At 64.7% G+C, this 197,815-nt stretch carries 179 protein-coding genes, 2 tRNA genes and 2 pseudogenes; 85 read left to right on the top strand and 98 right to left on the bottom strand.

All coding sequences use genetic code 11. The annotated features are described in order from the left end of the window. Positions 1-322: 322 nt before the first annotated feature. From E3T38_RS16085 to E3T38_RS16075, 3 genes are all read right to left on the bottom strand, one after another. Positions 323-1,672 (bottom strand): PhoH family protein, encoded by a 1,350-nt coding sequence (locus E3T38_RS16085; protein WP_370449053.1) that lies wholly within the window; start codon positions 1,670-1,672, stop codon positions 323-325. Positions 1,673-1,888: 216 nt separating this feature from the next. After that, positions 1,889-3,010, bottom strand: a complete 1,122-nt coding sequence (locus tag E3T38_RS16080) for an aminotransferase class V-fold PLP-dependent enzyme (protein ID WP_134549093.1) — start codon at positions 3,008-3,010, stop codon at positions 1,889-1,891. 88 nt (positions 3,011-3,098) lie between these two features. Continuing rightward, on the bottom strand, positions 3,099-3,884 hold the full coding sequence (locus E3T38_RS16075) for an isoprenyl transferase (RefSeq protein WP_134549092.1): 786 nt from the start codon (positions 3,882-3,884) through the stop codon (positions 3,099-3,101). A 69-nt stretch (positions 3,885-3,953) separates the two neighbouring features. On the opposite strand from E3T38_RS16075, the gene E3T38_RS16070 reads away from it, so the two are divergent. Then, positions 3,954-4,655: a hemolysin III family protein gene (locus tag E3T38_RS16070; RefSeq protein WP_134549091.1), complete on the top strand. Its 702-nt coding sequence runs from the start codon at positions 3,954-3,956 to the stop codon at positions 4,653-4,655. A gap of 7 nt (positions 4,656-4,662) precedes the next feature. On the opposite strand, the gene E3T38_RS16065 is transcribed toward E3T38_RS16070, so the two are convergent. Next, the gene (locus E3T38_RS16065) at positions 4,663-4,929 is read right to left on the bottom strand and encodes a hypothetical protein (RefSeq protein ID WP_134549090.1); all 267 of its coding nucleotides are present in this window, start codon (positions 4,927-4,929) and stop codon (positions 4,663-4,665) included. Then, positions 4,926-5,774: a mycothiol conjugate amidase Mca gene (gene mca / locus E3T38_RS16060; RefSeq protein ID WP_104196762.1), complete on the bottom strand. Its 849-nt coding sequence runs from the start codon at positions 5,772-5,774 to the stop codon at positions 4,926-4,928. Before mca ends, E3T38_RS16065 begins: the two co-directional genes overlap by 4 nt. A gap of 101 nt (positions 5,775-5,875) precedes the next feature. Between mca and E3T38_RS16055 the strand changes: the two genes are divergently transcribed. Both E3T38_RS16055 and greA read left to right on the top strand, forming a co-directional pair. Next, complete coding sequence (locus E3T38_RS16055; protein ID WP_166805547.1) at positions 5,876-6,364, top strand: DUF4307 domain-containing protein; 489 nt, start codon at positions 5,876-5,878, stop codon at positions 6,362-6,364. A 96-nt stretch (positions 6,365-6,460) separates the two neighbouring features. Further along, entirely contained in the window at positions 6,461-6,952 is a 492-nt protein-coding gene (gene greA / locus E3T38_RS16050) for a transcription elongation factor GreA (protein ID WP_104126126.1), read from the top strand. Between the two features lie 177 nt (positions 6,953-7,129). On the opposite strand, the gene ilvA is transcribed toward greA, so the two are convergent. Together ilvA and E3T38_RS16040 are read right to left on the bottom strand one after the other, a co-directional pair. After that, on the bottom strand, positions 7,130-8,365 hold the full coding sequence (gene ilvA / locus E3T38_RS16045; RefSeq protein WP_134549088.1) for a threonine ammonia-lyase: 1,236 nt from the start codon (positions 8,363-8,365) through the stop codon (positions 7,130-7,132). A 3-nt stretch (positions 8,366-8,368) separates the two neighbouring features. Then, on the bottom strand, positions 8,369-9,778 hold the full coding sequence (locus E3T38_RS16040; protein ID WP_241984521.1) for an AI-2E family transporter: 1,410 nt from the start codon (positions 9,776-9,778) through the stop codon (positions 8,369-8,371). A gap of 267 nt (positions 9,779-10,045) precedes the next feature. Between E3T38_RS16040 and E3T38_RS16035 the strand changes: the two genes are divergently transcribed. From E3T38_RS16035 to E3T38_RS16020, 4 genes are all read left to right on the top strand, one after another. Continuing rightward, positions 10,046-11,251 (top strand): winged helix-turn-helix domain-containing protein, encoded by a 1,206-nt coding sequence (locus tag E3T38_RS16035; RefSeq protein WP_134549087.1) that lies wholly within the window; start codon positions 10,046-10,048, stop codon positions 11,249-11,251. Between the two features lie 142 nt (positions 11,252-11,393). Then, a complete protein-coding gene (locus E3T38_RS16030; protein ID WP_134549086.1) occupies positions 11,394-11,987 on the top strand; it encodes a sulfite oxidase-like oxidoreductase in 594 nt (197 codons plus the stop codon). Further along, complete coding sequence (locus E3T38_RS16025; RefSeq protein WP_241984520.1) at positions 11,984-12,730, top strand: ferredoxin reductase; 747 nt, start codon at positions 11,984-11,986, stop codon at positions 12,728-12,730. Before E3T38_RS16030 ends, E3T38_RS16025 begins: the two co-directional genes overlap by 4 nt. Next, positions 12,730-12,987 carry a DUF6510 family protein gene (locus tag E3T38_RS16020; RefSeq protein ID WP_104196730.1) on the top strand — a complete coding sequence of 86 codons (258 nt, stop codon included), beginning with the start codon at positions 12,730-12,732 and terminating at the stop codon, positions 12,985-12,987. Before E3T38_RS16025 ends, E3T38_RS16020 begins: the two co-directional genes overlap by 1 nt. A 49-nt stretch (positions 12,988-13,036) precedes the next feature. On the opposite strand, the gene E3T38_RS16015 is transcribed toward E3T38_RS16020, so the two are convergent. The 7 genes from E3T38_RS16015 to E3T38_RS15985 all read right to left on the bottom strand — a co-directional run bounded on the left by E3T38_RS16015 (position 13,037) and on the right by E3T38_RS15985 (position 18,138). Next, positions 13,037-13,921, bottom strand: a complete 885-nt coding sequence (locus E3T38_RS16015) for a M48 family metalloprotease (RefSeq protein WP_134549085.1) — start codon at positions 13,919-13,921, stop codon at positions 13,037-13,039. A gap of 11 nt (positions 13,922-13,932) precedes the next feature. Then, a complete protein-coding gene (locus E3T38_RS16010) occupies positions 13,933-14,499 on the bottom strand; it encodes a LemA family protein (protein WP_092108227.1) in 567 nt (188 codons plus the stop codon). A 184-nt stretch (positions 14,500-14,683) separates the two neighbouring features. Further along, positions 14,684-15,268, bottom strand: coding sequence for a heme-binding protein (locus tag E3T38_RS16005; protein WP_134549084.1), 585 nt, complete (start codon positions 15,266-15,268; stop codon positions 14,684-14,686). A gap of 74 nt (positions 15,269-15,342) precedes the next feature. After that, a complete protein-coding gene (locus E3T38_RS16000; protein ID WP_198417372.1) occupies positions 15,343-15,774 on the bottom strand; it encodes a VOC family protein in 432 nt (143 codons plus the stop codon). A gap of 4 nt (positions 15,775-15,778) precedes the next feature. Next, positions 15,779-16,270 (bottom strand): GNAT family N-acetyltransferase, encoded by a 492-nt coding sequence (locus E3T38_RS15995; RefSeq protein WP_198417371.1) that lies wholly within the window; start codon positions 16,268-16,270, stop codon positions 15,779-15,781. A gap of 171 nt (positions 16,271-16,441) precedes the next feature. Beyond that, positions 16,442-16,684, bottom strand: a complete 243-nt coding sequence (locus E3T38_RS15990; protein ID WP_134549083.1) for a hypothetical protein — start codon at positions 16,682-16,684, stop codon at positions 16,442-16,444. Between the two features lie 5 nt (positions 16,685-16,689). Continuing rightward, positions 16,690-18,138, bottom strand: coding sequence for a glycoside hydrolase family 1 protein (locus tag E3T38_RS15985; RefSeq protein WP_134549082.1), 1,449 nt, complete (start codon positions 18,136-18,138; stop codon positions 16,690-16,692). 175 nt (positions 18,139-18,313) lie between these two features. Here E3T38_RS15985 and E3T38_RS15980 point away from each other — a divergent pair, with 175 nt between their 5' ends. From E3T38_RS15980 to E3T38_RS15970, 3 genes are read left to right on the top strand one after another with little or no spacing between them, the layout of a single operon-like run. Then, positions 18,314-20,602, top strand: coding sequence for a hypothetical protein (locus E3T38_RS15980; RefSeq protein ID WP_134549081.1), 2,289 nt, complete (start codon positions 18,314-18,316; stop codon positions 20,600-20,602). A 26-nt stretch (positions 20,603-20,628) separates the two neighbouring features. Continuing rightward, a complete protein-coding gene (locus tag E3T38_RS15975) occupies positions 20,629-21,555 on the top strand; it encodes a Ppx/GppA phosphatase family protein (RefSeq protein ID WP_134549080.1) in 927 nt (308 codons plus the stop codon). Between the two features lie 37 nt (positions 21,556-21,592). Beyond that, entirely contained in the window at positions 21,593-22,144 is a 552-nt protein-coding gene (locus tag E3T38_RS15970; protein WP_134549079.1) for a dihydrofolate reductase family protein, read from the top strand. Positions 22,145-22,229: 85 nt separating this feature from the next. Here E3T38_RS15970 and E3T38_RS15965 read toward each other — a convergent pair whose 3' ends face one another. The 4 genes and pseudogenes from E3T38_RS15965 to E3T38_RS17235 all read right to left on the bottom strand — a co-directional run. Further along, entirely contained in the window at positions 22,230-22,571 is a 342-nt protein-coding gene (locus E3T38_RS15965) for a DUF3140 domain-containing protein (RefSeq protein WP_104196722.1), read from the bottom strand. Between the two features lie 302 nt (positions 22,572-22,873). Continuing rightward, the gene (locus E3T38_RS15960; RefSeq protein WP_134549078.1) at positions 22,874-23,089 is read right to left on the bottom strand and encodes a hypothetical protein; all 216 of its coding nucleotides are present in this window, start codon (positions 23,087-23,089) and stop codon (positions 22,874-22,876) included. 28 nt (positions 23,090-23,117) lie between these two features. After that, positions 23,118-23,432: a hypothetical protein gene (locus tag E3T38_RS17240; protein WP_241984525.1), complete on the bottom strand. Its 315-nt coding sequence runs from the start codon at positions 23,430-23,432 to the stop codon at positions 23,118-23,120. Positions 23,433-23,441: 9 nt separating this feature from the next. Continuing rightward, positions 23,442-23,612, bottom strand: a pseudogene (locus E3T38_RS17235) (helix-turn-helix domain-containing protein); the annotation flags it as partial. Between the two features lie 149 nt (positions 23,613-23,761). On the opposite strand from E3T38_RS17235, the pseudogene E3T38_RS17570 reads away from it, so the two are divergent. Further along, positions 23,762-23,914: pseudogene (locus E3T38_RS17570) on the top strand (recombinase family protein); the annotation flags it as partial. Between the two features lie 125 nt (positions 23,915-24,039). On the opposite strand, the gene E3T38_RS15945 reads toward E3T38_RS17570, so the two are convergent. After that, entirely contained in the window at positions 24,040-24,462 is a 423-nt protein-coding gene (locus E3T38_RS15945; RefSeq protein ID WP_134549075.1) for an HIT family protein, read from the bottom strand. Between the two features lie 371 nt (positions 24,463-24,833). On the opposite strand from E3T38_RS15945, the gene E3T38_RS15940 reads away from it, so the two are divergent. The 7 genes from E3T38_RS15940 to pip all read left to right on the top strand — a co-directional run bounded on the left by E3T38_RS15940 (position 24,834) and on the right by pip (position 29,647). Continuing rightward, on the top strand, positions 24,834-25,379 hold the full coding sequence (locus E3T38_RS15940; RefSeq protein ID WP_134549074.1) for a hypothetical protein: 546 nt from the start codon (positions 24,834-24,836) through the stop codon (positions 25,377-25,379). A 438-nt stretch (positions 25,380-25,817) separates the two neighbouring features. After that, positions 25,818-26,090 carry a hypothetical protein gene (locus E3T38_RS15935; RefSeq protein WP_134549073.1) on the top strand — a complete coding sequence of 91 codons (273 nt, stop codon included), beginning with the start codon at positions 25,818-25,820 and terminating at the stop codon, positions 26,088-26,090. 139 nt (positions 26,091-26,229) lie between these two features. Next, a complete protein-coding gene (locus tag E3T38_RS15930; RefSeq protein ID WP_134549072.1) occupies positions 26,230-26,763 on the top strand; it encodes a hypothetical protein in 534 nt (177 codons plus the stop codon). Between the two features lie 3 nt (positions 26,764-26,766). After that, on the top strand, positions 26,767-27,573 hold the full coding sequence (locus E3T38_RS15925) for a hypothetical protein (RefSeq protein ID WP_134549071.1): 807 nt from the start codon (positions 26,767-26,769) through the stop codon (positions 27,571-27,573). 120 nt (positions 27,574-27,693) lie between these two features. Further along, the gene (locus tag E3T38_RS15920; protein ID WP_134549070.1) at positions 27,694-28,149 is read left to right on the top strand and encodes a hypothetical protein; all 456 of its coding nucleotides are present in this window, start codon (positions 27,694-27,696) and stop codon (positions 28,147-28,149) included. After that, entirely contained in the window at positions 28,118-28,585 is a 468-nt protein-coding gene (locus tag E3T38_RS15915) for a hypothetical protein (RefSeq protein ID WP_134549069.1), read from the top strand. Before E3T38_RS15920 ends, E3T38_RS15915 begins: the two co-directional genes overlap by 32 nt. A gap of 102 nt (positions 28,586-28,687) precedes the next feature. Beyond that, on the top strand, positions 28,688-29,647 hold the full coding sequence (gene pip / locus E3T38_RS15910; protein WP_134549068.1) for a prolyl aminopeptidase: 960 nt from the start codon (positions 28,688-28,690) through the stop codon (positions 29,645-29,647). Positions 29,648-29,852: 205 nt separating this feature from the next. Here pip and E3T38_RS15905 read toward each other — a convergent pair whose 3' ends face one another. Continuing rightward, positions 29,853-30,332, bottom strand: a complete 480-nt coding sequence (locus E3T38_RS15905; RefSeq protein ID WP_241984519.1) for a tetratricopeptide repeat protein — start codon at positions 30,330-30,332, stop codon at positions 29,853-29,855. Positions 30,333-30,603: 271 nt separating this feature from the next. On the opposite strand from E3T38_RS15905, the gene E3T38_RS15900 reads away from it, so the two are divergent. Continuing rightward, a complete protein-coding gene (locus tag E3T38_RS15900; RefSeq protein WP_134549067.1) occupies positions 30,604-30,948 on the top strand; it encodes a PadR family transcriptional regulator in 345 nt (114 codons plus the stop codon). After that, positions 30,945-33,212, top strand: a complete 2,268-nt coding sequence (locus E3T38_RS15895; protein ID WP_134549066.1) for a hypothetical protein — start codon at positions 30,945-30,947, stop codon at positions 33,210-33,212. Before E3T38_RS15900 ends, E3T38_RS15895 begins: the two co-directional genes overlap by 4 nt. A 300-nt stretch (positions 33,213-33,512) precedes the next feature. On the opposite strand, the gene E3T38_RS15890 is transcribed toward E3T38_RS15895, so the two are convergent. The 8 genes from E3T38_RS15890 to hisS form a co-directional block, all read right to left on the bottom strand. Further along, positions 33,513-33,848, bottom strand: a complete 336-nt coding sequence (locus E3T38_RS15890) for a GNAT family N-acetyltransferase (RefSeq protein WP_241984518.1) — start codon at positions 33,846-33,848, stop codon at positions 33,513-33,515. Positions 33,849-33,994: 146 nt separating this feature from the next. Further along, a tRNA-Leu gene (locus tag E3T38_RS15885) sits at positions 33,995-34,071 on the bottom strand. Between the two features lie 74 nt (positions 34,072-34,145). After that, positions 34,146-35,630, bottom strand: a complete 1,485-nt coding sequence (locus tag E3T38_RS15880) for an NAD(P)/FAD-dependent oxidoreductase (RefSeq protein ID WP_134549065.1) — start codon at positions 35,628-35,630, stop codon at positions 34,146-34,148. 25 nt (positions 35,631-35,655) lie between these two features. After that, positions 35,656-37,014 carry a S8 family serine peptidase gene (locus E3T38_RS15875; RefSeq protein WP_134549064.1) on the bottom strand — a complete coding sequence of 453 codons (1,359 nt, stop codon included), beginning with the start codon at positions 37,012-37,014 and terminating at the stop codon, positions 35,656-35,658. Further along, positions 37,011-37,553 carry a DUF501 domain-containing protein gene (locus E3T38_RS15870; RefSeq protein WP_134549063.1) on the bottom strand — a complete coding sequence of 181 codons (543 nt, stop codon included), beginning with the start codon at positions 37,551-37,553 and terminating at the stop codon, positions 37,011-37,013. The genes E3T38_RS15875 and E3T38_RS15870 overlap by 4 nt, the downstream gene beginning before the upstream one ends. After that, positions 37,550-38,068 (bottom strand): septum formation initiator family protein, encoded by a 519-nt coding sequence (locus E3T38_RS15865; protein ID WP_134549062.1) that lies wholly within the window; start codon positions 38,066-38,068, stop codon positions 37,550-37,552. The genes E3T38_RS15870 and E3T38_RS15865 overlap by 4 nt, the downstream gene beginning before the upstream one ends. Before the next feature lie 116 nt (positions 38,069-38,184). Further along, positions 38,185-39,465, bottom strand: coding sequence for a phosphopyruvate hydratase (eno, locus tag E3T38_RS15860; protein ID WP_104199396.1), 1,281 nt, complete (start codon positions 39,463-39,465; stop codon positions 38,185-38,187). A 142-nt stretch (positions 39,466-39,607) separates the two neighbouring features. Continuing rightward, positions 39,608-40,861, bottom strand: a complete 1,254-nt coding sequence (hisS, locus tag E3T38_RS15855) for a histidine--tRNA ligase (RefSeq protein ID WP_134549061.1) — start codon at positions 40,859-40,861, stop codon at positions 39,608-39,610. Positions 40,862-41,037: 176 nt separating this feature from the next. Between hisS and E3T38_RS15850 the strand changes: the two genes are divergently transcribed. Together E3T38_RS15850 and E3T38_RS15845 are read left to right on the top strand one after the other, a co-directional pair. Next, entirely contained in the window at positions 41,038-42,009 is a 972-nt protein-coding gene (locus tag E3T38_RS15850) for an ABC transporter ATP-binding protein (RefSeq protein WP_241984517.1), read from the top strand. Further along, positions 42,006-43,097 (top strand): ABC transporter permease, encoded by a 1,092-nt coding sequence (locus tag E3T38_RS15845; RefSeq protein WP_174775261.1) that lies wholly within the window; start codon positions 42,006-42,008, stop codon positions 43,095-43,097. Before E3T38_RS15850 ends, E3T38_RS15845 begins: the two co-directional genes overlap by 4 nt. A gap of 11 nt (positions 43,098-43,108) precedes the next feature. Here the strand turns inward: E3T38_RS15845 and E3T38_RS15840 are convergent, their stop codons facing one another. Then, on the bottom strand, positions 43,109-43,930 hold the full coding sequence (locus E3T38_RS15840) for a MazG family protein (RefSeq protein ID WP_134549060.1): 822 nt from the start codon (positions 43,928-43,930) through the stop codon (positions 43,109-43,111). 138 nt (positions 43,931-44,068) lie between these two features. Between E3T38_RS15840 and nhaA the strand changes: the two genes are divergently transcribed. After that, on the top strand, positions 44,069-45,439 hold the full coding sequence (nhaA, locus tag E3T38_RS15835) for a Na+/H+ antiporter NhaA (RefSeq protein WP_134549059.1): 1,371 nt from the start codon (positions 44,069-44,071) through the stop codon (positions 45,437-45,439). 94 nt (positions 45,440-45,533) lie between these two features. Here the strand turns inward: nhaA and mfd are convergent, their stop codons facing one another. The 3 genes from mfd to E3T38_RS15820 are packed head-to-tail and all read right to left on the bottom strand — an operon-like array spanning position 45,534 to position 50,461. Next, positions 45,534-49,163 (bottom strand): transcription-repair coupling factor, encoded by a 3,630-nt coding sequence (mfd, locus tag E3T38_RS15830; protein ID WP_134549058.1) that lies wholly within the window; start codon positions 49,161-49,163, stop codon positions 45,534-45,536. A 42-nt stretch (positions 49,164-49,205) separates the two neighbouring features. Further along, positions 49,206-49,790: an aminoacyl-tRNA hydrolase gene (pth, locus tag E3T38_RS15825; RefSeq protein ID WP_134549057.1), complete on the bottom strand. Its 585-nt coding sequence runs from the start codon at positions 49,788-49,790 to the stop codon at positions 49,206-49,208. Between the two features lie 59 nt (positions 49,791-49,849). Then, complete coding sequence (locus tag E3T38_RS15820; protein WP_134549056.1) at positions 49,850-50,461, bottom strand: 50S ribosomal protein L25/general stress protein Ctc; 612 nt, start codon at positions 50,459-50,461, stop codon at positions 49,850-49,852. Positions 50,462-50,741: 280 nt separating this feature from the next. Here E3T38_RS15820 and E3T38_RS15815 point away from each other — a divergent pair, with 280 nt between their 5' ends. Further along, positions 50,742-51,455, top strand: coding sequence for a FadR/GntR family transcriptional regulator (locus E3T38_RS15815; protein WP_134549055.1), 714 nt, complete (start codon positions 50,742-50,744; stop codon positions 51,453-51,455). Positions 51,456-51,485: 30 nt separating this feature from the next. Here E3T38_RS15815 and E3T38_RS15810 read toward each other — a convergent pair whose 3' ends face one another. After that, positions 51,486-52,886, bottom strand: coding sequence for a GntP family permease (locus tag E3T38_RS15810; RefSeq protein WP_174775260.1), 1,401 nt, complete (start codon positions 52,884-52,886; stop codon positions 51,486-51,488). Beyond that, complete coding sequence (locus E3T38_RS15805) at positions 52,886-53,398, bottom strand: gluconokinase (protein ID WP_241984516.1); 513 nt, start codon at positions 53,396-53,398, stop codon at positions 52,886-52,888. The genes E3T38_RS15810 and E3T38_RS15805 overlap by 1 nt, the downstream gene beginning before the upstream one ends. A 197-nt stretch (positions 53,399-53,595) precedes the next feature. Here E3T38_RS15805 and gndA point away from each other — a divergent pair, with 197 nt between their 5' ends. Next, on the top strand, positions 53,596-55,053 hold the full coding sequence (gndA, locus tag E3T38_RS15800) for an NADP-dependent phosphogluconate dehydrogenase (protein WP_134549053.1): 1,458 nt from the start codon (positions 53,596-53,598) through the stop codon (positions 55,051-55,053). 117 nt (positions 55,054-55,170) lie between these two features. Next, on the top strand, positions 55,171-55,536 hold the full coding sequence (locus tag E3T38_RS15795; RefSeq protein ID WP_134549052.1) for a hypothetical protein: 366 nt from the start codon (positions 55,171-55,173) through the stop codon (positions 55,534-55,536). A 162-nt stretch (positions 55,537-55,698) separates the two neighbouring features. Here the strand turns inward: E3T38_RS15795 and E3T38_RS15790 are convergent, their stop codons facing one another. The 3 genes from E3T38_RS15790 to E3T38_RS15780 all read right to left on the bottom strand — a co-directional run bounded on the left by E3T38_RS15790 (position 55,699) and on the right by E3T38_RS15780 (position 58,235). Beyond that, the gene (locus E3T38_RS15790) at positions 55,699-56,676 is read right to left on the bottom strand and encodes a ribose-phosphate diphosphokinase (RefSeq protein ID WP_104126992.1); all 978 of its coding nucleotides are present in this window, start codon (positions 56,674-56,676) and stop codon (positions 55,699-55,701) included. Continuing rightward, positions 56,677-58,128: a bifunctional UDP-N-acetylglucosamine diphosphorylase/glucosamine-1-phosphate N-acetyltransferase GlmU gene (glmU, locus tag E3T38_RS15785; RefSeq protein ID WP_134549051.1), complete on the bottom strand. Its 1,452-nt coding sequence runs from the start codon at positions 58,126-58,128 to the stop codon at positions 56,677-56,679. It lies immediately after the preceding gene. Between the two features lie 35 nt (positions 58,129-58,163). After that, positions 58,164-58,235: transfer RNA gene (locus E3T38_RS15780), tRNA-Gln, on the bottom strand. Between the two features lie 121 nt (positions 58,236-58,356). Here E3T38_RS15780 and E3T38_RS15775 point away from each other — a divergent pair. Next, a complete protein-coding gene (locus E3T38_RS15775; RefSeq protein ID WP_104126994.1) occupies positions 58,357-58,848 on the top strand; it encodes a MarR family winged helix-turn-helix transcriptional regulator in 492 nt (163 codons plus the stop codon). A gap of 6 nt (positions 58,849-58,854) precedes the next feature. Here the strand turns inward: E3T38_RS15775 and E3T38_RS15770 are convergent, their stop codons facing one another. The 9 genes from E3T38_RS15770 to rsmI all read right to left on the bottom strand — a co-directional run bounded on the left by E3T38_RS15770 (position 58,855) and on the right by rsmI (position 69,165). Beyond that, on the bottom strand, positions 58,855-59,514 hold the full coding sequence (locus E3T38_RS15770; protein ID WP_104199384.1) for a methionine ABC transporter permease: 660 nt from the start codon (positions 59,512-59,514) through the stop codon (positions 58,855-58,857). Between the two features lies 1 nt (position 59,515). Next, on the bottom strand, positions 59,516-60,544 hold the full coding sequence (locus E3T38_RS15765) for a methionine ABC transporter ATP-binding protein (RefSeq protein ID WP_134549050.1): 1,029 nt from the start codon (positions 60,542-60,544) through the stop codon (positions 59,516-59,518). Between the two features lie 131 nt (positions 60,545-60,675). Continuing rightward, complete coding sequence (locus E3T38_RS15760) at positions 60,676-61,566, bottom strand: MetQ/NlpA family ABC transporter substrate-binding protein (RefSeq protein WP_134549049.1); 891 nt, start codon at positions 61,564-61,566, stop codon at positions 60,676-60,678. A gap of 199 nt (positions 61,567-61,765) precedes the next feature. Then, positions 61,766-63,559 carry an ABC-F family ATP-binding cassette domain-containing protein gene (locus E3T38_RS15755; RefSeq protein WP_134549048.1) on the bottom strand — a complete coding sequence of 598 codons (1,794 nt, stop codon included), beginning with the start codon at positions 63,557-63,559 and terminating at the stop codon, positions 61,766-61,768. Positions 63,560-63,704: 145 nt separating this feature from the next. After that, the gene (locus E3T38_RS15750; protein ID WP_134549107.1) at positions 63,705-64,637 is read right to left on the bottom strand and encodes a 4-(cytidine 5'-diphospho)-2-C-methyl-D-erythritol kinase; all 933 of its coding nucleotides are present in this window, start codon (positions 64,635-64,637) and stop codon (positions 63,705-63,707) included. A 184-nt stretch (positions 64,638-64,821) separates the two neighbouring features. Next, the gene (gene rsmA / locus E3T38_RS15745) at positions 64,822-65,697 is read right to left on the bottom strand and encodes a 16S rRNA (adenine(1518)-N(6)/adenine(1519)-N(6))-dimethyltransferase RsmA (protein WP_134549047.1); all 876 of its coding nucleotides are present in this window, start codon (positions 65,695-65,697) and stop codon (positions 64,822-64,824) included. Next, positions 65,694-66,677, bottom strand: coding sequence for a TatD family hydrolase (locus E3T38_RS15740; protein ID WP_134549046.1), 984 nt, complete (start codon positions 66,675-66,677; stop codon positions 65,694-65,696). Before E3T38_RS15740 ends, rsmA begins: the two co-directional genes overlap by 4 nt. Then, complete coding sequence (metG, locus tag E3T38_RS15735; RefSeq protein ID WP_134549045.1) at positions 66,670-68,241, bottom strand: methionine--tRNA ligase; 1,572 nt, start codon at positions 68,239-68,241, stop codon at positions 66,670-66,672. Before metG ends, E3T38_RS15740 begins: the two co-directional genes overlap by 8 nt. Before the next feature lie 60 nt (positions 68,242-68,301). After that, a complete protein-coding gene (gene rsmI, locus E3T38_RS15730) occupies positions 68,302-69,165 on the bottom strand; it encodes a 16S rRNA (cytidine(1402)-2'-O)-methyltransferase (protein WP_134549044.1) in 864 nt (287 codons plus the stop codon). Here rsmI and E3T38_RS15725 point away from each other — a divergent pair. From E3T38_RS15725 to E3T38_RS15685, 9 genes are all read left to right on the top strand, one after another. Next, the gene (locus E3T38_RS15725) at positions 69,164-70,783 is read left to right on the top strand and encodes a dolichyl-phosphate-mannose--protein mannosyltransferase (RefSeq protein WP_241984515.1); all 1,620 of its coding nucleotides are present in this window, start codon (positions 69,164-69,166) and stop codon (positions 70,781-70,783) included. The two genes, rsmI and E3T38_RS15725, sit on opposite strands and share 2 nt — an antisense overlap. A 172-nt stretch (positions 70,784-70,955) precedes the next feature. Continuing rightward, positions 70,956-72,056 carry an acyl-CoA desaturase gene (locus E3T38_RS15720; protein WP_134549042.1) on the top strand — a complete coding sequence of 367 codons (1,101 nt, stop codon included), beginning with the start codon at positions 70,956-70,958 and terminating at the stop codon, positions 72,054-72,056. Positions 72,057-72,242: 186 nt separating this feature from the next. Further along, a complete protein-coding gene (locus tag E3T38_RS15715; RefSeq protein WP_134549041.1) occupies positions 72,243-72,848 on the top strand; it encodes a hypothetical protein in 606 nt (201 codons plus the stop codon). Between the two features lie 126 nt (positions 72,849-72,974). Continuing rightward, positions 72,975-74,120, top strand: coding sequence for a WxL protein peptidoglycan domain-containing protein (locus E3T38_RS15710; RefSeq protein ID WP_134549040.1), 1,146 nt, complete (start codon positions 72,975-72,977; stop codon positions 74,118-74,120). Continuing rightward, positions 74,117-76,549: an ice-binding family protein gene (locus E3T38_RS15705; RefSeq protein WP_134549039.1), complete on the top strand. Its 2,433-nt coding sequence runs from the start codon at positions 74,117-74,119 to the stop codon at positions 76,547-76,549. The genes E3T38_RS15710 and E3T38_RS15705 overlap by 4 nt, the downstream gene beginning before the upstream one ends. Before the next feature lie 248 nt (positions 76,550-76,797). Continuing rightward, positions 76,798-77,379, top strand: coding sequence for a WxL domain-containing protein (locus E3T38_RS15700; protein WP_134549038.1), 582 nt, complete (start codon positions 76,798-76,800; stop codon positions 77,377-77,379). A gap of 142 nt (positions 77,380-77,521) precedes the next feature. Then, entirely contained in the window at positions 77,522-78,907 is a 1,386-nt protein-coding gene (locus E3T38_RS15695; protein WP_134549037.1) for an L-serine ammonia-lyase, read from the top strand. A 237-nt stretch (positions 78,908-79,144) separates the two neighbouring features. After that, complete coding sequence (locus tag E3T38_RS15690; protein ID WP_166805546.1) at positions 79,145-79,513, top strand: LysM domain-containing protein; 369 nt, start codon at positions 79,145-79,147, stop codon at positions 79,511-79,513. 72 nt (positions 79,514-79,585) lie between these two features. Then, positions 79,586-80,482: a sulfurtransferase gene (locus E3T38_RS15685; protein ID WP_134549035.1), complete on the top strand. Its 897-nt coding sequence runs from the start codon at positions 79,586-79,588 to the stop codon at positions 80,480-80,482. 27 nt (positions 80,483-80,509) lie between these two features. On the opposite strand, the gene E3T38_RS15680 is transcribed toward E3T38_RS15685, so the two are convergent. Continuing rightward, entirely contained in the window at positions 80,510-83,008 is a 2,499-nt protein-coding gene (locus tag E3T38_RS15680) for an RNA helicase (protein WP_134549034.1), read from the bottom strand. A 346-nt stretch (positions 83,009-83,354) separates the two neighbouring features. Between E3T38_RS15680 and E3T38_RS15675 the strand changes: the two genes are divergently transcribed. Next, positions 83,355-84,971, top strand: a complete 1,617-nt coding sequence (locus tag E3T38_RS15675; RefSeq protein WP_134549033.1) for a molybdopterin-dependent oxidoreductase — start codon at positions 83,355-83,357, stop codon at positions 84,969-84,971. Positions 84,972-85,276: 305 nt separating this feature from the next. Here the strand turns inward: E3T38_RS15675 and E3T38_RS15670 are convergent, their stop codons facing one another. The 6 genes from E3T38_RS15670 to E3T38_RS15645 form a co-directional block, all read right to left on the bottom strand. After that, positions 85,277-86,230, bottom strand: coding sequence for a ferritin-like domain-containing protein (locus E3T38_RS15670; RefSeq protein ID WP_134549032.1), 954 nt, complete (start codon positions 86,228-86,230; stop codon positions 85,277-85,279). Between the two features lie 214 nt (positions 86,231-86,444). Then, on the bottom strand, positions 86,445-87,200 hold the full coding sequence (gene tatC / locus E3T38_RS15665) for a twin-arginine translocase subunit TatC (protein WP_134549106.1): 756 nt from the start codon (positions 87,198-87,200) through the stop codon (positions 86,445-86,447). A gap of 48 nt (positions 87,201-87,248) precedes the next feature. Continuing rightward, positions 87,249-87,545, bottom strand: coding sequence for a twin-arginine translocase TatA/TatE family subunit (gene tatA / locus E3T38_RS15660; protein ID WP_134549031.1), 297 nt, complete (start codon positions 87,543-87,545; stop codon positions 87,249-87,251). A 129-nt stretch (positions 87,546-87,674) separates the two neighbouring features. Then, the gene (locus E3T38_RS15655) at positions 87,675-89,315 is read right to left on the bottom strand and encodes an FAD-dependent oxidoreductase (RefSeq protein WP_134549030.1); all 1,641 of its coding nucleotides are present in this window, start codon (positions 89,313-89,315) and stop codon (positions 87,675-87,677) included. Further along, a complete protein-coding gene (locus E3T38_RS15650; protein ID WP_241984514.1) occupies positions 89,308-91,428 on the bottom strand; it encodes a molybdopterin oxidoreductase family protein in 2,121 nt (706 codons plus the stop codon). The genes E3T38_RS15655 and E3T38_RS15650 overlap by 8 nt, the downstream gene beginning before the upstream one ends. Before the next feature lie 52 nt (positions 91,429-91,480). Beyond that, positions 91,481-92,893: an MFS transporter gene (locus E3T38_RS15645; protein WP_134549028.1), complete on the bottom strand. Its 1,413-nt coding sequence runs from the start codon at positions 92,891-92,893 to the stop codon at positions 91,481-91,483. 278 nt (positions 92,894-93,171) lie between these two features. On the opposite strand from E3T38_RS15645, the gene E3T38_RS15640 reads away from it, so the two are divergent. Then, complete coding sequence (locus tag E3T38_RS15640; RefSeq protein WP_134549027.1) at positions 93,172-93,978, top strand: RNase H family protein; 807 nt, start codon at positions 93,172-93,174, stop codon at positions 93,976-93,978. 67 nt (positions 93,979-94,045) lie between these two features. On the opposite strand, the gene E3T38_RS15635 is transcribed toward E3T38_RS15640, so the two are convergent. Together E3T38_RS15635 and E3T38_RS15630 are read right to left on the bottom strand one after the other, a co-directional pair. After that, positions 94,046-95,284, bottom strand: coding sequence for an exonuclease domain-containing protein (locus tag E3T38_RS15635; protein ID WP_134549026.1), 1,239 nt, complete (start codon positions 95,282-95,284; stop codon positions 94,046-94,048). A 103-nt stretch (positions 95,285-95,387) separates the two neighbouring features. Next, positions 95,388-96,848 carry a sugar porter family MFS transporter gene (locus E3T38_RS15630; RefSeq protein WP_134549025.1) on the bottom strand — a complete coding sequence of 487 codons (1,461 nt, stop codon included), beginning with the start codon at positions 96,846-96,848 and terminating at the stop codon, positions 95,388-95,390. A 289-nt stretch (positions 96,849-97,137) separates the two neighbouring features. Here E3T38_RS15630 and E3T38_RS15625 point away from each other — a divergent pair, with 289 nt between their 5' ends. Then, complete coding sequence (locus tag E3T38_RS15625; RefSeq protein ID WP_134549024.1) at positions 97,138-98,058, top strand: oxygenase MpaB family protein; 921 nt, start codon at positions 97,138-97,140, stop codon at positions 98,056-98,058. Between the two features lie 152 nt (positions 98,059-98,210). Here the strand turns inward: E3T38_RS15625 and E3T38_RS15620 are convergent, their stop codons facing one another. Further along, positions 98,211-99,494 (bottom strand): M18 family aminopeptidase, encoded by a 1,284-nt coding sequence (locus tag E3T38_RS15620; protein ID WP_134549023.1) that lies wholly within the window; start codon positions 99,492-99,494, stop codon positions 98,211-98,213. A gap of 50 nt (positions 99,495-99,544) precedes the next feature. After that, positions 99,545-100,279: a hypothetical protein gene (locus E3T38_RS15615; protein WP_104196674.1), complete on the bottom strand. Its 735-nt coding sequence runs from the start codon at positions 100,277-100,279 to the stop codon at positions 99,545-99,547. Positions 100,280-100,492: 213 nt separating this feature from the next. Here E3T38_RS15615 and E3T38_RS15610 point away from each other — a divergent pair, with 213 nt between their 5' ends. From E3T38_RS15610 to E3T38_RS15595, 4 genes are all read left to right on the top strand, one after another. After that, positions 100,493-102,634: an ATP-dependent DNA helicase RecQ gene (locus E3T38_RS15610; RefSeq protein ID WP_134549022.1), complete on the top strand. Its 2,142-nt coding sequence runs from the start codon at positions 100,493-100,495 to the stop codon at positions 102,632-102,634. 143 nt (positions 102,635-102,777) lie between these two features. After that, the gene (locus tag E3T38_RS15605; RefSeq protein ID WP_134549021.1) at positions 102,778-103,566 is read left to right on the top strand and encodes an amino acid ABC transporter substrate-binding protein; all 789 of its coding nucleotides are present in this window, start codon (positions 102,778-102,780) and stop codon (positions 103,564-103,566) included. Between the two features lie 12 nt (positions 103,567-103,578). Continuing rightward, positions 103,579-104,247 carry an amino acid ABC transporter permease gene (locus E3T38_RS15600; RefSeq protein WP_134549020.1) on the top strand — a complete coding sequence of 223 codons (669 nt, stop codon included), beginning with the start codon at positions 103,579-103,581 and terminating at the stop codon, positions 104,245-104,247. Next, positions 104,234-105,103, top strand: a complete 870-nt coding sequence (locus E3T38_RS15595) for an amino acid ABC transporter ATP-binding protein (protein ID WP_134549019.1) — start codon at positions 104,234-104,236, stop codon at positions 105,101-105,103. Before E3T38_RS15600 ends, E3T38_RS15595 begins: the two co-directional genes overlap by 14 nt. A gap of 25 nt (positions 105,104-105,128) precedes the next feature. On the opposite strand, the gene E3T38_RS17225 is transcribed toward E3T38_RS15595, so the two are convergent. From E3T38_RS17225 to E3T38_RS15570, 5 genes are all read right to left on the bottom strand, one after another. Further along, complete coding sequence (locus E3T38_RS17225) at positions 105,129-105,269, bottom strand: hypothetical protein (RefSeq protein ID WP_241984513.1); 141 nt, start codon at positions 105,267-105,269, stop codon at positions 105,129-105,131. A gap of 152 nt (positions 105,270-105,421) precedes the next feature. Next, a complete protein-coding gene (locus E3T38_RS15585; protein ID WP_241984512.1) occupies positions 105,422-105,688 on the bottom strand; it encodes a hypothetical protein in 267 nt (88 codons plus the stop codon). Positions 105,689-106,114: 426 nt separating this feature from the next. Then, positions 106,115-106,654 carry a hypothetical protein gene (locus tag E3T38_RS15580; RefSeq protein ID WP_104196667.1) on the bottom strand — a complete coding sequence of 180 codons (540 nt, stop codon included), beginning with the start codon at positions 106,652-106,654 and terminating at the stop codon, positions 106,115-106,117. Between the two features lie 147 nt (positions 106,655-106,801). Further along, positions 106,802-109,807, bottom strand: a complete 3,006-nt coding sequence (locus tag E3T38_RS15575; RefSeq protein WP_134549018.1) for an AAA family ATPase — start codon at positions 109,805-109,807, stop codon at positions 106,802-106,804. Next, the gene (locus E3T38_RS15570) at positions 109,804-110,985 is read right to left on the bottom strand and encodes an exonuclease SbcCD subunit D C-terminal domain-containing protein (RefSeq protein ID WP_134549017.1); all 1,182 of its coding nucleotides are present in this window, start codon (positions 110,983-110,985) and stop codon (positions 109,804-109,806) included. Before E3T38_RS15570 ends, E3T38_RS15575 begins: the two co-directional genes overlap by 4 nt. A gap of 194 nt (positions 110,986-111,179) precedes the next feature. Here E3T38_RS15570 and E3T38_RS15565 point away from each other — a divergent pair, with 194 nt between their 5' ends. The 7 genes from E3T38_RS15565 (at position 111,180) to E3T38_RS15535 (ending at position 118,537) form a co-directional block, all read left to right on the top strand. Further along, positions 111,180-111,968, top strand: coding sequence for a DeoR/GlpR family DNA-binding transcription regulator (locus E3T38_RS15565; RefSeq protein ID WP_134549104.1), 789 nt, complete (start codon positions 111,180-111,182; stop codon positions 111,966-111,968). Then, complete coding sequence (locus E3T38_RS15560) at positions 111,965-112,966, top strand: 1-phosphofructokinase family hexose kinase (protein WP_134549016.1); 1,002 nt, start codon at positions 111,965-111,967, stop codon at positions 112,964-112,966. The genes E3T38_RS15565 and E3T38_RS15560 overlap by 4 nt, the downstream gene beginning before the upstream one ends. Beyond that, positions 112,963-114,969, top strand: coding sequence for a fructose-specific PTS transporter subunit EIIC (locus E3T38_RS15555; RefSeq protein ID WP_134549015.1), 2,007 nt, complete (start codon positions 112,963-112,965; stop codon positions 114,967-114,969). Before E3T38_RS15560 ends, E3T38_RS15555 begins: the two co-directional genes overlap by 4 nt. Before the next feature lie 75 nt (positions 114,970-115,044). Beyond that, on the top strand, positions 115,045-116,787 hold the full coding sequence (gene ptsP / locus E3T38_RS15550) for a phosphoenolpyruvate--protein phosphotransferase (RefSeq protein WP_134549014.1): 1,743 nt from the start codon (positions 115,045-115,047) through the stop codon (positions 116,785-116,787). Between the two features lie 56 nt (positions 116,788-116,843). Beyond that, the gene (locus tag E3T38_RS15545) at positions 116,844-117,122 is read left to right on the top strand and encodes an HPr family phosphocarrier protein (protein ID WP_134549013.1); all 279 of its coding nucleotides are present in this window, start codon (positions 116,844-116,846) and stop codon (positions 117,120-117,122) included. A 139-nt stretch (positions 117,123-117,261) separates the two neighbouring features. Further along, positions 117,262-117,534 (top strand): hypothetical protein, encoded by a 273-nt coding sequence (locus E3T38_RS15540; RefSeq protein WP_370449051.1) that lies wholly within the window; start codon positions 117,262-117,264, stop codon positions 117,532-117,534. A gap of 1 nt (position 117,535) precedes the next feature. Continuing rightward, positions 117,536-118,537: an FHA domain-containing protein gene (locus E3T38_RS15535; RefSeq protein ID WP_241984511.1), complete on the top strand. Its 1,002-nt coding sequence runs from the start codon at positions 117,536-117,538 to the stop codon at positions 118,535-118,537. 41 nt (positions 118,538-118,578) lie between these two features. On the opposite strand, the gene E3T38_RS15530 is transcribed toward E3T38_RS15535, so the two are convergent. Next, on the bottom strand, positions 118,579-119,085 hold the full coding sequence (locus E3T38_RS15530) for a hypothetical protein (RefSeq protein ID WP_134549012.1): 507 nt from the start codon (positions 119,083-119,085) through the stop codon (positions 118,579-118,581). A gap of 223 nt (positions 119,086-119,308) precedes the next feature. Here E3T38_RS15530 and E3T38_RS15525 point away from each other — a divergent pair, with 223 nt between their 5' ends. The 3 genes from E3T38_RS15525 to E3T38_RS15515 all read left to right on the top strand — a co-directional run bounded on the left by E3T38_RS15525 (position 119,309) and on the right by E3T38_RS15515 (position 123,236). Further along, on the top strand, positions 119,309-121,180 hold the full coding sequence (locus tag E3T38_RS15525; protein ID WP_134549011.1) for a gamma-glutamyltransferase family protein: 1,872 nt from the start codon (positions 119,309-119,311) through the stop codon (positions 121,178-121,180). Between the two features lie 135 nt (positions 121,181-121,315). Beyond that, the gene (locus E3T38_RS15520; protein ID WP_134549010.1) at positions 121,316-121,549 is read left to right on the top strand and encodes a hypothetical protein; all 234 of its coding nucleotides are present in this window, start codon (positions 121,316-121,318) and stop codon (positions 121,547-121,549) included. A 448-nt stretch (positions 121,550-121,997) separates the two neighbouring features. Further along, positions 121,998-123,236: a PLP-dependent aspartate aminotransferase family protein gene (locus tag E3T38_RS15515; RefSeq protein ID WP_134549009.1), complete on the top strand. Its 1,239-nt coding sequence runs from the start codon at positions 121,998-122,000 to the stop codon at positions 123,234-123,236. A 12-nt stretch (positions 123,237-123,248) separates the two neighbouring features. Here the strand turns inward: E3T38_RS15515 and E3T38_RS15510 are convergent, their stop codons facing one another. Then, the gene (locus E3T38_RS15510) at positions 123,249-124,028 is read right to left on the bottom strand and encodes a gamma-glutamyl-gamma-aminobutyrate hydrolase family protein (RefSeq protein WP_134549008.1); all 780 of its coding nucleotides are present in this window, start codon (positions 124,026-124,028) and stop codon (positions 123,249-123,251) included. A gap of 237 nt (positions 124,029-124,265) precedes the next feature. Here E3T38_RS15510 and E3T38_RS15505 point away from each other — a divergent pair, with 237 nt between their 5' ends. The 5 genes from E3T38_RS15505 (at position 124,266) to E3T38_RS15485 (ending at position 128,996) form a co-directional block, all read left to right on the top strand. Continuing rightward, positions 124,266-124,997: a PspA/IM30 family protein gene (locus tag E3T38_RS15505; protein ID WP_134549007.1), complete on the top strand. Its 732-nt coding sequence runs from the start codon at positions 124,266-124,268 to the stop codon at positions 124,995-124,997. A 158-nt stretch (positions 124,998-125,155) separates the two neighbouring features. Then, positions 125,156-125,989 carry an arginase family protein gene (locus tag E3T38_RS15500; protein ID WP_104196654.1) on the top strand — a complete coding sequence of 278 codons (834 nt, stop codon included), beginning with the start codon at positions 125,156-125,158 and terminating at the stop codon, positions 125,987-125,989. Between the two features lie 90 nt (positions 125,990-126,079). Next, positions 126,080-126,868: a crotonase/enoyl-CoA hydratase family protein gene (locus E3T38_RS15495; protein WP_134549006.1), complete on the top strand. Its 789-nt coding sequence runs from the start codon at positions 126,080-126,082 to the stop codon at positions 126,866-126,868. A 301-nt stretch (positions 126,869-127,169) separates the two neighbouring features. Next, positions 127,170-128,633, top strand: coding sequence for an NAD(P)/FAD-dependent oxidoreductase (locus E3T38_RS15490; protein ID WP_134549005.1), 1,464 nt, complete (start codon positions 127,170-127,172; stop codon positions 128,631-128,633). 3 nt (positions 128,634-128,636) lie between these two features. Next, entirely contained in the window at positions 128,637-128,996 is a 360-nt protein-coding gene (locus E3T38_RS15485) for a Fe-S oxidoreductase (protein WP_134549004.1), read from the top strand. A 164-nt stretch (positions 128,997-129,160) separates the two neighbouring features. Here E3T38_RS15485 and E3T38_RS15480 read toward each other — a convergent pair whose 3' ends face one another. Next, positions 129,161-130,651: a catalase gene (locus E3T38_RS15480; protein ID WP_134549003.1), complete on the bottom strand. Its 1,491-nt coding sequence runs from the start codon at positions 130,649-130,651 to the stop codon at positions 129,161-129,163. A gap of 47 nt (positions 130,652-130,698) precedes the next feature. After that, the gene (locus E3T38_RS15475; RefSeq protein WP_134549002.1) at positions 130,699-131,178 is read right to left on the bottom strand and encodes a Fur family transcriptional regulator; all 480 of its coding nucleotides are present in this window, start codon (positions 131,176-131,178) and stop codon (positions 130,699-130,701) included. Positions 131,179-131,273: 95 nt separating this feature from the next. On the opposite strand from E3T38_RS15475, the gene E3T38_RS15470 reads away from it, so the two are divergent. Continuing rightward, positions 131,274-133,331 (top strand): MMPL family transporter, encoded by a 2,058-nt coding sequence (locus E3T38_RS15470; RefSeq protein WP_134549001.1) that lies wholly within the window; start codon positions 131,274-131,276, stop codon positions 133,329-133,331. Here the strand turns inward: E3T38_RS15470 and E3T38_RS15465 are convergent. Continuing rightward, the gene (locus tag E3T38_RS15465; protein WP_134549000.1) at positions 133,325-134,764 is read right to left on the bottom strand and encodes an amidase; all 1,440 of its coding nucleotides are present in this window, start codon (positions 134,762-134,764) and stop codon (positions 133,325-133,327) included. The genes E3T38_RS15470 and E3T38_RS15465 overlap by 7 nt on opposite strands. A gap of 77 nt (positions 134,765-134,841) precedes the next feature. Here E3T38_RS15465 and E3T38_RS15460 point away from each other — a divergent pair, with 77 nt between their 5' ends. After that, complete coding sequence (locus tag E3T38_RS15460) at positions 134,842-135,666, top strand: SDR family oxidoreductase (protein WP_134548999.1); 825 nt, start codon at positions 134,842-134,844, stop codon at positions 135,664-135,666. A gap of 102 nt (positions 135,667-135,768) precedes the next feature. Then, positions 135,769-136,422 (top strand): YigZ family protein, encoded by a 654-nt coding sequence (locus E3T38_RS15455; protein WP_104199335.1) that lies wholly within the window; start codon positions 135,769-135,771, stop codon positions 136,420-136,422. A gap of 106 nt (positions 136,423-136,528) precedes the next feature. On the opposite strand, the gene E3T38_RS15450 is transcribed toward E3T38_RS15455, so the two are convergent. From E3T38_RS15450 to E3T38_RS15415, 8 genes are all read right to left on the bottom strand, one after another. Then, positions 136,529-137,107: a GNAT family N-acetyltransferase gene (locus E3T38_RS15450; RefSeq protein WP_174775258.1), complete on the bottom strand. Its 579-nt coding sequence runs from the start codon at positions 137,105-137,107 to the stop codon at positions 136,529-136,531. Beyond that, positions 137,100-137,822: a uracil-DNA glycosylase gene (locus E3T38_RS15445; RefSeq protein ID WP_134548998.1), complete on the bottom strand. Its 723-nt coding sequence runs from the start codon at positions 137,820-137,822 to the stop codon at positions 137,100-137,102. Before E3T38_RS15445 ends, E3T38_RS15450 begins: the two co-directional genes overlap by 8 nt. A 7-nt stretch (positions 137,823-137,829) precedes the next feature. After that, positions 137,830-138,537: a Type 1 glutamine amidotransferase-like domain-containing protein gene (locus tag E3T38_RS15440; RefSeq protein WP_134548997.1), complete on the bottom strand. Its 708-nt coding sequence runs from the start codon at positions 138,535-138,537 to the stop codon at positions 137,830-137,832. Beyond that, positions 138,534-139,133, bottom strand: coding sequence for a phosphoribosyltransferase (locus tag E3T38_RS15435; RefSeq protein WP_134548996.1), 600 nt, complete (start codon positions 139,131-139,133; stop codon positions 138,534-138,536). Before E3T38_RS15435 ends, E3T38_RS15440 begins: the two co-directional genes overlap by 4 nt. A 96-nt stretch (positions 139,134-139,229) precedes the next feature. Continuing rightward, entirely contained in the window at positions 139,230-140,378 is a 1,149-nt protein-coding gene (locus tag E3T38_RS15430; protein ID WP_134548995.1) for a bifunctional 2-methylcitrate synthase/citrate synthase, read from the bottom strand. Continuing rightward, a complete protein-coding gene (prpB, locus tag E3T38_RS15425) occupies positions 140,371-141,318 on the bottom strand; it encodes a methylisocitrate lyase (RefSeq protein WP_104199330.1) in 948 nt (315 codons plus the stop codon). Before prpB ends, E3T38_RS15430 begins: the two co-directional genes overlap by 8 nt. Further along, the gene (locus E3T38_RS15420) at positions 141,318-142,853 is read right to left on the bottom strand and encodes an MmgE/PrpD family protein (RefSeq protein ID WP_134548994.1); all 1,536 of its coding nucleotides are present in this window, start codon (positions 142,851-142,853) and stop codon (positions 141,318-141,320) included. Before E3T38_RS15420 ends, prpB begins: the two co-directional genes overlap by 1 nt. A gap of 39 nt (positions 142,854-142,892) precedes the next feature. Next, entirely contained in the window at positions 142,893-143,582 is a 690-nt protein-coding gene (locus E3T38_RS15415) for a GntR family transcriptional regulator (RefSeq protein ID WP_370449050.1), read from the bottom strand. A gap of 88 nt (positions 143,583-143,670) precedes the next feature. Between E3T38_RS15415 and E3T38_RS15410 the strand changes: the two genes are divergently transcribed. From E3T38_RS15410 to E3T38_RS15400, 3 genes are all read left to right on the top strand, one after another. After that, complete coding sequence (locus tag E3T38_RS15410; protein ID WP_134548993.1) at positions 143,671-145,596, top strand: AMP-binding protein; 1,926 nt, start codon at positions 143,671-143,673, stop codon at positions 145,594-145,596. An 84-nt stretch (positions 145,597-145,680) separates the two neighbouring features. Beyond that, positions 145,681-146,028 (top strand): DUF485 domain-containing protein, encoded by a 348-nt coding sequence (locus E3T38_RS15405; RefSeq protein WP_104199327.1) that lies wholly within the window; start codon positions 145,681-145,683, stop codon positions 146,026-146,028. Continuing rightward, on the top strand, positions 146,025-147,641 hold the full coding sequence (locus E3T38_RS15400; RefSeq protein WP_104199326.1) for a cation acetate symporter: 1,617 nt from the start codon (positions 146,025-146,027) through the stop codon (positions 147,639-147,641). The genes E3T38_RS15405 and E3T38_RS15400 overlap by 4 nt, the downstream gene beginning before the upstream one ends. Positions 147,642-147,731: 90 nt before the next feature. On the opposite strand, the gene E3T38_RS15395 is transcribed toward E3T38_RS15400, so the two are convergent. Continuing rightward, complete coding sequence (locus tag E3T38_RS15395) at positions 147,732-148,511, bottom strand: SDR family NAD(P)-dependent oxidoreductase (RefSeq protein ID WP_174775257.1); 780 nt, start codon at positions 148,509-148,511, stop codon at positions 147,732-147,734. A 29-nt stretch (positions 148,512-148,540) separates the two neighbouring features. On the opposite strand from E3T38_RS15395, the gene E3T38_RS15390 reads away from it, so the two are divergent. From E3T38_RS15390 to E3T38_RS15365, 6 genes are all read left to right on the top strand, one after another. After that, positions 148,541-149,638: an acyltransferase family protein gene (locus E3T38_RS15390; protein WP_241984510.1), complete on the top strand. Its 1,098-nt coding sequence runs from the start codon at positions 148,541-148,543 to the stop codon at positions 149,636-149,638. 110 nt (positions 149,639-149,748) lie between these two features. Then, positions 149,749-151,080, top strand: coding sequence for a bifunctional o-acetylhomoserine/o-acetylserine sulfhydrylase (locus E3T38_RS15385; protein ID WP_134548991.1), 1,332 nt, complete (start codon positions 149,749-149,751; stop codon positions 151,078-151,080). Between the two features lie 73 nt (positions 151,081-151,153). Further along, complete coding sequence (locus E3T38_RS15380) at positions 151,154-152,356, top strand: homoserine O-acetyltransferase (RefSeq protein ID WP_134548990.1); 1,203 nt, start codon at positions 151,154-151,156, stop codon at positions 152,354-152,356. Between the two features lie 71 nt (positions 152,357-152,427). After that, positions 152,428-153,597 carry a sensor histidine kinase gene (locus E3T38_RS15375; RefSeq protein WP_134548989.1) on the top strand — a complete coding sequence of 390 codons (1,170 nt, stop codon included), beginning with the start codon at positions 152,428-152,430 and terminating at the stop codon, positions 153,595-153,597. Further along, a complete protein-coding gene (locus E3T38_RS15370; RefSeq protein ID WP_134548988.1) occupies positions 153,594-154,931 on the top strand; it encodes a hypothetical protein in 1,338 nt (445 codons plus the stop codon). The genes E3T38_RS15375 and E3T38_RS15370 overlap by 4 nt, the downstream gene beginning before the upstream one ends. Before the next feature lie 45 nt (positions 154,932-154,976). Next, positions 154,977-155,633: a response regulator transcription factor gene (locus E3T38_RS15365; RefSeq protein ID WP_104127064.1), complete on the top strand. Its 657-nt coding sequence runs from the start codon at positions 154,977-154,979 to the stop codon at positions 155,631-155,633. Positions 155,634-155,694: 61 nt separating this feature from the next. On the opposite strand, the gene E3T38_RS15360 is transcribed toward E3T38_RS15365, so the two are convergent. The 7 genes from E3T38_RS15360 to E3T38_RS15330 form a co-directional block, all read right to left on the bottom strand. Next, the gene (locus E3T38_RS15360) at positions 155,695-156,972 is read right to left on the bottom strand and encodes an MFS transporter (protein WP_134548987.1); all 1,278 of its coding nucleotides are present in this window, start codon (positions 156,970-156,972) and stop codon (positions 155,695-155,697) included. Positions 156,973-157,010: 38 nt separating this feature from the next. After that, positions 157,011-157,313, bottom strand: coding sequence for a thiamine-binding protein (locus tag E3T38_RS15355; RefSeq protein ID WP_104196628.1), 303 nt, complete (start codon positions 157,311-157,313; stop codon positions 157,011-157,013). Positions 157,314-157,322: 9 nt separating this feature from the next. Continuing rightward, positions 157,323-158,600: a glycosyltransferase 87 family protein gene (locus E3T38_RS15350; protein ID WP_198417370.1), complete on the bottom strand. Its 1,278-nt coding sequence runs from the start codon at positions 158,598-158,600 to the stop codon at positions 157,323-157,325. Positions 158,601-158,668: 68 nt separating this feature from the next. Then, entirely contained in the window at positions 158,669-159,580 is a 912-nt protein-coding gene (locus E3T38_RS15345; protein WP_241984509.1) for an ADP/ATP-dependent (S)-NAD(P)H-hydrate dehydratase, read from the bottom strand. 21 nt (positions 159,581-159,601) lie between these two features. Continuing rightward, a complete protein-coding gene (locus E3T38_RS15340) occupies positions 159,602-160,678 on the bottom strand; it encodes a hemolysin family protein (protein ID WP_134548986.1) in 1,077 nt (358 codons plus the stop codon). Next, positions 160,675-162,012 carry a hemolysin family protein gene (locus E3T38_RS15335; protein ID WP_134549097.1) on the bottom strand — a complete coding sequence of 446 codons (1,338 nt, stop codon included), beginning with the start codon at positions 162,010-162,012 and terminating at the stop codon, positions 160,675-160,677. Before E3T38_RS15335 ends, E3T38_RS15340 begins: the two co-directional genes overlap by 4 nt. 164 nt (positions 162,013-162,176) lie before the next feature. Further along, on the bottom strand, positions 162,177-163,616 hold the full coding sequence (locus E3T38_RS15330; protein WP_134548985.1) for a GuaB1 family IMP dehydrogenase-related protein: 1,440 nt from the start codon (positions 163,614-163,616) through the stop codon (positions 162,177-162,179). Between the two features lie 182 nt (positions 163,617-163,798). Here E3T38_RS15330 and E3T38_RS15325 point away from each other — a divergent pair, with 182 nt between their 5' ends. Next, entirely contained in the window at positions 163,799-167,608 is a 3,810-nt protein-coding gene (locus tag E3T38_RS15325) for a multifunctional oxoglutarate decarboxylase/oxoglutarate dehydrogenase thiamine pyrophosphate-binding subunit/dihydrolipoyllysine-residue succinyltransferase subunit (protein ID WP_134549096.1), read from the top strand. A gap of 197 nt (positions 167,609-167,805) precedes the next feature. Further along, the gene (locus E3T38_RS15320; RefSeq protein WP_134548984.1) at positions 167,806-168,618 is read left to right on the top strand and encodes a VOC family protein; all 813 of its coding nucleotides are present in this window, start codon (positions 167,806-167,808) and stop codon (positions 168,616-168,618) included. Here E3T38_RS15320 and E3T38_RS15315 read toward each other — a convergent pair. Together E3T38_RS15315 and E3T38_RS15310 are read right to left on the bottom strand one after the other, a co-directional pair. Beyond that, a complete protein-coding gene (locus tag E3T38_RS15315; RefSeq protein WP_104126140.1) occupies positions 168,587-168,829 on the bottom strand; it encodes a zf-HC2 domain-containing protein in 243 nt (80 codons plus the stop codon). The genes E3T38_RS15320 and E3T38_RS15315 overlap by 32 nt on opposite strands. Further along, on the bottom strand, positions 168,826-169,506 hold the full coding sequence (locus E3T38_RS15310) for a sigma-70 family RNA polymerase sigma factor (protein ID WP_134548983.1): 681 nt from the start codon (positions 169,504-169,506) through the stop codon (positions 168,826-168,828). The genes E3T38_RS15315 and E3T38_RS15310 overlap by 4 nt, the downstream gene beginning before the upstream one ends. Before the next feature lie 105 nt (positions 169,507-169,611). Here E3T38_RS15310 and aroA point away from each other — a divergent pair, with 105 nt between their 5' ends. The 3 genes from aroA to bcp are packed head-to-tail and all read left to right on the top strand — an operon-like array spanning position 169,612 to position 172,659. Further along, positions 169,612-170,973, top strand: coding sequence for a 3-phosphoshikimate 1-carboxyvinyltransferase (gene aroA / locus E3T38_RS15305; protein WP_134548982.1), 1,362 nt, complete (start codon positions 169,612-169,614; stop codon positions 170,971-170,973). Then, a complete protein-coding gene (gene rsgA, locus E3T38_RS15300) occupies positions 170,974-172,146 on the top strand; it encodes a ribosome small subunit-dependent GTPase A (RefSeq protein ID WP_134548981.1) in 1,173 nt (390 codons plus the stop codon). A gap of 33 nt (positions 172,147-172,179) precedes the next feature. Beyond that, positions 172,180-172,659 carry a thioredoxin-dependent thiol peroxidase gene (bcp, locus tag E3T38_RS15295; RefSeq protein ID WP_134548980.1) on the top strand — a complete coding sequence of 160 codons (480 nt, stop codon included), beginning with the start codon at positions 172,180-172,182 and terminating at the stop codon, positions 172,657-172,659. 41 nt (positions 172,660-172,700) lie between these two features. Here bcp and E3T38_RS15290 read toward each other — a convergent pair whose 3' ends face one another. Then, positions 172,701-173,150: a hypothetical protein gene (locus E3T38_RS15290; protein WP_241984508.1), complete on the bottom strand. Its 450-nt coding sequence runs from the start codon at positions 173,148-173,150 to the stop codon at positions 172,701-172,703. A 194-nt stretch (positions 173,151-173,344) separates the two neighbouring features. On the opposite strand from E3T38_RS15290, the gene E3T38_RS15285 reads away from it, so the two are divergent. Beyond that, positions 173,345-173,593, top strand: coding sequence for a WhiB family transcriptional regulator (locus tag E3T38_RS15285; protein ID WP_035837005.1), 249 nt, complete (start codon positions 173,345-173,347; stop codon positions 173,591-173,593). A gap of 201 nt (positions 173,594-173,794) precedes the next feature. On the opposite strand, the gene E3T38_RS15280 is transcribed toward E3T38_RS15285, so the two are convergent. The 4 genes from E3T38_RS15280 to E3T38_RS15265 form a co-directional block, all read right to left on the bottom strand. Further along, a complete protein-coding gene (locus E3T38_RS15280; protein ID WP_134548979.1) occupies positions 173,795-175,288 on the bottom strand; it encodes a sensor histidine kinase in 1,494 nt (497 codons plus the stop codon). A gap of 43 nt (positions 175,289-175,331) precedes the next feature. Beyond that, positions 175,332-176,594, bottom strand: a complete 1,263-nt coding sequence (locus E3T38_RS15275; protein ID WP_134548978.1) for a regulator — start codon at positions 176,592-176,594, stop codon at positions 175,332-175,334. Further along, positions 176,594-177,229, bottom strand: a complete 636-nt coding sequence (locus E3T38_RS15270; protein ID WP_134548977.1) for a hypothetical protein — start codon at positions 177,227-177,229, stop codon at positions 176,594-176,596. Before E3T38_RS15270 ends, E3T38_RS15275 begins: the two co-directional genes overlap by 1 nt. 88 nt (positions 177,230-177,317) lie before the next feature. Beyond that, positions 177,318-177,917 (bottom strand): hypothetical protein, encoded by a 600-nt coding sequence (locus tag E3T38_RS15265; protein ID WP_134548976.1) that lies wholly within the window; start codon positions 177,915-177,917, stop codon positions 177,318-177,320. A 132-nt stretch (positions 177,918-178,049) separates the two neighbouring features. Here E3T38_RS15265 and E3T38_RS15260 point away from each other — a divergent pair, with 132 nt between their 5' ends. After that, positions 178,050-178,490: an Rv3235 family protein gene (locus E3T38_RS15260; protein WP_134548975.1), complete on the top strand. Its 441-nt coding sequence runs from the start codon at positions 178,050-178,052 to the stop codon at positions 178,488-178,490. Positions 178,491-178,599: 109 nt separating this feature from the next. Here the strand turns inward: E3T38_RS15260 and secA are convergent, their stop codons facing one another. The 6 genes from secA to mtrA form a co-directional block, all read right to left on the bottom strand. After that, positions 178,600-181,407, bottom strand: a complete 2,808-nt coding sequence (gene secA, locus E3T38_RS15255; RefSeq protein WP_134548974.1) for a preprotein translocase subunit SecA — start codon at positions 181,405-181,407, stop codon at positions 178,600-178,602. Positions 181,408-181,544: 137 nt separating this feature from the next. Then, positions 181,545-182,249 carry a ribosome hibernation-promoting factor, HPF/YfiA family gene (gene hpf / locus E3T38_RS15250; protein WP_134548973.1) on the bottom strand — a complete coding sequence of 235 codons (705 nt, stop codon included), beginning with the start codon at positions 182,247-182,249 and terminating at the stop codon, positions 181,545-181,547. 121 nt (positions 182,250-182,370) lie between these two features. Beyond that, complete coding sequence (locus tag E3T38_RS15245; protein ID WP_134548972.1) at positions 182,371-183,069, bottom strand: ComF family protein; 699 nt, start codon at positions 183,067-183,069, stop codon at positions 182,371-182,373. Between the two features lie 98 nt (positions 183,070-183,167). Next, positions 183,168-184,874, bottom strand: coding sequence for an LpqB family beta-propeller domain-containing protein (locus E3T38_RS15240; protein WP_166805545.1), 1,707 nt, complete (start codon positions 184,872-184,874; stop codon positions 183,168-183,170). Next, positions 184,867-186,507: an MtrAB system histidine kinase MtrB gene (gene mtrB, locus E3T38_RS15235; RefSeq protein WP_174775256.1), complete on the bottom strand. Its 1,641-nt coding sequence runs from the start codon at positions 186,505-186,507 to the stop codon at positions 184,867-184,869. The genes E3T38_RS15240 and mtrB overlap by 8 nt, the downstream gene beginning before the upstream one ends. A gap of 57 nt (positions 186,508-186,564) precedes the next feature. Beyond that, positions 186,565-187,245, bottom strand: a complete 681-nt coding sequence (gene mtrA, locus E3T38_RS15230) for an MtrAB system response regulator MtrA (RefSeq protein ID WP_134548970.1) — start codon at positions 187,243-187,245, stop codon at positions 186,565-186,567. A 156-nt stretch (positions 187,246-187,401) separates the two neighbouring features. On the opposite strand from mtrA, the gene E3T38_RS15225 reads away from it, so the two are divergent. Genes E3T38_RS15225 through E3T38_RS15205 form a run of 5 tightly spaced genes read left to right on the top strand, consistent with a single transcriptional unit; the run spans position 187,402 to position 192,935 of the window. After that, positions 187,402-188,565: a glycerophosphoryl diester phosphodiesterase membrane domain-containing protein gene (locus E3T38_RS15225; RefSeq protein ID WP_134548969.1), complete on the top strand. Its 1,164-nt coding sequence runs from the start codon at positions 187,402-187,404 to the stop codon at positions 188,563-188,565. Next, complete coding sequence (locus E3T38_RS15220; protein ID WP_134548968.1) at positions 188,562-189,281, top strand: DUF4129 domain-containing protein; 720 nt, start codon at positions 188,562-188,564, stop codon at positions 189,279-189,281. The genes E3T38_RS15225 and E3T38_RS15220 overlap by 4 nt, the downstream gene beginning before the upstream one ends. Beyond that, positions 189,278-190,606: a DUF4350 domain-containing protein gene (locus tag E3T38_RS15215; protein ID WP_134548967.1), complete on the top strand. Its 1,329-nt coding sequence runs from the start codon at positions 189,278-189,280 to the stop codon at positions 190,604-190,606. Before E3T38_RS15220 ends, E3T38_RS15215 begins: the two co-directional genes overlap by 4 nt. Continuing rightward, positions 190,603-191,625, top strand: a complete 1,023-nt coding sequence (locus E3T38_RS15210) for a MoxR family ATPase (protein ID WP_134548966.1) — start codon at positions 190,603-190,605, stop codon at positions 191,623-191,625. Before E3T38_RS15215 ends, E3T38_RS15210 begins: the two co-directional genes overlap by 4 nt. Positions 191,626-191,627: 2 nt before the next feature. Beyond that, positions 191,628-192,935: a DUF58 domain-containing protein gene (locus E3T38_RS15205; RefSeq protein WP_134548965.1), complete on the top strand. Its 1,308-nt coding sequence runs from the start codon at positions 191,628-191,630 to the stop codon at positions 192,933-192,935. 125 nt (positions 192,936-193,060) lie between these two features. Here the strand turns inward: E3T38_RS15205 and E3T38_RS15200 are convergent, their stop codons facing one another. Further along, on the bottom strand, positions 193,061-194,056 hold the full coding sequence (locus E3T38_RS15200; protein WP_134548964.1) for a stage II sporulation protein M: 996 nt from the start codon (positions 194,054-194,056) through the stop codon (positions 193,061-193,063). A gap of 17 nt (positions 194,057-194,073) precedes the next feature. Between E3T38_RS15200 and E3T38_RS15195 the strand changes: the two genes are divergently transcribed. After that, positions 194,074-194,937: an RDD family protein gene (locus E3T38_RS15195; RefSeq protein ID WP_134548963.1), complete on the top strand. Its 864-nt coding sequence runs from the start codon at positions 194,074-194,076 to the stop codon at positions 194,935-194,937. A gap of 168 nt (positions 194,938-195,105) precedes the next feature. Continuing rightward, a complete protein-coding gene (locus E3T38_RS15190) occupies positions 195,106-196,107 on the top strand; it encodes an isopenicillin N synthase family oxygenase (protein ID WP_134548962.1) in 1,002 nt (333 codons plus the stop codon). A 301-nt stretch (positions 196,108-196,408) separates the two neighbouring features. Here the strand turns inward: E3T38_RS15190 and E3T38_RS15185 are convergent, their stop codons facing one another. Next, positions 196,409-197,086, bottom strand: a complete 678-nt coding sequence (locus tag E3T38_RS15185) for a dienelactone hydrolase family protein (protein ID WP_166805544.1) — start codon at positions 197,084-197,086, stop codon at positions 196,409-196,411. 328 nt (positions 197,087-197,414) lie between these two features. Between E3T38_RS15185 and E3T38_RS15180 the strand changes: the two genes are divergently transcribed. Then, positions 197,415-197,780 carry a DUF488 family protein gene (locus E3T38_RS15180; protein ID WP_134548960.1) on the top strand — a complete coding sequence of 122 codons (366 nt, stop codon included), beginning with the start codon at positions 197,415-197,417 and terminating at the stop codon, positions 197,778-197,780. The last annotated feature ends 35 nt before the right edge of the window (positions 197,781-197,815 follow it).

Below are 197,815 nucleotides of genomic sequence, written 5' to 3'. Positions count from 1 at the left end.
ATCATCTACCGCATCGCACGCATGAAATCATTCGCAGACGACCAAACCTTCGCCGACTCCGAACTATCCCTCGAAGACGCAACAAGCCTCAAGCGTTCCGCACACCGTAGTTAGCGAAGCGGGGCCTGCGGAGCCAGAAATCGGTCGCGCAGGCCCTGCTTCGTATCGGGGGGCACCGGCATTTTGAGCGCCAGTGTTACGAGTGTTCGGCAGGTTCACTGTCGAAGCGAGGAGAAGGCCTGAAGGGCGGGGGCGAATGATCTATCGCTGCTGCAGCGGCTAGCCAGATCGCGCGAGCTGAAAACATCCGCTCCCCACCGACTTACATGACCTCGTTACCCTCCAACATTTCTGTCACCAGCGCTGCGATCGCGCTGCGCTCCGAACGGGTCAGTGTCATATGCGCGAACAGTGGATGCCCCTTCAGCGTTTCGATCACGCTGGCCACGCCGTCGAAGCGACCGACCCGTAGATTGTCGCGCTGGGCGACGTCGTGGGTGAGCACGACGCGCGAGTTCTGGCCGATGCGACTCAGCACGGTCAGCAGCACGTTGCGCTCGAGCGATTGCGCCTCGTCGACGATCACGAAGGCGTCATGCAGGGACCGACCGCGAATGTGGGTGAGCGGGAGCACTTCGAGGATGCCGCGCTCCATCACCTCCTCGACCACATTCTCCGACACGATCGCGCCGAGTGTGTCGAACACCGCCTGCGCCCACGGCCCCATTTTCTCGCCCTGGTCGCCGGGCAGAAAGCCGAGGTCCTGGCCGCCGACCGCGTACAGGGGCCGGAACACCATGATCTTGCGATACTGCTGTCGTTCCAGCACGGCCTCCAAGCCCGCGCAGAGAGCGAGCGCGGACTTCCCCGTTCCGGCTCGACCGCCCAGCGACAGAATGCCGATCTCCGGGTCGAGCAGCAGGTCAATCGCCAGCCGTTGCTCCGCTGACCGACCGTGCAGTCCAAAGACGTCACGGTCACCGCGCACAAGCTTGAGCGTGCCCCGGCTGGTCACCCGGCCGAGGGCCGACCCGCGGTCGGAGTGAATGACCAGGCCCGTGTTGATCGGCATGTCCTGCACCGCGCGGGAGTCCAGCATCTCTTTGTCATAGAGCACGCTCATCTGCTCGGCGCTGAGGGTGATCTCGTCCATGCCGGTCCAGCCGGAATCAACGGCGAGTTCGTGCCGGTACTCATCGGCAGCGAGGCCGAGAGAAGCGGCCTTCACCCGCAGCGGCAGGTCCTTGGAGACGACGGTCACGGTCATTCCATCATTGGCCAGGTTGAGGGCCACGGCCAGAATGCGCGAGTCGTTGTCACCTAATTGCAGGCCAGACGGCAGCACCGACGTATTCGAGTGGTTCAGTTCCACCCGCAAACTACCTCCATCGCCGACCGGAATCGGAAAGTCGAGGCGCTCATGCTTGAGCCGCAGTTCATCGAGATTGCGCAACGCCTGCCGCGCAAAATACCCGATCTCCGGGTCATTGCGCTTGGATTCCAGTTCACTGATCACCACCACGGGCAACACAACGGCATGCTCGGCAAAGCGAAAGATTGCTTTTGGATCTGACAGAAGCACCGAGGTGTCCAACACAAAGGTGCGCTCGGTTTGCGAAGCGGATACCTCCACCCGGTCAGTCGCGTTCAGGTCGGTTCGATTAGCGGTCACAGCCACTCCTACCCTGCGTCACACGGACGCGGATCACTTTGGCGAGCTGGCCATCAAGCAATTCTCGAGCCGTACTTATATGGCCGTCTCGATCAGGTGCCGTACCTGATGAAAGCGACGCTACGACCTACCGGCACAAAAAGAAACCCGACACGCCCACGAAAATCTGTCGTTCACCTTACGTTGAGTCAGACGATCGGTCTGCGCTGCAGAATGCTAGTACGTGGCGGTGAGAGCGTAGGCGGTGAGGGCCCCCCTCAACATGGTGACCGTGTCGGGGTTGAGGGCCGCGTGCACGCTCAGCCGCACCGTGGTATCGCGCATGGTGGCCGAAATGCCGTGGTTGTGCAGGCTCGCCACGAGTGTGGTGAGCAGTTCCGCCGGCGGTTCGAGTACGATGAGGCCCGCGCGCTCTCGAACATCGCGGGGCGAGACGAGATCGATGACGAATTCGTCGACGAGTTCGACTATTTGAGAGACGTTGTCATTCATGGCCGCCTGGATGACGTCGACGCCGACATCAGCGGTCTGTTCCAAGGCTGCCGCGAATCGCGCCTGCGCAATGGAGTCACCGTTGGTCACCCGAAAGGCCTTGGCGCTGTGGCTGGGCGGGGTGACCTCGTCCCAGGGCTCAGCGGTGTCGGTTCCGACATAACCGGAGTAGACCGGAACGAGGCGTTCGAGGGCCCGCTCACTCAGGGCCAGAAAACCGGTGCCCCAACCGGCCCGCGTCCATTTCTGCCCACCGGAAGCGACGACATCCGCTGCCTCAAAGGCTGCGTCAACGACGCCGAAGCCCTGGATCGCGTCAACAATGAGCAGGCGATCACCGATCACCTGTCGGATACCGTCGAGGTCGGCGCGATAGCCCGTGCGGGAATCGACGAGACACACCGCGACAGCCGCGACGGCAGGGGTGAGCTGGTCGCGGATCTGGCCGGGAGTGACGCGACCCCGCACGGTCTCCAGCCACACTGGGGTGACCACGTGCAGGGTCTCAGCAGCGCGGACCGCCGCAAACGGCACGCTGGGAAAGTCGGCAGCGGACAGCAGCACGGAACCGGTCAGGCCGAACATGGCCTGCATCAGGCCCGAGCTCGTGTTGGGCTGCAGCACAACCTGGTCGGGGGTAAAACCGGTGAGAGCGGATACCGCGGTGCGGGCACGCAAATCCTGGTCAGCCAGGTGATCGAGGCTGCCGAATCGGGCGCGGGACAGGACCTCATTCTGGCCGAGGGTCTCTGCCATAACGACCTCGGACAGTGGGCCGACCCGACCGAAGTCGAGGTAACCGGGCTCGTTACGAAAGCCATCGGTGAAGTTCTGGAGCGAATTCATGCAGGTCCAATCGGTTGTCAAACAAATATCCCCCGCCGCTCTCACCCCCTGGCGTTCTCACCCTGGCGTTCGCACCCCCTGGCCCGGGCTACCCACCGAACCGACGCTGGCGTCGGGAAAAATCGCGAAGAGCACGCAGAAAATCGATCTGACGCAGGTCGGGTCCGAGGGCTTCGACGAAGTAAAATTCACTGTGCGCGCTTTGCCACAGCATAAAGTCGCTCAGCCGCTGCTCGCCCGAGGTGCGGATGACGAGGTCGGGATCGGGCTGACCACCGGTGTAGAGGTGCTGGCCGATCAGCTCCGGCGTGAGGGTCTCCGCGAGGTCCTCCAACGTGCCGCCGTGCGCGTGGTGGGTGGCGACAATGCTGCGCATCGCGTCGGTGATCTCAGTGCGCCCGCCGTAGCCGACCGCGAGATTCACGTGCAGTCCCTTACGGTCGCTCGTGCGGGCATCCGCTGCATCGAGCGCTGCGACGAGCGAAAGAGGCAGGCCAGCCTTGGACCCCATCTGCTGCACCCGCCAATCGCGATAGTGTGAGAGCTCTTCGGCCAGATCGGCGATGATCTCGATCAGATCGGCGAGTTCATCAGCCGGCCGCTGGGTGAGGTTGTCGGAGGAGAGCAGGTACAGGGTGACGACCGAAATTTTGAGGTCGTCGCACCATTCCAAAAATTCGCGCATCTTTGCAGCACCGGCTCGATGCCCGTGTGCAGCCGTCTGAAACCCCAGTTGCCTGGCCCAGCGCCTGTTGCCGTCGATGATCATGGCGACGTGACGGGGCAAGTGCTCCGGCGTGAGTCCGCGCCTCAGCCGGCGCTGATACAGCCTGTAAAGGAGGCCGCGCGCTGAGGGGACTTGGGGTTTCTGCACACAGTTACGCTAGTCCACTCCGGCGAGCGTTCGCGGCACTTCGGTCGTGCCCTGTCGTATCCTTGCAGCATGGCCACCGAGCACGATATCCCCAATCTGCCACTGATCGAGGCGGCTGACACCCATCCGGAGGACGTCAAACCGACCTGGCGCGGCTGGATTCACGCCGGCACTTTTCCCGTGGCGATCGTGGCCGGCATCGTGCTGCTCGTGCTCGCCGAGGGGTCAGCGGCCAAGATCAGCTCTGCCGTGTTCGTGCTCAGCTCGATGCTGCTGTTCGGCAATTCGGCGCTCTACCACCGCTTCAACTGGCAGCCGCGCACTCGCATCATGCTCAAGCGCATCGACCACGCCAACATATTTCTGTTGATCGCCGGTTCGTACACGCCGATCACCGTACTCGCGCTGCCGCCAGCGAAGGCGACGCTCCTGCTCTGGCTGGTCTGGGGAGGCGCCGGACTCGGCATTATCTTTCGGGTGTTCTGGATCCACGCTCCGCGCTGGCTGTACGTGCCGCTCTACCTGGTGCTCGGCTACGGTGCACTGTTGTTCATCGTGGACTTCTTTCAGGCCAACGCCCCCATGATGACGTTGATTCTGATCGGCGGACTCTGCTACACGGTCGGCGCGGTCATCTACGGGCTGAAGAAGCCCAACCCGATTCCGGGCGTGTTCGGCTTCCACGAGATCTTCCACACCCTCACGGTGGTGGCGTTCCTCTGTCATTTCGCAGCGATTCTACTGATCGCCAGCCATCCGCTCTACCCGTAGAGCGCTGCTACTCGGGCTTGTCGTTCGGAGTGATCTCGTCGGCGTCGCGCTCCGCCTGTTCCGCTTGGAGCCGTTCTTTGATCTCAGCCCGGTACGTGGTGCGACGGATGCGACGCACCACGTCCAAACACAACAGCACTGTCGCTGCCGCGATGAGGAAGAAAACCACGAACCCGATGACACCCGGTGTGACGGTGTTCGGATCGAAGTTGGGATCGGGGGTCGGTGTGACGGCGAGCACGACGTTGATCGAGGCATTGAGTGACACGATCATTTGTCGTCCTGGATTCCGGCGAAGAGATCAGATTCGGGCATTTCGGTGTCTACTTTCGATTCGACAAGTTGGAAGTCTTCGTACGGCCAGGCCTCGCGTACCAAATCATTGGGCCAGAAGAAGAAGCTGCTGTCGGGCGAGACCTGGCTCGCGTGCGAGCGCAGGGCCGCATCGCGTACGTCGAGAAAATCCCCGGCCGGAACATGGGTGGTGGCGAGCTTAGGATAATCCTCCATGCGCTCCCGCGCCGCCTCGAGCGGTTCCAGAAGCGGAGAATCCGGCTCGGCCACGCTGAGCGCGAGGTACATCGCGTCGATGCGCTCAAGGTTGAAGATGCGGTCGTAGTAGAGCTTGCCGATCTGCCAGGGCGCTCCCGAATCCGGGTATCGGTCAGGGTCGGCGGCCGCGCGAAATGCTTCCAGGGAGACCTCGTGACAGCGGATGTGGTCGGGGTGCGGGTAGCCGCCGTTTTCGTCGTAGGTGATTAGCACCTGGGGGCGAAACTCACGCACGAGAGTGACGAGGGGTTCGGCCGAATGCTCCAGCGGAATGTCGGCGAAGGAGTTCGGCGGCACGGACTTATCCTCGTTCATGCCGGAGTCTTCGAAGCCAAGCCAGCGGTGCTGTACGCCGAGTGCCTGCTGTGCACCCTGCATCTCCAGGCGGCGTAAGCCTGATATGTCTCGTTCGGCCATCGCATGGCCGGCAAAAGCGGGATTGAGAATGCTTCCACGCTCGCCACCAGTGCAACTCACGATGAGCACCTCAGCGCCGAGGCTGCGGTAGTAGGCGTATGTAGCCGCGCCCTTGCTCGATTCGTCGTCGGGATGGGCATGTACAGCCATCAGTCGCAGCGTCACCATACTCCTCAGGAATGCCGGATAACCTTAGGCTAGATAACCTAAAGACCAAGCCTAATCGCTCCATGGAAAGTGTGAAATCACCAGTGCCCGTCAATAGCACGTCCACCGGAGTCCAGTCGAGCCGTGAGCCCTACCGCCTCGACGAATCAACTGTCTCGGGCGTGCCAGCGCCCATCGAGAGTGCCGTGATTCAATCACGCTACGGTCGTACGCCCACCCGCAAGAAACGGGACCGCCGAATCCTCTGGGGACTGGGCGGTATTTTCGTGCTGGTGCTGGGGGCGTGGGTGGTGTGGACCGGTCTGGACGGGGCATCCACTCAAATCGAAGCGCGCGATATCGGCCACACCATTATCGACGCGCACAGTGTCAGCGTGACATTCGAGGTGGCGCTGCCGGTGAACCGGACAGCGAGTTGCGCCGTACAGGCGCTCAACGAGAGCTACTCTGTGGTCGGCTGGAAGATCATCGATCTGCCGGCATCGACGCTGTACAACCGGTCGTTTACCGAGATTCTGCGCACCACAGACCTGAGCAACACGGGTTTGATTTACCAGTGCTGGCTGACCTAAACTGACGTATTCGCCCCGGCAATCGTTGGGGTGTCGGCTATGTTCGCGCAGCCTCACCGGCCTTTCTTCGCTCGAGCGTAATAAAGGAGATCACTCGTGAGTACCGAGACAACGGTCACTTGGCTAACTCAGGAGGCCCACGACCGCCTCGCAGCGGAACTGGCGACACTGAGCAATTTCGGCCGGGGCGACATCGCGAAGAAGATCGAGTCCGCCCGCGAAGAAGGCGACCTCAAGGAGAACGCCGGCTACCACGCGGCGAAAGAAGAGCAGGGCAAGATGGAGGCGCGCATCCGCACTCTCACCGTGCTGCTGCGCACCGCCGAAGTCGGCCATGCTCCCGAGAGTAACGGCGTCGTCGTTCCCGGCACGGTCATTACCGCAACAATCGCCGGTGATGAGAGTCGTTTTCTCATCGGCAGCCGCGAAATCGGCGCTAACAGCGACCTTGATGTGTTCAGCGAGCAAAGCCCGCTCGGTGCAGCCATCATCGGACTCAAGGTTGGCGCGAAGACGAGCTACACCACGCCGAACGGCAAGGAAATCACCGTGCACGTCACCAACGTAGAGACGTTCACCGGAGCCTGACCCCCCACCCTCACCATCACCCGCACCGTCACCCGTGCAACAGGCCCCCGCACCATAACTCCTGCAATTTGCCGCCGCGGCCAAAAAGTTACCCGGAATTTTGGGCATCCGCTTGGAAACCATCACTAATTGCAGGAGTTATGCCCCGATTGCTCACGGGCGCCCGAATGCGGGCGGCTAGTCAACCTGGGGGTCGTAGCCGGCGGCCCGCAGCGTGTCGACGACATGCTGACGGTGCTCCGGGCCCCGCGTCTCGACACTGACGTCGAGTTCGACCTCGCTGATGCGCAGGCCAGCCCCGTGCCGCGTGTGCAGCACCTCGATGACGTTGGCGGTAGCCTCGGCGAGCAGCTCGGAAATGCGGGCCAACTGGCCCGGGCGGTCCGGCAGCATGATGCGCAGCGTGAGGTACCGTCCTGACGCCGCGAGACCGTGGCTGATCACGCGCTGCATGAGCAGCGGGTCGATGTTGCCACCCGAGAGGATGGCCACTGTCGGCCCGGTCGGGGTGACTTTTCCGGCCAGAATCGCGGCAACCGCCACTGCTCCAGCGGGTTCGACGACGAGCTTGGCGCGTTCGAGCAGCACGAGCAGCGCCCGCGCGGTGTCGTCTTCGCTGACGGTGACGATCTCATCAACGGCGTCACGCACGATCTCGAAGTTGAGCAATCCTGGCATGGCAACGGCGATGCCGTCAGCGATGGTCGGCAGGATACTGATCATCGTGGGTTCCCCGGCCTGGAGGGAGGGTGGGTAGGCGGCCGCATTTTCAGCCTGCACTCCGATAACCCGGATGACACGCCCCTCGCGTGCGGCACGCTGCTTGAGCGCACTGGCTACGCCGGAGATGAGCCCACCGCCCCCGATGGGGACGATGACCGTTTCGAGATCAGGAACCTGATCGAGAATTTCCAGGCCCAGCGTGCCCTGCCCGGTGACGACATCCACGTGATCGAACGGCGGAATGAGGATCGCGCCCGTCTCGCGCGCATATTCGGCCGCGGCAAGGAGTGGTTCGGTGACGGTCGTACCGCGCAAAATCACTTCGGCCCCGTAGTCACGCGTGGCGGACAGCTTGGGCAGCGCGACCCCAACCGGCATGAAGATGGTGGCCTTGATGCCGAGCTCCCGGGCGGCGAAGGCCACGCCCTGGGCGTGGTTGCCGGCCGAGGCCGCGACGACGCCACGAGCTTTCTCCTCGTCGGTGAGCTTGGACAGTCGGTTATAGGCGCCCCGAATTTTGTACGAGCCGGTGCGTTGCAGGTTCTCACACTTGAGGTATACCGGCGCCCCCAGCACGTCGGCGAGGTACCGCGAGCTCTCCATCGGGGTCACATCGGCGACCTTCGCGACGACCGCGCGCGCGGCCTCGAATTCAGCGAGGGTGGGTGCAACAAGGGTGGTCTCTGGCATGTCTTAGTTCTCCGAACTGTCGTGCTGGGCGCCAGGTGCGCTAAAAGCTGAGGGCGTACTACGGGGGGATCCGCCACCGGTCGTCGGGATGCTCCGGGGACGCACCCGGGCCGTGCGGGCCGGCGCCGTACCGGAGCGATAGCCCGGTCGGCTTTGCGGTACCGTCTGCCACAGCACCGAACCTCTCGTCGGCACCGCCGCGGGTGGATTGGAGCGCCACGCACCGCCAGCGATGTAGCTGGTCATCGCGTTCAACACGGCGGCAACGGGCACGGCGAACAGAGCACCGGGGATTCCGGCGAGCAGGGCACCGGATGCGACGACCAGCACGACGGCCAGCGGATGCACCTTGACGGCTGTTCCCATGATGAGCGGCTGCAGAACGTGTCCTTCGACCTGCTGCACGAGCAGTACGACGCCGAGCATGGCGAGGGCGACGGCCCAGTTATTGAAGATGAGGGCGATGATGACGGCGACGGAACCGGTGGCAACGGCACCGACAATGGGGATGAACGAGCCGAGGAACACCAAGATTCCAATCGGTATCGCCATCGGCACGCCGAGCAGGGCGGCACCGACGCCAATGCCGACCGCGTCGATGGAGGCGACCAGAATCTGCACGCGGGCGAAGTTGCCGAGCGTAGTCCAACCGGCGATACCGGCGCCATCGACGGCAGCGCGGGCCCGCAGGGGAAAGAATCGCACAATCCAGCCCCAGATCGCCTTGCCATCGATGAGGATGAACAGCAAACTGAACAGCGCGAGCAAGAGCCCGGTGAGCAAGTGCCCCAGGGTTGTCCCCACCGAGAGGGCACCGCTGATGAACACGGCGCTGTCATTCTGGATCGCGATCCAGCCCTGCTGCAGATAGTTGGTGATCTCGGTATCCGACAATTGCAGAGGAGACGCCGCGAGCACCGATTTGAGACTGTCAAAACTCGCGGCAAGACGATCGCTCAAACCGACAGTACCCTCGGCTATCTGCGTGGATGCCAGCGTGACCAGCCCGGCGACAAGCACCAGCGTACCCAGCATCGCCACGGCGACGGCCACACCCTTCGGCCAGTGGTGCCGCACCAGAAAGGCCACGAAGGGAATCAGCAGGGCCGATACGAGCACGGCGACGAGCAGGGGAATGACTATGAGGCGCAGCTGAATGACGAGAAAGATCAAAATGGCGATGGCCGCGGCGACCACAATCAGCCGCCAAGACCAGGCTCCAGCCAAGCGGATGCCGGCCGGCAGGTTTTCATCAACGCCGTTGAGGGCAGGCGTCGCGGCCACCAGCTCGACCGGCGCAGCGCCGAAATCGGATCCGGACTGATCGGTGCTCTCGCGCGCTCGAACGGCTACACGCCGGCGGCGCAGCCGCAGCTGCGCACGCGCGCCTGGACTGCCCGTGGATTCGCTCACTCGCTCATTCTAAGACCGCCCGGCGTACCGCACAGATTACGCGCGGCTTCGGCTTCCGCACCACCTGACGGTCAACATTTACTACCCGGTATCGCCCCTGCGATTGCGCGTGTCTGCTTCGATGACGGGGAGGGTGACTCCGCCGGTTTCAGGCACAAGCTTCCAGACGAACAACACGCCAAAGAGTCGAGGAACGGCGAACGCGGCAGCGGTCAACCCACTATGGATAACGTCGTGCTCAGACCCCTGACCGCTAGAATTGAAGCAATGCCAGAGACTATCTCCCCCGCTCTGGCGCGCCGCATCGCATTGGCCGCGCAGGGGTTCGGCTCACGAACCGCCACGGCAATCGGAATCCGTCAGCTCACCGGTCTCGTCAACCGGATTGAACTGTTGCAGATCGACTCGGTCAATGTCTTCGAACGTAGCCACTATATGCCGGCATTCAGCCGGCTCGGCGCTTACGACAAGGCCCAGCTCGACCGGTTGACCACCGGCCGCGAGGCCCGCTTCACGGAGTACTGGGCGCACGAGGCATCGTTTCTGCCGGTCGAGATGTGGCCGCTGTTCCACTGGCGGATGCAGCACTTTCGCGACCACTCGGCCCAAAACACTAACGATTGGTCGAACGCCAACCGTCCGATGCTTGATTGGCTCCTGGCCGAGCTTGCCGCCAATGGGCCGATGCCCGCGAGTGCGATCGAGCACGATGCCAACAAACGCCGTGGGCCGTGGTGGGGCTGGTCCGACGTGAAGACCGGGCTGGAGACGCTGTTCCGCTGGGGTGACGTGGTCAGCGCCGGACGCATCCGCTTCGAACGGGTCTACGCCCTGCCCGAGCAGGTCTTCTCCCCCGAGCTGCTCGGGCAGGGCATTTCGAGTACGGATGCCCATCGCGAGTTGGTCAGCCGATCGGCCCGGGCCCACGGCATCGGCACGATGAAAGACTTCGCCGATTACTTTCGACTGAAGTCAGCACCGACCGTGGTCGCGATCCGCGATCTCGAAGAGGCCGGCGAGTTAATCCCGGTCGAGGTGGCTGGCTGGGGAACGAGGGGCACCTCGGGAGTGGCCTGGCTGCACCGCGACGCCCGACTGCCGCGCAGCATGCACGCGCAGGCGGTCTTGTCACCGTTCGACCCGGTGGTTTGGGAGCGCGCTCGTGCCCTGCGCCTGTTCAATTTTCATTACCGCATCGAGATCTACACTCCGGAGCCCAAGCGCGTGTTCGGCTACTACTCGCTGCCGATTCTGCTCGGCGACACGGTGGTCGGCCGGGTGGACCTCAAAAACGACCGGCAGGCCGGCGTGCTTCGAGTGCAATCAGCCTGGGCCGAACCGGCGTCGCCAGCGGATGCCGCCGCTAGGCTCGCACTCGTGCTGAGGGAGGCCGCCACGTGGCAGGGGCTCGACGAGATCATCGTGGTGCCGCGCGGCAACCTCGCGGCGGGACTCGCCGCGGAGCTGGGCTAGGTTCGCTTCCGTCCACGTGGTGCCTGGCCGGATTTGTTTTTCTGCCCCGGCTCCGTGCCGTCGACCAGCCCGGATCAGCCAGCGAGGTTGGCGACCGCTGGGCCCTCTCTGATATTCTGGTCAGCAATCGAAGGAGCATCCTGTGGCAGTCATTTCTCGTGGCTTCATCGGCCGCGGTGGCGAAGCGAACCCAGACCTTCCGTCCGGGCAGTACCTCACCGCAGATTTCCCGGTGCTGTCCGCCGGGCCTACCCCGCACATCGACACCGTCGACTGGCAGTTCAGCATCCGCACGGACTCGGAGACCCTGCACACGTGGAGCTGGGACGAGTTGCACGAGCTGCCCATCGAGGATATCCACACCGATATTCACTGTGTCACTCGCTGGTCGAAGCTCGGTACGAGCTGGCGGGGCGTCTCTCTCGATTCCCTGTTCGCGAACGTCACAACGAGCGACAAATTCGTGATGGCACATTCGTACGGCGGGTACACCACAAATGTTCCGCTCGCCGACCTGCTGGGTGGCCAGGCCTGGATTGCCCTTGAGTTCGACGGTGACAAGCTCGATCCGGAGCATGGTGGTCCGGCGAGACTGCTCATCCCCCACCTGTATTTCTGGAAAAGCGCCAAATGGATTCAGGGCCTGGAAATGCAGAGCCAGGATGAACCCGGATTCTGGGAGCAGAACGGCTACAACATGTACGGTGATCCCTGGCTCGAACAGCGCTATTGGTGACGGGCACGACTGAGGCCAGGGACGGCCGCATCGGCAACTGGAAGGTGGGCGTCGTGACCTCGATCCGGCGGGAGAGTGCGTCGGGCCGCAGCATCACGATCGACGTTCCGGGGTGGGGCGGCAACATCGCCGGTCAGCACACTGATGTGCGGCTGACCGCTTCCAATGGCTATACCGCGGTGCGATCGTATTCCGTGGCGTCGGCCGGTGTCGGTGACCGCATCGAGCTCGCGGTCGACCGCCTGCCCAGCGGTGAGGTGTCGCCGTATCTGGTCGACACGCTGCGCGAGGGCGACGAACTCGAGCTACGCGGCCCCCTGGGCGGCTGGTTCGTCTGGACGCCGCAGCAGGCCGAGAACGTGCAACTCATCGGCGGCGGATCGGGGATCGTTCCCCTGATGGCAATGATCCGCTCGCACGAGGCATCCGGCAGTACGACGCCGTTCCGGCTGCTCTATTCGGTGCGCACACCGCTAGACGCATTCTTCCGCGCTGAGCTCGAGTCACCTTCGGCCAACCTCGAGGTGACCTGGATCTTCACTCGCCACGCGCCGAGCGGATGTTCCCGGCCCGCCGGGCGTATCACCGCCGCCGACCTGGAGGCCCATGGCTTTCCGGCCGCTCTGGCACCGACGGTGTTCGTGTGCGGGCCAACCGGATTCGTCGAGACTGTCGCGACCGCGCTCGTCGCCCTCGGGCACGAACCGGACCGCGTCAAGACCGAACGGTTCGGAGGCGCTTAATGGGCGAGCACATCGACGGGAACGCCCTCGCGGGCCCCCTCTCGGACCTGTTCACGTTCGACCCGACCACCGCATCCGCTCGCTGTTCCGGATGCGGCGACGTGTCGGTTCTTGCGCGTGCGATGGTGTACGCCGAACCGGACACTCTCGTCGTTCGCTGTGCGCACTGTGACGATGTGCTCATGGCCATCGTGCAGGCACCCGATCGATTCTGCATTGAACTACGGGGTATGACCTGGCTGAAAATCCCCCGCTAACGTTCCGTGCGAGACCATACGTGGTCTCTCGGTGCAGCTGCGCACCGACTCAGAACTTGCTGCCCATGGCCGTGAGGCGCTCAATGCGATCGGCGATCGGCGGGTGCGTCGCGAACAGCTTGCCCATGGCACCCTTCTTCAGCGGGTCGGAGATCCAGAGGTGCGCCATCGAGCTGTTCTGCTTCTGCATCGGGCGACCATAATTGCCGAGTTTGGCCAGCGCCGACGCGAGCGCGTCGGGGTGGCGCGTCGTCAACGCGCTCGTCGCATCCGCCAGGTATTCGCGCTGGCGGGAGATGGCGAGTTGCACCACAGTCGCGATGAGCGGAGCTACGATCATGGCGACGAGGCCGAACACCATGACGACGGGGTTGCCGTTGCTGTTGTTGTTGCGGCCGAAGAACGCCATGCGCAGGAACATATCGGAGATGAACCCAATCGCTACGACGAGGCCGAACACGACCATCGACACTCGAATGTCGTAGTTGCGCACATGGCCGATCTCGTGGGCCATGACGCCCTCAAGCTCGGAATCGTCCATGATGTCGAGCAGTCCGGTGGTGGCGGCGACGATCGCGTGTTTCGGGTCGCGGCCCGTGGCGAACGCGTTCGGTGCCGGGTCGTTGATGATATAGACCTCGGGCATCGGGGTGCCGGTCGTGATCGACAGGTTCTCGACGATACGCCACAACCTGGGATGATCGGACTGGCTGTTGACCCTGATGCCGCCGCTCATGGAGATGGCCTGGCGACCCGCCGCGTAGTACTGAATGATGACGTACAGGGCGGTGATGACGACCGTGGCGATGAGAATGCCGTAGCCGCCACGGCCGTAGACAGCATTGGCCAGCCAGCCGAGCCCCGCGATGACCACGAAGAAGAGGATCATAATAAAAACAGTGTTGCGTTTGTTTTTAGCTATCGCGCTGTACATCTAGTGCTCCGTTAGAACTGCACGCGGGGCGGCTCCGCAATCGCTGCGGAATCGGCCACCTCAAAGAATTCGCGTTCGGTGAACCCGAGGTTGACGGCGAACAGGTGGTTAGGGAAGACCTTGATCTTGGTGTTCATTTCGCGCACGCCACCGTTGTAGAACCGGCGAGCAGCCTGGATCTTGTCCTCGGTGTCGACGATCGCACCCTGCAGTTGCAGGTAGTTCTGGCTGGCTTGCAGCTGCGGGTACGCCTCAGCAACGGCGAAGATGCTCTTCAGCGCGGTCTGCATGTGGTTCTCAGCAGCGGATGCGTCGGCCGGGCCTTGGGCAGATAGCGTTTCGGCCCGCGCTTTGGTCACGTTCTCAAACACGCTCTTCTCGTGCGCCGCGTAGCCCTTGACCGTTTCGATCAGGTTGGGCAGCAGGTCGGCACGACGCTTGAGCATCACCGTGATGTCGCTCCAGGCTTCGTCAACGCGCACGTTGAGCGTTACGAGGGAGTTGTAGGTCGACCAGAGGTAGATGCCCACAATGGCGACGAGTGCGACAACGATCAAAACCGGGATGAGCCATTCCATGGCAGCGTCTCCTTGCAAATTGGCACGATGTGTACGTTGGCACGGAGACATGAACTGGCCAAACGACCCCCCGTGCGTACCTGCCTATACTAACGGCGACCCCGGAGGCTCCCACCCGCCTCTCATGACACTCCTAGCAAGCTCAAGGCGCACAGGGATCCCGCGACAGCAGGGCGAATGCCGGTCAGCCGGGCTCTTCGACGTCGAGCAAAACCTCGTTGCGGCGCAGAAACCACGGCTTGAACGGCGGATCGAACCGTGCGAATCTCGGTGAGCCCAAGACGCTGAAACCGGCGGCGGCGAGCGCCCCGCGTAACTGGTCAAGATGCTGTTCATAACGAGTCTGACTCCAGCGTCCGCTGAAGCGGAGTGCACCGGCCAGGCTTGCGGGGACCGTGCGCAGGTGCACGGCGGGGTCCGTGGGTTCCGGCGCTGTTTGAGCCGTCAGATCTTTGGGGAGCACGAAGGCGACCCGGAATTGTTCACCGGCTGCTGCGCCAGAGGCATCTTCCACGCTCTCCTGAAGCACTGGCGCAGTCATCGCGATCTTTTCTTCGGCATCCGTTTGCACCACCGGCGCCGTCATGGCGACTTTCTGGAGCGAGCGGTTGGCCCCGGTGATGTACGCGAACAAATATCGGAAGGCACGATTTCCAGCGTCTTCGAATGGGCCATCGGTAACGACCTCGGCCACCAGATGCGCTGGGTATCGGCGCAACTCGAAATCATCGTAACTCTTCACGACTTGATAGGGCTGCTGCTCGGTCATGCACCGAAGCTACTGCAGGTGGCTGAGTTCCCGCTCCCCACTGTGATCGCCAACCGCAGGGCAGACTACCGGGATCACGGGCGTCGGCCCACCGAGGCCTGGAAACGGATGAGATATCCATCCGGGTCCTGCACGAGAAACTGAGCGACGCCAGACTCTCCAGCGCCCGTTCGGTACCATTTCGTCTCTGGCTCCATGAAGAGCGGCCAGCTGGCCTCGCGAAAGGCACGCACCAACGGATCAATCGATGCCACGGAGATCTGGAAGTTGATACCACGGCCGAAGGGACGCTCCAGCGCCCCCGGAAGCCAGTTTCGGCCCTCGCCCCGCTGCTCGATCATCACATGGGCCGTGCCTCGCGCGATGTAGGCAAACCCGTCAGCGGGGCGGTCGTACTGCACCTCGAAACCGCCGAGACCGCACCAGAAATCCAAACTCTTCTCCAGCGATGTGACGAGAAGCTCCGGCACGAGGCTAGGTTCCGGCATGCTGTGCGCGGTAGTCATAGATTCAACGCAATTCTTTTCGGAACCAGTGATTCGCGTACGGGTCGGTGTTGTGCGCTTCACCCTCGATGAAACCGACCGAGGCATAGAGGCTGCGCGCCTCGATGAGGTCAGTTCGCGTATCCAACCGCAGTGCCGTGAGCCCCAGCGCACGAGATTCACTTTCCAGATTCTGCATGAGGAGCCGGCCCACCCCCTGACCTCGGGCAGCTGGTTCGACAAAGACCCTGGTCACCTCGCCGATATCGCCAGGGCGAATGCGCATTCCGGCACAGCCGAGCACGGCGCGCCCCTGGCGGGCGAGCAGCAGAATTCCGGCAGGTGGGGCGAGGTCGTCGCTTGGGTACCCCGCCTGGGCGGCGAGAATTTCCTGCTGGAGTGCAGGTCGCCCGTGGTAACGACTCACGATGTCGTCATAGTAACGAAGTGACACCTTCTCGGCTTCAGCCGATGCCGGCGCCGCTGCAGACACAACGATCGGCAGCACTGGCATCATGCATTCCACACTACTGGTCGCGCCAACGAGGTATCCGGTAGGTGGGGAGAGCTCCGGCGCTGATGCGACCTCGTGCGCCCGACGTCTGCGCCGTACAGCTTGACTGAGATGGCCGCACAGGCGCCCACCGGTGCGGCTGCTGGGCGCTCGGCGTGGCCTGAAAATCAAAGATTATGGACTTGACAGGGCGGGTACCGCGGCTGAGAGTTCGGTCATGCTGAACAGTCCGCCCCCGCGGTCGACGCGACCGATCTGCATGTGCGACGAGGCAAGCATCCGCTGCTGCACGAGTCGTGCTGTGCTCGGCGCTCGGCGCTCGGCGCTCCGCGCAGCGACGACGACCGGATACTGGCCCTGACGTACCTTACGAGTCAGACGGGTCAGCTGACGGGGTCGCTGTCCGGCGGGCAGCACTTGAGCTACCGATTGGCCAGGGCATGCTGCAGCCAGCGGTAGCTCAGCTTGGGTGTGCGCGTGCGGCGGTCGTTAGCGAAGTCAATGTGCACGAGGCCGGTGGGCTGGGTGTAGCCGGCATCCCACTCGAACGCGTCGAGCAGGGACCAGAACGTGATGCCGGCAAGGTCGATGGGCGCGGCGGCGCCGAGGGCGGCCAGAAGGTGCTCGGCCAGGTAGTCGACGCGGGCGGTGTCGTTCACGTTGTGACGGGCATCCGCTTGGTCAGCGAAGGAGGCGCCGGCCAGCGAGAGGTAGACCGGCGGTAGATCGGGGTAGCGCTCGGCCAGTTCGGCGAGCGCTACGGCCACGTACTCCGGAGCGTTGACAGCGCCGGCCGAGGTGGTGGGGTGTTCTCGAAACGGCTCGAGGTGGAACGGCCACGACGTGGTGGGAATCAACTGGCCGTCGGGCGCTTTCAGCACCGTCGCACCAGCGGCGACGCGGGCCGGCCCCGTGTAGCTGACACCGTAGAAGTCGAGCGGCTGGTGGATCGTGCGCAGGTCGTCGGGGTCGGCCTCGAGCAGGGTTCGTAGTTCGAGCGCGAACGGTTCAAGCGGGTCGGGATAGTGGCCGAGCAGCACGGGGTCGGTGAACAGGCGGTTGGTCAGCAGATCGTAGAGCGCGGCGTACGAGCGGTCCTGGTCGCGGTCGGTTGCGGACTGTACCGGGGTGTGGGAGTTGACGAGACCGATTCGGCCGCGCACGTCAGCAGCGCGCAAGGCCTGCACGGCGAGTCCATGCCCGAGCAGTTGGTGGTGCGCGGTCGGCAACGCGTCGAAGAGCAGGGTGCGGCCGGGCGCGTGGGTGCCCAGCGCGTAGCCCTTCATGGTGACCGTGGCCGGCTCGGCAAGGGTCACCCAGGCGTCGATGCGGTCGCCGAACGACTCCGCCACCGCGTGGGCATAGTCGCCGAAGCGACCGGCGGTGTCGCGGTTCAGCCAGCCGCCGCGCAGGCCTGCTGGCAGGTCGAAGTGCGAGAGCGTGGCGGTCGAACGGATGCCGTCGGCCAGCAGCGCATCGAGCAGACGATCATAGAACGCGAGTCCATTTCGGTTGAGCGCGCCACGGCCCTCCGGCTGCAGCCGGGTCCAGCCAAAGGAGAACCCATAGCAATCGACGCCGAGGTCGCGCAGCCGATCGGTGTCAGCCGCGTAGTTCTTCACGTGGTCGGCCGAGACGGAGGCGTTCGAACCGTCGCGAATGCGCCCGGAAACCTGGCTGAAGGCGTCCCAGACGCTGTCACCGCGACCGCCATCACGGGCGGCACCCTCGATCTGAAAGGCTGAGGTCGCCACGGCCACCTCGAACCCGGTCGGCAGGCGATCACCGAGTTCGGCAGCGCGGTGTTCCCAATCGCGGGCAGCGACAGCGCGATTCGATGGTGCTGCCGGGGTACGAGGCGTGGGATTCATGGCGGCGAGACTCTTTTCGGCGGGTGATGCGGAGCATCCGCTTCGTATAAAGGTTGTCACGTTTAACGCCGGGTAGAGACGCCTCGAAGAGTTCCTCTGGTTTGTTACCTTATTCCGGGCGGGAGAGGTTGACTTTCTCACCGTCTGCCCCTCAAATTGGGGCAGGGGGTGAGTTGTGTCCGAATCGGCTCGTATCGCAGTGCGGGGCAAAACGGTGCGCCCGCGACAGTTCCGCTGCGTCGTGGCCATCGTCGCCCTCCTGCTCTCCTTCGCCCTGGCCCTGGCGACACCCGCACCCTCGACGGCACAGGCCGACGAGACCCCGGCTCCAGCCACCGGGCAGCAACCGACGCCCGACGCGCCCCCCCCGGCCACCGAAAAACCCCTCCCAAAGGCGGCGACCAACTCCGCGCCGAGCCCCCGGATCGAGAGCCCGGGCAACGGGCAATTCATCAGCAGCAACCGCACCACTGTTTCGGGGTCGAAAGCTGCCGACCAGGAGATTCAGTTGCTGTCACCACGCGGCGGCGACCCCCTGTGCATCGTCGACGACTCATCGACCTCATGGAGCTGCGGCAACGTCTACCTGCCGAACGGCCCCAACATCACCCTGCGCGTAGTGGTGACCGGTGTTCCCAGCCTGAGTGACGACATTGCCGTCGCCGTACTCGGCGTCCCAACGGTGCTCGGCGGCCTGACCGGGTTGGAATCCAACGGCTGGGTGCGCGGAACCGGTCACCCGCAGGCCACCGTGACGGCATCCCTGCCAAACGATGCCACCTGCGCCAGTCAGGTCGACGGTTCCGGTGCCTGGGCTTGCCTGTTCTCCGGCACGCTCACGAACGGCAGCCAGGAAGTCACCGCCAGCCAGACTTCAACGTTCAGCAGCCCGTCAACGTCGAACGCGAGCGCGCCGGTGACAATCGTGTTCGATATCACCGCACCGGATGCCCCGATCGTCACGGCTCCCAGCGCCGGCACGCAGGTTCCTGTCGCCGGTACCCAATACACCGGAACCGGAGAAACCGGTGCCACCGTCACGGTGTTCGCCGGCGCCTACTCGGTGTGTTCTGCACCCGTGACCGGCGGAACGTGGACCTGCTCGGCCGGCGGCGTGGCCGCCGGGTCTTACTCGGTTATCGCCGTGCAGAAAGATGACGCCGGCAACGTCGGTCCGGGCAGCGCTCCCCTGTCGGTTAGCTACGTCGCCGAGGCGACAGCGGCCCCGACGCCGTCTGAGTCCGCCCCGGCAACGCCACCGGTCACGCCGACACCGAGCGCGGCGGCCTCGCCGCCACCGGACGGTTCCGTTGCCGTGCCCGGAGCTCCTCCACAGTCTCCACCGTCTTCGCAGCCTTCGCAGCCTTCGCAGCCTTCGCCCAGCGCGGCGCCGGGTACCAACGCGCCCGACCCGGAAGCTGCAGAGCCGAAGCGCAATGGGGAGGCGGCATCCGTTTTCCCCGGCCAGTGGAATGACCCGACCCGGTTTGCTGCGGCCATCGGTCCGACCGGCAGCGACTCTCCGTTTCTCTGGTTGCAGGCCGGACTGCTCGCCGTCGGCGCGCTGCTTTTGATCGCGGTGCCGCTGCGAATGCTCGCGGGTACCATTTCCCGCACCCGCGGCGGCCAACCGCTTCGGGCGCTGCCGTCATTTGCGGGACGAAACCGAGTGCGTGAAGAATTCGAGGTCGCACCGACGATGAACCCCAACCGGTGGCTGCGCGGTGGCGCGGCTTTGTTGGCCGCCGCGACCTTTGTCATGCTGTCAGGTCCCGTCGTCGACCAGCCGGCCTACCTGCGCCTACTCGTCGCCGTGGTCATCGGGCTGGTCCTGGTCAACGCGGTGGCCATTTTGGTTCCGCTGTGGTGGAGTTCGCGCGTGTTGCGCCAGAACGGAACAGCCACTTTTTTGCCGCGCTACCTGCTGATCATCGCGGCCGCCGCGATCGCCTCCCGAATGTTCGACGTGCATCCCGCCCTATTGTTCGGGCTACTGGGCAGCATCACCCTCTCGGCCACAACGGATGCCTCGGGCCAGGTCGGCGCGCAGCCCACGGGCGCGCAGCGCGGCCAGCTCGCCGCGGTCCGGGTGGGTGCGCTCGCCGCCTTCGCCGTTCTCGCCTGGTTCCTCGGGTCGCTGCTGCCCGGCGCCACTGATTTCACCACGTCGCTCGCCGCGGAGAGCATCAACACGATCGTGCTCGCTGCCATCGGCTCAGCAGTGCTGATTCTGGTGCCGATCGGCCACACCAGCGGGCGCCGTATCCTGGCCTGGTCGCCTCCGCTGTGGGTAGGGCTGACCGTCATCACCTATGGCATGCTGTTCGCGGCGCTCGCCCCCGTGATTGAGCAGCTCGAGAACGACGGCAGCGGGATGACACTCTGGATCGCTGCCGCCACCTTCGCGGCGCTGTGCGCGAGCGCGTGGGTCTGGCAGCGCTTCGTCTCCCCGACACAGCGTTAGCTCGCTGCAAGCGGTATCGTACACATGTGCGCCTTGGAGTCCTCGATGTCGGTTCGAACACCGTCCACCTGCTGGTTGTCGACGCGCACGAGGGGGCCCCGCCCGTGCCGATGGCCGCCGATAAGAGCGTGCTGCGCCTCATGCGCTACATCACGCCCGAGGGTGCCATCAACGATGAGGGTGTCGCTGCGGTTCTAAAATCTGTGCAGCATGCAGCGGATGTTGCCCAGCAACACAACATCGACGAACTGCTGCCGTTCGCCACTTCGGCGCTGCGTGAGGCGACCAACGGTCCAGAGCTGCTCGACCGGGTCGAACAAGAAACCGGTGTGTCCCTGCAGGTGTTGTCGGGTGAAGACGAGGCCCGGTTGACTTTTTTGGCCGTGCGACGCTGGTACGGCTGGTCGGCCGGCAATATTCTTCTGTTCGACATCGGTGGCGGGTCGCTGGAGATCGCCGCCGGCGGAGCTGAGTTTCCCGAGGTCGCCCTGTCCCTGCCGCTGGGTGCCGGGCGCAGCACCGTCGGATTTCTGCACCACGATCCTCCACTGCCGGACGAGGTGACTGCGTTGCGCAAGCACGCAGCATCCGTTTTACACGATGTCGTCAAAGCGTTCGCGCATCTGCCGGCACCGCACCACGTTGTCGGGTCGTCAAAAGCGATTCGGTCGCTGGCCCGCTTGGCCGGGACGACCTCGGACGGTGTCGGAGCCGCTGACCGGCTGCGCCTCGGCCGTACCGAACTCGATGACTGGGTGCCGCGTCTCGCCCGCATTCCCGCCGAAGCCCGCCCGGCGCTGCCCGGCATCACCGCCGATCGCACCTTTCAGATCGTGGCCGGCGGCATTGTGCTCAGCGCAGCGATGGCCGCGTTCGGGGCTGCCGAACTCGAGGTGTCGCCGTGGGCACTGCGCGAGGGCGTTATTCTGCGCTACCTCGACCGTCTGCGCTGATCGGTACTAGCATTCGACCGACCATGGGAGAACTCTGATGCGAAAACTGACCGCCGGCCTGTTCATGTCTCTCGATGGCGTGGTCGAGTCGCCGAACCTCTGGCAGTTCGACAGCTTTGACGAGGAGCTGGGTGTCGAGATGACCGCCATGATGAACCGCGTCGACACGGTTCTGCTCGGGCGAGTCGGCTATGAGGAGTGGGCCGGCTACTGGCCCGGTACCGAAAACGATGACCCGTTCGGAGCATTCATCAATCCGGTGCAAAAATTCGTCGCCTCGCGCACACTGACCGGCGACCTGGCCTGGCAGAATTCGACGCTGGTCACCGGCGACCTGAACGAATTCGTGACCGACCTGAAGCGCACAGAGGGCGGCGAGATCTCCCTGATCGGCGGTATCTCTTTGGTGCGGCAGCTCTTGTTTGCCGGGCTGCTCGACTCGCTCTCCCTTATGACACACCCGGTAGTCGCAGGAGGGGGACGTCATTTGTTCGAGCCGACCGACCCGGTGACTCGACTGACGCTTCAGTCATCTGTGATGACGAGCAAGGGCAACGCCCTGCTCACCTACGGCCCGCGCAGGGACTGATTTGGTGCCGCCCAGATCTACCTGATGGGCCGATGACCGACAACCCCACGCCCATCGACCGCTGCTTCCTCCGGGGCCCTCAGACCTATTTCAGCGGATCGTTTCCCCAGTTCATGAGCGAGTAGCGCCATCGTGAGTGCTCGACATCGGACTCTGGTCCCTGGGCCCCATGCCGCTTCACGTAGCCGACCACCTTATGCATGTGTTCGATATCAGACGCGGTCAGATCGGCTTTCTTCTTTCCAAGAATCGTCACGATCCTGCGGCCAGACCTATGCCCGATGGACTCTCCACTGCCATCGTCTTTCTGGCCGACCTCCCGCGATTCGTCGGTGTCGAGCCACGAGGTGATCTCACTGGCGGTCATCGTGACCGCCTTTTTCCAGTCGTCCCAGACGGCATCGACATCGTTCGCTTTATCTGCCATGGGTCAATCATTGCGGTGATGGTGCATGGCAACAAGGGGTGCTTCAGGCTTCGGTTTGATCTTTTTGACGAAGGGTCCAGTTTCACGAGGAGTCGAGTCAATCCGTCATCCGCACGAATGTTCAGCACGTTTGGAGATCATCGCAGCCGTCCAATCGAGAGATGCAGAACGGGCAGCGGCTCTTGTTCTATCCCACAGCTGAGGAACCCGCGTCCGGCTGCTGAACCACTTGTCCGAGGAGCGTCGCCGACTCCGCGCACGGGGATATTCGATCATCGAATCCTCCGAAAGCTCGTCGCCACTCAGAGCACCAGCGAGTGGGAGAACGGGTAGGAGTCGAATCGGATAGAACGTTGCAGTGGGTCGTTCCGCCCCACCGTGACGCGTTCGCGGCCCATGAGGACGAGGACGGGCCAGACCAGGTCTGGCCAGGCGACGCCGACAGCGAGCGGGATCACCGGCGAGGCCGGCACGAGCGTAACCAACACTGCAGCAGCTGCGTAGTGACCGATATACATGAGATTCCGTCGCGGGCGCGAAAACTGGTCAGTAGTCTGCAGCGGCCCGCGAGGGAAGCGAAAGGGGATATTTCGCATCCAACCGTGGGCCGATGACGATTCGGAAGAGAAAGCCGAAGAGCAACCGGACTCCAGCCCAGTAGGCGGGAATGATGAACCATCCCAGCCACGAAAACGTACCGGTGAGCTGCAGAACGATCGTCGCGAAGGTGACCAGGACGCCCATGCCTTGGAACAGATAAGTGAACGCGTTCGTGATGGAGTCACGGCGGGCTTGCTGCGCGCTCTTGCGAGCATCTAGTTGTTCCACCGCCTCACCGAAGTCGATACTCTCAACGCTCACAAAGAGGTCCCTGACAGGTACCTCTAGCGCATTCGCAATCAAAGCGACCGTATCCACACTGGCATCGTTACCCGCTTCCAATCGTTGGATCGTTCGCCCCGCGACCCCGCTCTCCGCCGCCAGCCGCTCCTGAGTCCATCCGCGGGCCCGACGAAGTTCACCAATGTGTGTCTTGTTCATGCACTCAACCTAGAAGACAACCCGGCCGCCACGCCACGACAGCACCACGACACCACCACGACAATCCGACGACAACGTCAGACATGGTGGAACACGATCAAGTTTTGAGCGAGGAACCGCCCAACAAAATGCCCCAGAACGACTGGCGTCAGATCGGCACTGATCATCGTCTGACCGGAACGAACCGGGCCCGGCCGGGGCTTCGCGAAGTGCTGGCCGCCCGCCGTGCTGGGGACACCCTCGTCAATGCCGAACTCGACAGATTCGCACGCGGTCTACAATCCAGCGCGGACTTGGCGGAGCTTTTCAACGCTTTGCAGTCGACCGTTTATCGCCCCACAAGTCAGACGGGAAAGGACGCCCACTTTGCGCAATACGGGGGTGTGGCTCGTGGTCGCGTCCAGATTCCGCAGGGGAATCGCACCCGCTACGTCAGCTTGCCAGCGATAACAGCAAGCTCATTCGGGTCACTATCCCGTTTCGTCCAAGAGGGGACTAATTCGTCGCCTTCGGAACGAGGTACGAGGTGAAAATGAGCATGAAACACTGTCTGCCACCCAGCCGATCGGTTGGACTGGAAAACGGTCAGCCCATCGGGTTGTAGGCGATCTTCCAGTCGCCGAGCCACGCGTTGCAAGCCCACTCCGAGACCCGCAGCTATCTCCGGGTTCAGATCCCACAGATACGCCACGTGCTGTTTCGGAACGACAAGGGTATGGCCGGGCGCAGCCGGCGTGATGTTGAGGAATGCAATCCAGTCGTCATCCTCGTCAATGACGTGATGCGGAAGCGATCCCGTCACAATCCGGCAGAACGGACAATCGACACTTGATGCTTCGATTTCGGTCATCTGCGCCACGATACCGCAGGCTGACGACCCCTCTCGCTCCAGTCCCGCAAGTGAACCCTAACTGGGAAGGGGAACCGTAGCAGTCAGTGGTTTGCAGTGACAGTGAGGCGATGATTGTGAACGGTGATTATGGCCAGTGTGACGAGAACAACACCGACGACAACGATCACGCTCCATATTCCGAGGGTATTTGTCAGTGCTGCCCCGCCGAAGACAAGGAGTCCTGCACCAATGCTCCGCATCGCGATGGATCCGGCCGGAATGACCGGAGGATTCCGGTTGAAGGGGATTCTCGTGTCGGGGTTGGCCCGAACTGGGCACTCGCCTGCCCTAAGCTCGGCCTGCGGCTACTACGAGGGGCGGAATGGCTGGTGATCTTGGGTATTATCATCGCCTGCGAGATCGGATTCTGGGCCGTCATCGTACTGGGCCTGATCGCGCGCTCCGGCCTCAAAGCCAAACGCCTCGGCCTCGTACTGATCGCTCTGGCCCCGGTCATCGACCTGGTGCTGTTGACCACGACCGCGGTGCACCTGCGCTCAGGCGCTGACGCGGAATGGGCGCACGGCCTGGCCGCGGTCTACATCGGTTTCTCGATCGCCTACGGCCCAAGACTCGTCCGCTGGGCCGACATCCGCTTCTCTCACCGGTTTGCCGGCGGCCCCGCACCAACACGTCTCTCCGGAACCGACTACACCGTGGCCTGCTGGAAGGACGTCGCGCGCACCCTGCTCGCAGCGGCAATCTCTGCTCTCGTCCTGTTCGGCCTGATCTGGTTGGTAGGCAACGCCGCGCAGACGGCCGCCTTGGAGCAGTGGTACCGAATCCTGATGGCGATCTGTGGCATTGAAGTGATCTGGGCTGTGTCGTACACGATATGGCCCCGCCCCCTCAAGCAGAACGTCGCAGCCGCATAGTAACGACGCACCGGGGTGGGCCAACGTTGTGCTCTATCTAATTCGTATCGGGATGTTGGCGTCGCAGGCGAATCGCGACTCTCAGCGATCGAAGCTTGCCGCAGTGCCGGCGGCTTCGTGACATTGAACACCGAGTTCTACTGCCGCCGAGTAGAACCCGTGTCCACTAACCGGGGCAAGGCCAGGCATGCCAGAGGTTCCCGGCCGTCAGGAGGCAATCACACTAAGGAGGGATGGCGGGTTGATGCTCCGCTACCCCAGAACACATCGCTGCAGGGCCTTCCCATAACGAGCTGATATGTCTAGAATGCCCATCGTTTTCATAGTTGACGAAAGATGATTTTCAGATAAACATTAGGTAGTTGAACCGATACGCCTCGTCTTTCTGTGGACCGGCCCGCTTGATTATGAGCGGCCGCAAGTCATCCTGGATTCATAGTGAGCGTCGACACGATTTCTCCGAGCCCGAAAGACGGAACGCACATGGCTATCAGCCTCACCGATCTCGAACTCTCGACCCTCGACAGCCTCATCACCCCTGTCGACCCCAATGACGACTGGATCGTCACGGACGGCGGTTCGGCTATCCGTTGCGACATAGAGCGTATGAGCGAAGAGCTTGCAGAAGTTCCTGTAGAGCACCGATCGGCACAGACGTTGGAGGCCCTTCGGGCCTACCAAGCGGATGCAAGTGCCGCCCGATTAAAATGACCCGAACTCTGCTTCGTATTCTCAAATCATCAAGAGCTGCCTGCTACCAGCATCGGTAAACGATCCCGCCACGAGTTCGTTCGTCAAGTCGCTTCCGCTACAAACTGTTCGCCGACCGATTCGATCTGAGGAAGGTCACATGATGATTGATATTGCAAGCTCCGTATTCGGCGTTATTGGAATCGTTGTTTTCTCTGTCTGGTTTTTACTGACGATCGCATTTCAGAAAAATAATCTGCTCAGCCGGCTAACTACACGGTTTGACCGGTTCACACTCATACCAAAATGGTCATTTTTTACGCCAGATCCCGGCGCGAGTAACTATCACTTTGTTTATCGCAGTCGCGACGATGAAACGAGCGTCAGTCCATGGTTGGAGTTGAATTTATCCCCGAGAGGAATTCTCTTTCCCCTTTGGAACCCGCGAAAACGCTACCGAGAGGGCATGATCGAATTGTTTCAGCTGCTGGCGCTTTCCAGTATCAACTGCCCTGCAGAGCGGCTTCAGTTCACCGCGCCATACGTAATCTTGCTTGACGTTGCGCGCAAGCGACTCGGAGGTTCATTGTCGTCGCAGGCGTTCTACCAGTTTGCTTTGGTTGAAACACGCGGTCCGAGCGGAGCTTCTGTGCCACGCGTTCGTTTTTATTCGCTGACTCACCCGGTGTCATAAGCCATGTTGACAATCGAAAGCGCCGCACGAATTACCGCCATCATCGTGGGCATAGGAATTCTTCAAGGTTCTTTACAATTGCTTTTCAGTTTAAAAGAATTCGGCTCGAGCGGGCTGTTTGACTGGAATAGCAGACAGATCCTCGCTAGGTCACACGGTGCGTCGCGTGGATGGATGGTCGGGCACAGCGGCTCAGTGTGGCTACGTATTGTTGTGATTGCTCGAATCGTCTGTTCCATAGCGCTAATCACTCCGTTTCAAAGCAACCTGCTCTACGCCAGTTACGCAACGATAATTTTGCTATCAAGTCTTTTCCTGGCCTATCAAATTCGCTATGGCAAAGATGGCTCCAATCAAATATCGGTCATCATCCTTGCGGGCTTGGCATTCACCTTCCTGCTCCCGACGTCGAGTCCTTTTCAAGCCGTGGGTTTGTATTTCATCGCGGCGCAGGCTTTGTTGGCATATTTCGCTGCGGGAATATCGAAGGTATCCAACGCACAGTGGCGTCAAGGGTCAGCGCTGCAAAGCATTCTCAACACCGCTACTTATGGACACTCCACGGCCGCAGCCGTACTTCGTAGACGCCCTTGGCTTGGAGGCTTCGTCGGATGGTCAGTTATCGTCGTGGAGATCATTTTTCCCGTAGCCCTTGTGGCTCCCCCTGGCGTCCTGGTAGCGCTGCTTTTTGCCGGGGCCATGCTCCATCTCGGAACAGCCGTGCTGATTGGCCTCGACACTTTCTTTTGGGCCTTCACCGCGACATTTCCGGCGATCATCTTCGTGCACGGAGTTCTCCTCGGCAGATAGAACAGCAGTGAAGGGTTAGGACATTTCCCACTTTCGTGACCTCACTTCGGAAAACATCGGGGCGGCGAAATGGCAGACTGTTCTCAAAATCCTGCGACTTCGACTCGATATGGTTGGAAGATGGAGCTTGTACCATTTCCAACCAGGGTCATTCTGATGGCGGAGTATGGCCAGTTGCTGCCGCTTTGGGACAAGTCCCCCTCACCTGACATGTGGTTCGGGCCTTTTGAATGCGGGGTGCTCGGACTCTCGAAAAAGCTTGAAACACGACTCGTCCGCTGGAACGAGCGCTTCGAAACACTTATGGGGTCCAATCTCGAGTGGCCGTCACCAAAAAAGCACCTTGCGTTCGTCGTTGACGGTCACCTGCTCGCCGCAGACGCTCAGCGAGAGTTCGGTCCGCGAGTCGTCGTTCTCTATTTGGACTCAGACGAGGAGCGCTCTCAGGTGCCGCAGATTGAGCGTCCAAAGAACGAGGCCTGGATCGCGGGCGGGGCGGACGGCCATGTCTTCTCGCCGCCACACCCCCCCAAGGAAAACCATTGTGGAACAGATGTGGGAGATGTCAGATGTTGAGTTCGAGGCGCTGACCCACAACGATGACATTCGGCGGTTTCTGTGGGTAGCGGGGCAAAAACCGTCGCGCATTCTGCTCCAACCGCGGGAACAGGGCTTGCCACTTGTGGACCGCTCGGCTGTGATTGACATGATTAGCGATCGGCTCGAACCGGCAACTCTGGGACTTACCAAGCTACTGATCAGCACGCTGCACGAATGGAACAATCGCTGGCTGTCTGCGCGGAGAAGAGAATCGACAGCCATAAACGATGACACGTTCTGTGAGTACCTCGTCGAAGGTCACGAACTTGCGGCCAGGGTCCAGCAGGAAGTGGGACCTGAAGTGGCGGTTCTTTTCCCGGAAGCCGACGCGAAGCGGTCGATGCCGTCTGACGAGATACAGCAGTTTGTGGGTCGGTTCAAAGCTCGTGGCGACAAGCATGCCTCCTCGTAGACCGTGATTTACTTGACCGCAAAGAGCCACCAACACCCGATTGTGCCTGAACCTCACCGCGCTGACAGTTGCCTTTCGCGATGACCGCTAAAGGAGCATGACATGTCCCGGTTTCCACCGATCGAGCCGTATACCATGGGGCGAATGGACGTCGGCGATGGGCACCGGGTCTATTGGGAGACCAGCGGCAACCCTGCTGGCACGCCCGTGCTCATGCTTCACGGTGGCCCCGGTTCTGGAACCACGCCAGGTGGTCGCCGAAACTGGGATCCATCCCTCTACCTGATCGTGCAGATAGACCAGCGCAACTGCGGAAAAAGCACCCCGCTCGCGAGCGATCCCGCCGTGAGCCTCGAATTCAATACCACCGAGCACTTACTCGCCGACATCGAGCAGTTGCGCACCCTGCTGGGAATCACCCGCTGGGTGCTCTGGGGCGGATCCTGGGGCTGCACCCTGGCCCTCGCCTACACCGAGCGCTACCCTCAGCGCGTGCGCGCCTTGGTGCTGGTCTCCGTCACTATGACCCGGCGCAGCGACGTGCACTGGCTGTACCACGAGACCGGCCGCTACCTGCCCGAGCAATGGCAGCGCTTTCGCGAGGGAGTCCCCGTCGCCGAGCGTGACGGCGACCTCGTCGCCGCCTACAACCGCCTGCTCAACCATAGCGACGACGCCACCGCACAACAGCGCGCAGCGCAGAACTGGTGCGACTGGGAGGACGCCGCCGTCTCACTCGAACCCGGCTCGGCGCCCAGTCCCCGCTTCACCGACCCGCAGTTCCGGCTACAGTTCGCCCGCATCGTCTCGCACTATTTCTCGCACGGTGCCTGGCTTGAAGAGGGCCAACTGCTGCGTAATGCCGCCCGCCTTGTCGGAATCCCCGGCGTGCTGCTCCACGGCCAGCTCGACCTCGGCGGCCCCGTCGATGTGCCCTGGCTGCTGACGCAGGCCTGGCCCGATGCGACCCTGCACGTGATTGGTGCAAGTGGACACCAAGGCAATGATGAAATGACTGAGCGGATGCTCGCGGCCGGCCGCCGATTCGCCGACGCGCTCTAATCGGCGACGTGCCAGGGTCTCAATCACCGCCGCCGGCATTATTCGGAGCACCTCCACCGAGAAACGGAGCCAGTGATCCGGCACCTTATATTCATTCCCGATAGGGGAACTGTGCTGGCGGAGGCCGGAGCGAAGAAAAGCGCCCCGCAAGCCCAACCCTCGCCGGGACGGTTGGATCGTCTGTCCACCGGGAGCGCAGGCGGCTCTACTTGGAGTCGACAATCGCGTCAGCGTAGTGGTCAATCGCACCGCTATAGAGAGGCAGGGTCTTTCCCAAAGCCTTGAGGGCGACTCGTAAAGCATCGCCGGGCCGCCCAGCGTCGAAGAGCGCTAAGGCCAGAAAAGCTTCGTGGGCGTTTCCGACCGTTGCGTCCTGTTCCATGCCTTCGAGAATCCTGACCGCTTCGGTGGCCTCACCGACGTTGCGAAGCGAGCTGGCCAGCTGAATTTGAGCTTGAGAGTTGCGGACAGGATCGAGACCAAGTTCCAGCGCACGGCGGTAGAGCGGAATCGCATCCGCTTCCCGTCCCAGAAAGTCATGCACCGACGCCCACTCGAAGATGGCGGCCGGATCATCGTCCCGTCGCTCTGCGATCAGGGCCTGCATAGAGTCGACAGTGAACTCTTGGTCGGCGCCACTGACCTCACTCCAAAATATTCTGATCCGTTCTTCCCAGCCAGTCACGGGCCTATTCTGGCAGACTGCGGGACTGCTTGAGCACTGCCCGCACGGGGAACCCCATACGAGACTGCAGTTCCTGATTAGCGCGTTTTTCGTGGACCCGACCTGACCGCCGCATGCGCCATTTCGCAATGGGACGTGGCGCATCGCGGTCAGTCGCCGTCGCCGGGAGAACTATAGTCAGATGGTCGCAATATCATGTCGGTCATCTTATAAGGACCTGCCGATCAATCAAGTGACCGCTATATATCGAGGTTCATACTATGCTGCTGCTATGGCTGATTCAGAAATGCGCGAACCGACGTTCTTTGTACTCGCCGCCCTTGCCGATCGGCGCAAGCACGGGTACGCACTTATTACTGATGCCGAGCAGTTGTCAGAGGGACGAGTGCACCTGAAGGTCGGAACGCTGTATGCAGCCCTTGATCGCCTCAAGCAGCAGGGTCTGGTCACTGGCGCCGGTGAAGAAGTTGTCGACGGTCGGCTCCGGCGTTATTACGAGCTGACGGATGATGGAGCCTCGGCGTTGCGGGCCGAGGTCGCCAGGATGCAGGCCAACGCCGAGCAGGCGTTGTCGCGTCTTCGTTTGCGTCCGGCACCGATGGCTGCACACGGATGAGCACCCCGTCGGCGGGCCTTGAGGCCGCGTATCGCGCAACGTTGCGCTGGTATCCACGCGGGTGGCGCGTTGACAATGAGGACGCCGTCGTTGGAACCCTCCTCGACGTCGCGGACGCCGAGCAGCGGACACGCCCACAGACGGCCGAGCTGCTGAATCTCGCCGTGTGCGGTCTGTTGCGGCGAATCGACCCGGTGCTGCCGGCTCAGGCGCGGGAGGTGGCATCCGCTGTGGCGTTCGCGTGCGGTGCGGCGCTGTCGCTCACGATCTTGCTCGTGTCCTATCTCGGTCCGCTCGCCAGACAGATTGTCCCGCCGTGGTGGGTTGGCCCGTCGGATCCGGCTGGGGCCCTGCCCTATGCGCTCTGGCTGATTGCGTGTGTCTTCGCCATGGCCGGCCACCGTCGCACGGCCCGTTGGTCGATGGTTGCCGTGCTCGCCAGCGTGGCCGCGCTGGCCGTCCTGCGCTCGACGACGCAAGTGACGTACTCACTGCCGAGCTGGATCGCGCTGGCTTTTATGTTGTCCCTCGCGGTTATGGCGCTCATCGCCTCGCCCCTCGTCTGGCGGGGTACCCTCGGCGTTGCCTCCATCGCCGCGCTCGCGTTCGCCGTCTTCGCTGGCGGCGCCGCAGTCGCGGGCGGCTTCGGCGGCCGGTATCACCCTGAGCGGTGGGTCTTCGAGACGGTCCTCTCCCCAAGTAATGTCGGCGTAGCACTGGTGTTCGCGCTGGCGACGGTAGGAATCCTGGCCGCGTTGCGCTTGAGGGTCGCGGCGGCAGGGCTTGCCGCTGCCACACTGCCGTGGGCCGTGCTCTGGTTTGCCGGATATTTTGCCGAGGACGTCGTTGGCTCCCTCGTCTCGGCCGCTGTCCTGGCCGGGCTGACTGTCGTTGCTGCGAGTGCCGTCGCACTGTGGGCGTGGCTTCTCCGTAGCGGCATCGCCGTACCCCGGCGTCTCGCCCACATGGTGAGCGCACCAGCCGTCTGGACCGCGCCGATACTCATCGCTCTCATGGTGTGGGGCACTCGAACTGCGAACGCAACCTGGACGACCCTGCCGTACTGGAACGCCGTGGTCTCCGTCGCTTGCTACGGTCTTCCAATCGCAGTGCTGACCGCGGCGGTCGTCACGGCATGGGAGTCGAGCCGAATGCGACGTTACGCCAGCACGGATCAACCGGTTCCCGCAACGGCATATCTCGCCCGGCTGTCGCGACGGGTGTGGCCGACGTTAGTGGGATCGATCGCCGGTTATTTGGTGACGCTGGCGCTCCTCGTACAAAACAGCGGAGTTCCCAAGGCGGGCACTCCGAACCTGTTGGTGCCGGCCGCATCCCTGGCCGTGTTGCTGTCGGCGTTCGCGTTCGGAGCGCTACTCGGCCGTCTGTGCCACACCGCAATCGCCGTGCCGACCGCTCTGGTAGCCAGCTACCTCTGGTTCGCCTTGCCGTCGGCGCAGGGTGCCAGCAACCCCGCCTGGCTAAACATCACTGGTTTTGGGCTTCCCCAATCCTCGTTCGATTTCTCCTTTGTTCCCGCCACCGGGGCGCTGCTAGCGCCTATTCTCCTCTCGGTCGCCGTCGTCGCCACCTTCGCCCTTGTGCTGTTTCTGCGCCGCGCCGTGGTCGGATACGCCGCAGGAGCCGTGCTTGTGACTGCGGCCGTGCTGGTGGGGAACGTACTCGTTGCCGGTATCGGACAGGCTCCATACGCGCCGCGACCGGTGGCCGAACTCGTCTGCTCCGGCGACGCAACCGCTGTCTGTCTCTGGCCCGAACAAGACGCAGTTGACGGTGCGCGTATCCTAAACGCGGTAGTCGAAGCACGAGTCCAAGCGAGCAAGAATGGTCTCACCCTGCCCGACCGCGTCGAAGCGTCGTCGTCGGCCTTCACCGCGCACCAGAACGCTGATGTCAGCTATCTCACATCCCTTCCGGGACCGGGAGCATCGACGCAGCAGATCAAGACCGCGTACGCTACCAGTCTGCTGGAGTCGATCTCCTGCGGCGACGCTACCCAAACTGCAGACGCTGCCTGGCAAGCGCTGCGGGCTCAGTCCGCCCTCACGATGCTCGTCGGCGCCGGAACGACGGCGCTCCTGCAGAAATCCACGCCCTTGTTCGCTCCGGACGACGGCGCGCTGACATCGCTCTTCGCAGCACGCCAAGCCCTGGACGTAGGATCGATCGACAACGCCCGAAAGGTACTCAACTCGTGGCGGAGCGAAACGAAAAAGCTCTGCAACTCGCGTCCCGCCGCTTAAACGCCAACTCGACAGGATTCGCCAGTCGCTCGCAGGCGGAACGCTCCATGGAGAGTTTTGAGGTGGTCCAAGCGCACGAGGGTTCCTTGCGAGCGTCGAGTTTCGACGAGGCCGGCCTCTTCGAGCGCGCGGTATGCGCGCGCCGCTGACGGCGAGAACGATGAGTCCGAGATGCTGACCGGGACAGGTCCGGTTTCCGGCGTGGGATCAGGTGCTCAGACTGACGAGGGCTGGAGTCCGATCACGGAGCAACGGCGTTCAATGTCCGAGATAGCTTGACCCCACGAACGGCATCCCGGTTCAGCGCGGGTAAAGGCGAGGTGGTAGGTAATCCCGGACAGTTTTCGCTTGGTCCTGGGTGTGGCAGGCAGGCTGCCCGCTCAGGCGCACCACGGTCTCGAGGAGCTTCTTTTTCATCTTGTAATTGGTCAGCGGCACGCCGCCTCTCACCGGGTGCTGTTCTGCCTCGACGGTGAATCCGTGGCGCTCGAAGAAGGGGCGGGCTGTGATGCTGACGTCGGCTGTCAGTTCTGTCACCTGCACCGAGCGCGCGTGGGTCTCCACGTGTCTGATCAGTTGGCGTGCAACCCCGCGTCGCTGAAATTGGGGCGCGACGAACAGCATGTCGATACTCACCGTGACGGGCCTGGCCTCGCGGCATTTGCGGTGTCCCGGAAGACGAATGGTTAGCGGACGACAAAGACATGAGCCGTTTACCGGTCGGACATTTATTATTCCACCGTGATCATCCTCTTAAACCGAGATCAGCGTAGATATATTCGTGGTGCCCCCACTGGGACTTGAACCCAGACTGTGACGATTTTAAGTCGTCTGCCTCTGCCAATTGGGCTATGGGGGCATGCCCGATGACGGGCGGCTACAGCGCGGGTGCTGTCGGGCGATGATCTCGCCCGACAGTACCCAGCGAAAGACCTACTTCGAAGCGGATGCCTGAGCGGCCGCCTTCTGCCCGACGGTTGCTTGCTTTGCGGGAGCAGCCGCGTCTGCTGCAGCAGCCTTCACCGTGGGCTTGCGCGGCGCACGGGGCGCGCGCGGAGCCGTCGGCGCCTTGGCGGCGGGCGCTTCGGCCGGTGCCGGTGGCTTCGGACGCGAAGCGAACTCTTCGAACACGGCGCGCGGGTTCTCGGTGGCGCGAAGCGAGACGACATCGCGACCGAGGAACACGTTGTTGCTCCAGCCCCAGACGACGCGCAGCTTGCGCTCCCAGCTCGGCATGGCCAGGCCGTGGTAGCCGCGGTGGGCGAACCAGGCCGGCAGTCCGGTGATGGCGAGGTTGCCGCTCTGGAACACGCCGACACCGACACCGAGACCGGCGACGGCACCCAGGTTTTTATGCAGGTACTGCACGGGCTCTTCGCCGCGCAGTACAGCAACCAGGTTCTTGGCGAGCAGCTTGCCCTGGCGCACAGCGTGCTGGGCGTTGGGTACGCAGTTGCCGCCCACACCGCCACCACTCAGGTCAGGAACGCAGCTCACGTCACCGGCGCCCCAGGCGTCAGCGATGATGTCGTCTTCGGTTCCGACGCGCAGGTCAGCGCGAACCCGCAGTCGACCGCGCTCCTCGATCGGCAGGTCGGTGTGACGCACGATCGTGGGGTTGGCCATGACGCCGGCGGTCCAGACGATGAGGTCGGTCTCGAAGGTCTCCCCGGTGGAGAGTTCGATCTTGCCGTCGATCGCGCTGGTCAGCTGGGTGTCGAGGTGAATCTCCGCGCCGCGACCGGCCAGGTTGTCGATGACCCACAGGCTCGTCTTGAGCGAAACTTCGGGCATGATGCGGGCCATAGCTTCGATGAGGTGAAAGTTGGTCTCTTCGAAGCTGATCTCCGGGTACAGGGTGAGCAGCGAGGTGGCAAAGGAACGCAGCTCGGCAAACACCTCGATCCCGGCGAAACCGCCACCGACAACGACGAACGTCAACAGGCGTTCACGCTCGGGGCCGGCTGGCAAAGCGGCAGCGCGGTCGAAGTTGGTCAGCACACGGTCGCGAATGGCGACGGCCTCTTCGACGGTCTTGAGGCCGATGGCCTGGTCGGCGATGCCGGGGATGGGAAACGTACGCGACACCGCGCCGGCGGTGACCACAATGATGTCATACGCAAATTCGTACGGCTCGCCGATTGGCGGCGTGATCGTGGCGGTTTTCTCCGCGTGGTTGACGTAAGAAACCTTGGCAGAGACGACGTTGGTCTTTTTGAGGTGACGACGGTGAGACACGACCGCGTGGCGGGGCTCGATGGATCCGGCAGCGACCTCCGGAAGGAAGGGCTGGTACGTCATGTACGGCAGCGGGTCAACAATGGTGACCTCGGCTTCGCCGGATCGCAGCCATTTCTCGAGCTTCCACGCCGTGTAGAATCCGGCGTAGCCGCCACCAACAATGAGAATTTTGGGCACGATGAGAAAGCCTCCTACATGATTATTATTGTGCGAAATCTTTGGGGATGCGCCGAATTCGCTTGATATGCCGAGTGGCCCCAATGCCCAGCAGCGTTACTAGGATACCAAACACCACGAGTACAGCGAGCGGCAGACTGATATAAGTCAATGTCAGTTGGTTCGGCAGCCAGGCCGTGAGCACATTTTGCACGGGCAGGGGCGGGTCCTCGTCCGCGGCTGCCGGAGCCTCAGCGACCGGAACTTCGGTAGGAACCACCTCGATTTCGGCACGACGATGCAGTGTGATCCACTCGGCCAGCAGTGCGCTCGGGGTGGCCCCGGTCGCCGGAGCGACATACCGGGTCACCGCGGCGGCAGCGTCGATCAAGCCATTGCCGTAGATCGGGCTCGGAATGGACTGCCCGTTGGCGTTTGCGGTCGCGATGACACGGTTCATGACGCCCGCCGCATCGAGATTTGGATAGGCCGCTCGCACGAGGGCGACCAGCCCGGACACGATCGGCGCGGCCGCGCTGGTTCCGTCCCACTGAACGTAGCTGGAATCGGGCATAACGCCGACGAGTTTTTCACTCGGAGCGGCGATAGCGATGGTGATGCCCTGCGAGGACGCATCGAAGCTCGCCGTTTTGTTGCGGTCGACACCCGCTACGGTCAGAACGCCGGGGATCGTCGCGGGAGCACCGACCTCGGTGGTGCCGCTCCCCCGGTTTCCGGCCGCTGCCACCACGACGACATCGTTGTCAAAGGCGTAAAGAAAGGCCTCATCCCAGCTCTCCGGCCAATACAGCGTGTTCCGGGTGAGCGACATGTTGATGACGTCGGCGCCGTTGTCCACAGCCCAGCGGATGCCCTGCGCGATCTGGTCATCGTTGCTCACTGCGGAACGGGTACTGCCGAACCCCACCGACACCGCCAGAATGGATGCTTCCGGCGCCACTCCGATGAGGCCCGTGCCGTCACCGGTGCCGCGACCGGCCAGCAGCGAGGCCACCAGGGTGCCGTGCTCGCCATCATCGTCGTCACCGGCGACCGGGGTTTGGCCGTTCGCGGAGCCGAGACCGGAGACATCCGTTCCCCCGGTCACAACGCCGTTCAACTCGGGGACGCTGCCGTTGACCCCGGAGTCGATTACGGCCACGGTGACGCCCGCGCCCCGCGTGGTATTCCAGGCTTCGGTGAACCCGTAATCGTTCAGCCAGTACTGCAGGTCACGAATCTGGTCGGCATGGGCGGCGGGTGCGTCGAGCACGACGGAACCCGCGACAGTGCCGCCGAAGAGCGCTGCGGTGAGGACGACCGCGGCGCCCGCCCTGACTCGACGCCCACTGGCCCGTTGCCCACTGGCCCGACGCCCACTGACCCGTTGCGCAGTTGGAGTCACTCCGGAACCGTCCCGTCGGTCGCGGGTACGGCGGAGTAGTCCAGGCAGACACAGACCGTCGGCGACCAGGCCGCACGCGCCAGCGCGAGGTCACCGATCGGATTTACGCCGGGTCCCGCGGCCAGGGAGTGCGCGGCGAGGGCGTGCAGGCATTTGACCCGGCTCGGCATGCCACCGGAAGAGATCCCTGCGATCTCCGGCACGGTGCCGAGCTGCTCGCGGTCGAACAGAAAACTCTCGTGAGCGACTTGATAAGCGGCGCGCACCTCGTCATCGTCGGCGAGCAGGTCGTTGTATTCGTTCATGACCTGGGTTGCTTCGAGCGAGGAGATCGCTGCCGTCGCGGCAGGGTGGCACAGGTAGTACAAGGTAGGAAACGGAGTACCGTCGGCCAGCCGGGGAGCGGTGGCGACCACGGTCGGCGCGCCACAGACGCAGCGCGCAGCGATGCCGACGACGTTGCGGGCAGGGCGACCGAGCTGGGCCGAAACGAGATCGATGTCGGCTGGAGAGAACGGATCGAACGGTGGCCGGGTCATGGAGCCACCGGCTGTGGGGCGTCCGTCGCTGGTGGCGCTGGTGCTGCGGCTTGCGGAGCGAGGCCGGCAGTCATGGTGGAGGCGAACAAGGAACCCAGCCAATCAGTTGTGGTGCTTTGAATATTGGTGCTGACCGGGCCCGTATCCGCTTCGAGCGGAGCGACGACCGGCAGGTCGTTGATGACGAGAAAACTGATGTCGCCGGGCATCACGTACGACAACCGTTCGCGTGCCTGCGTCGTGACGTAGGTGCGATCGTTCCAGCGCTCTCGCTGGCTCGTGAGCTGATCAACCTCGGCTTTCTGGTCGGCGACAGCGGCACTGAGCTGGCTGATCTGCTGACGCTGCTCGGCGTAGGTGCGCAGGCTCGGCGCAAGCACCACGACGGCGAGGATCAGCACGACCATCATCACGAGCGAAAATCCGGAGAAGCGGATGCTGCGCAGCCAGCCACCGGCGGGAGTTTCGGCCTCTGAAACAATCGGTTGCCGTAAAACCGGTCGTTTCTGATCCATGACAACTCCTTACGCGGGCGATGAACGTGCTGGTGAAAACGGTAGCAAGTGTGGCTGTGGGCCCCCGATTAGCCGAAGAACGTTGGTCGGGGGCCTGTAGGCGAAGTCGAGCGGTGTTACGCGGTGAAGCGGGGGAACGCGGAGCGGCCCGCGTAGACAGCGGCATCGCCGAGTTCTTCTTCGATGCGCAGCAGCTGGTTGTACTTGGCGACGCGCTCGCTACGTGCGGGGGCGCCGGTCTTGATCTGGCCGGCATCCGTTGCGACGGCGAGGTCGGCGATGAAGGTGTCTTCGGTCTCGCCTGAGCGGTGCGAGATGATCGCGGTGTAGCCGGCGCGCTGTGCCAGTGCCACGGCATCCATCGTCTCGGTCAGGGTACCGATCTGGTTGACCTTGACCAGGATGGAGTTTGCAGCCTTGAGCGTGAGGCCCTTGGCCAGACGCACGGGATTGGTCACGAACAGGTCATCGCCAACGATCTGCACCTTGTCGCCAAGAGATGCGGTGAGGTGCACGTAGCCGTCCCAGTCGTCTTCTTCGAGCGGGTCTTCGAGGGAGACCAGCGGGTAGTCGGTGACGAGCTCGGCGTAGTACGCGCTCATTTCTTCGGCGGAGAACTTCTTGCCCTCGAAGTTGTAGCTGCCGTCCGTGAAGAATTCGCTCGCAGCGACGTCGAGGGCGAGGGCGATGTCCTTGCCGGGAACGTAACCGGCGATTGTGATGGCCTCGACGATGAGGTCGAGCGCGGCCCGGTTGCTCGGCAGGTTGGGGGCGAAGCCGCCCTCGTCGCCGAGGCCGGTGGACAGGCCCTTGGACTGCAGCAGCGCCTTGAGGCAGTGGTAGACCTCAACGCCCCAGCGCAGCGCCTCGCTGAACGATTCAGCACCGAGGGGAACGATCATGAATTCCTGGATGTCGACATCGTTGTCGGCGTGCGAGCCGCCGTTGATGATGTTCATCAGGGGTACCGGCAGGGTGTGCGCGTTCGGGCCGCCGAGGTAGCGGAATAACGGCAGACCGGCCGAGCTGGCGGCGGCCTTGGCCACGGCCAGGCTGACGCCCAGGATGGCGTTGGCGCCGAGGCGCTCCTTGTTGTCGGTGCCGTCGGTTTCGATGAGCACGAGGTCGACGATGCGCTGGTCGGTCGCGTCGATGTCTTCGACCGCGGGGCCGAGGTCGTCGATCACTGCTTCGACGGCCTTGAGCACGCCCTTGCCCTGGTAGCGGGCTTTGTCGCCGTCGCGCAGCTCATAAGCCTCGAATACCCCGGTGGATGCACCGGACGGCACTGCTGCGCGGCTGACGGTTCCGTCGCCGAGCAAAACTTCGACCTCGATGGTCGGGTTGCCGCGGGAGTCGAGAATTTCGCGTGCGTCTACTGCCTCAATTAGGGCCACAACTGTCTCCTGATTTGTCGGGGGGTGAACGCCTGGGTAGACGCCGGGGTACTCGTCGAATGAAAGTAGGGTGTGCCGGGTGATCCAGGCGGTTTCAGTCTAACCAAACGCGTCCGCCGATCCGGTGAAGCGGCGTCAAGCGTCAGGCGCCGAGCGGCTTGAAGTCGAGGTCGACAGCGGCCTGCGTGTCAGCGGTCACGAACGCGAAGCGTCCGTAACCGGCTTCTCCAGCCCGGTCGAGCAGGGCCTTGAGGTTCTTGGTGCGGCGTTCCAGGCGCACCCGCAATCCCCCGGCGATGACGTCACGCTTGAGGGCGACCAGACGGGCCGAATCGGCGTCTTTCTCGTAAACGAGCACGACGGCATGCTGAGCGGATGCGGCATCCGCTTGCAGCAGGTCGACGATGCGTTCAAAACCGATCGAGAAACCGCAGGCGGGTACGTCGGTGCCGAGGAATCGGCCGATCATGCCGTCGTAGCGGCCGCCGCCACCGAGGGAATAAGCCAGGTCAGGGTGGGAAATCTCGAAGATGGTGCCGGTGTAATATCCCATGCCACGCACCAGGGTCGGGTCGAAGACCAGGTCGACGCCGGGCAGGGCTGCGCGCAGGTCCGTGAGGTCAGCGAACGCCGCAGTATCGAGCCACTTCGGGGCGCTGTCGCCGAGGGACCAGCCACCGGCTCCGAGTTCGGTGAGCAGCGTGGCCAGGTCGGGGGCGTTGATGCCGAGGGTGCCCAGTTCGCTGGCGACGCCGTCGACGCCGATCTTGTCGAGCTTGTCGATCACGATCAAAGCCCGTTCGGTCAGCTCCGCACCGACATTCCAATAGGCGAGCAGGGCGCTGAGGATGCGCCGGTCATTGATGCGAATGGAGCACCCCTCGAGGCCGAGCTGGTCGAGCGTCGCGGCCGTGGCGGTGATCAGTTCGATCTCGGCAAGCGGGCCGGCCTCACCGATGATGTCGATATCGCACTGCATGAACTGGCGGTAGCGCCCCTTCTGCGGGCGCTCGGCCCGCCAGACCGGGGCGATCTGGATCGACCTGAACACGGCGGGCAGTGCGGCGCGGTGGGTGGCGTAGAACCGGGCGAGCGGAACGGTGAGGTCGAAGCGCAGTCCGAGGTCGGCCAGGGACAAGAGGTCATCCTGCTCGGCCGCAGCCGCCACATCCGCTGGGCTGAGGCCGCGCTTCAGCACCGCGAAGGCGAGCTTCTCGTTGTCGCCGCCGAGCCCTGCGTGCAGCCGGTCGGAGTCTTCCATGACCGGGGTTTCAATCTCGTCGAAGCCATGCGCCCGAAAACTGTCGCGGATGATGCCGAGAGAACGCTCGCGCACGGCCTTGTCGGCGGGGAGGAAATCGCGCATGCCGCGCGGCGGGGTTACTGCAATAGCCATGGGGTAATTCTCTCAGGTGCTATCGACGCGATTCACCGTCCACCCCCGAACGGGAGTGCACCCTAGACTCGGGGGAAACAAGCGGGGGTGTGTCGATGTCGGTGACGACAGTTTTCGGGCCTGGCGGGCCTGGCGGGCCTGGCGGGCCTGGCGGGCCTGGCGGGCGTGGCGGGATCGTGCCGAGCGGCATCGCTGTGACCGGGGTCAGTCGATCGTTTGGCAGCGTGCCCGCACTGCTCGATGCCACATTGACCGTTCCGGCCGGGTCGGTCACCGCCCTGATCGGGCCGAACGGCTCGGGCAAAACAACACTGCTGCTCATGCTCGCCACGCTGCTCACCCCCGACACGGGCAGCATTCGCATCAACGGTCACGATCCGGTCACCGAACCGGAGCGGGTGCGCGCGCTCATGGGCTGGATGCCCGACACCCTCGGCTCCTGGCCGAGCCTGAGCGCCCGGGCGGCCTTGCAGACCACCGGCCGCATGTACCGCATGAGCGGCGAACAAGCCGCCGTGCGCGCCGACGCGCTGATCGCGCTGACCGATCTCGGTGACTTCGCCGACCGGCCATCGCGGGTGCTGTCGCGCGGCCAGAAACAACGTCTGAGTCTGGCCCGGGCGCTCGTGCACTCCCCCGGAGTCCTGCTGCTCGACGAGCCGGCCTCCGGCCTCGACCCTGCAGCCCGCGCTTCGCTGCGCCAGCTGCTGCGCCGCCTGGCCGGCGAGGGCGCCGCGATTCTCGTGTCCAGCCACGTTCTCGCCGAGCTCGACGAGATGGCGGATGCCGCGGTGTACCTCGCCGACGGGCGCACGGCCAGCCCGGAACAGGTGGCCGCTGCGGGAGCGAGCGCCAGAGCCTGGCGCATCCGCTCCCTCGATGAGTCAGCGTTGGAACGTGCGCTGGCTACGCCCGGCGTGGTCGGCGCCCTCGTGCAGGTTCTCGGGGTGGACCAGCTCGGCACCCTCGTGCAGGTGGAAAATGAAGCCTCCGCAGCCGCCCTACTGCACAACTTGGTGCTGAGCGGGGTGCCGGTGTGCGATTTCGGGCCGGCCGTCGGCAACCTCGAACACACCTTTCTCGACCTCACGCGGGACAGACCGGCGCGACATAGTTCTGTCGTCGTCAACCCGGAGGTCACGCCATGAGCGACCGTAACCGCCTGTTCCTGACCGGACTCTGGTTGATCGTCACGCTGGAACTGCGCCAGCGGGTGCGCGGCGTCTCCTGGTATGTGCTGTTGGGTGTCTTCATGCTGCTCGTGGGCATCGTCACGTTTCTGCTCTGGCTGGCTACCTCGGCTTGGCTATCCGGCGGCGGCGGGGTGTTCTCGACCATCATTTTCTTTGTGCTGCTGCTGGCAACATTGGTGTCGCCGGCGCTGTCGGGCAACGCCATCAACGGCGACCGGGATATCGGTACCCTCGCCACGACGCAGGTCACGCTCATCAGTACCGGGCAGCTCGTTCTCGGTAAGTTTCTGGCCGCCTGGATCACCGCGCTCTTCTTTCTGGCGGCGGCGCTGCCGTTTCTCATCTTCGCGGTCGTTCTCGGCGACGTTTCGCTCGGCACGATCAGTGTGTCGATGCTGGTGCTCGCCGCCGAGTTGGGCGTGATCGCGGCGGCCGGTGTGGGGTTGTCGGGCATCCTGAACCGGCCACTGTTTTCAATCGTGCTGACCTACCTCCTGGTCGCGGCACTCAGCCTCGGCACGCTTATCGCGTTCGCCCTGCTCGGCACCGCCACGCAGCAGGAGGCGACGAGCGTGAACTATCAGGTCGTGCAGTCGATCTACGACGAGCAGACCGGCAAACAGTCGGACATCGTCTGCTCCACCGCCCAGACCTCGACCTACACCGTGCCGCGCTTCGACTATTTCTGGTGGATCCTGGCGGCGAACCCGTACGTGGTGGTGGCGGATGCCTCGCCCGGCAGCTTCGACGCGGGCGGTCGCCCCACCGACCTGTTCGGCCAGATCGCCGTCGGCGTGCGGAGCGCGCAGGCCGCGCCAGAGCTGTACACCGAGTACAACGGATGCGACGAGGCCGCCAATGGGTACGCCGACCAGCAATCCGGCATCGGTCCAACACCGCAGGAGACCTACGACGGCGCGGTGCCCAGCTGGTTCATCGGCCTCTTCATTCACGTATTGCTTGGCGCGGGCGCCCTGGCCTGGGCTTGGCGCCGCACCCGAACCCCCGCGACGCACCTGGCGGCAGGCAGTCGGATCGCCTAGCCAGCGGGAGGCTAGGTCGGCAGTGCGATGATGCCGGCATCAAAGGCATCGCCGGCATCGGCGGCCGGATGTTCGGCGCCGCGAATCTCAGACTGCAGGTCGCGCACCGCGGTTCGCAGCGCTCGTTCGGCGTCGAGGCCCTGGGCCCTGGCAGATGCCACGATGGCCAAGAGCAGCGGTCCGAGATCAGCCTCGGACGCGATCGGAAGCGGGAAACCGGCATCCGCTTCGAGCAGGCCGATCTTCTCGGCCCGGCCGAGCACCTTGTCGGCCAGGGCGAGCGCCGGCATGCCGGCTGGAATGCCGTCGAGCACACTCGTGCGCCCCGGCTTCTCCTCGGCCTTGAAACCGTCCCAGGCAGCCGACACCTCCTCGGCCGTTTCGAGGGTGAGGTCACCAAACACGTGCGGGTGCCGCCCGATCATTTTCTCGGTCAGGCGGGCAGCGACATCCTGAATATTGAAGTTTTCCTCTGGGGTATGGGCAGCCAGGTCGGCGTGGAACAGCACCTGGTAGAGCACATCACCCAGCTCCTCGAGCAGGTCATCCCGGCTGCCGTCTTCGATCGCCTCGATCAGTTCGTGAGTCTCCTCGACCAGGTGGCGCACGAGCGAGGCGTGCGTCTGGTCGGCGTCCCATGGGCATCCGCCGGGCGCGCGCAGCCGCGCAACGGTCGCGACGAGGGTCTCGAGGGCTGTTGCAGCCGGTTGCGTTGAGGATGCCGGAACAGCGGATGCCGGATCCGCGACGACGTCTGCCGCCCGCGGCGCTGGCGGGTTCGTTTCCGGCAGCGCGGATCCGGCTCGGGCTGATGAAAACAACGGATCTGTCATGGTTGTGCACTCCTCGATCGGTTCCATCGTAAACGGCCGCTTGGGGGCGGTCAGCTGCCTCGTGTATTCTGGGCAACGGTGAGCCGGGAAGTCTGGTCGGCACATCACGAGCGCGCCGGAAATACCAGAGGACTTATTATGACCAAACCATTCCGCCAGCCCAAGCCCAAATCGGCCCCGCCCACCGCCACCATTCTGCGCCGCGGTAGTCATGGCGAAGTCGTGCGCATCTCCAGTATTCTGCGCAAAGAAACCGTCGGCGGTGCCATTTTGCTGGCTGCGACCGTGGCCGCCCTGATCATGGCCAACTCTGGCCTCTCAGACGCGTACTACTCATTGCGCGACTACAAAATCGGTTACGAGCCGTGGCACCTGGAACTGAGCCTCGGCGCGTGGGCGGCCGACGGCCTGCTGGCGATCTTCTTCTTTCTCGCTGGCCTCGAACTGAAGCGTGAATTTGTCGCGGGCGATCTGCGCAGTGTGAGCCGTGCCATCGTTCCCGTAGCCGCCGCCGTCGGTGGCGTGATCGTCCCGGCCCTCATCTACGTACTGATCAACCTCGAGTCGGGCGCCGATTCACTGCGCGGCTGGGCAATTCCCACCGCGACCGACATTGCGTTTGCCGTTGCCGTCCTCGCCGTTATTGGGTCGAAGCTTCCGCCGGCCCTGCGCATCTTTCTGCTGACTCTCGCCGTGGTCGACGATTTGCTCGCCATCACGATCATCGCCTTCTTTTACACGGACGACATCGCCGTTCTGCCACTCGTGCTGGCCCTGGTCCTGATCGCGCTGTTCTGGATGTTGACCCACAAATTCTCCTACTTCTTCGGCACCAGAGCCTGGGCCGCGTGGCTGATACTGCTGCCTCTCGGCTTCATTGTCTGGGCGCTCGTGCACGGTTCTGGCGTGCACGCGACGGTAGCCGGTGTACTTCTCGGCTTTGCCGTGCCGGTGCTGCGCAGCAAGCGCGGCGGCGGGCCCAATGCAGGCCCCGGCCTGGCCGAAACACTCGAACATAGAATCCGTCCGCTGTCCAGCGGAATCGCGATACCGGTGTTCGCCTTCTTCTCCGCCGGCGTCACCATCGGCGGCGCCGATGGCCTGTACCGGGCGCTCACCGACCCGGTTGCGGTCGGCATCGTTGTCGCTCTCGTCGTTGGCAAGCCGATCGGCGTGTTGCTCGCGACCTTCATTGTGACCAAGACCACGAAGGCGGCGCTCGATCCCGATCTGTCGTGGATCGACGTTACCGGCGTCGCCGTGCTGGCCGGTGTCGGTTTCACCGTGTCGCTGCTGATCAGTGAGCTTGCTTTCGGTCAGGGAAGCCCGCACGACGACCACGCCAAGGTAGCCATTTTGGTCGGTTCGCTCCTCGCCGCACTCCTGGCCACGGTGATCCTGCGCTTGCGCAACCGCCACTATGGGCGCATCGCCGACAAGGAGGCGATCGATAGCGACAACGACGGCATCCCGGATGTCTACGAGCCGGAACAGGCGTCGAAAGGCTAAGCGGAGCATCCACGTGCACGCCCGCTAACCCGCAGCACCGTCGTTGACCCAGCGACGGTGCTGCATTCTTTAATGCCGCGGTGCTGCCTGACGACTAGCCGGCCGGGAGCGCGCTCGGCACGGCCGGCGGGAAGATCGCCGCCAGCAGCGTCTTGGTCCATTCGATCAAGGCATTGTCGTCGAGCGGTTCACCGTTCGGGCGCGGCATCGGTACGCTGAGCGCACCGGTCGCGGACACGTACCGCGAGCCGGGGTACATCCGCTGCAGTCGCACCTGCATCGAATCGGCCAGGTCGGCGGGCGCCACCCGCAGGTTCGAGCCCATGGCCACGACCTCGCTGAGGTTAGCCTGCTGGGCCTGCCAGCGCAGCCGCGACACGGCCACGAGGTTCTGCACCGGTACGGGCGGTTCACCGTACCGGTCGGTGAGCTCGTCGAGCACGAGGTCGATCTGATCATCGGTCGCCGTCGGTGAGCTTGCACTGGAAAGCTTCTGGTAGGCCTCGAGGCGCAGTCGCTCACTGTCGACGAAATCGTGCGGAATGTGCGCGTCGACCGGCAGCTCGAGCCGCAGCTCGGTCTGTCCCTCGGCGACGTCCCCGCGGAAGGTGCTCACGGCCTCACCGATCATGCGCAGGTACAGGTCGAAGCCCACACCGGCGATATGCCCGGCCTGCTCGCCGCCGAGCAGGTTGCCGGCGCCGCGAATCTCGAGGTCCTTGAGCGCCACCTGCATGCCGGCGCCGAGCTCGTTGTTGGCGGCGATCGTGGCGAGCCGGTCGTGGGCGGTCTCCGACAACGGCTTGTTCTCGTCATACAGAAAGTAGGCGTAGGCGCGCTCGCGCCCACGCCCGACCCGGCCGCGTAGCTGGTGAAGCTGACTTAAACCGAACTTGTCGGCGCGGTCGATGATGATGGTGTTGGCGTTGTTGATGTCGAGGCCGGTCTCGATGATCGTGGTGCAGACCAGAATGTCGAACTTGCGCTCCCAGAAGTCACCGACGACCTGTTCCAGCTGCGCTTCGGGCAGTTGACCGTGCGCGATGGCAATGCGCGCCTCTGGAACGAGTTCGGCAAGCTCGGTGGCAATGCGGTTGATGCTCGTGACCCGGTTATGCACGAAAAAGATCTGGCCCTCGCGCAACAGCTCCCGGCGGATGGCGGCGCCGACTTGCCGCTGCGAGTACGGACCCACAAAGGTCAGAATCGGGTGCCGGTCTTCGGGCGGCGTGGCGAGGGTCGACATCTCACGGATGCCGGTGACCGCCATCTCGAGGGACCGCGGGATGGGTGTCGCGCTCATCGCGAGAATATCGACGTTGGTCTTGAGCTTCTTCAGCGCGTCCTTGTGCTCAACACCGAAGCGCTGCTCCTCGTCGATAATGACGAGGCCGAGGTCTTTGAAGATAATCGATGGTGAGAGCAGCCGGTGCGTGCCGATGACGACGTCGACGGTACCGTCGAGCATGCCCGCGATCGTCTCACGCGACTCTTTGTCGGTTTGGAATCGAGACAGGGCACGCAGGTGAATCGGGAATCCGGCGAAGCGTTCCTTGAAGGTTTCCATGTGCTGGCTGACCAACAGGGTGGTCGGTACGAGCATGGCGACCTGCTTGCCGTCCTGCACGGCCTTGAACGCAGCACGAATGGCGACCTCGGTCTTGCCGAAACCCACGTCACCGCTGAGCAGCCGGTCCATCGGGATGGGCCGTTCCATGTCGGCCTTGACCTCGTCGATGGTGGTGAGCTGGTCGGGGGTCTCCACGAAGGGAAACGCCTCTTCGAGTTCACGCTGCCAGGGGGTGTCCGGACCGAAGGCGTGCCCCTTGCTGGCCATGCGGGCCGAATACAGTTTGACGAGCTCAACAGCAATGTCGCGCACCGCTCTGCGCGCCTTGGTCTTGGCGCTCGACCAGTCGCTGCCGCCCATCTTGCTCAGGGCCGGTGCCTCCCCGCCGATATAGCGGGTGACGAGGTCGAGCTGGTCGGTCGGCACGTACAGCCGGTCGCCGGCGTGCCCACGCTTCGATGGAGCGTATTCCAGCACGAGGTATTCGCGGGTGGTCTTAACCGGGTTGCGGCCGCCGCTTGACACCTCACGCTGGGTCAGTTCGAGAAAACGGCCGATGCCGTGCGTCTGGTGCACCACGTGGTCGCCGGCCACGAGCTGCAGCGGGTCGACGACGTTCTTGCGGCGACTGGCGAGCTTCTTGATCTGCCGCTCGGAGTACCCGACGGTGCGCCCGTAGAACTCCGACTCGCTGATCAGCGCGAGCTTGCTCTGCGGCAGCTCAAAACCGTGATCGACGGATGCCTTCAGCAGGTAGGCGATACCCGGTTCCGGTTCCAGCGGCCACACCTCTACCACCCGCGCCGGCAGTTCGCGTTCGGCGAGCACCTGGGCGGCGCGTTCGACCAGACCGGCGCCCTGGGCAACAATGCCGATGACCCAGCCGTCGTGCAGCCGGGAGGCGACGTGACCCACGGCACCGTCAACGCTGCCGGCGAAGGTGGGAACGGCATCCGCTTCGATGCGTATGGTGAGCAGCTCGTCCATTTCGAGGTGTTCGGGCAAAACCGGCGCATCGGTCGGCGCGGCCTGGAACGTGCTCAGGGTCCACCAGTTGTGACCGGAGGGCGGCGCACCAGGGGCCGAGTACATCACGCTGTCGCGCAGGCGCCCCAGGGTGAGAAAGTCGCCCGATTCGAGGTCGATCGGGGCGTCGGCACCGGCCGTCGCGGCGCTCCAGGCTGCGCCGAGAAACTCACGGTTGGTCTCGGCGAGGCTGATCGCCCGGCTCGCGACTCGTTCCGGTGATATCACGGCAACGGCGGCGTTGATCGGCAGGTAGTGGGTGACGGGCACCAGCCGGTCGACCAGGGCTGGCGCGAGGCTTTCCATGCCCTCGACCGGAATTCCCTCGGCGATTTTGGCGAGCAGACCGGTCAGGCTCGGAAATTCATGCTGCATTTCGCGGGCGCGTTGCCGCACGGCGGGGCTGAGCAGCAGTTCTCGGCTGGGCGGCAGGCTGACCGTGTCGACGACCTCGGGCAAAGATCGCTGGTCGGCGACGCTGAACAGGCGAATCTGCTCGACCTCGTCGCCGAAGAACTCGACTCGGTACGGGTGCACGGCGACCGGCGGAAACACGTCGAGGATGCCGCCGCGCACGGCGAACTCTCCGCGCCGGGTGACCATGTCGACGCGCGCGTAGGCGAGGTTGACCAGCTGCAGCACGATCGCTGAGAGATCATGGCCGCGGGCGCCGACGGTGAGGTCGATCGGTTCATAGTCGGTGAGGTTGTCGGCGACCGGCTGCAATGCGGCCCGTACGGAGGCAACGACGATGAGCGGATGCCGCGTGGCCGGGCCTTGCTCCTGCCATTCGCGCATGCGGCGCAGGGCATGCAGGCGCTTGCCGACGATCTCGGCGCTCGGGCTGAGGCGTTCGTGCGGCAGAGTCTCCCAGGCCGGAAAATCGATGATTTCGGCGCTCGTGGCGAAGCAGCCGAGGTTTTCGCGGATGGCCTCCGACTCGCGGCCGGTCGCCGTGATGACGAACAATGCCTGGGCATCGTCGCGGCGGAGGTCGAGCAAAGCGGCGAGCAGCGCGGCGCGCAGGCCTTCGGTCAGCGAGAAATCAGCATCCCGGCTGGCGTAGGCGAGGGCGTTGTCGAACGTGGAGGCGCGCGCGAGCGCTGCGATTAAGCCCTGAAGGATCACTGAATGAGTCTACGCACTGGCACCGACAGTGCCGAACTAGCCTCAGGACGGCGAGTGGAACTTCTGCTGAGCGGCCACGACGCCGTCGGAGGCGATCAGTTCGATCGCGTCGGCGGCATCCGCTATCAGATTGGGCAGAACGCCGCGCTCGGCGGCAGCGAAGTCATGCAGAACGAAATCGGCCGGATTCTGGCGACCAGGCGGGCGCCCGATGCCCATACGAATGCGAATGAAGTCGTTGGTTCCGGTGGCAGCGATGATGTCACGCAGCCCGTTGTGGCCGCCGTGACCGCCGCCGACCTTGATCTTGAGCGTGTCAAAGGGCAGGTCGAGATCATCGTGCACGACGATGAGCCGTGACACGGGCAGCGAGTAGAAGCGCAGCAGCGCTGCGACCGGGCTGCCGGAGACATTCATGAACGTGGTGGGCTTGGCCAGCACCAGTTTGGGACCGCCGGGCGCGAGGTGCCCTTCGGCCACGAGGGCGGCCGTTTTGTGACGCTTGAAGTTTGACGAGAGACGGTCGCCGAGCTGCGCCGCCGCCATCTGACCGACGTTGTGCCGGTTGCCGGCGTAGTCGGGCCCGGGGTTACCGAGCCCGACTACGAGCCACAGGTTCGTTTCCAGGGGAGTCCTCCGTTTGCGGGGGTGAAAGCCCAGACGGAACCAGTTGATGAGTGCTACTACTACGCGCCGGGCGTGGCGGCCGGGGTTCCGGCCGTGATGACCTCGGTCTCGGCTTCTTCCTCGTCCTCGCCGCGCGGGGTGTGGACGTAGGCGACGAGGGCGTCTTCATCAGAGATCAGCACAGCGCCGCTGGGCAGCGGAACGTCCTTGGCGTGAATCTGGGCGCCGTCTTCGAGGCCCTCGATCGACACGGTGACGTTCTCGGGGATGTCGGTCGCTTCGACCTCGAGCAGCAGGGTCTTGGTATCGAAGTCGGCGATCGTGCCGGGGAAGGACTCGCCCGACATGTGCACCTGAACTTCAACCTGAACCTTTTCGCCCTTGCGCACGACGACCAGGTCGATGTGCTCGATGATGGCCTTCACCGGGTCCTTCTGCACGTCCTTGACCAGAACGAGCTGCTTGGCACCGGCAATGTCGAGCTCGAGGATCATGTTGGCGCGACGCAGCAGCAAAGCGATGCGGTGGGCCGGCAGCGACACGTGCACCGGCTCGGTGCCGTGGCCGTAGATGACGGCAGGAATCTTGCCGAGCACGCGCAGCTTGCGGGCCGCGCCCTTGCCAAAGCTTTCGCGCGGTTCGGCGACGACAGCGGTAACTTCTCTAGCCATGGTATTTCTCCTTGCGGGGCGTGAGCCCAGGTTGTGGTTCGCGGGTGGAAGCCCGAGAAAGAGGGGTACTGATTCAACTCGAACGCATGTCAGCGTGAGGAAAAGCCCAAGGCCTCGTCCGCCGCGTCGATCACGGATGCCGCCGGTCCAATTGTCTGGCCCGGCAGAATCCCTCGCCGAAGTTCGTCTTCAAGCCTACACCGTTCGGGCCGGTGCTGCACCCCGGGCGTGTCGCGCGCTGCGGCTGCGGCTGCGACTCGGCAGACGTTAGGGTCGGAGAATGTCATCGAGCCTGCACAACCGCGTGATCGACGCGGTGGGCACCCATATCGTCGACGGCCACACGCCCGCCGGAACGGTCATGCTCTCGGAGCAGATCGAGCGCACCCAGGGGGTCAGTCGATCGGTCGTGCGCGAGGCGATACGCGTGCTCGCTGCGATGGGCCTGGTCGAGTCGGTCAAGCGCGTCGGAATTCGGGTGCGTCCGCAGTCAGGATGGAATGCGTTCGACCCGGTACTCATCCGCTGGCGTTTGGCTGGAGCGGGCCGGGGCGCGCAGTTGCGCTCGCTCACCGAGCTGCGGGCCTCCGTCGAGCCGATGGCCGCCGAGTTGGCCGCCCAACACTGCCCGCAGGCGATGTCGGGCGAACTCATGACCGTGGCGGCGCAGATGCGCACGGTGGGACGTTCCGGTGACCTCGAACGATTTCTGGCTCTGGACATCCATTTTCACCGCCTTGTGCTGCACGGATCAGGAAACGAAATGTTCGCCAAGCTCGACGAGGTGATCGCGGCCGTGCTCTCGGGGCGCACCGGCCTCGGCCTCATGCCTGCCCACCCGCACGAAACCGCGCTGCAGTGGCACGTCGACGTGGCAGACGCCATTCAGGGCGGCCACCCCGTGCGTGCCCGCGAGTCGATGGAACTGATCATGCGGCGCACCATCGCCGAAGTGGAAGAGTCCTGGGTGCACACTGCCCGCATTTTCTTCTAGCGCGGGCGGGCACCGCGCGAACCGATCAGGTTACAGCAGGCTGGCCAGGAGGTAGATGGCCGCGGCAATCGTGAAGCCAACGATTCCGACGAGGGCCTGACCGACCGTCCAGGTCTTGAGCGTGGTTTTAGTGTCCATACCAAAGAAGCGGCTGACCAGCCAGAAGCCGGAATCGTTGACGTGCCCAGCGAAAACCGACCCGGCGGCGAGGGCCAGCACGATGGCGGCGAGTTCGACCGGGTTGAACGCGGGGCTGCCCATCACGACCGGCTGCAGAAGCGCCGCTGTGGTGGTCAGGGCCACCGTGGCCGACCCCTGCGCGATGCGCACAAGTGCGGCGATCACAAAACCGGCCACGATGACGGGCAGACCGATTGCGTCAAGCGATTCGGCCAAGGCAGTGCCGATGCCGCTGGCGCGGAGCACGCCGCCGAACATTCCGCCGGCGCCGGTGATGAGGATGACGGCTGAGACCGGGCCGAGCGCGCTGTCCACAACGGATTCTACGAGGGTGGCCGACTTGCGTTTTTTCCAGCCCAGCAGGGCCATGGCAAGCACCACGGTGATGAGCAGGGCGACCGGGGTCTCGCCGATGGCACGCAGGACCTGCACCCAGGCATCGTCAAGGGAGACGAGCCCGGCGGTTGCCGCCATGTTCAGACCGGTGTTGAGAAAGATCAGTCCGATCGGCAGCAGGAGCAGCGTCATGATGATGCCGACGCGGGGCGCGGAGGCGAACTCGGTGAAGTCACCGGTGCTGCCGCGCAGTATGGCCGGCACGGGAATGTCGTACTTGCGACCGACATACCCACCGAACAGGTGGCCGACGACGTACCAGGTGGGCAGAGCGACCAGAAGACCGAAGATCAAAACGAGTCCCACGTCGGCACCGAGCAGGCCGGTCGCCGCGACGGGCCCCGGGTGCGGTGGCACGAAGATGTGCATCACCGAGAAAGCCACGGCCGACGGAAACGCATAGCCGAGGAACGATCCGCCGAGGCGACGGGCGACGGCGAAGATGATCGGCAGCATGACGACCAGGCCGGCGTCGAAAAAGATCGGAAAACCGAGCATAAGCGACGCAACGGCGAGTGCGATCGGCGCGCGCCGTTCTCCAAACCTGGTGATCAGGGCATCCGTCAGCACCTGCGCTCCACCGCTGGTTTCCAGCATTCGGCCAAGCATGGCACCCAGGCCGACGAGCAGGGCGACCCCGGCCAGGGTGCCGCCGAAGCCTTCAAGCAGGGTGGGCATGAGACGGGCGGTCGGAATTCCGGTGGCGACCGCGGTCAGCAGACTCACGATGATCAGCGACAGGAACGCGTGCACCTTGAACTTCATAATGAGCACGAGGAGCACCGCGATCGCGCCGGCGGCAACACCGAGCAAAGCGGGGGTGCCGAGCACCCAGTTCATTTCAAGATCGGTCATCAGTGAGCTATCCCTTTGTGGATCAAGCCGACGAGTTCGTCGGGGGTGTGGATGAGGTCGACGCGGAGTCCCGCTTCGTCGGCCGCGAGAGGTTCGAGCGTCGCAAATTGCGAGTCGAGCAGTCCGGGTGGCATGTATTCGTGGTTGCGGTGGGTGAGGCGCTCGGCGATGAGCTCCCGGCTGCCGTAAAGCTCGACGAAGACGAGCGTCGGCACGAAGGCGCGCAGAAGATCGCGGTAGCTGCGCTTGAGGGCGGAGCAGGCGACGACAACGGGTTCACCCTGGGCAACGGCATTCGCTATCGTCTCGGCGATGCGGGTGAGCCACGGCAGGCGATCCTCATCGGTAAGCGGATGCCCGGACGCCATCTTGGTACGCGCGGCCACGCTGTGCAGGTCGTCACCGTCGAGAAAACGCAGGCCGCGGGCCTGCGCCAGGGCGAGGCCGACAGTGGACTTACCACAGCCCTGAACACCCATCACGACGACGGGAATGTGAAAGTGATCAGGCATGGTGTTCCTCCGACGGCCGCTGCTTCATTACATCGGATCACGGCGCGACGAGCACGCATTAAATCTGATTACAACTATCAAGCTAACATTTATATCTGTTTCTTTGAAATCGTGCGTATCCCCCCTTTGTGGGACCATTCAGGCCCATGCGCTAAACTCGTAGATGGTCTGTTCAACGCAGCCCCGAAGGAGAAAACGTGTCAGAGTCACGGCAAGCACAGGCAAATATCGGTGTCGTCGGTCTGGCGGTGATGGGTTCCAACCTGGCCCGCAACCTCGCCGGCCGCGAAGGAAACACGGTCGCGGTCTACAACCGTTCCCCCGAACGCACCCGTTTACTCACGACAGAACACCCCGAGGCGAATTTTGTCGCCTCCGAGAACATCGCCGATTTCGTCGCCTCGCTGACCAAGCCGCGCACCGCCATCATCATGGTGCAGGCCGGACGCGGAACCGACGCCGTCATCTCTCAGCTCTCTGAGCTGTTCGAACCCGGCGACATCATCGTCGACGGCGGCAACGCCGACTTCACCGACACCATCCGTCGCGAAAAAGAGCAAAGCGCCAAAAGCATAAACTTCGTCGGCGCCGGTATCTCCGGTGGCGAAGAGGGCGCCCTCAACGGCCCGAGCATCATGCCCGGCGGCTCGGTCGAGGCGTACAAGACCCTCGGACCCATTCTTGAATCCATCGCCGCCGTCGTCGACGGCGTGCCCTGCGTCACCCACATCGGCACCGACGGCGCCGGCCACTTCGTCAAGATGATCCACAACGGCATCGAATACGCCGACATGCAGCTCATCGCCGAGGCCTACGACCTGCTGCGCAAGGTCGGCGGGCACTCCCCCGAAGCCATCGCCGATATCTTCACGGACTGGAACGACGGGGAGCTCAACAGCTACCTGATCGAAATCACCGCGGAGATTCTGCGCCAGGTCGACGCCAAAACCGGCCAGCCGTTCATCGACGTCGTGCTCGACGAGGCCGGCTCCAAAGGAACCGGGGTCTGGACTGTGCAGAATTCCCTCGACCTCGGCGTTCCGGTCGGTGGCATCGCCGAGGCGGTTTTCGCTCGCGCCGTCTCAAGCCACCCCGAGCAGCGCGGACCGGTGCGTGCCAGCATCACCGCACGGCCCGAAATCGCCGTCGTCGGCCACACCTTCCAGGAAGACGTGCGCCAGGCGCTCTACGCGTCGAAGATCGTCGCTTACGCGCAAGGTTTCGACGCGATCATCGCTGGGGCGACCAAGTACAACTGGAACATCGACAAGGGCGCCATCGCTACCATCTGGCGTGGCGGTTGCATCATTCGCGCCCAGTTCCTCAACCGCATCGTGACCGCCTACGATAACGACCCGTCGATCTCGAGCCTGCTTGTCGACCCGTACTTCGCCGAGGCCGTCGCCGCCGGTGAGGCAGCCTGGCGCCGCGTCGTCTCGACCGCCGCGCTCTCGGGCATCCCGGTTCCCGGCTTCGGTGCCAGCCTGAGCTACTTCGACTCGCTTGCAAGTGAGCGGCTTCCCGCCGCTTTGGTGCAGGGACAGCGCGACTTCTTCGGAGCGCACACCTATCACCGAGTCGACATGCCCGGAACCTTCCACACCCTGTGGTCCGGCGACCGCACCGAGATCGTCACTGAGGCGTCCACGCACTGACCGTCCGTGTTGCCGGCCGGCAGCATCCGCTCACCCCCGTCGGGCAGAGCGGATGCCACCGGCCGGCTTGGGTTAACCAGTCACTTCACACGAGGGTCTGGAAGAATGACACTACTTATGACTGATGATCACCCCGAGCTTTCCGGCTACGAGCCGAACGATAACTACCGCCCGCTGCGCGGCAAACATTTCGCGTCCATTTTGAGGATCGTCGTCGTGCTCGGGTTGATCGCCCTGATTGTGCCGGGCATACTCACCACCATGCGGGTCGCCTCCGGCACTGCCGCCAACGCCTGTGCGACCGCAGTCGCCCAGTATTATCCCTTTGCGGTCGACTTCGACGCTCGCTTCGACCTAGCCGGTCCCGGCGGCTTCGGCTGGCAGTGCTACGCCGTCGACCAGAACGAGCGCGACACCTTCGTGACACCGCTCGGGATCATTCCCTCCGCTCCGCGCCAGATCACTCCGGGCACCCCCTCGTAGCGACCTTTCATCTTCGTCGGCGCCATCGAGCCGTGGCTTTCGACGGGTCCGCACCGATGGGTCGTGCAGTTCGGTCTTTCGACGCGGTGAGATTAGAAGAGGCGATGGCCGTAGCCACCGCCTCCCTACTTCAGCCGCGTACGTGGCCGCGTGAGCTACGCCCTATGCGGCACCGTCGAACATCGAGGTGACCGAACCCTCATCAAAGACCTCGTGGATAGCGCGAGCCAGCAGTGGCGCGATCGGCAGCACGGTGAGGGTTGGGAAGCGCTTCTCCGGCGGGATCGGTAGCGTGTCGGTGACGACGACGGCGCTGATGGCCGGGTTCTGCAGCATGTCTACGGCCGGGTCGCTGAACACGGCGTGGGTGGCGGCGACGACGACGCCGATGGCGCCAGCCTCGCGCAGGGCCTCGGCGGCCAAGGCAATGGTGCGACCGGTATCGATCATGTCGTCGACAATGAGGCAGACGCGACCGCTCACCTGGCCGACGATCTCGTGCACGGAGACCTGATTGGGAACGAGCGGGTCTCGTCGCTTGTGGATGATGGCGAGCGGCACACCGAGCCGGTCACTCCAGATATCGGCGACGCGCACGCGGCCCATGTCGGGCGAAACCACGGTGAGGGTGGCCGGGTCGAGCTTCTCGCGAAAGTGCTCCAAGAGCACCGGCATGGCGAACAGGTGGTCGACGGGACCGTCGAAGAAGCCCTGGATCTGGGCGGCGTGCAAGTCGATCGACATGATGCGATCGGCGCCGGCGACCTTGAACAGGTCGGCGACCAGGCGAGCCGAGATCGGCTCGCGACCGCGACCTTTCTTGTCCTGCCGGGCGTAGGGGTAGAACGGTGCGACGACGGTGATGCGCTTGGCGGAAGCCCGCTTGAGCGCGTCGACCATGATGAGCTGTTCCATCAGCCACTCGTTGATCGGCGCGGTGTGGGACTGGATGACGAACGCATCCGAGCCGCGCACGCTCTCGTCGAACCGGGCATACAGTTCGCCGTTGGCGAAGGTGCGTGCATCGGTGTGGAGCAGCTCTGAACCAAGCTCCGTGGCAATGTCGAGAGCGAGCTGCGGGTGCGCTCGCCCCGATACCAGTACGAGTCGTTTGTCGCCACTGGACTTAATTTCCGACACTTATTCTCCAGTCTTTTCGCTGCTTGTGGGGCGCAGACTTGCTGCCGCCGCTGTATCCGCGGCTGTGCCCGGACGGTTGACGTGAACCCAGCCGTCCATGTTGCGTTGCGGCGCCACGTTGATGGCCAGTGCGCCGGCCGGAACGCTCTTGCGAACGACTGTGCCAGCCCCCGTGTACGCCCCGTCCCCAATTGTAATCGGCGCGACGAACACGTTGTGCGACCCGGTGCGCACGTGCGAGCCGATCGCCGAGTGGTGTTTGGCCACGCCGTCATAGTTGGCGAAGATTGTTCCGGCACCGATGTTCGACCCCACGCCAACCGTGGCATCGCCCACGTAGCTCAGATGGGGCACCTTGCTGCCGGCGCCGATCTGCGCGTTCTTGGTCTCGACGAAGGCTCCGATTTTACCGTCGGCGCCGAGTACGGTGTTCGGGCGCAGGTACGAGAATGGCCCGACAGACGCCCGAGCCTCGATCACCGCGAGGGTCGCGTCAGTGCGATTCACGCGGGCGCCTTCGCCGATCTCGCAGTCGCGCAGGGTGGTGTCGGGTCCGATGATGGCGCCAGATGCCACCACTGTGGCCCCGATGATCTGGGTGCCGGGCAGCACCGTGACGTCGGCCGCGAGCACGGCTTTCAGGTCGATCCAGGTGGTGGCCGGGTCTTGCACGGTCACGCCGGCGAGCTGCCAGCCGCGCACGATCAGGGCGTTGAGCTTCTGGGCGGTGTCGCCCAGCTGGGCGCGGTCGTTGATGCCGGCCACGATCCAGGCGTCGGCGACGGGAACGGCGCTCACCTCGGAGCCGGCCCGGCGCAGCAGTTCGATCACATCGGTGAGGTATTTCTCACCCTGCGCGTTCGCGGTGGTCAGCTGCGCCAACTGCACGCGCAGCGCGGCCAGGCCGAACAGGTAGACGCCCGCGTTGATCTCGGTGACGGCCAGTTCGGCATCCGTCGCATCTTTTTGCTCGACGATGCGGTCGAACGCACCCTCGACCGAGCGGATGATGCGCCCATAGCCGGTCGCATCGTCCGGGTAGGCGGACAGCACGGTTCCCGCCGCTGCGCCCTTGCGGTGGGAGGCGATGAACGAGGCGAGGGTTGCAGCGTTCAGCAACGGCACGTCGCCGTTGATGACGAGCACGTCACCGTCGAAATCATCGGGAAGCGCGGCGACGGCCTGTTCGACGGCGCGGCCGGTGCCGGGAATCTCATCCTGATCGACGATGGTACTTCCCGGCAGGTCTTCGGCCACGACGGCGGCGAGCAGGTCACGTTCGTGCCGCACGACGGTCACGACATGCGCGGCATCGAGGGCGCGCGCGGTGGCCAGCACATGGCTGACGATCGGCACTCCGGCGAGCGGATGCAGCAGCTTCGGCAGGCTGGACTTCATGCGGGTGCCCTGGCCGGCGGCCAACACGATGATGGCGAGGCGGGCGTCTGTCACAGGTTTCCTAACGCATTCGGGAGAGAAAGTGAGGGCTCCGCCACCAGGATTCGAACCTGGACCGAACAACTCCAAAGGTTGCCGTGCTGCCGTTACACTATGGCGGACCATGCCGGCCGGAGCCAGCAACCAGTCAAGTCTGCCAGATTCTGGCGGTCCGCGACGCCGCTGGCACCCTCTCGGGGCTTCTGCGCGAAGAAACCCCCGGAAAAGCGGGATAATGGAGCAATGCCTGGCCATGATGAAGTCGACCGAATCGTCGATTCGTGGCTGCGTGAACGGCCCGATCTTGATTTTGCGCCGCTGCAGGTACTCAGCCGAGTCGCTCGATTGTCCAAGCACCTCGACCGGGCCCGTCGCACGGCCTTCTCCCGCTCCGAGCTCGCGTCGTGGGAGTTCGATGTGCTCTCGGCGCTGCGCCGCGCGGGAACCCCCTACGAGCTGAGCCCGAAAGCCCTTTTGCAGCAGACACTTGTTTCCAGCGGCACCATGACTAACCGCATCGACCGTCTCGTCGACCGCGATCTGGTCAAGCGCCGCTCTGCGCCCAACGACGGCCGCGGCATCCTCGTGGGCATGACCCCGGCCGGTCTGACCCGTGTGGATGCCGCCATCACCCGGCTCGTCGACGCCGAGGCCGAGCTGCTCGACACCCTCTCGGTGACCGATCAGGACCGGCTGGCCGGCCTGCTGCGCAAGCTCAGCCTCGACTTCGACTAGCCACCGCTACCGGCGAAGGGCCTTGCGCGCGAGGTAGTTACCGAAGAACTGCACGAACTGCACCAGCACGATGATCAGCAGCACGGCCGCCCAGGTCACGATGGGGTTGAACTGGCGGTAGCCGTAGAGCAGCGCGAAATTACCGAGGCCTCCGCCACCGACGTAACCGGCAACGGCCGACATATCCACCAGCGCGACAAAGATGAACGTATAGCCGAGAATCAGCGGCCCGAGCGCCTCGGGGAGCAATACCGTGAAGATGATACGAATCGGCCCGGCACCGACACTGCGCGCGGCGTCGATCACGCCGGGCGTCACGGTGAGCAGGTTCTGCTCCACGATGCGAGCCATGGCGAAGGATGCTGCGAGAGCGATCGTGAAGATGATCGCGTTGTTGCCGATGCCGCTGCCAGTGACGGCCCGGGCCAGCGGTTGCGCCGCGGCCAGAAAGATGATGAACGGAATCGGGCGAATGAAGTTGACCAACAGATTGAGCACGAAGAACAACGGCTTGTTCTCCAGGATGCTGCCGGCTCGGGTCAGGTAGAGCCCGAGACCCACCAGTAGTCCGCCGAGACCACCGAAGAACAGGGTCATCGCGACGATATACAGGGTCTCGTAGGTCGCTGTCCACAGTTCGGGCAGCAGGTCGATGAGTGCATCCATATCAGCGCACCTCCGTGACGGTCGTGAGCGTTCGAATGTGGGCGAGTACCTGGTCGATGACCGGATCGACGCCGGAAAGAGCGAGCGTGAGATGCCCGAACGGGCGCCCCTGGATCTCATTGATGCCGCCGTAGACGACCTCGAACGCCACTCCGGCCCGTGAGAGCTCACCGAAAACGGCCGTCTGGTCAACCGCGCTGTCGCGGAAGGCGAGCGTCACGATGCGGCCCGTGTGCCGCTCGCGCAGCACGGCGAGTTCGGCCGCAGACGGTACCCCCTTGACCACGGTCGAGACGAAGCGAGCGGATGCCGCGGCTTGCGGGTTCGAGAACACGTCAAAGACCGGTCCGCGCTCGATGACCCGGCCCTGGTCCATCACGGCGACCTTGGTCGCGATGGTCTGGATGACGTCCATTTCGTGGGTGATCACGATAATGGTGACCCCGAATTCCGCATTCACCCGTTTCAGCAGCGCGAGCACCTCGTGCGTCGTCTCCGGATCGAGGGCGCTCGTGGCTTCGTCAGCGAGCAGGATGCTCGGCTGGGTGGCGAGGGCGCGGGCGATGCCCACCCGCTGCTTCTGGCCTCCGGAAAGCTGGTCGGGAAACGACTTGGCCTTATCAGAAAGGCCCACAAAGTCGAGCAGTTCCGCCACCCGGGCGGCGCGCTGCTTTTTGGGATACCCGGCCACTTCGAGCGGATAGGCCACGTTGCGGGCCACGGTGCGAGAGCCGAGCAGGTTGAACTGCTGAAAAATCATGCCGATGCCGAGGCGCACCTCGCGCAGGGCGCGCTCCGGCAGCACGGCGATGTTCTGCCCGTTCACGATGATCTCGCCGCTCGTTGAATGTTCGAGAGCATTCACGAGTCGCACAAGTGTGCTTTTACCGGCACCGGAATATCCGATGATCCCATAGATGTCGCCGGCCTCCACGTCGAGACTGACCGAGTCGATCGCCGTGACGCTCGGTGCACCCTTACTCACGGGCGGGTACACCTTGCTGACATTCCTCAGGCTTACTAGAGCCATCCGTTGTTCCTCAAAAACCTTCTTGTTACTGATATGTCGTAATTTCGTGCCGGGAACACGAACGAACAGTCTCGGCTACTGACCGTAAATCTCAGAAAAAACCGAAACTGCTCACGCGGTGAAGCTGAAGCTTACTTCTGAGCCTTAGTGTCTGCCTCGACCATGACGCGCGATGCTTCAAGCTCGGAAACGGGGGTCGTCAACAGCACAGCCGTGTCGCCGGAAGCTTCGCGAACGCCATCCTGAACGGCCTTCGTGGTCTGGTAAATCTCGACGAGCTTCTGGTACGTCGCGTTGTCTTTGTCCTCGGCGCGCGCGGCAAAGACGTTGGCATAGGGCACGGATTTGGCATCGGCCGGATCGTCCTGAGCGATGGCGTCCGAGAAACTGAGCCCGGCCTTTCCAACAAACTCGTTGTTGACGATCGCGGCGGCGACGTCGGGCAGCGAGGCCGTCGTGAGCGACGCGTCGAGAGCCGTCACCTTCACCCGTGAGGCAGCGGTGTCGATATCGTCGAGCGACGACGAAATCGTGCCGCCATCGGTGAGCTCGATCAGACCGGCTGACTGGAGTACGACGAGGGCGCGGGCCATGTTGCTCTCGTCATTGGGCACGGCGACCGTGTCGCCCTTTTGAATCTCTTCGACGCTGGTGTACTGCGTGGAGTAGAGACCCAGCGGGTAGATTGCTGTGGCGCCGATTGCCGAGAGGTCCTGGCTGCTCGCCACGTTGTAGTTGGCGAGGTAGACGATGGTCTGAAATTGATTGAGGTCGATTTCGCCGGCGGTCAGGGCGGGGTTCGGCTGCGCGTAGGTGGCGAAGTTGACCAGGTCGACCGTGATCCCCGCGTCGGCTGCAGCTTCCTTGAACACGCCCCAGTACGGTTCGCTCTCGTCGACGACACCGATTTTCACGACATCTTCATCACCAGCAGCGCCTGCACACCCGGCCAGCAGTGCCGCAAGCGGCAGAATCGCTAGTGCGGCCAATACGGACTTCTTGAGGGAACGTGGCTTGTTCATGGAGGTTCTCTTTCGCTGTGTGAATTCCCCGAGAGCGCCGATGGCGATTATGGGCACAGCGATTATTTGGGCACAGATCAACCGTGGGTATTGGGGGTGGGGGTCTGTGCCGCAGCTCTGCGAGGCACTTACTAACGATACGTGCCGAAGCTGCGACGCGTGGGCCGTTCCGACACACTGCGTCACAGCTTCTGCGACGCTAGCTCTCGATCAGCTCAGTAAGTTCGACCCAGCGCGTTTCGAGCGTGGCGATGGTCTCTTCGAGTTCGGTCAGCTTCACGCCGAGCTCGCTGAGACCGGCAAAATCGGACTGGTCGTGGGTGGCGAGTTTCTCATGCTTCTGGGCGATGCGCTCCTGCAGCTTGACCACCTTGCGGTCGATCGATCCGAGCTCCTTCTGGGCGTTGCGCAGTTCAGCGCCGCCGAGGGTGGGGATCTTCTTGTGCGCGCCGGCGGCATCCGCGGGGGTTCCGGAAGCCGGGCCGGACACGGCTTTGCGGCGCACCTCGAGATATTGGTCAACGCCGCCGGGCAGGTGGCGAAAACCGCCGTCCATGACCGCGTACTGGTTGTCGGTGACGCGCTCGATGAGATACCGGTCGTGCGAAACCACCAGCAGGGTGCCGGGAAAGGAATCGAGCAGGTCTTCCATCGCGGCGAGCATGTCGGTGTCGAGGTCGTTGGTGGGCTCGTCGAGAATGAGCACGTTGGGTTCGTCGAGCACGATCAACAGCAGCTGCAGGCGACGCTTCTGACCACCGGACAGGTCCTTGACCTGGGTGGTGAGCTGGGCGCTGAGAAAGCCCATACGTTCGAGCATCTGCCCCGGCGTGATCTCCTTGCCACCGGCCATGTAACTGGTCTTCTGCCGGCCGATGACGTCGCTGACGCGGTCATTGCGAATCTCATCGAGTTCGAACAGCTGCTGGGTGAGCACGGCGACCTTGATGGTCTTGCCGCGCTTCACGTGGCCGGTCGTAGGCTGCAGGGTGCCAGCCACCAGGTTCAGCAGGGTGGACTTGCCGGCACCGTTGACGCCCATGATGCCGGTGCGCTCCCCCGGCGCGATGCGCCAGGTGATGTCATTGAGAACGGTCTTCTCACCGAACTTCACGCCGATGTCGATGAGGTCGACGACGTCCTTGCCGAGGCGCTGCATGGCCATGGACTGCATCGAGACGGTGTCGCGGGGCGGCGGCTCGTTTTCGATCAGCACGTTCGCGGCATCGATGCGGAACTTGGGCTTCGCGGTGCGGGCCGGGGCGCCGCGGCGCAGCCAGGCCAGTTCCTTCTTCATGAGGTTCTGGCGCTTGGATTCGACGACGGAACTCATGCGGTCGCGCTCCACACGCTGAAGGATGTAGGCGGCGTAGCCACCCTCGAAGGGCTCAATGAGGCGGTCGTGCACCTCCCAGGTGATGTTGCAGACCTCGTCGAGGAACCACCGGTCGTGGGTGACGACCACGAGCCCGCCGCTCTGCGCGGCCCAACGCGTCTTGAGGTGGCCGGCGAGCCAGGAAATGCCCTCTACGTCGAGGTGGTTGGTGGGCTCGTCCAGAAAGATCACGTCGTAGTCGCCGATGAGAACGGCAGCCAAGGCCACCCGGCGGCGCTGGCCACCGGAGAGGTCGTCGACGAGGGCATCCCACGGAATGTCGCGCACCAGGCCGCCGATGACGTCGCGCACCTTGGCGTCGCCCGCCCAGACGTGTTCCTCGATGCCGCCGACGATGGTGTGGCCGACGGTCTGGCCCGAGGCAAGGTCATCGGACTGGTCCAGCATTCCGATCGTGACACCGCGACGCCGCGTGACCCGCCCCTCATCGGGTTCCATACGGCCGGCCAGCAGGCGCATGAGGGTTGACTTGCCGTCGCCGTTCTTACCGACGACGCCGATGCGGTCGCCCTCGTTGAGGCCGGCAGTGACGCTGTCGAAGATGACGCGGGTGGGAAATTCGAGGTGCAGGGACTCAGCCCCGAGAAGATGTGCCATAGCCTCCAAGTTTACGGCACGGCCGCAGCCCCCGGATCAGCGAGCATAACTCCTGCAATTTGCCACCGTGCTTCGTAGCTCCCCCGAAATAACGCGGGCGTTTCGCCACTGTCCGGCAGATTGCAGGAGTTATGCCCGCAGGAGGCTAGTCGTTGATGAGGCGGGCGCCGTGCACCGGGCCGGTGGCGCGCACGACGCGCAAACGGCTGGCCGAGAGCGCGACCTGCAATTCGAGCGCGCTGTCGGCATCCGCTACCAAAAAAGCCACGGTCGGCCCTGAACCCGAGAGGATACCGGCGAGGGCGCCGTTTTCTTCGCCAAGCTGTAGCACCTTACCGAGGCCCGGGGCGAGGTGCAGCGCGGGGGCCTGCAGATCGTTATGCAGCACGTCGGCGAGCATATGCGGGTCGCCTGCTCGCAACGCCTGCAGCACGTTCGCGTCGACACTGGGCTGGTGTTCCGCCGGAAAGATGTCCTGGGCGTGGCGGTCGCGGTGCCGGTCGAGCTCATGAAACACCCCGGGAGTCGACATTCCAAAGTCGGCGAGGGCGAGCACCCATTGAAACTTGCCCTTGGCCAGTGCCGGGCTGAGCTGGTCGCCCCGGCCGGTACCGATGGCGGTGCCGCCGGTGAACGAGAACGGTACGTCGGCGCCGAGCGTGGTGGCAATGGCGAGGAGTTCGTCCTTGCTGGCGCTGGTGCCCCAGAGGGCGTCGCAGGCGAGCAGGGTAGCTGCGGCATCGGCCGAGCCACCGCCCATTCCGCCGGCGATCGGAACGTTCTTTTCAACCTCGAGGTGCACGCCGCCGCGGTAGCCGGCCTTGCGGGCAAGGGCCCGAGCAGCCTTGATAACAAGGTTGGTGCCGCCGACGGCGAGGCCGGAAGTATCGATGCTGCCGCTGAACTCGACGGAGAAGTCGGAGGCCGGGCTGGCCCTGACCTCTTCGAACAGCGAAACGGCCTGGTAGGCGGTCGCGAGGTCGTGGTAACCGTCTTCCATTACGGCGCCGACCTTGAGGAAGACGTTGACTTTGCCGGGGGCCCGCGCGTGCACAACGGTGGTACCGGCGGACGTCATCATGCTTTTAACTTAGCCCAGCCGCTCAGCCGCTAGCGACGCGGCAGTACCAGCAACGCCGATGCTGCCGCCTGAGCCCGCGCTATGTCGGCGTCCACGGCCAGACGCTGACGCGCCAGTGAAGTGGATGTTCGCCGCGCGACTTTCCCGCAGAAAACACGGCTGCCGAAGATAGAACTGTTTTCTAGTTCTCGGGCCAGACCCGGGCGATAGCGAGAAAGTCATGAACGGTGAGCTGCTCTCCCCGCGTCGTCGGGTCGATACCCGCCGCGCTCATCACGGCGGCCGCCGCCGCCGAGTCCCCGAGGACGACCGACAGGGATTGCCGCAGCATCTTGCGTCGCTGCTGAAAAGCCGCGTCGACAAGCGCGAAGGTCTTGAGCCGCAGTTCTTCGGATTCCAGCGGTGCCGCGCGGCGTTCGAAGGCGATCAGGATCGAATCAACGTTCGGAACTGGCCAGAATACCTGCCGGCTCACCTTGCCGGCGGTGCGGAAGTCGCCGTACCAGGCGGCTTTGACGCTCGGGCTTCCATAGATCTTGTTACCGGGCGGGGCAGCGAGACGTTCGCCGACCTCGGCCTGCACCATGACGACACCGGCTCGGATCGACGAGAAGTGTTCGAGCAGGTAGAGCAGCACCGGTACCGAGACGTTATAGGGCAGGTTGGCGACGAGCCGGGTGGGATCGCCGGGCAGCTCGGTGATCTTCAGGGCGTCGGCGCGAATGACGGTGAGCTGGGCGTCCGGCTGCATGAGTTCGACGGTCAGTGGCAACTGCTCGGCCAAGCGGTCGTCGATTTCGACGGCGACGACGCTCGCACCGATCTCGAGCATGCCGAGCGTGAGCGAGCCGAGGCCGGGGCCGACCTCGACGACGGTGTCACCGGGTGCGACGGCGGCGACCTTCACGATGCGCCGCACAGTATTGCCGTCGATGACGAAGTTCTGGCCGAGCTTCTTGGTCGGATTGACGCCGAGCATCTCGGCGAGGTCGCGAATCTCGGCGGGTCCGAGAAGGGTCTTGACGGGTTTCGCCTCCTCAGCGGTTCCGTCGGTCATGCGAGACGTCCAGGGGGGGCCTGGTCTGGGCGCGGAACATCATGGGCCGCGGTGACCGGCTCCGCATCCCAGCGACCGTAGACCAGCTCCGTGTTGGCGGTGATTTGAGCGGAGAGCAGGGAGACATCCGTTTCGAGGTGAGCGGCCATGCCGCGCAGCGTGTTGGGCAGCAGGTACGGCGCATTGGGGCGGCCGCGGTAGGGCAGCGGGGTGAGGAACGGGGCATCCGTTTCGACCAGCAGCAGGTTGCGCGGGGCGGCGGACAGGGCGGCCCGCAAGTTGTCGGCGTTTTTGAACGTGACATTACCGGCAAAGGACATGTACCAGCCTCGCGCGGCACAGATTCGGGCCATGTCGGCGTCGCCAGAGAAGCAGTGAAAGACGGTTCGTTCGGGGGCGCCGACCTTGAGCAGCGTTTCGATCACAGCCTCGTGGGCATCGCGGTCGTGAATCTGCAGCGCGAGGTTGTTCTTCTTGGCGATGCGAATATGCGCCTCAAAGGAGCGAAACTGGGCGGCGCGACCCGCTTCGGGAGTACGAAAGAAGTCAAGTCCGGTCTCGCCGACGGCGACCACGCGCGGCTGCCCGGCGAGTTCGTCGATCGCGGCGATGGCGTCGTCGAGGGTGCCGGCTTCTTCAAGAGCAGGCGCCTCGTTGGGGTGGATCGCGACGGCGGCGAGCATGCGCGGTTCGTTCAGTGCCGCGGCGGCCGACCAGCGTGAGGTTTCGACGTCGCCGCCGACCTGGATGACACCGCGAACGCCAACGCTCGAGGCGCGGTCGAGTTGTTCCCGATAGCTGAGCGGATACTCGCCGTCGGCGATCTCGAGATGGGTGTGGTTGTCGTAGACGGGCACCGTGAGCGGCTCCGGCAGTGGCGGGTAGCTCAGGTCGCGGCGTGCGGTGTTCTCGCGGCGGCGAATAGCGCTGCCGTAACCGTCGACGCCTCCGTCGAGCCCGGCCAGCGAGTCGCTAGCCATCGGTTGGCTCCACGATCGATTCGATGCGCGGGAACAGTGGTTCGAGCGGGCTCACCTGGGAGCCGCCTGCCCATTCCCAGGCTCGGTCGACGCGCTGGTCTGCGAGGGCGCCGTCGCCGCCGAGAGCGGTCCACAGTTTGGCGGTGGCGATGGGGATGACCGGCGAGAGCAGCACGGTGAGGGTGCCGAGTCCGCGTACGGCGGTGTGCAGCACTGTTTCCAGTCGCGCTCGCGTTTCGGAGCTCTTGGCGAGCGCCCACGGCTCCTGCAGGGTGATGTAGCCGTTGAGCTCATCGACGAGTTCCCACACGCTGGCCAGGGCGTCGTGGATGGCGAGGGTCTCGATGAAGGCACCAGCGGCATCCGTCACCCGCTTTTCGGTCGCCGCGATCGCAAGGTCGGCGGCCAAAAGCTCTCCGCCGACGGGCACGATGCCGTCGCAGTAGCGCACCACCATGGCGATCACGCGGGAGGCGAGGTTACCGAAGCCGTTGGCAAGCTCGGACTGGTACCGGGCCGAGAGGTCTTCCCAGCTGAACGAGCCGTCCTGGCCGAAGCTGATGGCGCGCATGAAGTAATAACGAAAGGCGTCGGAGCCGAACGTGTCGGTGATTTGGCTCGGGGCGATTCCGGTGAGCTTGGACTTGCTCATCTTCTCGCCGCCGACCAGTAGCCAGCCGTGGCCGAAAACCTGCTTGGGCACCTCGATGCCGGCGGCCATGAGCATGGCCGGCCAGATGACGGCATGAAAGCGCAGAATGTCCTTGCCGACGATGTGCGTGGCTGGCCAGCGGCTCGCGAACTCCTCATCGTTTTGACCGTAACCGGCTGCGGTGATGTAGTTCAGTAGAGCGTCGAACCAAACGTAGACGACGTGTGATTGGTCCCAGGGCACCTTGATGCCCCAGTCGAAGCTCGAGCGGGAGATCGACAGGTCGGAAAGGCCGCGCTTGACGAAGGACATGACCTCATTTCGCGCCGCCTCCGGCTGCACGAAATTGGGGTTTTCTTCGTACAAGGCAAGCAACCGGTCAGCGAAGGCGCTCATCTTGAAGAAGTAGTTCTTCTCGTGCAGCAGCTCGACCGGCTTGGAGTGGATCGCGCAGACCGGCTGGCCGACGTACTCCCCGGTGCCGTCGACCAGGTCGGTGGCCTGTTTGTACTCTTCGCACCCGACGCAGTAGTACCCCTCATACTCGCCGGTGTAGATGTGACCCTCATCGTGCAGGTGCTGGAGAAACTTCTGCGCGTTCACCTCGTGGCGTTCGTCAGTCGTGCGGATGAAGTCGTCGTTCTTGATATTGACGGTCTCCAGCAGCGGCTTCCAGGCGGTTTCAACCAAACGGTCGGCCCATTCCTTGGGCGTGACGCCGTTCGCGATCGCGGTGCGCAGAATCTTCTGGCCGTGTTCGTCGGTGCCGGTCAGTAGCCAGGCGTCGTCACCCGACTGCCGGTGCCAGCGCGCGAGTACGTCGGCCGCCACCTCCGTGTAGGCGTGCCCGATGTGCGGCACATCATTCACGTAGAAAATGGGCGTGGTGATGTAGAAAGAACCTGCGGACATGCGTTCATCTTATGCGGCGAGCGCTTATGGTCTGGCCCGGTTACGCCCGGGGGTGTCGGATCAGCCGAGCGGAAAGGCCGAGCGGTCGGGTTTCGGCAGCGGCGCGCCCGTCCTGGCCTGCAGGGCCTGCTCGTAAAGTTCACGCTTGCCGAGCCCGCTGGCGGCCGACACGTCGGCCGCAGCGTCTTTCAAACGGATGCCGCCGGCCACCAGCTGCAGCACCTCCGCTACCCCCATGGCTAGGTCCAATACCCGCACTTCCGCGCCCGCAACGACGATACAGATTTCGCCGCGCACCCCCGCAGCCGCCCACTCGGCCAGTTCGCTCGCCGTGCCACGTTTGACCTCTTCGAAGAACTTGGTCAATTCCCGGCAAACCACGACCCGGCGGTCAGCGCCGAGCGTTGCGGCCAGATCGGTCAGGGAGTCGGCAAGACGGTTGGGCGATTCAAAGAACACCATGGTGCGACGTTCGGCAGCGAGCTCACGCAGCAGTTTGACCCGCTCGCCGTGCTTGCGCGGCAGAAACCCCTCAAAGGTGAACCGGTCCGTCGGAAGCCCCGAGACGGCAAGAGCGGTCAGTACAGCCGAGGGTCCCGGCAGGGCCGTGACCTGTACGCCAGCCGCGGCCGCGGCATCCACTAGGTGAAAACCCGGGTCAGAAACGGTGGGCATGCCGGCGTCGCTGAGCACCAGAATGTCGACATCGCGGGCCAGTTCGACGAGTTCGGCTGCCTTGCCGCGTTCGTTGTGATCGTGCAGGGCAATGAGTCTTGGCCGATTTTCGATTCCGAGGGCCTTGAGCAGGTGCACGGTGACGCGGGTGTCCTCGGCCGCCACGATGGTGATCGTGCTCAGGGTCTCGATGAGGCGCCGGGAAGCGTCGCCGAGGTTTCCGATCGGGGTGGCAGCAAGGATGATCATGCTGCAATTCTCGCAGCACCAGCCGAACATTCGTTCTTCGCTCGCTCGGTACGATGGTGACGTGCTCGCTACTAGTCGATGGGTTCGCTGGGGCAGCCACCTCGCCGTAGTACTGCTGGCCGCCGCGTTGCGTTTGTGGAACCTCGGCCTGCCACACGCGCTCGTGTTCGACGAGACCTTCTATGTGAAGGACGCCTGGAGCCTGTTCAACAACGGCTACGAATCGACGTGGCCGATTGACGCCAACCCGCTGTTTGAAGCCGGGCAGACCGACATCTACACGTCGGATCCCTCTTTCGTGGTGCATCCGCCGCTCGGCAAGTGGCTGATCGCGCTCGGCATGAATCTGCTCGGCCCGGGAAATCCTTGGGGCTGGCGACTGGCGACGGTCGTGGTTGGGGTTCTCGCGGTTGTGCTCATCATGCTCGTGGCGCAGAAACTGTTCCAGTCGCGATTACTCGCCTTGGTCGCCGGTTTTCTGCTCGCCATCGACGGGCATGCCATCGTCATGAGCCGCGTGGCGTTACTCGATAATTTCGTGATGTTCTTCGCCCTGCTCGGTTTCGGCGCCGTGTTGATGGATCGAGAGTGGCACGCGACGCGTCTCGCGACCCGGCTCGCGGGGCGAAACAACCCCGGCTGGGGTCCCGCACTGTGGTGGCGGCCGTGGTTGCTTACTGCCGGCCTCGCTTTTGGACTGACCAGTTCGGTGAAGTGGTCAGGCCTGTATTTTCTCGCCGCGTTCGGCATCTATCTCGTCGCCGTCGACGCCCTGGCCCGGCGTCGCAACGGCGTCTCATTCTGGCTCAGTGCTGCCATCCTCAAACAGGCCCCCGCCACGTTTCTGACTCTCGTTCCCATCGCCGGCGCCACTTTCTTAATTTCCTGGACCGGCTGGTTTGTCACCCGGGGTGGTTACTATCGCGACTGGGCTGACGGGGTGGGCGCCGCCTGGACCGGACCACTGGCGTGGGTGCCGCACACGCTCCAAAGCTTCTGGCACTACCAGGCCGCTGCGTACACCTATCACGTGGGGCTGGCCACACCGCATCCGTATCAGGCGAACCCACTCACCTGGCTGTTCATGATTCGGCCAACCAGCATGTATTACCGCGGCTTGGACTCGGGAGAATTCGGCTGCCAGTTTCAGAGCTGCTCTGAGGCCATCACGTCCGTCGGCAACCCGCTGATCTGGTGGGCCGCCACGGCGGCCGTGTTCTACCTCGTCTACCGACTCGCCCGGTATCGCGAGTGGCGGGTCGGCTTCATCCTGATGGGCATGATCGCCGGTTATCTGCCGTGGCTGATGTATTTGAACCGCACGGTCTTCCAGTTCTACACGATCGCCTTCGAGCCATACCTGCTGCTCGGCCTCACTTTCGTCATCGGGCTGCTCCTCAAGCGAATTCCCGACCAGGCGCGGCCACGACGCAGGCATTCAGCACATACGCAGGTGCCGGAATATGACCCCCAACCGCAGGCGGGCGCCGTAACCGCGGTGGTCGTGGGGCTGGGAGTCGCACTGCTGGTTACGGCATTTTTCTTCCCGGTTTGGACCGGAATGCAGACTTCCTTCGCGTTTTGGCAACTCCACATTTGGATGCCAGGTTGGCGATAGATCGGTCAGATACATTCCATTTTTGGCATATAATGACTGAGAAAAACGTGTGAATTGTGAGCGAACGGGGAGTTCGCGACCGTAGACTGGCCGCTATCTGCTCCACGAGTAATTGCTCATTTCCCGGCTGAGAAGTCCCGAACGCTGAGAATTTTAGACTCAGGAAGGCCTCATGTCGGAAGCACTAGCCGCACCCTCGGTCCGCATCATTAGGACCCGGCCGGGTGGAGACACGAAAAACCCCACCACAGAATATTCAGCGCTCCTGCACACCGTGCGTAATCTCGGTCTTCTCGGCCGCCGCACCGGTTTCTACTGGCTGGTTTTCTCAATCCTCGTGGCTGCCACCCTCGGCGCTGCCGTCGGATTCGTGCTGCTGGGAGACACCTGGTACCAGTTGATCATCGCCGCCGCGCTGGGCCTCATCTTCACCCAGTTCGCCTTTCTCGCCCACGAAGCCTCACACCGCGCCGTGTTCACCTCCGGCAAAGCCAACGACCGAGCGGGCCGCGTTCTCGCCAACCTCTTCGTCGGCATCAGCTACGCCTGGTGGATGACCAAGCACAGCCGTCACCACGCCCAGCCGAACGTCATCGGCAAGGACCCCGACATCGAACCAGACTTCATCGTCTTCCGTGAAGAAGACGCCAAGAAAGTCAGCCGGCTCGGCGCCATCATCACTCGCAAGCAGGGCTACTTCTTCTTCCCGCTGTTGATGTTCGAAGGCATCAACCTGCACATCCAGGGTTTCAAGACCGTCTTCGGCAAGAACAAGGTCAGCGAGCGCTGGGTTGAGATCACGATGCTCGTGACGCGCATCATCGCCTACTTCGCGGTCATCTTCTACTTTCTACCGCTCGGCATGGCGTTCGCCTTCGTCGGCGTGCAGATGGCGGTGTTCGGGGTCTACATGGGCGCTTCCTTTGCCCCCAACCACAAGGGCATGCCGCAGCTCCCGGCCGAAAGTAAAGTCGATTTTCTGCGCCGCCAGGTGCTCACCAGCCGAAACATTCGCGGAGGCACCTTCATCGACCACTACATGGGCGGCCTCAACTATCAGATCGAGCACCACCTGTTTCCGAACATGGCCCGCCCCCACCTGCGCAAGGCCCAGGAGATCGCCAAGGAATACTGTCTCTCCCACGACGTGAAATACACCGAAACGGGCGTCTTCGAGAGCTACGGCATCGTCATCGCCTACCTCAACAAGGTCGGTCTCGCCGCTCGAGACCCGTTCGATTGCCCGATCGTGCAGCGCTTCCGCACGCACTAGGCCGACGCAATCATCGTCAGGCCGTCTCTCTTCGGGGAGGCGGCCTTTTTTTTATTTTGTGGGCATTCGGGTATTGGTATCCATGCCGGGGTGAAGTTGTTATTATGAAGGTCCTGCGACTCGGGTCGTCGGTACCGATAGGTGTCAGTCAGTGCCGAAACCGTCGGCATCTCTAGGGGGATTTTCGTGGCAGGTCACACCGAGCTCGGTCTGATCGGATTGACGGGTATCGTTCTGGCCGTCGGCCTGGTCGTCGTTCTCTCGCCATCAGCGAGCGCCGACACCTCCTCCGACACGATCAGCTCGGCGATTCTCGGCGGAGCACTCTCGGCCGTCGTCTCTGCACCAATCCAGATGACCCCCGTCGTTCTGGATGGGCGCTCCGGCCACACCTCGGTCGGCAGCCCCGCCCAATGGACCATCACGAACGGTCGCGGCTCCAGCGCAGCGTGGAGCCTGTCGGTGAGTGCCACTGATTTCACCAGCGCGCCGGGCACGCTCGACACCATCGAGCGCACCGTTGCCGTGGAAAACCTGACCATCACGCCCGGAATCGTCACCGCCCTCTCCAGTGAGGGCGCCGATGCTGCTCCCACGACCGAGCCCGTCGCTGTCTCCGGCCGGCCGCAGGCCCTGGTCTGGACCAGCACCCTCGGCAAAGGCACGTTTACCCTGACGCCCGAGTTCAGCCTGAGCGTTCCGCCCAACGCTTACCGATCGAATTTTTCGGGCGCCATCGGCGGATCCGTGGTGAATCCCTTCGTCTCGATTCTGACCTTCACGATCGCCTGACGCGGTCCTGCGCCAACCTTGAGGCAATACTGACTGACTCGCTCGCCACTAGCGCCAGTCCCCGTGTGAAAATGGCGAGATCACTTCTTTCGGGGGTCACGCCCGAAACTAAAAAAGGTCCACCCCATGCCACCCCGCTCCACCACAGAACGTCGCCCAACGAACGCCGCTCCGGCCGCATCTTCGTCTAACCTCTGGCCGGCGCGCACCCGGCTGCTGCTCCGCCTCGCGCTCCTCGTGACCGTCGCAGTGCTAGCCCCGGTTCTGACGACCCTCGTCGTTGCTGCGCCGGCGGTCGCTATCGACGACGGAACCCTCGGCATCCGCCCAGAACTAGAATCAGACTTCTTTCACATCAATCTCGCACCCGGTGCCGCGATCGAGGCCAACGCGATCGTCAGCAACCACACGGATGCCCCAGTCACGCTTCTGAACTACGCGGTCGACGGGCAGAGCACTGAGCAAGGTGCCTTCGCCCTTGCCGCGCAGGCCGACGCGCAGACGGCGGTGGGCAGTTGGGTCACCCTCGGTGCCGGTTCGATCACCATCCCGGCGGACTCCGACCTCACCGTGCCGTTTCGGCTAAGCGTTCCCCTGACCGCCACGCCCGGTGACTATGCCGGCGGGATCATCATCCAGAGCCCGCCTATCCAGGGTGATACGACTACGTCCGACGGCGATGCGGCACTGCGACTGGATGTGATCCAGCGTCAAGGCGTGCGGATTTACCTCACCGTGGCCGGTACCGCGACGACCCAGCTCGACCACGGCGCCCTGAGCTGGGAGCGCTCCGGCGACGCGGTAACGTTCACCCTCCCCATCCACAACATCGGCAACACCATCCTTTATCCCACCGCCGGACTGAGCCTGAACAGCGTGATCGGCGCCACGACCGAGCTGCAATTCGGGGCGCCAGAGAGCATCCTCCCCGGTTCCACCCTCAACCTCGAGGCGACGCTGCCCCAGGCTGCGTTCATCCAACTCGGCAGTGCCGACGCCCAGCTGGTTTCCGACGCCGGTACCCAGCAGATCAGCGCCTCCTTCACCTACGTGCCGTGGTGGATCATCGGCATCATTCTGCTGCTCGTGCTGGCGATCGCGTTCGCCGTCTGGCGCGTGACCCTGTTCGTAGGACGCGCGCGTCGCGCGCTCGCCCAGGTTGCAAGGGCCGTGCCCGCCGCTCCGAACGACCTGAGAGACCACGCAGGGAACGACACTGCCGATCCCGCAGATTTAGACACCGACGCACCCCTGCGTCGACCACGGCGATGACCGCCGTCCCTTCACTTCGTCGACGCTCACTACGCGCCGGAGGTCGCCGAACACACCTCATCGCCCTCCCGGCGCTCACGATTCTGCTGCTGCTCTCCGGCTTGCTCGAGTCACAGCCTCCGGCGCAGGCCGCCACAGCATCGGTTGACCTCAAAACGGCCGGCAGCTACTCCGTGCTCGCCACCGACGCCATTGCGAGCACCGGCAACACCGCACTGAGCGGCAATGCCGGAACCAGCCCTGGTATAGCGATCACCGGGTTTCCGCCCGGAATCCTAGCCGGCAGCATCCACGCGGGCGACGGCCACGCGATGGCAGCCCAGGTCGACCTCGCCCAGGCCTACTCTGATGCTGCGGGCCGCGGGCCAACCGGCACCCTCTCCGGAGATCTCGCCGGCCGCACTCTCACCGCTGGCGTCTATAAATCCACCGCCGCCCTCGCCGTGAGTACTATCCTCACCCTCGACGCCCAGAATGACCCCACGGCAGTGTTCATCTTTCAAATCGACGCGGCGTTCGACACTGCGGCGGCCAGCCGCATCGTGCTCACCAACGGTGCCCAGGCTTCGAACGTGTTTTGGCAGGTTGTCGGCGCGGTAACACTCGGCGCGGCCTCCTCGTTCAGCGGAAACGTACTCGGATTCGGCGCTATATCCATCGGGGCTGGCACGACCTTCATCGGCCGAGCATTGACCTCAAACGGTGCCATCACGATGGCCAGAAACATCTTCATGACCGAACCACCGCTCAACCTGCGCACTGCCGGCAGTTATTCGGTGCTGGCCGGGATATCCGTTCTGAATTCCGGAGGAACGACCCTCAGCGGTAACCTCGGAGTGAGCCCGGGCACGGACGTGACCGGCTTCTCGCCCGGCCTGGTCACCGGCAGCACTCAACGAGGAACGGCCGAGAGCGCCCAAGCCCAGCTCGATCTGCAGTCCGCCATTGACGATGCCAGCGCCCGCCAGCCCACCACCGCGCTGAGCGGCAATCTGGGTGGTCAAACCTACAAAGCCGGCGTCTACGCCGCACCTGGCGCTCTGACTCTCAGTTCGTCGGTGACCCTGAACGGGCAGGGCAACCCGAACGCCGTCTTCATCTTCCAGCTCGACAGCACCCTCACCACGAGCGCTGGTAGCAGCGTTCGCCTGATCAATGGCGCGCAGCCGTCCCGGGTGTTCTGGCAGGTCGATGGCGTGGTGCAGATCGGTTCATCGTCGTCGATCTCCGGCATCATTCTCGGCCAGGATGCCATCAAGGTGGGCACCAATTCGAGTTTTACCGGCCGAGCCCTCACCCGCAACGGGTCCGTCACGCTTGGCAGCAACACATTCACGACGGATCCGGAGGTCGATCTCGGACGCGCCAGCACCTACGCGATCCTTGCGACCACCTCGGTCGCCAACACCGGAGACTCGTCGTTCGACGGGGACATCGGCGTAAGCCCGGGAACGTCGGTCACCGGGTTTCCGCCCGACGTAGTCACCGGCACCATCCACGTCGGCGATGCTGCCGCGGCCGCTGCACAGGTCGACCTCGCTGCAGCGTACAAGGATTCCGCGGCGAGGCCAGCGAGCGGCACCGTCATCGGCGATCTGGCTGGCCGCACACTCACCTCCGGGGTCTATAAGGCTGCTGCCGCCCTCGCCATCAGCACCACGCTCACCCTCGATGGACAGGGCAACCCGAACGCCATCTTCATCATCCAAGTGAATGCCGCCTTCAACACGGGTGCCGGCAGCAGCGTCATACTGACCAACGGGGCACAAGCGTCGCGGGTCTATTGGCAGGTGGCCGGGGCTGTGTCGCTGGGGGCGGCATCCGCGTTTACCGGAACGATCATCGGCATGGCGGCGATCTCAATCGGACCCGGCGTCAGCTACCTCGGACGCGCGCTAACCGCCAACGGCGCCGTCAGCGTGGGCACGGCGAGTTTCACCAGTCCCGCGCCCACCGTCGGTGACCTCACCGCGACCACCGCGGGCGCGACGCTTTCAGCGGTGACCCTTCTCGGCACCCAACCGCAGTTCGCCATGGGTGTCTCGAGCCTGTGGACCATCATCGATGCGCGCGGCACCGGAGCTGCGTGGACCCTCTCGGTGAGCGCCACCACGCCGACCAGCGCCGCCGGCACGGTCGAAACCCAAGACCGAGTCCTTCCCGTGAACAACCTGAGCATCGCCCCTGGCACCATCAGTACCGGCCCCAATACCGATGCCGCGACCGATATCACGGCACCGACGCTTGCGCTGTCGACCAGCCCGCAGACCCTGATTGCTACAACCGGCCCACACCGGGGTACCTACCTGCTGACGCCGACGTACAGCCTGATTATTCCCTCCAACGCGTACCGGTCGAACTACTCGGGCGCCATCGAAAACTCGCCAATGAACCCCTACGTGACGGTTCTCACTTTCACCATTTCGTAGAGCCTCGCGGCCTGTGCTAAGCCCCATCCTGGGCATTGCGCCAACCTTGAGCTAACGCTGATTCAACCCTGCGCGACGAACCACCAATTTGCGCGGCCCCCGTGTGAGTATTGATTCATCGCCACCGGAACTCGTTTACAACGGATAACGAGTTCGGTTCACCGCCTGCGATATCCGTTTCTCCCACACTTTCGTGGACACGCTATTTGGCGTGCTCGCGCCACCAGTAGCAACCCAGAGGACACACCATGCGCACTCTCACCAAGACCGCCGGAATCATCGTCGCCACCGGCATCCTGTTCGCTGTGGCTCTCTCCCCGGCCCAGGCCGACACTGACACCGTAAACGCGACCATCAGCGGCGGCAGCCTTACCGCCGACCCGACCGCGCCCAACGCGATGAGCGCTGTCGTTCTCGACGGAGTCAACCCGCAGGCATCCACCGGAACCGCGCCCCTGTGGACCATCACCAACGCCCGCGGCACGAACAGCGCCTGGTCGTTGTCGGCCAGCGCTACCGACTTCGTCAGCGCAGCGGGTACCGTCGACACGACCGCCCGCACCCTGCCGGCCTCCAACCTCGTCATCACGCCGGGCACCATCACCGCCGGCATCGGTTCCGACGATGCGCCGACAGTCAAGGCCGTCACCATCAGCAATGTCGCCCAGTCGCTCGTCTACACCACGACTCTCGGCAAGGGCACCTTCACCCTCGCCCCGACCTTCGACTTGAGCGTTCCGGCAAACACCTTCCGCTCCAACTTCTCGGGCGCGGTCGGCGCCACCGCCGTCAACCCCTACGTGTCGACCATCACGTTCACCATCGCCTAGCGACCGTTCTCGCCGGGTCCCCGGCTGGACCTCTCGGGCAGCGCCTCGCACTTTACGGTGCGGGGCGTTTGGGGTTGAGCGCCGTGTTGAATCCCGGTATCACTCCCTGCCCACCACGTCTGGGTACCGTACGATGAAGACCGTGACAGCGTACGTCTCAGCCCTGGACCTGTTTTCCATTGGAATCGGCCCTTCCAGTTCCCACACGGTGGGCCCGATGCGTGCTGCGCGCCTATTCGCCGAAGACCTCGTGGCAACCGGGCGTCTCAATGCGGTGGGGCGCATCCGCTGCTCACTATTTGGATCTCTGGGGTCGACCGGTCTCGGCCACGGTACGCCCGATGCCGTGCTCGCCGGATTGACCGGCCTACGCCCGGAAACCTGCGACCCCGATCAGGTGCGCGCCGCCTGGTCCGGTATCCAAGACGGTGCCAACCTGACCCTGCTCGGCGGGCACAGCATTCCTATCCATACCAACGACGTGCACTTCGAGCCTCGCACGCGCCTACCTGGGCACCCGAACGCGCTCACGCTGTCCGCCTATGCGAGCGACAGCAGGGCAGATTCCGTTCCTCTCCTCGAGGAGACCTTCTATTCGATCGGTGGCGGGTTCATCCGCCGGGGCACCGAACGCTCGAGCGCCCAGACCCGCGTCACCCAGCCACTCCCCTACGACTCCAGCGCACAGCTGCTCGCCCTGTGCGAAGCCCATGACCTGTCGATCTGTGAGGTCGCCCGCTGTAACGAGGAAGCGATTCACGGCGCCGCAGCACTCGACGAGGGACTCGACGCCATCTGGAAGGCCATGCACACCTGCGTGGAGGCCGGACTCAGCACCACCGGCGTGCTGCCGGGCGGCCTCAACGTCAAGCGCCGGGCGTCCGCGGTACGAATCCGCTTGGAAGAATATGACGGGCTGGCCCTGTGCGACCATGACACGTCAACAGAATGGCTGCACGCCTTCGCGCTCGCCGTCAATGAGGAGAACGCGGCGGGCGGGAGAGTCGTCACCGCGCCGACGAACGGGGCGGCCGGCATCATTCCCGCTGTCGGCCATTACTACCTGCGTTTCGTTCCGGGGGCGGATGCTGCCGGTATCCGTCGGTACCTGCTCACCGCCGTCGCCATCGGCTCCCTGGTGAAGGCCAACGCCTCGATCTCAGGAGCGGAGGGCGGTTGCCAGGCCGAGGTCGGAGCCGCGTGCGCCATGGCTTCTGGCGCACTCTGCGCCGTGCTCGGCGGAACGCCGCGTCAGGTCGAGAATGCGGCAGAGATCGCCATGGAACATCACCTCGGGCTCACCTGCGACCCGGTCGGCGGGCTCGTGCAGGTTCCCTGCATCGAGCGCAACGCGATCGCCTCGTCGACGGCGGTGTCGGCGGCACGGCTGGCGCTGCACGGCGACGGAACACACCTGGTTTCACTCGACACCGTAATCGAGACAATGCGGCAGACCGGACTGGACATGATGACGAAATATAAGGAAACCAGCGAGGGCGGGCTCGCGGTCAACGTCATCGAATGCTAAGCGCAACACCCCGAACGGGGGTAACCGAGTCGGATGAGCCACCACGCGTTCAGCCTAAACTGACTGAGTGCGCGCATAGACGCGAGCACAGCGTGTCTCAGAAAGAAGGGTTGAACCATTCGCAGCTCACTCGTACGTCGCCCGTGGGGCATCATCGTTACCGCTGTCCTGCTCGTGGCGGTGGCTGGCTGTGCCGGTGAACCTGCTCCGGCCGTCACTGTAACGATCACCCCGAGCGTGCCCCCTACGCCCACCCCGAGCCCCACGCCGACACCGACGCAGTCGCCGGTTCCCACCGAGGAGCCGGCGCTTATTCCCAACCCAACGGTTCCCGACCTCGTTCCCAACGCGGAGCCCGTGCCCCTGCCGCAGGGACCCGCCGCCGACCAGGGCAGCACACCGGGTGCCCGCGGCACAACGACCGCTGACGGTGCGGGAGCCCTGATCACCTATACGGTCGTCGAGGGCGACGCGTTCTTCGACATCGCCCAACGATTCAACGTTCCGGTTCAACTTATGCTCACCATGAATCCCTCGGTTCCCGGGCTCGGCGAGAACATCTATATCAAGCAGATCATCAACCTGGACTGGACCACCACCCGGTAGCCGTATGTCGCCGGATGACTCGCACGGGCACCGGTTCTGCCCCGTGTCGGCGGCCGCCGCTAGCCTTATGTCATGAGTTCTCCCGTTCCCTCGTCGCCCGTCGTCTCTACGCAGTGGCTGGCCGATCATCTCGGTTCTGACCACCTCGTCATTCTCGACGCCACCGTGCTCGCGCTCGCACCTTCAGATTCCGGGCCGCGCTACCTCAGCGGGCGTGACGACTACCTCACCAAGGGGCACATTCCCGGAGCGGTGTTCGCTGACCTGTTCGACGTCTTCTCCGACCCAGCGGGTGAATTCGATTTCTCCCGGCCGAGCGCCGCCCTGTTTGAAGCGGCCGCGGCATCCGTCGGAATCGACAACACCACGACCGTCGTCGTTTACGATGCCGTGGTGGGACAGTGGGCTGCCCGCATCTGGTGGCTGTTTCGCGCCTTCGGCTACGACGATGTCGCCGTACTCGACGGCGGTCTCACCAAGTGGCACGCCGAGACCCGCCCGTTCGCCACCGGCGGAACGCGACCACGGGTCGTCAGCGGCTTCACGGCCACCCCGCGTCCCGAGCTGTGGGTCGACAAAACCTTCGTCGAGTCGATCGTCGCCGGCAAAGCGGATGCCGCCCTCGTCTGCTCCGTTCCGCCGGCGGAATTCGCCGGCACGGCCGGGTCACGCCCGCGCGTCGGACACATTCCCGGCAGCGTCAACCTACCGGCCGGCACACTCGTCGACCCCGCCACGAACACGTTCCTGCGCGGCGACCAGCTCCAGGCAACGGTCGCCCCATCCATGGCGGCGTCGGCAGCTGGGACGTCGGGCCACCTGGTGACTTACTGCGGTGGCGGAATCGCCGCAGCCGCGAGCGCCCTCGCTCTCATCCGTGCCGGCAACGAGCACGTCTCCATCTACGACGGTTCCCTCAATGAGTGGGCCGCCGATGCCTCCGCTCCGCTCCGCGCTCCCGGCGTGTAGTGCCGCGATCTCTCGGGGCGGTAAGCGCTACAACCGGTTGACACCGGTCACGCGCACGACCGCCGCGCCGAGTTCATCGGAGTCGGCGAGGTTCACGCTCGCGCTGATCCCCCAGTCATGGTCACCGGCCGGGTCGTCGATGATCTGGCGCACGGTCCATTCCTCGGCCCCCTCCTCGATGATGAGCAGGTCAGAACTGCGGGCGTTACCGCCGGTGAGTATCTCGTCATGCTCGGCAAAATAGCCGTCCATCGCTTCAGCCCAGACATCATCCGAGTAGCCGTGCTCCCGGTCGAGCTCGCCGAGCTCGTCGTAGTGTTCCAAGGCGGCGAGCTGCACCCGGCGGAACAGTTCGTTGCGCACCAGGATACGAAAAGCTCGCACGTTGGTGGTGAGTCGACGCGGCGGCGGAGGCAGAATCGTGTGCGCTTCTGCCTCGTGCGCGGCAAGATCGGGGTGCAGCAATTCTTCCCACTCGTCGAGCAGGCTCGAGTCCACCTGACGCACGAGCTCACCGAGCCATTCGATCAGGTCGAGCAGGTCTTCGTTCTTTGCCTCGTCGGGAATGGTCTGCCGGGCGGCCCGATACGCGTCCGATAGGTAGCGCAACACGACGCCCTCGCTGCGGGCGAGCTTGTAGAACGCGATGAACTCGCCAAACGACATGGCCCTCTCATACATATCGCGCACGACGGACTTGGGCTTGAGGTCAAAGTCGGCGATCCACGGCTGGGAAGCCTTATAGGTGTCGAAGGTGTAGTTCAGCAATTCTTCGAGCGGCTTGGGGTGCGTGATCTCCTCGAGCAGCGCCATCCGCTCGTCGTATTCGATGCCCTCACGCTTCATCGCGTTCACGGCCTCGCCGCGGGCGGCGAATTGCTGCCCCATGAGCACGGGTCGCGGGTCGTCGAGGGTTGACTCCAGAATCGAAATCATGTCGAGCGAGTAGGTGGGCGCTTCCGGATCGAGCAGTTCGAACGCGGCCAGCGCAAACGGCGACAGCGGCTGGTTGAGCGCAAAGTTCGCCTGCAGGTCGACGGTCAAACGGATGCTGCCGCTCGCGCCCTGCTCCACGATTCCGGCCTCGCGCAGGGTCTTGTAGATGCCCAGAGCTCGCCGGGCCAAAACCAGTTGACGCTTCCAGGGCTCGTGGTTGTCAAAGACGAGGGAATGCACATGGGCGAAGGCATCGCCGCCGCGGCCGATCACATTGATGAGCATCGCGGCGGTCATCTGCATGCTCGACGAGAGGGTTTCGGGTTCAGCGTCGACCAGCCGGCGGAAGCTCGGTTCGCCCCAGGACACAAAACCGTCCGGCGCCTTCTTGCGCACGATTTTGCGTTTCTTCTTCGGGTCATCGCCGGCTTTCTCGATGGCCTTGAGATTGTCACTCTCGTGTTCGGGCGCCTGAATGACCACCGTTCCTGCGGTGTCATAGCCGGCCCGCCCGGCCCGGCCCGCGATCTGGTGAAACTCGCGCACGTTCACCTGGCGCATTTTCACACCATCATATTTGGTGAGGGCGGTGAACAGCACGGTGCGAATGGGCACATTGATGCCGACCCCCAGGGTGTCTGTGCCGCAGATCACCCTCAGGTAGCCGCGCTGCGCGAGCTGCTCCACCAGGCGGCGGTATTTCGGCAGCATGCCGGCATGGTGCACGCCGATTCCCATGCGGATCAGCCGCGACAGGGTCTTGCCGAAACTGGTGGTGAACCGAAACTCGCCGATCAGCTCGGCAATGACGTCACGCTGTTCCCGGGAGGCCACCTTCGCGCTCGCAAGAGCTTGAGCACGTTCCAGTGCAGCCGCCTGAGAGAAGTGCACGATGTAGACCGGCGCTTTGTCGGTGTGCAGCAGCTCTTCGACCGTTTCGTGCACCGGGGTCTGCTCGTAGTAATAGCTGAGCGGAACCGGGCGCTCCACCCCGGTGACGACCGCGGTAGCTCGCCCGGTACGCCGGGTCAGGTCATCGCTGATGAATTTCACGTCGCCGAGTGTGGCCGACATGAGGATGAACTGTACCCGTGGCAACAGCAGCAGGGGAACCTGCCAAGCCCAGCCGCGCTCCGGGTCCCCGTAGAAATGGAATTCATCCATAACGACGAGGTCGACCTCGGTGTCTTCGCCGTTCCTCAGCGCGAGATTGGCGAGAATCTCGGCGGTACAGCAGATGATTGGGGCGTCGGCGTTGACGCTCGAGTCCCCGGTCATCATGCCGACGTTCTCAGCCCCGAAAGTTTCGACCAGCGAGAAAAACTTCTCACTCACGAGGGCCTTGATCGGCGCGGTGTAGAAGCTGCGTTTACCGGCGGAGAGTGCCGCGAAATGAGCTCCGACGGCCACGAGCGATTTGCCGGTTCCCGTCGGTGTGCTCAGGATGAGGTTGGCCCCCGAGACTATCTCGATGACCGCTTCCTCCTGCGCCGGGTACAGGGTGAGGCCCTGTTCGGTCGCCCAGGTTTCAAACGCCTCGAAGAGAACGTCGGGGTCGGTTTCGTTTTCGAGGCGCGCAAGCAGAGACATAGTCCCTCAAGACTGCACTACTTCGCACCGTGTCTTCGACTCTGCCCCTTCTCGTCTTTCCACTGTCACAGTTCGCCGCACGCCGGCTCGGCCATCGCGCATAACTCCTGCAATTCCCGAGCCGCCTGAACGCTCGGCGCGAAAAGTCGGGCAGGTCCGGAGCCTCGCCCCCAAATTGCAGGAGTTATGCACGGTTGATGGCCAGTCTGGTGCCCATTTGGACGGCCGGTGCAATTTGTCGAATTGGCCACCCAGCCGAGCCGCAAGAATATTGCGGATGTCTGACGAAACCCGCCGAGGCCGCTGGCCGGGTGGCAATCACAGTCGCCCGTTCTAGGCTGGTGACATGGTCTACGTCACTCCTGACACTGCGGTTGCTCCGCCACACCGTGCTCAGGCACTTTGGCGCCCGGCGGCCGCCGGTCTGGCCGCCGCCCTCGCCGGTCTCGGTGTCGCCGAGTTGACCGCGGCCTGGATCGCCCCCGGCGCGAGCCCGGTGCTGACGGTCGGTGTCCTTGTCATCGACATCGTTCCGGCTAGCGTCAAGGACCTCGTCATCGGCTTGTTCGGCACGGCCGACAAGATCGTGCTGATCGTGACCATCGTGCTCGTGCTCCTCCTGGTCGCGGCTCTGGCCGGCATTCTCGAGAGTCGGCGCCCGCCATTCGGCCGCCTGCTGGTGGTTTTCATCGGCGCGATCGCCCTGTTCGCGGCGCTCTCCCGTTCGAGCGCCTCTACCCTCGACGCGGTCCCAGCCGTCGTAGCCATGGGCGTCGCAGCCATCGCGCTGACCTTTCTCACGACCAGGCTGCCCGTCGATCACCGCACCGGGCACGCCGCTACGGCATCGGTTTCGGAACAGGTGCCGGCACGCCTCGACGGCAGCGGCCCAGGCCGTCGCCGCTTCCTCGTCTACACCGCAATCACCGCGGGCACCGGCCTGCTGGCCCTGGCCGGCGCACAGTTCAGTGCCGCGGCCACCCGGGCAGCGGACGCCGCGCGCGCGCTATTCACGCTGCCCACGCCATCCATTCGCGCCGCCGCCATTCCGGCCGGGGCGAGCCTCGACGTAGCAGGGATCACCCCGCTGATCACCCCGAACGCCGACTTCTACCGCATCGACACCGCCTTGAGCGTGCCGCGCATCGACCCGACCACTTGGCGACTGAAGGTCACCGGCATGGTCGAGAACGAGGTCGAGATCGATTTCGCCGAGCTGCTCGCCCTGCCGCTTGAAGAGAGCACGACCACCTTGGCCTGCGTGTCGAACTACGTCGGCGGCGACCTGATCGGCACCGCTACCTGGCTCGGCTACCCGATTCGCGCGCTGCTGGCGCGGGCCAAGCCCACGGATGGTGCCGATATGGTGCTCTCAACCAGCCAGGACGGCTTCACCGCCGGCACCCCGATCGAAGCGCTAACCGACGGCCGCAACGCCATTCTCGCCGTCGGCATGAACGGCGAGCCGCTCCCCCTCGAACACGGTTATCCGGTGCGCATGGTCGTGCCCGGCTTGTACGGCTATGTCTCGGCGACGAAATGGGTCGTCGAACTCAAACTCACCCGGTTCGACCAGGAGCAGGGCTATTGGACCCCGCGCGGTTGGTCAGCACAAGGACCGGTCAAGCTCTCCTCCCGCATCGACGTGCCCCGCCAGGGGACCTCGGTATCCACCGGGTCGGTCGTCATTGCCGGTGTGGCCTGGTCGCAGCAGGTGGGGATCAGCGCGGTCGCCGTGCGGATCGACGACAGGCCCTGGCAGGATGCCACCCTCGCCGACGCGATCTCGGTCGATACCTGGCGTCAGTGGGCCTACACCTGGGACAACGCGGGCGCCGGCGCCCACACCATCACGGTGCGGGCAACGGATGCCGCGGGCCTCGTCCAGACATCGGCCACCGCCGACGTCGCCCCGGACGGCGCCACCGGACTGCATGAAATCTCGGTGTCCGTCTCGGCGTGACCTGCTGGGCGCAGGCTAAAACATGTGCCCGGCCGCCACACCAGTGATGATCGCGTCGGTAGCACACCGTTGAGCGGATGCGGGGCGCTTACCCAGCCCCGCCGATCCCGCCGGGTGCAGGTGGTGCAGGTGCTGCCGCACAGTTGAGCCAGCCGAGACCGCGATACACGGGGGTCGCGCCTCGGCGGGGAGGTTCGGGCGTGGCCAGAACCTCCCCATCAAACGTGTGCGGGAGTACCGCCACTGAGCGAGAGTCGTACCTCTCGGTCAGCGACGATACTCCCGCGCCAGGGGATCGCTGTTGCCTAGCCGTTGGCCCCGCTGGTGTTGATGACGCCGTTCACACCGGCCGGGAAGAACCCGCCCGACTTCACGGGCGCCGCATTGAGGTACGCGATGTTGAGCACCTGCGCGGCGCTGCGGCTGTAGACCAGGCCGTTGGCGTCGGTTGGCACGAGGTTCGACATCGACGCGGTGCCAATGCCCTGATCGAGGTCGGTCGGACCGTCGACGGCGTCGCGCAGATCGGAGATCTTCTGCACGGTCGTGTACACCGAGGGAAGCGCGATGCCGAGTGCGTACAGCGTGCTGCGGATGACGCCGGCGTGATAGGCCTCGACCGCGAGCAGCCCGGCGGCCGCTTCGAGGAATGTCTTGTTCGTGATCAGCGGCGCGGCGCCCTTGTACGCGGTGACTCCGACATCCTCGAAGATGAACGCCCCGAAGAGGAAGTTCGCCTCATTGGCGTACACGTCGAATTTCTGACCGGGCTTGACCAGGCCGGCCGCCTGGGCAGCAGCCGTGAAGCTCGCGTCGAGGTTGATCTTGGGACGAGACACCTTTGCGCTGCCCAGGGCGGACCGCAGGAAGGCCACGTGGGCCTTCTCGTCGGCGGCGATTTCATCGGCGTACTTCTTGATGATTGCGGTCTTGAAGTGCACCATACGACCACCGGTCACACCGCCGCGCGTGCCGGTTCCCGTCGTCATGCTGTCGGGGAGCCCACGGCCGGTTGTTGCCCGCAGGTAGAACTCGGCCTCGAGGTATTCGAGGTTGAGGGCGAAGTTCAAAATGGCCGAATCGCTCGGCGCCTCTGCCGGGCCGGTGGATTCGGCGGCCAGCGCCGGGCCGCCGGTAGCGAGCACCGCTGCTCCTACACCGAAGCCCGCCACGCCCGCCGCACGTAGAAAGTTTCGGCGATCCGACGAATTCTCCGCGCTGCGATTAATGGCATTAGTGATAAAACCCTGATCAAACATTCCAGTTCTCCTGACGGTAAGTGAACGTTCCGGGTATGGGTCAGTAACACCGGTAACGTACCCTCGGAATTCAATTCCGTGCAAGGGCGAACGAAGGTTGTAAGCAAACGATAAGAATCATTCTCACTTTTGTGCATGAGTAAGTGTGTGCGCTTTTTGGGCGCGACTTAAATGTGTAGTCTCGGTGAAATCATCGAGTCGGAGCGATCGCAGGTTAGAGCAGCAGGCCGTCTGCACCAACTCGTGGCACACGGCGGGCGACCCGGCGGTCGTGAAGTAGTGCAATCCCGTAAGCGGTGAAGTACAGCACGACCATCGGCACGGCGAGCAGGAACATGGACACGACGTCGGCTGCCGGCGTCGCGATGGCGGTGAACAGGATGATCACCAGAATGGCCAGGCGCCAGGATTTGATGATGGATTTGGCGCTGATCACCCCGGCAAAGTTCAGCAGCACAATAAATACCGGCAGCACGAACGCGATCCCGATGGCGATCATCAGTTTGAGCACGAAGTCGAAGTAGTTTCCCGCATTGATCAGTGCGGCGTCCTGCTGCGGCGCGAAACTCGTCATGAGTTCAACCACGTGCGGCAACACGTACCAGCCCGACGCGCACCCGATCAGGAACAGCGGCACAGCGGAAAAAAAGAACCCGAACGTGTATTGCTTCTCTCTGCGCGTGAGGCCGGGTGTCAGAAAAGCAAAGACCTGATACAGCCACATCGGGCTCGAAACGATCAGTCCGACGTAGAAGGAGATGCGCAGTTTGAGGTCGAAAGCGCTCGTGATATCCGGGTAATTGATCTGGGCGTTGCGGTTCTGGGCGCGCACAATGGCGTAGATCGGCTCGCGCAGACCATCCCAGACGAAGCCGGAAAGAAACCAGCCGGCGATGGCACCGATGAGGATGCCCGCAGCAGCGAGAAAGAGTCGCTTGCGCAGCTCGAGCAGATGCTGCCCAAGCGACATCTTTTTCTTGGCGGGCGCGGTGCGCACGCCCTCCACCACCACGATTGCCTAGGCTTTCGGGTTCGGCGTGCTGCTCGGGTCGGCGCGAGCACCATCGGCGCGAGAATTGTCGGCGCGGGTACCATCGGCGCGAGCATTGTCGGCGCGGGTACCATCGGCGCGAGCACTGTCGGCCGAACTATCGGGCGTGCCGTCGTCGGTGCGTTCCGGGGTGATCTCGCTCTTGAATATCTTCATGGACTGACCGAGACTGCGGGCGAGCCCCGGCAGTTTCGGTGCTCCGAACAACAGCAGGATCACGACGAGAATTATCAGGAAATGCCATCCGGTCAGGTTGCTGAGCATGCGAATTCTCCCTCGAGTGAGTCGGTCGACCAGCAGTGTAACGGTCTCAGCGGGGATAAAACCGGGTAAACCTCATTTATTCTTCCCGTATCGGGTATTTCCGCACTTCCGCAAACAGAATTCACGCTGTCAGTACGTCGCCCCAAACGTTGCGAAGCGTTCGAGAACCTCGCCGATGCGCATTTTGCACCCGCCGCATCCGGTGCCGGCTCGGGTCGCTGCTCCGATACAGGCGACACTCGTGTTGCCGACCTCGGCTGATTCGGCAATGGCACCCACTGTGACGCCGTTGCACCAGCACACCGTCGCGCCCGAGTCGAAGGCGCCGCCGACCGAGGGCTCGTAGTCCGGCCCGTCGTAGCGCAGCAGCACTGAGCGGTCAGCCGGTAGTTCGCTGCCGCGCTCGAACAGTAGCGTCAGTTCGGCGGCGGTGCGCGGCATACCGACGCAGATGAAGCCCTCGAGAATCCCCTCGCGGGTGACCATCTTCACATAGCGGCCGTGCTCGGGATCAGCCCACTGCGACACGTACAACGACGCTGCGTCACACGCGGCGGCATGACCATCGGCCCCACGATCCCACGGGTCGGCTGCGGTGTTGCCGACCGACACAACCTCAATGCCCTCAGCTTTCAGCATCACCACGGCCGACGCCGCACCGATCAGGGCATGGACCTCCCCCGTGCCCAGCACCTCGTTGCTGAACCGCCGGGCGAGCCAGTCGGCCTGGCGCCAGCCCGGCCCGATCAGACCGCTCGGGCCGCCGGTCGGAAGCGCCGTCGACTCACCGGCACGGCGGGCAGGTGCCACGTGGGCGCAGTCGCCGATCGCGTAGACGCGCGGATCGCCCCAGCTCTGCAGGTTCGAATCAACCAGGATTCCGGTCGAAACCGGCAGCCCGGCCAGCTGTGCCAGCTCGGTTCGAGCGCCGACTCCGCACGAAAGCAGCAGCAGGTCGCCGTGGATCTGCTTGCCGTCGGCGCAGATAAGAGCGTCGAACCGATCTACGCCGTCGTCATCCTGGTGAAAGAGCAGGCTCTCAGCGCGGGAATGATTGACCATGGTCACGCCCGCCCGTCGGGCGCTCTGCGCCAGTACGCTGCCGCCGCCGCGGTCGAGGTTACGGTTCATGGGAATTTCCCCGTGGTAGACGACGCAGGCCTGCGCCCCGGCCGAAGCCGCGGCGAGCGCGATCTCCATGCCGAGCACGCCAGCGCCGAGCACGACGATGCGCTTGCCTGCGGTCACGGCCGCGAGTACCCGCTGCGCATCATCGAGGTCACGCAGCACGGTGACCCCGCGTGGAAGTGTGGCGCCGCCGGTATCGAGGGCAGCGGCATCCGCTGCCGGCATCTGCCGGTCACGATGCACCCGGATGATCCCATCCAGGGTGGGAATGTTGGCGCGGGCGCCGGTGGCGAGCACGAGCCGGTCATAGGTCAGCAGGGTGCCGTCGCTGAGCGATACAGCAGAGCGGCTGCGCAAAATCGCGGTGACGCTCACGCCGAGGTGCAGGTGGACACCGGCCTCGCGGGCGGCGAAGGTGTCGGTGATCTCGAGGCTGTCACGGTCGGCGTTGCCGACTGCGTGTTCGGCGATCAGCACGCGGTTGTAGGCGTCGGTGTTTTCGGCTCCGACCACGGTCAACGTAGCAGCGCCCCGGCGCACGAGCGGCAGGAGTTCTTCGACGAAGCGGGCCCCGACCGGACCGTAACCGACGAGCACGATGCGCTCAGGGTTGTGCGTTTGTGAGGTGCCTCGTTCAGACATTGGCGCCTGCTTTCACGAGTGCACGCACCCGAACGGTTGTCTTCTTGAACTCGGGCATGCCGCTCACCGGATCGGTCTCGTCGTCGGTCAGCAGGTTCGCGCGCTGGTCGCCACTAAAGTGAAACGGCAGAAAGACCGTATCAAAGCGCATGTCGGTGCTCACCTGTGCGCGGCAGCGCACCGTACCGCGGTCGTTGCTGACCTCGACCCAGGCCTCGTCACTGATTCCAAGCTGCTCGGCGGTGGCCGGGTGGAGCTGCAGTCGGGCCTCCGGCTGGGCGTCGGAAAGCTCCCGCACCCGCCGGGTCTGGGTGCCGCTCTGGTAATGCTCGAGCAGCCGGCCCGTGATGAGCGTCAGGGAGCCACCGACCTGGGCCGGCGCGCCGAGGCGTCGCGCCTCGACAACTACGAGGCGAGCCAGGCCGCCGGGGTGGGCGAAGCGGTCCAGAAACAGTCGCGGCGTACCAGTCGACCCGACCGGGTAGGGCCAGAACGCCGGTTCCTCGGTATCGAGCAGGGCATAGCTGAGGCCCGAGTAGTCGGCGAGTCCGCCCTTCGACGCCCGGCAGAGTTCGTCGAACACCTCGCTCGCCTGGGAGCTGAAGGTTCCGGCCGAGTCGAGGCGTCGCGCGAGCTCCTGCCAGATCCACAGTTCGCTGCGTACGCCCTCCGGCGCATCGACAGCTAGCCGGCGACGGATGACGCGGCCCTCGAGCGAGGTCATCGTGCCCTCTTCCTCGGCCCACTGCGTGACCGGCAGCACGACGTCGGCGAGCACCGCGGTGTCGGAGAAGAAGAAGTCGGCGACCACCAGAAAGTCGAGGGTTTTCAGGGCGGCCCGCACCCGCTCGGCGTTGGGCGCGGAGACGACGATGTTGGAGCCGTGCACGAGAAGACAGCGGATCCCGCCCGGCTCCCCCAGCGCGCCGAGAAGCTCGACCGCGGGCAGGCCAACGCCGGGCAGGCTGTCGGGATCGACCCCCCACACCCCGGCGACGTGCGTGCGAGCGGCGGGATCGTTGATCCTACGGTAGCCGGGCAGCTGGTCGCTCTTCTGCCCGTGCTCGCGACCGCCCTGACCGTTGCCCTGGCCGGTGAGGGTGCCGTAGCCGGAGTGCGTGGTTCCGACGAGGCCGAGTACGAGGCTCAGGTTGATGGCGGCAGTGGCCGTGTCGGTGCCGTCGGCGTGCTGCTCAACACCGCGCCCGGTGAGGATATACGTTCCGCTGCCGGTCGCGGCCCCCCGTGCCGCACCGGCCGCGAGACGGCGGGCCAGCTCCCGCAGCTGCCAGACCGGAACGCCGATCTGTTCCTGCACTCTGGTCGGCCACCAGCGGCTCACGCTGCGGCGCACCGCGTCAAACCCCGTGGTGCGATTGGCGAGGTAGTCCCGGTCGGCAAGTTTCTCGGCGATGACGATGTGGGTCAGGCCGAGTAGCAGCACGAGGTCGCCGCCCGGGGTGGGCTGCACGTGCATTCCCGCGCCATCGTCGGTGAGCCGCGCTGTCGCTGTGCGGCGCGGGTCGATGACCACGAGGCCCCCGGCGGCGCGAGCACCCTCGAGGTGACCAATGAACGGCGGCATGGTCTGGGCCACGTTGGAGCCGAGAATCAAAATGGTGTCGGCCGTGTCGAGGTCGTCAACCCGAAACGGCAGGCCTCGGTCCAGTCCGAAGGCCCGGTTGCCGGCCGCGGCGGCACTGGACATGCAGAACCGGCCGTTGTAATCGATGCGGCTGGAGCCAAGCGCCACCCGGGTGAACTTGCCGAGCTGGTAGGCCTTCTCGTTGGTGAGGCCGCCGCCGCCGAACACGCCGACCGCGTCGGCCCCGTACTCAGCCCGGGTGACGCGCAGTTTCGCGGCAACGAGGTCGAGCGCGTCGCTCCAGGAGGCCGGTTCGAAGGTGCCAGCAGCCTGCCGCACCATTGGTTCGAGGATGCGGTCTGGCGAGACGAGCAGTTCGGCGGCGGTCCAGCCCTTCTTGCACAGGCCGCCCCGGTTGGTCGGGAACGCCCGGCCGGTCACCGTCAAGGAGGCGGCCGGGGCGGCCGGTGAAGCGGACGCGGCGACATCCGCTTCACCCGGCGTCGTTTCACCGGGACTGAGGTTCATGGCGCACTGCAGGGCACAGTACGGGCAGTGCGTGGCGGTGGGCAACGGGCGCCTAGATCTTCTGGCCGGCGACGGACGAACCGCGGCGTAGGTAGACGAAAGCGGTGACGCACATCATGACGACGTAGGCGATAGCGAAGGCGTAGATCGCGCTTGAGTAGTCGCCGGTGGTGGTCTTGGAGAAGCCGAGCACCTGCGGAATGATGAACCCGCCGTAGGCGCCGACGGCGGAGATGAGGCCGAGGGCCGCGGCGCTCTTGCGCTGGGTAGGGACGTCACCCGAATTCTCGTGGGCGTCTTTCACCCCGCTGCGCGCCGAGAACACGCTCGGGATCATGCGATACGTCGATCCGTTGCCAATGCCGGTGGCAACGAAGATGAGCAGAAAGCTGCCGAGGAAAGCCCAGAAGTTACCGAGCGGCAGCACAGCCGCGACCACGAGGGCGCCGGCGCCCATTACGCCGAAGGCTGCAACGGTGACGAATGCCCCGCCGAAGCGATCGGCCAGGCGTCCGCCGGCCGGCCGGGCCAGCGACCCGACGAGGGCACCGATGAACGCGAGGGAGAGCGACGCTGAAGCGACCTGAAAGGTGGAATAGGCCGGGAACTGGTCGGCGATGAGCTTGGGGAACACGCTCGCGAAGCCGATAAAGGAGCCGAAGGTACCGATGTAGAGCACGGCCAGAATCCAGAAATGTGGTTCTTTCACCGCGGCGATGGAACCGGCGAAGTCGGCTTTGGCGTTGGTGATGTTGTCCATATACTTCCAGGCGCCCCACATGGCGAGGAGGATGAATGGAATCCAGAACCAGCCGGCGAGGCTGATGTTGAGCGTGCCGACGGCGCCGAGGGTGATCACGATCGGCACGATGAGCTGGGCCATCGCAGCGCCGAGGTTGCCGCCCGCAGCATTCAAACCGAGCGCGTAGCCCTTCTGGCTCTGCGGGTAGAAGTAGGTGATGTTTGACATCGAGCTGGCGAAGTTTCCGCCGCCGAAACCGGCGAGGGCCGCGACGAATAGCATGACACTGAACGGGGTATCCGGGTTGCCGACGCAGAAGCCCAGGGCGATGGAGGGGATCAGCAGCAGGCCAGCCGAAACGATGGTCCAGTTGCGGCCACCGAATTTGGGCACCATGAACGTGTAGGGAAAACGCAGGGTGGCGCCGACGAGGCTCGGCATCGAGATGAGCCAGAACACCTCGGCGGTCGAGTAGGTGAAGCCGACCGCCGGTAACGACACGACGACGATGCTCCAGAGCTGCCAGATGGCGAAGCCCAGGAACTCGGCCAAGATCGACCATTTGAGGTTGCGAGCGGCGATGAGCTTGCCGCCCTGTTCCCACTGCTTCGTGTTCTCGGGGTTCCACTTGTCGATCCACCCACCGGGACGGTGCACCAGCACCGCGTCGTCGATCGTGGATGCGGTGTGGCCGAGCGCTGATACCACTGTGCTGGATGTCATCGAAGTCCTCCTCGGGATTGGAATGAAACGGCGGTGCAAAAATCTGCAGGCAGCCGGGGCGACTTCCCTGCTTCGACGTTAGCCAGCGCGTGTTTCCGACAACGCTGGCACCGGTTACCTTTCGATCACCAGATGATCACACGCCGTTCGAGGGGGTGTTGGGGCGCTGTTACACGACGGACACAATCGGCGCTCTGGCCCAGCAATACAGGTACCGGATGCCGGGGGTGGCAGACTGGTAGACCCGCGCCCGCGCATCCGCTGTTTGAAAGGCCCACATGACAATCACCGCCGCCGCCGACGGTTCTGCCCTCGGGAACCCCGGACCAGCCGGTTGGGCCTGGTACGTCGACGACTCCTGCTGGGCCGCCGGTGGGTGGAAGCACGCCACCAACAACCAAGGCGAATTGAAGGCCGTGCTCGAACTATTTCGTGCCACCGCGCACATCGACGACGACCTGCTCGTGCTGTGCGACAGCCAGTACGTGATCAACTCCGTCACCAAGTGGATGAAGGGTTGGAAGGCCAAGGGCTGGCGTAAGGGTGACGGCAAACCGGTAATGAATCTCGACCTGCTCCAAGAGATCGACGAGGTTATCGCCGGGCGTCGGTACCGATTCGAGTGGGTGAAGGGACACGTGGGGCATCCGCTCAACGAGGCCGCCGACGAGCGGGCGCGCGGCGCGGCCGAGGCGTTTCAGCGCGGCCGGCCGGCCCCGGCCGGACCCGGTTTTGCCGGGCGGAAATCAGAAGCTCAACCGGTTGGACGGGCGAGCGCTGCGGCATCCGGTGGGCTGCGTACCGCGGGATCGCCGACTGCGTCGACCCTGAGCACTGGCCGAATCACTGAACGGGCGGTCGCCTTCGCCCACGACGAACTATTCTCGTTTGACGATATTGGCGACGATGTCGGCGAGGATCGCCGTGATCTCATCGATCCGAACAGCCCCGACGCCAGGCGCAGCGGCGATGAGTTGCACCAGGTGACGCTCTCGCTCAGCGCCGAGGAGCATCGGCGTCTAATTTCGCGGTCAGAACAGCGCGGCGAGACCGTCGAGGATTACCTGCGCGGCCTGATCATCTAGCCGACGCTGCCCACCGGTCCGCTCGCCGACCCGTGTCGACGTCTAAACAATGCGGCCCCCGGCCCGGTCAGCGCACTCCGATAAGAGACCGCAGGCCGAATTCGGAGACGATCGGAATGCCGTAGTCGCGGGCCTTCCCGGTCTTGCCGGTGATCGACGCGGGGTTGGCGGCAACGAGCAGGCGCGTGCGCAGGGTGACCGCCGTGCCCAGGGACAGACCCCGAGCAACCAGTTCTCGGCCCCAGTCGGAACGGGCCCTGGCCATATCACCGGTGAGCACGACGATGTCGCCCTGTTCCAGCAGCACACTGTCGATCGAGGCGAGTGGCAGCTGCACCACCGAGGCGGGTGCTGCCAGTGCGGCGGCAACGATTTTCGGAGCGACATCGAGCATGCGGGCGACCGCGATCAGGTCGGCAGAATCTGCGACGCTGAGGGCGCCGTTCAACCAGGCAACCTGCACGAGGTCCTCAAAATAGCGGCGATGCAGTGCGATGCCCTCGGCGACCGTTACACCGCTGAATTCTGCCAAAACCCGAAGTTCACGTGTTTCCTGCGGCGAGAGAACATGATCGAGCAGGCACAAATCGAGCAGGGCGAGGTAGTCGAGATGTTCTTCGGGACCGGTGTAGTCGGGGAGTTTTACAGCCGCGCGGGCCAGGAAGCTCGGTGCCGGTGCTTCGTCGCCCGGCGTTGACGGGTCGCGCTGCACCCACTCTGCGTCGGTGGCAGCGGTGATTCTCGGCCAGGCGGATCGCTCGGCACGGTCAAGAGCGTTGTTCCACGGCGTGACGAGGGGCGAACCCTGCACGTAGGCGGCGAGAAGACTCGCGCAGGCCACGGCCTGCACCAGGGCCCCCGGTCCGGGCTCGATTTCAATGTCATAGGCGGCGCAGCAATCGACCAGCAGCCGACCAGCGCCGGGCAAATAGGTGCGGGCCAGGTGCATGGTGCAGACGGCCTCGAGTCCGCGGCCGGGGGCATAACCCATCAGCTCGAACTCGCGCATGAGAAATCCGGTGACGAACTGGGCATTGTGCGTCACCAATACCCGGCCCCGGAGCAGGTCGACCAGGCGCGGTGCAATCTGCTCGAACGTCGGCGCGCGCAGGAGTTCGGCGGTGCTGACGCCGTGGTTCGCCACGTCCCCGGCGTTGCTCCCCGGGTTCACAACGGTTTGCCAACGCGCAGCAATGCGACCGCCCACGTCGAGGTGCACCACAGCGACCTCGACGACCCGATCCCGTTGATACGGGAACAGTCCGGTAGTTTTCAAACTTATAACGGCGTATCCACGTTCGGGCATGGCCACACTCCACAATCTTGTCCTGTGAAGTTATCCACAAACCGGCCGAATCGCGACAACCCGTTCGGGGGCTTGTGGGTATCGCCAAATACTGCTTAGATGCCTACTTGACGGAAGCGGCCTTCCGTGCTGAGTTCTTCGGCGGGAGCAGAGTGTCAGCCTCCTCCAGCGACATTCCATTGGTTTCGGGCACCTTGCGCAGCACGAACCAGAATGATAGTCCGGCGAACAGGGCATACAGGGCATAGGTGATCGGTAGGGAGGCATCCGCCATCGGCGGAAAGCTGACCGTGATCAAGAAGTTCGCGATCCATTGCGCGGCGGCAGCCAGCCCGAGGGCCTTGGCACGAATCGAGTTGGGGAACATCTCGCCGAGGAGCACCCATACAACCGGGCCCCAGGAAGCTCCGAATGAGATCACGAACAGGTTTGCGGCAACGAGCGCGATCGGCGCCCAGGCACCCGGCAGGCTGAGCGCGCCGTCGACTGTGACCGACTGGCTGAACGCCGCCGCCATTGTTGCCAGCGACACCGTCATGCCGATGGAGCCGGCCAACAGGATCGGTCGTCGGCCGATCCGGTCGACCAGGGCGATCGCCACCAGGGTGACCAGAATGTTGGTGACCGAGGTGATCACCGAGATGGTCAGCGAATTGGATTCCTCGAAGCCGACCGCGCTCCAGAGGGTGGTCGAATAGTAGAAGATCACGTTGATGCCGACGAACTGCTGGAACACCGACAAGATGATGCCGACCCAGACAATCGGCTTGAGACCGAAGGCACTGCCGCGCAGAGACCCCGCCTTCTGTGACCGCGCATCGACCTCGATCGAGCGACGCATGTCGCGAATCTCCCGGTCGACGTCCCCGCTCGGCCAGAGCCGGGTGAACACGGCGCGGGCATCCGCTTCTTTGTCTTTGAGAATGAGGAAACGCGGGGATTCTGGAAGGACGAACGCGATACCGCCGTACACGACGGCCGGCACGGCGCCGACGAGGAACATCCAGCGCCAGGCTTCCAGCCCGAACCAGAACTCACCGGCTGCTCCGCCAGCACCCTCGGCGAACATGGCGTCGGAAAGCAGCGCGGTGAAGATGCCCAGCGTGATCGCAAGCTGTTGCAGGGAGCCGAGTCGTCCGCGCATGTGCCGCGGTGAAATTTCGGCGATATAAGCCGGTGCGACAACGGACGCGAGGCCGATACCGAGCCCGCCGATGATTCGCCAGATGATCAGGTCGACGACGCCGAACGCGAAACCTGAGCCGATCGAGCTGACCAGAAAGACCACGCCGCCGACCACCATCATGGGGATGCGTCCGTAGCGGTCGGCGAAGCGACCGCCGAAGAACGCACCGGCCGCGGCGCCGAGCAGCGCGCAGGCCACCGCGAAACCGGTAAGGGTAGCGTTCAGTCCGAATTCCTGCTGCACCGCGTTGACGGCCCCGTTGATGACCGAAGAGTCGAACCCGAACAGAAATCCGCCGAGGGCGCCGGCGACGGCCAACACGATGACTTTTCTGTTCGATCCGGGTGCCAGGTCAGTTGCCTTCGTGGACGCGTTCATCGTGCTGGGTATCGATTGCTCACCTGATCAGCCTACTTCGGGTGTCCGCGGATGCCGCGCCGAGCAGTCGAATAAACCGGTGTGCGTCAGTTTCGAACCGGCGTACAAGCGTCGGAGGACCTGCTTTCCGCGCAGCCGAAACGGAATTCATCATCCGTTCAGCCGTCGCGAACGGCGCACCCCGTGGACCCGGACAGCTGACGTCTCCGCGCGTCATATGCGATGATGACCCGCTAGCCCGGCAGCCGCTTACGGCAGTCGTCCAGCGAGGCGGGGCTACCATCCGGATATGGGCAGATTCACGGATAGCTGGCGCTCGCATCTCTTAGTGACCCTCTCGGGGAACAGCGAGGGGCGACCGAAATGGGTCGGCCAGATTGCCACGGGAGACAACGCTGGCTTCTTCGGCCCGGGAAGTGCTGTCTGGACCGTGCATGGTGGCATGGCAACCATGGTCGCCGGCATTCGCGCTCTCCTCATGCAGACCCTGCATCCGGGCGCTATGGCCGGCGTGCACGACTGGTCGCGGTACCACGAAGACCCGCTCGGCCGCCTCTCCGGCACCATCCAATGGCTCATCACGGTCACCTTCGCCGATACCGTTGTCGCTGAGCGGGAATCGGGACGGGTCGCACACTTTCACGACCGGGTGATCGGCACCTATCTCGATGCTCGAGGCGAGGAACGGCCCTATGCCGCCGACGACCCCGAGCTTCTGTCGTGGGTACACGTCGTCTTCACCGACGCTTTTCTGCAATCCCACCTGCTGTGGGGCACAGCTATTCCCGGTGGCGCCGATCGTTACGTCGACGAATGGGCGACTGCCGGCGAGCTCGTCGGCGTGCGGAATGCCCCGCATTCGGCGGCCGAGCTTGCCGCGCAGCTCGAAGCCTTTCGCAGTGCCGGAACGCTCAAGAGCGACGCCCGCGTGGCCGAAGCGGTACGGTTCATCCGTTACCCACCACTCAGCCGCGGGATGCTGCCGTTCTACCGCATCATGTTCGCCGGCGCCGTCGCGTCGATCCCCCGCGAGTATCGCGACATGCTCGGCCTGAAACGATCACTCCTGCCCACGATCTGGGGAACCCGACTGGTCCTCGGTGTCGTGCGCGCTCTGCTTGGCCCCTCGTCGACCTCAGAGGATGCCGCTCGGACGCGGCTCGCGCGCATCGCCGCAACGAAACAACTGGAGCACCCTAGCGCGCCGTAACTCCACCGGTCACGCGACCGACAGAGCGTTCTGCCCGCGCTGGGCGCGACGCCGCACTCCCAGCAGCAGAATCACCGTGATGGCGAACGCGGCGCTCAGATGCAGCAGGGCAACGACGGTGCGCGGTCGCCGAGGGCGGGGCCCTGCACGGATCAGACTTCGGGTGCGAAGAAAACCGCGGTCGCTGCTGCGAGCGACTGCGGATCGTTGACGTGGCACATTTCCCGGGCCGAGTGCATCGACAGAAGCGGCACGCCGACATCCACGACCCGGATGCCCAACCGGGTCGCCGTCAGCGGCCCGATGGTCGAACCGCAGGGAACGGTGTTGTTCGAGACGAACTCCTGATACTCCACGTTCGCCCGGGCACAGGTGCGCGCCCAGAGGGCCGCGCCATGGGCATCCGTCGCATAGCGCTGGTTGGCATTGATTTTCAGTAACGGGCCGCCGCCGAGAATGGGCTGGTTGGCCGGATCGTGGCGCTCGGGGTAGTTCGGGTGCACGGCATGGCCGGCGTCAGCGGAGAGGCACCACGATTCGGCGTAGGCCTGCAGCCGCTCCGACCCGGTCGCGCCGAGGCCGTGACCGATGCGGGTCAGAATGTCGTCCAGAAACGGCCCGCTGGCGCCGGAGCGGGACTGCGAACCGAGCTCTTCGTGGTCGAAGGCGGCGAGCACATTGATCGAGTCCCCCGTTGTCAGGCGGCTGGTCGCGATGAGCGCGTGCAGGCCCGCATAGACCGACGAGAGATTGTCGAGACGGCCGGCGGCGAACAGTTTGTCGCCGAGGCCGAAGGTGGCCGGCGGGTTGGTGTCGGCGGTGAGAATGTCGTAACCGGCGATATCCGCTGCCCGAAGCCCGGCCAGGCCCGCCAGGTGGGCTACCAGGTCTGCCTCGGATGCCTCGCCGACGCCGAAGACGGGCGTGAGGTGGCGTTGCCGGTCGAGGGTCAGGCCATTGTTCACGTCGCGGTCGAGGTGCACGGCGAGTTGTGGAATGCGCAAAAACGGTCCGGTACGCACGAGGTGCTCGATACCCTGCCGGGTGACCAGCCGACCGGCGAGTTCAAGCTCGCGATCAAGCCACGAGTTCTGCAGCGGCCCGCCGTAGACCTCGACTCCCGCCTGCAGCCAGCCGTGTGAGCTGATGGTGGGTTTGGGCTTGAGCTTGAAACCCGGGGAGTCGGTGTGGGCGCCGAGAATGCGAAACGGTGTCGTCGGCTCGGCCCCGGCCGGCTGCGACCAGGCGATGACAGCGCCGTCACGCACGACGTAGTATCCAGCGGCCTCGTCGATCGTCCAATTCTCCGGCTCATCCAGCCGGATGAAGCCGGCCGCGTGCAGCCGCCGGGCTACTTCTGCAGCGGCGTGGTACGACGACGGTGACGCTTGCAGAAAGGCGGAAAAATCGGCGATGTAGTCGAGTGTTGCATCCATTCATCCATCCAACCACCCGCGCGGGGGCAGCGGATGCCGCGGGCGTGCTCCTACTCGGCGGGCGCGTCGGCCTGCAACGCAGCGCGCGCGAAAGCGGCGCCGCCGACGGTGACCGTGCCGCGGTCGCCGTGCCACGCTTCGGTCTGCTCGAACACTCCGAGTCGGTCGAGCAGGCGCCATTTCGTGTCGACGAGGTGCCAGACCGACTGCGTCGTCGGTTCCTGGCCGTCGAACTGTACCCAGCCGAGCGAACCGAGCGAGCGCGACAGGGTTGTGAGGTAGTCCTCGCGTCGCGCCAGGCCGCGGGTCGCAACGAACAACAGCAACAGACGGGTGGCGTCACCCACGGCCGGTGTGCGGCTGTGGTGAATGGTGCTGGCAAGGTACCACCAGAGTTCGCGGGGGGTGCCGGAGAGGGAGCGACCCTTCTTGGTGAGCACGAGCGTCCCCTTGCTGACCCGCAGCAGCCCGACGTCGCGCAGGTGGCCGCGCAGTTCCTGCAACGGACGCAGGTGCGCCTCGCGGTTCACGCTGATCGGCCAGCCCCAGTCGAGCTCGGCCGATGCTTCAAGGACGACCGAAGGCGGCAGGTTTCCCGCCTTGGTCAAACGGATGCCGTCGGCCCCGACCCGGGTCAGGATCCACTGCGCCGGGGCCACCATGCGGGCCATGGCCCGCTCCTGCAGCAGGATCGGATCTTTCACCCGAGCCTGCCCGATGAGTCGGCGAAAACCGACAACGGCCTGTTCCGGCAGCCGCGTTTCGATCTCCTGAATCACGTTCACCCACCGAGCCTACTGAGCGATCCCGCTCGAAGGTGGCGAATACCCTGCGACACGCGCTGCAGACCCAGCCCGCGCCGCCATGCGCCCAGAAAGTTCCACATGTACGTTGTGGAGTAACGGCGTTTCGGTGAGTTGCGCCAGGCGAGTCGACCAGCGATCAGTATCGCGAGAATATGGGACGGTGTTGTCGGTGGCATCTGGCACCCTTGAAGGATGACCGACACCCGCGAATCCGCTCTCGCCATTCTGCGCACCCTGGTAGGGCGAGCCGACGCCGACTTCCATGACGGACAATTCGAGGCCATCGAAACCCTGGTCGACGACCGACGCCGCGCGCTTGTGGTGCAGCGCACCGGGTGGGGCAAATCGGCCGTGTACTTTGTAGCGACCCTGCTGCTGCGACGCCAGGGCGCTGGCCCGACCATTTTGGTCTCGCCGCTGCTCGCCCTGATGCGTGACCAGGTCGCCGCCGCGGCCCGTGCCGGGGTGCGGGCGGTGTCGATTAACTCATCGAACGCGCACGAGTGGAACGATGTGCGACTCCTGCTTGACGCCGACGAGGTCGACGTGCTGTTGGTGTCGCCCGAACGACTGAACAATCCCTCTTTCCGCGATGAGCAGCTGCCCGCCCTGATTTCCCGGGTTGGACTGCTCGTGGTCGATGAGGCGCACTGCATCTCCGACTGGGGCCATGATTTTCGACCGGACTACCGCCGCCTGCGCGACCTGATCGCCCAGATGCCGGCCGGCGTGCCCGTGCTCGCCACCACGGCCACCGCCAACAGCCGCGTCGTGCAGGATGTCGCGGAGCAGGTTGGCATGGTCGCCACCGGCTTCGATGGCGCCGTCGCCAAAACCGCTGAAGTCGTCACCATTCGCGGTCCGCTCGCCCGCTCGTCGCTGCGGCTCGGTGTGCTGCGCCTGCCCGATTCGCGGGCGCGCCTCGCCTGGCTGCTCAGCCACCTCGGCGACCTGCCCGGCAGCGGCATCATCTATACCCTCACCGTGGCGGCTGCCGAAGACACCGCCCGGCTGCTGCGGGAGGCCGGTCACGCCGTGCGCGCCTACACCGGCCAGACGGACACGGCCGAACGCGAAGAATCCGAGGAGTTGCTCAAGACCAACCAGGTCAAAGCCCTCATCGCCACGAGCGCCCTCGGAATGGGATTCGACAAACCCGACCTTGGCTTCGTCCTGCACCTGGGCGCGCCGTCCTCCCCCGTTGCCTACTACCAGCAGGTTGGTCGCGCCGGCCGTGCCACCGCCTCGGCCGACGTATTGCTGCTGCCCGGCGCCGAAGATGAGGCCATCTGGCATTATTTCGCCACCGCCTCAATGCCCAATCAGGCCAAGGCCCTCGCTGTGGTCGGCGCACTCGAAGCCGCCGGCGCACCCCTATCCACCCCGGCGCTCGAGGCCCGGGTCGACCTCAAGCGCACCCCGCTCGAGCTGCTGCTCAAGGTACTCGACGTCGACGGCGCGGTGCACCGGGTCAAAGGCGGTTGGCAGTCCACTGGGCAGCCCTGGGTCTACGACAAGGAGCGTTACGAACGCATCGCTGCCGCCCGGCTCGGTGAGCAGCAGGCCATGCTCGAATTCGAAACCACCAGTGGATGCCGCATGGAGTTTCTGCAGCGCGCCCTCGACGATGAGACTGCGGTGGCGTGCGGTCGTTGTGATAATTGCCAGGGCGCCTGGTACCCGAGGGATGTGGCCGAGGGAGCCGTGGCGACGGCCACGCAATCGCTCGATCGAGTCGGCGTCGCCATCGATGTGCGTGCGCAGTGGCCCACCGGCATGAGCAGCCTCGGCGTCGCGGCCTCCGGCAAGATTGCGCTCGGCGAACGCGCCGAGCCCGGCCGCGCGCTGGCCCGCCTGACCGACCTCGGCTGGGGTGGCCCGCTGCGGGACCTATTCGACGCCCAGGCAGCGGATGCCGCCGCCCCACCGGCCCTTCTGGCCGCCTGTGTGCGGGTGCTCGCCGAGTGGGGGTGGGCAGAGCGTCCGGCAGCCATCGTCTCGATGCCGTCGCGACGGCATCCACTCCTCATCGATTCGGTGGCACGATCGTTATCCGACGTCGGTCGGTTGCCCCTGCTCGGCGCCTTGGACTGGGTGAACGGAGGCCCCACCGGGGAGCCGGGCGGCAACAGCGCCTACCGGCTATCCAGCGTGTGGGACCGCTTCGCTGTTGGCGCCGAGCTGGCTGAGGCACTCGCTGCGTTCGACGGCCGCCCCATTTTACTGATCGACGATCTCGCCGACAGCCGGTGGACCGTGACCGTGGCAAGTCGGGTGCTGCGACGGCACGGAGCATCGGCAGTGCTCCCATTCGCCCTGGCCCTGCGTTCGTAGCCCTTATATTGGACGTAGCCGGAATAACTGCGCCTTGCAGCTCCTTGGCAACCTACAGAAGGCGCTACTCGCGACTTCCGCACACTCCGGGGCAGCACCAACACGACTCGCGCTCCCCATCTAGCTCGTTAGGCGTACTTTTTATGAAGCTCAGACTCTTTCCGGCTGCCCTGCTCAGTGTCGTTGCCCTCGCCCTCACCGGCTGCTCCGCGCCGAGCGCCACCGATGAGTCGCTGAGCAGTGTGCTCGACTCGGGCACCCTCACGATCGGCACCGAGGGTACCTATCGGCCGTTCTCGTTCCATGAAGGCGGTTCGGGCGAACTCACTGGCTACGATGTCGAGGTGGCGCGAGCTGTCGCCGCCGAGCTCGGCGTCGACGCCGTGTTCGAAGAAACCCAGTGGGATGCCATTTTCGCCGGCCTCACCGCCGGCCGCTGGAACATGATCGCCAATCAGGTCTCGATCACCCCGGAACGCGTGGGCTCGTACGAGTTCTCCACGCCCTACACCTACTCCACCGGCGTCATCGTCGTTCCCGCCGACAATACGTCGATCACGTCGTTCGCCAGCCTCAAGGGCCTCACCACGGCGCAGTCGCTGACCAGCAACTGGAACACGCTGGCCACCGAGAGCGGCGCGACCGTCGAAGCCGTCGAGGGCTGGGCCCAATCGGTCACCCTGGTCGAGCAGGGTCGAGTGGATGCCACGGTCAACGACAAACTGACCTTCCTCGATTACCAGAAGTCCACCGGCGCCGACAACCTGAAAATCGCCGCCGAGACGACGGAACGTTCGGAGAGTGCCTTCGCCTTCGCGAAAGACGGCACCGCGCTGGCCGAGGCCGTGAGCGGTGCGCTCGCGACCCTCACCGCCGACGGAACGCTCGCCGAGCTCTCCGACAAGTACTTCGGCGCCGACGTCAGCCAATAGCTCGATTATTCGATGATTCAGCCTGATTGGGAGTTGTTCGTCGGCTCGCTCTGGCCACTGCTGGACGGCGCGGTGCGGGGCACGATTCCCCTTGCCCTGACGTCGTTCGCGATCGGCCTCGTACTCGCTCTCGTTCTCGCTCTCATGCGGTTATCGGCGAAGCGTTGGGTGTCGGGCATCGCTCGCGGCTATATCTCGATCGTGCGCGGCACGCCGCTGCTCGTGCAGCTGTTCGTGATCTTCTACGGACTGCCGTCGATCGGCGTGACCATCGAGCCATGGCCAAGCGCTGTAATCGCCTTCTCCATCAACGTCGGCGGTTATGCCGCCGAAGTCATCCGCGCAGCGATTCTTTCCGTGCCGAAGGGCCAGTGGGAAGCCGCCTATATGATCGGCATGTCCCACCGTCGGGCCCTCGCCCGCATTATCCTGCCGCAGGCTGCCCGTGTTTCGGTGCCGCCCCTGTCGAATACGTTCATCAGCCTGGTCAAGGACACCTCACTCGCCTCCCTGATTCTGGTCACCGACCTATTCCGTGAGGCGCAACAGATCACGGCCTTCAGTCAAAAATTCATGCTGATCTACCTCGAAGCAGCCCTCATCTACTGGGTCATCTGCCTGGTGCTGTCCACCGGGCAGAGTTTTCTTGAGAAGCGATTGGACCGCTATGTCGCCCGCTGATCCCCCCACGACGACCGGCCAAACAGATGATGCGGCATCCGCCGCCCTGCTCCGCGTGCGCGGGCTGCAGAAGAGTTTCGGCAGCAATCGGGTGCTGGAATCGGTCGACCTCACCGTAGGCCGCGGCCGGGTGCTGGCCCTGATCGGTCCGTCCGGCTCCGGTAAGACCACAATTTTGCGGTGCCTGAACGGACTGGAGCTTCCCGACGGCGGCACCATCGAGGTCGCCGCTGCAGGAATTGTTGACCGGGCTGGTGGCGGCACCACTACCGGCAGGGGCCCCGCGTCGTCCGCGTCGGTGACCATTGACTTCGCCGCGAAGACCTCGCCGAAAGCGCTCGGCGCCCTGCGTGACAGGTCGGCCATGGTCTTTCAGCACTACAACCTGTTTCCGCATAAGACCGTGTTGCAGAACGTGATCGAAGGACCGGTCATCGTGCAACGCCGCCCGATCGCCGAGGTTACGGCCGAGGCGCTCGCCCTTCTCGCACGGGTCGGCCTGACAGACAAGCAGGGCAGCTTTCCGTTTGAACTCTCCGGCGGCCAGCAGCAGCGGGTCGGCATTGTGCGGGCCCTCGCGCTGCGCCCGCAGCTGCTCTTATTTGACGAGCCGACCTCGGCCCTCGATCCGGAGCTCGTGGGCGATGTGCTGCGCCTGATCAAGGAGCTGGCCGACGAAGGCTGGAGCATGGTCATCGTCACGCATGAACTCGAATTCGCCCGCGAGGTCGCGCATGAGATCGCCTTCGTGGACGGCGGCGTCATCGTCGAGCATGGCGAGCCGAAACAGTTGCTGCGGCACCCGCAGCAGGAACGCACCCGCCAGTTTTTGCACCGGCTGCTCCACCCGTTCTAGGGTGTAACAGCCGGCACGGAAAGAACTACGGGTGTGGCGTGATGATCACGACGGTGATGCGGTCAAGGCCGGGGCCGTAGTGCCAGTAGATGCGGCCGGCGGTCGGCGTGCGATGTTCGATATACGAGTCCCAGACCGCCTCTCCCTTCTTTCCAGCTAGCGACACGTATCTGTGCGAGCGCAATGCGGGATCGTCGGGGTTGAGCTGCAGCCGTCCGAGAGCAGTACGGACCCGCTTCAGTCGACCGACCAGTTGAGGTTTCGTTTCGAGGATGGATAATCCAGACGCCGCTTCCCTTGTGAGTAAGAGCGTAAAGCTCATGACTGGGGCTCGGCGGGAGCGGCCGACTCATCGACCGCGTGCTCCTCACCGGCAAACCGGGTAAAGTCGCCACCCTCGCTGGTGTCTTCCTTGCTGCTGTGTTCGAGGCCGCGCACCAGTGCGGCACGGATGCCTTCGTCGTCCCAGACCAGAAGCTCACGACGCGGGATCGACACGAGCGGGGTCAGGAGAATCTCACCCTCGGCGTTCACTGCTACGGCATACCGGTCGTCGCGGTGCACACCCGCTTTGCCGAAAGCCATTCTCGAACGCTCATCGGCACACACCTCGCCCATCGGAATGAAATCCGATTTGAGTTCCGTCGTCTTCTTCAGTTCCACCATCGTCTTCACCCGATCACTTGGTGGCCCGCACCAGCCCGAGTAAATCACCGAGACCGATCCATGCCTGTCTGAAAGTGAGATTACCCCATATTCACATGTGGGTAAACCCCTAATCAAAAGATCACGACTTAGTTTGGTGAGCCGCGAAACGTGATTACCGGTCGGAATCGTGCAACGCAGGAAGGACCAGTTCGTTCGGCAGGGTACCAGAACTGGTCCACGCGAACTTTAATATACAACGCCGCAGGCGGGCACTCAAGGCCTACGTCAACCTTTTCCGCTGCGGGTTTCACTCAAGTAAGTTGAGACCGGTCGAACGGCATGAGGATAGCGAGACAATCGCGGTTATCGAGAAAAAGCGGCTCCGCCCCGTATCGCCGGTCGCTTTCCGGTCCGGCGCGCCACGTCCGGGTACGGCGAGTTGCCGGCACGCTCCAGCAGATAGCGCGTCACCGTGTTCCAGTCGGGAAACAGTGGGGTCAGAAACTTGATCAGTTCGCCCTCAAACCGGTCAGCGCCAACGGCTGATCCGTCGTCGACGAGAAAGTCGCCGCGATTGAGATGCTTGTGGTGCGACAGAATGAGCCGTTTGTAGGCCGGCCCACCGGCCTCTGCTCCGAGGTGTTCCTGCACCCACTCAAGCTTGTGTTGCCAGGCACTCGCGTTGCCCCACGGGGCCATCGAGAGAATATACGTATCGAACGATTGGGCGAGGGTGTGAAAAGCGTCGATAGCACCGCTGATCGGTTCCATCCGGGCGAAAATTCCAGGCACTTCGTCGAGTCTTTTCTCATAGCGCGAGTATTCGGCATTGGTGAGTCGATCGATTCCCGACTGCACATTGACGAGGGTGTTATCGAGGTCGATATAGAGGATCTTTTTCATTCGGGCTCCCTGGCAGGCTCGCTTCGTTGCGGTAACGCTCCGATCGTGACAGGCTCACCACTGATCGGCAATGGCCAAAGCCCTCCATTTCCTCAGCTCGGCTGCCCCACAGGGCAATTGGACAGCAAGAGTACGGCCTGTGAAAAGTCATTCGATCGGGGTGTCGGCCTCGATTCGGCTGTATCCCTGATCGGTGACCGAGATGCGCAGCGTCGCCGGAATCTGCTCTTTCATTGAGTCAACGTGGCTGATCAGGCCGATCGTGCGTCCGCCGGCGCGCAGCGTGTCAAGGGTGCTCATGGCAGTCTCGAGGGTCTCGCTGTCGAGCGAGCCGAAGCCCTCGTCGACGAACAGGGTATCGAGGGTGATACCACCCGCTTGCCCGGTGACCACCTCGGCTAGCCCGAGCGCGAGTGCGAGAGAAGCAAGGAATGTCTCGCCCCCGGATAGCGAATGCGTTGGCCGGGCGCGACCGGTGAACTCATCTCGGATCGCCAGCCCCAACCCAGACCGCGCGCCACCCTTCACGCGCGAGTCATCGTGTTCAAGGGTGTAGCGTTCGCTTGTCATCGTGCGCAAACGCACGTTCGCCGCCACGACAATTTCTTCCAGCTGGGCGGCCAGGACATAGGTCTCCAAACGCATCCGTTTCGTGTTCGGTTCGTCGCCCTGCATGACATCGGCTAGCGCACGCACCTGAAAGTGCTGGTCTATCAGGTCAGCGGATGCCGCAAATCGTGTCGTGACTCCCTGCACGAGCGCTTGCAGCTGGCCGGCACGTTCGGCGAGCGAGCTGTGCGAGCTCACAGCGTCATCGCGCGCGTTGCTCGCGGCTTCGAAGGCTCGCAGGGACGGCTCAAGATCGATCGGATCTGAGGGAAGATCGACCAACTCAGGATCGGCCACAGACGCCAAGGCTGCTGCACGTTGGTCGTCGTAGGACCGCACGACGTTCGCCAGCTGGATGGCCTGGCCCTCGTCAAGCCGCGCCCCGGACGCCGTCTCCTCATCATCGAAGTCTTCCTCCGCCAGCTGGTTCGCGAGGTCGAGAGTGGACGCATCACGGGCATCGGCGCGTTGCCGGCTGAGTATGAGGGCGTCGCTCAGTGTGCGCGCGCAGTCCAGCTCGTGCTGCAGTGCGCGTACTTGATCGGTCACGGTATCGCTTGCACCACGCTGCGCGCCCACGCGGGCCGTGAGCAGGTCGCGCTGCCCAGATCGCTCGCTATGGGTATCGGCCGCCATATCGCGTGCCGCACGGAGGCTCACCAGCGCAGCCGAAGCGGTGGTCTGGGACTGCCGAAGGTCGGCTTGTTCGCGCCGAAGACCGCCAATCAGGTCAGCAGCCGTGCGCGCGGTGGCCAACCGGGCACGGGCAGCAACGCACTCGGTTCGCAGTTCACCGACGCTTCGCTGCGCGGCCAGCGCCTGCGCCTGCCCGAGACGATTCGTCAGCGACGTCGAGGTCTCCTGGGCATCGGTCAGCTCCTGTTGGCGGCCCTGCATATGCAGGCGGGCCGTGGTGAGGTCGGCTGCGGTGACCAGCTCGCCCTCCGCTGCTGCCGGAGCCGGGTGTTCGATGGCCCCGCAGACCGCACAGGGATGACCTTCGACCAGACGGCTGGCTAGTTCAGACGCCTGCCCGGCGAACCGGCGGGTCACGAGCGCCTCGTAGTCGACAGCGGCTGCCGCGTTGTCACGACTGCGCTCCAACAGTTGAGTGTCTGCCGTGGCCAATTCCTGCAGCAAAACCACCACGTCTTCGGCGGCCGCAAACCCGATTTCAGCCCGGCGCAAGGCCTCAGCGGCGTCTGTCGTTCCGGCTGCGGCGAGGGTTGCCGCCGTGAGTTGCTCGCCGACGAAATCGATCTGCTGGGGCAGTTCATCGATTCGCTGCTGGGCACTCGTCAGGCTATCGGTGTGGCCGGCGAGCGCGTCAAATAAGGCTGTGATCTCTCGGTTCAGGGCTGGAAGCTGTTTTTCTTCCGCGAGCACCTCTGCCAGCGCGCCGAGCCGTCCTACGAGGGCATCCATGATGGGACGAAGCGCCCGCTGCGAATCGCCAGCGCTGTCACTGGCACCGCTGTCACTCGCACCGTTATGACTGGCACCGTTGTCACCAAAAGGCAACCAAGCGGTCCTGGCCGTGGTTTCATCGGCCAGGGCTGTCTGCCATTCACGAGTCGCGGCCCGGCTAGTCCGAATATGCGGCCAGACCCGTGCCGCACGGGCCGCGCGCAGCAGCGTGCCGCGTTGCCCCTCGACCGCGGCGTGGCGGCTCTCGAGGGTGGCAAGAGCTGTGTCGGCCAGAACGCGCCGAGCCTGACGTCGCTGGGTCTCCGTTGCCGCTCTATGTTCCTCGCTTACAGCGGACAGCCGAGCCGCCGCACGGGTCGCCTCCGCCGAGGCGATGTCGACTGCGCTAGTCAGGCCGGCCAGAGCGTCACGGAACCAGCCGAGGTCGGGCGCGACTGGTGCTTCGGCCAGTCGAAGCTGATGCAGGGCAGCGGTGGTCTGTTCCGCGACATCACGCTGTACGTCAGCGAGCCGGTCGTCGAGTGACTTGCGGCGCAGCACGAGCGCGGTTTCCAGTCGTTCGAACCGGGTGGTTCCGAACAGGCTGCGCAGCACGGCACGCCGTTCATCGGTTTTGGCCAGTAGAAAATATTGGAACCGGTTCTGGGCGAGCAGGATCACCTGGAGGAATTGGTCGGCCTTCAAGGGCAGGATCGCGCTCAGTTCAAGGCCGACGGCTTGTACCTTGGCCGCACTCGCCCGCCATTCGGTGCCGTGCAGAACATAAAGCACAGCAGTGGCGGCTGCCGTGGTGGTTCCAGTGCCCTTCTTCTTGGCTCGCTCATACTCCGGGGTGCGCAACAGACGGTAGTCACGCCCGCGCAGGCTGAAGTCGAGTTCGACATAGGTGGGATCATCGGGCTCACAGTAGTCGCTGCGCAACGGCTGCTTTCCGTCGGGAAACCGCGGCACCTTGTCATACAGAGCGAAACAAATGGCGTCGAGGATACTGGATTTACCGGCGCCGGTTTTACCGGTGATGAGGAAGATTCCGTCGGCATCAAAGCGTTCAAAATCGACAACCTGTTCGTTCTTGAATGGTCCGAACCCGGCCAGACGCAGTCGCTTGATCTTCATACGTTCACCTCCTTCGCATTCTGTTCGTTCAGCAGTTCTGCGATCAACGCCCTTTCAAACTCGCTGGGCCCGACCCCATTGCGCACGAACGACAAGAATCCCGCCACGATCTCGGGATCACCCGTGGCCGCGCGAATACGCTCGGCGTAGGTCGAGCCATCCGCTTCGACGGTGAACGCTGGCCGGTGCTCGAGCGCAACCGCGTGCGCAAATCGGGAGTGAAGTGCGCGCATGGCGTCAAGCGGGCGCACCTGGTCGGTCAGGATGGCTTTCACCCAATCGCCCTCGTTGTCGGCGTATGCCTCGTCAGCGAGCAGATCAGCGAGTTCACCCGTAAGAACGACGAGTCGGCGCGGAACGGGCAGGTCGACCCACTCGATCGGGCCGAGACCACCGGCATCGAGTTCGACCAGCCAGGCGCCGCGCGCCTTGCCGGCCTCGGCGAAGGAGTAGTGCAGCGGCGCCCCGGAGTAGCGCACCCGCTCGGTCAGAGTGGCCCGCCCGTGGATGTGGCCGAGGGCGACGTAGTCGCACCCGTCGAAAACCTGAAGCGGTACGACGTCGAGTCCGCCGGCGGTGATGTCGCGCTCCACATCGCTCGACTCGGTGGCCGGGGCGACGCCGGCCGCAAAGCAGTGCGAGAGTACGACGCTGCGGCCCCCGCACTCAGTGGGGCGGCGCAGTGCCAGATCGTCGCGAATCCGCGTCATGGCGAAATCGAGAACCTGTTCGTGCGTTTTCAGCGATACACCCGGGTGCAGGTGGCGAATGAGTGCGGGCTCGAGATACGGGATTCCATAAAAATGCACTGGGCCATGCTCGTCGATGATGGTGATGGGTGAGGCGTATTGATCGGGCCGGGTCACAACGTGAATGCCGGCCAGTGCCGCCCACTCCGACTGGAAGCCGAGCCGAGTCGCCGAATCATGATTGCCGCTCGTCATCACAACGGACGCCCCGGCCTCCTTCAACCGCCGCAACGTGTCGGTCAGCAGTGCATAGCTCTCTTTGGAGGGCATCGCAGAATCGAACACATCCCCCGCCACCGCCACCACGTCGACAGCGCGTTCCGCCACCACCGCAACGAGGGCATCCAGCACGAGTCCCAGGTGCTCGAGCGTGGGATGGGTATGGAAGGTGCGCCCGATGTGCCAGTCCGAGGTGTGCAGGATCTTCATGCTGTTTACGCTACCGGGGCCCACCGACAGCGCCGACCGGCGGAATCCGCTGGGCGCTGCTCGCTCCGAGTCGACCCTGCGGCCCACCGGTGATTCTTTGTTTTTCTTCTTTTTTTTGACAAACAGAAATAAACGCAGGTAAAGTCAATGAAACCAAATTCGTGACTTCGTCACTCATCGTCGAGGAGGCTTTCGTGTTCGCCGAAGAACGTCAACTCTTAATCGCCGCCCTGGTGGCAACCGAGGGGCGAGTCAGCGTGACCGACCTCGCAGCGCGGTTCGCCATCACCGCCGAGACCGTGCGGCGCGACCTCGACACCCTTGAGGCCGCCCGACAGTTACGTCGCGTGCACGGCGGCGCCGTGGCCATTGATCGCCTGAGCCTGTCGGAGCCGAGCCTCGATGAACGCCAGACGCAGCGCCTCGACCAGAAGTCGCGCATTGCCGACACGGCAATGCGCATGATCCCCACCAGTCGCACCGGGTCGATCCTGCTCGACGCCGGCAGCACCACGGAGCGCCTCGCTGACCGTCTGGGCGGCTTCACGCCCGCGGTTGCCGGTGATCAGCTGCTCGTGGTCACGAATGCGGTGCCGATCGCCGGCAAACTCTCCCGCAATGAAGCGATCCAACTGCATATACTCGGTGGCCTCGTACGCGGATTGACCCGTGCCATCGTCGGTGCCGGCACCGTGGCGCAGCTCGGGGCGCTCCGTCCTGATATCGCCTTCATCGGCACCAACGGCATCAGCGCAACCTTCGGCCTGAGCACCCCGGACTCGGTCGAAGCGGCCGTCAAATCGGCCATCGTGCGGTCGGCCCGCCGCGTTGTCGTGCTCGCCGACTCCAGCAAACTCGACCAAGAGACGCTGGTCTGCTTTGCCGCGCTCGCAGCGATCGATACCCTGGTAACGGATGCTGCGCCATCCGCTCACCTTGCCGCCGCACTCGCCGCAGCCGACGTCGACGTGGTGATCGCATGATCGTCACCCTGACCCCCAACCCGAGCCTCGACCGCACCATCGAACTGGCCGGCCCGCTCGAGCGCGGCAAGGTACAGCGGGCGGTCGCCGCCCACGGCGAACCCGGTGGCAAAGGCGTCAACATCTGCCGCGCCCTCGAAGCGAGTGGCATCAGAAGCCTCGCCATTCTGCCGGGCGACCCCGACGACCCGGTGCTGATGGCCCTGACCAGCCACCAGATCCCGCATCTCGGCCTGCCGATCGGCCAGCCGCTTCGCAGCAACGTTGCGATCACCGAACCCGACGGCACGACGACCAAAGTCAATGAACCCGGCCCGAGTCTGAGCCCGGACCAGCAGCGTGCACTCATCGACCTGGTGCTGGAGCAGTCGGTCGGCGCGAGCTGGCTCGTGCTGGCCGGGTCGGTTCCACCCGGCGTGCCCGACGATTTCTACGCTCGCATCATCGGCGAGCTGCGCGCTCGCCTCGGCAGTGACGCACCGAAGGTCGCCGTGGATTCCTCGGGCGGCCCTCTCGCCGCAGCCGCACTGGCTCACCCCGATCTGCTCAAGCCCAACGCTGAGGAACTCGCCGAGCTCAGCGGACTCTTCGACGGCGACACGCTCGAGGCGAACCCCGCGCGAGTGGTCGACGCGGCTCGCGTGCTCATCGCGGGCGGTGTCGGTGCCGTGCTCGCGACCCTCGGAGCGAAGGGTGCCGTACTCGTCACCGCCGACGGCAGCTGGCTCGCTACCACTCCCCCGATGCGCGCCGTCAGCACCGTTGGCGCCGGCGACTCCGCCCTGGCCGGCTACCTGCTGCAGAGCAATCTCGGCGCGAGCGCCCCCGCCTGCCTGCGCCAGGCCACCGCCCACGGCGCCGCCGCAGCTTCCCTACCCGGTTCCACTGTTCCTGCCCTGCACCAAACCAACCCGAGCGCCGTCACCGTGACGGACCTTGCCCCAGCACCGGCCCCCCGGCTGGTACTGGCCACACATCCAAAGGAGGATGACCAGTGAGTGCACTGATCACCCCGGAGCTTGTCGCTCTGGACACCTATCTCGGTACCGAGCCGAAGGACGTCATTCGGCACTTGGCCGAGCTCGTCGTCGCGTCGGGTCGTGCCACGGAAATCGAGGCTCTGTACGCGGATGCCCTCGCCCGCGAGGCGAAGACCGCCACCGGTATCCCGGGGGGCCTCGCTATCCCGCACTGCCGCTCCACCGCCGTGCTGGAACCTACGCTCGCGCTCGCCCGCCTGTCGACCCCGGTCGATTTCGGCTCGAAAGACGGCCCGGCCGACCTCGTCTTTCTCATTGCCGCACCCGACGGCGCCGACCAGGAGCACCTGCAGATTTTGGCCAAGCTCGCCCGGTCGCTCATGAAGAAGGGCTTCACCGCCGCGCTGCGCGATGCATCGAACACGCAGCAGATCGTCGGACTCGTCAACAACGTCGTCGCCCCGGTGGCCGTGGCGGCCGGCGCCCACGCCGCCGCTGACAGTGCGAACATCGGTACCGGTTCAGCACGGACCGGCATGAAGCGAATCGTCGCCGTCACCGCCTGCCCGACCGGAATCGCGCACACCTACATGGCCGCCGACGCCCTGGTTGCCGCGGCCAAAGCGGTTGGAGTCGATCTCCAGGTGGAAACCCAGGGGTCGGCTGGCCTCACCCCGCTCGACCCCGCGGTCATCGCTGCGGCCGACGCCGTCATCTTCGCCGTTGACGTCGACGTGCGCGGCCGGGAACGCTTCGCTGGCAAGCCCGTCATCAACGCCCCGGTCAAGCGCGGCATCGACGAACCCGGCCGGTTGATCGAGGAGGCCCTCGCGGCTGCCCTCAACCCGAATGCCCGTCGGGTGAGCGGAACCGTTGACCAGAATGACGCGACGGAGAAGAGCGAGCACCTGGGCCAGAAGCTCAAGCGCGCGCTGCTCACCGGTGTCAGCTACATGATTCCCTTCGTCGCCGGCGGAGGGCTGCTCATCGCCCTCGGCTTTGCACTCGGCGGCTACGCGATCACGGAGGTAGCCGACGAGGTCGTGCTGAACAACAGCTTGTTCAATCTGCCCGACGGCGGCATGCTTACCTACCTCGGCGCTGTCTTCTTCAAGATCGGCGCCCTATCGATGGGCTTCCTCGTTCCGGCGCTGGCCGGATACATCTCCTTCGCCATCGCCGACCGCCCCGGTATCGCACCGGGCTTCGTCGCCGGCTCCGTCGCCGGCTTCATGGGCGCCGGATTCCTCGGCGGCATCGTCGGCGGCCTGCTCGCCGGTATCGTGGCCGCGAGCTTCGCCAAGCTCAACGTTCCGCGTTGGCTGCGCAGCCTGATGCCCGTCGTGATCATTCCGCTGGTCGCGTCGATCGTCGCCTCCGGTTTGATGTTCATCGTTCTCGGCGGGCCGATTGCCCTGCTCACCGTGGGACTGGGCGACTGGCTGAACGGCATGACCGGGGCATCCGCTGTGATTCTCGGTGTCATCCTGGGCCTCATGATGGCCTTCGACCTCGGTGGCCCGGTCAACAAGGTCGCCTACGCCTTCGCCGTCGCCGGCCTCGGCGCGGCAACCCTCGCCAACCAGGCGCCGTGGCAGATCATGGCCGCGGTCATGGCCGCCGGCATGGTGCCGCCGCTCGCGATGGCCCTCGCCACCGTTCTCGACAGGAAGCTGTTCAGCGTGACTGAGCGCGAGAACGGCAAGGCGGCGTGGCTGCTCGGTGCCTCGTTCATCTCCGAGGGCGCCATTCCGTTCGCCGCCGCCGACGTCTTCCGGGTGATTCCGGCCGCCATGCTCGGCGCCGCCGTCACCGGCGGGCTGTCGATGGCCTGGAACATCACGAGCAAGGCGCCGCACGGTGGATTATTCGTGTTCTTCGCGATCGACAACTTCCTGCTGTTCCTGCTCGCCGTTGCGATCGGTACTGTTGTATCGGCGTTTGCCGTCGTCGGACTCAAGCGTTACGCGGTGCGGAAGCGCATGGTCGATGCCCCGGAAGCCGTTTTCGTGAACGCGTAACCCGACAAGCATCAGACACGCGCGCGGAACGACACGCAGTACAGTGACGCCAGCCGCCCGCTGGGGAGAAAAGGAATGAGGACGATCGTGCAGACTCTCCCAGGCAGTGCCAGTACAGACCAGTCCGAAACCGGCCGCACCTTCGCTGGAGTCGGAGTCAGCCCCGGACGCATCATCGGCTCCATTTTGTTGATGCCCCAGGCCGTGCGCGAACCCGCTGTGGGCGAGCGTCTGGCCGAGGGAACGTCGCCGGAGGAAGCATCCACCGCTCTGCGTACCGCCGCGAAGGCTGTGCAGACCAACCTCACCGCCCGCTCGGTCGGCGCCTTCGGTGCCGGCCGGGAGGTGCTGGAGGCGACAGCTCTGATGGCGAATGACCCGATGCTGGTCAAGGCCGCTATCAAGCTCATTACCAACGGTGCCTCGCCGGAGCGGGCCATTTGGGACGCCGCTGCCTCGGTGGCCGAGATGCTGCACAACCTCGGGGGCTACATGGCCGAGCGGGCGACCGATGTGCTCGACGTGCGCGGGCGCATCGTCGCCGAACTGCGCGGCGTTCCGGCCCCTGGCATTCCGCACTCTGACACCCCGTTCATTCTGATAGCCGAGGACCTCGCACCGGCCGACACCGCCACCCTCGACCCGGCTAAGGTGATCGCGCTGGTCACCTCGAGCGGCGGACCGCAGTCCCACACCGCTATCATCGCCCGGGCTCTCGGGCTGCCCGCGGTGGTCGCCGCTGTCGGGGTCACCGCCCTCGCCGATGGCACCCGCATCTTCGTCGACGGGGCTGCGGGCACCATTCTGGTCGACCCCGGCGTCGACGAGGTCGCCCTCGCCAAAGCGTGGGAGACCAGCACCGCCGCCCTAGCCGTGTTCGACGGCACCGGGCGGCTGCAAGACGGCCACCTGGTTCCCCTGCTCTCCAATGTCGGCGGCTCGAAGGATGCGGTCAAGGCCGCGGCAGCCGGCGCCGAGGGCGTTGGCCTGCTGCGCACTGAGTTTTGTTTTCTGGAACGCGACACCGAGCCTTCCATCGCTGAACAGGTGGAGGCTTACCGCGGGGTGTTCGATGCTTTTCCCGGTAAGAAGGTCGTCGTGCGCACCCTCGATGCCGGCGCCGACAAGCCGCTACCGTTTCTGACGGATGCCTCCGAACCGAACCCGGCGCTCGGCGTGCGCGGCTACCGCACCGATTTCACCTCGCCCGGCGTGCTCGAGCGTCAGCTCACCGCTATCGCCCAGGCCGCTGAGGGTACCGAGGCGCACATATGGGTAATGGCCCCGATGATCTCCACGGCGGAGGAAGCCGAGCACTTCGCCGCACTCTGCTCAGCCGCCGGCCTCGCGACACCCGGCGTTATGATCGAAGTGCCCTCGGCCGCGCTGACCGCCGCGAGCATTCTCGAGCACGTCGATTTCGTGAGCCTCGGCACCAACGACCTCACCCAATATGCCATGGCCGCCGACCGCCAGCTCGGCCCGCTCGCCGCCCTCAACACGCCATGGCAGCCCGCCGTTCTGCAGCTCATTCGTCTCACCGTGAACGGCTCGCGTGACGAGGGGCACGACAAACCGGTCGGTGTCTGCGGCGAGGCCGCAGCCGACCCCGCCCTGGCAGTCGTACTCGTCGGACTCGGCGTGGCCACACTGTCGATGACCGCGCGGGCACTGTCGTCCGTCGCCGCGGTTCTCGCGAGTGTGACGCTCCCCGAGGCGCAGCAGCTCGCCAAGGTGGCCTTGACGGCGCACTCGGCAACGGACGCGCGTCGTTTGGTTCGCGAGAAACTACCCATACTCAATGCGCTGGGTCTCTAACCCGTCGAACCCTTTTCATCCCGCCGACTTTTCACACGCCTACTCAGGAGGATCCCATGTCTGAACGAACCGCCGTCATTGCCAGTCGCGTCGGCCTGCACGCCCGCCCGGCTGGTATTTTCGTCGCCGCCGTTGGCGAATTACCCATCGAGGTCACCATCGCCATGGCCGGCGAACCGGTCGACGACGCCATGGATGCCTCGAGCATTCTCTCGATCATGAGCCTGGGCGCCTCCAACGGCGACACCGTGGTGCTGCGAGCAGAGGGCGACGGCGCCGACGAGGCTCTCGACTCTCTCGTCAGGATTCTCGAGACTGACCTCGACGCCGAGTGATACCGGTTCCCGTTTACGTGGAATCCTTTACGCCGCACAACTAGGTAGCTAAAGTAGGGAATCTCGGGGTTCGTCCTCGTGACCGGCGCAGTTACCGGAACCGGCAACATTTTTCCCTGCGAGCGAAAAGGAACCTACCGTGACCGAACGACAGACGTACCTGGGTAATGTCGAAAGCTCCCCTGACAACGCGGAGCGCACCATCACAGACTGGACCGACCTCGGGCAGGAGATGTGGTCGTACCTTACGGGCAAGGGCGCCGCTATCAACTACAGTTTCGTAGACATGGTCGTCGAGGTTCCCCGTGACATCGGCCCCGACGCCCCGCGTGCAGTGTGGAAATTCAACGGAACCCTGCGCGTCACAACCAGCGACGAGAAGACAGTCGGCTCCGACCCCTTTCGGAGCTAATGTGAACGCCGCAGCGGGCTCCCCAACCGGAAACTCGAAAGCATCGGCCGCCAAACGGACACCTTCCCGCGTCAAGCTGAACATCGATCTCGGCTTTTCCCTGGTGGAGCCCACCGGCGCAGTCGGCGCTTCGAAGGCTAATCCTGATAAGGATTCGACCGGTTCAGAATTCGGTGATTCCTTCGGGGCCGAGGATGCCATGCACGGCACGATCACTGCCAACGGTACGGAAATCACTGTCTTTACGAGCAACCCCGAAATGTTCGTGCAGGGCCGAGCACTCAACCTGGAACCGTTACGCACGCTCGCCTCCGAGTTGGCCAATCGCGGTCTGACTGTCTCCATCACCGGTCCCGTCGGGCTGATCGCCCGGCTGGGCGACGTGCAGGCATCCGTCACGCAACGTCTCGTGACGCGGTCGCCGAACATCGTACTCGGGTCCCGCACCGCTTTGGGCCCGCTGGTACAAGCGCGAATGCGGGGACAGTCGCGGATGCCCGTGGCGATTCCGCTTCCGCCATCAACCGTGTTCCCGCTCGTTCCGACCTTCGACCGGCGCAGCCGCCGTCGCGTCACGACGACTCACTACACGCCCGGTAGCGGGCGTCCTCGCCTCATTTTCGTCGTGGGGTCACAGAACTGGAACGGGCAGATGCCCCGTGAATTCAATCTGCTGCCGGGCATAACAACGATCGGGTCCTCGGCTGCGGCCGACCTGCAATTGCCGGGATTGAAACCCCTGCACGCCGAGATTCGCCACGATGACAACGACGAGTACCGTCTGTTTGCCACCGGTGACGTCGCGGCCAGCTCTCGACCGTCCGACGACGGTCACAGCATCCGCAACGGGCAGATTCTGCGCACCGGTTCGCGACTCGAAATGGGCCCGTGGCGGATGGGCTACTTTCGCGAGGAGTTCGCCGACCACGGCCGTCCGTTCGGCGGACGAGTGGGGGGCGAACTGGCCGTGCAGAAACCCCAGCCGCCCAGGCGTCGCGCCTGACCAGCAGACGAGACAGGGGTGCCGCACTTTTGGGCGGCACCCTACGAGGTGAAGAGGTCGGTCCAGACTGCCCGTGATCCCGATTCTCCAATGAGCGCCACGGTGACCACCGCTCCGACCGCGCTCACCACAACCATGAGATCGATAATGACAGTGGCAATCAGGCGCCCGGTACGGCTGCGCAGAACAGACGCGGAACGGGTGCCGTCACCGTTGCTGTAGCGATACCAGCCCCATTGCAGCGCAGCCACGAGGAACAAAGCGATCACCCACGGCAGCAAGGTGCCACCCAGGGACGTGTGCGCGCCGAGCAATGGTGTGATGGTGACGAGGCGGGACTGCAGCCATTCGCCCGCCTGCACCGCGAGGGGAACCAACACGAGCGCGGCGAGGGCGATGAGCGGCGTCACGATGCCCAGCCGCCGCCGAACGGCCGGCCAGAACGCGGTGAGCACCGCGCACAGCGCGGCCAACGGCACCACGATCACGACCGCGTGCACGATCAGTACGTGCAACGGCAATCCGTTGAATTCCCAGTCAAAGTTCATTTATTGTCTTTCCTCGTCTCGGGTTTGCGCAGCTGTCGGGCATAGATCCTGAACACAGCCTGCGACGACAGACCCGCACACTCTTGGCCTGATCATCGCACGAATCGAGCCGATTCGAGGCAGATAATCGAAGACATCCGGCGGCCGGCGTCCGATCACGCCGCAACGACTCCGGGTGGGCTCCCGGGGCGCACCGTGCCACCACTCGTGCAAGGGTGGGGAAGTGACCTATACCGCACCGAACGTCTTCACCACCCGTCCGACCCTGCGTGGAACCTTCGGAATGACCGCCTCCACGCACTGGCTCGCTACGGCCTGCGCCCAGGCCGTGCTCGAACGGGGCGGCAACGCCTTCGACGCGGCCGTGGCCGGTGCCTTCGTTTTGCACATCGTGGAACCGCACCTGAATGGACCCGGCGGCGATATGACCGGCGTCTTCGTAACAGCGGGTGACCCGGATGCTCCGCGCGTGCTGATGGGGCAGGGGCCGGCCCCACAGGCAGCCACCATCGACCACTACCGGGCTGAGGGCCTCGACCTCGTTCCCGGATCGGGGGCGCTCGCCGCAGCCGTTCCCGGCGCAGTCGACGCCTGGCTCGTGCTGCTGCGTGACTTCGGTACCTGGGAGCTGCCCGAAGTGCTCGCGTTCGCCTGCGGCTACGCCCGCGATGGGCATCCTGTTCTGGGCCGGGTCGTCGCCACGATCAGCTCGGTCGCAGCTCTGTTCTCCGAGCACTGGCCTACCTCGGCAGCACAGTGGATGCCAAATGATATCCTGCCCGCAGCCGGTGACCTGGTGACCAATGAAGCCTGGGCGAGGAGTCTCGACCGCCTGATCGCGGCCAGCGCCACAACGACCGTCGCGACGAGAGAGGGACGCATCGACGCGGCCCGGCGGGAGTGGCGGGAAGGATTCGTGGCCCGGGCCATCGTCGACTTCGGGCAGGCCCCGCACCGGCATTCCTCCGGCACCGATCATGCCGGCGTCATGACACTGGCCGACCTGGCCGGCTTCGAAGCGAGCATCGAGGAAGCCACAACGGTCGTTTTTCGCGGCCATACGATCGCTAAAACCGGCGCCTGGGGGCAAGGACCGGCGTTGCTCCAGACCCTGATGATTCTGGAGGGGTTCAGCGACGCCGAGCTCGACCCCTCTACCGCGCTCGGCGCGCACACCATCCTGGAGGCCCAGAAGTTAGCGATCGCCGACCGGGAAGCGTACTACGGCGACGCCGAAGGACCGCTTGACACCGGACCGCTCGATTACCTCTTGTCGGCCGTCTACGCGGCCACCCGTCGGGAGCTCATCACGGAGACCGCCTCGCACGAGTTTCGCCCTGGCCTCGTACCCGGCTACACCCCGTATTACCCGGTGCTGCGCACCGCGTACACGACCGCGGCGTTGACGAAGCAGGGTGCGGAGGCATCCGCTGCAGTCGGTGAACCGACGATCGATGCACTGGCCCGCACCGCAGCTGAGCCAGAAGCCCTCGCGACCGGTGAAATGCGCGGCGACACCTGCCACATCGACGTCGTCGATCGCTGGGGCAACATGGTCTCGGCGACACCGTCTGGTGGCTGGCTGCAGTCGTCGCCCACCATTCCCGAGTTGGGATTCTGCCTCGGTTCACGCCTGCAGATGACCTGGCTCGAGCCCGGCTCGCCGTCGGCGCTGACCGGCGGTAAGCGCCCACGCACGACCCTCACCCCGACGCTCGTGCTGAACGACGGGCAGGCGGTGGCGGCGCTCGGCTCCCCCGGCGGTGACCAGCAGGACCAATGGCAGTTGCTGTATCTGCTGCGCACGATCGTCGGCGGGTACACTCCGCAGCAGGCGATCGATGCGCCCGCCTTTCACAGCACCTCGTTTCCGGGCTCGTTCTGGCCGCGTACCTGGGAACCCGGCAGCGCCGTAGTCGAGGATCGGCTCGGCGAGACGGTCATCGCCGAGCTGGAAGGGCGCGGCCACCGGATCACCCGGGCCGGCGACTGGGCGCTCGGTCGCATCTCAGCGGTCACTCGCGACGCGCGGAGCGGGCTGCTGCAGGCGGCGGCGGATGCACGCGGGGCACAGGGATACGCGGCCGGTCGCTGACCTGGCCTTAAAATACCACCGTTTCGCGTATTTTTCTGTCCCACGAATGGGGAGGACATTGACTTGTCTATCCCCACTAGATTGAAGTTATCGAACCGATTACCCGAGTCGGCGATGGAACGGACAATCGTGAAAATGTTGCAGACAGAGTGCCCAGAATGCGAGCAGATGGTGTGGATCACGTCGGATACCCGGTTTGCGACCTATCACTCGCTGGCCAACTCAACCAAGGATTGCCCCGGCTCCCGAATGAACGTTCCAGTACCGCCCAAGCAGACCGCCGCGAGCCGTCGACGCGCGCAGGCTGAATTGCTCGCCTGGACGCACTCCACGACCGCAGTTGGCGCCGACAAACACCAGGCTGCCTGAACCCACTTCTTGTCCCCGACCGATGCCATTGACTCACCCAACCAAGTGCTGCCGTCGGTAAACCAGACGAGGCGATGCCCCCGAATTGCCGGGACGGCACCGCCTCGTCTGGGTTAACGCGGCCCCCGCCCTTCCCATGTGCGCCCCGAGCAAGACGCATCGGTCGAGCGCTGGTTACAACGGGTGCATAACAAACCGACCGACCGGGAGGCGCCGGTCACGCACTGGGGGTAGACTCCGTATTCCATTTTTATCAGCCCCTTCTCAGGCCATCCCCCGTACCGTTATGTACGGAGTTCCCCCACTCCAACGATTGGCCCCGGCATATTTCTCACCTCCCCCCAGGCGAGAAGTGCCGGGGCTTTTTCGTAGTCGGTACCGGCCAGGTGGTCACCCCCCGATACGTAACGTTTCATGTTGGACGCTGCGCCAGGTCTAGCGTGGAGGGATGACCTCTCGCACCGAACCGAACCCGGCACCACGGCCGAACAAGCACGATCCGGCCACGCTGGGCTTTCAGACCCAGTCGGTTCACGCCGGCAACGCGATCGATGTCGGGTCGGGGGCGCTCCGCACACCGATCGTGATGGCCAACTCATACGCGCTGCCCGACGACCCGTCGATGATGAGCTGGTCGGGCGCGACGCCCGGTCTCTACACCCGCAACACCGGCACAAATCAACAGGGCCTGCAGCAGAAGCTCGCCGTGCTCGAGCGCGGCGAAGACGCCGTGGTCCTGGCCAGCGGTGTCGCCGCCCTGCACGCCGTGTTCTTCACACTGCTCAAGACCGGCGACCACGTCGTCGTCGCCAACGTCACCTACGAGGCCTCGTATCGGCTCTTCACCGAGCTTTTGCCCAACAAATACGGAATCGAGGCCACCTTTGTGGACGCGACGGATCTGGCTGCGGTGCGGTCCGCCATCCGCTCTACGACGCGTCTGATTCACATTGAGACGGTCGGTAACCCCACGACCGCGGTGACGGATGTCGCGGGCGTCGCACAGATCGCGCACGAAACCGGCGCACTGCTGTCGATCGACAATACGTTCACGCCGCCGCCGCTGTTTCGCCCCCTCGAGCACGGAGCCGACCTTGTCGTGCACTCGTTGACAAAGTACATCAACGGGCACGGTGACGCGATGGGTGGCGTTGTCATCGGTAGCGCGGCGCTGATTCGCCGGATCAAGGTTGACGCGATGGTCGACGTGGGCGGTGTGATCAGCCCGTTCAACGCCTGGCTGATCATGCGCGGCTCGGTTACGCTTCCCCTGCGCATCCGACAGCACTGCGAGTCGGCGCTCGCCATCGCCCGTTTTCTCGAGGCCGATCCGCGGGTCGCGTACGTCGCCTACCCGGGGTTAGCCTCGCATCCGCAGCACGCCGTGGCCCTGCGGCAGCTGCCGCACGGTTTCGGCGGGGTGCTCGCCTTCGCCGTCACTGGCGACAAGGCGGCGCAGAACCGGTTCGTCGCGAACCTGCGCGTGATCACGTCGGCCGTGTCGCTCGGGCACGATGAGTCGCTTATCGTGCACGTCGACAACTCCGGGCCGCGCGTCGCAGCGTACCCGGCACCGTTTCGCGAATTCGGGCACCTCCGCTTCTCGGTGGGCCTCGAAGACACCATTGACCTGGTGGCAGATCTCGCGGCGGCCCTCGATGCCACGTTCGACGCCGTCGTGCTCTAGTCCGTCGCGCAGCTAAGCGGCCAGGGCGCTTTTGATTCGGGCCTCGACCCGCGTGCGGGCGTCGTGCTGAGCGGCCAGTCCGGCCAGGAGCAGAGCCAGCTGGTCGGCCGGGGAATCGGGCGCTTCGGGGTGCCACTGCACACCAACGATCGGAGCGCTCCCGTGCTCGAGCGCTTCGATCAGCCCGTCCGGAGCGTGGGCCGCGGCTACCAGCCCGGCGCCGAGACCGTCGACGATCTGGTGGTGGGCGCTTTGCACCGAGATGTCCACCCCGCCGAGGACGGTCGCGATAGTGCTGCCTGTGGCCAGTGTGACGTCGTGGGTGGAGAGGATCTGGTCGATCGGCACGTCGATGTTCTTGTGAATACCGTCGTCGATGTGCTGCACGAGGGTGCCGCCGAGGGCGACGTTGATGATCTGCAGGCCGCGGCAGATGCCCAGCAGCGGTGTGCCGAGCGCGAGCGCACGCTGCACGAGAGCGATCTGGCCTTCGTCTGCGGAAGCAAAGTGCACCGTCTCACCCTCATAGCCGGTTGTGCCGCCGTAATAGTTGGGGGAGATATCTTCGCCGCCGACGATGACGACAGCGTCGGCATCCACGGTACGGCGCAACAGTTCGGCGGGGGTGACGTCGGCGGCGGCGACGCGGGTGACAGACCAGCCACCTGCCTTGGCTTCAGCGACGACGCGAGAGTTGAGCACCTGTACCTTGGCGTGGTAGATGGGCCGGTCGGGACGCGCGGTCGTGACCTCGACGACGGCGAGCATGCGGTTCGTGAGTTCTTCGTTCATGCGGGGCTCCCGTCGGTGTCGATCGCGCTGCGCAAAATCAAGGCCGCGTTCATCCCATTTTGGGCGGCGCGCGCGTAGTGTGCGAGCGGTCCTGTAACACGGGGCAACATCGCCCTCGGGCAGATTTTTGGAGGTTCCCAGACTCGGGTCTACCGGTCACCCTAAACTTTGCAACAGACACGCACTTCCCCGGCGGAATCCTTCGGCCAGGGTCACTCTTTGTGAAAGGACCTCCGAATGACCAAGCAGTCCATCTTCGGCCGTATCTCCCAGCTTGCGAAGGCGAACATCAACGCCATCCTGGACTCGGCGGAAGACCCGGCCAAAATGCTTGACCAGATGGTGCGCGACTTCTCGAGCAGCATCTCCGATGCCGAAAGCGCGATTGCCGAGACCATCGGCAACCTGCGTCTGCTCGAAGACGACCACCGTGAAGACCAGGAAGCCGCCGTGGAGTGGGGCGACAAGGCCCTCGCTGCGAGCCGCAAGGCCGACGAGCTGCGCCTGGTCGGCAACGCTACCGACGCCGACAAGTTCGACAACCTCGCCAAGGTCGCGCTCGGTCGACAGCTCACCTCCGAGAAGGAGGTCAAGACCGCCGAACCACAGATTCAGGCGCAGACCGCCGTCGTCAACCAGCTCAAGACCGGCCTGAACGCCATGAAAGAGAAGCTGGTGCAGCTCACCAACAAGCGCGCTGAGCTGATCGCGCGCTCCAAGACCGCCAAAGCGCAGGCGCAGGTGATGGATGCCGTCAAGAGCATCGACATGATGGACCCGACCAGCGAGGTCAACCGCTTCGAAGACAAGATCCGCCGCGAGGAGGCCCGCGTGCGTGGTGCCCAGGAACTCGCCGCATCCAGCCTCGATGCGCAGTTCGAAAGCCTCGACGATCTCGGCGAACTCACCGAAGTGGATGCCCGCCTCGCCGCTCTGAAAGCCGGCAACACCGCCGCCATCGAGGGTTAGGCCTGCTCACTCGACACTTGCGAGTCAAGACGACCCGGTGTGTACCCGACACATTCGTCGAGTGACGGCATGGCGGCATTCGGTCCCCTGTCGGCCGCAAGAAATTTGTTGTCGGCGAAGCGGATGCTGCCTGCACGGTCGCTGGGCCATACTGAGGTATGGCTCCCACCTTCGTTGTAGTACCGCAGTGGCAGGGTTCGACTTCTCCGCGCGCAATGCGCCTGATCGACGGGGCGGCGGCCATCCAGGGCGACCTCCCCTTTTCGGCCACGCGCCTGGTCGATGTGCCGGTCGAGGCCGGTGATTCGCTCGATACCGGCGTGCGTCGGTTCTCGGCGATCCAACAGGTACGCGAACGACACACCAGGATCTTGCAGGACACCACCGATTGGGCCCTCTCGATCGGTGGCGACTGCGGCATCGCGTTGGCCGCGGTCGAACACGCGGCGCGCACGCATCCGGGCGATCTGGCCGTGGTGTGGTTTGACGCCCACCCCGACCTGCACACGCCGGAATCCTCGCCGTCGGGCGGATTTTGTGGCATGGTCTTGCGCGCGATCAGCGGCGAAGGGCCGGCCGAACTCGAGCTGGCCGCCGCGAGCAGCGTGCGGCTGCAGAACGTCGTTCTTGCCGGCATTCGTGACATCGACGATGCCGAGGACGTACTGCTGAACGAGCACGGCCTGGTGAGCGTCTCGTGCTCCGAGCTGGCCGACCCCGCCGCGCTCATCGCCGCGGTTGCTGCAATCGGCGCCACGCACGTTTTCGTGCACATCGATCTTGACGTGCTCGATCCTTCGGCGCTCGATGGCCTCAGCGATCTCATTCCCTTCGGGCTGAGCGTGGCTGATCTCGGCGGCGCGATCACCGCCCTGCGCGCCGATTTCACCCTCGCGGGCGCGACCATCACCGGGTTCGCGCCCGCGTCCCCGGCAGCGGCGACCGATGACCTGCCGAGTATTCTGCGCATCATCGGCGCGCTCACCCGCTAGCTGGATGCCTCGTCACTGCGCCCCGAGCCGGCCACAGAGCATCCGCTCGCCACTTCCGCCTGCAACGTCACCTGTACCGATGGAGGCCCCATGACCGACGAGCCCCGCATTCTCACCGAGCGTCGCGGCCACATTCTGCTGATCGGGTTCAACCGGCCCGAAAAACGCAATGCCGCCGATTTCTCGCTGTTGCAGCAGCTCGCGCTCGCTTACGGTGAGCTCGACCGCGACCCCGACCTGCGCGTCGGCCTGGTCTACGCGGTCGGGGAGCACTTCACGGCCGGACTCGACCTCGCCGATATCGGCCCAAGACTCGGCCCGAACGGGCTCGAGATGGTACCGGAGGGCGGCATCAACCCGTGGCAAGTGGATGGCCGATCCCTCAGCAAACCGGTCGTCATCGCTGTGCAGGGCACCTGCCTCACCCTCGGCATCGAGCTGATGCTGGCGAGCGACATCGTGGTCGCCGCCGAATCCACTCGGTTCGGTCAGATCGAGGTCGCCAGGGGCATCCTGCCGTTCGGGGGCGCGACGATTCGGTTTCCGCGTGCGGCCGGCTGGGGCAATGCCATGCGCTGGCTGCTCACGGGCGACCTGTTCGATGCCGCCGAGGCGCACCGCCTCGGCCTCGTGCAGGAAATCGTGCCCGACGGCGCCCAGTTCGACCGGGCTCAGGAGCTCGCCGAGAAGATCGCTGCCCAGGCCCCGCTCGCCATCCAAGCCACCCTGGCCAACGCGCGCCTGGCCGAGCGGAGCGGTGCGGCATCTGCTGAAGGAGCACTGCAGCCGGCTCTCGCCCGTCTGGTGGCCACCGAAGACTCCCGCATCGGAATGCAGGCGTTCCTGACCCGGATCCCCGCCGTCTTCCTCGGCCGCTAGTACTCCACGCCCCATCCCGTGTGGACGGGGCCTGGGCCCGGAACGCGGGCCCAGCTTATAAACTGGGCCCGCGTTCATAAGGTGGGCCCGGGGTCACAGCACTCGTCGAAAGCCAGATAATCGGATCCCAGTCGTTCGCGGCAGGCGGCAACGTCTCAAACAAACTCACACACTGAGTAAGAACGTCAGGGTAGGCTGCACTGATTCAAGCTCTCCATGTCCCGGCCAGCGACCACCAGCCCGAGCAGCCGTGGCCAGTTTTTCGTCACCAGGCCGGTACATCCCGATTCAAGGAGATTCAATGTCGAGTCAGATCTACGACGTCATCGTCATCGGCGGCGGCGCCGTCGGGGAGAACGTTGCCGACCGCACCGCCCAGGGCGGACTACGCACGGTCCTCGTCGAGAGCGATCTGGTCGGCGGCGAATGCTCATATTGGGCCTGCATGCCATCGAAAGTGCTGCTGCGCAGCGGCGCCGCCCTCGCTGCGGCCCGCCGGGTTCCGGGCGCCGCCGAGGCCGTCACGGGAAGCATCGACGTGCGGGCGACCCTCAAGCAACGCGACTCCATTACGAGCAACTGGAAGGACGACGGCCAGGCGAAATGGCTGGAGTCGGCTGGCATCGGCCTCGTGCGTGGCCATGCCCGCCTCACTGGCGTTAAAGAGGTCACGGTCACCGCACCGGATGGCGCGGTGACCGTTCTGACCGCCACCCATGCGGTCGTCGTCAGCACTGGGTCGGCGGCGTTGCTACCCGACATTGACGGTCTGAAAGAGATCGAGCCGTGGACCAGCCGCGATGCGACAAGCGCCCAGCAAATTCCGGAGCGTCTCGCCGTGATCGGCGGCGGCGTCGTCGCAGCCGAGATGGCTGCAGCCTACTCCTCACTCGGCTCGACGGTGACCGTGATCGCCCGCAGCGCGCTGCTCGGCAAGCAGGAACCCTTTGCGGGCGAACTCATCACCGCCGCGCTCGAGGAGAATGGGGTGACCGTGCTCGTCGGCCCGTCTACCACGACGGCGCACCGGGATGAAACCGGGACGGTCACGCTCACGCTCGATGACGGCACCACCGTCGCGGCCGACCAGGTGCTCGTGGCCATCGGGCGCACCGCGCGCACCCACGACCTCGGCCTCGACACGGTCGGCCTCAACCCCGGTGACTGGCTCGTGGTAGACGACTCGTTGCTCGTGGAGGGCGACTCCCCCGCGCTGGCCGGCGACTGGCTCTATGCCACCGGCGATGTCAACCACCGAGCACTCCTCACGCACCAGGGCAAATACCAGGCCCGCGCGGCCGGCGACGCGATCGTGACCCGTGCAGCCGGCACCCCGGTCGATGATGCGCCCTGGGGGGCGCACGTGGCGACGGCCGACCACGCCGCCGTTCCGCAGGTGACCTTTACCGACCCGGAGGTTGCCTCGGTAGGGTTGACCGCAGCGTCCGCCGTGAAGGCGGGGTATCGCATCCGCATACTGGATTACGACCTCGCAAACCTGGGCGGCGCCTCGGTACTCGCGGTCGGCTACGTCGGCAAGGCCCGGGCGATCGTCGATCTCGACCGGGAGGTCCTCCTCGGCGTTACTTTTGTCGGCCAAGACGTCGCCGAGCTGCTGCACTCGGCCACGGTCGCGATTGTCGGCGAAGTTCCCGTCAGCCGTTTATGGCACGCGGTACCGAGTTACCCCACCCTCAGCGAGGTGTGGCTGCGCCTGCTCGAAGCCTACGGACGCCCGGGGTTCACCGACGAAGCTTCACAGTAAGGCATGCGTCGCATCCTCTTTGATTCACCGGTCAGCCGGGCCGGCTACCTCTACGCCACCGCAGTCGGGCTGGTCTGGGGGTCGATTTGGAGCACCGGGCGGGTCGAGAAGAGGGCAGGGTTGTTCGTGTTTCGCGGCATGCCGTCGTGGACCTTCGGTCGCGGCGGCTCCTGCGTTGGCGGCTGCTACCTCACCAACCAGAACGTCACAGCCCGTGTGCTCGAGCATGAAGCCGTGCACAAACGCCAGTGGCAACGGTTCGGCATGGTCTTTCCGCTGCTGTACGCGGTCGCCGGGCGCAATCCGCTGAAGAACCGTTTTGAGATCGAGGCTGGCCTGAAAAAGGGTGGCTACCTGCGTTAGAGCAGCGGCTGGCCAGCGCGGCGGCCACCCATCCCTCGCGTGAGGTTCACCCACCGACCAGAGCCGGCCCCCGACGGTCGATTTGCGACCCCTCACGAGCGGAAGAGCACACAAAACCGCCCGGCCTGCAATCAGGCCGGGCGGTTTCTGTCGTGCGGGTGTTACTACTGGCCGGCGACGTATGCCGCGTCGACCGCTGCAGCCTCGGCGAAAACGGCGAGGTTCGCGCGCAGCTTGGCGCCGAGGTCGGCGTCAACGCTGGTCCAATACCAGATTGCCCGCTCGGTGACCTCGGGGCGAGTCACGCCGCTGATGGCACCGGTGATGGTGTCGAGAAGACGCGCCTTGGCGCCATCGTCGTAGACCTCGCGGTAGAGCGTTCCGGCCTGGCCGAAGTCGCTGTCCTCGCTGCGCAGGGTCGCGGCGGCACGCAGCAGCGTCCCGTCGTCCTCCCATGCGCCCTCACCGGCAGCCGCCGGGTCGGCGACGGGGCCGCCGAGGGAGTTCGGCGCGTAGTTCGGTACGCTCGGTGCGTTGAAATGGTGGCGCTGCGAGCCATCCTGGGAGTAGTTGTTGACCGGGCTCTTGGGAGCATTGATCGGCAACTGCGCGTAGTTGGTACCCACGCGGTAGCGCTGCGCGTCGGGGTAGGAGAAGATACGAGCCATGAGCATCTTGTCGGGGCTCGCCGCGATGCCGGGCACGAAGTTGGCCGGCGAGAACGCCGCCTGCTCGATCTCGGCGAAGAAGTTCTCCGGGTTGCGGTTGAGGGTGTGGGTACCGACCGGGATCAGCGGGAAGTCGGCGTGCGGCCAGACCTTGGTCACGTCAAACGGGTTGAACCGGTAGGTGTTGCCTTGCTCGTACGGCATGACCTGCACAGACACGTTCCACGACGGGAAGTTGCCGGCAGCGATCGCGTCGGACAGATCCCGGCGGTAGTAGTCGGCATCCGCTCCGGCGAGGAGTTCGGCCTCTGACCCGTCCATCTCGACGTTGCCCTGGTTGGATTCGAAGTGGTACTTCACCCAGAAACGCTCGCCCGCAGCGTTGATCCACTGGTAGGTGTGCGAACCGAAGCCGGGCATTTCACGCCACGAGCGCGGCAGGCCGCGGTCACCCATGAGGTAGGTGACCTGGTGGGCTGACTCCGGAGACAGGGTCCAGAAGTCCCACTGCATGGTCGCGTCGCGCAGGCCGGTGCCCGGCAGGCGCTTCTGCGAGTGGATGAAGTCGGGAAACTTGATGCCGTCGCGGACGAAGAATACCGGGGTGTTATTGCCGACGATGTCGTAGTTGCCCTCGGTCGTGTAGAACTTGACCGAGAAACCACGCACGTCGCGCCAGGTGTCTGGACTGCCCTGCTCGCCGGCAACGCTGGAGAAACGCTGCAGGGTCGGTGTGACCGTGCCCGGCTGGAACACGGCCGCGCGGGTGTATTTGGAGACGTCGCCGGTGACGACGAACTCGCCGTGCGCTCCGCCGCCCTTGGCGTGCACGATGCGCTCCGGAATGCGCTCGCGATTGAACTGGGCGAGCTTCTCGACCAGGTAGCGGTCGTGCAGCGCGATGACGCCGTCGGCGCCAGCGGTGAGGGAGTGCGCGTCGCTCGCGACGGGCGTTCCCGTCTGGTCAGTAGTGGGCTGGATAGTCATAGTGCTCCTTGAGAGTGGATCAGCAACGCGTCGTTGACGGTGAAAGGTTAGGGGAGAGCGGTTTCGGATTGGCACTGGGCGCAGAGGCCCCAGTAGATGACTTCGGCGGCGCGCACGTCGAAGCCGAGCGCATCCACCGGGGTGAGGCAGGGAGAGTGACCGACCGCGCAGTCCACGTCGTGCACTACGCCACAGCGGGTGCAGACGATGTGGTGGTGATTGTCGCCGACCCGGCGTTCAAACAGCGCGGGCGAGCCGGCCGGTTCGATCTTGCGTACGATCCCCGCGGTGGTGAACGAGGCCAGCACTCCATAGACCGCCTGGAGTGACGTGCCCGGAAGGTCGGCGCGTACAGCGCCGAACAGTGCGTCGGCGGTCGCGTGCGGCCGGTCGGTGAGGGCCCGCAGCACGGCCAGACGCGGTACGGTCACCTTGAGCCCAGCCGAGCGGATACCGTCCTCGAGTAACCCGGCGTCGGCTACTGCCGGACGCATGTCTGCGCCGTAGCTTGATTCGGGTATCGTCATATTCCGATCCTAGCATCTTGTTTTGAGTAATTCAAAACAACGGTGCAATCGTTTAGCTAGCTAGGATAGCGATCAGTGACATTCTGGGAGGAACAGTGCTCGCGATCACCCGCTTTATCTCCGGCAAACGCACCGCCTGGGCGGTATTGCTCGGAACAATCGTGGCCGTGGGATTACTGTTCACCCTGCTTCCGGCCAATGACTCAGCGGATTTTCCAGCCGCGGGGTTGCCGGAAAGCAGCCAGGCTGCCCGGGTCACCGAGCTACTCACCACGTTTCCTTCCGCCGATCAGACCGCTGCGATCGTGGTTTGGTCCCGGGACAGCGCCGGCCTGACCGCGGCGGACAAGACGGCAATCACCGCCGCGGCGGCTCAGCTCGGTGCCGCGTCGATCGCCCCGCGCGCAGCAACGCCGCAGTTCAGCGACGACGGTCAGGCTGCGTTGAGCGTGGTGCCACTGGAGGCCCTCGGGGCGACGGCCGATATTGAGAAGGCGGCCACCGCTATCCGCGCTACGGCGTCGACCGCGCTGCCCGGCGGGCTGACCGCCTACGTCACCGGGCCCATAGGCTTTCAGGCCGACATCACCAATGCCTTCGCCGGAGCCGACTTTCGCCTGCTGCTGGTGACCGTGATCGTCGTCGCTGTGCTGCTCATCGTGACCTATCGCAGCCCGGTGCTGTGGATCGTGCCGCTCGTCGTGGTCGGCCTCGCCGACGGCCTGGCCGGCAAGGTAGCCGGCGCGCTGGCCGAACCGCTCGGTTTTGCCCTCGATGCCTCGATCTCGGGAATTCTCTCCGTGCTCGTGTTCGGCGCCGGCACCAACTACGCCCTGCTGCTCGTGGCGCGCTACCGCGAAGAACTGCTGCACACCGAGAATCGCAACGTCGCGATGCGTACCGCAGTGACGAGCGCCGGCCCGGCCATCGCGGCCAGCGGCGGCACGGTCGCGCTGAGCCTTCTCACCTTGATGTTCGCGGAACTCGCCGGCAACCGGGCCCTCGGTATCGCGTGCGCCATCGGTGTGATCATCGCCATCCTGTTCGCCCTGCTCGTGCTGCCGGCAGCCCTCGTGGTGTGCGGGCGCGGCCTGTTCTGGCCGTTCATTCCGCGCGTGCGGGCTCAGGCAGCGCCGGTGCGCACCGGTTTCTGGACGCGGCTCGGCCGGGGCGTGTCCAAGCACCCGGTGATCATCACGGTCATTTCCGTTCTGGCGATCGGCGCTCTCGCCTTCGGGCTGAACGGCGCCGCGGTCGGGCTGTCCCAGGCCGACCAGCTGCTCGGCAACCCGGAATCGGTCGTTGCGCAGCGCATCGTGGACGCGTCGTTTTCGGCGGGGCTGACCAGCCAGACCGTTGTGTTGGCGCCGGAGGCGGCATCCGCTGACACCGTGGCGGTCGCTCTGGCGACCCCCGGAGTTTCTGCGGCGGTCGCCGGTGAAAACGCCGGCGGCCTGACCCGAATCGACGTCACACTCGACAGTGAACCGGGCAGCGACGCAACGTTCGCGACCATCGCCGCCCTGCGCACCGATGTAGCGGATGCCCCCGGCGCCGTTTCGCAATCACTGGTCGGTGGCAGCGATGCCACGGCCCTCGACACGAAGACCAGCGCCGAGCGCGATCAACGTCTGATCCTGCCGCTGATCCTCGGCATCGTCTTTCTGATTCTGGCGCTGTTACTACGCTCGATCGTGGCACCGGTACTGCTCATTGCCACGGTGCTCGCCACCTTCTTCGCCAGCCTGGGCGCCTCCAACCTGATCTTTCAAAACCTGCTCGGGTTTGCCGCATTCGACACCAGCGTCGTTTTGTTTGCGTTCCTGTTCCTGGTGGCGCTCGGCGTGGACTACAACATCTTCCTGACGACGCGTGCCCGCGAAGAGGCGCGGCGCTACGGCACCCGCGAGGGAATGGTGCGGGCGCTGTCCTCGACCGGCGCCGTGATCACGAGCGCCGGCATTTTGATCGCCGCCGTATTCGCCGTGCTCGGTGTGCTCCCCGTTGTTGCTCTTACCCAGATCGGCGTGATCGTCTGCATCGGTGTGTTGCTGGACACCCTGGTCGTGCGCACCGTGCTCGTGCCGGCCCTGGTCTTTCTGGTCGATGACCGGTTCTGGTGGCCGTCCAACCCGGTGGCGACGCGTCAGTAGGTTGATGCCGGCTCGGGCGGTACTCGCTCCTGCCAGCGGATGCGCCGCTCCAGTTGCGCGCCCAGCGCGAGTAGCGTGGCCTCACCGCCCGGCCGGCCGATGAGCTGCACCCCCATCGGCAGGCCGTTCTCGGTTTGGTGCACCGGAAGCACGATCGCCGGCAGTCCGCTCACGTTGATCATCGAGGTGAACGGCGTGTACTGAACCTGCTGGGCGAAGTTCGCCTCGGCGTCGTGCGCGTCGTACCATCCGACCGGCCGCGGGGTCAGGGCCATGGCTGGGGTCAGCACGGCATCGAATTTCGACAGTTGCTGAATGAACGACCGCTCGAACGCGGTCAGCGCGGCGAGCGCCTGCGCAAGGTCGCGGGCACTGAGGTTTCGGCCCCGGGCGAGCAGCCACTGGGTCAACGGTTCGAGCAGGGCGATCTCGGCCTCGGTCTCGGCCGGGATGCTCGCCGCGCCAGCCTGCCAGATGGTGCGAAACGCCGGCCCGTAGCTCGGGTCGGGCAGAAGCGCTGTCTCTTCGAGTCCGTGGTGCAGCGCGGTGAATCCAGCGACGGCCAGGTCGAGCGCCTCCTGCGCTTCGGGGGCGATTTCGATGGAGTAGTCGTTGTCCCAGGCCGAGGTCGTCATGACGCCGAGCTGAAACCGGCCCTCGCCGCGCACGGCCGCTGCCAGCAGCGGCGTTTCATCATCGGGGGCCCGCAGTGCGTAGTAGTGGTTGGGGTGACTGTCCCGGGGCACGATCATGGCATCGAGCAGCAGGGCGGCATCCGCTACAGTGCGAGCGAGCGGGCCGCCAACGGAGAGGCCGCCGAGCTTGTCGATGCCGGAAGCGGCGGGCACACGCCCGCGACTGGGCTTGAGGCCGACGAGGCCGCAGGCGGCCGCCGGAATGCGGATAGACCCGCCGCCGTCGGAGCCGGGCGCGAACGGGAGCAAGCGCGCTGCGACCGCAACAGCGGCGCCGCCGCTGGATCCGCCGGCACCGAGCGCGAGGTTCCACGGGGTGCGGGCGGGCGGGGAGGCCAGGCTTTCGGTGTATGAGGCGAGCCCGAATTCGGGCGTGTTGGTTTTACCGAGACTGACTCCCCCGGCATCATCGAGTACCTGCACCAGATCGTCGGACCGGTCTGGCACATAGTCGGCGAACAGGCGCGACCCGAACCCGGCGTGCACCCCCGCACGCTGGTACAGGTCTTTGTCGGCGAAGGGGAGGCCCCAAAGCGGCGCGGTGAGCGGCATCCGCTCTTCAACGAAGCGGGCCCGGGCCCGGGCGGCATCCGCGGTCACGGTGACGAAGGCGCCGAGCGCTGGATTGAATTTCTCGATGCGGGCCAGGTAGTGCTCGGTGAGCTCGCTCGGGCTGATCTCCCGCCGCTGCAGGGCCTGCCATTGCTCCAGGGCGGTCAGTTCGTGTGGATCAGCCATGATCCGAGCCTAGTTCGAACGGGCCCGGTGACCGGCCATCTCTGGTCATGTTCGATCCGGGAGGCTAACCTCAAGCCATGGCCAGTGCTTTGTACAATCCCATCGGCACTACCGCGCTCATCACCGGAGCGTCGAGCGGACTCGGCGTCGGGTACGCGCACGAGCTCGCCCAGCGCGGCGCGGATCTCGTGCTCGTCGCCCGCCGTCAGGCCCGCCTGGAGGCGCTCGCGGTCGACCTGGCCGAGAAATACGGCACCGTCTCCACCGTGATTCCGCTTGATCTCAGCGAAGCGGATGCTGTCCCCGAGCTGGTCTCCGACCTGCGCGAGCGGGCGATCACCATTGGCACCCTCGTCAACAACGCCGGCTTCGCTACCTTCGGTACCGTACTCGACTCCGACCGGGTGCGGGAAGTGGAGCAGGTCGCCCTCAATGTGCACGCACTGACCGCGCTGACCCATGCCTTTCTGCCCGATCTGGTCGAGACGGCCTCGCTGCATCCGCACACCGCAGCGCTGGTGAACTTGGCGAGCACGGCGGCGTTCCAGCCGGTGCCGCGCATGGCCGTCTACGCGGCGACCAAGGCCTATGTGCTCAGCTACACCGAGGCGGTCAGCTACGAGACCCGCCCGAGCGGCCTCAAGGTCACCGCGATCTGTCCGGGCCCCGCCGACACCGAGTTCTTCGAGATCGCCCAGACCGGCGGCGATAAGAAGGGCACGCCCTTGACAGTGGACGAGGTCATGCGTGCCTCCTTCGCCGCTCTCGACCGGTCGGTGACGCCGTCGGTCGTCCTGGTCGGTGCGCGCAACGCGCTGCTCGCCCGGATGGTCAGCCTCTCCCCCCGGCGCGCCGTGCTGAATGCGGTGGGGCGCATGAACACGCCACGCGCCGCCAGGTAACGACCTCGATCCCTGGCAGAAAACCAACAACTGCTACCCCGCCCGCGGGCGCTTCTTCTGCTGCACCGGGCGCCGATCACCCGGATGCGCGAGACTGGACGCATGCCCGATCTCACTTTGCACGGCGGCATCGGCAGCCGTGTCGACGCCGAGATCGAAGTAAAACGATCCAGATTTCTGTGCCGCCTGGTCAGAACCGAGACAGAGGATGCGGCGCGCGCTGCGATCGACGACGCACGGAAGACCCACTGGGGTGCTCGCCACCACTGCTCGGCATTCGTGCTCGGGTCATCCGGTGCTCCCGATCAGGTGCGTCGTTCGAATGACGACGGTGAACCATCGGGAACTGCGGGGCGGCCCATGCTCGAAGCGCTGTCCGGGCGAGGTTTCGTCGACTGCGTGGCGGTCGTCACTCGCTACTTCGGTGGCACCCTTCTCGGTGCTGGCGGCCTGGTGCGCGCGTACTCGGAGGCTGTTCTCACGGCGATCGACGCGGCCCAGTCCCTGGGGCTGGTCGTGGAGCGCGAACGCCGTGAATTGTTCACGCTCGCCTTGCCCCACGCGGATGCCGGCCGCATCGAGGCCGAGTTGCGCCAGCGCGGAGTGCTCATCCTGGGTACGCAGTATGGGCTCGACGCGGTGCTGAAGATTGCCGATGACGACGCGACGCGGCTCGCCGCGATCGTCGCCCGAGTCACGGCCGGAACCGCAGAATTGGAGGCCCTCGGCCACGAATGGGTCGACGTCGAACGGTAACCAACGACACAAGTCCCCGAGCGCACGGGTTGCGCGCTCGGGTACTCGTCGGCAGTGGCGGTCGGGCGCGCACATCGGTGGGCACGTACTCGCACCCGCGACTGCACTACTTCAGGCTTTTCTGCAGCAGAATCGTGCCGAGCCAGCGCTCGAACTTGAAACCGACCTTGCCCATGCGGCCGATCTCGGCGAAGCCGAAGTCGCGGTGCAGCTTGATCGAGGCATCCGCTCCCTGGTCGGCGATGACGGCGATGATCTCCTTCAGGCCGGCTGCTTTAGACCGTTTGATCAGCTCGCCGAGCAGCTCGCGGCCAAGCCCCTTACCCGTCGATGCCGCGCCGAGGTAGATCGAGTTCTCCACCGTGAACCGGAACGCCTTCTTCTGTTTCCACGGGCTGACCAGGGCGTAACCGAGAATTTGGCCGGCCGGCGAGACAGCGACGATGAACGGCATGCCCTGCTTGTTCAGGTAGTAGAACTTGTCGCGCCACTCGGCGAGCGTCATCGCGTCCTCGTCAAAGGTCACGGTACTGTTCGCGACGTAGTAGTTATAGATCTCGCGAATGTGCGGCAGATCCGTTGCTCGAACCTCGCGCATCGTGTATTCGAACGGCGCCTCGACCGCGATTTCCGGTCGCAGGTGGCGGGGCAGTCGACGACGAGGCTCGTATTCTTCCTCAAGCACCCGGCACTCCCCTTTCTGGTTGGTTCCAGATTACCGGAAGAGCCCACTGCACCGGTGCCGCCCCCTGCGCGGTGAGCAGCCGGTTGGCGCCGCTGAACGGCCGGGAGCCGACAAAGCCGCGACGGGCTGAAAGGGGGCTCGGGTGCGCCGATTCAATGACGGGCGTGTCGCCGAGCAATGGCCGAAGCGCGCCGGCATCTTTGCCCCACAAAATGGCCACGAGCGGATGCTTCCGTCGCACGAGAGCCCGGATCGCCTGGTCGGTCACGCTTTCCCAGCCGTGGCGACGATGCGATCCGGCTGCACCGGCCCGCACGCTGAGCACCCGGTTGAGCAGCAATACCCCCTGATCGGACCACGCCGAGAGGTCGCCGTGCTCGGGGCGCGGCAGGCCCAGGTCGGCCGCGAGCTCGGTGTAGATGTTGCCAAGGCTCCGCGGCACCGGCCGCACGTCGGCGTTGACGGCGAAGGCCAAACCGATCGGATGCCCCGGAGTGGGGTACGGGTCCTGCCCGACGATGAGCACCCGTACGGCGTCGAACGGTTGTTGAAACGCGCGCAGCAGATGCTCCGGCGCTGGCAACACTACGTGGCCGGCCGCCCGTTCGCTCGCCAGAAAATCACTCACTCGGGCCAGATCGTCGGCCACGGGAGCGAGCACTCGCGCCCAGCCCGGGTCGATCTGCCCGGTTGCCGCGAGCGCATCGAAGTTCATGAGCCGGTCAGGCGCCGATGGTGCTCACGAGAACGCCACCGTCGGCCTGACTGATCCGCCAGACGCTGCCGGCTCCGAGCACGCCGAGGGCGCCCTCACCGACCACGAGCACGGTATTCTCGTCGATGGCCAGGCCGCCGTCGATCAGTCCCGCCTCGGTTGCCGCGATCAGTCGGGACAGGCTGCCGGACTGGGCAGCATGCACATCGACCGTGACGTCGAGCAGGCCGATCCCCTGGGCCAGGGTGATTTCATCGAGGCCCTCCGAGACGTGTTCCGGAGTGACCTCGACGCCGCCTATACGCCAGCCGCCGATGAGGGCGCGTTCGGCCGCGATCATGGCGCCGGCCGAGAAACCGAGGTAGGGCACACCACCAGACACCTGGCGGCGAATCTCACCGGCAATCGGCAGCAGAGCGGCCAAATAGTCCGGCGTCACCCCGCCGCCGATGATGATGCCATCGACGGCGCCCAAAGCGGCCAGGGTGGCCGTGTCGCCGGGCGCGAGCACGGTGCGGCGGGTCTCCACGCCGGTGCCGAGCGATGCGGCGAGCTCTTCGGCGTGCGCACTGCCCGGGCCGACAGTGATGATCGCCACGACCGGTTCATCGCGACCAGCCTGGCCGGCATAAGCAAGCACCTCGGACCGGAAGGTCGCGAAGACCGGAACGTCGTGTACGGGGTCTCCGCCGCCGCCGACCAGGTGCACGCTCACGCGGCCACCTCGGCCGTCACGTCGGCAGGCAGGCCGGCCGTCACGTCGCCAGGCAGGTCAGCGAGCGTTTCCGGCGCGCTGCTGTCGAGGGCTCCCGCAACCGGCGCCAGCGCCGACCAGGGGAACACGATCCATTTGTCGGTCTCGCGCCAGGTGAAATCGGGCACGTGCACCGTGCGCGGCTTGGTATACAGGGTCGCGGTGCGCACCTCCATCGCGGTCTCGCCGAGCAGGCGCATGACCAATGCGAGGGTGTGGCCAGAGTCAGAGACGTCGTCGACGAGCAGAACCCGCTTGCCGGCGAGGGCCGGGGCGTCGAGCATCGGCGCCGACAGCACGGGCTCGGGCAGTCGTTCGTCGATGCCGGTGTAGAACTCCACGTTGATGCTGCCGCAGCTCTTCGTGCCGAGCGCGTAAGACACAGCGCCGGCCAGCAGTAGTCCGCCGCGGGCGATGGCGATCACCACATCGGGATGAAAGCCACTGCCTCGCACTTGAGTCGCCAGCTCACGCGACGCCGCGGCGAAGTCGGTCCACTGCAGAATTTCGCGGTCAATCACGAGCGGAGGGGACGCATCCTGGGCATCTAGTGTCATCCGTCAATGCTAGCTATGTCTGAGCGCGCACGAAGCGGATGCCGCGCTGCCAACGGGCAACGGGCAACGGGGCATCCGTTTCGCAAGATGAGAACGCTACAAAACCTGACGCTGATCGACGCCGTTGTAGGCAGACAGCGGGCGAATGAGCGCGTTGCTCTTCTTCTGCTCCATGATGTGCGCGGTCCACCCGGTGATGCGCGCCGCGACGAAGATCGGCGTGAAGGTGAGGGTATCGAAGCCCATCAGGTGGTAGGCCGGGCCCGACGGGTAATCGAGGTTGGGCAGAATCGCCTTCCGCGTCGTCATGGCCGTCTCAAGGGCTTCGTACAGTTCGAGCAATTCCGGCTTCTGGTAATGGTCGACCAGGGAGACGAGCGAGGCACGCATCGTCGGAACCCGCGAGTCACCGTTCTTGTAGACGCGGTGCCCGAAACCCATGATCTTGCGCTTCTCGGCGAGCGCCTGGGCCAGCCACGGTTCGGCCCGCTCGGCCGCGCCGCTGCCGAGGCCGATCTCGGTGAAGGTGTGCATGACGGCTTCATTGGCGCCGCCGTGCAGGGCTCCCTTGAGCGCCCCGACCGCACCGGTCACGGCCGAATACAAATCGGACAGGGTCGAGGTGATAACCCGTGCGGTGAACGTGGACGCGTTGAAGGAGTGCTCGGCGTAGAGAATCATCGACACGTCGAAGGCGTTGACGACGATAAGCTCCGGCACCTCGCCGAAGGCCATGTGCAGAAAGTTCGCTGAATAGCCGAGGTCGTCGCGCGGTTCGACCAGATCGAGCCCGTGGCGGCGGCGTTGGTCGTAGGAGACGATCGCTGGCAGCTGGGCGAACAGGCGAATCGATTTGGCGAGGTCGGATTCCGGCGACGGATTCTCGGCGTCCGGATCGCTCGCACCCATGACGCTCACCGCGGTGCGCACGACATCCATCGGGTGCGCGGTAAGCGGCAGCTCGTCGATGATGCGCTTGATCACCGGGCTGAGGTGGCGCGCCGACCGTTCGAGCGCCTCGAAGTCGGCGAGCTGCTGCTCGTCAGGTAGTTCGCCGTGCCAGAGCAGGTAGGCGACCTCTTCGAAGCTCTTCTTGGCCGCGAGCTCCTGCACCGGATAGCCCCGGTAGAGCAGTGAGTTGGTCTCCGGATTGACCTTGGAGACCGCGGTCGTGTCGACGACGACACCGGTCAGGCCCTTGTAAATGTGGGGAGTGACGTGTGGCAGTGTTTCGGTGTCAGACATTGTGCTCCTTCAGACCTTGCGCCGAACTGGGCGTGGAAATGTGCGGGTTCAGGGTGAAATCGAAGATACCCGAATCGAACTGACTGTACGAGGCATAATCGAGCAACTCGTACAGGTCGGCCCGGTGCTGCATCTCGGGCAGCATCGTGGTGAGCGAGCCCGTCTGCTCGATCGCGTCGAGTCCACGCGCCGCCGCCCCCATCGCCAGGCGCAGCAACGACACCGGAAAGATCACCAGGTTCATGCCCACATTCTCGAGCTGCTGCACCGTGTACAACTCGCCCTTGCCGAACTCGGTCATGTTCGCCAAGATCGGCACCGACACGGCTGCGCGAATTGTTTCGAACTCGGCCAGGCTGCCCATCGCCTCGGGGAAGATCGCGTCGGCCCCGGCATCCTGCAACTGCTTGGCCCTGGTGACGGCGGCGTCCAACCCGTCAACGGCACGGATATCGGTGCGTGCCATCACGAGAAAGTTCGCGTCCCGGCGCGCATCGACGGCGGCGCGGATGCGCTTGATCGCGGTGTCGGCGTCCACGACCTGCTTGCCATCGAGGTGGCCGCAACGTTTCGGGTTGATCTGGTCCTCGATGTGCATGCCGGCAAGTCCCGCGTCTTCGAGGGTCTGAATCGTGCGCGCCACGTTCATCGGCTCGCCGAAACCGGTGTCGGCGTCAACGATCGCCGGCAGGTCGGTCATGCGGGCGATCTGCTGCGACCGGCCGGCCACCTCGGTAAGAGTGGTCAGGCCGATGTCGGGCAGGCCGAGGTCGGCCGAGAGCACCGCGCCCGAAATGTAGACGCCCTCGAAACCCTTCTGCTGGATGAGCTTGGCCGAGAGCGGGTTGAACGCGCCGGGGTAGCGCAGAATCTTTCCGCTGGTCAGGCCAGCCTTGAGCGCGATGCGCTTGTCGGCTGCCGTCACGCTGGCGTAAAGCATTAGAAGATTCCGTTCGGGGTGGCAATCGACGCCAGCATTCCCGGTTTGGCCACGATGGTCAGCCCTCCGAGGTCTGCGGCGCCAAGCTCCGGCAGGCGCTGGGCCAGGGCGAGGAATCGTTCGATCTCGAACTCCTCCATTACCGGCGCGGCCAGCGTGCGGAACTTATTGATGTACTCCGAGCGAGCGAAGGGACGAGCGCCGAGTGGATGCGCGTCAGCGACGGCGATCTCGTCAACCAGGCGGGTTCCATTGGTGAGTTCGATTTCGACGCGACCACCGAATGCCTTTTCGGCCGGATCGAGGGAGTGGTAGCGACGCGTCCATTCCTTGTCTTCAGTCGTCGTGACGGTGTTCCACAGCGCGATGGTGTCGGGGCGGCCGGCACGCTCGGGGCTGTAGGAGTCGACGTGGTTCCAGGTTCCGTCTTGCAGGGCCACCGTGAAAATATAGGGAATGGAGTGGTCGAGGGTTTCGCGGCTCGCGGTGGGGTCGTACTTCTGCGGGTCGTTGGCGCCGGAGCCGATCACGTAGTGCGTGTGGTGGCTGGTGTGGATGACGATGCTCGTGATCGCGCCGGCCACGAGCAATTCGGGGTGCTCGTTGTGCAGCCTGCGGGCGAGGTCGATCCAGGCCTGCGCCTGGTACTCGGCCGAGTGCTCCTTGGTGTAGCTGTCGAGAATGGCGCGTTTGATGCTGCCGGCGGCTGGCAGCGACACGTCGTAGGAGCCGTCTGGTCCGTCGAGCAGCCAGGCGATGACACCGTCTTCGCCCTCGTAGATCGGGGTCGGGCTGGTCTCACCGCGCAGCGCTCGGTCGACGGCTTCGACGGCCATCTTTCCGGCGAACGCCGGCGCGTGGGCCTTCCAGGAGGAGATTTCGCCCTTGCGCGACTGACGGGTGGCGGTCGTTGTGTGCAGCGCCTGGCCGACGGCCTGAAAGATGATCTCCTTGTCGAGGCCGAGCAGGGTGCCGATGCCGGCAGCGACCGACGGGCCGAGATGGGCAACGTGGTCGATCTTGTGCTCGTGCAGGCTGATCGATTTCACCAGGTCGATCTGAATCTCGTAGCCGGTAGCGATGCCGCGAATCAGGTCGCTGCCGGTCAGGCCGCGCGGCGCGGCGAGGTGCTGGGCGACGGCCGTGATCGGTGGGATGTTGTCGCCCGGGTGGGAATATTCGGCGGCCAGAAAAGTGTCGTGGTAGTCGAGTTCACGAACGGCGACGCCATTGGCCCAGGCGGCCCACTCCGGGGAAACCCGGCGTGCCGGCGCGAGGCCGAATACGGTTGCGCCATCACCACCGTTGGAACGCGGGTGTGCCAGTGCCTGCGAGCGAGCAGCGATCACCGGGCGCCGGGTCAGGCTGGCCGCAGCCACGGAGGCATTATCGATCACCCGGTTGATGACCATTTCGGTTACTTCCTCGGAGACTGCGGCGGGGTCGGCGGCGACCTCGGCGATCTTCCAAGCCAGCTGGTCCTCGCGGGCCAGATTCTCGTCACTCCTGTGAACTCGAACATGGTGCTGCTGCACGGTGGGTCCCTTCGTTGGTCGGCCGGAGTCGTTGATCGACTACCGTTCCGAGTCCTCTTCGATCGCCGCGAGGACGCTCAAGAGGCTTTGGTGGAGATGAATATGGGTGGCATGGGCTGCCAGCGACGGATCACCGGCAATAATGGCGTCAATAATCAGCAGGTGCTCGGTGGCTGCGGCACGAAGCCGCCGCGGATTGCTTCGGGCCAGCCGACGGATTCGGGCCAGGTGGGTGCGTACGGCGCGCAGGGCGCCGACCAGAAAGGGATTTTCAACGGCCGCATCGACGGCGTCTTCGAGTTCGTCGATGAGCGCGTAGTAGCGGTGCACACCAATATCGCCCTGATCCAGAAGCTCAGGGGCAGTCACAAATGCATCGCGGAGTTCTTGAAAAGGTGCGGGCTCGCGCCGGGTGGCAGCCAGGCGAACGGCCTGCACCTCGAGCGCCTGGCGCAGTTCGTATAGTTCGGAGATACTGTCAACGGAGATATCGGTCACCTCGAAGCCACGACCACGACGTCCCACGACAAGGCCGTCGGCGATCAATCGGGCCACCGCTTCGCGCAGCGGAGTACGGGATACGCCGATGCGCTCAGCCTGTTCGACTTCGAGCAGGGCGGCACCGGGGGCGAGGAGGCCATTGAGAATCTCTCCGCGCAGCTGACGGTACGCCCGCTCGCTAGCCCGAAGCGGTGCGCCCAACCCCAACATTGCGGTTTCTGTATACACAAAAGTGATCCTATTCCACCTTGCTGGGTTATATGCAATACTTCAAGCACTCTTTGTATACAGAGAAACTTCGATGGAGAAGGTTTACATGAACGGCGAATCAGGTGCGAGCTACCGGGAAGCTTGGCGACGCAGCATTTCGTCGCCAGAGGATTTCTGGCTGGAGGCTGCCGCCGGCATCGAGTGGATCACGCAACCGACGAGTGCCCTCGCCGTTGACGGCACGGCGACCGGAAGCTGGTTTCCGGGGGGCACACTCAACACGAGCTATAACGCTCTCGATCGACACGTTCTCGCCGGGCGAGGCGCCCACACGGCATTGATCTACGACTCCGCAATGACCGGCACCCGCATACAGCTCAGCTACCTCGACCTGCTCGGTCGGGTCGCCAAATTCGCCGGCGCCCTTCGCGCCAACGGCGTCGGTACCGGCGACCGGGTCATCATCTACCTGCCGATGATCCCCGAAGCCGTCGTCGCCATGCTCGCCTGCGCTCGCATCGGAGCGGTGCACTCCGTTGTCTTCGGCGGTTTCGCCGCGACGGAACTCGCCGTGCGCATCGATGACGCCCGTCCCAGTGTCATCGTCACGGCATCCGGTGGTCTCGAACCCGGCCGCATTGTTGAATACCTGCCGCTCGTCGAGAAGGCCATCTCCCTGAGCCAGGGCTCGGTGCACACGGTCATCGTGCGGGACCGAGAGAGTGTTCCCGGCTCGGCTGCGGACTACCACGACGGTTCCACGGATACCGTGTGGCTGGACTGGGCCGACGAGGAGACCAAAGCCGCGCCGGCTGACCCGGTCGCCCGGCGGTCCGAGGATCCGCTGTACATCCTCTATACATCCGGCACGACCGGAAAGCCCAAGGGCATCATTCGCGACAACGGCGGCCACGCTGTCGCCCTGAACTGGTCGATGCGCAATGTGTACAACGTGGGCTACGGCGACGTGTATTGGACCGCTTCCGATGTCGGCTGGGTGGTCGGCCACTCCTACATCGTCTATGCACCCCTTCTGGCCGGCGCTACCACGGTGATTTACGAGGGCAAGCCCATCGGCACCCCCGATGCCGGGGCTTTCTGGCGTGTCGTCGACGAGTACAAAGTGAAGGTGCTGTTCACCGCTCCAACGGCCATTCGAGCCATCCGTCGCGTCGACCCTGACCTGCTCGAACTGAAGAACCACGACGTGTCCAGCCTGACCAGCCTGTTCCTGGCCGGGGAACGCCTCGACCCCGAAACCTTCCACTGGGCCAACGATGGGTTGCACTGCCCGGTCGTCGACCACTGGTGGCAGACCGAAACAGGGTGGCCAATCTGCGCCAACCTGCTCGGCATCGAAGAGTTGCCGACCAAACCGGGCTCGGCCACGGTTCCGGTGCCCGGGTACGACATCGCCATCCTCGATTCCCGGGGCCGACCGATCGAGAAGATCGGTAAGGACGGCAACATCGCCATCCGACTTCCGCTGCCACCCGGCACACTTCTCGGAGTCTGGGGCAGCGAGGACCGTTTCACGAGTTCTTACCTGACCGCTTTTCCCGGCTACTATGCCACCGGTGACTCCGGACATTTCGATACCGACGGCTACCTGTTCGTGATGGGTCGTACCGATGACGTGATCAACGTTGCCGGGCACCGGCTCTCGACCGGTTCCCTCGAAGAGGTCCTCACTCTGCACCCTGCCGTCGCCGAGTGCGCCGTACTCGGCGTGCACGACCCGCTCAAGGGTCAGCGTGCCGCGGGTTTCGTCACCCTCAAAGCGGGCAGTATTGTCGATCACGACACACTTGCCGCAGAACTCGTCGCCCTCGTTCGGGAACACGTCGGCCCGGTCGCAGCGTTTCGCGACGTCACCATCCTCGACCGGCTGCCCAAAACGCGGTCGGGCAAGATTCTTCGTAAGACCATTCGGCAAATCGTCGATGGCGAAGAATATTCCATCCCTCCCACCATCGAAGACCCCACTGTTCTCGACGATCTGAAACGGGCGCTGTCGGCATCCGTTTCCTAACCCAGTCACGAGCATTCCGCCCCCACCGGGAGCCCGCACTTTTTTCCACACCCGCATTTTCCATCCCTGAGGCAAGGAGGCCCCATGAGTGAAGCAGTGAAAGACGCCCCACCGAAGTCCACAATCGATTACGAGGCCTACGAGAAGACGCCGCAGTTTTTGCACATGAAGAAGACCCGCAACCGATTCGTCGTGCCGCTCTCGATCTTCTTCCTGGTCTGGTACATCGCCTACGTTCTCGCCGCGGCGTATTTGCACGATTTCATGGCGACGCCGGTCTTTGGGAGCATCAACATCGGCCTGCTCCTCGGCCTCGGCCAGTTCGTCACCACCTTCATCATCACGATGAGCTATGTGACCTTCGCCAACCGCAAGATCGATCCCCTGACCGAAGAACTTCGCGGCGAACTTGAGCGGATGGAACAGCGATGAACGCTTTACAAATTCTGGCCGAAACCGTCAAACCGGTTGAAAACAACCCGGTACTCAACATCTCGATCTTTCTCGCCTTTGTGGCGGTGACGCTGATCATCGTGATCCGTTCGGGACGCAACAACAAGACCGCCGCAGATTATTACGCGGGTGGCCGCTCCTTCACCGGGCCGCAGAATGGTTTCGCCATCGCCGGAGACTACCTCTCAGCAGCGTCGTTCCTCGGCATCGTCGGCGCGATCGCCGTCACCGGCTACGACGGTTTCATGTATTCCATCGGATTCCTCGTGGCCTGGCTCGTCGCCCTCTTGCTCGTCGCCGAGCTCATGCGCAACACGGCCAAGTTCACCATGGCCGACGTGCTCTCCTTCCGATTGAAGCAGGGCCCCGTGCGCATGGCAGCAGCAACGACCACCCTGGCGGTCTGCTTCTTCTACCTGCTCGCCCAGATGGCCGGTGCCGGCGGACTCGTCTCACTGCTTCTCGGCATCAATGACAAGCTCGGCCAGTCCATCGTGGTGACCGTCGTCGGTGGCCTGATGATCGTCTACGTACTCGTGGGCGGCATGAAGGGCACCACCTGGGTGCAGATCGTCAAGGCATTCCTGCTCATCATCGGTGCGTTCGCGATGACCGTCTGGGTACTCGCGATCAACGGCTTCAGCCTGTCGAACCTGCTCGACAGCGCGGTTGCCGTCTCCGCCGCCGGCGCAGACATCCTGGCCCCGGGCCTGAAGTACGGCGCGAACCCGCTCGACTTCATCTCCCTCGCCCTCGCCCTGGTGCTCGGCACCGCCGGCCTGCCGCACGTGCTGATGCGTTTCTACACGGTTCCGACCGCGAAGGAAGCTCGTCGTTCGGTCGTCTGGGCTATCTGGCTCATCGGCGCGTTCTACATCTTCACCCTGGTGCTCGGCTTCGGTGCCGCGTCGCTCGTCGGTGCGGAAACCATCGAGGCCGCTCCAGGCGGAGTGAATTCGGCAGCCCCACTGCTCGCGCTCGCCCTCGGCGGTCCGCTGCTGCTCGGCTTCATCTCGGCCATCGCCTTTGCGACGATCCTGGCCGTCGTGGCCGGCATCACGATCACGGCAGCAACGAGCTTCGCACACGACATCTATGGCTCCGTCATCAAGAAGGGCAAGGGAAACCCTGACGACGAGGTCAAGGTCGCCCGTCGTACCGTCGTTGTCATCGGAATTCTGGCCATCGCCGGCGGTATCGGCGTGCAGGGGCAGAACATCGCCTTCCTGGTGGCCCTGGCCTTCGCCGTCGCGGCGAGCGCCAACCTGCCGACCATCCTCTACTCGCTGTTCTGGCGTCGGTTCACGACCCGTGGCGCGGTCTGGAGCATGTATGGCGGACTGTCCTCAGCCGTTCTGCTGATCATCTTCTCGCCGGTGTTCTCGGGCACGCCCACCTCCATGTTCGGCGAAGGTGTCGACTTCGCGTTCTTCCCGCTGAGCAACCCGGGCATCGTCTCGATCCCACTCGGATTCTTCCTGGGCTGGCTCGGATCGGTCACCAGCACCACGAAGGAGAGCCCGAAGCTCGCCGCCGAAATGGCCGTGCGCTCACTCACCGGTCACGGCGCCGAAAAGGCCGTCGAGCACTAACCCCCCGCCCCTCCTCCGCATTACGAACGGGCTGGCCAGGATCTCACGATCCCGTCCAGCCCGTTTTTTAGCAACGCTGCGGGCTGCCTGCTACTCCCGAACTTTTAGGGGACCACGGGCGATGCGGGTCGTGGCAGCCTGGGCGACCGGCTTGATCACGATCAGGTCGAGGTTCACGTGCGCGGGCCGCTCAACACTTGCAACGATGGTCTCGGCGATGTCCTCGGCCGAGAGCGGGTCGGGCACGTTATCGTAAGCTGCGACAGCCTTGTCGGCGTCACCGTCAAAGCGAACCAGACCGAACTCATCCGTTTTGACCATGCCCGGCGCGATCTCGATCACCCGGATCGGCTCACCGGAGAGTTCGAGGCGCAGCACCTCGGTCATGGCGTGCGCGGCGAACTTGGCCGCGTTGTAGCCGCCACCGCCGAGGTAGGCGACATGGCCCGCAATCGACGTGACGGTCACAATATCGGCTGATCCGGCCCCGGAGTCGATGCCGGCGCGCAGTAGCGGCAGGATGGCCGTGGTGACCCGCTTGACGGCGAGCACGTTGATCTCGTACATCCAGGCCCAGTCTTCGATGCTGCCGGCCTCGACCGAGTCGAGACCCTTGGCGCCGCCGGCATTGTTGACGAGCGCGTGCACCGGGCCGCTGGCGGCGAGGTAGTCACGCAAGGCGTCGACATCCGCCTGCACTGTGAGGTCGGCGGTGAAGACATCCGCCCCCGTTTCGGCTTGCAGCGTTCTGAGGCGGTCAGCACGCCGCGCTACCCCCACCACGTTCCAGCCATGCTCCCGGAACAGGCGTGCCGTTGCCGCTCCAATTCCTGAACTTGCTCCGGTCACAACCACTCGTCGAGTACTCATTTGTCCATTGTGGCGGGAGAATGGTGTCAATGAGCGCACTGGACACCACCACTTCACCGCAGAAGCGTCGCGTACCCCTCTGGGACAACGCGCGCTGGGTCGCCGTGACCCTCGTGCTGATCGGCCACGCGATTCTCAAACTCATCGGCGAATCGGATGTCGCGTACACGCTGTATCTGTTCATTTACGCCTTCCACGTACCCGTCTTCGTGGCCGTGAGCGGCTACTTCGCCAAGTCGGGACCACCAGACGCGCGGCAGCTGCACCGGCTGCTCACCGACATCATTTTTCCGTACGTCATCTTCGAGACGGTTTGGACGGTGCTGCGCTGGATCCTCGGCGGCAAGTTCGTTCTGGACTACTCCACCGCGAGCTGGACGCTGTGGTTTCTGCTCGCCCTCCTGCTCTGGCGCATTGCCCTGCCCTACCTCGTGCTTCTGCGCTACCCCCTCATCATCAGCATAATTATCTCGATCGGGGCCGGCTACCTGCCCAATATCGACGGCACGTTCGCCCTGTCCCGCACCCTCGGGCTGCTGCCATTCTTCGTCTTCGGCTGGAAAATGCGCCAGTGGCAGCTGACCGATACCTGGCTCGAACTACGTGATGGCCTGATCTGGCGTTGGCGGGCCGGGGCGATCGGACTGTTCGCCCTGCTGTATCTGCTGATCGGGCTCAACATCGAAACCCTGCGCACCCTGCAGGTGCGCCGATTCCTGCTCTACGACGAGGCGTACGCGATATTCGGGTATTCCGAGTTCTGGGCCGGCGGCATCCGTTTGGCCGTCATGCTGCTCGCCTGTGCGCTCATCGTGGCGTTCCTCATGCTGATTCCGCGCCGCACGACCTGGGTGACCAACCTCGGCACGGCCACGATGTACATCTACCTGCTGCACACCTTCGTGCTGTACCCGCTGCGCGAAACGGGCGTGCTCGACGGGCCGCAGCCTGCGTGGGTATTGCCGGGCATGATCGTGCTGAGCGTGGCTACCTCTTTCCTGCTGTCGACGCCCCTCGTTCGACGACTGGCTCGGCCCTTCGTCGAACCGAAAGCCCGGTGGCTGTTTGGCACGACCATGGCGACGCCGCCCGGAACGATCGTGTTGCCACACCGCGAGCGCACCTAACCGCCGCGACAACGTGACGTTGTGTTTCGCCCACTCTTGCACGGCCATTCGCGCCTTCATATGCTCGGGGCGAAGCCGGACATTCCGCGCTGAGTAATCCGGAGGCTACTGTGACCGACAATTCTTCATCGTGGAAGTTTGAGACCAAGCAGGTCCACTCCGGGGCCCGGCCCGACCCGGTCACGAACGCGCGCGCTACCCCGATCTATCAGACCACTTCGTATGTCTTCAACAGCGCCGAGCACGCGCAGAACCTGTTCGCGCTGGCCGAGTTCGGCAACATCTACACCCGCATCCAAAACCCCACCCAGGCGGTCGTCGAAGAGCGCGTGGCCGCGCTCGAGGGCGGAACCGCCGCACTGCTGCTGTCCAGCGGCCAATCGGCATCCACCTTCGCGGTATTGAACATTGCCCAGGCCGGTGATCACATCGTGTCGTCGAGTTCTATCTACGGCGGCACCTACAACCTGTTCAAGTACACCCTGGCCAAGCTGGGCATCGAAACCACATTCGTCGAAGACCAGGATGACGCGAATGAGTGGGAGCGTGCGGTACGCCCCAACACGAAGCTGTTCTTTGCCGAGACGATCGGCAACCCGCGCATCAACGTGCTCGATATCTCGCTCGTCGCCGATATCGCGCACGCGGCCGGCATTCCGCTGATCGTCGACAACACGATTGCCACGCCCTATCTGATTCGCCCGTTTGAGTACGGCGCCGACATCATCGTGCACTCGGCAACGAAGTTTCTTGGCGGCCACGGCGCCATTATCGGAGGCGTACTCGTTGACGGCGGCACGTTCGAGTGGTCGAAAAACGTCGAAAAGTTTCCGGGACTGACCGAACCCGACCCGTCCTACCACGGCGCGAGCTATACCACCGCGGTCGGCGACGGCATTGCTTACATCATCAAGGCCCGCGTACAGCTGCTGCGCGACCTCGGAAGCGCGATAGCCCCGGCCAGCGCCTGGCAGCTCATTCAGGGCATCGAAACACTCAGCCTGCGCATTGAACGCCATGTGCAAAACGCCCAGGACATCGCCGAATGGCTCGACCACCACGATGACATTGCCTCGGTGAACTACGCCGGACTGCCGTCGAGCCCCTGGTATACCAACGCCAACAAGTACGCTCCACTCGGCGTCGGAGCTGTGCTCTCGTTCGAGTTGAAGGGCGGGGTCGCGGCCGGCCGCGCCCTCGTCGACAACCTGACTCTGTTCAGCCACCTCGCCAACATCGGGGATGTACGTTCCCTGGTCATTCACCCGGCGTCGACCACGCACTCCCAGCTGACCCCTGAGCAGCAGCTCACGGCCGGAGTCACGCCCGGCCTGGTGCGGCTCTCCGTGGGCATTGAGAACGTCGCCGATCTGAAAGCCGACCTCGAGGCCGGTCTGGCTGCAGCGCGCGCCGTCGTCAAGCGCGACCGCAGCAACGCCTGACGATCGCTCTTCGCCCGGGCGTACGACGTAACATGCGCCCGGGCTGCTCATCCGACCGCCAGAATAGACGTGTATGGAATGGCAATCGTCAGCAGACACGGTCCCGTCGAGCTTCATCACCGAAGCCCAGGCGCGCTCGGTCCTTGGCAAGCCTCCGGCGACCGGCGCCTGGCGCGACGGCGACCCGGTCGGCCACCGACAGTTCCTCAACCTCGGGCCACTCACCTTCGAGGCCGGCGGCAGCCTGCCGATGGCCCGCCTCGCCTATGAAACCTGGGGCACGTTGAGCCCGACCGGCGACAACGCCGTGCTCGTGCTCCATGCCCTCACCGGTGATAGCCACGTAGCTGGCGCGCCCGGCCCCGGGCAGGAGACCGGCGGATGGTGGGACGGCATCGTTGGCCCCGGCCTCGCCATCGACACCGATTCATGGTTCGTCGTGGCGCCGAATATGCTCGGTGGCTGCCAAGGTAGCACCGGACCGGCGTCGCTTGCGCCCGACGGCCTGGAGTGGGGTATCCGTTTTCCCTATCTGACCATTCGCGACCAGGTCAGTGCGCAGCGGGTGTTCAGTGACCTGCTCGGCATCGACCGCTGGGCGGCCGTCATCGGCGGTTCGATGGGCGGCATGCACGCCCTCGAATGGGCGATCGAGACCCCTGACCGGGTTGAACGCCTGATCATTTTGGCCGCGCCACCGATCACGACCGCCGACCAGATCGCGCTCAATTCGGTGCAGATCGAGGCTATTCGTACCGACCCGGCGTTTCGTGCCGGCGACTATTACGACGAAGCAGACGGCGACGGGCCGACGCGCGGTTTGGCCCTGGCTCGCAGAATGGCCCTGCTCAACTACCGAAGCCCGGCCGAGCTGAACGCTCGTTTCGATCGTGGCTGGCAGAGCGGCATCAGTCCGCTCGGCGCCAACGGCCGTTTCGCCGTGGAATCGTACCTCGACTTTCATGGCAACAAATTCACTCGACGTTTCGACGCCAACAGCTACATAGTGTTGGTTGAAGCCATGAACTCCCACGATGTCGGTCGCGGACGCGGCGGCGTCGCGGCCGCCCTCGGTCGAATCAACGCCCACTCGGTCGTCGTCGGAATCGATAGCGACCGTCTTTTTCCCGTCGCTGGCCAGCGCACGATCGCCGCGCACCTGACAAACAATATCGATGGACCCACCGCGGTGGTCCTGAAATCCGGCTACGGCCACGATGGCTTCCTCATTGAGAACGAGGCAATCGGGGCCCAGATCCGGCGGGTGTTGCCCTAAGTCGTACCCACGTGTGCGTCGCCCGCTATGGTGCTGATAGAACACCTTCATCTGCAACCGGACAGGCACCCATGCAACGCATCATCAAGGAGCGCGACCGTCTCCTGCGCAGAGGGGTGCAGGCAGGCGGGCTCGTCGGTTCGGCAACAACGCTGGCGTGCGTGCTGGTACCGGGCGGTCTGGAGGCCGACGCGCGCCTCTGGTCTGCCGCGCTGGTGCTGCTTATGGCCACTGGCCAATACCTGCTTGGAGGCACCGGAGCGCTACGCTGGGCCGTTCTGACCCTACTCAGCGGGGTCGCGATCATTCTCATCGTGGGTTTCACCAGCCATCCCGGCGTTCCGCCGAACTTGATCGAGGAGAGTGTCATCGGCATGGTCTCCACCGCGCCGATGTGCGCGGTCGCCGCCGTGCTCCTGACCAGCCCCCGCCGCCTGATGCTACTCGCGGCATCTTTCGCGCTCACGGTCACCAGTGTCGCTGTCGTGACGGTCGATGCTCCCGACCGAATGGTGTTGCTGGCCCTGACCGTGGCCATGTGGCTGTCGTTCACCCTCGCCTCCTGGTGGATCGCGCAGAGCGTGCCCCGGGTGATGCATCGCATCGCCGCGATCGGCCGCGCCCACCGGGCCGAGCGGCATGCGAGCGAGCTGGAGGCGCAGCGCCGCCAGGATGCCCGCCTGTTGCACGACACGGTGCTCGCCACGCTGACCCTACTCGCCCACTCCGGTGTCGGGGTGAGCCCGAACGCACTGCAAAAACAAGCCGGTGATGACGCTCGGCTGCTGCGCCAGCTACGCCTCGGCGGGCTGCCGACGCCGCGTCGTTCCGGGGTCTACAGCCTGGAATCGGCGACGGTGCTCACTCTCGGCGATACCCTGGACGCCGTGCGCCAACGCTTTGAACGGCTCGGTCTCACCGTCAACTGGCACGGCAGCGGCCAGGTACAGCTGCACAGTAACGTTCTGGATTCCTTTCTCCTGGCTCTCTCGGAATGCCTCGAAAACGTGCGCCGTCACTCCGGTGTCGACCACGCAGACGTGACGATAACGGATGACGACAGCACCGTTCGCGTGATGGTCACCGATACCGGGGTCGGTTTCGACCTCGGCCGGGTGGGTTCTGAGCGGCTCGGCGTCGCCGAATCGGTCATCGCCCGGCTGCGGGACATCGGTGGCAATGCCCGCCTGTTCTCGTCACCCGGGGCCGGAACCACGGTCGTGCTGGAGGTTCCGAAGTGAATCACTCTAACGACACGGCACCCATTGCAACCCACCCGCGGGCACGCGGTGTCGGTTTGCGTCTGCTCGGCGGGTCCTCTGAACGCAGCTGGCCACCGGCCTCCGCGGGCCGGCGCACCCGAGCTGACCTGTTGCCCTTACGTTTTCCACGCACGTTTCTGCGCGGCGACGGCCACATCACCGTCTTTCGGTCGGACCGGAACGGTTTGGGCGCCCGTCATCTGGGTATCGGCATGAGCGTCAGCGGGGCGTTCATCGCTGTGTTCCTGCTCGCGCGGTTGATCATCGAGTGGGACCCAGCGCGGGTCCCCGTGCTAAGTATTCTGGCCTGGGTCATTCTGCTGGCCACCGCGGTGGCCGTGAATATCGTGGCCTGCAAACTGGGGTGCCGGCTGCCCCTCTGGCTGTTCCTGGTATCCCTGGGAGTCTGTGTGATCGTGGTGACGCTCGATCTGGCCGGATCCTGGGGGGTGAGTGGCGCGGGAGACTTCCCCACAGCGGCGCCCGCCGTCGGTGCTTTCCTCCTGTCGATCGTGACGCTGCGAGAGACCGGCGATATCACCATGGCCGCGGTGGCCCTCGGTCTGGTCATAAGCGCGGCGACGCTGTTCAAAACGCGCACGGACCTGCTCACCCTCGGCCCCGACATTCTCTCCATCGCCCTCGCCGTCGCGCCACCGCTGGTCGGTGCGAGCATCGTGCAGGCCTTTCGGCGCATGGTGCAGCGCGAACTCGATCTCGTGCTGGTGCAGAGCACGGTCTCCCAACCGCGATTCGCGGTCGGGATGCTCGCCTCCGAGCAGTTGGCGCGGCTCGATCTCGATGCCGAGACCCTGCTCGACGATGTAGCCCAGGGCCGCACCGCACTGCCACTCGCGCCGTCGGCGGCGGCAACGGCCGCTTCCCTGGCCACCCAGCTTCGATTGCACCTGATCGAGGGGCGCACCGAAACGTGGCTCCACCATGCCATCACCGAGAGTGAATTTCTCGGTCCGGTTGTCGCACTCAGCGATCCGGCCGGCCTGGCCGGGCTGCTCTCCCCGCCGCAACGCGATGGGCTGCTATTGACAATTTGGCTCCTCATGGGGGACACAGCGCGGTCCGGGGCATCCATCTCGCTTCGCCTCGGACCAATTGCCCCCACATATGGGGCGCTCCTGCACCGAAAGGTGCGTTTTTCGATCGAATTGACCACAACGGGGGTATCCAGGCGGCGTGTCGATCCCGAAACCTGGCAGGCAATTCGTGCGGTTGGCCCGCATGTGGACTCAAATCGGGCCGGAAGTCTGTGGGTAGACATCGAGTGCAGCGTGGACAATCCCGCGGATGCCTAATGTTGGGTATTTTGACGATAGTGTGCAGGAAGTAGGAGGCAGAAAATGACGACGACAGACCGTCCCATCCGATTGGCCCTGGTGGATGACCACAGGATGCTGCTCGGCGCACTCACCGAGTGGATCCGAAGCGCAGCTGACGACATCGAGATGGTGGCGGCGGTGACCACCTGGCCCGAGCTGCTCACTCACCCCGAGTTTCCGGTGGATGTCGTCCTGCTCGACCTCGACCTCAAGGACAACATTCCGGTTTCCCTGAAGATTTCCACGCTTAGGACGACCGGGGTGAAAACGGTGCTCATGAGCACCTACTCCGAGCCAGCCCTCGTACGCGAAGCCCTCGCCGCTGGCGCTCTGGGCTACCTCGTCAAGAGCGAGGAAGCGAGCATGATCGTCGACGCCATTCGCGCGGCCTACAACGGCAAGTCGTACATCTCGGCCGAGCTCGACTACGCGCTCAACTCAACCGACAACGTTGAAGGGCCCCGCCTCAGCGCGCAGGAACGCCGCGTCATGGCGCTCTACGGGGCCGGCGAGCCGGTCAAGGCCGTCGCCTACCAGCTCGGCATCTCCGAGGAGACCGCCAAGAGTTACCTCAAGCGCATTCGCGAGAAGTATCGCCTGGCCGGTTACGACGTGGGCACGAAGGTCGCGCTGCGCAAGCGCGCCATCCACGACGGCATCCTGCTGCAGACGGACTAAACGCGCAGCATCCGCTTCACCACTGACCGGCCAACATTTCGATACTGGCCGGTCTACTGCGTTAACGCTGCCGGACCACGGGGATCAGCTGGGTTCCGTAAGGCACATGGTGGCCACGGTGCCGACGGCTGCGGTCGATGCTGAAGGTAACCACGGTCAGCAGCACGCCGAGCGCGCTGAGCCCAACACCGATCCACACCGGGGCGAGATAACCGAGCCCCGCAGCGATGGCCACACCGCCGAGGGCCGCGCCGAGGGCGTTGCCGACGTTGAGCGAGGAGTGATTGAGCGCCGCTGCGAGCGACTGGCTTTCGTGCGCCACATCCATCAGCCGGGCCTGAATGGTCGGCGACAAAGCGGATGCCGCAGCGCCGACCAGAAACATCCCCACCAGCAGCCCGGCCAGGAACTGTGCCGACAGGCCCAAAGTGATGAGCGCGAGGATGAGCACGCCGAACGCGATGTACATTGTGCGGCGCACGCTCCAGTCGGCCAGGGCTCCCCCGGCGAAGTTGCCCGCTGTCATGCCGAGGCCGACGACCACCAGGATGAGTGGCACTGCTGCTGCGGCCAACCCGGTGATCTCGATAACCAGGGGGGCCACATAGGTGTATACGGCGAACAGGCCGCCGAAGCCGATCGCGCCGATTGACAGGGTGATCCAGACCTGCAATTTGCCAAACGCCCGCAGCTCGGCGCGCATGGTGGCTTTCGGGTTGCCGGCCTGGAACGGCACGAAAACGGCGACGGCCACGAAGGTCAGCGCGAAAATAGCGGCGACGACGAGGTAGGCGACGCGCCATCCGCTCATCTGACCGATCCAGGTGATCGTGGGCACCCCGATGACGTTGGAGATGGTCAGGCCGCCGAGCACGATCGCGATGCCGCGGGCCCGCTTACCCGGACCCATCAGGTGGGCGGCAACGAGTGAGGCGATGCCGAAGTACGCGCCGTGCGGCAGCCCGGCCACGAAACGAGCGGCCAGCACGGTCTCAAAGGTGGGCAGCAGGGCCGACGCGATGGTGCCGAGGGTGAACGCGGTCAGCAGGCCGAGCAACAGTTGTTTGCGCGGCCAGCGGGCTGCAGCCGCGGCGATCGTCGGAGCGCCGACGACGACACCGAGGGCGTAGGCCGAGATGAGCCAGCCTGCCTGCGCGTTGGCGGCATCCGGTTCGCTGGCATAGAGTCCCGGCAGCAGGTCGGAGGCGAGGTTTGGCAGCAGACCCATGGCCACGAATTCGGTCGCACCGATACCGAAACCACCCAGGGCGAGCGCTAACAGGGCAAGACGAACTCGGGTCGACGACAGCTGCGTCGACCCGCCAGGAGTGAGGGGCATGCAACAAGCCTAAGCCCCGGCTCGCCCGCATGCCAGATTCAGTCGACCAGGGCGGTCTCGAGGCGCTCGAGCTTGCCGGTGAGCTCACCGGTGTGCCCTGGGCGGATATCGGCCTTCAGTACCAGGGATACGCGCGGCCCGAACGCGCCCACCGCCTCGGTCGCGGCCTTGATGACGGCAAAGACCTCGTCCCAGTCGCCCTCGATCGTGGTGAACATCGAATCGGTGTGATTGGGCAGGCCGGAATCTCGCACAATGCGCACGGCAGCAGCGACCGCGTCGTGCACCGATCCCTGCGAGTCGGCGGCGACGGACGGTGCAACGGAAAATGCGACGAGCATAGTGGCTCCCTAGTGGTGGTTGGTGAAATGTTGGTTTCGATCAACGGATGCGGGTTCGCCCCGCGCTGGTGTGAGTCGATACAGCGTCCACAGGGCCCAGCCGAACAGCACGAACTCGAGCAGGTTGCGCACGGTGAGCACGAATACCATGACCGGATTGGCCCTGAGTACCCCGTCATACAGATAGGGGTAGACGAGCTGGGTGAGCGCGGCGAGCGTCAGGCCGAGCAGCGCCGGGGTTCGCCAGGTTCGCCCGTTCACCGCGAGTCCCAGAATGATCGGTGCGGCCAGCCAACTGATGAACTGCGGCGAACCGACCTTGTTGAACGCGATCAGGGTCGCCGTCAACGCGAGCGTCAGCGGCGGTAGTACCGCGAAAGTGCCAGCTCCCCGGTGCTGGGCGCGTATGCCGAGCAGCAACACTGCGACGGAGGCTAGGGCCAACAGCGGGGTCATCAGAGCGCTCACTGCGGTGGTGCCAGCGCCGGCGACCTGAAACGTGAGAATCTCGTGGTCGTAATAGATGAAACTACCCGGCACGCCCAGTGCGGTCTGCCAGAGCCAGGGCACTGCGACGGGCGATTCAATCTGGATCCCCCGGCCCGCTTGTTCGGCCACGAAGCTCAGCACGTGAATGCCTCTGCCGCGGCTCAGGCTGAGCGCCCCAGCCACGGCGACGACCGCAGCGGTCACGACGGCGGCAACGCCGACCATGCGCCACCGTCGTTTCGACGCCACGAACAGGGCTGCGAGCGCGGCGACCGGCCAGATCTTGATCCAGGTCGCGATCGTGAGCAGTGCCGTGCCCCAGAATGGGCGCCGGCGCAGCCACAGCAGGGCGACGATGCACAGCGGCACCGTGATCGCGTCAATTCGGGCAAGCGCGATGGGGCCGAGCAACGCCAGAAATGCCAGCCACCACCAGGCCACCGTGCGGTGCGAGCGAACGAGTACGACAAAGGCCCCCGCGTTCAACGCGGTCACGACCGCGAACCAGGTGGCAAGGTAGGCCGTGCCACCGAGGGCGAACGCGCTGACAATCGGTACGAGGGCGAGCGCCGGGTAGACGAAATTCTCCGTGATCCCGACGATGCGGCCAGCAAACGCATTCTCGGCCCAGCCGCGGTAGACCACCTCGACGTCGCCGAGCGAATACCCCGGCCCGAACATGGCCAGGACGATCAACAATATGTGCACGCTCACGAAGGCTGCCCACAGCACGGCGAGCGAGTGTGGGAGCACCGGCCGCGTTCGGGCGGCGCTGCGGGTCTCGTCGTGAATTCGCACGCTTTACCTTCGCACAACCGACCGCATCGTGTCCTGTTCTACCAAGCCACGCGCTGACCGGGGTCGATTCAGGGGTCGAGTAGAGCGGCGACAGCCCGCGGTACGGCATCCGCTATGTCGAGGGCCGCGATCGGGCCGCCGGCTGAGGCGAGGATCGCAGCTTCGGCGTGCAGCAGGGCTGCGGTGGCGGCAAGCGGGGCGAGGGAGGCGGAATCCGTTTCGAGCTGGTCGGAATGGGTCGCCAGGAGCGCGCCGAGAATGCCGCCGAGCACGTCGCCAGACCCGGCCGTCGCCAGCCAGGCCGGCCCGATCGACACGGTCAGGCGGGCGCCAGACGGTGAGGCGATGTGGGTGACGGCGCCCTTGAGCAGCACCGTCACGTCGAACAGGTGGGCGGCCCGAATTGCCCATTCCCCCGGGTTCTCGGCAATCTGCGAGGCCGAACCAGGCTTGGTCTCATTCGCGAGCATCGCGGCCAGTTCGCCCGCGTGCGGGGTGATCACCGTCGGTCCGATCGCCCGCGAGACCAGGTCCAAGGCGCCAGCGTCGACGACGGTGGGCAGGCCCTCGGCGAAGGCTGCCGCCAGGGCGGCCGTAACGGTATCCGTTCGTGTGGACGCATTCATTCCGGAGCCGAGCAGCCAGGCTTGCACCCGACCGGACACGGTGACTATTTCGGGCCGACGCTGGAGTACGAGGTCTGCGGCACGGCGCGGACCGAGGTACCGCACCATACCGAGGCCGGTGCGCACGGCCGCGTCGACGCCGAGCACCGCTGCCCCCGGGTACTCCTTGGAACCGGTGCGCACGCCGAGCACGCCGCGCGAGTATTTGTCGTCACCGGCCTGGGGCCGCGAGATCCAGTCGCGGGCCTGTTCGGCCTCCCATTCGAGCCAGCCGCGCCGTTTCACCATGCCTCCACGATAGGTCGTTTTCGATCCGCGCGCGGATCCGCCTCCGACCTGTGCGAGTGCGCCCATGCGCCTGGCCGTGATCGTGGTTTAGTCGCGGCGAGTGGCGTCTTGCACTTCGCCGACGAGCTCCTCGATGATGTCCTCCAGAAAGAGAACCCCGGTGGTCTCGCCCTCGGCGGTGAACGACCGCGCAAGGTGCGCGCCCGAGCGACGCATGGTGGCGAGGGCGTCTTCGAGGTCGGTGTCTTCGAAGATTGAAATCAAGGTACGGATGCGCTTGGCGGGGATCGCTCCCGCGTAGCTGTCGCGCTCAGCCAGCGTTACGGCACCGGCCGACGCCGACGGCACATCGAGGTCGAGCACGTCTTTCAGGTGCACGTAGCCGGTGAGGTAGCCTTCAGCATCGATGAGCACGTAGCGGGAGAAGCCGTGGCGGGTCACGGCTTTCTCCACGTCGGCCGGCGTGGCCGACTCCGGCAGGCTGACCAGCTTGCCGAGGCCGACAGCCACGTCGCGCACTTTGAGGTTGGTGAACTCGAACGCCGCGCTGAGCGCGCCGGTTCCGTCGCTGAGCACACCCTCGCGGGTGGACTGGGTAACGATCGTCGCCACTTCGTCCAGGGTGTACGCGCTCGTCGCCTCGTTCTTGGGTTGCACCCCGAACAGGCGTAATACTCCGTTGGCGCAGGCGTTGAGGGTGACGATCAGCGGCTTGAAAACGCGGGCGACGAACACCAGCGGCGGCGCGAGCAGCAGCACAGCACGGTCCGGCACCGAAAATGACAGGTTCTTGGGAACCATCTCACCGAATACGACGTGCAGGTAAGAGACCACGAGCAGCGCCACAATGAATGCGATCGTGCCGATGTAGGCGTCCGGCAAGCCGGTCAGACCCAGCGGCACCTCGAGCAGATGGTGGATCGCCGGCTCTGAGACGTTCAGGATGAGCAGCGAGCACACTGTGATCCCCAGCTGAGACGTCGCGAGCATGAGCGTCGCGTGTTCCATCGCCCACAATGCAGTTTTGGCGCTGCGCTTTCCGGCCTCGGCGAGCGGTTCGATCTGCGAGCGACGGGCCGAGATCACGGCGAATTCCGCTCCGACGAAGAACGCGTTGGCGGCGAGCAGCACGACCAACCAGGCAAGTCCGGCCCAGTCGCTCATTTGTCGCCCACATTCTTTCGATCGGACTTGGTTTCAACAGCCGATACGGGTTCGGGCACGGCCTCAGGAGTGAAGCGCAGCCGGTCGATCCGGCGCCCCTCCAGCCGCTCAACGGTGAGGAAGCCGCCGCGCAACGGTACCCGATCACCGATCACTGGCAGGCGGCCCAGCTCACTCATGACAAAACCGGCCACGGTCTCATAGGGGCCTTGCTCCGGCACGACGACGCTCGTGCGTTCCAGCAGTTCATCGGGCCGCAGCATGCCGGGAAAGGTCAGTGAGTCCGGCGAGCGCACGACGCCCGCGCGGGCCCGGTCGTGCTCGTCGGCCACCTCGCCGACCAATTCCTCGACCAGGTCTTCGAGGGTCACGACGCCGCCGGTTCCGCCGTACTCGTCGACGACAATGGCCATCTGGTAGCCGCGGGCGCGCAGCTCGCCGAGCAGGTCGTCGAGCTTCATGGTTTCGGGTACTCGCACCGGGTCGGTCTGCAGGGCCGACACCGGAACATCCGCTCGGCGCGTCCGCGGCACAGCCACCGCCTGTTTGACGTGCACGATGCCAACGACGTCGTCGACGCTCTCGTCGACGACGGGAAAGCGCGAATAACCGGTGGAACGTGTGAGGTCGATGACCGCCTGCGCCGAATCGGTGCGGTGGATGCTCGCCACCCGCGGACGCGGTGTCATAACGTCGGATGCCGTATGCCCGGAGAACAGCAGCGTGCGGTGCAGCAACGTGGCGGTATCTTTTTCAAGCAGTCCGGCGCTCGCCGAACGGCGCACGAGTGAGGAGAGTTCCTCGGCTGTGCGGGCGCCGGAAAGCTCTTCCTTCGGTTCGATGCCCACAGAGCGCAGCAGACCGTTGGCGCTGTTATTGAGCACCAGCACGGCCGGTTTGAAAACGGTCGTGAACACGGTCTGGAACGGAAGCACCAGGCGTGCGGTTTGAATGGGCAGGGCTAGCGCGAAGTTCTTCGGAACCAGCTCACCGATGACCATCGACACGAGGGTCGCCGTCAAGATGGCGATCGTGGCGCCGAACACCGGCACCAGATCGACGGGCAGGCCGATCGAGGTGAGCGGGCCGCGCAGCAGTGACGACAGGGCCGGTTCGATCGTGTAGCCGGTGAGCAGGGTAGTCAAGGTGATACCCAGCTGTGCGCTCGACAGGTGCGTCGAGGTGATTTTCAGAGCGGAGATGGTCAGGGCGAGGCGGGTCTCCCCGCGATCGCGGCGCGCTTCGAGGTCGGCGCGGTCGAGATTCACCAGGGCGAACTCACTGGCAACGAAAAGGCCCGTTCCGACGGTGAGGATGAGGCCGACCCCGAGCATGACCAGCTCAGACAAGGAGTCCACCACCAGCGACTACGGGCGAGGGTTTGTGGGACGAGGGTTCAGCAGTGGGAGGGTCATCCATTATTCAACTGAGTATACCGGAGCACCTGCCCGCGCGCCCGGCAGCCAGCGGATACTGCACCCGCGAAATGCCGCCAGCACTACCAGGACACCGGCAGCGCCTTACCCTCCTCATAGCCGGCGGCCGATTGAATACCTACGAGCGCTTTCTCGTGAAAGTCCGCCACATTGGTGGCTCCGGCGTAGGTGAATGAGGAGCGCACCCCCGAGGTGATCATGTCGAGCAGGTCTTCGATCGACGGACGCAGCGGATCGAGGTAGATTTTCGAGCTCGAGATTCCCTCGGCGAACAGGGTCTTGCGGGCAAGTTCGTAGGCGTCGAGGCGCTCGAACCGCGCCTGAACGGCCTTGGTCGACGCCATGCCCCAGCTTTCCTTGTACACCGCGCCGCTGGCATCCACATTGAGCGTGCCAGGCGCTTCGGTGGTTCCAGCGAACCAGGAACCGATCATGACGGATGCTGCGCCAGCGGCCAGCGCCAGGGCCACGTCGCGCGGGTAGCGCACCCCGCCGTCTGCCCAGACGTGAGCGCCGAGCTCACGCGCGGCCGTGGCCGTTTCGAGCACGGCCGAAAACTGGGGCCGGCCGACGGCGGTCATCATGCGGGTGGTGCACATTGCCCCTGGACCCACTCCGACCTTGACGATGGTCGCGCCAGCGCCGACCAGATCACGCACGGCATCTTTGGTCACGACGTTGCCGGCCACGATCGGCAGCCCGAGGTTCAGGTCAGCGACGATGCCGATCGCGCGCAGCATGCCATCCTGGTGGCCGTGCGCGGTATCGATCACCAGAATGTCTACGCCGGCAGCGGTGAGCGCGCGAGCCTTCGCCGCGACGTCACCGTTGATACCGATCGCCGCTGCGACCTTGAGCCGTCCGCGTGCGTCGAGCGCGGGCTGGTAGAGCGTGGAGCGCAGGGCGCTCTTGCGACTGAGGGTTCCGATCACGACGCCGTGGTGCAGTACCGGAGCGAAGTCGATGTCGGCCTCGGTCATCAGGTCGAAAGCGCGGCGCGGCCCGTCGACGTCATCGGCGTCGATCGCGGTCAGTTCACCGTGCAACAGGTCACCCAGGCGAGCGTCGGGCAGAGCTGTCGCCAGCCGGCTGGCCACGATGCAGCCGAGGTAGTCACCATCAGCGGAGTGGATCACTATTCCCTGTCCGGGAACGGCCGGAACCTGCCGACGGGCGAGCTCGACGGTGTCGTCGGGGGCGAACGCGAATGGCGTGTCGAAACGAACCGACTGGTCTTTCACCCAACGGATGGCCGCATCCAGGTCTTGCAGGTGCATGTCCTGCGGCAGAACCCCGAGCCCGCCACGTCGGGCGAGCGAGGCCGCCAGACGAGGCCCGGTGACCGAGTTCATATTCGCCGACACGATGGGTATCGTGGCGCCGGTGCCGTCACTCGGCGCCAGCGAGACATCTAAACGGCTGGTGACGGTCGATTGGCCGGGCACCAGGAACACGTCGGAGTAGGTCAGATCGTGACTGGGTGTCGTTCCATAGAACTGCATACCAAGAACGCTAGCCGCTCAGCGGAGTGTTTATGGCGGGACGGGATGGGATTAGGCTAGACGGGCAGACTGACCTGGCGGTCAAGATCGTCAGCGACAGGCTCAATGAAAGCGCAGATTGACCCGGCGATTGAACCCGCCGAGGGCATCCAACTTCAAAGCAGAGAGTGGGCGATCCCACGGTGTCAGGCCAGGTAACCGGTGGAGCTTCCGACGAGACAACGTCGGGCGAATTCGGAGCAAATGAGTGGCTCGTTGACGAATTGTACGAACGCTACTTGATCGACAAGAAGTTAGTGGATGAATCGTGGTGGCCGGTGCTCGAGAGCTACCACCAGACCGCGAACACCCCGGCAACCGCCGCTGCGGCACCGGAGGCCACCGCTCCGGCAGCTCCGGCGACAGCAGCTCCGGCGACAGCCGTAACGGCGCCAGCAGCTCCGGTCGCGGCCGCCGCGCCGGTCGCGCAGACCGCTCCCGGAGCCGCAGCTCCGGCTCCGGTGACCGAGAACCAGCCGACGGCGCGCACCACCTCGAGTGCACCCAAACCGGCCCCCGTTCCCGCTGACGCCCCCGTGACGAGCCCGCAGGCCATCATCGTCGATGCCTCCGCGCCGGTCAAACAAGATCAGGTCTCGCCGCTGCGCGGCATGGCGAAGTCACTTGCGACCAACATGGTCACCAGCCTGACCGTGCCGACGGCCACCAGCGTGCGCACCATTCCGGCCAAGCTGCTCATCGACAACCGCATCGTCATGAACAACCACATGAAGCGGGCTCGTGGTGGCAAGGTCTCCTTCACCCACCTGATCGGTTGGGCTCTCATCCGCGCGCTCAAGATGTTCCCCAGCCAGAACGTCTACTACGACGAGGTCGACGGTAAGCCTTCGGTCGTTGCCCCCGCCCACGTCGGCATGGGACTGGCCATCGATATGCCCAAGCCCGACGGCACCCGCGCCCTGCTCGTCCCGGCGATCAAGCGTGCCGACACGATGACCTTCGGCGAGTACCTCGCCGCCTACGAAGACCTGGTCACGCGTGCACGTAAGAACAAGCTCACCGCCGATGACTTCGCCGGAGCGACCCTGTCGCTGACCAACCCCGGCGGCATCGGCACGGTTCACTCGGTGCCCCGCCTCATGAAGGGCCAGGGCTGCATCATCGGCGCCGGCGCCCTCGACTACCCGGCCGAATTCCAGGGTTCGAGCGTCAAGACCCTCACCGGCCTGGCCATCTCCAAGACCATCACCCTCACCAGCACCTACGACCACCGGGTTATCCAGGGCGCCGGTTCGGGCGAGTTCCTCAAGATCGTGCACGAGCTTCTGATCGGCCAGCACAACTTCTACGAAGAGATCTTCTCGGCGCTGCGCATTCCGTACGACCCGATCCACTGGGCACCGGACATTAGCGTCGACCTCACGAGCGCCGTCGACAAGACCGCACGCGTGCAGGAACTGATCAACTCGTTCCGCGTGCGCGGCCACCTGATGGCCGACATCGACCCGCTCGAGTACTCGCAGCGCAGTCACCCCGACCTCGATATCGCCACCCACGGGCTTACCTTCTGGGACCTCGACCGTTCCTTCGTGACCGGCGGTTTCGGTTCGCAGCGCCAAATGCTGTTGCGCGACATCTTGGGAGTGCTGCGCGACTCGTACTGCCGCACCACCGGCATCGAGTACATGCACATTCAAGACCCAGCCCAACGCAAGTGGGTGCAGGAAAAAATAGAGAAGTCGTACGTCAAGCCCACGCACCACGAGCAGATGCGGATTCTCGCCAAGCTCAACGAGGCCGAGGCTTTCGAAACGTTCCTGCAGACCAAGTACGTCGGCCAGAAACGCTTCAGCCTTGAGGGCGGCGAGTGCACCATTCCGCTGCTCGACACTATTCTGCAGGGCGCTGCCGAGCAGGGCCTCGACGAGGTCGCGATCGGCATGGCCCACCGTGGTCGCCTCAACGTGCTCACCAACATTGCCGGCAAGACCTATGGCGAAATCTTCCGCGAGTTCGAGGGAACGCAAGACCCGCGCACCGTGCACGGTTCCGGGGACGTGAAGTATCACCTTGGCACCATGGGCTTGTTCCGCGGTGAAGACGGCGCCGAGATTCCGGTCTCGCTGGCCGCAAACCCGTCGCACCTCGAGGCCGGCGACGGTGTGCTCGAGGGCATCGTACGCGCCAAGCAGGACCGCAAGCCGATCGGCACCTTCTCCACCCTGCCCATCCTTATTCACGGTGACGCCGCAATGGCCGGCCAGGGCGTTGTGCTCGAAACCCTGCAGATGTCCCAGCTGCGCGGCTACCGCACCGGCGGCACCGTGCACATCGTGGTCAACAACCAGCTCGGTTTCACGACCCTGCCGCAGGATGCCCGCACCAGCGTCTACGCCACCGACGTCGCCAAGACCATTCAGGCGCCTATCTTCCATGTCAACGGGGACGACCCCGAGGCAGTGGTGCGTGCCGGCGAGCTCGCGTTCGCTTACCGCCAGGAGTTCAAGAAGGATGTCGTCGTCGATCTCATCTGCTACCGCCGTCGTGGACACAACGAGGGCGACGACCCCTCGATGACCCAGCCGCTGATGTACAACCTGGTCGAGGCCAAGCGCAGCGTGCGCAAGCTCTACACCGAGGCGCTCGTCGGCCGTGGCGATATCACCGTGGAGGAATACGAAGCAGCCCACCGCGACTTCCAGGACCGCCTCGAACGTGCCTTCCTCGAAACGCACGCCGCGCAGACCGCGTCGATTCCGATCATCACCCCGGAGATGGCCGCCACCGCGAAGGCCGAAGCTGAGGCACAGGAACGCGAGGACGCCGCTGGCGAGCCAGAGACGACCGGCGTTCCCGAGAGCGTCATCCAGCTCATCGGTGACGCGTTCAACAACAAGCCGGTCGGTTTCACGGTGCACAATAAGCTGCAGCAGCTGTTACAGAAGCGTCTCGACATGAGCCGCAACGGCAACATCGACTGGAGCTTCGGCGAGTTGCTCGCGCTGGGTTCGCTGCTGGTCGAGGGTACCCCGGTGCGTTTCGCCGGGCAAGATACCCGCCGCGGCACGTTCGTGCAGCGTCACGCCGTTCTGCACGACCGGGTGAACGGCCAGGAATGGCTGCCGCTGGCCAACCTGAAGGACAACCAAGCGCGGTTCTGGATCTACGACTCCCTGCTGAGCGAATACGCCGCCATGGGCTTCGAGTACGGCTACTCGGTGGAACGCGCCGACGCTCTCGTACTCTGGGAAGCCCAATTCGGTGACTTCGCCAATGGAGCGCAGACCATCATCGATCAGTTCGTCTCTTCGGCCGAGCAGAAGTGGGGGCAGCGGTCATCCGTTGTGTTGCTACTACCGCACGGCTACGAGGGCCAGGGGCCTGACCACTCGTCGGCTCGCATCGAACGGTTCCTGCAGCTGTGTGCCGAAGAGAATATGACCGTGGCGCGCCCGTCGACGCCCGCGTCATACTTTCACCTGCTGCGTCGCCAGGCGTACATGCGTCCGCGTCGCCCGTTGATCGTGTTCACGCCTAAGTCGATGCTGCGGCTGCGTGGCGCGACAAGCGCCGTGGCCGAGCTGACCAGCGGCAAGTTCGAGACGGTCATCGATGACGCCCGTATCGTCGACAAGAGTGCCATCAAGCGCGTCTTGTTCATGGCTGGGAAGATCTACTACGACCTGCTGAACGAGCTCGAGAAGAATCCAAACCCGGCGATCGCCCTCGTGCGCGTTGAGCAGTATTACCCGCTGCCCGCCGTGGAGTTGAAGAACGTAGCCGCCCAGTACCCCAACGCCGAGTTGGCCTGGGTACAGGACGAACCAGAGAACCAGGGTGCCTGGCCGTTCTTCTACCTGGAGACCAGCAAGCTCGGCCCGCGCACCATGCACTTGTTCTCCCGTCCGGCGTCTGCGTCGCCAGCGGCTGGATCGGCCAAGCGCCACGCAATCGAGCAGGCCAAGTTGCAGCGCGACGCTTTGACCCTGTAACGGTCACAGCGACGTTCTAACAGTGGGGGTGGCGAGAGTCACCCCCACTGTTGTGTTCGCGGCGGCTGGATGTGTGGGCCGGCGGGGTTGCGCGAGCCGGCACGGCGGCCTCGGTTCGTTCCCGCCGTGGCGCCGATACCGTCGTGTTGCCAGAGTGAGCCAGCGGTTCTAGGCTCAGGGCAACCCGAGGAGAGATCATGCCCGTTCGCACTGTGAACCAGCTCGGGGAGCCGTGCTGGATTGACCTGATGACAAGCGACCCGGCCCGGTCGATCGAGTTCTACACCGAACTGCTCGGCTGGAGAGCCGTCGACACCGGGGCGGGAAGCGGCCGCTACACGATGTTCTTCCACGGCGACGCCGCCATCGCTGGTCTCACTGCTCAGGAGCGTGGAAACCGTGACTTCTGGACCACCTATCTCGCGACCGATAGCGTCGACGAAACCGTGCGCGCCGCGAGGGCCGCGGGAGCTACCGTGCTCGTGCGCCCGCAGACTGTCGGGGACCAGGGGCGGCTGGCCGTGCTGACCGACCCGGCGGGAGCGGCCGTCGGCGTGTGGCAGGCCGCCGGCCATCGAGGGTTTGACGTCGACAACGAGATCGGGACACCGGTCTGGCACGAGCTGATCACCCGTGACTTTAACGCAACGATCGCCTTCTACGAGGAGGTGTTCGGCTGGACGCCGATTCCGTTGAGCGACACCGCGGATTTTCGCTACAGCACCTTCGGCCACGACGAATCCATGACCGGAGGGGTGTACGACGCCGATGCCATGCTGCCACCCGGGGTACCGGCATACTGGCAGGTGTACCTGGGCGTCGCCGACGTGTGGACGTCCGCGAAGAAGGTGAGTGAACTCGGTGGCACAGTGCTGCGAGAACCGTGGGATTCCGACTTCGGAACCTTCGCTCAGGTAGCGGATGCGACGGGTGCCGTGTTCCTGCTCGGGCAGGTCGAACCGTCGCCGCAACCTCCGACTAGTGTGAGGCTTGCAGGGAGCGCAGCTTGAGCAAAACCTGGTCGCGCAGGTCTTCGGGCGCGGTCTCCTTGCAGGCGCGCTGCATGACCTCGGTCAGGGTGCGACCAACAAGATGTTCGCTGCTGCAGTCGGGGCAACTAGCGAGATGCTCCCGGATGTCGGCCGCATCATTCTTGCGAAGTTCGTTGTGCAGGTATTCTTCGAGTTCGGCCTTGGCCTTCTCGCAACCACAATCGGTCATTTTTCTGTGCTCCTGGATGGTTTCTGGTCCTGGCCCATGCCCAGCCCGCGTTCAGCCGCGTAGCCGGCCAACAGCTCGCGCAGAAGTCGTCGGCCACGGTGCAGGCGACTCATTACGGTGCCGATGGGGGTCTTCATGATTTCGGCGATCTCCTGGTAGGAGAACCCTTCGACGTCGGCGAAGTACACGGCGAGTCTGAAGTCTTCGGGAATTGACTGCAGGGCGTCTTTGACGGCGCTGTCCGGCAGGTGGTCGATGGCCTCGGCCTCGGCCGAACGCCCCGACATGGCGGTGGTTGATTCGGCTCCCCCGAGCTGCCAGTCTTCCAACTCATCAATCGTGCCTTGGTACGGCTCGCGTTGCTTCTTGCGGTACGCGTTGATAAAGGTGTTGGTGAGAATGCGGTACAGCCACGCTTTGAGGTTGGTGCCCTGCTCGTACTGCGCGAAGGCGGCGAAAGCCTTCACGAAGGTTTCCTGCACGAGATCCTGCGCATCCGACGGATTGCGTGTCATGCGCATGGCCGCCGCGTACAGCTGGTCGAGAAAAGGCAACGCCTGTTCCTCGAACAAGCCGCGGGTCTGCTCGCGCAGTTCCGCCTTGGTCGGGGAAAGTATCGTGAGATCTGTGTCGCTGCTCGAAAGGTCTCCCGAGTTCGCGGGCGTGTCTGAAGTCATTACCCCTGATTCTAAGCTGTTACCCACGTCCAGGGCTCGCTCCAGCAGCATTGACACCGTTATGCATCTCCCTCAGATTGTTATCACCGACTATTCTGATAACCGATGCTGATCTCGAAATATTCCAAGCCGGAGTTCGATCCGTACGGCGACAATTCACCGACCGAGGAAAATGCCTGGTGGCCGGCGCCGAACACAGACGCGCCCCTGCAGGCTGTTCTGGCCCTGCCGGGCTCGAAATCGTTGACCAACAGGGAGCTCGTCGCATCCGCTTTGGCCAGCGAACCGTCTCTGCTCCGGTCACCGCTGCATTCCCGCGACAGCGATCTCATGGTCGCCGCGCTGCGCCAGCTGGGCACCACGATCGAGGCGGTGGCCGGCACGGGTGCGTTCGGCTCCGACCTGTTGGTGACCCCGCCCGAGGAACTGCTCGGTTCCACCACGATCGACTGCGGCCTGGCCGGAACCGTTATGCGTTTTCTGCCGCCGCTGGCCGCCCTCGCCCTCGGTCCGACGACGTTCGACGGCGATGTCGGCGCCCGCCGCCGCCCCATGGGTCCGATCATCGGCGCGCTACGCGACCTCGGCGGCGATATCAACGACGATGGCAAGCGCGCCTTGCCCTTCACCGTTCACGGACGCGGAGCGGTTGCTGGCGGCGCCACGACCATCGACGCGGGCACGTCCAGCCAGTTCGTCTCCGGCCTGCTGCTGGCCGGAGCACGTTTCGAGCACGGGCTGCACCTCACGCACTCCGGCGAACGACTGCCCAGCCTGCCGCACATCGAGATGACCATCGAGGTGTTGCGCGCTCGCGGAGTCATCGTGGCCACGCCGAACGTCGGCGAATGGATCATCGAACCCGGTCTTCTCTCGGGTCGTACGGTCGATATCGAACCCGATCTTTCCAACGCCGCGCCGTTCCTCTGCGCCGCGCTCGTGGCCGGGGGCAGCGTCAGCATCACCGGCTGGCCGCAGACGACCACTCAGGTAGGCGCCGACCTCGAGCAGCTCCTGCCGCTGTTCGGCGCGACCGTCACCCACGTAGGCGACCGCCTCACCGTAACCGGCGGCGAGCGCATTCTCGGTGTCGACCTGGACCTTTCAACCGGCGGCGAGCTCGCCTGCACCCTCGTCGCCCTCGCTGCCCTCGCCGAGACGCCGAGCACGATCACTGGAATCGGGCACATTCGCAACCACGAGACCGACCGCCTCGCTGCGCTGGCCACCGAGATCAACCGACTCGGAGGCCAGGTCACGGAACTGCCCGACGGCCTGCAGATCGAGCCGGCCCCCCTGCACGGCGGCCAGTGGCTCAGTTACGACGACCATCGGATGGCCACGGCCGGAGCACTGATCGGCCTCGCCGTACCCGGCGTTGACGTGGAGAACATCGGCACGACCGCGAAAACCCTCCCCCAGTTTCCGCAGCTCTGGCATGCGATGATCACCGAAGCGGCGCTGTAGATGGCGGTGGCGGGCGATGCGACTTTGCCGGGCGATGGCGAGGATCGCGATCGGCTCAGCGCTCATGTGGTCGCCGACGCACCGTCCACGGACGACACCCAATACGCCGACCTCGCCGGCGATCCTGGCGACACCTGGTGGGCCTCTGCCGACGACGACGAGCCTGAGTTCGACGAGTCGAACGTGCACGTGCGTCCCGGCCGCAAGGGTAGTAAACCCCGCTCCAAAACCCGGCCGAGCCATCAGGACGCCCTGACCGGCCGCATCCTCTCGGTCGACCGCGGCCGTTATACGGTCATGCTCGATGAAAATCTGCCGACCGAGCGACGCATCACAACCGCCAGGGCCAGTGAACTGCGCAAGAAGGCCGTCGTCAACGGCGACCGGGTCGACATCGTCGGCGACACGACCGGGGCGGAGGGCAGCCTGGCCCGTATCGTGCGCATCGTGCCGCGCGACACGCTGCTGCGGCGAAGCGCCGACGACACGGATGCCGTTGAGCGCGTGATCGTGGCCAATGCCGACCAGATGCTGATCGTGGTCGCTGCGGCCAACCCGGAGCCACGCATCCGCTTGGTGGATCGCTACCTGGTCGCGGCCTACGACGCCGGCGTGAAGCCCATCCTGTGCATCACCAAGACCGACCTCGCCGACCCCGCCGTATTCCTGGCCAATTTCGCCGGCCTCGACCTGCCCGTGTTTCAGAGCGGCGAGGGCGGCATGCCGATCGAAGCGATCTCGGCGGCACTGGTCGGTCACGACACCGTCTTCGTCGGGCACTCCGGAGTTGGCAAGTCCACGCTGGTGAACGCGCTCGTGCCGGGCACCAACCGGGCCATCGGCGTCGTCAACACCGTCACCGGGCGTGGCCGCCACACCTCGTCGTCGACCGTGTCGCTGCGCCTTCAAACGGATGCCGGCCAAGGCTGGGTCATCGACACTCCCGGTGTGCGGTCCTTTGGCCTCGGGCACATCAACACCGACAACATCCTCAAGGCCTTCACCGATCTCGCGACGATCGCCGAGCGCTGCCCGCGCGGCTGCACGCACTTACCCGACTCACCGGACTGCGCCATCATCGAGGCCGTCGAGGCCGATGAACTCGGCGTGACCGGCCGGGTGCGTCTGGACTCCCTGCAGCGCCTTCTCGCCACCTTTGCGCCCACGCGCTGAGCCCGTGTCCCCTGACGCAGTTACGATGGAGGGATGACGGATTCAGCGCGCCTCGCAGTCGGCGATACAGCCCCCCAGTTCACCCTGACCGATCAGGATGGGGCATCCGTTTCACTGGCCGACTTTTCAGGCAGCAAAGTCGTCGTGTATTTTTACCCGGCCGCGATGAGCCCCGGCTGCACGACCCAGGCCTGCGACTTTCGCGACAACCTCGGGTCGCTCAAATCGGCCGGCTACCAGGTACTCGGACTGTCGAAAGATGCTCCGGCCACGCTTAAGAAGTTTCAAGAGCACGACGCCGTGAACTTTCCTTTGCTCAGCGACACCGACCTCGCCGTGCACCGCGCCTACGGCGCTTACGGCGAGAAGAACCTGTACGGCAAGATCGTGACCGGTGTGCTGCGGTCGACGCTCGTGCTCGATGAGGCCGGAATCATCACCCACGCCCTCTACAACGTCAAGGCCACCGGCCACGTCGCAAGCCTGCGTAAGAAGCTCGGTATCGACGCCTAGGTTCGTACTTGATCGGGTCTTCACGACCCGCACAGCGCCGCTTAGTCGGCTTCGGGCTCGGGTTCGTGGCTGGTCGCAGCTACGACACGCGGAGTGAACACCAAAACGAGCACGATGATGGACGGCAGCAGCAGCGCCCAGCCGACGTCAGGCCGAGCGTAGATTCCCTGAAAACAACCGATCGCGATCATGACCTGCACGAGCTGCCACGTGATGGCACCGCCACGAATCCACGGACGTCGACGAAGAGCGCCGACGGTGATCGCACTGACCCACACGGCAGCGACCACGATAAGGGCTAACAGGGCGAGCGCGGCTCCCCCCGAAGTCGGGGTGGCAATGAGCAGTTCGAGCACCCACCAGGCGCTGAAGAACCACAGGGCGAGCGCTTCCAGGGCGAGGAACGCGATCAACACCCCCAACAGGGGGGCACGACGAAGAGCCCGGAGGTCGATCCAGGCTGGGCGCCCTGCACCAGAGCCGCTGTTCACAGCGAAAAACCATACGAAACTATTGATTTGATACCTCTATTATGGGACGATATTGAAGGTCTGGTTGACGCTCACAGGGACGTGAGCTATTTCAACGCGGTTATCGCGCAGATCCCACATTCCTGCAACCGGCCATCACCCCCTGCAACTCTGGCCAATCGGCCGTGCACCCATGTAACAAAAGGAGCATCCCTATGGACTGGCGCGATAAAGCTGCCTGCCTCACCGCCGACCCGGAACTTTTCTTTCCGGTCGGCAACACTGGACCCGCAGTGGACCAGATCGAGAAGGCAAAGTCGGTGTGTGCACGATGCAACGTCACCGAGGTGTGCCTCCAGTACGCACTGGAAACCGGCCAGGACTCGGGAGTATGGGGCGGTCTGAGCGAAGACGAACGCCGCGCGCTCAAGCGTCGCGCAGCACGCGCCCGCCGAGCTTCCTAGCGAGCCAGCTCGACCACAGAACGCGAGCCTGCGGCCCTCCGGTATTCCCGGAAGCCGTTGGCTCGTTTTTTTGTGCCCGCCAGTGGACCTCGCGACCGCGCGAAACCGCACCCGCTCGAGGGCCCACCTTATGGCCGCGGGCCAAGTCTATAAACTGGGCCCGCGCTTCGGGCCCGGGCCCCGTCCAAAAGGAGACGGGGGCTAGCCTTCCTTCATGAAACGCAGGGGAATCTCGATCGTCACCTCGGTGCCGCTGCCCATCATGGTGTGCCAGTCGATGGTGCCGCCGAGTTCACCCTGAATAAGGGTGCGTACAATCTGCGTACCGAGACCAGAGCCCACCTTGCCTTCCGGCAGGCCGACACCGGTGTCGCGCACCATGACGGTGAGTGTCTCGTCGCTGCGCTGCGCCTCGATCGACACTTCACCCACACGCCCGGCGAGGCCGTGCTCGACCGCGTTGGTAACCAGCTCCGTCAGCACGAGCGCGAGCGGCGTCGCATAGGCGCTCGGCAAGGTACCGAAGCTGCCGAAGGATTTCGGGTGCACGGTCGTGTTGTGAGCGGATGCCACCTCTACCGTCAACAGCAACACCCGTTCGAAGACAGCGTCGAAGTCGACGATCTGGCTGAGCCCCTCCGACAGGGTGTCGTGCACAACAGCGATGGCGGCAACCCGCCGCATCGCCTGGGTCAGTGCCTCGCGCGCCCGGTCGGACTGGGTGCGCCTTGCCTGGATGCGCAACAGGGAGGCCACGGTCTGCAGATTGTTCTTGACCCGATGGTGGATCTCCCGGATGGTCGCGTCCTTGGTGATCAGCTCACGTTCCTGGTGGCGCAACTCGCTGACGTCACGGGACAAGATGATCGCACCAACGCGTTCTCCGCGGTCGCGAATGGGAATCGCGCGGAGCGACACCGTCACCCCGCGCGCCTCGATATCGGTGCGCCACGGCGCCCGCCCGGTGACGATCAGGGGCAGGGACTCGTCGACGACGGCAGTGCCGGTGAGCAGGCTCGTGGTGACCTCGGCGAGGGACTCCCCCTCGAGTTCTTCGGCGAAACCCATACGATTGAATGCGGAAAGCGCATTCGGGCTGGCAAAGGTGGTCAGCCCGTCGACGTCAAGACGCAGCAGGCCGTCCGAAGCGCGCGGCGCGCCGCGGCGCGGTCCGGTTGGGGCCCCGAGATCGGGAAAGTCGCCGGAGGCGATCATGGCGAAGAGGTCGTTCGCGCAGTCATTGAAGGTCAACTCCTGACGGCTCGGCGTGCGCGCCTCACTCAGGTTGGTGTGACGGGTGAGCACCGCCACCGGGACAGCTGTCACCTCAGATCCGCTCGTGCTCAGTCGGCGCAATACCGGAATGGCCCGCACTCGGGTGGGAGTCTCCTCGAACCAGGCAGGGGCATCACGGTCGACGATCTTTGCAGCCTCGAAGGCTTCAGTGACCTGGTTGCGCCACTCCGCTTTGATGTGCTGGCCGACGAAGTCCCGATAGAACAGGGTGGCCGCGCTTGATGGGCGTGCGTGGGCTACCGCGACGAAACTGTCGGAGGTCGTCGGAACCCACACGACGATATCCGCAAACGCGAGGTCGGCCAGCAGCTGGCCGTCCGCGACCAGCATATGCAGCCAGTCCACGTCTTCCGCGCTGCTGCGGCCCTGGGCAAGTACGAGATCACTGAGCGTCGACACTCTCCATAGCCTAGGTGTATCTGTGGGTTCACCTCGCCGGACCTCACCTGACCGGGGCTGCCTTTCGTCCGCGCCAGGTGACGCGCCGCGGCTTGCGCTTAGATTCCGTGGCAGGAAGAACGATCAAGTCCTCCAGAACAAAACGACGGATGCTCACGCGCGCCGCAGATTTCGGGCTCGCGTCCCGCAGCGTGCGGCCCGTCAATACCGCCGCGTCCAGGGCACCTTGGTCGTGCGGCACCAGAATCGATGATTCGATGCCACCGAAACGCAACAGCATTGCCGTGACCTGCGCCCGCGGATTCAGCCCAACAGCACTCGCCCGCACCTGATTCATCACGACGCTGACCGCGCTGGTGCCGATCACTTCGGTGAGATCGCTCCAGGCGCGAAGAAACCGGGCCATCCCCACCGGGTCCGCCAGCCCACAGGCGACGACGTGATCGGCCACGCGCAGGGCAGTGACGGTGGCGGCGTTCCGCCGTGGCGCCAACACGTCACTGCTCAGTTCTTCATCGCTCTCCAGACTGAACCCGGTATCGACCACCACGTAGTCCACCCAGTGGCGTAACGCGTCAATGGTGCGGGTGACCCGTTCGGTCGACAGTTCCGGCCAGCGCGACGGCCTGCCGAGGCCGGTGAGTACCCAGAAAGCGCCCTTGGGCGAGTTGTAGCGTTGCGCGATACGTTCAAGCTCCGATTGGTTGAGACTGTCGCTGCCGGCCAGCCGGCAAGCGGCAGCGAAACCCGGTGCTTCGTCGAGCATGCCCAGGCTCGGGGCGATCGAGGCGCTGTAGGTATCAACGTCGGCCAGCACGACGGTGTGACCAGCTGCCGCGATTTCCGCCGCGATGTTAATGGCCAGGGTGGTGCGCCCCGGGGCGCCGCATGGACCCCAGACCGCGATCACCGACCCGGTGTTGAGCGCGCCGCCGGTGAAATGCCGTTCCCCCACCCGCAACGGAACGACAACGCCCGACACAAGCAGATCTTCGATCTCCGACCAGTCGCAGGGTATCCCGACCGTTTCGTACAGGCCGAGCGTGCCCGCGTGCCGCCGCTCCTGTTCGGTTGCGGTCAGGGCGACGACCCGGATGCCGCGCTCGTCGCACGCGGCGATCAGCTGCCCTGTCAGGGACTCGCGGCGGCCACTGACGACGACGACGTGCGGCTGGCCATGCGATAGGGTCTCGAGAAACTCCCGGGCGGTATCAACGCGCGCGACGACACTGTGCCCGCAATCCACGATCTCGGCCAGCATCCGCTGCTCGGTCGCTCGATCCAGCACGAGCGCAAGCCGGGCCATCAGGGCACCACCGGGGTGTTCACGGGCACGATCGCGACGGCATCACCGTTCATGATCGCTTCCAGCACCACGCCAACACTGGCCTTCGGCACGAGCATCTCGACGGATTGACCGTTGCCGGCCGCGATGATGCCGGTCGGTTCGACGATACGAACGATAACGGCCTGCCCCACGAGAATCGTCGGCGGAGCGTATTCGCTGGGCCCGGTCGCCCGCGCCGACCAGATATCGACGACGGAGCCTGCCACGATGGACGCGGCCAGCCTTCCGGGGATATCGACGACGACACTGGTCACGTCGCTCCCCGACGCTTGCCCGACTGCGGACCGTGCCACGAGTTCGCCGGCCAGGACGGTCTGGGTGACGAGCAGACCGCGTTTCAGGTTGGCCGCCGGCACAAGATACAGGTCGGCCGTGCCGCCGAGCTGCACTTGGCTCTCCACGAGGTCGGCCGATCTGAGCTGATCGCCGACGGTCAGTGTGTGCCGTGCGGTGTAGACCGCCGTGGTGCGATCACTGCCGGCGACGATCGCGCCGACGCCCGCGATCGACGCAGCGACCAGCACCAGACCGATGACAAATCGAGGATCGACCCAGAACCGGCGGCGCGTACGTGTGGAACCGGTTGTTTTCATCCGTTACCTCGCTTGTCTGTAGCGCTTCTGATGATGCGTTGGGCCTTATCGTGCCCGACTGCGGAAAATCGTGGAAAGTTATCCACAACTACCCGAGCCGGATGACGTGAATTTGCCAGAACGGCACGAGACGGTAGTGCAGCACGTCCGGCGCGCGGCGCAGCGTTCCGAACGGATGCACCGCCAGATCGAGGTGGTCACGCGCGACCCGGTCGATGGTGCCGGCCAGGACACCACCGCGGGTCGCGAGCTCTACGCTGCGCCGTCGACGGCACAGATCCCGAAGCACAAAGGGGAAAGCGACTCGTTCGATCAGCTTTCCGGTAGATTCTGACTCGACCGCGAGCGAGGCCAGATTCTGCTCGTCATTGAGCACGACACCGGCGATGGCCGAGAGCGGAATCACGCACTGAACCCGACCGTTTCTAGCGCCCGGTAAGTCAGCCGCGAGCCAGTCTCGGCCGAGCGCCGTCGGGCGAAGCACGATCGTCTCACCGGAGACCAGCACGATGCGCAGCTGCAGCGCGCCACCCAGGCCAACCGACCGCACCACGTTACTCAATCGGGTGCGCAGGGAGAGCTTGTCCAACCGTTGGCGTTCTTCCTTCAGACGCAGGTCAGTAGCTTCGGAGTGCAACTCGCGTTCGAGTTGCCCTTCGAGGTCATCAAACAAATCATCCCAGCGCACACGTCGAAAGTAGCCGACGCGAGACGATCTCGCTCACGTTGTGCACAGGCTCTTTAAGCGCTAGACAACGCGGTGATCAAGCTGATTGAGTGTGGCGCTACAAGAGTTGCACGTTCGATATCAGGAGGAACGATGACGTCATCTGGTTCCGGTGCTTCCAGCGCACAGGTTCACCCGTTGGAGGCGCACATCGATGCGCGCGGAGTCAGCCCGAAGCCGATTGGACAGGCACACCGGCCCGAAACGGAGCAGGTACTCCGCGCCCTCGCCCTGCGGGCTGTCGAAGTCATCGCCGGAGCCAGAGACCTCGAGCAACTCACGCGATGGGTTACCGACGACGTCTACGCCCATCTGCGCGTGCGCGTGTCGATCGCCGCTCGCGCCAGAGCCATCACGGGAGTCGTCGCTGAACGGCCAAGGCTGTGGATCGACCATGTCAAGACCTGGCCTACCGACACCGGCGGTTTCAATGCAGTGATCCTGGTGTACGACAAACGCCGAGCGCACGTCGTCTCGGTACAGTTGGAGGGCTTGGATCAGCGCTGGCGTGCCACTGTTCTCGTTGTACTGTGATGCACGGGCATTTCCGCCAGCAGACGGATGCCCCTCTCACGACCCGTGCGACAACGCTCGCCCACGAATGGGCGTGCGTTGCCGGCCCAATCGTCGGCGTGCGTCGGGCCTAGATTGTCTTCTTGCCTTGGGCGCGGCGCTCGGCCCGGTTCACCGGTGCGGCACCCTCGGTTTTCTGCCCAAACGCTCCGCGCTGGGGCGGGCTGGCTGCTTCTTCCGGCTCGTCATCGCTCGCCGCGACCGTCGCCGTGCGCCTGGCCCGATCAGTGGCAGCCTGCTGAATCTGGCCGCGCTGATTGCGCACCTCGACTCCGCCGGAATCGCTCGGCGCAGTGTAACTGAGCTTCTCGTCCGATGAGTCAGCTGGGCTGAGCCCCTTCCCCGCAATGGCCGGCCCGTTGACGGCACCAGCGCCGGCAGTCACCTCAACGTCGAGGTTGAACAGGAATCCAACGGTCTCCTCGCGAATCTGGCCCATCATCTGCTGAAACATGGTGAAACCCTCGCGCTGGTATTCGACCAGCGGGTCGCGCTGCGCCATCGCACGCAGCCCGATGCCATCTTTCAGGTAGTCCATCTCATAGAGGTGGTCGCGCCAGCGGCGGTCGATCACCGAAAGCACCACACGACGTTCCAGTTCGCGCATCGCGGGGGCACCCAGGGAATCTTCACGACGTGAGTAGGCGAGCTTGGCGTCGGAAAGAATCTCCCGGCGCATGAAATCTCGATTGATTCTGCCCTTGTCGCCGGCCTCAGAAACGACCTCGTCGATGGTCAGTCCCACCGGGTAGAGGGTCTTCAGTTCGGTCCACATCGCGTCGAAGTCCCAGTCGTCGCCGTTGCCGTCGCCGGCATGCACGTCGAGCACCTCGTCTATGACGTTGGTGAGGAAAGTCTGGGTGCGTTCATGCAGGTCGTCACCTTCGAGGATGTGTCGACGGTCACCGTAGATGGCTTCACGTTGGCGGTTGAGAACGTCGTCGTACTTGAGCACGTTCTTACGAATCTCGGCGTTACGACCCTCGACCTGCGACTGTGCGCTGCGGATGGCGCGGCTGACCACCTTGGATTCGATCGCCATGTCGTCTGGCACGCCCGAGCGGCCCATCAGAGCTTCGGCTGCGCCGGCGTTGAACAGGCGCATGAGGTCGTCGGTGAGCGAGAGGTAGAACCGGCTCTCGCCCGGGTCTCCTTGGCGTCCGCTGCGCCCGCGCAGCTGGTTGTCGATGCGGCGTGATTCGTGCCGTTCGGTACCGAGCACATACAGGCCACCGGCAGCGATGACTTTCTCGGCCTCTTCACTGACGTCGGCCTTGACAGCGGTGAATACGTCGTCCCAGGCGAGTTCGTACTCGTCAGGCGTTTCTACCGGGCTGAGGCCCTTCGCGTTCATCTCGGCGACAGCGAGGAACTCGGCGTTCCCGCCGAGCATCACGTCGGTGCCGCGGCCGGCCATGTTGGTGGCGACGGTCACCGAGCCGAGTCGACCGGCCTGTGCAACGATCGCGGCTTCACGGGCGTGGTTCTTCGCGTTGAGGACCTCGTGTCGCACACCCATCTTGGCGAGCAGGCGGGACAGATACTCGCTCTTCTCGACGCTGGTCGTGCCGACCAGAACCGGCTGGCCGGCTTCGTGGCGCAGGGCGATATCTTCAACGACCTGACGAAACTTGGACTCTTCGTTCTTGTAGATCAGGTCGGACTGGTCGATGCGCTGCATCGGCTTGTTGGTGGGAATGGCCACGACGCCGAGCTTGTAGGTACTCATGAACTCAGCGGCTTCGGTCTCGGCCGTACCGGTCATGCCGGAGATCTTCGAGTACAGGCGGAAGTAGTTCTGCAGGGTGACGGTGGCCAGGGTCTGGTTCTCGGCTTTGACGGCGACACCCTCCTTGGCCTCGATCGCCTGGTGGATGCCCTCGTTGTAGCGGCGTCCCATGAGGATACGGCCAGTGTGCTCATCGACGATGAGCACCTCCCCGTTCATGACGACGTAGTCCTTGTCCTTCTTGAACAAAGAATTCGCCTTGATGGCGTTGTTCAAAAAAGAGATCAGCGGCGTGTTGGCTGATTCGTAGAGGTTGTCGATGCCGAGGTAATCCTCGACCTTTTCGATGCCGGGCTCGAGCACGCCGATGGTGCGCTTCTTCTCGTCGACCTCGAAGTCTTCGTCGGCGATGAGACGCTTGGCCAGGCTGGCGAACTCGTTGAACCAGCGGTTAGCTTCGCCCGACGCCGGCCCCGAGATGATCAGCGGGGTACGAGCCTCGTCGATGAGGATCGAGTCGACTTCGTCGACGATGGCGAAGTAGTGCCCGCGCTGCACCATATCGCTGGCCTGCCACGCCATATTGTCGCGCAGGTAGTCGAAACCGAACTCATTGTTGGTGCCATAGGTGATGTCGGCGGCATACATTTCACGCCGCTGCGCCGGAGTCTGACCCGAGACGATGCATCCGGTCGTCATACCGAGGGCACGGAAAACGCGGCCCATGAGCTCGCTCTGGTAGCTTGCGAGGTAGTCGTTGACCGTGATGACATGCACACCGCGGCTGCTGATGGCGTTGAGGTAGGCAGCGGTCGTGGCGACGAGGGTCTTGCCCTCTCCGGTCTTCATCTCGGCAATGTTGCCAAGATGCAGGGCGGCTCCACCCATCAGCTGCACGTCGAAGTGCCGCAGCCCCAGGGTGCGAGTGCTCGCCTCGCGCACTGCGGCGAACGCCTCGGGCAGTAGATCATCGAGCGATTCCCCGTTGGAATACCGTTCCCGCAGGGTGACGGTCTCGTTTTTCAGCTCCTCGTCGGTGAGCTCGTGGAAGTCTTCTTCCAGCGCGTTGATGGCCTTCGCGTAGTTTTCCAGGCGGCGCAGAACGCGACCCTCACCAACACGAAGAACCTTTTCAAGAATTGACGCCACGAATGTTCTCCACTAGTCAAACGGTGCAGGCACGCACTGTGGCAGCCCAATCGGACTGCCACAGCACAAGCCTGCGCCTCTCGTCTGGCAGATGCCAGAGCACCGACCTGGTCGGCGGCTAAGGTAATGCTAGTTGGTCAGTTGGCACGCCCGCTGGTAACGGGCACAGCCTCCTGCAGCTCACCGACCGAACCGTCGAGCTCGATGACTCCGTAGTCCCAGCCCTTGCGGCGGTAGACCACACTGGCTCGTTTGGTTTCGATGTCCTGGAACAGGTAGAAATCGTGGCCGACGAGTTCCATGAAGTAGAGGGCATCATCGACGGACATGGGGGCCGCCGCGAAAACCTTGCGACGGATGACGACGGGGCAGTAATCCTCCTCGGTGGAGGTCTCGGGGGCATCCGCTTGCACGATGGGAATCGCACCGGTTCGTACGCGCTCGAGCGTCTCGGGGTTGGCCGGTGTGATGTCGATGACGCTGAAACCGACCGCGGACGCTTCGTGGAGCGAGGTGGGCCGGTGGGCGCCGCCGCGGTGTACCTTCTTGCGGTCCTTGGCGCGACGAACACGCTCGAGCAGACGACCCAGCGCCACGTCGAAAGCGGCGTACTTGTCGGAGCCGTCCGCTTCGGCCCGCACCAACGGACCCTTGCCGATCAGGGTGAGTTCGACCCGGTCGTTGCCGACGGCCGCCCCGTTCTTCTCGTGGTGTCGACTGACCTTGATCTCGAGGGCGAGGGCCTTGTCGGCGAGAAGAGCAATTTTCTCGGACTTCTCCGTCGCGTAATCCCGGAAGCGATCAGTGATCCCAAGGTTGCGTCCGACGATGTTAGTTTCCATGACGACCTCCAGTTTGGCGGACCGCCCAAAACCGGGCGATCAGTGCACGCCTTTGTCTCCACCGTAGCCGTGGGAGTGGAATAAGTCACAGTATTTGTCGACGAGTTTGCTAAGAGGGCGATTAGGGGGACAGCAGACGCCGTGTTTCCGCGAGTGTGGCCAGACCGACGACGGCACCGCCGGCAGCAGACACGGCGCGGCGCGCCTCGAGCAGGGTCGCTCCCGTAGTGACGATGTCGTCGACCAGGATCACCAGCATGCCGTCGAGCGGACGCCTGGCGACGAGGCTGTTGCTCTTGTTCGCGGCCCGCGTCGCCCGGCCGAGGCCCACTTGGTCGAGCGCCTCCGTGCGCTGCGCGAGCGCCGGAAATGGGTGCAGGCCGGCGCGGTGTAGCAGGGCATCGACCGGGTGGTAGCCCCGAACACGCCAGGCCCGACGAGACGACGGGATGGTCACGAGCTGGATTCCGGGGCCGGCATCGTAACGCGCAGCACCACGACCCCGACGGCCAGCGGGCACGGCGGCCAGCGCGGCCACGATGGCTGCCCGCAGCGGCCCGGCGAGCGCGGCGGCGGCATCCGTTCGGCCGCCGTCTTTGTAAGCCGCGATCGCATGACGGGCAGCACCCTCGTACGTGAGTGCGGCCCAGATGACGGCGTCGTCGCGGACGACCGGGTGCACGGAAGGCACCAGCGCCCGCCGGCACTCAGCGCAGAGAGCGCGGTCGACAACACCACAGCCACTGCACTCGGTCGGCAGCACGGTTGCCCAGGCATCCCGGCTCGCAGCGGCCAGACGAGCGCGCAGCTGTCGACTCATGGCCCCAGTGTGCCGCGAGATATCGGCAGGGCCGGCCCGAACGCATCAGCGGTGGATAAGCGCGCCTCGGCGCCTCCTGGGGAGAAGCGGAGGGTTGCTCAGCCGCCGAGACCTTGCTGGGTGGCAAGCAAGGTCACGCCGCCGATGCGGGCCTGCCAGCCTGCTCCACGTTGCACCGCGAGGCTGCCGCTGTCAGTGAGGGCTCGCAGGTCGCGCACCGAGTTGCTGCCGACAATGAACCGGCTACTCACGGGGGATTCGAGAATGGTGCTGACGCCACCAATCTGTTGCGCGACGATGCGGGCTTCGCCGCTGGGCAGCGTGCTGAGCGAAGCGACGGTCAATTCATTGATCCAGGTTGCGTCACGGCCGACTCCGCCACCCGACGCCAGCAGTACTGGCGCACCGATTCCGGTCGGCGCCGCGCCGGTACGAATGATGGAGGCGATGACGAATCGGGTCTCAGAACCGGTGCCGAGGAGCGCGATCAGCCGAGAGCCGTCTCGGGACACTTTCAGTGCCGCGATCGACGTGGCCTCTGGCCACGGGGTAGGCAGCAGGGTTGCTTCCCCGGTGGGGCTGTAGACGACGAGTGCACTTGGATCGTCAGCCGGCACCGACCAGACGAAGCGGTCATTGTCGATCGATGGCGCGAGCAGCCCCGCGCGCGCATCGAGCAGCTCGGGTTCATCGCCGGCCCGAACGACGTAGACGCCGTCGCTGGCGAGTACGGCCGCCGATCCCTGGCCCGATGCGAGCGTCACAGCGGTCGGAGCCAGCTGGGCGATGGGCTCAGAGAGCCCATCCAGCAGAGTGACGCTCTGCCCGGTCGCGGCGAGAAAACCGAACTCGTCACCGCGCAGCACGAGCGCCCGGGCATCTACCCGCGGATCCACGAGCGGCGCCCCTGATTCCAGAGCAGTGATGGCCTGGGAGTTCTGGTCGATGGTGATTTCGACTGTCAGGCCCGTCGGCAGACTCGCCGCCAGCTGCGCCTTCATGCGCTGGAGGGTCTGCCGATCGGCGTTGAGGGCTTCGCTGTTCAGATCGACCATGGCCTGACGCCCGACAACCTGCACGGCATCGGCGGTGAGCTTTGAACCTTGCGGAAACGCCGTGGCCACGGCACCGGTCAGCCAGGTGCTCGGTCCGTTCAAGACCGCGTTGACCAGTTTCGTCGGAGCGGATGCGCCGCGCGGAAACCAGCGCAGGTCCGGCACCAAAAACCGAAATCCCGGATCATAAAAATAGACCGGCTGGGCACTGAAGACCTCATTGAAGGTGTTTTCGTCAATCACCGTGCCATCCGGAGCCGCGCTGATGCGCCACTGGCCACCGATCTGCGCAAATTCGTAGCGCAACGGTACCGGGCTCGCGTCGACCTCGCGATATTCCCCGGACTGGTCCACTTCGGCGATCGGCGTGACCGCCACGAGGGTGGTGGCCTCGTCGATGACGGTCAGGGTGCGCCCTGAACCGTTGTCGACGGTGACGCCCGAGGTGGGGTCCCAACTGGATTGAAACGCCGGAGCCAGAAACTGGCGGGCGATGTCGTAGTTGTTCTCCGGGCTTGACGAAGCGTCGATGAAGCCGCGCAGAATAGCCTCCGTCGAGGCGTCCTTCTGCGGTAGTGCCGGCAGAAAAACCGGGGCCGGATTATCGTCCGGCGCAATGTCATTGCCGGCGTGTACGACACCGTCGCGCGGAATACCGGTGCAGCCACCGAGCCCAACGGCGAGACTGACGGCCACCAACAGCGCCGGAGCGACCCGCCAGATTGAACCACGCGCTCTGCGATCAATCATGCTGCTCTCCGACCATTCCAAGCACATGCCCGACGTCGCCCAATGCGGCCGTTGCGTCGTCGGGTGGCAATGGGATCGGGGACGATTCGAGCACAGCTCCGGCCGTGCGCGGCAGGGTCAGCCGAAAACACGACCCCTCGCCCGGACTCGACCAGACCTGTAGCCAGCCGTTGTGCACGCTCGCGTCTTCGCGCGAGATGGCCAGTCCGAGTCCGGTGCCCCCGATCGTGCGTTGGCGAGACGGATCAGCACGCCAAAACCGGTCGAACACGTGCGCGACTTCGGCCTGGGTCATGCCGAGCCCGTAGTCCCGGACGGCGAGCGCGACCGCGTTCGCGTCGCTGTCGACTGACACCACGACGGGTTTACCCTCACCGTGCTCGATGGCGTTGCCAATAAGGTTGTGCAGAACCCGCCGAATGCGTCGCGGGTCGACGTCGGCATTGAGATACCCGCCCGGCGCTACGATCCGCAGGTCACTCCCCTTCGACTCGGCCAGTGACTTCAGACTGTCGATGGCGTCCTCGGCGAGATAGACCAGATTCGTCGGTTCACTCTCGAGCTCCACCGACCCGGCATCGTACCGGCTGATTTCGAGCAGGTCACTCAACAGCAACTCAAAGCGTTCCACCTGGGTGTGCAGCAACTCAGCGGTGCGGCTGGTGGCTGGCGGAAAAGTCGCCCGCTGGTCATAGAGCACATCGCCCGCCAAGCGGATGGTCGTGAGCGGCGTTCGCAATTCGTGCGAGACATCCGATACGAAACGTTGTTGCACCTCGGACAGGTCGGCGAGCTTACGAATCTGGCTCTGCAAACTGTCGGCCATGCCGTTGAACGAGCGGGCAAGCGTGGCGATGACGTCTTCGCCCTTCTCGGGAATGCGCACTTCAAGGTCGCCGGAGGCGAGTTTCTGGCTCGTCTCGGCGGCCACCCGCAATGGCGTGACGACGAAGCGCACGACGATCCACGATACGGCCCCGATCAGCAGGACGAGCGCGACGCCGGCCACCCCGAGCGTTTGCTGCACGAAGAGCAGCGTCGCTTCGGAATCCTGCAGACTGTAGGCGATGTACAGCTCGTATCGGCCGGCCACGGGAACCGTGATCTGCGACCCGACCACTATCCCGGGCATTGTGGTGGCCTCGTCACCGGTCAGGGTGACGGACTGCCAAAACTGATCACCGTCGTTCGCCTGCACCTCGGTGCGCAGGTCGGCTCCGATCACGCCGGTCGATTGCCCAAACGTCGACGAATCCAGCGGCGCGACGGTCGACGGATCCTGGCCAGGCACCCGCAGCATGGCGACCAGTCGGCTCGACGAGGCAGCGGAGATCGAGGTGCGGGCCGAACTGAGCAGGTTCTGCACCTCGACCCGGTCGGTGGCATCGGAGGAATCGAAGAGGCTCTGCGCGGAACTGCTCGCCCGGTCTGATTCCAGCAGGACCTGGCTGAGCCGCGACTGGAACAGGTCAGTACCGATGCTGACCGACATGTACACACCCACGACCAGAATGGCCAGCCCGGACAGCGCGACGGAAATCGTCACCGTACGAAATTGCAGGGACGAGCGCCACGACGCGCGCACGAGCCTCGGCCAGTTGCGCGGCCTGCTCCAATAGGTCAGCTGAGGCACGGTTTCGGAAACCGTTTCTCTGGGCGTCGCCGGGGGGACATCTCTGGTCTGCGATCTCTAGCTGATCGCACCGGCGCGATAGCCGACGCCGCGCACCGTCATGACGATCTTGGGATTATCGGGATCGTGCTCGACCTTGGATCGCAGCCGCTGCACGTGCACGTTCACGAGCCGGGTGTCCGCTTTGTAGTGATAACCCCAGACCTGCTCCAGCAACATTTCGCGGGTGAAGACCTGCTGGGGTTTGGAGGCGAGGGCTAGCAGCAGGTCGAATTCGAGCGGTGTGAGGTTGATCGCCGCCGTTCCGCGCGTGACTTCGTGGCCGACTGCGTTCACCACGAGGTCACCAATGTGCAGGGCCAGTGCGCCGTTGACAGCGGGCGGGCGCAAGCGTGTGCGAATGCGGGCGACGAGCTCCTTGGGGTTGAACGGCTTGACCATGTAGTCGTCGGCACCTGACTCGAGCCCCTTGACCACATCGGTGGTGTCAGACCGGGCGGTGAGCATGATGATCGGCACCCCTGATTCGGCGCGGATCAGCCGGCACACTTCGATGCCGTCGAGGCCGGGCAGCATGAGGTCGAGCAAGACCAGGTCAGGCTTCTCGGTACGAAACGCTTCGAAGGCAAGCGATCCATCGGCACAAAAACCCGGAGTGAAGCCCTCGCCTTGCAAAACGATGCCAATCATCTCGGACAGGGCGGTATCATCATCGATAACCAAAATACGTGCAGTCATGGGTCTCTTTCCAGAACGTCAGCTCCGTGTGTTCTGATGTCGTTCGCTCAGCAGATTGCCCGATGAGTAGGGCAAAGTCTCGCATAAGAGTAGCTGAGTGCGCTGACAGAGTGCGTGCGAGCGCATTTCTCGATCGACCTGTGCCAGCATTGAAGGGTGACCGACCCCTGGCTAGCCCCCGACGCCCCCGTTCCACCGCGCTATGGGGAGTTGGCGACACCGTCCTCGCCCTATCAGAGCGCGCCGCACTCGAATGGGCCCTTCCCAGGCAGCAACCCAGGCCAGGCCTGGGCGCCTCCGCCCAAGCCGGGACTGATTCCACTGCGGCCGATCGGATTCGGTACGCTGCTCGGCGCGTCTTTCCGGGTCCTGCGCCGCAATCCCAAGGCCACCTTCGGTAGTGGCCTGATCGTGCAGGCGGTGATTATGCTCGTCACCGTGGGCATCGTCGGGCTCGTCACGTTCTGGGCCCTTGATCGCATTGACAGCGCCCCGCTCGACCAAAAGGATGCCGTCACGGCCGGCTCGGTGCTGGCCGGTTTGCTGTCCGCCATCATTCCGATCGCTCTGTCGCTCATCGCTTCTGCGCTGCTGCAGGCCGTCATCGTGGTCGAGGTGGCCCGCGCGACCCTGGGCGAGAAACTGCGGCTCGGCACTCTCTGGCGCCGGGCGGCGACTCGTCTCTGGCCGTTGACCCTGTGGACCCTGCTGCTGGGCGGTGCGCTGCTCGTCGGCGTGGCCGTGCTGGCCGGCATCGTCGTGCTCCTGATCAGCGTCGGCGGTGCCGTCGGCCTCGTCGCCGGCGTTCTCGTCGGTGTCTTCGGCGGTCTGCTGCTCGCGGCCGCGAGCGCATTCCTCTTCACCAAAACCAGTGTGGTTCCGAGCCTGATCGTGTTGGAGGAGCTGGGCGTGCGGGCATCCGTTATTCGGTCGTGGTCGCTGACGCGCGGCTACTTCTGGCGCACCCTGGGCATTCTGCTGCTGATCACCGTGATCGTGCAGGTCATCAGCCAGATCATCAGCCTGCCCGTGTCGCTGCTCATGGGAATCGGCACTACGCTTGTCGACCCGGCCGGGGCGTTCATGGAGCAGTCGTCCATCATCCTCACCGTCGTCAGCCTGATTATCGCCATTCCCGTAGCTGCGGTGGCGGCTGTTGTACAGTCAGCGACCATAGCGCTGGTCTATCTCGACCTGCGCATGCGCAAGGAAGGCCTCGACCTTGAGCTGGCCCGCTACGTCGAATCGGCAGCGCAGGGCGGCGACGTACCCGACCCGTATCTGGCGCCAACCGTGTCCGGCGGATACTCGGCGGCATGACCGAGGTGGGCCTGGCGCAGCTCGGATCGACGGTCGAATCACTCCTCGACCGCTTCACGTTCGGCGTGCCACGTGATGTTCCGGTGGTTCCTGACGCGCCAGACGCCCGCCAGTGGCTACGCGAAGAGCTCGTTAAAGCCCCGTACGCAGAGGCCCGGCCGACCTGGTTCGACCGGGCGTCTCAGGCTTTTCTCGACTGGCTCAATTCGCTGGCTGGCAGCGGCGACGGCAGCCTGACCGGTTGGGTGCCGATTGTCGCGGCCGTGCTCGTGCTCGCGGTGCTCGTGGCGGGCTGGTTGCTGTTTGGCGCGCCAAAACTGGCCAGGCGCCGCCGCGCAGATCTCGACCTCTTCGGCGCGATCGACCAGCGCAGCAGCTCCGAGATGCGTGCGGCGGCCGACGCGGCGGCCGGTCGCGGCGACTGGAGCCTGGCCTGCGAGGAGATTTTTCGCGCCCTGGCCCGCGGCTTGGCTGAACGCACGGTGCTCTCAGTCACGCCCGGCACGACCGCGCATGATTTCGCTGCCCGGGCTCAGCTGGCGTTTCCGTCCAATGGTCCGGCACTGGCCCGCGCTGCGGACACCTTTGACCGGGTGCGCTACCTCGAACAGGTCGGTCTCGAGCGCGACTACCGCGCCCTCGCCGCGCTCGAGGCCGAATTGCGGGCTGCGGCGCCCACCATACTCGCCCCACTGACCGAGGCGGGTCGGTCATGAGCGCAACGCTCGGTTCCCCAACCGATGCGCCTGCTCGCTTGACTGGTGCTGCCGGCGGTGCCGCCGACAGCACGAACGTGGCTACCCCGACCCTGCGAGCGCTGCTGGGCCGCTCCTCATTCTGGCTGATCGCCACTGCCTGCATTCTGGCCACCGCGATTGTCGCCGTGCTCGTGTCCGGCGGCAGCCAGGCGGCTGGCCGAGCGCTTGCCGGGGACAACGCTGCTCCGGCCGGCTCGATGGCGCTCGTGGAGGTGCTTCGCCAGCAGGGCGTCACCGTGACTCTCGCCAGTTCCCTGGCCGAGGTGCGGGGCGCAGTCGGAACGAAATCAACCGTGCTCCTGTATGACGAGAACAGCTACCTCGATCAGTCGCAACTGCGCGAACTGGGCGACCTCGCCGCGCGCACCGTTGTCGCGGCACCGGATTTTCTGGCTCTTCAGGCGCTGGCCCCGACCGTGGGCTTTGGCGGTGTGTCCGAATACGACACTCTCGCCGCTGACTGCTCTGTGCCGACCGCGAATCGAGCCGGGGAACTGTCACCGGGCGGGGACACCCTGTCCATTCCGCCCGCGGGCGGGCATTTGCTTCTCACCGGTTGTTTTGCCAGCAGCACCAACACTTTCTCGCTGGTTCAGGTGCAGAACGACACGACCGGCGGGATCATCTCCCTCGTGCCCGACGCCCGCCTGTTCAATAATGAGCACATCGCTGACTACGGTAACGCGGCGCTCGCACTCGGATTGCTGGGGCCGAGCGACTCACTGGTCTGGTACCTGCCAACGCTGGCCGATCTGCCCCGCACCGGGCCCCCGTCACTCGCCGACTTGATGCCCGGCTGGGTCACCCCGGTGCTCGTTCTGCTCATACTCGCCGCCGCCGCCGCCGCGTTCTGGCGGGGAGCGCGGTTCGGACCGCTCGTGGCCGAGAACCTGCCGGTCACGGTGAAAGCGAGCGAGACCATGGAAGGTCGCGCCCGGTTGTACGCGCGCAGCAATGCCCGGCTGAGGGCGCTGGACGCCCTGCGGGTCGGCGCTGTACAGCGACTCGCCCTCGCTGTTGGCCTGGGCCGCCTCGCACACCTGGAGGAGGTCGTCGGCTCGGTCGCCCATTTCACCGGCCGCACTCCCGACGACGTGCGGCGAGTGTTGGTGGGCGCGATCCCCAAATCCGACGCGCAGCTGATGGCATTCTCCGACGCTTTACAGGCTCTCGAACACGCGACCGGTCAGGCCGTGCGAGCCGGGGCCGCGCCGGCTGCTCGGGCGTCGGCATCCGTTTCTCAGGAATTACCACCCCCTCCAGCCGAAAGAATGGACCCATGACCACTCCTGCCACCCCAATCACGCCCGCTGACTCGCTCGCAGCTGCGGTGCCCTCGACCGCAGAGGATGCCGCCGCGCTGCGGGCCGCGCTCAACCGGGTGCGCTCAGAGGTCACAAAGGCCGTCGTTGGGCAGGACGGCGCGGTGACCGGGCTGATCATCGCGTTGCTCGCGCGCGGCCACGTGTTGCTTGAGGGTGTGCCCGGAGTGGCCAAAACGCTGCTCGTGCGTACGCTCAGCCACGCACTGAGCCTCGACACGAAGCGCATCCAGTTCACGCCCGACCTGATGCCAGGGGACGTGACCGGGTCGCTCATCTACGATGCTCGCGCGGGCGAGTTCGAGTTTCGGCAGGGCCCGGTGTTCACCAACATCATGCTCGCCGACGAGATCAACCGGACGCCGCCGAAGACGCAGTCCGCACTACTTGAGGCCATGGAGGAACGCCAGGTCAGCGTTGACGGCGAATCGCTCAAGCTGCCGGAGCCGTTTATCGTGGCGGCGACCATGAACCCGATCGAGTACGAGGGCACCTATACACTCCCGGAGGCGCAGCTGGACCGGTTTCTGCTCAAGCTCGTGCTCGAAGTCCCCCAACGGGTCGATGAGATCGAGGTACTGCGCCGCCACGCTGCCGGTTTCAATCCGCGCGACCTGGCGGGGGCCGGGGTGAGCGCGGTGCTCGGCCAGGTCGAACTTGCCGCGGCGCAGGCCGCGGTGGCCCGGGTCGGCTCGAGTGCGGATGTGCTCGCCTACATCGTCGACCTGGCCCGCGCCACGCGCACGAGTCCCTCGGTCAAGCTCGGCGTCAGTCCCCGCGGAACGACCGCGCTGCTCGCAGCCACCAAGGCGTGGGCCTGGCTGAGCGGCTACGACTCGATCACGCCCGATCACGTGCAGGCGATGGCGTTGCCGGTCTGGCGACACCGCGTGCAGCTGCGCCCGGAGGCCGAACTCGAGGGCGTCTCGGTGGACGCCATTCTGCGCGGCGTGCTGCAGCAGGTTCAGGTTCCGATCTAACGATGACGCTCAGCGGACGGTTCGTTCTTCTCCTCGCCCTCGGGGTGGTGCCTATCGTGCTGTTCGGGCCCGATCCTACGGCCGCCACCAGCATTCTTTTTCTCTGGCTGCTGCTGGTGTTCGTGCTTGGCGGCCTTGACCTCGCGTTGGCGGCGTCTCCGCGTGCCGTGACGATCGAACGGATGCTGCCCGCCCGGGTTCGACTCGGGGAATCTGTCACGAGCGAGCTGTACCTCACCAACACCGGGCGCCGCCGCCTGGTCGGCGTCGTGCGGGATGCCTGGCAGCCGTCGGCAGGCGCCGGACGCAATCGCAGCCGCGTCGTGATCCCGTCCGGGGAACGGCGGCTCGTCTCGCTCACGCTCACACCGTTTCGGCGCGGGGAACGACGGGTCGAACAGGTGACGGTGCGCTCGCGCGGGCCGCTCGGCCTGTGGAACCGCCAGGCCACGCTGAACGCGCCGGGGCGCATCCGGGTATTGCCGCCCTTTCATGCCCGTAAACACTTGCCCGCACGAATCACGCGGCTCAAGGAGCTCGACGGGCGCACGAGCGTGATGGTGCGCGGGCAGGGCACCGAGTTCGATTCGTTGCGCGAATACGTGCGCGGCGACGACGTGCGCTCGATCGACTGGCGGGCCACTGCCAGGCGCAACGATGTGATGGTGCGCACCTGGCGACCGGAGCGTGATCGCCGCGTCGTCATTCTGCTCGACACCGGGCGAACCTCGGCGGCGCGGGTCGATAACGAGCCACGCCTCGATACCGCATTCGAGGCTTCCCTGCTGCTCGCCGCTCTCACCTCGGTTGCCGGCGACCGGGTGGATTTTCTCGCGTTCGACCGCCGGGTGCGCGGCCGTGTGCAGGGGGCCAGCGGGGCCGCTCTGCTCTCGCAGCTGGTCGATTCCATGGCCCTGATCGACCCGGAACTGATCGAGATGGACTGGGCCGCCGTTCCCGGGCAGGTGCGGTCCATCACGAGCCAGCATGCCCTGGTCGTGGTGCTCACCTCGGTCGACGCTGCGGGGGCGTCGACCGGGCTGCTGTCGGTGCTGCCCCAGCTCACCAAACGACACACGGTGATCGTGGCCTCCGTGCTCGACCCTGCCACCGTGCTCGCCGCAGCCACCCGCGGTAGTCGCGACGAAATTTACCGGGCAGCGGCGGCGGAACGGGCCCTGCTCGACGTGGCACGCGTATCGGCTGCTATCCGTCGGCTGGGAGCGGATGTTGTCACCGCCTCGCCCGCGCAGCTCCCTCCGGCCCTGGCCGACCGCTACATCGCCCTCAAGGCTGCCGGCCGGCTCTGACGACCAACGGCTGCGGGGACACCCTTGGCGCCGTCCGCGTCAACATCGCTCCCGCCACTCAAGACCGTGGAGACGACCAGCAACGACCAGCAACTAGTTTCGGCAATCGGCAGCGAGGCGAGGTGTCAGGCAGCGTAGATGCGGGTGCTTCCGGCCTCAAACTCACTCAGGTCGCCGGTTTCACCGGCGCGAGTGGCACGGCCGCCGACCACGATCATGTACGTCAAAAATGCGCCGAGCGCGACGGCGCCGATCCCGATCTTGATCGGCCATGGCCACGCCTGCGGAGTGACGAATCCCTCGATGATGCCCGACACCAGCAAAACGAAAACGAGACCGATGGCCACCGTGAACAGCGCGCGGCCGTCTTCGGCGAGTGCCTGCCCGCGGGTGCGGGCACCGGGAGCGATCCAGGCCCAGAAAATGAGCAGTCCGCCGGCCGCTGCCACGAAGATAGCGGTCAGTTCGAGCAGCCCGTGCGGGGCGATGTAGAGAAAGAATACGTCACCCTTGTCATAGGCGAACATGATCGCCGCTGTGGTGCCGAGGCTCATGGCGTTCTGCAAAATAATGAACGGCACGTAGACCCCGGTGATGCCAAAGGCGATGCACTGTGCGGCGATCCAGGCATTGTTCGTCCAGACAAATCCGGTGAATGACGCCGCAGGGTTTGCTGAGTAATAGCCGACGAAGTCCTCGTTGGCCAGCTGGGCGAGTTGGGTCTCCGTTCCCAGATTCGCGAGCACCCCTGGATCGTTGTAGGCCCACACCGCGTACAACCCGGCGACTAGAAAGGTCACCACGGCGACCACGAGCGTGAGCCAGCGCAGCCGATAAAGGGCCGCCGGCAGCTGGGCGACGAAAAATCGCGGAATTTGCGCCAACACATTGGCATTCGCGCCGGTGAAACGCAGCCGGGCACGAGAGAGACCGACCGACAGCCGGTCACCTTCGAGCGTCGACCCGGCAGTGGACTTGATCGCTGAGAGCTGGGTGGCACCGGCCTGATAGCGCTCGATGAGTTCGTCGGACTGGGCACCGCTCAACTCCCGCCGGGCTCCGAGCTCGGTCAGGCGGTCCCAGTCGGCGCGATGCGCGGCCGTGTAAGCATCGAGATCCATCTGATTCAATAGTAGACATGAACGAGACCGGGCGTCCCGCCGATCGTGCCGACCGTCACAGTGATCTGATTCGCGACGACGAGCTCGTCACCGGCGAGGCAGTTGCGCTCGACGTACGCCCCGCCAGCGTCATTCTGCGCGCCGCCGGCTCCATCATCGACACGATCGCCTATCTGGCCCTGTACCTGCTCATTATGCTGGCCCTAGTTATGACCGTCGCGGGCGATACCGACTCGGCGCTCACCCAGGCCATCTCGATTGCCGCGCTCGTCTTCGCCGTACTGATCGTGCCGGTGCTGGTCGAGACCCTCACTCACGGTCGATCGCTCGGCAAGCTCGCCATCGGTGCGCGCATCGTGCGCGACGACGGCGGAGCGATCTCCCTGCGCCACGCATTCATTCGGGCCTTGACCGGGGTGCTGGAGATCATCATGACGCTCGGCGGGCTCGCCGCCATCACAGCTTTGCTCAACGGCCGATCGAAGCGCCTCGGCGACCTCCTGGCTGGCACGTACAGCCAGCACGAGCGCGTCCAGCGCAATAAAGAGATCCCGCGCCCGATGCCCGAAGCATTGCTGCCCTGGTCGCAGACCGTTGATATTGCCAGGCTGCCCGACCAGCTGGCGCGGCGGGTGGCCCAGTACCTTCGGCAGTCATCCCGCCTGACCCCGCTGACCCGCGAACGCCTGGCTCAGACCCTCTCGGCGGAGGTCACTCCGTTCGTCTCCCCACTGCCCGATGCTCCGGCTGAGTCCTTCCTCATCGGAGTCGCCGCCGTGCGCCGAGAACGCGAATATACCGCCCTCCTCCTCGAGCGCGAGCGCCTGGCGCGCCTGGCCCCGGTCTTGACCGGCCTCCCCCACGGCTTCCCCAACCGCTGATGTCGTCATCGCGTGTGGGTCGAGCGATACGCCGCAGGCAGTAGCTGGCAGGCCCGGTTTCGTCAAGTTCGACTTCACCCCGACACGTCCCGGAGTGAATTTGCCGATGGCGAAGGCTCGGAGTCGTCATAATTCGCGACGTGGCCTGCCCGGTGCCAGACTTGAAGCATGGTGTCTTCACTACCAATCCTCGATTTCTCTCAACTCGACGCTGGCGAGGCCGAAGCTGCGGCATTCCGCGCTGAACTCCTGCGCGTCACCCACGAGGTCGGGTTCTTCTACCTGACCGGCCACGGCGTCGACCCGCAGCTGACGAAGGAGCTTCTCGCGGTCTCTCGTAAGTTCTTTGACTTGCCGACCGAGCAGAAACTCAAGCTGGAAAACATCCACAGTCCCCAGTTTCGCGGTTATACCCGCGTCGGCGGGGAGCTCACCGCCAACGCCGTCGACTGGCGTGAACAAATCGACATCGGGGTAGACCGCAAGCCCGTGCCCCTCGCCGCTGGAACTCCAGATTATTGGCGCCTTGAGGGCCCGAATCTCTGGCCGGAGTCCCTGCCTGAGCTGAAGACCGTCGCCCTGCGCTGGAATTCAGAGCTGAGCCGCATCGCGCTTCGCCTGCTGCGCGCTTGGGCACTCGCCCTCGGCAGCCCCGAGAACGTCTTCGACGCCGCTTTCGCCGAGAACGCTTTTCTCCTGACCAAGATCGTGCGCTATCCCGGCCAGCCTGTACGTGCGCAGGGTGTGGGTGAGCACCGCGATGGTGGGGTTCTCACGCTGCTGCTCGTCGAACCGCACAAAGACGGTCTGCAAGTCGAACACGACGGCGAGTGGATCGACGCTCCCCCAGTCGAGGGCGCCTTCATCGTGAACATCGGCGAAATGCTCGAACTGGCAACGGATGGCTACCTCAAGGCCACCCTGCACCGCGTCTTCTCCCCTGAAGACGGCTCCGACCGCATCTCCGTGCCGTTCTTCTTCAATCCAGCACTCGACACCGTAATGCCGAGGCTGCAGCTCGACGAGGGCCTGTCTCGCGAGGCCCGTGGGCTCTCCGCCGACCCGACCAACAGTCCCATTCTCGAAACCACCTACGGTGACAACGTGCTGCGCTACCGCCTGCGCGCCCACCCCAACGTGGCCGCCGCCCACCACGCCGATCTGCTCTAACGCCAGACGACGGATGATGCAGAGGCCGAAGCATCCGTCACGACAAGCGCCGGGTTGTGGAGACTCGGTTGGGCCCGTTTGATACGGATGATAGCGGGCTGGTGAGTGTGAAAATCGGTTTCTTCCTCGATACGTGGAATGTATCCCCGCCCGAGAACGTGCGGAGGTAGGTGCTATCGGCAACCCATCTGCATTTCCTGACAGATCGACTCGACCCGTATTCTTGCTTGTTCACGTCGATGACCGTGTTCATCTGACGGAGGGGCGCTCTCTGAGTGGTGTCGACGATTGGTGGCGATCTTTACGGAAATGGCTGGTTGGCCTGACGTAAATGAGTTTTCAGAAAGAGGGCCGTTCGCTTGAATGCGTCTGCTGTCTCGTCTGCGGCGTGGCGTGAAAGGTCCGGGTCCAGGGCGAAGCCGTGGCGAACTTTGGGGTACACCACGACCGCGGATTGCGTGGTGCTGTGGGTCAGGATTTCGCGCATCCGTTGAATATCACGGGCGGGGGTACTGGCGTCTTTGCCGGCATATATTCCCAGCCAGGGTGCCTTGAGCACGCGTGCGGCATCGATTCCACAGAGGATGCCAGGCCAGCGTGGAGACGCCAAGTTAGCGCCGTAAAAGGTGACTGCGGCATCGATGTGCAGTGTCGCTGCCGCCCACAACGCGAGGGTGCCTCCCATGGAGAAACCTAGTATCGCTACTTTCTGCGCTCCCCGGGCGCGAATCCAGGCAAGGGCGCTCTCGATGTCACCGGTGAGCCCTGCCGTCGTGAGGGTGTTGTGGTACCGGCGGGCTTGCGCGAATTTTCCACCACTGACGACGGGGTCTGCGATGCGGTGGTAGAGGTGCGGCGCGGCGGTGATGTAACCGCAGTCGGCCAGTCGAACGACGAGATCGGCAACTGGCGCGGAGAGGCCCCACACCTCATGGAGCACGATGATTCCAGCCCGTGCTACGCCGGCCGGCACTGACACTGTCAGTGGGACACCACCCGCCCCTGCAGTGTTAATCGCGCGCGAATGGTCGAAACGATGCGGGATCGGTTCCATGCTTTCTCCGTTCGTTCACGGACACCTATGGCCGCGGTGTTATCGGGGATATCCGCGCCTAGCTCGTGTGACCCGGTGAACCGGTGAACCGGAACGAGCAAGCCTCCTTCACTGATCAGGTTAGCGACGGCTTCAGCATGGCAACAGGGCGATGGCCAACGTCCAGGGGTTCCCCGTTATTGCGGAACCGAGTGTCGGCGCACACATCTGACATTCCTGATGCGGGCTGTAGTAGGTGCGGTTCAATGGGAGCATGGCTGAAACCTGTGTGTACACGATCGGGCACTCGACTCATTCCATTGAGGAGTTCGTTGAAATGTTGAATAAACACGGTGTCGAACGACTCATCGACGTGCGCACCGTTCCGGGGTCTCGTCACAACCCGCAATTTGGGGAACACGAACTTATCGCCAGCATGCCGAAGGCAGGTATCGACTATCAGCGACTCGCCGAGCTCGGAGGGCTACGGCACACCCCGGCGGCAGAAGCATCTATCAACGGAGCGTGGCGTAACAGGAGCTTTCGCAACTACGCCGACTACATGCAAACGCCCGAGTTGGCCTTGCCCCCGGTTAGTGGACACGGGTTAAGCGGCGAGTTGAACTTCCGCGGTCTTTAACGAGTATTGCAGTTCGAAGTCGACGGGGCTGATTT

This window comes from Cryobacterium sp. Hb1 (assembly GCF_004403585.1).
Taxonomy (GTDB): domain Bacteria; phylum Actinomycetota; class Actinomycetes; order Actinomycetales; family Microbacteriaceae; genus Cryobacterium; species Cryobacterium lyxosi.
This window is presented reverse-complemented; position numbering and strand designations above follow the sequence as displayed.

Coding starts and splice junctions, on each gene's coding strand:
- E3T38_RS16080 (WP_134549093.1), bottom strand. CDS start 3,010: ATGAATTCGCTCCAGAACTTCACCGATGGCTTTCGTAACGAGCCCGGT.
- E3T38_RS16070 (WP_134549091.1), top strand. CDS start 3,954: ATGGCCACCGAGCACGATATCCCCAATCTGCCACTGATCGAGGCGGCT.
- E3T38_RS16065 (WP_134549090.1), bottom strand. CDS start 4,929: ATGATCGTGTCACTCAATGCCTCGATCAACGTCGTGCTCGCCGTCACA.
- mca (WP_104196762.1), bottom strand. CDS start 5,774: ATGGCTGTACATGCCCATCCCGACGACGAATCGAGCAAGGGCGCGGCT.
- ilvA (WP_134549088.1), bottom strand. CDS start 8,365: ATGCCAGAGACCACCCTTGTTGCACCCACCCTCGCTGAATTCGAGGCC.
- E3T38_RS16035 (WP_134549087.1), top strand. CDS start 10,046: ATGCCAGAGACTATCTCCCCCGCTCTGGCGCGCCGCATCGCATTGGCC.
- E3T38_RS16020 (WP_104196730.1), top strand. CDS start 12,730: ATGGGCGAGCACATCGACGGGAACGCCCTCGCGGGCCCCCTCTCGGAC.
- E3T38_RS16015 (WP_134549085.1), bottom strand. CDS start 13,921: ATGTACAGCGCGATAGCTAAAAACAAACGCAACACTGTTTTTATTATG.
- E3T38_RS16010 (WP_092108227.1), bottom strand. CDS start 14,499: ATGGAATGGCTCATCCCGGTTTTGATCGTTGTCGCACTCGTCGCCATT.
- E3T38_RS16005 (WP_134549084.1), bottom strand. CDS start 15,268: ATGACCGAGCAGCAGCCCTATCAAGTCGTGAAGAGTTACGATGATTTC.
- E3T38_RS16000 (WP_198417372.1), bottom strand. CDS start 15,774: ATGACTACCGCGCACAGCATGCCGGAACCTAGCCTCGTGCCGGAGCTT.
- E3T38_RS15995 (WP_198417371.1), bottom strand. CDS start 16,270: ATGATGCCAGTGCTGCCGATCGTTGTGTCTGCAGCGGCGCCGGCATCG.
- E3T38_RS15985 (WP_134549082.1), bottom strand. CDS start 18,138: ATGAATCCCACGCCTCGTACCCCGGCAGCACCATCGAATCGCGCTGTC.
- E3T38_RS15970 (WP_134549079.1), top strand. CDS start 21,593: ATGCGAAAACTGACCGCCGGCCTGTTCATGTCTCTCGATGGCGTGGTC.
- E3T38_RS15965 (WP_104196722.1), bottom strand. CDS start 22,571: ATGGCAGATAAAGCGAACGATGTCGATGCCGTCTGGGACGACTGGAAA.
- E3T38_RS15960 (WP_134549078.1), bottom strand. CDS start 23,089: ATGTATATCGGTCACTACGCAGCTGCTGCAGTGTTGGTTACGCTCGTG.
- E3T38_RS15945 (WP_134549075.1), bottom strand. CDS start 24,462: ATGACCGAAATCGAAGCATCAAGTGTCGATTGTCCGTTCTGCCGGATT.
- E3T38_RS15930 (WP_134549072.1), top strand. CDS start 26,230: ATGATGATTGATATTGCAAGCTCCGTATTCGGCGTTATTGGAATCGTT.
- E3T38_RS15925 (WP_134549071.1), top strand. CDS start 26,767: ATGTTGACAATCGAAAGCGCCGCACGAATTACCGCCATCATCGTGGGC.
- E3T38_RS15920 (WP_134549070.1), top strand. CDS start 27,694: ATGGAGCTTGTACCATTTCCAACCAGGGTCATTCTGATGGCGGAGTAT.
- pip (WP_134549068.1), top strand. CDS start 28,688: ATGTCCCGGTTTCCACCGATCGAGCCGTATACCATGGGGCGAATGGAC.
- E3T38_RS15900 (WP_134549067.1), top strand. CDS start 30,604: ATGGCTGATTCAGAAATGCGCGAACCGACGTTCTTTGTACTCGCCGCC.
- E3T38_RS15895 (WP_134549066.1), top strand. CDS start 30,945: ATGAGCACCCCGTCGGCGGGCCTTGAGGCCGCGTATCGCGCAACGTTG.
- E3T38_RS15870 (WP_134549063.1), bottom strand. CDS start 37,553: ATGACCCGGCCACCGTTCGATCCGTTCTCTCCAGCCGACATCGATCTC.
- E3T38_RS15865 (WP_134549062.1), bottom strand. CDS start 38,068: ATGGATCAGAAACGACCGGTTTTACGGCAACCGATTGTTTCAGAGGCC.
- hisS (WP_134549061.1), bottom strand. CDS start 40,861: ATGGCTATTGCAGTAACCCCGCCGCGCGGCATGCGCGATTTCCTCCCC.
- E3T38_RS15845 (WP_174775261.1), top strand. CDS start 42,006: ATGAGCGACCGTAACCGCCTGTTCCTGACCGGACTCTGGTTGATCGTC.
- E3T38_RS15840 (WP_134549060.1), bottom strand. CDS start 43,930: ATGACAGATCCGTTGTTTTCATCAGCCCGAGCCGGATCCGCGCTGCCG.
- nhaA (WP_134549059.1), top strand. CDS start 44,069: ATGACCAAACCATTCCGCCAGCCCAAGCCCAAATCGGCCCCGCCCACC.
- E3T38_RS15820 (WP_134549056.1), bottom strand. CDS start 50,461: ATGGCTAGAGAAGTTACCGCTGTCGTCGCCGAACCGCGCGAAAGCTTT.
- E3T38_RS15815 (WP_134549055.1), top strand. CDS start 50,742: ATGTCATCGAGCCTGCACAACCGCGTGATCGACGCGGTGGGCACCCAT.
- E3T38_RS15810 (WP_174775260.1), bottom strand. CDS start 52,886: ATGACCGATCTTGAAATGAACTGGGTGCTCGGCACCCCCGCTTTGCTC.
- E3T38_RS15805 (WP_241984516.1), bottom strand. CDS start 53,398: ATGCCTGATCACTTTCACATTCCCGTCGTCGTGATGGGTGTTCAGGGC.
- E3T38_RS15795 (WP_134549052.1), top strand. CDS start 55,171: ATGACTGATGATCACCCCGAGCTTTCCGGCTACGAGCCGAACGATAAC.
- E3T38_RS15775 (WP_104126994.1), top strand. CDS start 58,357: ATGCCTGGCCATGATGAAGTCGACCGAATCGTCGATTCGTGGCTGCGT.
- E3T38_RS15770 (WP_104199384.1), bottom strand. CDS start 59,514: ATGGATGCACTCATCGACCTGCTGCCCGAACTGTGGACAGCGACCTAC.
- E3T38_RS15765 (WP_134549050.1), bottom strand. CDS start 60,544: ATGGCTCTAGTAAGCCTGAGGAATGTCAGCAAGGTGTACCCGCCCGTG.
- E3T38_RS15760 (WP_134549049.1), bottom strand. CDS start 61,566: ATGAACAAGCCACGTTCCCTCAAGAAGTCCGTATTGGCCGCACTAGCG.
- E3T38_RS15755 (WP_134549048.1), bottom strand. CDS start 63,559: ATGGCACATCTTCTCGGGGCTGAGTCCCTGCACCTCGAATTTCCCACC.
- E3T38_RS15750 (WP_134549107.1), bottom strand. CDS start 64,637: ATGACGTCCGCCGGTACCACCGTTGTGCACGCGCGGGCCCCCGGCAAA.
- rsmA (WP_134549047.1), bottom strand. CDS start 65,697: ATGACCGACGGAACCGCTGAGGAGGCGAAACCCGTCAAGACCCTTCTC.
- E3T38_RS15740 (WP_134549046.1), bottom strand. CDS start 66,677: ATGGCTAGCGACTCGCTGGCCGGGCTCGACGGAGGCGTCGACGGTTAC.
- metG (WP_134549045.1), bottom strand. CDS start 68,241: ATGTCCGCAGGTTCTTTCTACATCACCACGCCCATTTTCTACGTGAAT.
- E3T38_RS15725 (WP_241984515.1), top strand. CDS start 69,164: ATGCTGCAATTCTCGCAGCACCAGCCGAACATTCGTTCTTCGCTCGCT.
- rsmI (WP_134549044.1), bottom strand. CDS start 69,165: ATGATCATCCTTGCTGCCACCCCGATCGGAAACCTCGGCGACGCTTCC.
- E3T38_RS15720 (WP_134549042.1), top strand. CDS start 70,956: ATGTCGGAAGCACTAGCCGCACCCTCGGTCCGCATCATTAGGACCCGG.
- E3T38_RS15710 (WP_134549040.1), top strand. CDS start 72,975: ATGCCACCCCGCTCCACCACAGAACGTCGCCCAACGAACGCCGCTCCG.
- E3T38_RS15705 (WP_134549039.1), top strand. CDS start 74,117: ATGACCGCCGTCCCTTCACTTCGTCGACGCTCACTACGCGCCGGAGGT.
- E3T38_RS15700 (WP_134549038.1), top strand. CDS start 76,798: ATGCGCACTCTCACCAAGACCGCCGGAATCATCGTCGCCACCGGCATC.
- E3T38_RS15685 (WP_134549035.1), top strand. CDS start 79,586: ATGAGTTCTCCCGTTCCCTCGTCGCCCGTCGTCTCTACGCAGTGGCTG.
- E3T38_RS15680 (WP_134549034.1), bottom strand. CDS start 83,008: ATGTCTCTGCTTGCGCGCCTCGAAAACGAAACCGACCCCGACGTTCTC.
- E3T38_RS15675 (WP_134549033.1), top strand. CDS start 83,355: ATGGTCTACGTCACTCCTGACACTGCGGTTGCTCCGCCACACCGTGCT.
- E3T38_RS15670 (WP_134549032.1), bottom strand. CDS start 86,230: ATGTTTGATCAGGGTTTTATCACTAATGCCATTAATCGCAGCGCGGAG.
- tatC (WP_134549106.1), bottom strand. CDS start 87,200: ATGTCGCTTGGGCAGCATCTGCTCGAGCTGCGCAAGCGACTCTTTCTC.
- tatA (WP_134549031.1), bottom strand. CDS start 87,545: ATGCTCAGCAACCTGACCGGATGGCATTTCCTGATAATTCTCGTCGTG.
- E3T38_RS15655 (WP_134549030.1), bottom strand. CDS start 89,315: ATGTCTGAACGAGGCACCTCACAAACGCACAACCCTGAGCGCATCGTG.
- E3T38_RS15650 (WP_241984514.1), bottom strand. CDS start 91,428: ATGAACCTCAGTCCCGGTGAAACGACGCCGGGTGAAGCGGATGTCGCC.
- E3T38_RS15645 (WP_134549028.1), bottom strand. CDS start 92,893: ATGACATCCAGCACAGTGGTATCAGCGCTCGGCCACACCGCATCCACG.
- E3T38_RS15640 (WP_134549027.1), top strand. CDS start 93,172: ATGACAATCACCGCCGCCGCCGACGGTTCTGCCCTCGGGAACCCCGGA.
- E3T38_RS15635 (WP_134549026.1), bottom strand. CDS start 95,284: ATGCCCGAACGTGGATACGCCGTTATAAGTTTGAAAACTACCGGACTG.
- E3T38_RS15630 (WP_134549025.1), bottom strand. CDS start 96,848: ATGAACGCGTCCACGAAGGCAACTGACCTGGCACCCGGATCGAACAGA.
- E3T38_RS15625 (WP_134549024.1), top strand. CDS start 97,138: ATGGGCAGATTCACGGATAGCTGGCGCTCGCATCTCTTAGTGACCCTC.
- E3T38_RS15620 (WP_134549023.1), bottom strand. CDS start 99,494: ATGGATGCAACACTCGACTACATCGCCGATTTTTCCGCCTTTCTGCAA.
- E3T38_RS15610 (WP_134549022.1), top strand. CDS start 100,493: ATGACCGACACCCGCGAATCCGCTCTCGCCATTCTGCGCACCCTGGTA.
- E3T38_RS15605 (WP_134549021.1), top strand. CDS start 102,778: ATGAAGCTCAGACTCTTTCCGGCTGCCCTGCTCAGTGTCGTTGCCCTC.
- E3T38_RS15600 (WP_134549020.1), top strand. CDS start 103,579: ATGATTCAGCCTGATTGGGAGTTGTTCGTCGGCTCGCTCTGGCCACTG.
- E3T38_RS15595 (WP_134549019.1), top strand. CDS start 104,234: ATGTCGCCCGCTGATCCCCCCACGACGACCGGCCAAACAGATGATGCG.
- E3T38_RS15585 (WP_241984512.1), bottom strand. CDS start 105,688: ATGGCTTTCGGCAAAGCGGGTGTGCACCGCGACGACCGGTATGCCGTA.
- E3T38_RS15580 (WP_104196667.1), bottom strand. CDS start 106,654: ATGAAAAAGATCCTCTATATCGACCTCGATAACACCCTCGTCAATGTG.
- E3T38_RS15575 (WP_134549018.1), bottom strand. CDS start 109,807: ATGAAGATCAAGCGACTGCGTCTGGCCGGGTTCGGACCATTCAAGAAC.
- E3T38_RS15570 (WP_134549017.1), bottom strand. CDS start 110,985: ATGAAGATCCTGCACACCTCGGACTGGCACATCGGGCGCACCTTCCAT.
- E3T38_RS15560 (WP_134549016.1), top strand. CDS start 111,965: ATGATCGTCACCCTGACCCCCAACCCGAGCCTCGACCGCACCATCGAA.
- ptsP (WP_134549014.1), top strand. CDS start 115,045: ATGAGGACGATCGTGCAGACTCTCCCAGGCAGTGCCAGTACAGACCAG.
- E3T38_RS15545 (WP_134549013.1), top strand. CDS start 116,844: ATGTCTGAACGAACCGCCGTCATTGCCAGTCGCGTCGGCCTGCACGCC.
- E3T38_RS15530 (WP_134549012.1), bottom strand. CDS start 119,085: ATGAACTTTGACTGGGAATTCAACGGATTGCCGTTGCACGTACTGATC.
- E3T38_RS15520 (WP_134549010.1), top strand. CDS start 121,316: ATGTTGCAGACAGAGTGCCCAGAATGCGAGCAGATGGTGTGGATCACG.
- E3T38_RS15515 (WP_134549009.1), top strand. CDS start 121,998: ATGACCTCTCGCACCGAACCGAACCCGGCACCACGGCCGAACAAGCAC.
- E3T38_RS15510 (WP_134549008.1), bottom strand. CDS start 124,028: ATGAACGAAGAACTCACGAACCGCATGCTCGCCGTCGTCGAGGTCACG.
- E3T38_RS15505 (WP_134549007.1), top strand. CDS start 124,266: ATGACCAAGCAGTCCATCTTCGGCCGTATCTCCCAGCTTGCGAAGGCG.
- E3T38_RS15500 (WP_104196654.1), top strand. CDS start 125,156: ATGGCTCCCACCTTCGTTGTAGTACCGCAGTGGCAGGGTTCGACTTCT.
- E3T38_RS15495 (WP_134549006.1), top strand. CDS start 126,080: ATGACCGACGAGCCCCGCATTCTCACCGAGCGTCGCGGCCACATTCTG.
- E3T38_RS15490 (WP_134549005.1), top strand. CDS start 127,170: ATGTCGAGTCAGATCTACGACGTCATCGTCATCGGCGGCGGCGCCGTC.
- E3T38_RS15485 (WP_134549004.1), top strand. CDS start 128,637: ATGCGTCGCATCCTCTTTGATTCACCGGTCAGCCGGGCCGGCTACCTC.
- E3T38_RS15480 (WP_134549003.1), bottom strand. CDS start 130,651: ATGACTATCCAGCCCACTACTGACCAGACGGGAACGCCCGTCGCGAGC.
- E3T38_RS15475 (WP_134549002.1), bottom strand. CDS start 131,178: ATGACGATACCCGAATCAAGCTACGGCGCAGACATGCGTCCGGCAGTA.
- E3T38_RS15465 (WP_134549000.1), bottom strand. CDS start 134,764: ATGGCTGATCCACACGAACTGACCGCCCTGGAGCAATGGCAGGCCCTG.
- E3T38_RS15460 (WP_134548999.1), top strand. CDS start 134,842: ATGGCCAGTGCTTTGTACAATCCCATCGGCACTACCGCGCTCATCACC.
- E3T38_RS15455 (WP_104199335.1), top strand. CDS start 135,769: ATGCCCGATCTCACTTTGCACGGCGGCATCGGCAGCCGTGTCGACGCC.
- E3T38_RS15445 (WP_134548998.1), bottom strand. CDS start 137,822: ATGAACTTCGATGCGCTCGCGGCAACCGGGCAGATCGACCCGGGCTGG.
- E3T38_RS15435 (WP_134548996.1), bottom strand. CDS start 139,133: ATGACACTAGATGCCCAGGATGCGTCCCCTCCGCTCGTGATTGACCGC.
- E3T38_RS15430 (WP_134548995.1), bottom strand. CDS start 140,378: ATGTCTGACACCGAAACACTGCCACACGTCACTCCCCACATTTACAAG.
- prpB (WP_104199330.1), bottom strand. CDS start 141,318: ATGCTTTACGCCAGCGTGACGGCAGCCGACAAGCGCATCGCGCTCAAG.
- E3T38_RS15410 (WP_134548993.1), top strand. CDS start 143,671: ATGAACGGCGAATCAGGTGCGAGCTACCGGGAAGCTTGGCGACGCAGC.
- E3T38_RS15405 (WP_104199327.1), top strand. CDS start 145,681: ATGAGTGAAGCAGTGAAAGACGCCCCACCGAAGTCCACAATCGATTAC.
- E3T38_RS15400 (WP_104199326.1), top strand. CDS start 146,025: ATGAACGCTTTACAAATTCTGGCCGAAACCGTCAAACCGGTTGAAAAC.
- E3T38_RS15395 (WP_174775257.1), bottom strand. CDS start 148,511: ATGAGTACTCGACGAGTGGTTGTGACCGGAGCAAGTTCAGGAATTGGA.
- E3T38_RS15390 (WP_241984510.1), top strand. CDS start 148,541: ATGAGCGCACTGGACACCACCACTTCACCGCAGAAGCGTCGCGTACCC.
- E3T38_RS15380 (WP_134548990.1), top strand. CDS start 151,154: ATGGAATGGCAATCGTCAGCAGACACGGTCCCGTCGAGCTTCATCACC.
- E3T38_RS15375 (WP_134548989.1), top strand. CDS start 152,428: ATGCAACGCATCATCAAGGAGCGCGACCGTCTCCTGCGCAGAGGGGTG.
- E3T38_RS15365 (WP_104127064.1), top strand. CDS start 154,977: ATGACGACGACAGACCGTCCCATCCGATTGGCCCTGGTGGATGACCAC.
- E3T38_RS15360 (WP_134548987.1), bottom strand. CDS start 156,972: ATGCCCCTCACTCCTGGCGGGTCGACGCAGCTGTCGTCGACCCGAGTT.
- E3T38_RS15355 (WP_104196628.1), bottom strand. CDS start 157,313: ATGCTCGTCGCATTTTCCGTTGCACCGTCCGTCGCCGCCGACTCGCAG.
- E3T38_RS15345 (WP_241984509.1), bottom strand. CDS start 159,580: ATGGGCGCACTCGCACAGGTCGGAGGCGGATCCGCGCGCGGATCGAAA.
- E3T38_RS15340 (WP_134548986.1), bottom strand. CDS start 160,678: ATGAGCGACTGGGCCGGACTTGCCTGGTTGGTCGTGCTGCTCGCCGCC.
- E3T38_RS15335 (WP_134549097.1), bottom strand. CDS start 162,012: ATGCTCGGGGTCGGCCTCATCCTCACCGTCGGAACGGGCCTTTTCGTT.
- E3T38_RS15330 (WP_134548985.1), bottom strand. CDS start 163,616: ATGCAGTTCTATGGAACGACACCCAGTCACGATCTGACCTACTCCGAC.
- E3T38_RS15320 (WP_134548984.1), top strand. CDS start 167,806: ATGCCCGTTCGCACTGTGAACCAGCTCGGGGAGCCGTGCTGGATTGAC.
- E3T38_RS15315 (WP_104126140.1), bottom strand. CDS start 168,829: ATGACCGATTGTGGTTGCGAGAAGGCCAAGGCCGAACTCGAAGAATAC.
- E3T38_RS15310 (WP_134548983.1), bottom strand. CDS start 169,506: ATGACTTCAGACACGCCCGCGAACTCGGGAGACCTTTCGAGCAGCGAC.
- aroA (WP_134548982.1), top strand. CDS start 169,612: ATGCTGATCTCGAAATATTCCAAGCCGGAGTTCGATCCGTACGGCGAC.
- rsgA (WP_134548981.1), top strand. CDS start 170,974: ATGGCGGTGGCGGGCGATGCGACTTTGCCGGGCGATGGCGAGGATCGC.
- bcp (WP_134548980.1), top strand. CDS start 172,180: ATGACGGATTCAGCGCGCCTCGCAGTCGGCGATACAGCCCCCCAGTTC.
- E3T38_RS15285 (WP_035837005.1), top strand. CDS start 173,345: ATGGACTGGCGCGATAAAGCTGCCTGCCTCACCGCCGACCCGGAACTT.
- E3T38_RS15275 (WP_134548978.1), bottom strand. CDS start 176,594: ATGGCCCGGCTTGCGCTCGTGCTGGATCGAGCGACCGAGCAGCGGATG.
- E3T38_RS15270 (WP_134548977.1), bottom strand. CDS start 177,229: ATGAAAACAACCGGTTCCACACGTACGCGCCGCCGGTTCTGGGTCGAT.
- E3T38_RS15260 (WP_134548975.1), top strand. CDS start 178,050: ATGACGTCATCTGGTTCCGGTGCTTCCAGCGCACAGGTTCACCCGTTG.
- hpf (WP_134548973.1), bottom strand. CDS start 182,249: ATGGAAACTAACATCGTCGGACGCAACCTTGGGATCACTGATCGCTTC.
- E3T38_RS15245 (WP_134548972.1), bottom strand. CDS start 183,069: ATGAGTCGACAGCTGCGCGCTCGTCTGGCCGCTGCGAGCCGGGATGCC.
- E3T38_RS15240 (WP_166805545.1), bottom strand. CDS start 184,874: ATGATTGATCGCAGAGCGCGTGGTTCAATCTGGCGGGTCGCTCCGGCG.
- mtrA (WP_134548970.1), bottom strand. CDS start 187,245: ATGACTGCACGTATTTTGGTTATCGATGATGATACCGCCCTGTCCGAG.
- E3T38_RS15220 (WP_134548968.1), top strand. CDS start 188,562: ATGACCGAGGTGGGCCTGGCGCAGCTCGGATCGACGGTCGAATCACTC.
- E3T38_RS15215 (WP_134548967.1), top strand. CDS start 189,278: ATGAGCGCAACGCTCGGTTCCCCAACCGATGCGCCTGCTCGCTTGACT.
- E3T38_RS15210 (WP_134548966.1), top strand. CDS start 190,603: ATGACCACTCCTGCCACCCCAATCACGCCCGCTGACTCGCTCGCAGCT.
- E3T38_RS15205 (WP_134548965.1), top strand. CDS start 191,628: ATGACGCTCAGCGGACGGTTCGTTCTTCTCCTCGCCCTCGGGGTGGTG.
- E3T38_RS15200 (WP_134548964.1), bottom strand. CDS start 194,056: ATGGATCTCGATGCTTACACGGCCGCGCATCGCGCCGACTGGGACCGC.
- E3T38_RS15195 (WP_134548963.1), top strand. CDS start 194,074: ATGAACGAGACCGGGCGTCCCGCCGATCGTGCCGACCGTCACAGTGAT.
- E3T38_RS15190 (WP_134548962.1), top strand. CDS start 195,106: ATGGTGTCTTCACTACCAATCCTCGATTTCTCTCAACTCGACGCTGGC.
- E3T38_RS15180 (WP_134548960.1), top strand. CDS start 197,415: ATGGCTGAAACCTGTGTGTACACGATCGGGCACTCGACTCATTCCATT.